The organism is Lysinibacillus sp. FSL M8-0216 (genome assembly GCF_038595555.1).
GTDB classification, from domain to species: Bacteria; Bacillota; Bacilli; order Bacillales_A; family Planococcaceae; genus Lysinibacillus; species Lysinibacillus fusiformis.
On the sequence record NZ_CP152007.1, the window covers coordinates 1671956 to 1902641 of the forward strand.

A 230686-nucleotide genomic window follows, 5' to 3' on the forward strand; every position below is an offset into this window, starting at 1 on the left:
TCATCGTATGTCCTGTACCACAATATTCATTACATACGATTAAAAACTCGCCTACTTTGTTTACTACTGTTACATATTCTGAAATATAACCAGGCTCAAGCATCATGTTGATATTCGTACCTGCAACTTCAAAACCGTGCATGACATCTTCGCTTGTTGCGATGAATTTTACCTTTGCACCAAGTGGTACCTCAATTTGTGGAGGATTATAATTGAATGCAGAGGCTATTATGACTACCTCATAATCCCAATCTTTGCCCTCTACCTTATGGACTCCTGGATTATCAAAAGGTGCTGTCTCTTTCACTTTCTCGTAATCTAGTGTTTTTTTACCATTGTTCGGATGGGAGCCTTGATGAAATGCTCCGATACCGAGAATGATTAGGAATGCGACTAAAGTAGCAACTCCGAACACAAGCCAATACTTCTCATACTTATGTATGTGCATATGTTTCTTTCCCTTCCTCGTAGATTAAAACCGTCCAATGAACAAATCAAAGCAGTACACCCAAAGTAAAATAATGATGATACCTACTCCAAAAACTGCATAGAGTGAACCTTTTAAATTCTCATCTGACTTCTTTTTATTTGCCATTTTTGCTCCTCCTACGCTTTTTATAGTTGGTGTTTCTTACAGTCATCATATATAAATTCAATGCAATTTGATGTGAAAAAAATCACACTTCTAGACAAATTGTGTGAAGAAAGTGTGAAGAATGTAGGGGAGAAAAAAACAAGCTATCTCAAAAGTCATCGAGATAGCTTGTTTCATTGTTATATTTAGCTTTTTTTTAATAAAAACAATAGATGTTAAGGAAGTATGATCAATGTATATAGGCGAATGGCAAATTTAAAACATATATGCTGTATGCTCTTGCATATAATGTCTTATTTGGCATAGACTTTAAACCTAGCTTTCTACTCCGCTTCTTCCTCAATTGTTAATAGAACTGTTAGGGCACCGACGCTTGGGACCGAAACTGGGAGAGCAAAGGCCTTCTCAAAGCCATATAATTTTGTATTGCCCACCATCACAGTTGGCGGAGTGATGTCAATTTCTAAGCTTTCTTGCCCAACAGCTGTACATAAATTTCCTGCAATCATGTTACCAAATTCCCCTGTAAAGGATTCTAGCATTTCTCCTTCAAGCGGCATACCGAACATCGTACTACCGATTCCACTGAACACTTCAGGAGAGGAGTCAATGATGACACGACCCTTTAAATCTCCGACTAAACCAATTAATACACCCATTTGCTGCTGTTGAAAGGGTTCAGAAATAATACTAGGCGACTTTACTTCTATATCCATAGGTAGAATTGATTTTAAAGCGTGAATAGTCCCGTTTAAAATAGTTTGAAAGTACTTCGAATTACTCATCATTACCGCATCCTTTTTCCGACTTTTCTACATCTTACCATGTAAAAAGGGTAAGATGAAAGTATGTCTTGACGAATTAACAGGAAATTTATAATATATTAGTGAGAATGATTTTCAAATTCAATGAATTGGTCTGAAAGACACGAGAAAAACACTACATTAAATGAAAAGGAGCGGTCAGCAATGACATTCGTATTGATTGGAACAGCTGTAGCCATCTATATTGGAGTAGGGAAATACGTCATGAAACAGGCGACTGCACATTTGAAATAAGAAATTATATAAGAAAAAACATGAAGCATGGTCCGAGCACTCGGGACCATGCTTTTTTGTATTTTTCGAAAGGTAAAAAGATATCTTAGCGGTTTACAAACAGTATTAATTGTTTTTCTGAAATAATTATAATAAATAGAATTTTTATTTTTTTCTGAAAACTATTGAAATAACCTGTTAACCTCTGATAAAATTTTAAAAAATGGAATCGCGTTTCATAATATGGAACGGAGGGGGAAAAATGGGATTGAATATTTTAGAAGTAAAGGATTTGAAAATAGGTATTCAGCAAAATAAAAAGGATATTTCCATTGTGAATGGGGTGTCATTTCAACTTGAAAAAGGTAAAACATTGGGGATTGTAGGGGAATCTGGTTGTGGAAAAAGTATGACATCCTTATCTCTTATGGGGTTATTGCCTTCTGGAGTTGAATGGCAAAATGGAGAGATTTACATAGATCAAAAACAAATTCCTAAAAAATTGAAGAAGGAATGGCGAAAGATTCGTGGGAAAAAAATTTCAATGATATTTCAGGAACCGATGAGCTCCCTTAATCCAGTGTATAAGGTAGGCTCCCAAATCATTGAAATGATTCATAGTCATGAAAAAATTTCAAAAAAAGAGGCACATGAGCGAGCGGTTGATATGCTTCGCCTTGTTGGTATTCCTCGTCCCGATAAAGTGGTGAATGAATATCCACACCAATTATCTGGTGGTATGAGACAACGGGTGATGATTGCCATGGCATTGGCTTGTGGACCAGAAATATTAATCGCAGACGAGCCTACTACTGCATTAGATGTAACTATTCAGGCACAAATTCTAGAGCTAATGAAAGACATACAAGAAAAACTGGACATGTCCATTATTTTAATTACCCATGACCTTGGCGTTGTGGCTGAAATCTGTGAGAAAGTGATTGTCATGTATGCGGGTGAAATAGTTGAAGAAGCAAATGTGTTGGACTTATTTGATCATCCGCTCCATCCCTATACGAAAGGGTTACTAAACTCATTGCCGGATATTGAGACAGAGCAAGAGTATCTTCCGTCTATTGAGGGTGTGGTGCCATCACCAGCCGATATGCCAGCAGGTTGTAGATTTTTCGATCGATGTGAATTTGCAACTGAAAAATGTAAACAGAAACCAGAGTTATTTACTACGTCCATTGGTAGCACGGTTAGATGCTGGTTATATGAAAAGGATGATGTGGGAGGAGGAATTGTAAATGAGCAGTCCATTGTTAGAGGTTAAACACTTGAAAAAATATTTTCCAGTGAAGGGATCACGTTCGGGAAATTTAAAAGCAGTAGATGATGTTTCATTTTTTGTCAACGAAGGTGAGGTTTTAGGAATAGTAGGGGAATCAGGTTGTGGAAAATCCACAATGGGCAAAACACTCATTCAGCTTCTAACACCTACAGAGGGCGAAATTTTGCTGAATGGAGAAAATATAGCCACACTTAGCGCCAAAGAGGTACGTCAAAAACGTCGTGATATGCAAATCATTTTCCAGGACCCTTTTTCTTCCCTTAATCCTCGTATGAAGGTTTTCAAAATAATTGAAGAACCTTTAGTGAATTTTGGAATCGGTACAAAGGAAGAACGGAAACAACGTGTTTTTGAGGTTGCCAAACAAGTTGGGCTTACAGAAAAGCAGCTAGAACGTTTTCCACATGAATTTTCAGGCGGTCAAAGACAGCGCATTGGAATTGCCAGGGCACTTGTATCAAATCCTAAATTGATTGTTGCAGATGAACCGGTATCGGCACTAGATGTATCCATTCAGTCTCAAGTGCTAAATATAATGAAAGATTTAAAAAGGGATATGAATCTTACCTATATTTTTATATCCCATGATTTAAGTGTCGTGCATCATTTTTGTGATCGTATAGGGGTGATGTACTTAGGGAAGATAGTGGAATTAGCTGACAAACATGAATTGTTTAATAATCCGAAGCATCCCTACACGAAAGCATTACTTTCTGCATTACCGAAGTCTCATCCTTCAACGGTTAAAGAACGAATTGTCCTTAGTGGAGATGTGCCAAATCCAGCGAATCCGCCATCAGGATGCACTTTCCATACGCGGTGTCCAAGCTGTATGGAGATTTGTAAAGTGACACCACCGAAATTGAAAAAAATTAGTGATCAACATGAAGTTTCTTGTTTACTTTATGAAGAACAAATGGAGCGATTAACATGAGCAAAACATTGGAAAAAGGGATCAATATTTTAACGTTATTTACGGAAGAAAAACCTTCTTGGCGGTTAGACGAACTAGCTATAGAAACCGATATTCCTAAACCGACCTTACATAGATTTCTAAAAACATTTACGGATTTAGGCGTATTAAAACGGCCATATGTTCAAAGTGGTGGACAGGTAGTTTTAAGTGATCATTATTTACTAGGGAATAAACTAATTGAATTGGGGGCAATAGCTGCTAATTCCATAGAGATTCGTTCGTTAGCCATTCCATATATGAAAATGTTACAACAGAAATTTGATTTGGCTGTTCAATTAGTAGTATTGGATGAAACGGACGGCCTTTATATAGAAAAAATAGAAAGTCTAAAGCCGGTTCTATTATATACAAGAGTCGGAAGAAGAGCACCTCTTTACGCAGGCGCTTGCTCACGTATTCTTTTATCTTTTCAATGTGAAGAGAAAATTAACGAGGTTCTTCATAAACCTCGAAAAAAATATGCGAGTGGAACCCCTCATACGGATAAAGAAATTCATGAACTAATTGAATTTGGTAAGACAAATGGCTATGCCTACAGCGTGTCAGAACTAGAAGAAGGAACTGTATCAATAGCGGTGCCAATTTTTAATAGTGATCGAAAAGTAGAGTACTCCATTAGTATTGCTGGTATAGAATCACTACTACCACAAGAAAAAATTAATATGTTTTTAGAGGGACTGTGGGAAACTGCTGCGTTAATTTCGGCTGAACTAGGTTATTCGATGCCATATCCTTATGGCGTATAAATAGCACAAACATAAAAGGGGATGAACAATAATGAAGAAACAAAAATGGCTAGCGCTATTACTAGTTTGCATGATGATTATTTTGTCAGCATGTAGTGGCGGTACATCAACAAAAGAGGATAGTAAAAATAGTAGCAAATCTTCTGGAGAAAACGCTGCGCTCACAAGGGGTAATGAATTAGTTGTCCGTGTGGCAGGAGATCCTCAAAACTGGGACCCGATTGATACGTTTTTACTGTCTTGGAGTACCGTAGCAACATCAGTATTTGAAGGATTAGTTAGTCGTTCTTTAGATTTAGAAATTCAACCTGGATTAGCGGAATCTTGGGAATATAAAGATGAAAAAACAATTGTCTTCCAATTACGCCAAGGCGTTACCTTCCATAATGGTGAACCATTTAATGCGGAGGCCGTTAAATTTACTTTTGATCGTCTGCTAGGTGATGAAGGTCAAAAAGGTCCTCAATATTCAAATTACACTTCCATTGATCATGTTGAAGTAACGGGTGAATATGAAGTAACGATGCACTTAAATTCTATAGATCCAGTATTACTTACAAAACTATCAGGTTATGGTGCCGTAATCGTACCACCTAAATATATTCAAGAACAGGGAGCAGAGAATTTTGATATGAAACCTGTTGGTACAGGTCCGTTTAAAATGACAGATTATCAACGAGATAAACAAGTGGTAATTGAACGTAATGAAGATTATTGGAATAAAGATGCTATTAAACTAGATAAAGTTACATTTAAAGTAATTCCAGAAACAGCAACAGCACTTGCAGAATTACAAACAGGCAATATTGATATTATGACACGTTTGGAAGTTTCTCAAGCTGCAACAGCAGAAGGAACTGACTTTATTGAATTAATGGAAGTGTCTACACCTACAGCTTATTCAATTCGTTTTGATACGGCGCAAAAGCCAGTTGATGATGTACGTGTTCGTCAAGCTATTAACTATGCTATCGATAAAGAAACGATTGTAAAAGAAATTTTAGGTGGCTATGGGAATCTGATAAGCTCATTCCAAAGTGATTTATCATTTGGCTATAATAACGATTTAGAGCCATATCCATATGATCCTGAAAAGGCAAAAGAATTGCTGGCTGAAGCGAAAGTTCCTGAAGGTACTACATTAGATTTCTTTATTCCAGGTACAGATGGAACATTTAAAGAGATTGCACAAGCAGTAGCGTTTTACTTAGAGGAAGTTGGAATTAAAGTATCGATTAATAGTGTGGAAAATACGACATTCCAATCAGAGTTAATTCCTCAAGGAAAAGCTGGCCATATGTATAAAAATGGTTGGGGTGGCTGGACGCTGGACTTTGATAATACCGCTTATTTAATGTATCACGAGGGAGAATTCTGGAACCCATCCTATAAAAATGACAAAGTAGAACAATTATTAGCAGCAGAGCGTGCCACTATTGATAATGACGAAAGACAAAAGGTCTTTAAAGAGCTTACAGAAGTATTATATGAAGATGCAACTGAAGTCAACTTATATTCTGAAGTTGAAATATACGCAGTGAATAAACGAATAAAAGGCTTCCAACCACCACATGATGGCCGCTTTAATTTTGCAGGTGTCACTGTCGAGTAAGTAAAAAATTAAGAGATAGTATGTTAGCATACTATCTCTTTCACTTCACATTAGGAGGATGGAATTATGCTTTCCTATATTCTACGACGTTTGTCGCATACCGTGCTGGTGATCATTGCGGTTTCATTAATTATATTTTTCTCCATTCGTTTAACAGGTGACCCCGTAAGTATAATGTTTGGGGCTGGTGAACCTTCACAGCAGGCAGTAGAAGAACTGACAGCCAAACTCGGTTTAGATAAGCCTGTTTGGGAGCAATACATCATATTTATGAAGGATTTAGTAACACTTGATTTTGGTACGTCCTATCGTTCCAATAGCCCTGTTTTAGAGATGTTACTCGAACGAGCGTGGCCGACAATTGCGCTTGCTTTAGGTGGAATGGCAGTGGCATTGTTAATAGCTGTTCCGCTAGGTATTTTATCAGCCATTTATAAAGGAAAATCCATTGATGTGTTTAGTCGTATTTTTTCTTTGTTAGGTATTTCCTTCCCTAATTTTTGGTTGGCGTTCATGCTAATTTTAATTTTTGCTGTTCAACTAAAATGGCTACCAGTATCCGGATTTGATGGATTTAGCTCATTAGTTTTGCCGTCCGTTGCCTTAGGGCTTATCTTATCTGGTATTTTAGTTCGATTAATTCGTACGTCTATGCTGGAAGTACTTAAAATGCAATACGTCACAACTGCACGGGCGAAAGGTATAAGAGAATGGCTAGTTATCATTAAACATGCTTTCCGCAATGCCTTATTGCCAACTGTAACATTTGTTGGTTTACAGTTTGGGGGGCTTTTAGGAGGTGCGGTTATTGTCGAGCAAGTCTTTTCTTGGCCAGGAATTGGAAGGTTGATTGTTGATTCTATTAATCAACGAGACTATCCTGTGGTCCAGGGAGGAATCATACTTTTAGCATTGATTATGATTTTAGTAAATCTAATCGTTGATTTATGCTACTCATTGATTAACCCGAAAATTAGAACTGGAAGAGGTGAGCAATAATGACTCAAATAATGGAAACAGAAGCAATCGAAATAAAAAAAGCCAATAAAATAGTAACAGTTCTGAAATTCATGAAGAACAATCCAACAGGCATCATAGGCTTATTATTGGTTGTCACTACGATACTATGTGCTATATTTGCGCCATATATTGCTCCCTATGATCCGGGGGCGGCTAGCTTAGGGCATCGGCTTGACCTACCCAAATGGCTAGATGATACTGGTAAATCCGAATACTTACTCGGAGGAGATCAGGTTGGGCGTGATTTGCTAAGTAGAATTATTTACGGAGCACGTATATCTCTATTAGTCGGCATTTGTGGCGTAATCATTTCATTAGTGCTTGGTACATTTCTAGGAATTGTTTCAGGTTACTTTGGGAAATGGATGGATGATTTAATTATGCGGCTAGCTGAAGTTCAAATGGGGCTACCGTTTATTTTACTAGCCATCGTCATCATGAGTGTTTTTGGAACAGGTATTGAAAAAATTATTATTATCCTAGGACTTACATATTGGGTTAGTTTTGCGAGATTAATTCGAGGAGAGATTTTGGCTTTAAAGGAACAAGAGTATATCCAAGCAGCAAAGGCAATTGGTGGGACACATTTCAAAATAATCATTAAGCATATACTTCCTAATGTTGCCTCCTCCATTTTAGTGTTAGCAACGATGTGTATTGCAGAGTTTATTTTATTGGAGGCCTCTTTAACATTTTTAGGGTTAGGTGTGGAGCCTACAGTACCTTCATGGGGAGGAATGTTAGCAGATAGTCGAAATTATATGACCTCAGCTTGGTGGATATCTGTTTTCCCAGGGGTGGCCATTATGTTAACTGTTTTAGGCTTTAATTTATTGGGAGATTGGTTGCGAGATCGCTTAGATCCAAATATGAAAGTTTAGGTGATATGATGAACTCTATAATTTTTTCTAGTTTATTTCAAAAGAATGAAACGAAAAAAAAGCCTTCTTTATTTATAGATTTACCTAAAGATTTAGCTCCATTAGGATTAATTGATTTTTGCTTACGTTTAGGCTTTGAAGCAAATGAAGTAGACTTTGATTTATTTCAGCCAGCCAATCAGTCCTATACAATGAAGTTTTTACAGCATACTAGCACATTTATTTCACAAGATGACTCAACATGGATCATTTATTATGAGAGTGAATTAGCACTTTCTACATGGTTAAGTGCAATAGCCAGTGAAGGAATGGTCGACACCCAAACGGACAGCCCTTTAACGGATTATGAAAATTTAAGTCATCTTTGGTCAGCCTATGGCACGGGTGAAAAGGATGAGGCACATCCCCAGCAACATGTAAGTGTGAAAATGAATATACAAGAAGAATTAAAGACAAATGCTCTATTAAAAGAGACTTGCTATCTAGCATTGCGTTTAGGCCTATATGCCACATCTATTTCATTACCAGCTATAACATCAGAAGAGCGACATGTAACTATTTCATTCAAGCACGAAAACGAAAGTTATATGGAATTGACCGCCAAAAATGCCATTCAAATCTGTGGTACGAAAGAAAGCCTACCGACCGTTATCCATTCCATTGCAACAGCAAAGCATGTGTCTGAGGGTGGACTGCTTGGAGTTTGGGAGTTAAACGAAAAACAAATGAATGAAGCGGCTATTTTAATGGACGAAAAATGGAGCGATGAATCTGAAGCTTCGTACATGATAAAAGCATTAGAAGAAGAACAAGATAAAGCGTTAGAGGCTGAAATTTATATGACGGCCACTAAAAAAAATCGTGATCAATTTAAGCTAGATTTATATGAAAAATTTTCAAATTTGACAACCATTAAAGTTCGCGCTGCCTTTAAAACAGGGTTATACTGGATATTAGAGGAAGTACTTCCATCTGTCGAGGGGCGCTTTGAACATGTAAAAATAGTATGTAAGGATGGGGTAAGTGTAAACGGCTTAGAGCAACATAATCGCTGGATTATGGAGCTATACCCTGTGGATGAAATGATTGAAATGCAATATGGCATACCTAAGGAGCATGTGCAATTTGAGCTTTCCAGCACGCAACAACATGTGTATAGAGTATTTGTAGATGATCAGTTAATAGCTGAGCTCACTCCACCTATTAGTGAAGTGGATTATGTTGATGGTCAGAAAAAAGCTTACCCAACTACCGCTGGGTATAGATTATTCAACAAGACAGAGCGAGTGCAGGAGAACATCATATTTTCTGATCGTGAACGTTTCTATAAATACTATATGAAGGAATTATTGCCACGAATGGTGAAAAAGTTAAAAATAGATACCCATAACGTTGATCAAGCTCAGCTATTTCCATTATTCGATCGAATTGAAATCGACTTTACTTCTTCTGGAATCGAAGAAGAAATAGGCGTCCAGCAAGAAGCGAACTCATCGTTTGAGGCGTTATACGAGGATTTATACTTTAATACTTTAGACTATTTTCATGAGCTTGGTCGCCAGTTAGTTAATCAGCCTTACAAAGCTCCAGGTGGTGTTATTCCTTATATTCATATAGAACAAGATTTGTATAAGCCTATTAAAAGTGCCATAAAGGTTTACCAGTGGAATGATAAACCGATGACGGAACCCGTTACAAAGCGAATCTTGTTTAATCAAGAAGGACAGTTTGACACTGTAGAAATGTCTATCGGTAATGAACTGAAGGTCACTAAGGCAAAAACCTTTTTAAAACACAACATGAAAAATATAATTCCATTAGTAGAGCGTTGTAAACAATACTCAGAGGTCAAATTGAATTATGGAGATATATCTTATAAAGGTACTGTCATTCCATTTTTAGAGGTGACGGAACCTATTACGAGTGAATATTATTCAGGGCTAAAAAAATCAGATGAAAAACATACGATTGTTTTTGAAGCTGGCCATCATCCAAATGAAGTATCTAGCACTCCTGCGATTTTGGCGCTAATGGAAGATATTATTTGTCAGCAACCAGAAATATTAAAAAAAATGAATGTCATTATTATCCCTTTAGCGAACCCTGATGGCTATGAAATCATGGAATGTTTGACAAAGGAGCATCCGAAGTGGAAGCATCATGCTGCAAGATTTAATGCGGTGGGATTAGAATTTGCCCATGTGAAATTCCGAAAAAGTGTGTTCGGTGAGGCAAATGTATTACCACTTATCTTAAAAAAATGGGCTCCAGATATTGTTATTGATGACCATGGAATACCAGCTCGTGAGTGGGTTCAACCGTTCGCAGGTTACGCCTGCCCACCTATTTTCCCAGTTTCTTATACGGTTCCAAGTGCCAAAATTTATGGGATTGGTCGTTATGCAGATGATGATACGAAGGAAATTCAGGCCAAAAATCTGGACCTAGTAGCGGAAAGAGTTAATAGGATGTTTGATGGATCTACGTTTGCTCAAGAAAATGCGTATTGGCGAGATCGATACTATAAATATGGAACAACGTGGGATCCAGATAAATACCCGATTGAGGAAATGGGGAATATTAACTTTTATCGTAGTATGGAAGTAACACCTACGTATTCATCAGTTAGTATTTTACGTTATCCACAGTGGGTCGCTTTAGATATCATTTCGGAAGTTGCAGATGAAATCGTTTATGGTGAGGAATTACTATCGTGTATGGCAGCCCATCAATTATTTAATCAGGCAATTTTAGAAGCTGCACTAGCTACTCCTGTAAATAAACAAAAACAATCTGGACGCTACATAAAAAAACGTCCGATAGAAATTAGGTGACTAACACATGACAAACATATTATTAACGGGATTTGAGCCATTTTTAGATTATAAGCTCAATCCAACTATGCAAATTGTAGAAAACTTAGATGGCGAAAAGATAGAAGACTATCATATTATAGGAAGAATTTTATCTGTAGATTTTCAACAATCTGCCGAGCAGCTAAAGCGATATATAGAGGAAATACAACCGCAAATCATTATTTCTTTAGGGCTCGCAGGGGGTCGTTATAAACTAACGCCTGAGCGAATTGCTATTAATGTGAAAGATGGGGAGCCCGATAATAACGGCTACACACCTGTGGATGAGAGCATTCAAGAGGAGGGGGCAGATGCCTATCTGACGAATTTACCAATTCGCCAGATGGTTAATCGTTTACAAGCAGAGGGCTATCCGGCTGAAATCTCTAATACAGCAGGTACTTACTTATGCAATAACATTATGTATGAGGGGCTTGTGTATGCGCAGCAACATGAAGGGGTACGTGCTGGCTTTATACATATACCTGCTTCCTTTGAATTGGCCATCCAACATGGCAAAATTCCAGGCTGGCATATTCGTGATTTAATCGCTGCTGTGAAGCTTTGCATTGAGGAGACAATACGTGCAGGTAATCATTGAATTTCCTTATTCAATGTGGATTAGCAAGAATACGATTCGCTTTTCCTTTAAGGAAGAAATATCCCACCCAAACTTTTCTGCAGTACAAGCATTTAATCGATTTCTGAAAAAACAACTACGACACAATCTTGTCGAGTGTGTTGCAAGCTATCATACAGTTACAGCATATGTGAAACAACGAATAGATGTAGACCTTTTAAGAAGGCAATGGCTGGACAGTCAAGCATCCACAGTCATTGATGACAGAACGAATAGACTATTAAAAATCCCAGTTTGCTATGATGAAGAATTTGCCTTAGATAGGCAACGAGTGATGGACTATACGGGTCTATCATTTGAGGACATGAAAATGTTACACATGTCCAAAAGCTATTACGTTTATTTAATTGGCTTTTTGCCAGGCTTTCCGTATCTTGGAGAACTTGATTCTAAATTATTTGTGCCTCGTTTAGAAAAGCCGAGAGCGTCGGTGTCTGCAAGTTCTGTTGGGGTTGGAGGTGGACAAACAGGGATCTATCCTGTCGATTCACCTGGTGGCTGGAATATTATTGGAAGGACGCCATTAGAGCTTTTTAATGTCAATGGTAAAGAGCCATTCCTATTTGAACTTGGTGATGAAGTTCAGTTTTATGAAATAACTAAGCAACAATATTGGGAAATGAAAAGCAAAGGAGTGTAGCGATTGAAGCCACTTCTGCTCATAACAAAACAAGGGGTTTATGGTAGCTTACAAGATAAAGGAAGGTTTGGCTATCGGGCATTTGGTATTCCGTTATCTGGACCAATGGATTATGTTTCATTTCAAGCGGCCCAGCTAATTTTACAAAATCATCATAACCAAACTTCTTTCGAAATGTTCGTGGGTGGTTTTGAATTTGAGGCAATGGCTGATGGGGTCTATGTTTTAACAGGCGGTCATGGGGTATGCATGATCAATGATGCAGCCATTGAAATGTGGAAAACATTCCATTTAACAAAGGGTGATAGGTTAACGATTAAGAGTGTGAGTCAAGGCTCTATCATTTACTTGACACCGCTGGGAGGGTTTACTTCAAAATTGCAGCTTGGCAGTACCTCATACCTCTCTCAGGGGAATCTAGGTATGGTCCATGCAAAAGGAAGTATTTTATATGGACAAATAGCCCCGCCATTAAAATATAATAGAGGTCTTTATGCTCCGTATCGTCCGACTTTTGACAATACGATTACTGTTAGAATTTTTAAGGGTCCTCATTTTCATTTATTTACAGGAGAGAGTCAGCAACAATTTTTGCAAAATCCTTTCCAGTTTAGCGGTGGTAATCGAATGGGCTATTATTTAAAAGGCCCTGTTTTACAGTTAAAAGAAATGAAGGAAATTCTATCTGAAGCGACACAGTTTGGCTCAATTCAAGTGCCTCAAAATGGGAATCCCATCATCTTAATGGCCGATGCTCAAACAGTAGGAGGCTATCCTATTATGGCCACTGTACATGAAGATGATTTACATAAAGTAGCCCAAATGCGTATGTTTAGCACAATACATTTTGCACTGGAGGAAATGTGATACGAATGGATATTAATTGTGATCTAGGAGAAAGCTATGAAGCGTTTTTGACCGGAAGAGATGAAGAGATACTAGATTATGTGACATCAATCAATATTGCGTGTGGCTACCATGCGGGTGATCATTCCATTATGCACCAAACAGTTCGGAATGCAATTCGCAAAAATGTTCATATTGGTGCACACCCTGGGTATCCTGATCGTGAAGGCTTCGGGCGAAGGGATATGGCGTTTAGCCCAGCAGAAATTTACGATATGATTGTCTATCAGGTAGGGGCACTGCAAGCGTATGTCCATATCGAAAAAGGGACAGTACATCATATCAAGCCCCACGGAGCACTATATAATCAAAGTGCAAATGATAAGGAGAAAGCTTCAGCCATTGTTCATGCGGTGTATGATCTTCATCCTCAGCTTATTTTATATTGTTTAGCGGGTAGCCAAATGGCAGAAATCGCAAGGGATAAGGGTCTTCAAGTATATGAGGAGGTTTTTTCTGATCGCCGTTATCACTCTAATGGCACATTAGTGAGCAGACAGGAACCGAATGCCTTAATACAAACTGAAGAAGAAATGCTGGAGCATGTCAAAGGTATTTTAACGGCAAATGAAGTATTGTCTATAGAGTCTCAAAAAATAAAAGTAGCGGCGCACACCTTATGTATTCATGGAGATGGTCCACATGCCTTGGACTTTGCTAAAAAGATTGCTGCTCTTAGGAGGCAACTACATCAACAATAAAGTAGATGGCTTCAGCATAATGGATTGAAACACAAAAAAGTTCGCATAAAGGGCGAACTTTTTTGATTGGAAGAGCATTTTTATTTTACATACATTTTTCTGTGATTCTTGGCGTCCTCAATAAGACCAATTAGCCGCATCACTATGTAAGTTACCCCTAATCCGATACAAGCACCTGCTAACACATCTAAAGGGTAGTGTACACCGATAAAAATTCTCGAAAATGCCATAAAGCAGGCCAGCAAGATGAGGACAGCTCCAATTTTTCTTCGTTTCCAAAACAAAGCAAATGCTAAGGCAAATGCACCTGCCGCATGATTACTTGGAAATGATGGGTCTAGATTTGATTTTTCAAGTAATAATATTACGCTATGATTGACGAATGGACGTGGTCGAAAATACACCATCTCTATTATTTTATCGATACCAAGTGTAAGAATAGCAATCGTTACGGCGTATAATACTATTTTTCTATTTTCATGCTGATTTTGAGAGTTTGAAAACCATAGCCATATCAATATTAATCCAAATAGGATAGGGCCATATTTTGAAAACAAGAGGACAAGTTGATCAAAAATAGGGTATTGTCCCGCAAACTGGTTAAGTAATTTAAAAAGCTGATAATCTATCGTCATATTTTCTTTAAGAGGAAACTCCTTCTAGTTTAGACACTTGCACATCATCCTCGGAGGATAAAAACTTTTCTAATTCATGTTTATTTTTTTCTAAATCAATATCTAGAACTGCACCTACATTTACATGTTTGTTTTCAAAAGAACTGGCAACAGGAATCCGTAAAGTATCTACCCCATTAGAGTGTCCATCCATTAAACCTTTTCCAATTGCAAGTATTGTTTTTTTGTCAACGTTCGTATCGATGTATGCCTCTGCAACACCTAATATTTTTGGTAAATTCATTAAGCTTTGAAAGCTAATCTGATCTTTAACCTTTGTCATAATTTCCTGCTGGCGTTCCACTCGTCCGAAATCACTTAAACGATCGTGACGGAATCGTACATAAGCTAATAACTGATCACCATGTAAAGTTTGTTCTCCAGGAAATAATGTCATGCCAATGCCATATGACATTTCATAAGGGATGTCCACATCAATCCCATTGGGTGCTAGAAGATCAACAATTTTAGGGAATCCTTCAAAATCAACGATAGCATAGTAATTTACATCAATATCAAAGTTTTGTTTAATGGTCTTCCTAACAAGTTCTGGACCTCCAAAAGCAAATGCAGCGTTTATTTTATTCTTTCCGTAATCTGGGATGTCAACATACGTATCTCTCATAATAGAAACGATTTTTACTTGATTCGTCGTTTGATTATAGTGTCCAATCATTAAGGCATCCGATCTACCTTCTTCGCCTCTAGTATCACTACCTATCAAGAGGACATTAATCTCACCAAATTGTAGGTCTGCGCCTTGGAAGGGCTCAAAAGTTTCTTCAGCCTCAGCTTCATTTTTACTGTCGTCTTCTGCCATGGCCAACCCACTATTGTACTGATAAAACCAATAAACAACCCCTATTATAATCATTGATGCGAATATGAAACATGAATTTTTTAGCCATTTACGGCTTGTTTTACTACTTTCCATAAATTAATAAATCCACCTATCCGTTATTTTTCAACAAAGATTTTCCGGTAAGTTGTACAGCTATTGCATCATCTAAATATCCAATAGGAAATACATAATCCGGAATTACATCTACAGGAATAATAAAATATAATAATGTACTTCCGATTATTGTTAATTCAAATAGTGTACCTTTATCTGTTGTAAATTTTTCATATAACTCTTTTAGCTTATTTATAAATGGTCCAACACTACCTACTTTTTGAATCTTTTCATTAAAACTCGTATGAATGGTATGTTTGCCTTCCTCCGTTTGAGAAAATAGTCCATAATCGTCTAATTTTTTTTCAACCTCCTGCACTGAAAACTGATTGTCGTATACATTTGATGCCTTAAGAAAGGTTTGTATGGCATCAACTGAGGTGTGAATATCTGATTGTGACTCTTCTTGTCTTTGTTCCATAGGATATCCCGCTGCTTCAAATAGCTGAATAAAAGGAACACCAAGACATTCAGCGAATTTTTCTACATGTTGTGGGGTAGCTTTTCGTTTATGATTAATAATCCGTGAAATCGTAGCCGTATCGATTCCTGTTAGTTCACTAAACTTTCGCATAGATAATGAACGTTCTTTCAATAGCTCTTTCAACAATAAACCTAAAGTCGTATTTTCTTTCATTTCCGTCATATTCGATTCTCCCTTCTTCATTAAAAATAACTGTTGAACAGAAGTGTATAATGATGTTGACAAATTGTCAACACTCGGCAATGAAATGCTGCCAAATGGAAGTAATAACGGTAGCATGCTTACATTTGATTAGTTGAAGGCTTATTAGCGTTTTGGAATGTTTTCAAATTGCGGTGAATGCCTGATAAATAAAGGTAGAATGCACTTAATTGTAAGAAGCGAACAAGCTTTATATTCTGACTTTTCTAAAAAAAACAAAAGTTTTTTCATCGGATTTTGTCGGATTCTATAAGTATCTCTTATTATTAGGCAAGCCCCAAAAAAATAATATGAGGAGGTACGAAGGATTGAAAAAGAAATTTAAAATTAGTTTAGCCAGTCAAATTTTAATCGGTTTGATTTTAGGGATTATTGTTGGTGGTATTTTTTATGGCAACCCCAAAATTGAAACCTACTTACAACCATTAGGGGATATTTTCCTGCATTTAATTAAGATGATTGTTGTGCCGATTATTATTTCGACGTTAATCGTAGGTGTTGCTGGTACTGGAGACATGAAACAGCTTGGACGATTAGGCGGGAAATCCATTATTTATTTTGAAATTATTACAACAGTAGCTATCGTAGTTGGATTACTTTCCGCGAATATTTTCCAGCCTGGCGCAGGTTTAAACATGAACGAGCTATCTCAAGGAGATATTTCAAAATACGTGTCAACTACAGAAGAAGTACAGCATGAAGGACCGTTTGATATTATTGTAGGCATCGTACCGACCAATATCATTCAGTCAATGGGTGAAGGCGATATGCTTGCGATCATATTCTTTGCTGTTATTTTTGGTTTAGGTGTTGCGGCCATTGGCGATCGAGGTAAACCAGTTTTAGACTTCTTCCAAGGGGTAGCAGATGCGATGTTCTGGGTAACTAACCTTGTGATGAAATTTGCGCCACTCGGGGTATTTGGTTTAATTGGTGTAACCGTTTCCAAATATGGATTCGCCTCTCTAATACCTTTAGCTAAGCTGGCTATCCTTGTTTACGCTACAATGCTATTCTTTATATTTGTGATTCTTGCACTTGTTGCAAAATTCGTAGGTGTCAATATATTATTTTTAATTAAAGTACTGAAAGATGAGCTCATTTTAGCATTCTCAACAGCAAGTTCAGAGGCTGTGTTGCCACGAATTATGTTGAAAATGGAGAAATTAGGGGCTCCAAAGGATATTGTATCCTTTGTTATCCCGACCGGTTACTCCTTTAACTTAGACGGCTCAACGCTGTACCAAGCGATCGCTGCATTATTTATTGCGCAAATGTACGGTATTCACCTAAGCATTGGTGAACAAATTACGTTAATGCTTGTATTGATGGTTACATCGAAAGGGATTGCAGGGGTTCCAGGGGTATCTTTCGTAGTACTTCTTGCCACTTTGGGTACTGTCGGCATTCCGTTAGAAGGTCTAGCATTTATCGCTGGTATTGACCGTATCCTGGATATGGGACGTACAGTTGTTAACGTAATTGGTAACTCATTAGCGTCATTAGTAATGGCGAAATGGGAAGGCCGTTTTGATACAGTGAAAATGAAAAATTACTTTAAGGATAATGAAAATTTAGCCTAAACTTTATCACAATATTTAGTGTAAGTTAACATAGAAAACACCTTTCGTCGATAAATGGTTTTAACCATAATCAATCAACGTAAAGGTGTTTTTTAAGTCTACTAGATTAGTATTGTCTAAAGACTTTATAAGATTAAACTTAATTCTCGCTTTCAATTGTTGGAATTATGTTATATGTGTAGCCTTCATCTGCTGCATTCCTTTCTTGTTGACCTACTTTGACTTAACAGTAGAACTGGGTATGTTACTTCGTGTTTAGCAGCTCATGTTTGAGAATTTAGTAAATGACTCACATAAACCCCCTTAATTCTCTAGATAAAGTTTTCACGCACTCCATATTAACTCCAGATAGGTCAAATATATTTGAACTACCAAGGAGGTAAGGAAATGAATTTTATCAAACGTGCATTTTTAAGTGTGAAGGCAAGGAAAGGGAAATCGATTATATTATTTACAGTATTTTTAGTAGTTTCCAATTTAGTATTAGCCGGCTTCGCCATACAAAATGTGTCACAGAAGGCGAATGACCATGCTAGACAAACATTAGGTGTAGACGTAAGTCTTCGAATGGATGAAGAAAAGCTTATGGAAAACGTGGCAAAGCAGCGACAAGAAAATCCAAACGGAAAAATACAACACCCTGAGCTTTTTGCAGATGATGCAGATCGGTTAGCTAAATCACCATATGTAATAGACTATAACTATCTTAAAAGTGACATGGTTGTAGCAGATGATTACACACCTATTAACGATGCTGAAGGTGATGATGGGGTAAGCGGTGCAGTTGGTAGTAGTGTCTCTGGAAATATGAAAATGCCTAATACGTTTCTTCAAGGTGTGAGAAGTTCTGAATTATTGCAAGAATTTACGGATGGAACACATGAAATAATGGAAGGTCGTTCAATTACACCTGAGGATAAGAATAGGAAAGTAGTGCTAGTTGAAAAGCGATTAGCAGAACAAAACGAGCTTCAAGTTGGCGATATGATAAAGGTCCAATCAATGGAAGGGACGACTGAAGTAGAGTTGGAAATAATAGGAGTATATAAAAATTCTGGTATAACTGACTTCGAGGAAAATTTACCAGCTATGATGCATCCATCTAACAAACTATACACAAATTATGACTCGACGAAAGAGAGCGGTGAAAAAAATTCAGTCATTAATGAAGCTATCTACTACTTAAATGATCCAGAAAATATAGCAGATTTCAAAACCGACGCAAAGAAAAGCAATATCGATTTTGATTTGTTCAAGTTAGATGCACATGATGCTTTATATCAGAAAATGGTTGGTCCTATTGAGAATATTGCTGCTACTTCAAAATGGATGGTCTATTTAGTATCTATTACAGGATCAATTATTTTAGCTCTTATTATTATGTTAACCATAAAAGAGCGACGTAAAGAATTAGGCATACTCTTAGCAATCGGTGAGAAAAAGAGAAAATTAATTGGCCAACTATTAGTAGAAGTATTATGTATAGCCTTACTAGCATTTGGTATTTCTACAATTACAGGTGAGACAGTGTCTCAAAAAATGGGAGATAGTTTATTACAGCAAGAGGTTATTGCCTCTCAAGAAAATCAACAAGAATCTAATAATTTAGGATTCTCATTTGGCATGATGAATAAGCAAGATAATGATGTGGAGCCTATCGATGATATTGATGTAAGTATAACTTCACAAGATGTGTTGAAGTTAGGTGGATTAGGACTGTTAATTGCCATATTATCGACGCTTCTTCCAGCACTATCCATTCTTCGCTTAAATCCAAAAGAAATACTATTAAAAGATGAGTAGGAGGAGTCCCATATGGACACAATATTACAATTTAAAAACCTATATTATTATTATGTAAGTAATAACAGGAAGAATACTTTACTAGAGAATGTGAATTTTACGTTTGAGCAAGGCTGTTTCTATAGCGTTTTAGGTCCTTCAGGCTCAGGAAAAACAACAGCACTTAGTTTGGCAAGTGGCTTAGATAACCCGAAGGAAGGACATGTGCTTTATAAGGGAAAAGATATAAGAAAAATTGGTTTGGATAAATATAGAAATAAATTTGTTTCGGTTATTTTTCAATCCTATAATCTGATAACGTACATGACGGCCCTTCAAAATGTAGTAACAGCAATGGAAATTACAGGGGTTAAAGTAAAAGATAAAAAGAAAAGAGCTCTCGAATTATTAGAAATGGTAGGCTTGACCGAAATAGAAGCAAAAAGAAAGGTTTTACAGCTTAGTGGTGGTCAACAACAACGTGTAGCTATTGCTCGAGCATTATCTAGTGATGTGGATTTATTAATTGCGGATGAGCCGACGGGTAATTTAGATGAGAAAACCTCGGCTGAAATCGTTGAACTATTTCAGGAATTAGCCCATCAAGAAAATAAATGTATTATTGTTGTGACGCATTCACAAGAAGTAGCCAAACAATCTGATAAGATTATTTACCTTAAGAAACGCAATTTAGTTTGTGAAAATCTGAATAAGTAACTTAGCTAATCCAAGAATGGGAGTGGTATAAATGTGGACAAAAATAGTAACCTCATTAGGCTTAGTCTCTATTGGTATAGCTATAGGAATGCTTACTAACTTAGTTGCCTTCAATGGTGACTTAGGTGACAATGAAAGCAATATGTATCAGGGTTATAATTCGTATTTAGATGAAAGGAATCCGGCTCAGGGGGATTCGGAATCTCCAAAACCGAGAGGTAAACTGACCCCAGAACAATGGGAGGAGTTCACATCAAAATCTGGTGGACAAATGCCTGAGCAGTGGGATCCATCCACACCTCATTCAGAAGAAAGTATACAAGGTTCAACATCTCCGTATTAATTTTCTTTCATAATTATCGTAAAAAACAACATAAAACCTCCAAAGATTTGTAAATTTAACCTATGAATCTTTGGGGATTTTTGTACCTGAAGGTTATGTTGTTCTTATGATATGGATGTATGACTTTGATCGTAGGATTCATATAAAATTTTTTAGGAAATAATGTAGGTATCTTCACATAAACTACAGATTGCGTGGTTATAATGGCTAACTAGGGGGGATATCTTAATGAACTATAATATTTTAGTAGTAGAAGACGATTTAGAAATTCAAGAATTAATTAAGCAGTTTTTGATGACACAAAATTATACGATTGAGGTGGCATCTGATGGAGTAGAGGGAATAAAAAGATTAAATACACAATCATTTGATTTAATTCTCCTTGATGTTATGATGCCGAATCTCAATGGATTTGAAGTGGCCAAAATGCTACGCAATCAATCTAATATACCCATTATATTTTTAACTGCGTTAGAAGAAGAACAAGATCAAATGAAAGGCTTTGATCTTGGCATTGATGATTATATTACTAAGCCGTTTTCATTTCATGTGCTGATCAGACGAGTACAAGCGGTTCTTAGAAGAAGCAATCATAAAAATTGGGGTAATCATTTAAATTTTAATGAACTGAATGTCGACTGTGACGGGTATAAAGCTTATGTAAATAAGGAGGAAATACCTTTAACTACAAAAGAATTCGAAATTTTACAACTACTACTCCATAATGAAAAAAAAGTGCTCACTAGAGAGATCATAGTAGAAAAAGTTTGGGGATACGATTATTCGGGAGAAACACGGATGATTGATACTCATATAAAAAACTTAAGAAAAAAATTAAATTTACCCTATATTAAAACTGTAAAGGGTATCGGATACAAAATCGATGAATAGGATTGTAAACTTCATGAAGATGAAAAAAATAACCTATAAGCTCTTTATGATTACTTCACTTATATTGCTATCGTTTGCGGTCTTAATTTATTTAACTTTATACTTCTTCCTTCCAACATTCTACGAGCAATATAAAACAAATCAGCTTCAATCCGGCATAGCAGAAATAATTCATAAATCTAAGAGTTTAACAGTAAGAGAAGCTAAAGAGCTTTTGGATGAGTACTCCAAAGAAAATAATGCAATCATTTACCTACAAGAAAAGAACGGAAATATTATCTATTCGCCTTCTTTTAATTTTCAAGGAAATACGCAATCATCCATTATTACCGGAAAAACATCACAAAATGAAGAAAATGTTAATGCCTTTAATCATTCCTTGCCCATACAATTTCTGAATGAACGTAATTTAATGGTTACTGTATTCGCGACATTTCAACCCATCGATGAGGCCTCTCAGGTTTTAGTACGTTTTCTTCCTTATATAAGTATCATTGTTGTTTGTATTGGCTTGGGCAGTGCCTATTTATATTCAAGGTTCATTACAAAACCACTTCTCTATATAAATGAACGTGCACAAAAGATGGCAAATCTCGATTTTTCAGAAAATATAGTAGTTCGTTCTAATGATGAGTTGGAGGAGCTATCTAATAGTTTAAATGAGATGTCGAATAATTTGCAAAAAACAATGGATGATTTACGAATAGCCAATGAACAATTAAAAGATGATATTGAAAGAGAAAGAAAAATCGAAACAAAACGGAGGGAATTTTTTGCTACAGTTGCACATGAGTTAAAAACTCCACTCACTGTAATGAAGGGATATATAGAAGGCATGATTTATAATATCGGACCTTATGAAAATCGTGACTTCTATTTAGAAAAAAACCATAAAATTATAGAGGGCATGGAACAACTTGTCCGTGAAATTTTGAGTATGTCCAAACTAGAACAAAATATATTTAAAATCCAAATGAAAGAAACAAATCTCTCAAATTTAATTGAGACGATAATGAAAGACCTCGTTTTTTTTGCATCTCAAAAGGAGATTACTGTTATAAATAAAATTCCCCCGAATCTTTACGTATTTTCAGATAATGATTTACTAGAAAAAGCATTTAAAAATATTATCCATAATGCAATTATGTATTCACCACAAGGAGAAACAGTCTATTTAGAATTGACGGAGGATTCCAAAGAAAATCAAATTCAAATCCAAGTCATTAATACCGGTGTACAAATTAAAGCAGAGGAACTACAACAATTATTTCAGCCTTTTTATAGACTCGAAAAATCAAGAAATAGGAACACGGGTGGGAGTGGATTAGGCTTATATATCGTCAAGCAAATATTTACATCACTCTCTATAAATTATTCTTTTAATAATGTTGAAAATGGCATTCGATTTTTAGTTACATTTCCTCAAATTAAATAAATGGTACGAAGATTGGCGTCTCAAAAGCATACACAGATGACTCAATAAAGTAATTAGATTTATTGAGTCTTATATTAGATAGGAGATCGACTGAAAATGAAGATAAGAACAAAGTTAATTATTATTTCATTGAGCCTATTATTAATTCCAGGTTTAATTATAGGCGTGAGCAGTTATAATTCTGCTAACAAGCACTTGGATGATTTGGGAGAGAGGATGCTAAAAAATAATGTAGAAATGGCACTTCAATTAATTGATTCAATGAATTATGCCGTTCAAATTGGTGAAATAACTTTAGAAGAAGCCCAAGAGAAAGTAAAACAAAATTTAATTGGGGATTTACGAACTGATGGTACCCGTGAAATAACGACAAATGTTGATTTAGGTGAGGACGGCTATTTTGCCATTTACGGAGCGGATGGAGATAGGATTGCTCATCCATTCTCAGAAGGAGAAAATGCGTGGGAAAGTGTCGATAGTCATGGGGTTTATATGGTACAAAATATGATAAACGCAGCACAAAATGGCGGGGATTTTACATATTACGCTAGAGCAATGCCCAACGACCCTGATGCAGAAGAGGATAAAATAGCCTACTCTGCTATTGATCCGAACTGGGGTTGGGTGGTAAGCGCTAGTAGCTTCATGGCTTCATTTAATCATGGCATTCATTTAATTCAATACACGATTATCACTACTCTTAGTATCAGTATTTTAATAGGTGTAATCGTTATATTTTTATTTTCCAGACATTTAGCCATTCCAGTTCAAATGATTACTGACAGAGTTGAAAAGATCGCCAATCAACATTTAACCTTTACGTATTTAAACGTTAAAAATAAGGATGAGTTAGGTATATTAGCAACAGGAATAAATACGATGACTACAAATTTAAGAGGAATGATTGAAACCGTTTCGAACTCAGCCGAACAAGTTGCGGCTACATCTGAACAACTTACTGCGAGTAGTGAACAGACAAGCACGGCTTCAGATGAAATTACGAAGGCTATTCAGCAAATTTCTACAGGACAAGAAAAGCAACTGGTTGGAATGAAAGAAGCAAATCATTCCGTTACAGAGATATCATCGAGTCTTACAGCAATTACGAAAAATATTAAAGAATTAAATGACCTATCCATTGAAACCTCTAAAGTCTCTCTTTCTGGTAATGAAGTGATTACACAGTCCGTTGAACAAATGAATCAAATAAATAAACAGAACTTAATGACAAATAAAGCCATGCTATTGCTCGAAAGTAAATCACAAGAGATTGGTGAAATTATTAATGTCATTACTAGCATTGCAGCACAAACCAATTTACTTGCTTTAAATGCAGCGATTGAAGCCGCGCGCGCAGGGGAGCAAGGGAAAGGTTTTGCTGTTGTAGCTGATGAAGTTAGAAAACTAGCAGAGGAATCAGGAAATGCAGCTAATAATATTTCTACTCTAATAGGTGAAATACAACTTCATACACAAAATACAGTACAAATTGTCAATGAAGGAAAAAGTGTAGTTGAAACGGGTATACGTTATGTTGCAAACGCTGGGAAAACATTTGATGAAATAGCAGCTGATGTAGACATGATTAACAATAAACTTTCATCTGTCTCTACGGAAATTCAAGAAATTAATGCTAATACAGAGATTTTAGTAAATGAAATACTGAAAACCAAAGATGTTACCGATCAGTCATCGAGTTACACACAACAGGTTGTTGCAGCAGCGGAAGAACAGTCTGCTACTATGATTGAGATGACATTTGCTTCTCGTTCTTTAGCAGAGATGTCTCAGGAGCTTCAAAATCTAGTATCAAACTTTAAAACCAACGAATGAATCATTATATTTGGTAAGGTTTATAAAAGTAGAGACATATTCTTATGGTAAAAAGAATATTGAGCTAACAAATTTATGAACACGTAAATTTGTTAGCTATTTTTAATAGAGTTCAAAATGGTATCCATTGATATTCCACATAAACTTCACACGACATTCATATGGACTACAGATTAGCTTTATAAAATAATATAATAGTAATTTTTTGATAAAAGATGGAGGTTGAAACGACCCTATTGGAGGAATTAGGATGGAGACCGGTATGACATTATTTGAATCAAATCGAAAATCTGTATTAGAAAGTATTGAACATAAAAAATCTTTCACAATAGTATACATTACGATTATCAGTTGGCATGACTTGGACCTTTCTAAATGTATAGATGTGGTTAGGAGAAAGCTAACTTTGTATCAACCAAAAGTGGAATGGTATAGAGTATTTGATAAGGAATTTCTATTAGTCTGTCATGCTCAGTCCCAAGCTCGTTTAATTAGTCAAGAACTATCAAATATTGAATATTTAAAGATACACTATCTATATGTCCAAGATAGAAAACTTCCTGCGTTAAATTACGTTAGACAAGTCTATTTGCAAAACATAACTAGCGATGAACTAAAAGAGTGTAATTCACAGAAAGGTTTAGTAACTGAAGAGTTTGAAATAGTCTTCCAACCGATATTACACCATAATAGGCAATTATCCTTTGAAGCACTAAGTAAATGGCGGTGGGAAGAGATGGGTTCTATCTCTCCGGGTATATGTATTCCAATTTTAAATATAGAAAGTTTAATAGAATTAACCAAGAATATTATCAAAAAAGCTGTTGATTTATTGAGTAGATATAATGAAGTCGTTTATGTTTCTATTAATTTATCAGCGCCATTAATCAAAGATATTACTTGGTTAATCGAACATCTAGATGAAATTGGTATTACTAACAATAACCGAATTGCTTTTGAAATAACTGAGGAAACTATAATGGGGATAGAAGCTAGTGAAAATCTAAAAATTATACGTGATCGAGGTCATATTATATTTATTGATGGTTTCGGCTCTGGTTCTGGAAACTCGAATTTTCAATATATGTCCTTACTGCCCCTTGATGGAGTGAAACTAGATAGGTTGTTTATTAGTGGGAAATCAAATAAAAAGGTAATGGAGCTGCTGACAAATATTATCAAGGCCATAGATTTAGAAGTAATAATAGAAGGTGTAGACAATGTTGAGCAGCTTAATACCTTATCTGAAGCCCAATACGATTCAATACAAGGCTATTACATATCAAAACCACTAACAATAAATGAATTGACGAAATTTATGAATGACAATTGCTAGACTAAGTATAGTACGACAACAAAAGAATACCCTGTCGACATGAAGGGGATATTTAGAAAAATAAAACGACAGCAAAAAAACGCAATCCCCTGATGGGGGGCGTTTTTTGCTGTATAAAACCTTTTCTATTAGTTGTGGTGAAGGTGAACAATAAGAAAGAAGGGAACTCCAGATAATCTCCAGGAAATCTCTAGAAATTCTCCACCCTATTACCATATGAACTACAGATACTGCCTCTATTATAAAACCTGTAAGACAAAATACATCTTAAAAGGAGAATAAAAACATGAAAAAGAAAAAGAGATTAGCTGTTACTACTTTAGGTGCCGTATTCGCACTATCCACGATGGGGTCTGCATTTGCAGCAGAGGCACCAACTCAAGTGAGTGAGAAAAGTGAATATGTGGTAGGTCAAGTAAGTAAACCAACGAACGTTGATGAAATTTCAAAAGAAAAGGTGCAAGCCATTTTTGATCAAGCAGAAGCGGGTACACTAACAAAAAAAGAATCTATGAAGCAACTTGATGCTGCGCTAGGCATTAAGGGAGATAAAAATAAAGTGAGTGGTCCTGCAAGTAAACCATCGAACGTTGATGAAATCTCAAAAGAAAAGGTTCAAGCCATTTTTGATCAAGTAGAAGCGGGAACACTAACGAAAGAAGAATCCATGAAGCAACTTGATGAAGTGCTAGGGCTGGATGGAGATAAAAAACCTACAGGTAAACCAACGAACGCTAATGAAATTTCAAAAGAAAAGATGCAAGCCATTTTTGATCAAGTAGAAGCGGGTACACTAACGAAAGAAGAATCCATGAAGCAACTTGATGAAGTGCTAGGGCTGGATGGAGATAAAAAACCTACAGGTAAACCAACGAACGCTAATGAAATTTCAAAAGAAAAGATGCAAGCCATTTTTGACCAAGTAGAAGCGGGTACACTAACGAAAGAAGAAGCGATGAAGCAACTTGATGAAGCGCTAGGGTTGAACGGAGATAAAAAACCTACAAGTAAACCATCGAATGCTAATGAAATTTCAAAAGAAAAGGTGCAAACCATTTTTGACCAAGTAGAAGCGGGTACACTAACGAAAGAAGAAGCGATGAAGCAACTTGATGAAGCGCTAGGGTTGAAGGATGATAAAAATAAAGTGAGTGGGCCAGCAAGTAAACCTGTAAAGTAACTTTCAAGAAACCTCAAAAGTAGAGAAACTCTCCATTATAAACCAAGTAACAGGCAACCTAATATATAAGAAATAAAAGTAAAAGTGACAATATAGTAATAAGAATACAGAAGCACCGATACATTCGTAGTTTTTTTACATGTATTGGTGCTTTTTAATGTGTAGGATATTTAATTTCGCATAATAAGACAATCATGCAACTAGTTCATTGCATCAGTGAACGTTATAAGAAAATCTACTGTTTGCAGCGTTCCGACAAATATGAATTGCTGTTTCCCCTATAATCATACTCATTCCCTAAAACCCTTTTGTGATAGTCACGTAAAAAAAGCTTCAACCCAAATCTAATAGATGATGGATTGGAGCTTTCGGTTTTTTTCAGCTGTCCTAACTAAGAAACAAACTTTTAACAGCTATCTGTTAGAAATACCCGTTCCTTACAAAAAATAATTGACTATAGAAATGCCATTCATTTACGCCCATTATGGTCTTTATTTTATGGTGAAGCCTAATGATTCAATTATGATGGGCGTTCCTCTAAATAATGTGCCATCGTAAGGAGTAATGGTTAAGGCCGTGTTTGATAGTGTATAAATACCGCCCTCTTGCATAACAGCATTAATATACAAATTGACATAGCCATTTGGTGAAAAAATCACGAATTCAGTAATGGGATCTGTCTGATCATTCCAAAAGAGAGTAGCGGGTAGGATTGTTCCGTTTGTTAAATCAAGATCGCTTGTTAAAATGTAAAAATATCTGTTAATCGTTGGAATGACTACTCCTTCTGGGACAACTTCGGTGGGAGGGACGATTGGACCATAAGAGGCTTTTATACGGGGCCAAATAAATCGATCCTCATTGCTACAATCACAGCTTTTATTACTTATTTGACCATGCTTAGGGTTGACCATGTGTTATCACACTCCATTCTTATAAATTTAACCTTTGCCCCGAATTCAGTTACTATAAAATATGAAGAAAATAAAATTCAATCTAGTTGAGCATCTATCATTCGATAAAGATTATTTCAGACAACCATGCTTTTTTCATAAATACTAGTTGGATAGAAGCGTTGGCATACATGCTTTTTACCGTAAATTAGTGTTATACTTTGCTAGTTGAATAAGGTAGAATACTAATTATGAATAATTAACGAAAAAGGGGTTACTGGTTTCATGAAAGATTTTGATCAACAATTGGAGGGGCTACTAAAGCAAGCCGCTTTGCAATACATAATATATCAGCATAATGGTGATACGGAGCGCATGAATAAAACATCACTTTTTGCTCGTAAAATTCAGCAAAAAGAGTATGTGATTGGGTTTGCAGGCCATTTCTCAGCCGGGAAGTCGAGTATGATTAATGCGCTGTCTGGCGAGAATTTATTAGCATCAAGTCCGATTCCAACAAGTGCAAATATTGTTAAAGTGCATAAATCAGAGGAAGACTTTGCGATTGTTTATATGCACAATGAAAAGCCTGTTAAATTTGAGGCAGGCTATGATTTTAAAACGGTCAAAGAGCTTAGTAAAAATGGGGATTTGGTATCTCAAATTGAAATTGGTCATAGTGCGTCAACACTACCGTTTGGCGTTACCGTGATGGATACACCTGGAGTAGACTCCACAGATGATGCACACCGTATGTCGACGGAATCTGCACTCCATATTGCCGATATCGTATTCTATACAATGGACTACAACCATGTGCAATCGGAGTTGAATTTTCAATTCACGAAGCAATTAATGAAATATAATCCAAATGTTTATTTGATTGTTAATATGATTGATAAGCATAAAGAAAATGAGTTGAGCTTTGAAGAGTTTAAAGCAACTGTTCATAATTCCTTTGCGGCGTGGGGCGTTGTGCCGAAAGGTGTATTTTTCACATCATTGAGAGAGCCTGACCACCCACATAACGATTTTGAAGCCGTCAAGAAAATTGTGATGGATAGTATGAACGATTGGCAGGATCAGCTTGTCCAAACAGCAACAAATACATTGCGTTTATTACAAAGCGAGCATGACAATTATTTAATAGAAGAAAAAGAGGATCGTCTAGCGTTAGATGAAGAGATTTTAAGTGCAGATGACTGGGCAAACCACCAAGATATTTTAGAGCAATACAACAAGTTAAATCGTCAGGTAGAGCTGTTCTCTGTCGAGGCGTGGAACGAAACATTTGAGGAGCAGCGAAAAGAATTGCTTGCCAATGCTGCCATTATGCCAGCTGACTTACGTGATCGCTTACGTCTTTATTTAGAAAGTATGCAGGAGGGCTTTAAGGTAGGAGGGCTCTTTACTGCGAAGAAAAAAACAGAGGAAGAGCGTAACCGTCGTAAAGAAGATGCTTATAGTGCCTATCAAAATGTTGTCCATGCGCAAATTACAGGGCATTTAAAGGGTCTTATGAAAAATGCATTGAAGGACGTCGGTGCCTTAAATGAAGAACGTGCGTCAGCTATTGATGCTTATCCATTTGATTTGCCTTTTGCATTAATTGAACAGCAAGTTCAAACAGGAGCATTGTTAACAGGTGACGCAGTATTAAACTTTGCCAACCGTGTGGCAGAGGCAACAAAGCGCTATTTTATTCAGGAAACAGATAGCTGGAAAAAAGCACAAGCGACAACATTAGAAGCGGTGGCAACTGAAACAGCGGCTCCTTCGAAGTTAAAGATGGCAGGCATGCAGGATAAAGTGGATGCTATTAAGGCTGTACTTGAAATCGAAGGCTACCAACAATATAGTGCGACCATTATGCATCAAGCGAGCAATGAAATCCGCAAGGTTGCGAATGAGCAGCTAACAAATTGGGAAAATTCCTTTAAACAGGATTTAGCAGAGATTCGTTTGTTTGATGAGTCCATGCTACAACCAAAAGAACAAGTCATTCAGCAGGAAGAAGCGCAGCAAACTGTTAGTGCGACGAGTCTGCCAATCGATGGTGTGATTAATCGTGCTCTGCATACCGCCAATGCTGTAAAAGAAGTACAAGGTTTTGCTGAAGTTGCTCAATATCTAGAAAATAAAGTAGAACGCCTACAGAAAAAAGACTTTACGATTGCTTTGTTTGGGGCTTTTAGTGCTGGAAAATCATCCTTCTCGAATGCATTGATGGGAGCGAAGGTATTACCTGTATCGCCAAACCCAACAACCGCAGCTATCAATAAAATTCGTCCAGTTACACCAGAGCATCCTCATGAAACGGCCGATGTCCAGCTGAAAACAGCTGAACAAATGTTAGAGGATATTCAAGGGTCGTATGCAGCGATTGGCTTATCTGTCCACTCATTGGAGGAAGCGTATAATCGTGCTGACGAAGGGCTTGCTGTCCAGTTGACAGATGAGCGTTTAAATGTGCACAAATCATTTATTCGTGCCTATAAAGAGGGGTATCCATCATTCAAGTCTGAGCTTGGAACTATTATTCGAGTGGATCGCGTTGAATTTGAAAAATTTGTTGCACAAGAAAATAAATCATGCTTTGTAGACAATATCGACTTCTATTATGATAGTCCATTAACACGCATGGGCGTTACATTGGTGGATACGCCAGGAGCAGACTCCATTAATGCTCGACATACAGGTGTAGCTTTTGAATATATTCGGAATGCGGATGCCATCCTATTTATTACGTATTATAATCATGCATTTGCCAAAGCTGACCGTGAGTTTTTAATTCAGCTTGGTCGTGTAAAAGATGCATTTGAACTGGATAAAATGTTCTTTATTGTAAATGCTATTGATTTAGCGACAACAGATGAGGAGCAGGAAGATGTAAAAGGCTATGTTCGTCAAGAATTACAGCGTTTTGGAATTCGATTCCCACGACTGTATGGTGTATCAAGTCTTCTAGCGTTAAATGAAAAGGTAGAAGGTTCAGACTTAGCATCTGGTATGCCACCGTTTGAAAATGACTTCCATACATTCTTAAATGATGAATTGAGTGCATTAGCAGTGCAGGCTCTTGCGGAGGAAGTTGATAAAACAGAACAACGTTTAGCGGACTTAATTGCGCAAACAGAGGAAAACCTAAAACGTAAGGATGAGCGTTTAGAGGAATTAACAGTACTTGAAAAGCATGTTCAATCGAAGTTTAGTGTGCTGAATACAAGTATGCTGGAAAGTGAGACAAAGCAAGAGCTTGATGAGCTTCTCTATTATGTTCTACAGCGTGTCTACTATCGTTACCCTGAATTCTTTAAGGAAGGGTATAATCCTTCAACATTTGCGGCAATGCCAGCACAGCAGGCATTGGAGCATGCATTGAAGGAAGTAATGCAAAGCTTACGTTTCGACTTTACACAGGAAATGCGTGTTACAAACTTCCGTTTATCACAGTTTATTAGCAAGAAAATGCAGCATCGCTTTAAAGATGAAGTACGTGAGCTAAAAGAGCTTAACCGTAGCTTCTCGTTCTTAGCATTTGAATCTTCTGAGCCAAATTTACTTGATTTTGAAGGTCCATTTGGTGAGATTTCGAAATATGCGAGCGTAAAATCTCACTTCCGCAATCAAAAAGCTTTCTTTGAGAAGAATGAAAAAGTGAAGCTGAGCGAGGCATTAGAAACATTGACAAAACCAGATGCACAGGATTATTTAGATGCACAGAAAGTTTCTCTCATGACATGGGCGATTACATTTATTGCAGAGGAAGCAGAAAAATTACGTTTATATATTTATCATCAAGCGCTTGAGCAAATAGAAACAGAAAGATTGGCGCTTCAAGAAGAAAGCCGTTTAGCTTCTTGGAAAGCGATTTACGCACAATTACAATACGCATGAGGTGATTCCTATGGGAAAAGTGTTCAAATCAGTGGATGAAATTCAGTTTGATGGTGTCCGTTTTATCGATGCTCGTTTTGATTTACAAGACAAAGAAGCTGGAAAAAAAGCATTTGAAGAAGGTCATGCAATAGGAGCAATCTATATTGATTTAGAGCAGCAGCTATCTGATATGGACAGTAAAGACGGTCGTCACCCAATGCCGAACAAAGAAAAACTGACGTCGATATTTCAAGAATTAGGCTTACGTTATGAAGATCAAATCGCTATCTATGATCAAGGAGCAGCACCATTCGCTCCACGTGCTTGGTGGATGCTGACGTATGCTGGTTTCCCAAATGTGGTCATTGTTAATGGGGGCGCATCTGCATTGGAAATGAAAATACCATTTACAAAAGATGTTGTTAAATACCCACCAACCTTTATTGATTTTGTCTGGAAGGATGAGCTTTATGCTCCACGCCAAGCGGTAAAGGCAATTGTGGACGGTGAAGTCAAAGCGACTTTACTAGATGCTCGTGCGGCTGAGCGTTACCGTGGGGAAGTTGAGCCATTAGATAAAGTAGCGGGCCACATACCAACCGCGAAAAACTTTGACTGGGAGCAATTAAAGAAGGGCGGTCAGTTGCAGGCCAATGATGCATTGCGTCAAAAAGTGGCTCCAGATGAACATGTAGTTGTCTACTGTGGCAGTGGTGTAACCGCATCCCCACTCTATGCCGTATTAGCGGATGAAGGCTATGAAAACATCCAATTATATGTAGGTAGCTTTAGTGATTGGATTACACAATACGATGTTGAAAAAGGTACAAATGAATAAGGATCACAGCAAAAACGCTCACTTAGGTGAGCGTTTTTTTTGGAGAGGTGGATCGGGTGCGGGGGAAAGTGATGGATAGAAGTGGGGAAGTGATGGATAGAAAGAAGAAAGTGACGGATAGGATGCCAAAAGTGGCGGATAGAAAGCTGAAACTAGCGGATAGAAAGCCAAAACCGACGGATAGAGCCAAAAAAGTCAAAATGACTCACCATTCATTTTATGCTACACTCTTTTAAAAGGGGGAAAGTGGATGTTTAAACGTGAGACGAGCATAGTTGTTCAACACCACGGTGATGTACAATGTGCACTTGGAAAGGTAGCAATTCAGGGCTTTGGTATGAGTGTGTATAGTTTTTTTGTAGATGGTTTATTAATTGATACAGGCTCTAATTCGCTGGCACAGGAGTTTCAATCTTTCTTTAAAGACTTGCCAATGGAGCAAATTGCCTTAACTCATGCGCATGAGGATCATGCGGGTAATGCCGCGTGGCTTCAGCAACAAAGGGATGTACCTATTTATCTTCATGGTAAGTCTCTTCAGACTTGTACGCAGGATGGGGATTATCCTTTGTATCGTCAAGCATTATGGGGGGAGCGGCCGGCTTTTCTAGCGCAGCCGATAGGGACTACATTGCAGACGAAAACAGCTATCTGGGATGTTATTGAAACACCTGGACATACGACAGATCACCTAGCTTTCTATAATCGCCAAACAGGTGCTATGTTCACGGGAGATTTATACATTCAAACGAAAACCAAGGTAGTACTCGATGAAGAAAATATTGTACATACCTTAGCTTCCTTAAAGAAATTATTAAACTATGACTTTAAAGAAATTTATTGTTGTCATGCAGGCTATTTAGCCAATGGACGAAATAGAATACTAGAAAAAATAGCGTATATTGAAGAAATGGAAGAGAAGGTTCGTCACTTGTTTCAACAAGGTTATTCAGTAGAGGAGATGACGTCCAGTATTTTCCCTCGAGAATATCCCATTGTTAAAGTGTCTGGCGATCAATGGTCCTCTAAACATATAATCAATGCTTTTATCCGTCACTTTACACAGGAGTCCTTGCAATAGGGCTCTTTTTTGTTGGGCTTAAAAGCTGTAACACCAATAATAAAAAACTTTGTGAAAAAATGTGGATAAATTGTGACAAACTCAATTGGCTCAATGGATACGCTTACATAAGTTTGTGAAAAAATTCTCATTTACACAAGAAAAATACTATGTGAAATATTGAACAGCTTGAAAGGCGATAGTTGTACATTTTCCACTACTCATTATAGGATGTTAATTATTTCAAAATAATTGATTGTGAAAAACTTAATTTGACAGAAAAATGTATAAGAAGTCTTGTAATAATGCATTTTCGAAAGAAAAAATAAATTGACAGAAAATTCATTGACTATATTTTCACAAAGTAATATGATTCTAAAATATAATGAAAAACAAAGGGAAAAGGATGGGATGGAATGGATGTCATGAAGAAAGCATTAGAAATGCATGCACACTATAGTGGTAAATTAGAGGTGATTTCAAAAGTACCGGTACAGGATTCTTATGATCTAAGTCTTGCTTATTCACCTGGAGTGGCCGCACCGTGTGTGGAAATTGAAAGAAATCCATCGTTGGTTTATGACTATACAATGAAGGGGAATATGGTGGCAGTTGTATCAGATGGTACAGCAGTTTTAGGATTGGGCGATATAGGGCCTAAAGCTGCATTACCAGTTATGGAAGGGAAAGCGATTTTGTTAAAGCGTTTTGCCAATGTTGATGCTTTTCCAATATGTTTAGATACAAAAAGTACGGATGAAATCGTCAGCATTGTGAAGGCGCTTGCCCCTACGTTTGGGGCGGTAAATTTAGAGGATATTTCAGCACCTAGATGTTTTGAAATTGAGGATCGGCTGCGTCAGGAATGTGATATCCCGGTATTCCATGATGATCAGCATGGGACAGCAATTGTAGTAGGTGCCGCTATGATTAATGCCAATCGTATTGTGCAAAAGGATATTGCCACAATGAAGGTTGTCATCAATGGCGCGGGTGCAGCAGGGATCGCTATTTTGCGAATTCTTGTGCAAATGGGCTATAAAAATATTTTTATGTGTGATACAAAAGGTATTATTTATGAGGGACGTAAAGAAGGGATGAATCCGATTAAAGAGGCGGTTGCTCATTTAACAAATCCAGAGAAAATACATGGTACGTTGAGTGACGCGCTCGTTGGGGCAGATGTCTTTATCGGTGTTTCGGTAGCTAATCTATTAACAGAGGCGCATATTGCATCTATGAATGAAAACCCGGTGGTCTTTGCATTAGCTAACCCAAATCCAGAAATTACGTATGAAAATGCGAAGGCGTGGGGAGTGCGAGTTATGGGTACAGGTCGTTCGGATTATCCAAATCAAATTAACAATGTCCTTGCCTTTCCTGGCATTTTCCGTGGTGCATTAGATGTACGTGCGACGGATATCAATGAAACTATGAAGCTTGCTGCAGTGGAAGCAATTGCTTCTCTTGTGAGTGACGAGGAGCTCGCGGAGGAATATATTGTTCCGAAATCTTTGGATGAGCGTGTCGTTGCAATTGTCTCTCGTGCAGTTAGCGGAGCAGCGGTCGAATCTGGCGTGTCGGAACTATTCCAACAAACTACTGCGCTATCAGTTTAACAAATAAAAGATATTGAAATACAGCAGATGTAGAAAAGCAAAGATATGCTTTTCTACATTTTTTATCGAATTTGCTCGAAAAATGTTGTTGTTTAGTTTTTTATGTAATAAAATTGGTGAGTACAAGGTAATAAATTGTGCAATTTATTGTAAAGTATAAATACATAATGTTGTAATATTTTTAAAGAAAAATGGGTCTTTAGTCTATAAAAGAGGAGATAAAATACATGAAAACATTCGTTCAATTCCGGTCCATTAAAGCCAAGCTGATTGCTTTCTCTTTATTGCTTTTAATGATTCCCCTTATTACCTTAGGCTATCTAAGCTATCAACAAAGTAAATCAAATTTAGAGTCGGTGGGAAAAGAAAATTTAAGAAACAGTGTGGAAATGACCATTGCCATGATTGAACAATTTAATCAAGAGGTAGAGGCAGGCAATTTATCTTTAGATGAAGCGCAAGAGAAAGTGAAGGTCGCTATTTTAGGTGAAATGGATAGTGATGGAAAGCGTCCTATTAATAAAAATATTAAACTAGGTGAGAGTGGTTATATTTTTGTTGTGGACCAAAAGGGGAACTCTATTGCGCATCCAAATATCGAGGGAAATAATGTCTGGGATGAGCAAGATGACAATGGGGTTAAGTATATGCAGGAAATCATTGCGAAGGGGAATGAAGGTGGTGGATTTGCCTCGTATTCGTGGCCATTACCAAATTCTGATCAACTAGAAGAAAAAGGGGTCTATGCAGAAACGGATCCGTATTGGGGATGGGTCATTGGTGCCAGTACGTATTTAGCAGACTTTAATAAGCCCGCGGAGAGTATTTTGAAATTAACGCTTGTTGTGATTGGCGTGGCTATTATGATCGGGCTATTTGTAATTTGGCAATACGCGAGTAGTATGGCTAAGCCAATAAACCGAGTGGTCCAAGCGATGGAGCGATTTGCGGAGGGTGATTTGACGCAAGAAAATATGTCGATTCGCTCAAAAGATGAAATTGGCAAACTGGCAAACGCTATGAATCAAATGCAAGCTAAATTGAAGGACATGATACACAATATTGCTCAAGCGTCTGATTTAATTAATACATCCAGTAAGGAGCTATCACAATCAGCTAATGAAGTGAATATGGGTGCTGAGCAAGTAGCAATTACGATGAATGAATTAGCATCTGGTGCAGAGGGACAAGCGCATCATTCTAACGAATTAACGTCCTTGATGGAACGTTTTACTGCTGATTTACGTGAAACAAATCAGCATGGGGAGCATATTCATCAATCTTCTGTTGAAGTATTAGGCTTAACCAATGAAGGAAGTCAGCTCATGACATCTTCGAATTCTCAAATGAGTAAGATTGATGGCATAGTACAAAATGCCGTAGAGAAAGTAAAAAATTTAGATGCCCAAGCACAGGAAATTTCAAAATTGGTGGTGGTCATTAAAGATATTGCCGATCAAACGAATTTATTAGCTTTAAATGCCGCGATTGAAGCTGCTAGAGCTGGGGAACATGGCAAAGGATTTGCGGTAGTTGCGGATGAAGTACGTAAGCTTGCAGAACAAGTAGCCTTTTCTGTCAATGATATTACATCGATTGTCACAAATATTCAGCAAGATTTTGATGTCGTTACGAGCTCATTAGAGGATGGCTATCAGGAAGTAAAAGAGGGTACCAATCAAATTAAAGCTACGAGTGAAACGTTTTCGACGATTAGTAATTCTATTAATGATGTAGTGGAAAGTGTTCAATTGATTTCCAGTAATTTATCAAAAGTAACTGAAGATGGTCAAAAAATGAATAGCGCTATTCAAGAAATCGCTGCGGTCGCAGAAGAATCTGCGGCAGGTGTGGAGCAAACGACGGCGACAACAGAACAGACAAGTAGCTCAATGGAGGTTATGGCGGGGAAATCAGCCCAATTATCAACATTAGCTTTAGAATTAAAGACATTGATTGCCCAATTTAAACTATAAAAAAATCTCCCCCTCTCTTAAATGAGAGGGGAGATTTTTTTACATCATGCCAACACCAATAATCCCAACGAGAATAATGAAGAAAAGAACGAAGAACAAGATGAATAAAATAATTCCAGGAATAAAGATAGTGAAAAAGGCCATCCAATTAGAGATTTGGTGTGCTTCTGCTACCACACCGACTGAAATGACGAAAGACCAAATAGTTACAACAATAGAAGCTAAAATAGCTGGCCAAAAAATCCATGGAAGTGAGCCCATAAAGTTTGGATCTAGTAAAGATTCTGGTGAAGTGAATAACCATATTAAATAAAATGGAATAAGCACTATAAATGGTACAGCTGTAAGGCTCAGCCCTTTAAATAAGTCTGAATACGTGCCAGTACCCTTAAATAGTTTACCAAATAGCCATGTGATTAGAGCAGATATAGCTGTCCCGATAATACCAGCGATTGGAGCAAAGATTACACACAGTAAAGCCAATAACCAAGGGGAAAGGTCAGTGAAAAACTCCGAATCCGTCAGCCCTGACATGATAGAACCGATATAACCGATGGACATAATCAAAATAGCAAAGCCGATTGATTTTTCGTTAATCATATAGCGAGCGGTTTGCTTTGGATGTAACCAAACGGATATAAACGGATTCACCTTTGGCCTTTCTTCTTTCTGTGTGTCATTAAAGTTTTCCATCAAACTACCTCCAAAATAATAGAATAATTGCATGTTACGCATAGTTAGTATACGAGTGATACAGTGAAAAGTTTCGTAGAAAGTAAAAATAAGTTATTTTCATAACAAAAGAGCCGCACAAAGGCGGCTCTTATTAGTGACTTAACATCATTTTTTCAAGCTCTAATGGTTCAATGTATTGCTCACCTTTGTAAGCACGCATATTACCACCAGAAATTTCATCGATTAATAAAATTTCGTTAGTTTGGGCATCACGGCCAAACTCCAATTTAATATCATAAAGCGTTAAGCCCTTTTTAGCAAGCTCAGTTCCAACAAATTTAGAAATTTCAATTGTACGTTGTTTTAAAATGGCATATTCTTCGTGTGTTAACAGGTTTAACATAGCTAATGCATCTTCAGAGATCGGAGGATCTTGGCGATCATCATCTTTAATGGTAACTTCCACAAAGGCATCAAGATCTTGGCCTTCCTTCACATAGGCACCGTAGCGTCGCAAGAAGGAACCAACAGCCTTAAAGCGGCATATTACTTCCAAACCGTTTCCGAAAACTGTTGCAGGCTTTACAGTCATTGTTGCATCATCAAAGTTGGCATCTACATAGTGAGTAGGAACACCTTGTTCATTTAATTTAGAATAGAAATAAGAAGTTAAGCGTAAACCCGCTAAGCCAGCACCATCAATTGTTAAGCCAACCGTATTAGCGCCTGGGTCGAACACGCCGTTTTCACCTGTTACATCGTCTTTAAATTTTAATAAATAATGACCATCTTCTAATTTGAACACATTCTTCGTTTTCCCTGTATACATTAATTCCACAAATAGACCTCCAATATTCATAGTACTCTAAAATTATAACACGAATATTCTAAATGTTTAATATTAAAAATGTTCGTTTTGTGTGTTTGTTTCTATCATTTATTGCTAATTTACAATAAAAACACAAGGTGATAACGAATAATCGTCATCACCTTGTGTTTTGAAATGCTTCGTAAGTTCGCTGGAGGATTTATGCTAGATAGCTAGGACAGTTATTAATAATTAATAAATGCCTTCAGCCAGCATTCCATCTGCCACTTTAATAAAGCCAGCGATGTTTGCTCCCATAACTAAGTTGCCAGGGAAGCCGTATTTTTCAGCAGCAGCTTTACTATCTGAATAAATATCTTTCATAATTTGATGAAGTTTCGCATCTACTTCTTCAAATGACCAAAATACGCGACTTGAATCTTGTGCCATTTCAAGAGCAGATACAGCAACTCCTCCAGCATTCGCTGCTTTTGCTGGTCCGAACAATACACCAGCATTTAAGAATTCATTAATTGCTTCAAGATCAGAAGGCATGTTGGCACCTTCGCCAATTGCTTTGACCCCATTTGAAATTAATGTACGAGCTGACTCACCATTAATTTCGTTTTGAGTAGCACATGGTAGAGCGATGTCACAAGGAATCGTCCAAATGCCAGTGCAGCCATTTGTAAAAGTAGCATTTGGTCGGTAACTTACGTAAGTTGAAATACGATCACCTTTAACTTCTTTAATTTCTTTAATGACATCTAAATCTAAGCCTTCTGGGTCATAAATATAGCCTGCGGAATCAGAGCAAGCAACTACTTTTGCGCCATATTGTTGTGCTTTCTCAATCGCATACGTTGAAACATTTCCAGAACCAGAAACAACCACTGTTTTTCCTTCAAATGAATCGTTCGCATCTTTTAACATCTCATTGACGAAATAAACTGTACCATAACCCGTTGCCTCTTTACGTGCTAAGGACCCACCATAGCCAGGGATTTTCCCAGTTAATACACCTGATTCACTAGCTTTAGTTAGACGTTTATATTGCCCCCATAAATAACCTACTTCACGAGCACCTACACCAATATCACCAGCAGGAACATCGACATCTGGACCAATATGACGGTATAATTCAGTCATGAAGGCTTGGCAGAAACGCATGATTTCTGAATCTGACTTACCTTTCGGATCAAAGTTAGACCCACCTTTACCACCACCGATTGGTTGCCCTGTTAAAGCATTTTTAAAGATTTGTTCAAAGCCTAGGAATTTAATGATGGATTCATTTACCGAAGGGTGGAAGCGTAGGCCGCCTTTATAAGGCCCCATGACATTGCTATATTGTACACGATACCCGCGATTTACTTGCACTTGGTTCGTATCGTCTTGCCAAGCGACACGGAAAGAAATGATGCGATCAGGCTCAACAATACGAGATAAAATATTGGCCTTAATATATTCAGGATGTTGGACGAATACAGGTACTAATGAAATGAAAATTTCTTCAGCTGCTTGTAGAAACTCCGCTTGATGACAGTTCTGTTGTTTAAGTTGCTCGAATACGCCATCTACGTATTCTTTAGCTAATTGTTCATTGCTAACAGTTGTGATTGTCATAGTAAAAACCCCCATTTAGTTGATAGGTGTATCGTATATTTATTTTTCAAACTATTCAATAAAATACTTTTTTAGTTTGTGAAAAATTGAGCAAGAGGGGTCGGGGAAATGATATTTTAAAATAATGTTAGGTGATAGTATTCATCTAATTATGAGAAAGGAATGATGCCTTATTGTGAAGGTTCTTATAGACGCTGATGCCTGTCCAGTAGTGGATTTGGCGCTATCTGTATCATCTGAGTTTGAGATAGAAACTATCTTATTTTGCGATACATCCCATCGTGTAGAACGTGATAATGTAATAACAATTATGGTGCCGAAAGGTCCTGATTCGGTTGATTTTACGCTAGTGAACGCGCTTTCAAAACACGATATTGTCATAACACAGGATTATGGGCTAGCGGCAATGGTTTTAGCAAGAGGAGGGTATCCAATTGATCAAAATGGACGAGAAATGTCTAATGAAAATATCGAACGCCTGCTCGATATGCGCCATGTCGGTCAAAAAATTCGTCGAGCAGGTGGACGCACCAAGGGCCCTAAAAAAAGGACACAAGAAAACAATATTTCGTTTGAAATGAAATTTCGACAAATTTGTGAACGAGCGATTTTTGCACAAAAAATGGAGGACTCTACAGGTGAAAAATGAACGTAAGCATGATCTTTTAGAGCAATTTCCACTGTTAAAATCGATGGCTGCTAAAAATACTGTACTTTGGGAAAATACAAATGGGGTGAAACAGCCGGAAACATCGCTTTTTACTATGCAAGAAGTAAAGGAGGCAGAGGAAACGTTACAACGCTTTTCTTCATATTTAAAAGTGGCATTCCCTGAGCTTGAGGAAAGTAATGGATTAATTGAATCAGACATTCTAGAAATTCCTGCTATGAAAAGTGCGCTTGAAAATAAATATGGCGTGTTGATAGAAGGTCAGTTGCTTTTAAAATCGGATCATGCTTTACCTATCTCAGGCTCCATCAAAGCACGGGGAGGCATTTATGAGGTCTTAAAGCATGCTGAAAGGCTGGCATTAGCAAGTGGGAAGCTTCAAGTAACAGATGATTATGAACGACTAGCATCAGCGGAGTTTCAGTCCTTCTTTCAGCAATATACCATTGCGGTTGGCTCTACTGGAAATTTAGGTTTAAGTATCGGCATTATAGGCAAGAAGCTCGGCTTTAATGTCGTTGTACATATGTCGAGTGATGCCAAGGAGTGGAAAAAAGCTTTACTTAGGGAGAAAGGTGCCACGGTAGTTGAATATGAGGCTGATTACAGTGTTGCCGTTGAACAGGGGCGTCAAGAAGCAGAATTAGATCCTATGTGTCATTTCATTGATGATGAAAATTCAAAGGATCTATTTGCAGGCTATGCAGTCGCAGCATTGCGTTTAAAATGGCAATTAGAAAACATGAACATACCAGTCAGTGTCACACATCCATTGTTTGTGTATTTACCGTGTGGGGTAGGGGGAGGACCAGGCGGTGTTGCCTACGGATTACGAGAAATATTTGGCGAACATGTGCATATTTTCTTCGCAGAACCTGTTGCCTCACCTTGTATGACGCTAGGCTTAATGACTGGACTTCATGATGCTATCAGTGTAGAGGATATAGAATTAGATAATAAAACCGAAGCAGATGGTCTTGCAGTGGGTCGCGCCTCCAAGTTTGTAGGAAAAGTAATGGAGACGTATATAAGTGGCTGCTATACAGTGACAGATGAAGAGTTGTTTACCTCTTTAGGTTTAGCTATCGATAGCGAAAAACTATTTTTAGAGCCATCTGCACATGCAGGAATGTTTGGCGCTATTCGCTTGTCCCAAAAAGGTCAACACTATTTAGCTCAGCGCGGACTAACAAAGCATATGGCGCAGGCAACCCATCTTGTGTGGGCAACAGGTGGCAGTATGGTCCCAGACAGCATGCGTGCTACGTATTTGGCTAAGAGCAGAGATTTAGTTTGAAAATGATGATACTTTTTGTTCGAACAGGGAAAGTCTTGCCCCAATCAAGTTATTCGAAAGCGCAAAAACAGGTGAAGAAAAATTCTTCACCTGTTTTCTTATTATTAACGTTGCAATGCTTTACGTTGAGCTGCTAAATATACTTCTTGAGCTGCAAGGACGCCTGCGCCTGGCTGGAAGTCATAAGCGAAGTCTTGGAGCCCCGCCTCCAATAAGGATACGGCTTGTAGTATATCACTTGGGAAGCAATAGCCCATATGGCCGAATCTGAAAATTTTACCTTGTAGATGACCAAGACCACCTGCAAAATCTAAGTGATATTGCTGCTTAAGGTGCGATAAAAATTCACCAAGCTCAATCCCCTTTGGTGCCTTAATAGCCGTAATGGTAGGGGAGGCGTATTGATTTTCAGTTAAGAGCTCGAGGTGTAAAGCTTTCATAGCACTACGTACCATGTTTTTCATCAGCTCGTGACGGGCAATGGTCTGTGAGAAGCCGCCTTCCTGTTCAATTAGCTGACAAACCTCATGCAGGCCATCAATAAGCGTGATAGCAGGAGTATTTGGCGTCATCCCCTTTTCTGCCCAACTACGATAACTTAATAGATTTAAATAATATGCTGGCGTTTGATTGTCTTCAATGACTTGCCAAGCTTTTTCGCTCACACTAACAAGAGAGAGTCCAGGCGGAAGCATCATCGCTTTTTGCGAGCCTGTCACGAGAATATCAATACCCCAAGCATCCATTTCAGCAGGCGCGCCACCGATGCAGCTTACGCCATCCACGATAACGAGAGCATCAGTTTCGTCATGAATCACTTGTGCTAATTCAGCGACTGGATTTAAAATGCCTGTAGATGTTTCATTATATGTGACGAAAACCGCTTTAATATTTTGTAATGGCTGTAAAAATGCTCGTAGCTCCTCAGGAGTGCAAGCTTGTCCCCATTCTTTTTCGAGCTTATGTACATGGAAGCCATATTGCTCACAAATGGAAACGAAATAGTCACCGAATGCCCCAACAGTAATGACCACAACTTCTTCACCGGCCGCAACCGTATTGACTGCCGCAGCTTCAAGTGCAGCTGTCCCGCCTGATGGCAAGAGTAAAATGTCCTGTGTCGTGCCAAAGACAGGCTTTACGGCTTCAATCGTCTCCCGGTATAATTCCACAAATTCTTGACTCCGATGACTAAAAATATCTCGATTCATTGCCAATTGAACTCTCTTTGGAATCGGTGTTGGTCCCGGATGTCTTAAAATATTTTCATACATATTATCAATCCCCTTTACTTGACAGAAATTCAAAATTTTCTAACTATAATAATAACATACTTCTTGTATAGGCTAGCTGCTTTTTTAATAAATAATGGAAGAGATTGTCATGATTCTATAAATTGAAAAGGAGACCAAGAATATGGAAACAATGAAGCACTATCCATTTATCTATTTTTTGTACGAACGCAATCAGGTGCTTGTATATAAAATTCAAACACTCGATTACATCACATTAGCAAATGTCGTGGAAAAGGGAGAATGGGAGGGGTATGAGCTTCTGCCATCAGAGCCATTTACAACATTTCGGCATGAACAAAGTGATCCTAAAGAGGGATGGTCTTTTTGGGTTGCGGCGGAACACCTTAGTCATTTGGTAGACACCATTAATGATTATATTCAGCTTCAAAGAAAGAGTATGATGACAACAACTGCCCAAGTTGTACATATTGTTTGCTCAGAATTGCAGCAGGCTCCTTACGAGTGGCACTTGCTCCGCCTAAATATGTCATTGGCTTTCCAGAGGATTTGTCTATCGGACCGCTGTGGAAGCTTGATGAAGAAAGAGGACAAGCATGCCGCCAAAAGTGGTTAATGGAAAATAGTAATGATGAGGTGGATAACTTTGTTGGTCATAATAAATTAAAAGAGGCAATTCGAGAGATACGGGATATTCCGAGTCACCTACCTATCTATATTTGGTGTGGGGACAATATAGAAGAACAATGTGGGCTTCGGTTTTTCCTCTATTTATTGCGTGATCAACACAATGAAATATTTCTTATACATACAAATGGACAGCAAGTGATCGAACGTCAGTGGAATCCAAATCTGTATGAAAAAAAGAGATTATCAGTAAAAGAACGTCTAAAATTTCTACAGCAATGGGAAGGTCTGGCAGAATCAACGGCAGTGCTTCGTCAATGGGAGCAACAGCATATTCAAGAGGTGTCTGAAAATTTTTATGACTCTCTCATCGTGAAGAGGCTAAAAGAAATACATCAGGAACAGGGACATGTGGATTTTATTCAAACTGGAACATTTCTTTTAGAGCTACTTGCTAGAATGGATGAATCGCCAAACATCTTTTATTTAGAATATAGAATTCGATATTTAATCTATAATGGCACCCTAGCATTAAAAGGTATTCCTAAATCTATGTGGGATTATTATGTGGAAATATGCCAAAAAACCTCTTTAGTCTGAAGACTTAAAGAGGTTTTAGGATAGTGAACTAGACAGCGAATGGTCTGTTCATTCGCATTAAACCGTAAATAGCAAAGAACAACCCGCCTGTAATAACCATTAGAATCGTGTAAAGTACAGCCTTACCAGTTTCACCACACCAGCGATAGAATAGGCGATATGTGAAATACAATGTAAAGCCCACCATACCTATAGATGCGAGTAAACCGATAACTGGTATAAACGAAACGATAAACAAGCCTGCATAAATAAGGGTATTTTTTAGAGCTGTTGCACGAATCGATTCTCGATTATCTCCACCGGCAGTCAGTAGGAAAAGGCTGTATACATTAATGATAGGAATCCAAGCAATATAGGCTACATCTCCAAAACCATTTGTTTTAGATGTCATAAAATAAATGAGTGCACTAATAATGTAGGCGATTAGCCCAAGAACTAGAGATGCTAAAATTACGATAATAAATAAGCCTCCCATGGCTGCATCCAAATCAGAGTTATAATAATTATAGTCCATCAGAAAAACCTCCCTTCTTAAGAAAATACCTCCTAATGATACCAATCCTATTATGTTTAATCTACAACCATTTATATGTAATTTTTAGTAGAAACGGCACAAATGTACTAGAAAGAAAATTTTTATTCATTCTTTTATGATGATTTTTTGAGTAATGAATGAAAGAAATGCAAAAAATATCCTTGGGAAAATGAATATGCTAGTTTAGGAGAATCATTTTTAAAGTTTTTCACCTTGTACTGCTCACAAACATTACTATCCTATGTTTGTAGTGGTATCTGACATGCCATTTTATTCAGAAAAAAGTCACCTTCCCATATAGAAAGGTGACAATTTTACATGTATTACATGAATTTGGCGATATGCTCTAGCTCAATACGTGAAGAATTATAGGCAGGGGCTGCTGCTTTACCAATCGCAATTAAAATAACGGGTACGATATGATCCGCTAATTCAAAATGTTTGGTGAAGGCTTCTTTATTGAAGCCGCCCATTGGTACTGTATCATAGCCCATGTCTTTTGCTAAAAGCATGATCTGCATGGAAATGAGTCCAGCATCAAATGTAACGATATTCTTTAAAACCTCCTGAGGAAGCTGAGAATATAAGTTCATTGAATTATTAATCATTAAATCCTTTGTTGCTTCATTAATATAACCAAGATCGAAATTTTTTGTAAAGATCGATTCAGCATTTTCGTACATTTTTGTATCGCCTAGGACAGCAATAACAGCTGAGGAAGTTTCCACTTGCTCTTGATTGTTAGCAATGGCACGTAACTCTTTTTTCATTGCCTCATCTTGAATGACTATAAAGCGCCATGGCTGTAAGTTACTTGAAGATGGTGCAGAAGTGGCTTCTACTAGTAGTTCCTCTAGTTGTTCTTGAGGAATTTTATAATTTTCGTCGTATTTACGAACAGATTTACGGTCATGCATAACTTTATATAAATTGCTTTTTGTCACTGTCATTTATTTTGACTCCTTCATTATAAGATGCGTTTTTACTATACGATAAATGATTTCAAATTCCAAGTAAATTGCTCGAATTAAAGAGTCTTGAATATAGGATTTTTGATGAGGTGGTGATCGCCTAAATGTCATGACGCATCAAGCTCAAAATTTGCAAGAAGCAACAACTGCATTTTTCATGCTTTTGATAGAATAAAATATGTATTGGAACGAAGGACGGGGAATCCTGTGGGAAAAGTGGTAGTTGAGGTCGTGGATAGATGGGATATTTTCTGATGGGAGGGATGTAGCTCGAAACTGTCCAGCCGTAGTGATAATCGCTAAAAAAGACTATAGATCCACTCAACTTTTTTGAGCTTGTCTACAGTCTGAAGGGCAACCCTCACTATCTTAATTTAAATGCCTCCCATTCTATATGGCTAGTAGGAGCGGACGATTTGAAGTGCTTCATCATTTTTTCGGGTCCACATAGATAAATACTTGTATGAGCTGGTATGGTCAGCTGGACAAAAGAAAGTCTGTCCACCTGAGATGTATCTATAAAAGTGACCGTAAATTGCTCATTGGATTGCGCATAGTCCAGTAAAAAATCTTTATAAACAATATTATCTACACCATGAAAGGAATAATATAAATCGATTTTCTTAGTTGGCTTTGTTTGCAAATAGGCGATAAATGGCGTAATGCCAATGCCCCCAGCAATCCAAAGTTGTTGATTGGCTCCTTTGGCAAAGTCAAAATGACCAAAAGGACCATCAATGGCAACAGGGGTATCCACTTGTATTTCATTGTAGACCTGCTTTGTAAAATCGCCGACAGCTTTGATTGTCACCCTAATTGTTACTCCATCCCCACCAGAAATAGAGAAGGGGTGTGGTGCTTTTTCAATGCCTTCCTGAAAGATTTTTAGAAAGAGAAATTGTCCAGGGCGGTAATGAAGTTTTTTCGTGAGGGTTAGCTCTAATTCGATAACATGGGCATTCAATTTTTGAATGTTGGAAATAGTTCCGTTATACGGGAAGAACATATCTTGATACATAGTCATCATATACAGGGCAGACATAAATCCAATGGTTGTCGTAAGAGCTGTGAAAATACCTAATGCTGAAGGCTGTAATAAATCATATTCGCTCGAAAAATAAGTATGGTAAATGCCCAATGTATAAGGAAGCAGCAATAAGCGGTGTAGCCAACGCCAATGCTCATATTTTAAAAATTTTGCTAGGAATGCGAGGGCGATCAGAATAATAAAGCCATATTGTGCGAACTCACCAAGCTCTTTCGCCCATTCACGAAAAGATGTTTGTGGCAGATCTTCATCGGGAACCATTTTTTGCAATTGTCCATGGATAATGATGAACGCAAGTGAAAACATGGCCAAAACTTTATGATAAAAATTTAGGCGCTCTAGCCCATGGAACCAGCGCTCTAATATTTTCATTCTTGTAGAGAAAAGAAACACAAGGAAGAGTCCTGTAATCGCTAAGCCTCCAATAATATGGGCAAGCTTGTTCAGTGGATGAATGGGTGTCAGCGGTGTAGCAAAATACCAAAGGCATGCGCTACTTCCCATCGCCAATATAATAAGTAGTTGTCCTCTATACGCTTTCATAAATAACCTCCATTCTTATTTTTAACCATATATTTTATGGCTATACAATTATTGGATGAAAATATTTTAGATCGTACGTTCGGAATGTATGTTCCCTTTTGGGCATATGTATGTTACATTAAGAAGGTTCGCAAAATGCGTAAGAAGGGTGGAAGTAATTTATGCAAGGGAATACCCATATTGTTGGGGGCATTACAGCAAGTTTAGCCTTTGCACAAATTTCTAATGATAATCCGCTTGTTTTGGTAGGGGCAGGCGTTATCGGTGCATTACTTCCAGATATTTGCCATGGTGGTAGCAAAATCGGAAGGAAGCTTCCCATCATTTCAAAAATGGTTAATTCGTTGTTTGGACATCGTTCCTTTACACATAGTTTACTGTTTTTATTTTTGATGGGGATGCTACTACATACATTTATACCGTATAAATCCATTACAATAGGTATTTTATTAGGGATGGCAAGTCATGTTTTACTGGATATGGGGACCAAAAAGGGTGTTAAACTATTTTTCCCAGTATCCATTTCGGTGCGTCTACCACTTACTACAAAAACAGGTAGTAAAGTTGAAAAAGTAGTGTTTACATTGTTAACAATGCTCTCAGTCTTTTTTAGCTATGAAATTATTGTGCAGCTTCTTGCTACTATTTAAGCAAAGAAACCCCTAAGAGTGTAAGATGCTCCCCATTAGGTAGGCAGACAAAAACATCTGTTTATCTATGGGGAGTATTTTTTTGTAAGCTGCTTTGTTTTTTTTTGTGAGTTGAAGCTTTGAAAGTATGCTAAAACAATGGGGGATTGTCCATAATTTTTATGGAGGTTTTTCATTAAAAAATACCTGAAACTAGCGATTGACCTTTGCGTAACGCAAACCTTTATAATAAGTGCTGCTCAAAAAGGAACCCCTGTACGAGAAAATTCTCATGCAGGGGTTTTATAGGTTGTGCATCTTATTGGGTTATGCTAGAAATGCAGGCCACTCATCAGTCAGCCTGTACCTCTTCGACCGTTTGTTCAACCTCTGTTCGTGTAATTTTTTCACGACCATCTTGCATGGCTTTCAATGTTTTATGCGCTAATGCAAGTGGTAATCGACAAAATAATAATACGGTGCGTTTATTAATATCTTTCATATAAAGATCAGCTTTTGCGAGATTTTCCTCTGCATAAGCAAATAAGTCCTCGCGTGTCCAGCCGTCAGGAACGAAACTTACGCCACGCTCATCCATATCCTCATGCTGATTGCGTAAAATATTGACAGCCTGGAGACCTCGACCATAGCCAATTGCTAAATCTCGATCTGTTTGAATGTCTGCACCCCACGCCCAAAGCTCAGACAGCATTGTCCCAACAAGCCCTGCTACGTAGTATGTATAATCATCTAAATCCTCGCGTGTATGCACCTGCCAATTAGCTTTAGACCACTTCGCCATACCAAAGGCCATTTCACTTGTAGAGGCTTGGACAATTTTTCGTGATTCCTCAGGGCAGAATGTTAGCCAATCTGCTAAGCGGAGGGTTACCTCAGGTAACTGTGCCGCATAAGGCGCTAACAATTCTTGATATGCCTCATCATTAAATGTGTCCTTTAAAAGGTCACTAGTTACTGATAATAAATCAAACTTTACATCATTGGAAAGCTGTTCATGATCTTCTATTTCATCAATGGCGCGCATTGCTAAATAGGCAGCTGCTACCGATACCTTTAAATCATTTTTTAAGAAAGTGATAGGTATATAAAAAGTGCGACTTGTGTCTTTTAAAACTTGCATCGCCTCTTTATAAAGTCTTTTTTGATCTTTCACTTGTATTCCTCCGTTCAAATGGTTCCACATCTATAGTATATCGTATCGTAAAAATGGGGAAAGATAAAACAGATTGTTCATGATTATGGAGATATTCTTTGAAAACGGTTACTAAAAATGATATAGTTTAATAGTAAACTATTTAGACATATACTTTTATTGTGGTCTAAAAGTGTCGGTTTATACTAGTACGACAGACAAATTTCAAGTGAGAGGAAGTATAAAGTAATGGGACGTTTAAATAATAAAATCGCAATGATTACAGGTGGAGCATCTGGAATGGGGGCAGCGATGGCAAAATTGTTTGCACAAGAAGGGGCTACAGTCATTGCAGCGGATATTAACGAGGAGAACCTAGCGAAAATTTCAGAGCTAGAAAATGTAGAGGGTATGAAATTAGATGTTTCTTCTGACGAAAACTGGGCAGAAGTGACAAAAGCGATTGTCGAAAAATATGGCCGTATTGATATTTTAATTAACAATGCTGGTATTTCTTCCGAAAAAGGTCCAGATGAAATTACACAAGCGGACTGGACAATCATGCATAATATCAATGCTTTTGGTCCATTCCTTGGCATAAAACATGCAGCTAAATATATGAAGGAAGCAGGAAAGGGCTCAATCGTTAATACATCATCTTACACGGCGATTATTGGTGCAGGCTTCAATGCATATACGGCATCTAAAGGTTCTTTACGTGCGATCGCTCGTGCAGCAGCTTCCGAGCTTGGTGCTTTCAATGTCCGTGTCAATACGGTATTCCCAGGTGTTATTGAAACACCGATGACAGCAAAATTATCGGAAGCAAAAGAAGCTATGGATATGTTAGTAAAAACTACGCCAATGGGACGTCTTGGTCAACCAGAAGAAGTAGCAAATGCAATCTTATTTTTAGCATCCGATGAAGCCTCTTATATTACAGGTGCTGAGTTAGTTATTGATGGTGGTTATTCAGCTCGTTAATTAATAGTAAAGAATAAGAAAGTGGAAATGCCTGTGTTCAAGCAGTGCATTTTCACTTTTTTTGTTTTTTTAGTAGAATGATGTTAAAGTATTATAATTCGTCAAGATCCCGCTGTTGATTAGAAAAATTTTGATAATTTTCGTGTTTTTTTCATGATTGTTTATGAAGTTATTGCACAATCATTTCAACAGCGTTAAAGTTTAGAAAGGGCGAAAATGTCATTACAAGATTTGGGGGACTGTACGAAGCATTATGGTTTCGTATAATAACTAGTTAGTCAGGATTTTGGCACACAAAAAACTCCTTGCAAAATCCTTGACACCAATGAAGGCATGAAACTTAAATAGTTGCCTGACTACTAGCGTAATGGTCATTAGGTAGATGAGATTACGTAATAAACACAAAGGAGAATAGTATGCCAAAGGCTATAGGTATTGATGCAGGTGGCACATTGACAAAGGTTGCTTATTTAGATGAAGACAATGAACTTATTCTAACAACCTTCCCGTCAAATGATTTGCTGTCTGTGAAAAATTGGATTATTGATCATCCAGATATTGAGGATATTGGTGTTACGGGGGGACGTACAGAACAATTACTTGATGTCATTAAAACGATGAAATCGATTCATTATATAGTAGAATTTGAAGCTACATTAAAAGGTGTTCGTTTTTTATTAAATAAAGAAGGCTACTTGTTTGAACGTAGTATGATTACTAATATCGGAACAGGAACTTCTATACATTATATGGAAGATAATACACATATACGCGTTGGTGGGACAGGCGTTGGTGGCGGTACATTAATAGGATTGTCAGCGCTTACAACAGGCATTACAGACTATAATGAAATTCGTGAAATGGCTGCTAACGGTAATCGAGAAAGTATCGATTTATTGGTCAAGGACATTTACCAAGGAATGGACACACCGATTGATGGTCATTTAACTGCTAGTAATTTTGGTAAAGTGGGCATTACACAATCATTGAAGCATCCTGCTGAGGATATTATTGCCACTGTACAGGGACTCGTTGGCGAAGTGATTACAACATTAAGTATTCAATATGCCGAGGAAAAAAATACACAGCATATCGTCTATATTGGATCGACTCTCAGCAATAATGAGCATCTTACCCGCGTAATTGCCAATTATACACGCACGAAAAAGCATACACCTGTCTTTATTAATGATCATGGCTTTTCTGGAGCTGTGGGAGCATTATTGAATATAACGGAATATACAATTGTTTAAAGACAGATAAGAATGAACATGACTAACGGGAGTTAGTGGTGTTCATTTTTTTTTTACAAAAATGCCCGAAAAAAAGACCTCATATAAACGGTAGTACATGAGCAAATTATAGGTAGGAGGTGATATCTGTGGGCAACCGAAATAATAAAAACAGCAAAAAAACAATGAATGCCAGAACGCATAATCCTTTTGGCACCTACAAAAGCAAAGACCTCGATAGAAGTAATAGTAATAATAACAACCCGAATGACAACTTGAATGAGGAGTTCGCGGCAGAATTTGATGCGAAGGCCAAAAATAAAAACAATAAAACGAATCATGATAAAAATCAACAATCCAATAAAAAAAGCTAATTATTATTTGGAGGTGTAAGCAATGGCGAAGAAAAGAAAAACAAGCTTTAAAAAGAAAAAGAAAGAGGATACACATAAAAAGAATGATCGGGAAGAATACTCAGCAGAGTTCAACCAAGTCATTCATAATAATCCTCAACAGCCAAAACAATAAACACTTCAGCTCCATAAGTAAAAGCTTTTGGAGCTCTTATTTTTTACTTGGTTCATCATTCTATACCGTCTAATGAGGAGGGTTTTCTGTGAAAAAAGTGTATGTAATGCTTGGACTTCTGTTTGCCGTGCCATTACATATCCCTGAGATGGTTTTGGCACAGCAAGAAACACCTGCCTATGCGAAGTGGGGAAAGATGGCGGTAGAAGAAGTGAAGGGGAAGTATCCTCATGCCAAGATTGTGGATTATTTACATGAGGGCAAGGAAGTACATGGGGCGTCAACCATTGAAAAATTTAAGCTTTGGCTGAAGCAACCTGACAAAGAATTTGGAGTTCATGTAAGAATTAGCTATCTTACCTCAACGCAAGAAGTAGAAAAAATTGAATTACAGGAAAGCCAGTCATAAAAAAGGGGATGCCTATGTTTAGGCATCCTCAATGCTTATCCCTCTAATTTTTGAATAAATTCACGCATAAGCCCTGGTAAATCTGGCCACGCATGTCCGCTTATTAAGTTTCCATCTGTGTGAAGATTGGCATCAATGTAAGTGGCTCCTGCTATTTGGACTTCAGGCTTGCAGGCAATATAGGCTGTTAGTTCGCGCCCTTTTAGTATATCGGGGATGGTTGCAAAAATTTGTGCTGCGTGACAAACAGCGGCAATCGGTTTATTGGTTTCAAAGAAATGGCTAACAAGTGTTGGTACATGCTCATTTAAACGAATATATTCTGGCGCCCTACCACCTGGAATTATTAATCCATCAAATTGTGATGGATCAACATCTGCAAAAGAAGCATGTGCCTCTAAGCCATAGGCAGGACGTTCAATATACGTATCGACGCCCTCTACAAAGTCATGTAAGACAGTTTGTAATTTCTTTGCGGATGGTGCAGCAATTGTGACATCAAAACCTGCCTCAAGACAACGATAATAAGGATAAAAAATCTCTAAAGCTTCTACTGCATCTCCTGCTAGTATTAAAACCTTTTTCCCCATGATTCCATCTCCTTTTCATTGTGAATCTCCTTGCTTAATTCGACATATGCAAAAAATTTCCTGCAAACATAGAACGACCTTTGCCAAATTAGTTACTTTACAAAGAAAAAAATGAAGCGTATAGTTTATTTAGCTAGGTAAATAATTTTAGGAGGTAGACCAGATGAATCCAATATTCCATGCTTTATTCCAAAAAAGCCGGTATTTAACGAACTGCTTAAATGAAGTTTTGAAGCAGCATCATTTATATAGCTCACAGTGGACCATTTTATATTGTTTACATAAAAACGGGCCTATGACCTTAACGCAAATATGGAAATATTTAAATGTAGAGGCACCAAGCATTACAAGAGCTATCACACGATTAGAAACTTTAGGCTGGGTGGAACGATTAGACGGGGAGGATAAGCGTGAAAAAATTGTAACCTTAACTGCACAGGCCAATGAGCGCTTACCAGCCATTACAGAAACGATTTTAGCGTTTGAGGAAGAAATGGTAGGATCACTGACGGCTGAGGAACAGCAGCAGTTTATGATATTACTGGAAAAAATGAAAGGTTGATTGACATGCAGCAAGAGGAAAATACACAAATATGGACAAAGCGGTTCATTAGTCTCTTTTTAACAAATATCTCAGTCTTTTTTGTTTTCTATGGGCTAGTTACGACTTTGCCGCTTTATGCCATCGGTGAACTACACCAAACGGATAAGGAAGCTGGCTTATTATTGTCAGGTTTTTTACTTTCAGCGATTATTGTGCGTCCATTTTCAGGTAAATTATTAGATGTGTTTGGAAAAAAAAAATTGCTAGTGCTATCCATAGCCGGCTATTTTATTTGTACTGTTTTATATTTATTCATACATCCATTTGGACTTTTACTTGGTCTTCGTTTTATTCAGGGGATTTTCTTTAGTATTATTACAACAGCCGCAGGATCATTAGCTGCAGATATTGTACCAGCTAAGCGAAAAGGGGCAGGCTTAGGGTATTTCACGATGTCTACCAATCTAGCTGTTGTCATTGGGCCATTTATCGGCCTCTTATTAATTCAATATAGCACTTTTAACGTGTTATTTATTATCATGAGTATTTGTATATTAGCTGGGGGCATTTTAGCATTAACGGTTAATACCGACGATTTACCGCAGCCAACACATAAAGGGAAATTAACGTTCACCTTCCACGATTTATTTGAGCGTAAGGCTTTGCCCGTTGCAGCCATCGCTAGTTTAGTAGCTTTTTCCTATGCAAGTGTTTTATCATTTTTATCGGTTTATGCACAGCAGAAAGATTTAATGGCGGTTGCCAGTCTTTTTTATGCCATGTTTGCAGCAGCTATGTTAATTACACGTCCATATACAGGTAAAATTTATGATACAAAGGGGCCTCAATTTGTCATACTTCCTGGTATTATCTCTTTTGCTATCGGACTTATCATGTTAGCCTTCGTTGAAGGACCTATCTTATTTTTGAGTGCAGCTATTTTTGTAGGCTTTGGCTACGGAGCAGTAACAACTAGCTTACAAGCTTTAGCCGTTCAATCAACAGCCATCCAACGAAGCGGTTACGCAACAGCAACCTATTTCACGATGTTTGATCTTGGAATTGCCCTAGGTTCTTATATATTAGGAATGGTAGCCGTACAGGCAGGGTATGCTTCTGTTTACTTATCAGGAGCCGGATTATTAGGAGTGGTCTTTATCATTTATCTCCTACGTCTTGCAAAGATAAAGCCGAAAAAAGTAGTGAATATATAGTAAAACAGTTGGGACACACCCAACTGTTTTTTGCTTTTATTATAAACGACCATAGCCAACGAAATGTTTTTTCCAATAGGCGTTATTTATATTAGCAATAGTAACGCCTCCATTACTAGCATTGATCATTGCCAATATAGATGCCGGCATGAGAAATTCCTGCTTTATATGTATTAGCAAAAAACACGATATCTCCGACTTGAGGTGAACTTACTTTTTTAGCGGACTGATAAAATCCAGCTGCCGTTTTACGTGGTGTTGACTTACCAGCTTGATTAAAGACATAGGTGATATAGCCTGAGCAGTCAAAGCCTGTGCTCGGTTTTACCCCACCAAATGTATATTTGACACCTAATTGTTGCTTGGCGACCTGAAGTAATTTGGACGACGCGTTCGGTGTGGTAGACAGTTGTTGATGGATCGTTAATTTTTGTCCAACATAAATATTGGAAGACGATAAATGATTTAAGTTCATCAATGTTTGATAGGATACACCGTGATGATTGGCAATCTTCCATAAGGAATCACCAGATTGAACGGTATAGGTCGCAGCTGATGCTGATTCTACTGTTGAAAAAAGTACGGATGCGCTTAATGCCAATGCCGCTAATTTCATGCCCCATCTATACTTTTTACTGCTCTTCATGCTTTCTTTCCTCCTATAATGTTAAAATTTAATACGAAATTGATTTTAACATCATATTATTACAGTTAGATGTCAATAAAATAACAATACAAAGACTTTTTACAATGGGATGAACATGGTTTTTTTCTGATGATTTAGGGCTAGATGGGGGGAGACAATGACCTGCTGAAGTTTGATCTAATCGGAGAACAAATGGTTTAAATAAGAAGGGAGAAAACCAAATAACCAGATACTCAAATGAGTACCTGGTTTGATTTTATTCTAATCCTAATTGAGTTTTGTTCATTAATTTACCACCTTGAAACATTAACGAGGCATTGGCACCTAAGGATTTACCATTATAAGTATACATAACGATATCCCCTGATTCAGAAAGAACCGCACCTTCGCCACCAAGGATATCGAATACTTGTTCTTTTGTCATTCCATTTTCTAGCTTGTTAAATTGGTCAAGAGTAATTTGGATATCAGACGTTTCAACACCGAATTGTGCTTTATTGATTAACTTACCACCTTGGAACATCATTGTAGAAGATGACATGACGCCATCTGTTTCAAATTCGTACATAACAGTGTGGTGAGGTTCACCAGCTGAGCCTGTTTCAGACATAATATTGCCCTCGGCACCAACAATTTTTACAACTTCTTCGTATGTCATGCCATCTTTAATTTGTTTGAATTTTTCTTCTGTCAATTTACCTTCTTCTTTTGCAGCTGGTGCGGATGCTTCTAGTTTAGAATCATTTGTTGATTCATCCTTTGTAGCGGTCTCTCCACATCCAGCTAAGCCAAGACTTAATAATAGTGCCGTGCTAAAAATGAGTTTTTTCTTCATAATGAATTCCCCTTTAATTAAAAGTATTATTAAATTGTATCAATAATGGAAGGTATTGTCATTATGTAAAAAACAACCTATTTTTATCTAGCATATCAGGGTTAATTAATATTTTTCTTTAGGCACAATGGAGGTTTCAATTCCATTATTCCATGTTCTGAATAGCATGATGGCAAGACATAAAGCAATGATTACTGCACCCAATCCTACCCAATTCAAATTTAGGACGGAGGTATGGCTGATGACAAGCCCGCCTAATCCAGAGCCTAGCGCAAAACCAAATTGAATAAAGGACGTATTGATGCTTAGGGCAATATCTGGATTTCGAGGTACCAAGGTGACCAAAAATAACTGCTGAGCAGGGGAAATACTCCATGTTGCTAGCATGAATATCATGAGAACTAAGATCAACACAAAGAGATGGAAGCCCGCTAGCGTGAATAAAAGTAAGGTTACTCCCTGTAAGAACAGTCCGAAATAAATGGTGAATTTCGAACCTTTTGTATCTGCTAATTGTCCGCCCATTCTTGATCCCATGAAGCTACAAATTCCTGCTAGAAATAGAATGCCACTAATTTCAGTTATGGAAAGGGTGGATGTGGCTTGCAAGAAGGGCGTAATATACGTGAATAGAGTAGCGTATCCACCGATATAAAATATAGTAATAGCCAGGGCAGTGAGAATTTTTGGGTCTTTTAAAATAGAGAGCTGCATTCTAAGGGTAACAGTTTCTTCTTCTTTGATTGCTGGAACCCTTTTATAAACAGTTAGCAATGGGAGAATCGTTAATAAACCGATCAAAATAAACAAAACTCTCCATCCAAACATTTCACTAAAAAAGGTACCGATCGGAACACCAAGCACGAGTGAGCTACTTAGACCCATCAAAATAATCCCGATTGCACGGCCTCTTTTTTCTTTTTCAACTAGTCGTGTAGCTACTGCCATGGCTACCACTGTAGCAATTCCTCCGCTAACCCCTTGCATAATTCGTATCCACAGTGCTGCTTCATAAGCAGGACTTATAAACATTAGTACGTTGCTGACAATAAACACACCTATAGTTATAATGAGTAACTTTTTACGGTCCATATTGATTGTGAGGGCGATTAGAATCGGAGCGATAATGGCCGCAGCGAGGGCAAATACAGTCACCAATAACCCAGCTTCAGAAACGGTTACTCCAAAGTCCACGGCAATCATTTCAATTACTCCTGTAATAATGTACTCAACAGTTCCGATTAGAAAAACAACAAATGCTAAAATATAGATAATCATATTATTTTTCAACTCAATTCCCTCCGCCTTTTTAATTTCTCTCTATAATGGGAATTTGTATTTCCATTAATTGTGCATTCTGTGACGTAGATAACGGTAAATATATTTCCCTACCAGGTTCGTTTTCTTTAATCTGATAGTTGTTTCTTTCAATCCATTTAGCTAAATCTACACAGGCTGTACTAGCAAAATGAGAATCCGAGCGAAAGGTCATGGTTGCCATCATCGGCTCAGAGGGAAGTGTTCGTAATTGAAATGTATCTGGATACGATGGAAGCTCCCGGCTTAAAAAATAACCGACTTCAAATTCGAACTCATCTTCTGGGTCCTCTATTTCTTTCCATAAAACGACCTGAGGACTTTGAGTCAATTGGCGAGTTTCCTTTAGTAATATGTGATTAAATGTCCGAAATAGATCCGGAATGTCTTCTTCTCTTCCGTGCGCCTTCAAAGAAAGGAACTGCTGGGTATCTTCAGCCTTGATCCTGATTTCTTGTACGGTTTCTACTTGCCCCTCACTTTCTAAAAGCTGCATACGTTCCTCAATCCGAGCAAGCTTGGCTTGTTCCATATCAATAATGCGTTGGATTTCACTTTTTTTTAGCTTAAACATCCCTTGAATATCCTTGAATGTAATATCCTCATGGAGCAAATGAATGATTTGTGGCAAAGTGAATCCTAATTCCTTATAAATAAAAATACGATTGATTTCAAGTAGCTGGTCTGCCGAATAGTAACGATAGCCAGTTTCATGATCCACCTTTCTTGGCTTTAATAGACCAATCTGATCATAGTAGCGCAATGTTTTTAAGGATACTTTGCTTAGCCTAGAAAACACACTAATTTTAAACAAAATATCACCTCCAATCTCTATCATAATGGAAGTATATAGTTTCCCGTGCAGGGGAAAGTCAAGAGCAAAATAATTTTTATTCAAGCAGGAACATTTTTAGGTTTTGATCTATAAATTCAGAATCTGGCTCATGCTGTCCAATCCCTGCACAATGTCCCCATTTCGATTCGATAGGGAGGAAGCGGGCATTTGGCATATGTAGTGCATCATAGTTATTATCCTCTGGAGGAAAGAAAAGATCTGTACTTCCTGGCATGACCAATGCACGAGCTGTAATCTTGCTTAATGCCAGCTCGAAATCACCATCATACATCGCATTGGTACTAATATTCCCCGTAATGCCAGTACGTAGCATGGAGATCAGATCATTGGCATCAAAGCTTAAAAACACTTGATCCCAGTAATCTACGAGATATTCCTCCAGCGTTTCATAGCCTTCTTGCCGATAGAGCTGTTCTAAATAATAAGCCTGTGAGAAGCCCCAAGCTGCATAGACACGTCCCATGGCAGCCAATCCTACTTTAGGTTGCTTGGTGTAAAAACCATTTTTCCAGCTAGAATCAGCTTGAAGGGCAGCAATCATTCCTTCAAATACAACCTTGGCATGTGGTCTGGTCATGGCAGTCCCTCCGAATGGAGCGATTCGTTCGACCATATCAGGGTAGCTTGCTCCCCACTGAAAGGTTTGTACAGCCCCTAGCGACCAGCCGACTACGAGTGCTATTTTGGTAATACCAAACTTTTGAGTAACCAATTGGTGCTGTAGTCGCACATTATCATAAATCGAAATGAGAGGGAAATTTGCTTGATCATATGGCGCTGGTGTATTACTTGGAGAAGAGGATAATCCATTGCCAAGCATATTCGGTATGATGATAAAATACTTCTCTGGGTCCAGTGCCTTACCAGTTCCGATTAACCATTCATTATCGGTATGCAAACCTGCAAACCATGTGGGATAAACAATAACATTATTCTTTTCTGCATTGAGTGTCCCATATGTTTTATAGGCGAGAACTGCATTTGGCAGTATGTCACCTGATTGTAGCTGAATGTCTCCCAGTTCATAAAGTTCATAATCTCTCATGTGAAAAACTCCCTTTCGTAATTAAAGATGGATTAAATGGCCTTTCTTGTCATTACTCTACGAGAATGCTATTGTTAAGTCAAAGAAACGTTTTTGAATAAAACGTTCATTTTTTTTGAATTACGGGGTGAAATTTACTATGGAATTGCGTCAATTAAAGACCTTTTATACACTTGCTTCGACCCTCAGTTTTAGCCGTACTGCCGAAGTGCAAAACTATGTTCCATCAACGGTTACGATGCAAATGAAGGCATTAGAAGAAGAACTCGGTGTTAAGCTGGTGGATAGATTAGGGAAAAAAGTAATTCTGACCGATGCCGGTAGACGTTTTCTAGATTATGTAGTCCGTATATTGGATGAAATTGAAGAAGCAGAGCATGCCGTTAAGCAATCGGGCGAAATGACGGGGACGTTGGTCATTAGCGCAGATGAAACGTTGTGCACGTACCGTCTGCCTGCTGTTTTGCGTCTGTTTCGCTTACGTTATCCAGGAATTCGGCTCATATTTCGGCCGTTGTCTCATTCGAATTTAAAACAGAGTTTGCGAGAAGGGGACGCGGACATTATTTTTATGCTCGATGAGGACAAAAAAGAGATGGGCTTTTGCGGAGAAAAAATGCAGGATGAGCCCTTTTATATTTTGGTAGCTCCCGATCATCCTTTAGCTTCACGTACTGAATTGGACATTGAAGATTTTAATGGGGAGACCTTTTTGCTGACGGAAAAGGGGTGTTCCTATCGCACATTTTTTGAACGGAGTCTTTCACAAAAGGGTATGGGCGGAATTACCGAATTGGAATTTAACAGTGCGGAGGCCATTAAACAATGTGCGAAAATCGGAATGGGCATCGCGATCTTACCTGAAATGGCTGTGACAGCAGAATTGAGTAGGGGGGAGCTGGTCTCGTTGCCATGGGATATGACAGCCACATCGTTTGCCACCCAAATGTTTTGGCATGAAGAAAAGTGGATTTCGCCTGCCATCCATGCTTTTTTAAATTTGGCACGAGACAGCTTTGTGAATAATAAATAAAAAGGGAGAGCAGTTACGTCTGCTCGCCTTTTAGTTTAGGTTCTTTTGTAAAAATGCCTTTGTCCGTTCATTTTGTGGGTTCGTAAAGAAGTTTTCTGGGTGGTCGGATTCGATAATTTGTCCATCATCCATAAAGACAACCTTATTGGCTACTTCTCGCGCAAAGCCCATTTCATGTGTAACGACAATCATCGTCATATGGTCTTCAGCTAAGCTTTTCATGACCTTTAATACTTCTCCTGTCAGCTCTGGATCTAAGGCAGACGTTGGCTCATCAAATAATAAAATTTGAGGGTTCATCATTAAAGCACGGGCAATTGCAACTCGTTGCTTTTGACCACCGGATAGATTAGCTGGATAGGCGTTTGCCTTCTCGGAAAGTCCAATTTTTTTCAATAAATCTAGACAACGGCTCGAAATGGCTTCAGCTGATTCTTGTTTTAATAAGAGAGGGGCCATTTCAAGGTTTTGCTGGACTGTTAAGTGGGGGAATAGGTTAAAATGTTGAAAGACCATCCCCATTTTAGCTGTCAGGTTTTTGATTTCCTGAGGCTTGGCATAAACGCCGTCCTGCACAAGATAATCACCATCTACTAAAATGCTACCACCATCAATTTCTTCTAAATGAATTAAGCTTCGAAGCATTGTACTTTTACCAGATCCAGAGGGACCAATCACCGCAATGACATCGTTCTTCTCCACTGAAAATGAAATTTGTTTAAGAACCTCCACTTGATTGAAAGATTTCTTTAAGTTTGTTACTGCCATCAATGCCATATAGATCACCTCTATTCAAATATAAAACGTTTTTCTAGCCATTTAAAGAATACGGTCAAGATCAGCGTCATGATTAAATAAATAGCACCAGCAATAAAGAAAGGTACAATCGTAAAGTCACGATTGACGGCTATTTGTGCAAAATGTAGCAATTCTGGAACAGCTACAGCATAGAGCAGGGCTGTGTCCTTAATTAGCGTAACCGATTCATTCGATAAAGCTGGTAATGCTACGCGAAACATTTGTGGCAAAATGACACGTGTTGTTGTTTGCCATTTTGATAAACCGAGTACTTGTGCTGCCTCATATTGTCCTTTATCGATGGCGAGTAAACCACCACGAAAAATTTCAGCAAAGTAGGCAGCGTAATTTAAAATAAAGCCAAGACATGCGGCTACAAAACGATCCAATACTAAATATTCACCGATTACTGGCAGCATAGGTAGACCAAAGCAAATTAATAATAATTGTAGTAATAGTGGCGTACCACGCATGATATAAATATACGTATGTGCAAGCCAAGAAAGTGGTTTAATACGACTTTTCACTGCGAGTGTTAGTAAAAAGCCAAATGGAATCGATATAAGAATGGCGATGAAAAACAGTATAACTGTCATTTTCGCGCCTTCTAGCATCGGCCATATCATAGTTTGCCAGTAATCTGCCATAGTGATGTCCCTCCAAAAAGAGTAAGAGTTTCGCAGAGGAAACTCTTACAATAAATATCCTGTCCTTATTTTAAAACTTTATCCTCACCGAACCATTTTGTTGAAATGTCAGCTGCTGTACCATCTTCATTCATTTTGTCAAATGCAGCTTGCAGTTTTTCCAATAATGCTTCGTTCCCTGGTTTTACACCAATACCGTATTGTTCGGGAGCAAGTGATTCCTCTAATAATTTAAATGTATCAGGCTCTTGTGTCATGTAATATTCTGCTACAACAGCATCAATTACGACGGCATCGACACGACCTGTTTTTAAGTCTGATAAAGCTAAAACGTTATCCGAGAATTCTGTAATGGTTTTCACTTCTTTATGGATAGGGTTACCATTTAATGCATCTGCAGCAGAAGAAAGAGATTGAATGCCTACTTCTTTGCCTGCTAAATCATTTAATTTAATAATCTTAGAATCTGCTTTTGTCATAACCACTTGAGAGTTTTCAAGATAAGGCTTTGTAAATAATACTTTTTCTTTGCGCTCATCTGTAATGGTATAACCGTTCCAAATTAAATCAATACGTCCACTGAGTAATTCAGCCTCTTTCGTTTTCCAGTCGATTGGTTGGAATTCAGCTTCTACGCCCATATGCTCAGCTGCCGCACGTGCTAAATCTATATCGAATCCCACGATTTCATTTTTATCATCACGGAAGCCCATTGGTGCAAATTTATCGTCAATACCAATAATGATGGTTTCTTGATCAGCTGAAGATTGGTCTTTCTCTGCTGATTTTTCTTTTGATGTGCCACATGCTGCTAAAACAATTACAGTTGTTAGCATCATAACTAAAGTGATTATACGTTTCATCCTTTATTTCCCCCTATATAAATCTATCGCTTTCGTTTGCTAAACTACTAATGTGTTAAAGGATATCACCGAGGCTAATGGATGTCAATATCGTTTTGGATTAATCAGAAAATTTTATGCATTTTATAGCTAATTTAGTATGATCTTTGTAAGAAAATTGATTTCATAAAAATAATGGAACAGGAGATAGTAAGTATCTGAATAGAAGGGGAAAGAAAAGGGACTGTTATAGTAAACAGTCCTGTGGCATGCATTGGTTAATGATTATTGTTTTGTATAGCTTTTCGTGCCAAGGCATCAGCAGCTTTGTTTTGAGAATCAGGCACCCATTTAATAAAAAATAAATCGAAGGTGTTGGCGAGCCATAATGCTTTTTCCAGAAAAGGTTTAAATTCCTCGTTTTTCACATATTCTTTTTCCATAGAAGCGACAACGATTTTAGAATCAGAGCGAACGGAAACAAGTGTAGAATTAAGCTTTTGTGCTTCCTCGAGTCCCCGGACTAAAGCAGTAAATTCAGCAATATGATTATTTGTTAGCCCGATATACTCACTAATTTGTATATGTTGACCCTCTCCTTTAATAAATATACCAATGCCACTTGGACCAGGGTTACCTGCACTAGCAGCATCTATATAAACCTCTAACATATCATCCCTACTTTACTATTTGACTTCCATATAATTGTACAACATGGATACGCTGTAAAACACCTATGTGCTAGTCGTGATGTGCTTGAAAAAAATTGCTGAAGTGGATAAACAAAATAGTTGCTTGTTCAAAATGAACGCTTCATAATAGTAGGAAGTGAATTTTGGACGTGAAAGGAGCGAGAGTTCACATGGATAAAGTGACGGTTATGAAGGATATAGACGAACTGCATGATACGTATTGCGCAGATTGCTTAGTCATTCAGCAATTACGTAAAGAACGTGGTAAACCAGGAGCTCATCGCTTCTGTATTGAAGCTTGTTCAATTGGAGAAAAGCTACAGTTTTTAGGTGAAGAGCTTTTGAAAGTTTACAGTAAATAAATAGGCACCGTTTAGAAAAAGCTACACTTATCAGCAAATGCTAATAAATGTAGCTTCTTTTTTAGGTTTTATTTTGTTTCGACATAGCTAGTTAAATCTTGGTAATACTTTGTAAGTGAAGAAGCGGAAATATCAAAAGTTGCGGCAATTTCTTTTACCGTCATAGAAAGAGATTCAAAGAGCTCTTTTTCCTGGCCATAACGAATTGCACCAGCAGCAATAGCCGCCTCTTTGCGCGCAGTAGGTTGTCCTTCTATTAAATAGTCCTCTAATAGCTCAAGTATTGGAGCTGTTTCACGATCATTTTGCTCTAAGAATTCTTTTACTTGTGTAAGGACTGTGCTTTCAAAATTAGTGAATTCTTCCCCTTTATAGCCGTTGGAGACAAGTAATTCCCAGAATGCAAGATGTTCTTCTTTTAAGAAAGCTCCAACCTTTTTCTCGGATGCTTCAAAGTTTTTCTTGAATTCTTCAAATACTTTTAAATGGTCCTCAGGGAAGAAAATCAATGTAGACACAGCTAAATAATGTGTCAATTTCTTCGTTCCATCCGGTAAAATAAAGGCAAAGACATGCATGCCTTCCGGAATTGGTTTATTATTTTCACGACGAATATAAAGCTCTTCATTTGTAAGTAAATGGCTAGCTTTAAAATATTTTTCCTCAACAACAGTTACCGTACCGATAAATAATGTAGGGTGAGACCAGTCTTCCAGTACTTTTACTGTAGAAGGTCTAACTGCTTTTTTCTTCGTTTTCTTTAAATAACTTTTCCAAATAGATGGCTCTTGATGGAAGAAAAAGTCGTCTAAAGCGATGGCTTCAATCAGCTCACGCTGTAGCACGCTCTCTAATTTAGGTTGCCATGTGCCTACATGCTCGATATAAGCACGAACATCTTTACGCTCAGGATACTCTAAGTAAAATGTTTGTAGCACACGCTCTAATTCTTCGATTTGTACTGTTTCCACTGTTACTTGTTGTTTACCTTCACAACATTTTTTATATTTTTTGCCGCTACCGCATGGGCATGGATCATTACGTTTTACCATAATTAGAACACTTCCTTTGACAATTGTTAATCGTATATTGCTAAATAATTTGCGTACTATTAATAATAACGGTACTTTTGTATGAAGAAAAATGATTGTCTATTTTGAAATATCTAAAAAGTGTGGAGGGACGCCCTAATTCAAGTATATGTATGCACGTTTTCACTTAGAACTAAAAAAAGAAAACGATCTGTACGTTGCAAGCACAGAACCGTTTTCTAGAAATTTTATGATTGTTGCACAGCCTCAATTTCCAGTGTGAGGCGCTCAAGCTCGTCTACCAAATGACCAATATAGGCAATCGTATCTCGAAGTGGTTGATCCGTTGTAATATCAACGCCTGCCATTTGTGCTAATTCCACAGGGGATTTTGTTCCACCAGCCTGCAGGACAGCTAACCATTCTTCAACAGCTGCATCACCTTCTTTTAAAATGCGCTGAGATACTTGTGTTGAAATAGTTAAGCCCGCACTATAAGTGTATGGGTAAAGGCCCATATAATAATGAGGCTGACGCATCCACGTCAGTTCAGCACCTTCCGTAATATCCACTGCATCACCCCAGAATTCTTCTAGCACCGAACGTTTTAACTGGTTTAAAATATTCGCATTGACAGACTCACCAGCGTCCACCAATTCATATACTTTTCGTTGGTACGCGGCTTCAAGTAAGTGTGTGACAAAGTTATGATAATACGTTTTAGAAACAATATTTGAAATCACCCAACGCTTAAAGCGCACATCTTCATTATGCGTTAATAAATAATTCGCTAGCAGCATTTCATTCATAGTAGATGGTGCTTCAATAAAGTATAGGGAAGGGCGACTGTTAAAATAGGATTGATGCGCATACGTATTCGCAAAATGTCCTGCATGACCAAGCTCATGAACGAGGGTAAAGACTTCATTCATACGTTCATTCCATGACATTAAAATATATGGGTGACTACCATAAGGACTTGAACAGAATGCCCCTGTAGATTTCCCTTTATTTGGTGCAAAGTCGATCCAACGTTCCTTGAAGGCTCTGTCCATTAGGTGATTGTAGTCTTCACCCATAACCGCTAATGATTTATCAACATATTCCTTCGCTTCGTCCATCGATAATTTTGGATCATAGGCAGAATCTAAAGCGATTTTCAAATCTGCAAATGTCATGTGCTCAATGCCATTCGCTTTTTGAATTAATTTTGCATATCGACGCATATGTGGGGCAAGCTCTTTTGAAATCAAATCGATTTGGCGATTATAAAGGGAGCGATCGACATCTTGATCGAATAGTAAATAATCAAAAATGGAATCAAAGCCTCGTAGATCCGCCATTGTTTTTTCTTGTTGAATATGTGTGTTATAAACTTGTGCTGTTGTATGTTGATAATCACTCAACTTGCTTGAAAAAGCTTTAAAGGCAGCACGGCGCACTTCTGTATTGGCCTCAAACTCCCAATTATTTTCATAAAGGACAAAGCTTAACGGATGCCTTTCACCATCTGCTTCAAATTCACCAAAATTCATATCTACTAATTTCGTCGTATTATATGTTTCGTATGGCGCATCAAAAGTAGAACTAAAGGCAGCAAGCGTTTTTTCAACTTCTGGATGTAGCTGATGAGGTTTCCGTTTTAATAATTCCTCTAAATAATGTTTGTAAAGAGGGCTTAATGTTGCTGCTTCTTGTAGTACCCCTTCATCCAAAGCAAGTAATTCACTCCGTACGAATGATAAGGCACTGCTTATTTTACCGATAGCTGTACCAAATTTTGCAGCACGCATTTGGGCTACATCATCTGTTCGATCTACCTGTAGGTTTAAGCTCGCATACGTACCAATTGGAACGATACTTTTTTGCAAATTTTCGAAAGCCGTTAATACATCGATAACTTTTTGCGCATCTGTAATGGAGCCTTGATACGTTTGTTCAAAGCTAAGAGCCTCCTCTACAAGCTGCGCTAAAATAGGTTCAAAATCTGCATCATTTTTCAGTAAATCAGTTAAATCCCACGTTTCTTCTACTGCAACATCTTTTCGTAATGGTAAAACTTCCATTTATAAACACCCCTTTACATATAAGTGATTTCATTATAACGAAACTATTTCGGAAAGTGAAATAATTTAATAGAATAGTTGAAATATTCTTAAAGAAAAGAGTCCTGTTTTTTAATCCAGTAAGTAGGAGTATGTTTGAAATATTGCTAGACGGGAACAATATGTGTATAGCCAACATCATTTGTAACGCATACTAAAGGCTAGAACAATTGACACATTGGAGGAGAAGTAATTATGACACAAAACTTAAACAAACAATTAAATAAGCTAGTATCAACATGGTCAGTACTTTATACAAAGCTGCACAATTATCATTGGTATGTCACAGGGCCCGCATTCTTTACACTGCATGCAAAATTTGAAGAATTGTATAATGAAACAACGTTGAATTTAGATGAAATTGCAGAACGCATTCTTTCGAAGGATGGCAAGCCTGTTGCGACTTTAAAAGAACATCTAGAGCTATCCTATGTAGAGGAAGCAACAGGAAATGAGTCGACGGAGGAAATGGTAGCAACGACGATTTCGGATTTCCAAAAGCTTATGAAAGCGTTGAATTCCACAATGGAGCTAGCAGCAGAGGAAGGGGATGACCGTACAGAGGATTTACTGAATGCGATGTACCAATCCCTTGAAAAGCATACTTGGATGTTAAAAGCCTTCCTCGACAAATAAACGGTTTACAAGCATTCCCAGACAATTTGGGGATGCTTTTTTTTTAGGTTTTTTATCTCTTTATGACAAAAAGAGGACTTGTATAAAAGCATAGTAACATTTATTACAGTTTGGTAACGAAGCGGCAAAAAGAGTTTGTTTCCCCATAGTCAGGGTAATTATTTAGTAAGCCATACAAATTAGGAGGAATTGAACATGAACATGAACATGATGAATGAACAAAATCCAAAAATTGAGGTGGCCCATACAAGGGACGAAATGCTTCATATTCTAGAAAATATGCGAACAGAAGGTTTCCATAAAGAGGATATCCATATTATTGCGAAAGACTCCCAGCAGTTGGAGGATGTGAAATGGGATGATGATGTCCACACACATGAGGCTGGTAACTGGGTGGACCAATTTAAATCTTGGTTTACAGGTGATTCTGCTGTAACAGAAGGATTAAAACGCTTTAATCTTTCCGATGGGCAAATCGCTTACTATGCTCATCTTGTAGAGCAGGGGAGTATCGTATTATTTGCAGAACGGGATGATGATTATGATACGCTACAATCACAACACCCGGAAACAGCTGCTGAGCAGGAAGAGCGTTTAAGACAAGAACGCCTGAATGAGGCTGAGCAACTTAGAAGATTTTTATAAAAGGAAAACAGTTTGATCATTGTGAATCACTCTGTTCATACTGTAGACAAACTCTCAATGAATTTTGAGTTTGTCTACAGTCTTTTTTCTTTGACAATTTGACAATAAAATAAAGTAAAGCTCGACCCCGCCCGCAGAAAGCGTACACCCTAGTAGCTAGTGTATTACTAAAAATGGGTGATTGTAGGGATGACAACAGCCATCGAGAGTGAACTTCTCGATGGCTGTTGCCCATAGTTTGAACAGAGTGATCATTGTGGATCACTCTGTTTTTTAATGAATTACTTTTTCTGGTGCATCTTTTTTAATAAAGCGCAATACATGGAAATGCTCTAATTGAGCAAATAAATTACCAATCAAAATAAAGCTACCACCAATAACGAGTTTCACTGTCAATCCTTCACCGATGAACATCATCGCAAACATTGCTGCAAATATAGGTTCTAGGGAAAAAATTAGACCTGTATGTGTAGCAGAAGTATACTGTTGTGCAACAGTTTGACCAACGAAGCAAAACGCACTACAAATGATTCCAAGACCTAAAATAGCAATCCAGGATGTCGTATTATTTGGTAACGTCGGTGTTTCCAATAATAATGTTAGGATTAGCGCATAAATGCCAGCGAAGCCTAATTGGTAAATGCCGTATGAAATAGATTCCACATTCCGTGTAAATGAACTGTTTAAAAGTAAATAAATAGAATAGCATAGAGCAGCGATTGCTACTAACAAATCTCCTTTATGGAAGGAGAATGAACCTTGCGCCGTTAATACTGTTATACCAATCATCGTACAAATAATTGCAAAGCTGACGGCTCTGGAAGGTAATTTTTTATCAATAAAGCTACTGAAAATCGGCACTAATACAACCGTTAGACTTAATATAAAGCCTGCATTTGAAACTGACGTGGACTGTAAGCCAAATAAGCTTAATGCGAACACAATGAATAATAAAAATCCTTGGATAGCTGCATATTTTAAAGTCTTACCATTTACCTTAATCATCCGTTTATAAAAAATAAGCCCTGCTACTAAAAATGCGATGATACAACGCAATGCCACCACATTATAAACAGCCAATGTTTCAAGCCCCATGACCATAAAGGTATAAGATAGTCCCCAAAACATTGTGACAATAACCATCAATACATTTGCTTTTCCTTGGATACTCATTATGTTCACCTACCATCTGTGTACTAAAACAGTTTTTATACTAAAAATTACTATATATCTTGTGTTGAGATTAGTAAAACGAATGTTTATAATGATTAGGATTAAAAAAATTCATGTATGTAGAGGTATTGCTGATGAGCTTAGTGAAATATGAGATTTTAACAAAGGTAGCAGAGGTAGCAAGCTTTACAAAAGCAGCAGATGCACTCGGACTAACTCAGTCTGCTGTCAGTCACGCCGTGTCAAGTTTAGAAAAAGATTTTGGATTTGCGCTCATACATCGAAGTAGAGTGGGTGTCACACTGACAAGTGAGGGGCAAACCATGCTAAGGGCGATGCGTCAGGTTTTAGACGCACAGGAATTATTGCAACAAGAGGCAGCACATATTCATGGAGTAACAAGAGGAAACGTGCGTATTGGCGTTATTTCAAGTATATCTTCCAATTGGATGCCAGAAATTATTAGGATTATGGATAATCAGTTTCCTGGAATACAGGTGGAATTACGCGAGGGTGATTATTATGAAATTGAACAATGGCTACTCAGTGGGGAAATAGAGGCTGGTTTTTTAAATGGTCAAAAATCTGAGCAATATCAGTATACGGAATTACAGCAGGACCCTTTATTATGTATCGTTTCAGATCAAAGTCCACTATTTAATAAGTCTGAGATCGATATTGTTGATTTGGAAGATATGCCTTTTATTATGACTTCCTATAAAGGGACCAATGATGTCAAAGTTTTGTTGGAACAATATCATGTGAAGCCCAATATTCGCTTTGAGCTTTCAGAGGAGGTCGGCATTGTTTCCATGATTTCTCATCAACTTGGGATTAGTATTTTACCCCAATTGGTCATTCAGACTTTGCCGCCTACCTTAAGAGCGATTCCTCTGAAGCAAGGTGCCTACCGTACGATTGGGATTGCGATGAAGCATAATGCATCACCTGTAACGAAGAAATTTGCGGAAATTTTAAGTGCATGGTTAATGGAACAAAAAAATGCACTATGATGGAATCTATTGAAGCCTATCCTTGCATTACGGTAAAATAGTAGGTGTATATATTTTAGAAAATAGGTGAGTGGATGGGGACATTACAAGGTAAAACCGTACTCATTACAAGTGGGGGAACACTTGAAAAATGGGATCGTGTACGAGGGCATACGAATTTATCAAAAGGGACAATGGGCTGTTATTTAGCGGAGACGGCACTCGCTGCTGGTGCTAATGTAGTATATATGCATGGTTATTTTGCACAGCTTCCAGTGAATCACGATCAAATGAAATTGATTAGATTTGAAGGTATTGAGGATTTAGGAGAAAAGGTTCGTCATGCTGTCCAACAAGAACATGTAGATATCGTTATTATGGCTGCGGCTGGCTCCGATTGGGTCATCGATAAAGTATATGATCAATCAGGCAATTTGATGGAGGAAGCGGGGAAAATGCCTTCCGATGAGCCACCTATTATTCATTTTAAAAAGGCGCCAAAAGTCTTAGGGCAAATTAAAGGCTGGCAACCGAATGTGACGCTAGTAGGGTTTAAGCTAGAAGCGACCGATGACGAGGAGTTTTTATTAGCACGTGCACGACTGCGAATGGAAACAGCTCATGCTCAATTGATGGTAGCCAATAGCTCTCAATCTTTATATGGCGGGGACGAGCCCCATTGGATTGTACCTGCTGATGGACTGCCTATGAAAGTAATGGGCAAGCAAAAAACAGCCGAAGCTTTAATGATATATTTACAACATCAATAAATATGAACTGTGTAGAGAAATATTTCTACACAGTTTTTTCTTGTCTAAAAGAGGAGTATCATTTAATATTTACTTAACGGTCGGTAAAAAAGGAGAATGATGATGGGGAATAAGGAACAAACTTTTCAAAAGATTATAGAAGTTGCTTATGTGATGTTTGCAGAAAAAGGGTTTGAAAAAACAAGCTTAGCCATGATTGCTGCAGAGGTCGGTATATCAAAACCAGCCATTTATTATTATTTTCAATCAAAGGATCAATTAATCACTTACTTATTTGATGAACTGTATAAAGTAATTCAACAAGATGTCGCTGTGGATTATAAAGAGCTTTCTCGCGTTAATTTCAAGGAGGAAGTACTCGAGCTGGGCTATAAGTCTATTGAGGCGCAGGGCAAGGATCCTTATTTTAATAAAATATTTAACCAATATGTACTATTAGCAGCTCGCGATGAAAGCTATAAGAAACAATTAGTAGAGCTAGAAACCAGCTTTTTAACAAGCTTTGTGGAAGTCCTACAATATGGCGTGGAGCTAGGGGTTCTAGAGGATACTCCCACTATAGAAGCAAAGGCACAGATGCTAGCCTTGGTCTATGATAATATCGGTAATTTCATGTTAACAGGTAACCAATTGGACTACAGAGCTATTTGGAAGGAGGCTGTGCATAGTGTTATCCAAGGAGGCGAAGATGGCAATAAGAGATGATAATCGGCGCATTGAAGGTCTTGATTTTGCAAGAGCTCTCGCCATGTTTGGTATGTTCATTGTCAATTTTGGAGTCATAACGGGTTCTACAACGAATGGTTCAACATGGTTGATGGCCTTACAAAATCTATTTGAGGGGCGTGCCTCGGCCGTATTTGTCATGCTAGCAGGAATAGGAACAGCTTTAATGACTCGTCAGGCTAGAGAGACTAAGGACCCAATACTTCTTCGTAAGAATCGACTTACTTTGTGGAAGAGGTCGTTTTTGTTATTCGTGATAGGAATAGTCCTATATGCAGTAGGCTGGACAGGAGATATCTTACATTATTATGGCGTGTATATGTTTGTTGCCGCATGTTTGATTGCCCAATCCAAGAAAATGATGATGTTCATAATCGGTGTCATCCTCATCCTTTCACAATGGCTCCAAATTCAATTTAATTACTTCGCTGGGTGGCATCCAACATATGTATTACTAGAGTATCTTGATTTTTGGACACCGGCAGGATTTATAAGAAATTTGATGTTTAATGGCTATCATCCACTATTTCCCTGGATTTGTTTCTTTCTAACTGGCATGGTAATCGGCACATTAGATTTAACTAATCGTTCATTACGAAAAATCTTATTGGTGATGGGCTTATTGCTAGTCATAATGACGGAGACTTTTTCAACGATATTTATTAAGATGACAACGATCCATTTATTAGATGTAGAGAGTGCATTGTATTTATTTGATACGGGACCGATTCCACCGAATACGATGTATGTTCTATCTAACTCAGCGTCGGCAATTGTCCTTATCGTGGGCTCCATCTATCTTGTTGAGACATGTAAAAATAAAGTAATTGAAGCTTTGATCTTTACGGGACAATTGTCTTTAACGCATTATGTCGGCCATGTTTTTATTGGGATTGGAATATTAATTGTTTGCCAAAAGTTGGAGAATCAGACGCTTACCTTTTCCATGCTATATGCCTGCTGTTACTTTGTAGGATGTGTGCTTGTTTCTGTCTGGTGGAGAGCTAAACATCGTCGAGGTCCCCTTGAATTCTTGATGAGGAAATGGAGTTCGTAATAAATTAATGGATTGCCATCTATTTCTCGTTGATTAGGCATAAAATACTTTAGATATAGATAGTTTTCTAATCTAAAATAATCATTACAAAGTATTCAGCTAGGTTTTCTAATATTTTATATTGACAATCTTATTACAGAATTATAGAATTATTTTCAAGAAACGCAGTACTCTTATCAAGATAGGTGGAGGGACTTGGCCCAATGAAGCCTCGGCAACCGAAACATAGGTGCCACTTCCAACCGATGTATCTGAGAGATAGGAGGGGCTATCAATCAGTTTGATGCATTGGCCTCTTTTGTACAACAAGGATGAAAAAGAAGGGGTGTATCGTATGGCTCAGTCGGCAAAGGTAGAAGATAAGAAATTAGAGGCTATTGCAAAGGCCATTCAAAATCTTGAATTTGGTGAAGTGCATATTACGATTCAGGATGGTGTAATTGTTCAAATTAATAGGCTTGAAAAGCAGAGATTTCCTCAGAAGAAATAAAGGATCATTTCAGTTGAACGATGTGAAAAGGCCACCAATAAGCATGGTTTCCGTTGCTTACAAGTGGCCCTTTTTTTATGGCAATTAGCTATAGAAGCTTTTTGGAATCTGACCGATATGACGGCGATGATAGAGAAGGGGCTCCTTTTGAGAGTTTGTAATATCTAGCACCTGGCCAATAAAAATAGTATGATCACCTGCATCTATTTGCTGAAAGGATTTACATTGTAAAATAGCTGCTGTATCATGTAAAATCGGTAGTCCTAAAGAAGAAGTAGACCATTTTGCTTGAGCAAAGCGATCTGGGACTTTACTTGCAAATAATGTACATAATTGCTCTTGATCACTTGCTAAAATATTGACAGCGAATTTTTCCGCACTCATAAAGTAAGGATGGAGCTGAGATTTTTTATCAAGTGACCATAAAATAAGTAGTGGATCAATAGAAACAGATGCAAAAGAATTGACGGTTAAGCCAATTGGATTCGTTTCATGACAAGCTGTAACAACTGTTACACCTGTAGGATAGTTACCTAATGCCAATTTAAAAGCAGCAACATGATCTGTCATTCAAATCACCTCTTTATAGTTAGTAATAAATTAGTTAACGGAGTTAGTAGGTAAATTGCACTTTTTTCATACCATATAGTAACTCCTTTTCTTAAGTAAATATTAAATCAATTACACATCCAGGTAAAGCTAATGGGGGAAAGAAAGGGGAATTGCCATGACTTTATATTTTGATCATCTGGTACATCAAGTAGAATCACCGGAAAATATAAAGGTTTTCTTCAATAAACGAAATGTCCATACAGTGAACGGTGGTCAACACACGATGTGGGGGACTTACAATACGCTAAGTTATTTTGGCTTAAGCTATATTGAACAAATCGCTATTTATGATCGTGATTTATTTGAGCAAGCGGCCCTGTACCCATATTCCCTACATTATACGTTTAAACGTGATCGTGAGCGCCAAGGATTTTCACGAATTGCCTTGCGCACCAAAAATATTGAAGACGATGGTCAACGATTGCGTGCATTGGGCTATGAAGTATATGGTCCCGATGCTTGTAGCCGCACAAGACCAGACGGCACGATAATCGAATGGAAGCTATTGCATTTTGGCAGACCTGGCCTTTCAGTGGATTTTCCTTTCTTAATTGAATGGGCAGATGGAGATGAGGAGCGTTTGGCTCAATTAAAGGCTAGTGGCGCGATTGATGAAAAACAAGCCATTACAATGGAATCCATTCAGTTTTTTGTCAAGGATGTGGAGGAGACGGTGCAGCTTTGGCAGAAAGTATTACAACTACCCGAGTTTGAGCAGCATGAGCAGTTTATGTCTCTACAGCTAGCGAATATGCGCTTGGATTTTTATGAGGAAGCCTCAGCATCTAGCATGACGCTCGGTCATTTAAAAGAAGGGCCAATCGGTGTAACATTAAAGGATCCACACCGAACAAAGGAAACATTAGTGTGTCCAGGTGCTTTTTATTGGATTAATAAATAAATTAAAAATCCACTTCAATCGTTGAAGTGGATTTTTATGTGCAAACATGCAAAAAGTGGATTGAGCCATTTTCAAATACTTCATCCACTTACTATATTCTAGCTTATAATTTTACAACATTTGATGCTTGCGGGCCGCGATTGCCTTCCACAACATCAAATGAAACCTTTTGACCTTCTTCAAGTGTACGGAAGCCTTCCTCCTGGATGCCCGTAAAATGTACAAATACATCTTCTCCATCATCACATTCAATAAAGCCATAACCCTTTTCATTATTGAACCACTTTACGATCCCATGTTGCATAAGCATTCGCCTCCAATGCGCTTGAAAGTAAGATAAAGTTAAAGAAGTCGTGCTATCAATGAGAAAATGTGAAAAAAATGCATTTTCTCTTAGAACATACATGAATTGAACAAAAATGTCAATTGATTGTCGGAATGCTAGCATATCTGACTTTCTTTTTTTTCACAATTAAGACTATAATGGAAATGAACAACATAGAAAGTAGGATGCCAAATGACAACGAAAAATCAACCATTAACAGATTTAGAAATCGCGAGTCAAGCAGTGATCAAACCTATTACGGAAATTGCCAATGCTGCAGGTATTCCAGAGGATGCACTTGAGCAGTATGGCCGCTACAAAGCGAAGATAGACCCATTAAAAATTACAGCTCAAGGTGAGGACGCAAAGGTTGTATTAGTGTCAGCTATTAGTCCAACCCCAGCAGGTGAAGGGAAGTCGACTGTGACTGTAGGACTAGCTGATGCCCTTCATCAATTAAATAAGAAAGTGATGGTAGCTTTACGTGAACCATCTCTTGGTCCAGTAATGGGCGTAAAAGGTGGCGCAACAGGCGGAGGCTATGCACAGGTAGTACCAATGGAGGATATTAACTTACACTTCACTGGTGACCTTCACGCGATAACAACAGCCAATAATGCTTTATCCGCATTTATTGATAATCATATCCACCAAGGGAATGTCTTAAACATTGATCCACGACGTATTATTTGGAAACGTGTGATGGACTTGAATGATCGTTCATTACGGAAAGTGATTGTCGGATTAGGAGGGCCTGTTCAAGGCATGCCACGTGAAGACGGCTTTGATATTACGGTTGCCTCCGAAATTATGGCAGTGTTCTGTTTAGCAACAAGCATTGAGGATTTACGGGAGCGCATCGCTAGCATTGTAATTGGCTACACATTTGAGCGCGAGCCTGTTTTTGTGCGTGATTTACAGGTAGAGGGTGCCTTAACATTATTATTGAAGGATGCCTTTAAGCCAAACTTAGTACAAACATTAGAAGGGACACCAGCTATTATACATGGTGGTCCATTTGCTAATATTGCCCATGGCTGTAATTCCATTATGGCGACACAAACTGCTCGTAAGCTAGCTGATATTGTGGTGACAGAAGCGGGCTTCGGCTCTGATTTAGGTGCTGAAAAGTTCATGAACATTAAAGCTCGTAAAGCAGGCTTTAAGCCAAGTGCCGTTGTGATCGTAGCAACGATTCGTGCACTAAAAATGCATGGTGGTGTTCCAAAAACATCACTTGTCGGTGAAAATGTGGAAGCCCTGCTCCAAGGGATTGAAAATTTAGCTAAACACGTCGACACGGTACGTACATTTGGTGTTGAACCGATTATTGCATTAAATCGTTTCATTACAGACACAGAGGCAGAGCTAGAGGCCGTTCTAAACTGGTGCCAAGAAAATCATGTACGTATTGCCCGAACAAATGTCTGGGAAGAGGGCGGTAAAGGTGGAGTAGCCTTAGCTGAACAAGTACTAGCTGTGTTGGAAGAAGAAAACAACTTCTCACCATTATACGATGTAACAGAGTCCATTGAAGAAAAAGTGCGTACCATTGTACAAAAGGTATATGGTGGAAAAGATGTTCAATTCACAGACCAAGCTAAAAAACAAATGGCTCAAATTGAAAAATTCGGCTGGGATTCTCTACCAATTTGTATGGCGAAAACGCAATACTCTTTATCCGATCAGCCTAGCTTACTTGGACGTCCAGAAGGCTTCACGGTCACAATTCGTGAGGTGATTCCAAAGCTTGGTGCTGGTTTCTTAGTTTGTCTGACAGGCGATATTATGACAATGCCAGGACTACCAAAAGCTCCTGCAGCTTTACGCATGAATGTCGATAATGACGGACATGCGGTAGGATTGTTTTAAATAAATGTTGAAAAGCTGCCCTTTAACAGAGGTGCAGCTTTTTTATTTATTAGCTGATTTAAAAGCCTAGTCATTTTAACATCTCCTTCCTCAAATGCCACTAAAAAGGATTCTGATATCTTCCTTCTATACTTGATAACCTGTCGAAACATTCATCATGGCCATTTTTTTTTAGAAAATTTACGATTCTAGTTGAAAAACTAGGATTTTTTTTCATGCGATTAAAAACTCGAGAAGCTTCCTTATATAAATGTGTTTGGTATTTTTTATCAATAGTTCTCTGTTATTGGAAGGAAAAAGCGGATTTTTACAAAGAGAAGCAATTGTCAAATGAATTTTTATTTAAAAAATACATTGAATTTTCTTTTTATTTTAAATATAATTTACTTAATTCTAATTCGGAACACTGTTCCGATTATAGGAACACGGAGGGATGGAGTCTTGAAAATCGCAACAGATATTGGCGGTACTTTTACCGACCTAGTTTATACAGATGAGAAAGGAAATCTTCATTTTGACAAAGGGCATACGACGCCAGGGCATTTTGAGGATGGGATATTAAACGTATTAGGACGACATGTAACAGAGGATTCTCTCATGGAATCGTTTATTCATGGTTCTACGGTAATTATTAATACATTAACAGAGAGAAAAGGTGGCAAAGTCGGATTAATTACAACAAAAGGCTTCCGTGATATTTTAGAAATTGCACGTGGTAACCGACCAGACTTATATAATTTTAAATATAAAAAGCCAGAGCCATTTGTAGAGCGTTATTTACGACAAGAAATCGATGAACGCATTGATTTTAAAGGAAATATTATGAAAGCGCTTAATAGGAACGAAGTTGGAGAGATTGTCCGTCAATTTAAGGAATCAGGTGTAGAGGCAATTGCCATTTCGCTTATTCATGGCTATAAAAATCCCATTCATGAGCAGCAATTAAAAGAAGAAATAGTAAAAATTTGGCCCGAGGTGTATATTACACTTTCAAGCGAAACGATTAAGGAATATCGTGAATATGAAAGAACAAATACAACGGTTTTAAATTCATATGTGAAGCCCATTGCTCACGCTTATTTAAAAAGCTTAAAAGAAAAATTGAGCACAGTTGGTATTACGGATCATTTAAAAATTATGCAATCAAATGGTGGGACAACAAGCTTTGATAAAGCTATGGAGTTACCAATCAATCTAGTCGAGTCTGGCCCTGTAGCAGGAATGTTTGGGGCAGCAAAATTAGGTGAGCTTCTAAATGAGTCCAATATTATTGCCTTTGATGTGGGTGGTACGACAGCGAAATGCTCACTTATTACAGATGGCAAAGTAAACGTTACGACAGATTACTATATTGAAAGAAATGAAAAATTTGCTGGCTATCCAATTAAAACTCCAGTTGTAGATATTGTTGAAATCGGCAATGGTGGGGGCTCTATGGCTCGTGTGGATCAGTTCGGTTCCTTAAAGGTTGGTCCGGATTCTGCTGGGGCAAACCCAGGACCAGTAGCCTATGGGCTAGGCAATACACAGCCAACGATTACGGATGCTAATGTTTATTTAGGAAGATTATCATTAGCAAACTTCGATAATCCAATTTCTATCGACAAAGTAGAGGAAGCACTTGTTGAAGCGATTGCGAAACCATTTAATGTTTCAGCGGAAGAAGCAGCGCAAGGTATATTAGATATTGCGAATTCCAATATGTTAAATGCGTTGAAGCTCATTTCCATTCGTAAAGGCTATGATCCAGAAGACTTTACAATGGTTGCCTTTGGCGGTGGTGGTCCACTACACGCTATTAATTTAGCAGAGGAATTAGGCATGAAAAAGGTCATTATACCTTATGGCTCTTCTGTCTTTTCAGCATTAGGAATGATGATGACAGAATATCGACAAGACTATATCCAAACAAGTTTAATGGGCTTTGATCACGCGCATCTTGCGGAAATTCAAGCGAATATTGATCAAGCTATTGAAAGTGCCTATGCTGACGCACCTTTATCGAAAGAGCATTATTATTTCGAAATTAATTATGATTTACGTTATAAAGGCCAAGAGCATGCAGTCAAATTGAACGCATCGAATATCACGATTGATGATGAAGGGCTTCTTCAATTGGCTGAAGCGTTCCATGTAAAACATAAACAAGAATTTTCATTCGATTTGCCAACTACTCCAATTGAATTAGTAAATCTACACATTACCATCTATGGAAAAGATGAGGCTGTTCAATTTAAAGAATTAGATTTCTCTCATATTGATGTGTCAACATGTATCAAAACAAAGCGCAACTTATATGTGAAAGAAAAGGGTTGGGTTGAAGTCAATGTTTATGACCAGCAAAAGCTTGCTCCTAGGTATGTCATTGCAGGTCCTGCTATCGTTGAAAACCCAACATCTACAGTCGTAATCAATGAGAAGCAATCCATAGAAATTGATAAATATGGCAATTTGATTGTAGAGATGGAGGGGAAATAAATCATGAAAAAAGACGTTTTTGCTGTAGAGATTATTCAGGATTCATTGCTAGCCATAGGGGATGAAATGTTTGTCGCTCTAGCACGCTCTTCTATGAGTCCCGTCATCTATGAAGTATTAGACTATGCCTGCGGTTTAACAGATGCACAGGGTAACTTAATTAGCCAAGGAAATGGTGTTACAAGCTTTATTGGTATGCTAAGTCCAATGGTGCAGCGAGTAATTGAAAAATTCGATCATGGACAAAAGTTACATGAGGGCGATGTCATTATTATTAATGACCCGTATGTAGGGGGAGGCTCGCATTTATCCGATGTTGGCTTAGTGCTTCCGATTTTTTATAATGGTGAAATCATTGCTTACTCTGCCAATAAAGCACACTGGACAGAAGTTGGGGGCATGGATCCTGGTTCATTTACAAGTAATTCTAATGAAATCTACCAGGAAGGTCTACAACTGCCAGGTGTTAAACTTTATCATAAAGGTGAATTGAACGAAGCCATTTATGAGATTATCTCGATGAATGTTCGTTTGCCAGAGCTATCTATCGGCGATATGTTTGCACAAGTAGCGGCCTTAAAAACAGGCGAAAGGCGAATTACAGAGCTTTGTCAGAAGTTTGGTGCTGAATCGGTGAGCTTGTCCATTCAAAAACTATTGGACAAGGGTGAGAAAATTGTAGAGCTAGAGCTTCAGCATTTGCCAAAAGGTGAGTTTTACGCGGAGGACTTTATTGAGGGAGATCCATTAAAGGGCGGACCATACCCGATTAAAGTGAAAGTAACGATTAGTAATGAAGAATTTATTTGTGATTTTAGAGGCTCCCACCCAGCGGTGAATGTGCCAGTAAACTGTTCCAAATTTGGTTTAATGGCAAGTGTGCGTGTCATGTTCCTAGCATTACTAGGTGATATTGATGTCATTAATGAGGGAGTCTTTAAACGCTTAACTATTTTAACGGATGAAAATTCCATTGTCTCTGCTAAGCGCCCACATCCAGTATCCATGAACTTTGAGGCACGTATTGGGGCAGCAGATTTAATTTGGAAAGCACTTGCGCCACATTTACCAGAAAGATTATCAGCAGGACACTTACAATCCGTTTGTACATTTATTCTGACAGGTAAAAATCCTGAAAATGATGAGTCATTCCTTATCGTTGAACCATCTGTTGGTGGTTGGGGAGCATCGAATGATGAAGATGGTCAAAGCGGGCAATATTGTATGGGAGATGGTGAAACTTATAATCTACCTGTGGAAATTGCCGAAACGAAATATGGCATTCAAATTGATGAATATAGCTTAAACTGTGACGGTGCAGGTACAGGCCAGTTTAGAGGTGGCTTAGGTGTACGTCGTGTATATACCATCAATAATGATGGTCAAAAGGTTTCAGTCAACTTAGGGAGACACCAATTCGCTCCATTCGGTTTAAGTGGAGGAGGCGAAGGGTCTCATAACTATTTAATCGTTCATAAAAAGGATGGTTCCACAATTGGACCAGTTGGCGTACTAGCCAATTATGAATTGCAAAAAGGCGATCGTATTGAGCTAGTTACAGCAACAGGTGGTGGCTATGGTAATCCACTTGAAAGAAGTAAAGAGGCTATAGAGCGTGATGTGTTAAATGAATATATTTCTGTAGAAGTAGCGAAAAAGCATTACGGTTATCAAAACGCTTAAAGGGAGAAATGAATGACTGTCAAGACATTAAAAAACTCATTAGATATACTAGAGTGTTTTGCGACGACAGAAAATGCATTAGGTGTTCGTGAAATTTCGCGCATGATGAAAATGCCGACAAGTGTCGTACAAAGAGCCATTCATACATTTACAGAAACGGGTTATTTAATTCAGGATGAAGGCACGAAAAAGTATAAATTAGGCTACAAAATGTTCCTTTTTTATGATGTGCTCTCACATACAATGGACCCACACTCGACTATTTATGAATTAATGCAAAATCTTGCAAGTGAAATAAACGAATCGGTGTTTCTCACTTATATGGACAATGAATATGGTGTCACAACAAAAATTGCCGAAAGTAATAAAAATGTAAAGTATGCGGTGTCTTTAGGAACAAAGACACCCCTTTACATCGGTGCTTCCTGTAAAGTCATGTTCGCCTTTTTAGAAGAGGATAGACAGCTTGAATTAATAGCATTTTTTCAAAGCAAGCAATCGAAAGAGGAGCATAATGAATTTCTTGAGACATTAAGGGAAGAGCTACAAAGTATACGCCAAAATAAATGGTGTGTAACCGTTGGTGAATACAATGAACACGCTTTTGGCATCAGTGTACCGTTATTCAACTATAAAAAAGAAATCATCGCATCTCTTACAATTTCTGGGTTAGTATACGATATAGATGATCAAAGGGAGAAATATATGCTTGACCAGTTAGTGAAAGTAGTTCATCAGATACAATCGCATATTTCAAAACTATAACAGCAATAGGGGAGCTGACAGTATGAATAATAAAGTATTACACCCACGGGCTTTGGAGCCTGTAACGCTACTAATGATTGTTTTAACATCAGTCATTGGGGCCATTATCGGGATACAGCTGATTACGACTTTAGGAATTTCTGCCAATACATCTATCGTAGGGGCAATATTTGCGATGATTCTAGGAAGAATTCCAATTGGCAAGCTCATTGCATTTAAATCGGTGCATAGACAAAATATAATCCAAACGGCCATTTCAGCCGCAACATTTAGTGCAGCGAGTAGCTTAATGTTGCCAATTGGTATTCCATACGTTTTGGGCTATGAAAATTTAGTATTACCGTTGTTTATCGGTGTTATTTTAGCGATGTTTGTGGATGCTTTATTATTATATAAATTTTTCGATACAAAAATTTTCCCAGCAGCAGGTACTTGGCCACCAGGGATTGCGACAGCTGAAGCAATTAAGGCTGGCGATAAAGGCGGTAAAAATGCCAAAGTATTAGTTGGTGGTGTATTAATCGGTATCGTGGGATCAGTTCTAAAAATTCCAATGTCAGCTTTTGGGGTAGCGTTTATCGGTAATATTTGGGCGCTTACGATGTTTGGGATTGGGCTTTTACTAAGAGGCTATTCGGTTCAATTATTTAATGTTGACTTAAATGCTTATTATATCCCGCATGGGGTTATGATTGGTGCTGGGATTGTGGCACTTTTCCAAGTAGCCTTTGCTTTACTAAATAAAAAATCGATTAAAAAGTCAGAAGAGTTAATCTATTCGAAAGATGCAAAAGAAATTCGCCAAGCCTTTGGTGTTGGGTTTATTGCTTATTTAGCCATTGCCTTATTAATAGCTGTTTTAGGCGGCATTATCACACATATGTCATTTGGGATGTTAATAGGATTTATTCTCTTTGCCACAATCGCAGCATTTGTCCATGAGTTGATCGTTGGTATTGCGGCCATGCATGCGGGTTGGTTCCCAGCGTTTGCAGTGGCATTTATTACATTGATTGTTGGTATTTTAATAGGCTTCCCTGCACCAGCTCTTGCTTTGTTAGCAGGTTATAGTGCAGCTACAGGGGTTGCATTTGCGGATATGGGCTATGATTTAAAAACTGGTTTTATTCTGCGTGGAAATGGTAGTGATCCGGCACTAGAAAAAGAAGGGCGTAAACAGCAAATGATCGCTGGTATGTTGGCGTTCTCGATTTCTGCTATTGTTGTTTTACTATCCTACAAATCCTATTTTGCACAAGATTTAGTAGCCCCTGTTAACCATGTTTATGCGGCAACTATTCAATCTGGTGTTACAGGGGATGTAGCGAAACAATTAATGATTTGGGCAATTCCAGGGGCATTGATCCAATTGATTGGTGGCTCGAAACGACAAATGGGTATTCTTTTTGCTACAGGTTTATTACTGATCAATCCGATTGCTGGATGGGCGGTATTAGCAGGTATCTTACTTCGTGTTATTTTCACATACGTGACGAAAGGTAAGAGAGAATCTGAAATGACTGTCTTTGCAGCAGGTGTTATTGCTGGGGATGCTTTATACAGCTTCTTCTCTTCTATTCTAAAAATAGGGAAATAGAAAGGAGTAATGCTCGATGGCAAAAGTATTAACGTATGAGGATGGAATTGCTGCTGTGTATGGAGGTGCAATCCTTGGCGGAGGCGGAGGTGGCCTCCTAGAGGAAGGACTCAAACTGTTGGAGAAAATTTTTGCAGCCGGGGATCCTCAATTAGTCGATCTGACAGAATTAGATGGCCAAGATTTAGTGGCGTGCGTCGCAATGGTAGGCGCACCTTCAGCAGCCGATCAATATATTTCGAACGAGCAGCTTTGCTGGAGCTATCGCAATATGAACACACATACCAATCACCGTTTAAAAGGCATCATTACCAATGAAAATGGTGCCATCACAACGATTAATGGCTGGTTGCAGTCAGTTTTATTAAAAGTGCCTGTCGTAGATGCTCCTTGTAATGGGCGGGCACATCCAACGGGTATTATGGGTTCCTTAAATCTTCATGAACAGGAAGACTATCAATCAGTACAATTTTACGCAGGTGGCAAAGATGACTTTGCGGTCCAAGGATTTGTGGAAGGTCCACTACAAAACACGGCTAAAACGGCACGACAAGCGTCTATTTTAGCAGGAGGGTTAGTAGGTGTGACGAGGAATCCTGTGACGATAGATTATTTACAGAAACATGGGGCACCGAATGCCATTACAATGGCTATTGAGCTTGGCTATCGTTTCCTCAATGGACAAACCTTTGACGATAAATTGACCCATATTTTGCAGCAATTGAATGGGGTGCATATCGTAACCGGTAAGGTTCGACATTATTCATTAACGAAGGAAAATGGCTTTGACGTAGGGAAATTATCCGTTGGCGATTACGATTTGACGTTCTGGAATGAATATATGACGTTATCGAAAGAAGGACAGCTACAATCGAAATTTCCAGATCTTATCATGACATTTGATACGGAAAAGATGCTGCCAGTTCCAAGTGCGAGCATAAAAGAAGGAATGCATGTGGCGGTCATCCATGTTGATCAATCTCATTTAAAATTAAGTTCAACGATGCAAAATCAAGAGCTATTAAAAGAAATTGATGAGGTCATCAAGGGCGTGTTGTAGGATCTACTGTTAACTAGCAAATAAACTAATAAAAGCTGCCATCATCTACATGACTGTAAGATGGGCAGCTTTTATTCGTCCTTCAGCGGGAAGGTATTACATTTTATCACGATCGTTCCTACTTCCTTTATAACTTCTAACAATTTTGGCTTACATGAATCTTCATTGTGTTTGTACGACTCATTCACGTGGTTTCATAAACTGGCAGTCATCATCGTGTACGATTTTCATTAAAGGGAGGAGCTACGTTCATACAACTTGAAGAAGGTAACAACCAATAACGAAAAACAATTACACATGGCTTCCATTTAATAATAACCTTTTGGTCGTAAAAACAACTAACTTGTTGTTCACAATTTTCGGCTGTACATCATGCTATGCGGGTTAAACAAAGAATTTCTAAGGGAAAGTGTTCACTTTTATTTGTTTGATGATTGGTTTTCTTTACTTATGTCATCTTGCAAACATACTATTCAATTGTAAGCCCGCTGAAGTTGATATTCATTCTGTCAAACACATAGCTGTTTGTACATAGCTGAAAAATATGAGGTACAGAACAAATTGTTTGTTCTGCAAGTTTATCTTATAATATTCTGAAAAATTAGTCAATTGAAAAGGTATTGATTTTTTATTTTTCGTGAGGGCTATAAATACAGTATAATCGTGTAGGAAGGGAATGAGTTTGAACTATGGATGATTTAATGAGTAAAGTACGAGAAATTTATGAACAGTTTGACGCTAGCCATGATTTCCAACATATTGAGCGTGTCTATCAAAATGCACTAGCGATCTTACATACAGAGCCAGCAGCAGATGCAGAAGTTGTTAAAATTGCAGTGCTGCTGCATGATGTGAGCGACAAAAAGTATACCGATAGTAAGGAACAGGAGGAACAGCTTATTGCAGACCTCCCTGTTAGCGAGGAAAAAAAGCAACATATTCGAGATTGTATTGCACAAGTATCGTTTAATGGTGGAAATGAGCTAGAGGCTACATCCATGGAAGCGAAAATCGTTCGCGATGCAGACCGTTTAGATGCAATTGGAGCCATTGGCATCGCTCGAACATTTGCATATGGTGGTGCGAAAGACCGCAAGCTTTACGATAAGGATGAAGAAGCACGCACAAATATGTCGGAATCAGAATATCGTCAAAAAAATACGTCATCTGTCACTCACTTTTACGAAAAGCTATTGCTCCTAAAGGATTTAATGGTAACGGAAAAGGGCAAGCAAATGGCACTTGAACGTCATCAATTTATGGAAAGCTTTTTACAGCAATTACAACATGAAATAGGTCAATAAAACAACACGAACCGCCTTTCAATTGAAGGCGGTTTGTGTTGTTTTATTTGCATATTTGTTTGACATAATCATTTTATTGTAATTTGAAGTTTTTTAAAATGAAATATGCAGTACTCCCATATTGTGCGATTTCATAGCTGGTAAATCGTAATAAATTTTTACAAATATATTTGTGCATTCGCCCTTGTTATACATTTGGATATCATCGATTAGAGGGACTCGCGGAAAAAGGATTGTATGGCTGTCGTTAGTGCTTCCCAAATAATAGTTAGATCTTCTGTGGTTGTACGCCAATTGCTGAAAGCCGCACGTATAGCTGGCACACCTTGGTAAACAGTTGGTGTCATGAACACTTTGCCTTGTTGATTTAATGTCGTCAAAAATTGTTTGCTCATTTCGGCTGTTAGTGCCTTATGATTTATGGCAAAGCACACAACATTTAAACGAACAGGGGCTAACAAAGTAAATTGGTCACTTTGCTCTATTTTTTGACCAAGCTGCTGAGCTAGCAGTATATTTTGTTCGATTAACTGTTGATAGCCTTTTTTACCATAAGCTTGTAGGGAGAACCAAGCAGGCAACGCCCGGAATCGTCGTGAATTTTCAGGGGTAAGATCACTAAAATTCGGATTCTCAAGCGAGCTACCAAGGTAGGCAGCATTATTTTGAAATACAGCTACTTGTAACGATTGATGTCGGGAAAATTGCATAGCCGCATCATAAGGGACATTCAGCCATTTATGTGCGTCAATCGTAATAGAATCAGCATGGTTAATGCCCTCGACTAAGTGATGATACTTTTGTGAACAAGCAGCAAAGCCTCCAAAAGCCGCATCTACATGAAGCCAGAAATTATAGCGCTTTTTGAGCTTGCCAATTGCTAGTAAATCGTCAAAATCAACCGTATTGACGGTTCCCGCATTTGCTACGACAACACAGGGTTCTTGTTGATTGTCCTCAAGGAATTGTTGTAATTTTGTGATATCGATCGCTTCACGCTGTTCCTGACATGGAATAAGATGAATAGACTTTCTCCCAATGCCAAGCATAGAAGTTGCTTTGACAATACTTGAATGTGGCGTACCACTGACAATCTTTATCGGTGGGATATCATATAACCCATCCATCGCAGTGCTTTTCCCATAGTATTGCGCCACCCACTCTCTTGCTTGTGCAAGTCCTACGAAATTAGCCATCGTAGCCCCGCTGACAAATGTTCCCTGAAAATCCTCACTCACTAGCAATAAATCTTTTAACATATCAATCGTCGCTAATTCCATTGAGCCTGCTACAGAATCTTGCGTATTGGATAGATTTTGATCGTAAATACTGACTAACCAATCTCCAACAATCGAAGCAGGCGTAGCCCCACCTGTAACAAACCCTAAATATCTTGAACCTGCACTGGCGCTTAAGCCTTCAGCATAATGCTGTGAAAAGTATTGAAGTATCGACTGAGCGCCATGTCCTACTTCAGGAAGTGTTGAAGCTGGTACGTTATAAGCTTGATTTGTTACGGCTCTTTCTTCAAGACTGGTAAAAAACTTGGCAGCATGGTGCACAACATCCGTTAAAATCGTTTCAATATTTTCCTGATCTTGCTTCATGTTCGTCATGGATCATCATTTCCCTTCATTTTAAATTTAGCTATTTCTGCCTCTACACTATATAGTGATATATATAACAGTCAAATTATGACTATAACAGTTGGAGGGTCAATGAAAATAAAGCTAAACCGTCAATCAGATCAAACCTTAATCCATCAGATTTCAAATATTATGACAGAAAAAATACGATCAGGTTTTCTACAGGAGGGGAGTCAATTACCTTCTATTCGGAGCTTTTCTAAAGAAAATCAAGTGAGCCCTGTAACGATTAGCAAGGCTTATGCATTGTTAGAAAGAAATGGGTATATTCAAGTGGTACATGGCAAGGGGGCATTCGTGCGTAAAAATGAACTGGGGAGCATCCATGTGAGCCAACGTAATTACAATTGGCAATTATCGATCCCCGACTACATTCAACGTTCACAATCCATGTTAAATAAAGGAACAGAGTATGCGCTGAAATTTTCAAGTGCAACCATCCATCCGGGGTTATTACCCTCAGTTTATTTGACGAATGAAATCGTGGCAATTTTACTCGCGGATCCTCAGATTGTTACGCGCTATGGGGCTGTACAAGGTGATGAAGATGTACGAAAGGCAATTCGGGACTATGTCCAAAAGTATGGTGACATTGAAACAACACCTCAAGAAATTATTGTGACAAATGGTGTTCAACAAGGAATTGATGTAGTGGCTAGAACATTTATTGGACCAGGAGACATTGTCATTACCGAAGCTCCTACCTATACAGCAGCAATCGATGTCTTTAGAAATCGTGGAGCCCATATTATTCCGATTCCAGTAGATGCAGAAGGTATGCAGACAACTATTCTAGCGACATTATGTTTAAGCAAACAACCAAAACTGATCTATACAAACCCAACATTTCAGAATCCTACAGGAACTGTTTTAAGCGAAACTAGACGAAGAGAGTTACTAGACCTTGCCCAACAATACGGCTTTCTTATTGTAGAGGATGATTCATGGAATGAAATTTATTTTGACGATAATCCACCGCCACCTACTCTTAAAGCGTTAGATGAAAGTGGTCATGTTATTTATTTAAAAGGATTTAGCAAATCGTTAGCACCTAGTTGTAGAATTGGAGCCATCATCTCGAATGGCACTGTCCATCAAAGGCTCCTATCAGCCAAATCCTTTGCCGATTCGGGCAATCCACTATTAACACAAAAGGCATTGATTCCTTTTTTACGATCAGAACGCATGCATGTCCATTTAGAAAAATTACGCATTGCGCTTGAAGTAAGAAGAGATCAGACGATTGCAATATTGAACAAATATGCACCACAAGGCGTTACGTGGATGGAACCAAAAGGAGGGTTAAATATTTGGGTGTCTCTGCCTAGTAATGGCAATACAGATGAACTGTTGTTTAAAGCGCAGCAAGCCCATATTACTTTTTTACCCAGCTCTGCTTGTTATCCGGGAGAGCCTCAATATCACCATATGAGAATTAGTTATTCCTATCCAGAACCACATGAACTAGAGCAAGGAGTCATGAAACTTTGTCAGATAATGCACACGTATTTACAGGAGAATAGGAACATTGATAGGACAAACCATTGATAGTTTGTTGTTCTTTGTTTACATGTCAATTGATGTTATGATGAATATTGGATATCAATAATCGTCTACATAAAAGTAGTGAGGGCATGAACAATACCTAACATGAAAGAGATGGAATAGTGGAATGAGTCATTTAATTGTACAAAATTTAACAAAAACTGTTGGCGATAAAACGCTTTTTGAAAATATTGAATTTACCATTTATGAGGGTGAGCGAGCAGGCCTAATCGGTATTAATGGTACGGGGAAATCAACCCTGTTATCGATCTTAGCAGAGGATATCGAAGCGGATACCCTCACAATGGATCGCCCCAATAAATACCGTGTCGCATATTTACCACAGGAACCGACATTCCAATCAGGAGAAACGGTTTTACAAGCAGTCTTTGCTGGTGACTCACCGGTTTTACAACTGAATCGTCAATATGAGGAAACAGTGGCTGAACTAGCAGTAAATCCTACATCTGAAAGTTTGCAAAAGACTTTATTTGGCTTGCAGCAGCGTATGGATGAAGAGCAGGCATGGGATGTCAACGCGCTTGCAAAAACAGCCTTAACAAAGCTTGGCATTGAAACATTTGATAAAGAAGTGCTAACGCTCTCAGGCGGTCAGCAAAAACGAGTAGCATTGGCTAAAGTATTAATTGAACCAGCAGACCTTTACCTATTAGATGAGCCGACCAACCATTTGGATGTGCAAGCAACAGAGTGGCTTCAAGAGATGGTGCTACGACTAAAGGGCGCAGTTATTTTTATTACCCATGATCGTTATTTCTTAGATGAATTATCGACACATATTTACGAACTAGCCGATCAAACCCTGTATCGTCATACAGGAAATTATGGTGATTTTTTAGAGGCCCGAGCCATCCGTGAGGAAATGAAGGCGGCTTCTGCTCAGAAGGATCGCAACCGTTATCGTTCAGAGTTGAAATGGATTCGTCGCGGTGCGAAGGCACGCTCCACTAAACAAAAAGCGCGTATCCAACGCTTTGAAAAGTTGGAGGATAATTTAGAGCGTAGATCTGAGGACGTTTCATTGGAAATAGGACTTGCTACAACACGTTTAGGGCGTAAAGTGCTAGAGGCTGAAAGTATTTCGAAAGCATTTGGCCAGCAAAAGATTTTAGATAACTTTTCATTTTTACTCCAGCAAGGGGACCGTATTGGCATAATCGGCGCGAATGGTGTAGGAAAATCTACTTTATTGAACATGCTAGCAGGAGAGCTTTCACCAGACCAAGGTGAAATTCTTGTTGGGTCAACAGTAAAGCTAGCTCATTTCAAGCAAACTTTACCGAAAATGAATGAAAATGAGCGTATGATTGAATATATACGTGAGGCTTCGAATGACATTACAGATGCAGAGGGTGTCCGCTATTCAGCGGCTCAGATGCTAGAGCGCTTTTTATTCCCATTACATGCTCACGGTACACCGATTGGTAAATTATCAGGCGGTGAGCGCAAGCGCCTTCATTTATTACGTTTATTAATGGAGCAGCCTAATGTTTTATTATTAGACGAGCCAACCAATGATTTAGATATTGAAACTTTGGGCGTGCTAGAGGATTTCATTGAGCATTTCCCAGGCGTAGTCATCACGATTTCCCATGACCGTTTTTTCCTAGATCGTATTGCGAAAAAGCTATGGATCTTGGATGGAAAAGGGCAGGTAGAGGAAACGCTGGATCTGTATAGTGAGTATTTGGAGAAGCGTGAGCATACGGCTACTGCGAAAGTTGAGGCACCGAAGGCTGAAAAGCCGAAGTCCGAAAAACCAAAATCTGATAAGAAAAAGCTATCGTTTAAAGAGCAAAAAGAATGGGAAACGATTGCAGATGATATTGAAAAAACAGAAACAGCTATTATGGAGACTGAAGAGGGAATCGCTAATACTGGTTCAGATTTTACAAAACTACAGGAATTAACAGCTCAGCTTGATGAGCTCAATGCACAGTATGAGCATCTGATTGAAAGATGGTCTTATTTAGATGAAATTGTTAATGGATAAGGAGCGATAGACATGAAGATTATTACAATTGAACCGACACCAAGTCCCAATTCTATGAAGATTGTTGTTGATACAGAGCTACCGTTCGGGAAAAGCTATAATTTTACAAAGGATAATAAAGATGAAGCAACTGGAGAAGCAGCAGCTATTTTAGCCATTGAGGGGATAAAGGGCGTTTATCATGTAGCTGATTTCTTTGCGGTGGAGCGTAATGCCAAATATGCATGGGAAGGTATTTTAGCAAGTATCCGTCAAGTATTAGGTGAAGACGTTGAAACGCAAGATGAAACAATAGTAGCTAATGAGTTTTACGGGGAAGTTTATGTCCATGTTCAGTTCTATAAGCAAGTACCACTACAAGTAAAAGTGTTTGATAACCAACGTGAACATCGTGTGAGCTGTGGTGATCGTTTTGTCGATGCTTTTAATCAAATTATTGAATCAGCAGTAGATGAAAACTATATTTTCCAGCGTAAATGGATTGATTATGGTGTGCGCTATGGCGAATTAGAAGAAATCGCAGAAGCGGTCAAACAGGAAATTGATGTCACATATTCTGTAGAACGATTAGCAGAAATTGTTGCTGCGCTTAATAATGACGATGAAAAAGCTATCGTTCAATCAAATAAGCTGAAAATAACGGTGGAGCAGTTCCAACAACCGGAATGGGAGAAACGCTTCCAGTTATTAGACCAAATGGCTGATCCGAAGCTGGATGATTTACCACTTTTAGATGTAGCTTTACAGGATGAGCAAATGTCGATTCGTCGTCTAGCAACTGTATATTTAGGGATGGTTGAAGATGTTACGGTAGTTCCGTATTTAGAAAGGGCCCTTCAGGATAAAAGTGCTGCCGTGCGACGTACAGCAGGCGACTGCATGAGTGACCTTGGCTTTGTAGAATTTGAAAGCGCCATGCAGCAAGCCCTACAAGATAAGAACAAATTGGTACGCTGGCGTGCAGCGATGTATTTATATGAGGCTGGTACAGAACAATCATTACCAGTATTAAAAGCGGCCGCAGATGATAAAGAATTCGAAGTGAAGCTACAAGTGAAAATGGCGATTGCCCGTATCGAGCAAGGTGAAGAGGCAAAAGGCTCCGTTTGGAAGCAAATGACCGAATCTCGCCAACAATAGTTATGTAAGAAATAAACCAGCAGCCGCTGGTTTTTTTATTTTGTGGGGAGAGTTTTATTCCAAGGAAATGAAGATACTCAATATCCTGATTATCATAGATGCATCTTCTTTGGATTATCAAAAATGGGTGTAAAGTAGAAAAAAAAGTTGTTTTTTAGCGATTTATTGCTAAACAAAAAGTTAAGGTCATTCTATGAATCATTAACATATTGTCTAGTTTCATAGAGAAGGGTCAATGTTAAAATAACATAAATTCAGAATATTCCCTAAAATAGGAGGTCCTTTGCATGACAATAACTAGTTTAAAAACAACCAAATCGTACGTGCGAGATCGGGAGGCGGTCATCGCGTTAACACAAAAGCTAGTACGAATTGAAAGCGTTTACCGTGAGAATGATCCAAAGGGTAATGAAGAAGAGGTGGCACACGTTGTTGCGGCGTATTTACGGGATATTGGCATAGAGACACATGTTGAGGAGGTTGTGCCAGGACGACCGAATGTTATTGGTATTATTGATTCGGGCAAGCCTGGGAAAACATTACTTTTTGAGGGGCATACAGATGTTGTGACGGAGGGTAATCGTGAAGCATGGGCATACGATCCATTTGGAGCAGAGATTGTTGAAGGACGTATGTATGGCAGGGGAACAAATGATACGAAGGGCAATCTCGCTTGTATGATTACTGCCTGTCAATCATTATTACTAGATCAGGAAGAATTTACAGGCAAGATTATTTTATGTATCCCTTGTGATGAAGAGGGGCTCATGCTAGGCATTAAGCATTTTATTAAAAACGGCTGGGCAGACGGAGTAGATGGGGCTATTATTTGCGAGCCACAGGAAAACAATGTATGTATTGCACAGCGTGGGGCCATTCGTTTACAGGTTGATATTTTCGGTAAGATGGCACATGGCGCGATCTCGTGGAGTGGCATTAATCCAAACTGGCGAATGGCACGATTGATTGTAGAGCTGGAGAAACTAGAAAAAGAGGAGCAGGCTCGGTTAGGCCGTGACCCGATGCTGAATTGGCCATCTATTACGCCAACGATATTACGTGCGCCTGTTAAAGGAGATGCACAAATCAATGTCATTCCTGATCACTGTATGACGACGCTTGATATTCGTACAGTTCCTGCCCAAGATCATGATGAATTACTAGGAAAAATCGACGCAATTATTAAACGCTTACAGGCAGATGATCCAGATTTTAATGTGGAACTAACGATCCTTGATAATCGACCTGCTACAGCAACGGCTAAGGAGGAAGCTGTTGTACAGGCCATATACGAGGCAGTGGCAGAGGTGACAGAAAAGGAACCTAAATATAACGGTGTTCCTGGTGCAACAGATGGTACGTTTCTTCACGTCCATGGTATTCCAATAGTGACGGTTGGTGCAGGAGATCGTGAAATTCCTCATCAAATCAATGAATATGTAGATATTGAAGAATTGGCGGAAACAACAGCTATTTATCGTTTAGCGGCATTAAAATTTTTGGCTGGTGATGCACAATGACAACAATAAAAATGGCGGTTATACCAGGGGATGGCATTGGAAAAGAAGTGATGCAGGAAGCATTAAAGGTTGTAAAATGTGTGCAAGAACGGGATTCATCCTTACAAATTACAACGATGGTTTTTCCGTGGAGCTCTGATTATTATTTAGCACACGGTCGCATGATGCCAGAGGATGCACTGGAGACACTACAAAAATATGATGCGATATTATTTGGAGCTATTGGTGATGCTCGCGTACCAGATGATGTCACGGTATGGGAACTCATTATGCCGATTCGGAAAAATTTCCAGCAGTATGTGAATTTCCGTCCTATTAAGTCATTGCCAGGGATTTCCTCACCTCTGGTTGGCGGGAACGATATTGATTTTGTCATTTTCCGTGAAAATGCTGAGGGGGAATATTCGGATAGTGGGGGTCGACTATATCAACAGCAGCCACAAGAAATGACGATTCAAAATACGATTATGACGCGTATTGGGATTGAAAAAATTGTTCGAGCAGCCTGTGAATATGCTCAGCAGCATGGGAAAACCAAGCTGACAAGTGCGACAAAATCTAATGCGATTATTCATTCCATGAAATTTTGGGATGAGCATACAAGAAAAACAGTGACACAAATTGCACCAGAACTACAGCTTGAAGCCATTTATATCGATGCATTAGTTGCTTATTTTGTCGAACGACCACAGGAATTTGAAGTCGTTGTGGCTTCCAATTTATTTGGCGATATTTTATCTGATTTAGGCTCTGCCATTGTTGGGGGGCTGGGCTTATCTCCTTCAGCCAACTTAAATCCAGAGAAGACATTTCCATCAATGTTTGAGCCTGTGCATGGTTCAGCGCCAGATATAGCAGGCAAGGGAATTGCCAATCCAATCGCTCAAATATGGTCGCTCGCCTTACTGCTAGGACATCAAGGCAGAAAGGATTTAGAACATTTGATTGTCCAAGCTATTAGTAAAGTGCTAGAAGAAGGCGTCGTGAAAACAGCTGATATTGGTGGACAAGCAACAACAGCACAAATGGGCGATGCGATTTGTCAGGAAATCATTCATATGACTTTAACAGCAGGGGGTGTATAGTATGACAACTGAGCCTAAGGTGATTGTTGTGACAGGTGCAGGTGGCGGAATGGGAAAAGCCATTATGGAAGAACAGCTTAAGCAAGGTAATCTGGTTATAGGGCTTGATGTATCTGTAAAGGCGCTGTCCAATTTAACACATGATTCCCTGCAATGCTTTGAAGTCAATGTATTGCAGGAGGAGCGAGTGAATGACATCTTCCAGCAAATTGTTGATAAGTACGGTAGAATTGATGGGCTTGTCAATGCACTTGGGATTGCACAGGCAGCAACGCCAATTGAACAAGTAACGATGGACGAGTGGAATCGCTTAATGGATGTCAATGTAAAAAGTTTATTTATTACAGCAAAAGCTGTTGTCCCCTTTATGAAAAAACAGCAAAAGGGGTCTATTGTTACGATTGCTTCCATATCAGCAGTTCGCCCTAGACCTGGCTTACAAGCCTATATTGCATCGAAGGGTGCAGCGGAAAGCTTTACGAGAGGGCTAGCGATTGAGCTGGCACCAAACCAAATTCGAGTTAATACGATTCATCCTGGGCCTGCCGATACACAAATGCTTGGGCAATTTGCCGCACATGGCGCCGATGTTGAGCAAACAAAGCAAAGTGTGTTTGTGCAATCTGTCCCATTAGGACGATTGGTGAAGCCTTCTGATATAGCAGGAGCCGTTAGTTATTTATTGTCTGATGCAGCTAGCATGGTCACTGGGACGACCTTACATGTAGATGGTGGTCGTGGATTATAGGAGGGATACGATGAGAATTATTCCTATGTTGATTAATGGGGAATGGATTTATGGTGATGCAGAAGCATTGCTAGATGTGGGCAATCCATCAACGGGAGAAATCATTGCGCAAATTAGTAATGCGAGTCAAGCGCATGTAGAAGAAGCGGTGCGATCAGCAAGGAGAGCCTTTGAAAGTGATGAATGGCGTCAATGGAAGGCTTTTGAACGAGGCCAGTTATTAATCGACTTCGCTCATTATATTCGTCAGCATGCCGAGGAATGGAGTCTACTAGAATGCCGGGACGTAGGTAAACCTTTAACGCAAGCAAGGGCAGATATTGAAGCGGCGGCTCGGTATTTTGAATTTTACGGTGGAGCGGCTGATAAGGTGATGGGGGATACGATTCCAATTGAGGATGGCCTATTGAATGCAGTAGTGCTCGAACCCGTTGGTATTACTGTACATATCGTGCCATGGAACTATCCGATTCAAATAACAGCACGAAGTGTCGCTGCGGCCATTGCTACAGGCAATGCAGTTATTGTGAAAAGTGCGGAAGATACGCCACTAACAACACATGCCATCACGGAGTGGCTTGCAGAAAAACTGCCAAAAGGGATCTTTCAACATATTACTGGCTTAGGAAGAGATGTGGGTCCGTATTTAACATCACATCCTGATATTAATCATATTACCTTTACGGGGTCGGTCCCTACAGGGGTTGCAGTGATGAAGGCAGCAGCGGAAAATGTTGTCCCTGTAACATTAGAGCTTGGCGGAAAATCACCCAATATTGTTTTTGCAGATGCCAATATAGAGCAAGCATTGGATGGGGTAGTGCGGGCTATTATTCAAAATTCAGGGCAAACATGTTCTGCTGGGGCTCGACTACTCATTGAAGAAAGTATAAAAGATACATTTCTCCCACAATTAGTACAAAAATTTCAAGCGATACAGGTGGGGCCAGGTGAGGCGGACATGGATATGGGGCCGTTACTCAATGAACGTCAGTATACAAAAATTACTACATTATTACAGCAAGCAAAGAAAGATGGCTATGTCATCACTGGTGGAGAGCCGTTAATGATGGAAGGGTATGAAAATGGCTTCTATGTGCAGCCAACTATACTAGATGGTGTACAGCCGAATGATCCTTTAGCGCAGGAGGAAATTTTTGGACCCGTGCTGACGGTTTTAACATTTACGAGCGTGGAGGAAGCCATTACTCTTGCCAATAGCACAGATTATGGCTTAGTAGCGGGTGTTTGGTCACAGAATATCGATACAGCTCATTATGTGGCGAGTCGTGTACAAGCAGGACAAGTATTTATTAATAATTATGGGGCAGCCGGTGGTATTCAAATGCCGTTCGGAGGCTATAAAAAAAGTGGGATTGGTCGAGAGAAGGGCTTTGTTGCTCTGCGGAACTATACGCAAATGAAAAATATTGCCATACGCTATGCACCACCTATTCAACGCTGACAGGGAGGGACGCCTATGGAACATGCAAAAGATAAACAAGTGCTCTTAGAGGTCAATCAATTATCGATCCGATTCCATTTGAAGAATGGCAAAGAGGCAAAAGTGGTAGACGATGTGAGCTTTACCATTCATAAGGGAGAAACGGTTGCATTAGTGGGAGAATCGGGCAGTGGCAAAAGTATTACCTCCTTAGCAATTATGCGTTTACTGCCAATCCCTCCTGGGGAAATTACAGCAGGAACTATCAACTTTAACGGCAAAAATCTATTAGCCTATAAAAATAAAGAGATGAGCCATATTCGTGGCAATGAAATTAGTATGATTTTTCAAGAGCCTATGACTTCATTAGACCCGGTATTTACGATCGGCAATCAAATGATCGAAGGCATTCGTAGACATCAAAAGGTTTCAAAAAAAGATGCTTGGCAAAAAGCATTACAATTATTAAAGGAGGTGGGGATTGCCAACGCGGAGAAGGTAATCGCCGAATATCCTCACCAATTATCAGGGGGAATGAGGCAACGTGTCATGATTGCCATTGCGATGTCAAATAATCCCCAGCTATTAATTGCGGATGAGCCGACTACAGCATTAGATGTAACCGTACAGGCGCAAATTTTAAAGCTGATGATGAAAATGAAGGAAGAACATCAATCAGCGATTTTATTCATTACCCATGATATGAGTGTTGTCGCAGAAACAGCGGACCGTGTCATGGTTATGTATGCCGGGCAAATAGTGGAGGAGGCCCCTGTAAGAGAGCTTTTTTTAAATCCTCAGCACCCTTATACAGCAGCGCTGCTAAAAACAATGCCGAGTCTTGAAACAGAGGTGAAAAGACTGCCATCTATTCCTGGTACTGTGCCACCCGCATATGCATTACCAAAGGGTTGTCGCTTTGCACCCCGATGCCCGCATGCTATGGCGCAATGCCATCAGGATAGTCCGACCATACACTATATTCAAGAGACACATAAAGTGCGCTGTCATTTATTCACAGAGAAGGGGGAGCTGGCACATGACGAAGAAAGAAGTTTTGCTGGAAATTAATCATTTAAAAGCTTACTTTCCTGTGAAGCGCAAGTCTATGAAAGAAGAGAAAAAGATGGTCAAAGCGGTTGATGATATTTCCATTGAAATTTATCGGGGAGAGACGCTAGGCATTGTAGGCGAATCTGGCTCAGGAAAATCTACATTTGGACGAACGATTTTGAAGCTCGTTGAACCAACAGCCGGAGAAGTATTATATAAAGGACAACCGATCCAGCATTTAAAAGGCAATAAGCTTCAATCGTATCGCAATCAAATGCAAATGATTTTTCAAGACCCCTTTGCCTCACTAAATCCTAGAATGCGCATTGGAGCGATTATTGAGGAACCGATGAAATTACAATTAACATTGACGAAGGAACAGCGAAAAGAACGCGTGAAGGAATTGCTACAAAAGGTTGGACTTCCTGAGGATGCCATGCAAAAATTTCCTCATGAATTTTCAGGAGGTCAGCGACAAAGGATTGGGATTGCAAGAGCTCTTGCCATTCATCCAGAATTCATTATTGCGGATGAGCCAGTATCGGCATTGGATGTGTCTGTGCAATCACAAGTCCTTAACTTAATGATGGATTTACAGGATGAATTTCAGTTAACTTATTTATTCATTTCCCACGATTTAAGCGTTGTGAAGCATATAAGTGACCGTGTGGCGGTGTTGTACTTAGGACGGGTTGTGGAAATAGGAACGAAAAAGGAGCTATACGCTCATCCATTGCATCCTTATACACAAGCATTGCTATCTGCTATTCCAGTCGTCAATTTTGATGAGTCAAAGCAAGAAGTACTTTTACAAGGTGAACTACCTAGCCCGATCAATCCACCTGTTGGCTGTGTTTTTCATACGCGTTGTTCACATGTCATGGAAAGATGTCGGCAGGAGAGGCCTAAGCTTCAAGAGGAAAATGCAAATCAGCGAGTCGCTTGCTTTTTATATGATAAATAATCTGAATATTTAATTTATTGGGAAGTGGAGGGGTTGATATGTTTGGCAATATTACCGATGTTCCTGGTATCAAGGTGGGGCATCGTGAAAATGAAGAGGGGATTACAGGCTGTACGGCTCTATTAATGGAAGGCGGGGCAGTGTGTGGGGTAGATGTTCGAGGGTCTGCACCAGGTACTCGTGAAACGGATGCATTAGATCCCATCAATGAAATTGATCGTGTGCATGGTATTTGTCTGTCAGGGGGCAGTGCCTTTGGATTAGATGCTGCCACAGGAGTCATGCAATTTTTAGAGGAGCAAGGGATTGGGGTTGATGCAGGTGTTGCCAGAATTCCGATTGTGCCAAGTGCCGTCCTCTTTGACTTATTTATTGGCGATCCTCAAGCTCGACCTACAGCACAAATGGGCTATGAAGCAGCCCAAGCGGCCCAAGTAGGTTCATTTCAAAATGGCAATATTGGCGCGGGCTATGGGGCAACGGTAGGTAAACTGGCAGGACCAGACTTTGCCATGAAGGGTGGACTTGGTAGTGCATCAATTGCGGGCAAGGATGGGCTCATTGCTGGGGCTATTGTGGCTGTTAACGCAGTAGGTGATGTCAAGAATCCTAATACACGGCAAATTTTAGCGGGAGCGAGAAATCCTCAAACAGGACAGTGGTTGGATTGCTGTGCCTATCTCGAACAGCATGCACAATCAGAGGCACTTGCTGGCACGAATACAACCATTGGCGTAGTAGCGTTGAATGCAAAATTAACGAAGGCAGAAGCAAAAAAGATTGCCCAGCTTACGCAAAACGCTCTTGCCCGAACGATTTATCCTGTCCATACGATGCTTGATGGCGATACTATTTTTGTGCTAGGTACTGGAGAGCGGACATTTGCGCTAGATTACTTGGGACATTTAGCGACTAAGGTGATGGAGGAAGCTATTCTTACTGGTATTCAAGCGGCAGATAAATTGGCAGGGGTGGAAAGCTATACAAGCATTCAAAAGATAAGCACTTAGGAGAAGGGGGAACGACAATGAATTTGAAAAACAGTGGGGTAATACTCTTAATGTTCATGATGGTATTCATCATAAGTGCATGTTCTAGTGATGGAGAGAAAGTTTCAACGAGCTCTAATAGTCCTAATGGACAAACTACAGCAGATGTGCCGCAGGAAATTGTTGTGCGTGTAAATGATGATCCCGATTTTTTAGATCCACATAAGGCAACGGCATCCATTTCGTATCAAATGATTATGAATTTATTTGAAGGGCTAATGGCGCCAGAAACAAATGGTTCTTTAAAAGAAGGACTTGCAGAGAGCTATGAAGTTTCAGAGGATGGTTTAACGTATACTTTCAAAATTCGCCAAGGAGTGAAATTCCATAATGGTGATGACTTAACGATGGACGATATTCAATATTCCTTTGACCGTTTAATGGGGAAAAACGGTGGGGAAAAAATGTCCAATAACTTCGATAACGTGGCATCAACTGAGGCACCAGATGCCAGCACATTTGTGATTAAATTAAAGGAGCCTAATTCTAACTTCCTGTATTCATTAACGGCAAGACAATCAGCTATTATTCCTAAAAGTAATGATGGGAAGCATAATGAGAATCCAATCGGAACAGGTCCTTTTGCCTTTGTGAAATACGCGCCAGGGACAAATTTAGAACTTAAGAAAAATGATAACTACTGGCAGGAAGGCTTACCTTATTTGAATAAAGTTACGTTTACCTTCCAATCAGATGATCAAGCAGCGATTATGAGCTTGATGGCAAATGAGGTTGATCTAACAAGTGTACCATGGCATCGTGTGAGTGAGGTTGAAGGGGGCTACAATTTAACGCATCAAAATAATAACTCTTCTTTAATCATCACATTTAATGAAACAAAGGCTCCATTCGATAACGTAAAAGTTAGACAAGCTATTAACTACGCGATTAGTAAATCCGATATTATTGATTCGGTATTTGCGGGCTATGCTGTCCCACTTGGTTCTAATATGAGTCCAGCGATGGGCGATTTCCAAAAGAAGGGCTTAGAAAGTATGTATAAACGCGATATAGAAAAAGCGAAGGCATTATTGGCAGAGGCCGGTTATCCGGATGGGTTCAAAACAAAAATTACGGTATCTTCCCACAATGATATGTATTCGAATATTGCGCAAATTGCAGTTGCTAATTTGCAAGAGATTGGCATTGATGTAGAGATTGAGGTTGTGGAGTGGGGGATTTGGCTAGACCGTGTTTATTTTGGCCGTGACTATGAAATGACAACGATTGATTTAACAGGTCGTGCATCAGCCTACGAGGTGCTAAATGATTATATTTCTACAAATGATAGTGAAAACTTCTTCCTATTTAAAAATGACGAGTATGACAAAATTATGACGGATGTGCTAAAGGAAACAGACCAAGCCAAACAAATTGAGTACTACCATCGAGCACAGGAGATTTTAGCTGAGCAGGCTACTGCGGTTTATATTGCTGATTACCAAATTGTTTGGGGTGCTGACAAACAAGTGACGGGGCTTAAGAGCTATCCATTCTGGTTCCATGATATGTCAGAGGTTCAATTTTCAAACTAGGAAGGGATGAGTGCTCATGATGTATATTTTACGTCGAATCATCCTGTTAATAACAACCATCCTGCTAGTATCCATCATCACATTTGGTGTTTTTCAAATATTACCTGGAGATCCGGTGCGAACGATGTTAGGGACAGAAGCGGATCCCACACAAATTGAAAATTTACGATCTGAACTCGGCTTAGATCGTCCTCTTTATGAACAATATGTGGATTGGATGAAGGGCTTATTGACAGGTCAGCTAGGCGATTCCATTCGTTTTTCAATGCCTGTAAAAGATTTATTATTTGATCGACTTCCTGTCACTATGTCGTTGGCGGGGATAACCTTGCTCATTGTTTTATTCATTTCCTTACCTTTAGGGATGTTTGCGGCAAGAAGACAAAATAAAATAAGTGATGTGTCATTATCGACTGTGACACAAATTGGGATGGCTGTACCATCCTTTTGGCTAGGGATGATGCTTATTCTTTACGTTGGCTTACAGTTTAGCTTCTTTAAAATTAGTGGTTATATTCCATGGACACAAAGTGTTGCAGGGGCGCTCAGTACGCTCCTTCTCCCAGCCCTAACCATTGCGATACCACAAATTGCTGTGAACTTCCGATATGTGCGTACAGCTATTTTAGAGCAGGTTCAGCTCGACTATGTACGCACAATTCGCAGTAAAGGAATGTCTGAACACAATGTCATGTATAAGCATGTATTGAAAAATTCCATGATTCCGATTTTAACCGTATTTGGCCTAATTATGGCGGAAGTTGTAGCGGGGACAATTATTGTGGAGCAAGTATTTTCTTTGCCGGGTATTGGACAGCTTCTCATAACGGCTATTAGTAACCGTGATTTTCCACTTGTACAGGGGATTGTCATGTATATTACGGTTGCTGTAGTTATGATAAATTTTATTGTCGATATTTTATATTCTGTATTAGATCCTAGAATCCGATTACGTTAAGAGGTGGATACAATGAAACAGCTACAACGTTATACTAAAAAACTGAATTTATCCATTGGTCTCCTCGTCATTGTCGGCTTTTTGGTCGTCATGTTGGTCAGCTTTTTTTATACACCTCATGATGTCAACGCCATGAACATACCTGAGAAATTGCGTGGGCCAGGTGGTGCTTATCTTTTTGGGACAGATGAATTCGGGCGTGATATTTTTAGCCGAATTATGAAGGGGACACAAACTGCTTTCGCTGTTGGATTATTAACTGTAGGAATTGGGACGTTTTTTGGGATTACCATAGGTGGAATTGCAGGCTATGTTGGCGGCTGGATTGATGAAATATTTATGCGAACAATGGACGCTTTAATGGCATTTCCGGGCATTATTTTAGCGTTAATGCTAGTAGCTGTATTTGGCCCAGGGATTGTCAATACGGCCGTAGCATTGGGCATTATCGCCATTCCTGCTATTGCCCGAATTGCGCGAAGCGGCTTTGTCCAACAACGTGACTCGGAGTATGTATTGGCAGCGAAATTAATTGGCGTCAAGCCTCATAGCATCATGTTTCGTCATATTTTACCTAATATATCATCGCAAATTATTGTCGCGGCGACGGTCACATTCGCAACTGCCATGCTAGCAGAGGCAGCACTAAGCTATTTAGGGCTTGGTGTTCAGCCACCAAACCCTAGCTGGGGCAGAATGTTAAAAGATTCACAGGCTTATTTAATCGGTGCCCCTTGGTATACGTATGCGCCTGGAGGAGCCATTACGATTCTTGTTCTTGGTTTATATATGCTTAGTAATGCCTTACGTGATTTTATGGACCCGCGTTCAAAATCGTAATAAATCAGGTGCTGTTTTTTGCAAAAGCTCATAGGCCTTGACTGCGATTTCAATGTTTAGTCGATGTGGCGCTTGTAAAAAATCAGCACCGAATATACTTTCTAGTCGTTCAATTCGTTTATAGAGCGTTTGACGGACGATAAACAATTGCTCAGCCGTATCATTTTTAGCTCCATTGCAAGCTAAGTAAACAGCTAATGTTTGGAATAAATCATGACCATTTTTTTGATCCAGCAATAATAGTTCTTGTAAATAATCTTTCACAAATTGTAAGAGGGCGGTCTGCTCCTGCTGTAGTAATAACCGGAAGACACCTAAATCCTTATAATAAATGGAGCTAGTCAATTGATGATGCTGCATTTGGATAACCGATTTAGCCTCCTTATAGCCAAGATGGACACTTTCTATCGTTTGATAAACATTGCTAATCCCGCAAGTAAGGGTGAGCTGTTCAAAAAATTGCGATGCTTTTCTAGCAACAATTTGTGCTATCGCTTGATCGAAGGAATCTCGATTATCCTTCATATAATCTGCAGCAATATAGAAAGCTAAAATAATAATTTCATGCTGTCGTACTGAAACGGTAGGGAAGAATCCTAGCTTCTTTAAGATGGAGCGGACATACATGGCATTTTGTAATTGAATTTCCTGCCACTCTTCCTCTGGTACCACTTTGGCTTCGTCATGTAGATTGAACACGACGACACGGTAAAATAAATTACGACTTTCAATCGGTAAATAGCTTTGATAGTATTGGATATCGACAGGCTGGCCTTGAATTAACGCAAGAATAAATTCATCCTCACGGCTTTGCTGACGTTCCTGTAGCATGCGATTTCGCATTAAAATATGGGCAATCGACATCGTAGCACGTTCCAAGTTTAATAAGGTATAATCACTCGGTTTTGGCAGTCCAGAATGCATACATAAATAGCCCCAAACTTGCCCAAGGCCATTTACGGGGATAATGACAAAATGATCCTTGTCAATTGATAAAAGATGCAAGGGCTCCTGTAGTTCTAACTGCTGACAATGTTCTTCCATCATACGTAAGTACTTTTTGGCTTCGACTGGATAATAAAAGCTTTTGGTATCTTCAGAGACAAATAAAAATGGTGCCTCGGTATCTTGATGAAGGACTTGTAAAATTTTTAAAATACCATTTGGCATTAACGATAATTCCATAAATGTTTTGGAAAGGGTATCGAGCTGTGTAAGTGCCTGTTGATGTTGGTTAATTATGTACGTATGTAAATCTTGTGTAATATCGATAAAGCGTACTATTTCTTCAAAGACAATGATTGGGAAATGATGCGCATTCGCCATGGCAATCAGCTCGACGGGTACATGATCAAAATAGTCTCCAATTTCAATACAAAGCCCTGCTGCTTCATTCCGAATAAGGTTTTGTAAGTAGGCAATTTGTGTTTCGCGCTCTAACTGTAATCCGACACCGGTAGTTAAAATGAGCTCACCACCATTAATTAATGTATCAAAATCTTTAATTTCTAAAATATGTGTCCACTGAACTTGGCGTTCAAGGCCATGGTGTCCTGCTATAAGCTTCGCCGATTCAAAATATTTGCGCTTCAGGACATCACGTACGAGTAGAGGATGTTTCGACATAAATTAGCACCTGCCCTTCGAATGTACAATGTCTATTTTTTATTATGTTTGAGAAGTCAGAAAATTTCAACACGAATGAGCGTAATAGTAGAAATTGACGAAAGACAAAAAAGACATCTAGGATACACGATTGGAGGTCATGATATGGAACGAAGTGATCTGTTCACCCATACCTTACAGCAAAAAGATCGTGAAAACGTTTGGCACCATATGTCCATTTATAACGACCATACACCCGTCATTATTGAACAGGGAGAAGGTGCCTGGATAACAGACAGTTTAGGCAACCGATTTTTAGATGGCATGTCGGGCTTATGGGCGGTCAATGTAGGCTATGGACGTGAGCGACTTGCTAAGGTCGCTTATGAGCAATTAAAAAAACTATGCTATGCTCCTTTAACACAAAGTCATGAACCTGCTATTAGATTAGCTGAAAAAATCAACAGCTTATTAGAGGATGACTATATGATGTTTTATTCGAATAGTGGTTCTGATGCAAATGAAGTATCGTTCAAGGTTATACGACAATACCATCAACAAAACGGGGAAGGGACCCGCTATAAAATGATTGCTCGTTATCGTGCCTACCATGGTAGCTCGCTTGGAGCTTTAGCTGCTACAGGCCAGGCATTACGTAAATATAAATATGAACCCTTAACACCAGGCTTCCTGCATGTTGCCCCACCCGATCCATATCGCCGTCCAAAAGGACAATCTATTGAAGCATATAATTTAGCAAGAGCACGTGACATCGAGGAAAAAATTATTTGGGAGCAAAAAGAAACAATTGCGGCAGTTATTATGGAGCCATTCATAACAGGTGGTGGTGTTTTAATTCCACAACCAACATATGTTCAAGAAGTAGAGCGCATTTGTAGAAAATATGGGGTATTACTCATTATCGATGAAGTTATTTGTGGTTTTGGGCGAACAGGCAAGCTATTTGGCCATCAGCATTTTGGTATTCGCCCAGATGTTATTACGATGGCAAAGGGACTCACTAGCGCCTATTTACCATTATCAATTACAGCAGTAAGAAAAGATATTTATGAAAAATTTAAAGCATCAGATGGCTATAGTCATTTTCGACATATTAATACGTTTGGTGGTAACCCAGCAGCCTGTGCAGTAGCATTAGAAAATATTAAGATCATTGAGGAAGAGGGACTTGTACAACGAGCAAAAGATTTGGGAATTCAACTACTCCATGACTTACAAGACTTATTAGAACTGCCCTATGTTGGTGATATTCGGGGACTTGGGTTGCTCGTTGGTATCGAGCTTGTTGAAGATAAAGTCTCACAAAAACCTGCTAAAGAAGAACGTGTGGCAAGCATCATAGCTGCTTGTAAAGCGAATGGCTTAATTATTGGGAAAAATGGCGATACAGTGGAGGGCTATAATAATATCATTACGTTAAGTCCACCACTTTGCTGTACCGATGAAGATCTTGATTTTATGGTAGCTGTTTTAAAAAGAGTATTTGCGACCCATGTCTAGTACAAGGCGATTCCAGATCGGGATAAATCAGGAATCGCCTTTAATAGTGTCGCTTCTGTCCTTTTTTTACAGCTTCCCAATCAATTTCAATATTTTGTAGGACGCGCGTGAGTAAATGGTGAATGCTATCGACTTCTTCGCTAGAAAAACCATCAAGTGCTCGTTCGTTGGAGTACTCGCCCTCCCGTTTTAAAAATGGATAGATGTCTAAGCTCTTATTAGTTGGGAAAAGTAATTTATTTTTCTTATTTCCTTGATCACTTCTTTTTTCAATAAAGCCTTTTGTTTCTAATTTTTGAATGGCCCGAGAAGCGGTTGTGCGATCCACCTTCAATAGCTCTGCGACTTTTTCTTGAATGATCCCAGGATTTTCGCAAATTCGGATTACATATAAATATTGACCCTTCGTTAAATCCAATTCCTTAAATTCTATATTACTAATCGAGTCTAATGCCCGTGCGATCGCACCAATTTCACGTAAGATTTCTTTCATTTTCTATCCTCCTGAGATTTTTATTGTATTTGCAATAAAAATAGTTCTATACTAATAGTATCATCTTCAGGCGAAAAATGCACCTGGAGAAGAGGATGATTGAAGTGAAACTAGGAGGAGTATTCATGAGCATAAAAAAAGTAACAACTGAAGCAGACTTACAATTAGCATTTGATTTTAGACGAAAAGTTTTTATTGAAGAGCAACAAGTACCTGAGGTAGAAGAGTATGATGAATTTGATTCACTGCAAGCACCATGTGATCATATTCTTGTGTACTATAAGGAGCAGCCAGTAGGAACGGGTAGACTCCGTGTAGTCGAGGGCTATGGTAAATTGGAGCGTATTTGTATAGTAGAAGAGTTCCGTAAATTTGGTCTTGGCAAAGAAATCATTATTGGGTTAGAGCAAATTGCCCGCGATAATGGTCTGACAAAAGCTAAATTAAATGCTCAATCGTATGCAGAAGGTTTTTATGAAAAATTAGGCTATAAGCGTGAAGGGGAAGAGTTTATGGATTGCGGCATTCCCCATATTTTAATGAAGAAATATTGGTAAATGTGCTAGGGATTGAAAAGTTGGTAAAATGTCCACGTACTCTTTATTGAAGAAAGCATGAAGTTAATTGTCATTAAATAATACCTCCTCCTCTTGACCTTGGGAGGAGGTATTTTATTGTTAACCTATGAAAGTTGGATATGTGTTCGATGATCCATCATGCTCCATACGTCATTGTGTTGCTTATCTACCACTAATTTCAGCTATTCGTTTATTTTTCTTTCACAACCGTACCCGCAAAGCTGTCATGGGGAAGGCATTGACCTTGCTGTTGCTCGAAAGCTTGGCGATTTTTTAAATAGTGAAATGAACTGATTGTGTCACGATAAGCCATGCGTTTAATAATTTGACGGTCTGATAATGTATGACCCTCTTCATGTTCGAGTACTAGACCCATAGCCTTGTAGCCAATGGTTTGTCCATTTTTACGAAGCTGTGCATACTCTAATGCCCATAACATGGCGGTCGGTGTAACGAGTGCATGAACCACCTCACTTTTCACTTTCTTTCGTAGAAAATACTCTACGCCTAATGTGACAGCTGTTGAAATAGCAGTATCCATTAAAAAAGCAAGGGCTCGTTTTTTTGTTATTGATTCCATGCAGGTCCTCCTTCCATTGATTTCTCATCAGTACATACGGAAAATAAGGATAAAAAGTTTCGAATGATGCTAGATTCATTCCAATAATTGTTCAGGATATGAGGGGATTGCCCCGTGCTTCATTGTTGTGATTCCTGCATAGCGGTTTGCAAACGAAAGCAGGGATATCGCATGCTGTTCACAATAGGCCACCAAATGATCCACAGATAGTTGATGTTGCAGGAATTGACTTAATATCGCCCCAATAAAAGCGTCCCCAGCACCAGTCGTATCAACTGCTTGTACGTTCTCAGCATTGACCTTACTATGATATTTCTTTGTATATATTGTTGCGCCTTCTGCTCCATGTGTAATGATAATCGTCTCTAGATGTCCCTGAAATAATGTGTGCACAGCCGACATTTCATCTTCAACGGCTGTGAGAAATAACAGTTCTTCATTGGAGAGCTTTACAATATGGGCTTTTGGTAAAAAAGCTAGAATCGTTTCTCGACATACCGTCTCATCCTGCCATAAAGGCAAGCGGACATTCGGATCAAAGGAAACGATGCTGCCTGCTTGATGTGCCTGCTCAATAAAAGCTAAATGGGCAGACTTCATCGGACTTTCCACAAGATTAACAGAACAAAAATGAATGATATCTTTGTCTGTTAATAGTTGTGAGGGGAGATACTCTTGTTTATACAATAGATCTGCAGCATGACGTCGGTAAAATTGAAAATCACGCTCCCCAGTTTCAGAGAGTGCTACAAAAGCAAGGCTTGTTTCTCCCTCAGTCGTTTGACGAATATATTGTGTATCCACACCTACTAGCTGCAAGGTCTTCTTCAGAAAATCACCAAACGCATCCTGCCCTACTTGTGTTAGGAGGGCAGCCTGTTGACCAAGCTTGGCACACACTGCTGCTACATTTGCAGGGGCTCCACCAGCATGCTTCGTAAAATGCTCAATAAGGGCTAGGTCACCATGCTGCTGGGTTGGCGTAAAATCTATTAATAATTCGCCAATTGTAAAGAGTTTGCCCATTAGGATACCTCCTGTGGTAGCCGTTTTTTCTTCGGTGTATAGATCGTATAGAAAATCCCGCCGAAGATGAATAGAATGCCCAAAGTTTGCATAAAGTTCGGCATAAAATCAAGCAGCAGCATATCGAGTAAAATCGCGACAACTGGGTCGACGAATACTAGTACGGAAACTAGAATGGTAGAAAGACTGCGGATACTATCAAAAAATAAATAATAAACAAATCCAGTATGAATAAATCCTGTGCCTAAAATATAGAACCAATTGGTTGTGGTTAAACCTTCAAAGAGTGAGAAATCGATGAAAGGCAGTAGCATCACAATGCCAACCGTTGTTTGTATATATGTTAAGGCGTAAGAGCTAAGGTTTGTAATGGTCTTGCTTGTTAGCATAGTAAGGGCATAAAACACCGCTGACAGTAAGGCCCAAACAAATCCTGATTGCATAAATTCAGAGAAAGATACAAAATTTTGAAGACCCATAATAAAAATACTACCGATAAAGCAAGTAATGGTTGCTACGAGTGCTCGAATGGTCATTTTTTCTTTTAAAAAGATAGCGCCTAAAATTAAAACAAAGATAGGGGCTAAATTATAGATAGAAATCGCAATTGAAATGGACATTTCCTCAAAGGCTTTAAATAAAAATACCCAATTTAGCACTAGGAAAACGCCACAAATAATCGTTTGAATAATTTCTTTCTTTTCCCATTTCTCCGTTTTATGTCCACCTGTGATGAGCCACAATACTCCTAGAAAGAGGGTTGCGCAAATACATCTAACAAAGACAAGCTCTGTTGCAGGAACTCCCGTATGAACGGTGAAAAAACCGATGGAGCCAAAAAGTGCCATCGATACGGTTAGTTTAATAATGGCTGAGATGTTCATACAAAACCTTCTTTCTATTTTTTATTTGTAAATGTGAAAATGAAAGCTAGTAGGGTAAATCCCTACCAGCATTTATCTTGCTATAGCATTATTCGCGAATTTGCCCACTACCATATATAAAATATTTTGTAGAGGTGAGGGCAGGTAATCCCATTGGGCCACGCGCGTGTAGCTTTTGCGTACTAATACCAATTTCTGCTCCATAGCCAAATTCAAAACCATCCGTGAAGCGGGTAGAAGCGTTATGATAAACTGCCGCTGCATCAACGCTGTTTAAAAACGTTTCCGCCACTAATGGATCTTCCGTAATAATCGCTTCAGAATGATTGGTCCCAAAATGATGAATATGCTCAATGGCCTCGTAAACATTTTCAACTAATTTAACACTTATTTTTAAATCAAGGAACTCAGTCGCATAGTCATCCTCAGTCGCTAGAAGGGCTCCTGAAAATGCCTCGCATACTCGCTCGTCACCAATAATAGTAACACCTGCTTTATGGAGCGATGATAGAAGCTGCGTGCCATATGTTTTAAACCATACTGGGTGAATTAATAAGCTTTCTGCAGCATTACAAACAGAGGGACGCTGTGTTTTTGCATTCAAACAAATTTTTTCTGCCTTTATGTAATCCGCCATTTCGTCCACATAAATATGACAGTTTCCTGCACCTGTTTCTAATACAGGGACAGAAGCTTCTCGGACGACTAAGTCTATAAGAGCCTTGCCGCCTCGAGGTATTAATACATCCAAGAACTCGTTTAAATGAAATAATTCTTTAGCTGTTTCTCGGCTCGTATCCTCGATTAGTTGGACAGCATCTGTCGGTAGAGACGTTTTTGCCAATGCACAACGAATACTTGCTACAAGGGCACTATTTGAAAACGTAGCAGATGAGCTCCCTCGTAAAATCACGGCATTGCCTGTTTTTAGGGACAGTGTCGCGGCATCCACCGTAACATTCGGTCTTGCTTCATAGATCATTCCTATGACCCCAAGTGGTACCATGCGCTTTTCGATGTGGAGACCATTATCTTTATCTATACGTTCGATGACTGTGCCAACTGGGTCTTTGAGAGAGACAAGTAAATGAATGGCATCGACCATCGCCATAATGCGTTCCTCATTGAGCATGATACGGTCCAATGTAGAAGCAGACATCCCTTGTTGTTCTCCATTGACAAGGTCTTTTGCATTTTCTGCAATGATGTCATGTTGGTCCATCAATAGCTGTTCGGCAATTTTAGTTAGAGCTTCATTTTTCTCACAAGTCGTTTTAATATTTAATATATAGCTAGCGGCTTTGGCACGTTGGCCTTTTTTTTGAATTTCACTTATCATGTTTAGACCTCCTTATTTAGTTTGAATTTTCAGCCATTTATCTCTATGAATAACCTCGATCGGGCATTTCGAAAATGCATTTGACCGTTTGCCCATAGCGGACATCAATTCTTGTGAGGAATACAGCACTTCACCACGTCCAAGTAGACCTTGTTCACTATACACTTCAACTACATCCCCATTGTTAAAATCACCTTCAACCTGATAAACACCAGCAGGTAACAAGCTTTTACCATTGACCATAAGTGCTTGTTCAGCACCACTATCTATAAAAATTTTACCAGAAACTTCCGTAAGTGCAATCCACTGTTTATGATTCTTTAACACGGCTAGGTCATCATGTCCAACATACGTGCCATCACCACGCCCTGCTAAAATATCAACAAGCTTTTGAGCGCCACTTCCTGTTCCAATAAAAACTTTAACTCCTGCCTGTAAAGCTGTGCGGGCAGCCAATAGCTTAGATGCCATGCCACCTGTACCCACCTTGGAACCTGTACCGTCTGCAAAGTTTAACAGGTCATCTGTAATGGATGTTAAGTAATCGATGCGTTCCGCCTGAGGGTTTTTGCTAGGGTTGGCGTTATATAAGCCATTAACATCTGTTAAAATGATGAGTTGATCTGCATGTACAAGTCCACTAACAAGCGCAGACAGCATATCATTGTCGCCAAAGGTTAACTCACTTATAGAAACGGTATCATTTTCATTAATAATAGGTAGCATCGAGCGTTCAAGCAATTCCTCGAAAGTAGCATAGGCATTTTTATAGCATTCCTTTTTAGAAAAATCGGTACGCGTCAGTAAAATTTGAGCAGGCATTATATCATAAATACTAAATAAGGCACTGTACGTTTGAATAAGCAAGCTTTGCCCAACTGCCGCCGCCGCCTGTTTGCCCTTTACCGTAACAGGACGAGCTGGGTAGCCAAGCTGTTTAAAGCCTGCTGCTACTGCACCTGATGATACAAGTAATACGTCATGTCCCTGGTTCTTCAACTCCGCGATTGCCTGAACATGATCCATTAAGCGAACTTTATCGATTTCGCCTTTTGCATTTGTTAAGGAGCTACTCCCAATCTTGATGACAATTCTCTTTTTTTCCACCAAACGACCTCCAATTGTCAAAATAAAAACCCTTTCATCCTAAAAAAATTAGGACGAAAAGGGTTGCTTTCCGTGGTACCACCTACATTGAATATCGTGCGACATTCCACTTTCCTCATAACGCTAGAGACTGCGCCTAGTTTAGCTAGGACGATAGACAAAGTAGGTTCATTAGTCTTACTTGCACAATGTCTTGCAGCCGATGGACATCGCTCTCTGCTCAAGCAGTTACTAATTACTGGTCTTTGTTCGTTTTTTCATCATAAATTTTTTCAACTATTGAGTAAAGGATGCACTACTTCCAAATGCCTGTCAAGATGATTGGGAAAATTACTTGAAAGTTTTGATAAATTAAGAAAAAAAGATAGAAAGGGCATGATATTTTTATTTAAACCACCAAATGGCGATGAAAAGGGGGAGCATTGCTAGCATAATCACAAAGAAGCTCCATAGTACTTGTTTTCCTGAGGACATGTTTTTTGGCTTTATGCTCATTTGTTCATAAAGCATGTTAATGGCACGCTGCTCTTTCGAATAAAGCATTGCTTGAAATTCTTCATAATCCTGAATATAGCTTGATGGGGGACGCGGACTAAAACGTAAATTTCTAATAGAGTCGGTAATATCTTTGTCATTCATCCAGTAGGTGATAACAGGAGCTAAGCCTGTATTTTGTGTAGCTTTTACTTGAATGTCATGGGACTTCATTTTATAGTAAACCTGACCGTGCTCATCTTCGTACTGTGAAACAATATCACTAACTGCCATCTAATAATCACCTCTTATTGAAGTTGTCTATTTTATGATGAGTTTCTTCTATTATAATGTAATAAAGGAGAAAAGTATTGCTTAAACGAGCATTAATTGTGAAACGGACATTCACGAAAAAATTTTAATAAAGTCATAAACTTACATCTAAAGTAAAGTAAGGCATGTAGTATAATGAAAATAGTTTGTTAAAAGTAGTGAAGGAAGGGCATTATTGGAGGTTCCAAGATGCATAGAGTCATTTACCTCCCAATCTTATTTTTTTATAATATAGAAAAGGGATAGTATTGAACAATCTTTAATCCCTTGTGTAGTGATCACAGTTGTCAATTCATCACTTGAACATATGGCGTTTCAAATGCTTATTTTGGGTATAGTATTTTTAGTACAAGCATGAATAATATTTTTTTGTTTAGTATTGTTGCAGGGAAAGATAGATTCGTCATTATTGGAAAGCCTGTTCTTGCTAAGCGATTAAATATGGTTCAAGGTATCCTCTTTACATTGATCGGGATACAGATTGCCATTAGCAAACATTAGGAGGAATTCACATGGCTATTTTACATATAACCTTTAGCTTAGCAACTCAGGGTTCCATGAAGCTTGCTATACGCCAACATCTTTTGCAACGTAATGAATCCGTTTTAAGTGTCCATGATGATTTCTCTATTGGACCTCTTCACAGCTTAGAAGAGCGCATAGTATGGTTAAACACTCATATTATAAAAGATAATGAAGATCAGCAATTATACGTAGATATGTATGAAAGCTGGAAGAAAAAAATTGCCGAGCTGCCCTGTGATGTGGATGTTTGGGTTTGGTATAGTCAAAATACACATGAACAGATTGGTTTGCGCTATGTCATGAGTGAGTTTATTCATAAATGTAGTATGGTTTATGGGATTGACGCCACAGATGGCCTGAAGCAAATTCAACCACATCTCGATATTCGCCATACAGGAGAGCTTTCCTCAGACATGCTCATGAAGCTTCGTCCCTATGCTAAACGATTTTCAGTTCAGGAATGTCAACAGCTTGCTAAGGAATGGGAAAACCTTAAAGAACATTCAAGTCCCCTCAGATTGTGGAAAGAGGGCATTGTACATGTAGAGGAAGATACTTTGGATGCGCACATTATTGCCGCTGTGAAGAATATGCATGCACAACAGAAAGAAGAATGGCTTTTACTTATGCCTATGATCAGTACTATTCACATTGCCTTGGATGATTATATGAGTGATGAATTCATTATGAAACGCATAATGATTATGATTGAGCAAGGCTTGTTTCAGATAGAAGGAGATTTATCAGATTTTCATTCCTGTAGAGTAAAGTATATAGACGTATAATAAAAAGCGGTAGGCTGCATGGGGCAACCTACCGCTTTAGTTTTCCTGAGCGGGAGGAGATATTTTTTTATCATAAAAATCAAAGACAAATTGTTGAAATTGGCGAGCAGATGGTGACAAATAACGATTGTCTATCCAGGCCATGCCAATAATACGTTCACAAACCATATCCTCCACATGGATTTTGACGATTTTTTTCGGATTCAAATCCTCATCATCAGGTAGCAATGAAACACCGAGACCTGCACCAACAAAACCTGCAATGGTAGAAACCTCATCACCTTCATAAGAAATTTTAGGCTTAATGCCCGCAGCATGTAACAAGCGATCAGCTGAGCGGCGGAGGGCGTACCCTTTTTTCATCAGCACGAAGTTCTCATGCTCCAATTCTTTCATTTTTATGCTTTTGCGATGAGCAAGAGGATGATCAATTGGAACCATAATAAATAACTCATCTCGCCATAGTTCCTTCCAGCTAACGGGAGGCTCTGTATCAATCGCAGCTAGTAAGCACAGGTCTAACTCTCCAGCAAGCAATTGTTTTAATTGAGAATGTGAGTAATTTTGGGTGAAATGAAAACGGATATGGGGGTGCTTCTGACGAAAAGCACGAATTAAGTCCGGCACAATACTAGTCCCAAGAGTGTGTAAAAAACCGAGTGACACATCCCCAAGCTCCGGATTATTAAGCTCTTGTAATTCTAAGACAGCTTTCTCATATTCTTTCCGCATTCGTTGCACACGATATAAAAAAAGTTCACCATAGCGATTGAGCATAATGGAACGTCCCTGCCTATCAAAAAGCGGTACACCTAGTTCTTCTTCCAGCTTTGATATTGATCGACTTAGAGCTGGCTGTGAGATTGCCAATGCTTCTGAAGCACGTGTCATATGTTCTAACTTTGCAACGGTTACAAAATATTCTAATTGTTGCCACTCCATTTTTTCATCTCTATTCTCGTAATTTTTAAGTTAACTGCATTATAACGGGAAACAGAGAGGAAGTATAGGTGGCAAAAACTTTTTAAAAAGACGTTGCCTTTAATTAGAAGAATGGAAAAGTTAAGTAGTAGAAAGTGTGATAGTACAGGTGTTAAGTTGACATCATTCATGCATGAGACACATTGATTTGATAAAAACTATAAATTGTACATTATGAATAAAGGGTGTTAAGATAGACACATAAAATACACAATTAATAATTTCCGTGAAGGGGATATCCTAAAATGAAGTTAACAAAGCCGCAACCTCTAACAATTGAGGGAGGCAAAAAAGCCGTACTATTATTGCATGGATTCACAGGTAGCACAAAAGATGTGAAAAAGCTAGGAGAATTTTTATCTCAACGAGGTTATACCGTTCATGCACCGATTTATAGTGGTCACGGAGTAGAACCAGAAGCATTATTAGAAACAAAACCAGAAGACTGGTGGAACGATGTTGTTGAAGGCTATAACTTCCTTCAAAGTAAAGGCTATGAAGAAATTGCAGTTGTTGGCATTTCACTAGGTGGTGTTTTCTCATTGAAAGTAGCAGAGACATTTCCAGTAAAAGCATGTGTAGCGATGTGTGCACCAATTACACGTGATAATTCAAAAGGCTTATTTACACGTTTGTACCACTATGCTCGTTTATATAAACATTTTGAAAATAAATCAAAAGATCAAATTATTTCAGAATTACATGAATTACGTATTTCACCAAAAGATTCATTAGATGGTGTAACACGTTTAACGACTGAAACACGTGATGATTTATCAACAATTAAAGCTCCGACATTAGTTCTACAAGGGTCATTAGACGATGAGCTTTATCAGGAAAGTGCACCGTTTATATTAAATACTGTAGAAACAGATGACAAAGAAATCATTTGGTATGAAAATTCAGGTCATATTATTACGTTAGATAAAGAACGTGACAAAGTATATGAAGATGTTTATAAATTTTTAGATCATATTGAATGGTCAGTTGCAAATTAAGGAAGGGCTGTCAGAGGACAGCTCTTTTTTTATGCAATAACATTCTATATTCATAATGTTATTCGAAAAAACTATTGTAATTATAATAAATGCTTGATAACATAATTGAATTGTAATGAAAAATCATTCGATTAAAATAATTTGCTATAGTTAAAAACTTCTAAGGAGCACATCAATTATGCAACAAAAAATACCTTTCTCAACCTATGCAGTCATCGGTACTATGTTATTTGGGCTGTATTTTGGAGCAGGGAATCTTATCTTTCCAATCCAATTAGGTCAATTAGCAGGGACCCATTTTTGGCTTGGATTAATCGGATTTTTAGTCACAGCTATCGGTCTACCATTCCTCGGAATTTTAGCGATTGGTTTATCAGGTAGTAATGGCTTATGCGATCTAGCGAGCCGTGTTCATCCCGTCTTCGGTATTGTCTTTTCATTGGCCCTTTACTTAACAATTGGCCCGTTTTTTGCCATTCCACGTACAGCGACCGTACCTTTTGTAGTGGGCTTTGAGCCATATATTCAAGCACAGCATGTTACATTATTGCTTGCCGTGTTTAGCTTCATTTTTTTCGCCATCGTTTTTTACTTCTCGTTAAATCCAGCAAAAATTATGGATTACATTGGTAAATATTTAACACCAGCCTTTTTAATTGTGTTATTCATTTTAATTATTACGAGTATCGTCAAGCCGATGGGGGATTTTCAACAACCGATGGGCGATTATATAGATGCTGCCTTTATGACAGGCTTTAAAGAGGGCTATAATACGATGGATGCTTTAGCTTCCCTTGCCTTCGGGATTGTGGTCATTAATGCAATTAAAAGTGCAGGTATTTCAGATCGGAAGGAAATAGCGAAGGCGACATGGACGTCAGGTATATTTGCAATGGCCCTTATGATGCTTATTTATGGCCTGATTACGTATATGGGTGCTTCTAGTATTTCAGCTGTAGGTACCTTTGATAATGGGGGTTTAATTTTTGCCTCAGTGGCAGACCATTATTTCGGTTCATTCGGTGCTATTTTATTAGCCGTTATCATTGTGCTCGCTTGTTTAAAGACAAGTATCGGCTTAATCACTTCATGTAGTGAATTTTTCCACGAAGTGTTTCCGAAGATTAGCTATAAATGGTTTGTATTTTTATTGTGTGTTGTATCCTTCATCATTGCCAACTTCGGATTAAACAATATTATACAGTTCGCCATCCCAGTTCTTATGTTCCTATATCCACTTGCGATTGTTTTAATATTACTGGCTCTTAGCTCATCGTTCTTTCACAATAAGCAAACGGTGTATGCCATCGCGATGATTTTCACATTTTTCATTAGCGTAATAGACGGCTATAAAGCCTTAGTAGTAAGTGTGCCTGAAGCGCAATTACATGTATTTGATGTTGTAGAGAAGGCTTATTCTTCCATCTTACCGTTTTATGATATAGGGTTAGGGTGGATATTGCCTGCGGTTATTGGAGCAATACTTGGAGCTCTAATTCCATCTAAAAAGTACTATAATTAAAAGTAAGCACGCACAGAAAATGAAATCTGTGCGTGCTGTTTTTTTACGATATTAGTAAGCAGTCCATCCACCATCGACAGCAATGACTTGTCCGTTCACAAAGCTCGCTTCGTCTGAGCCAAGGAAAATAGCTAACTGAGCAATTTCCTCAGGTTGACCAGCACGAGGATTAATCGATAAACCAAGTGATTGGCGTGCTGCACCTGTTTGACTCATATTTGTCATGGAAGAGGCGATATTCGTCATAACTGCCCCTGGCGCAATACCATTACAGCGAATATTTTTATCAGCATACATAAAGGCTGTATTTTTAGTTAATCCAACAACGGCATGTTTAGACGCAGTGTATGCAGCTCCTGCACGTGCACCGTATAAGCCACCAGCAGAAATATTATTGACAAAGACACCATGTCCTTGAGCAAGGAAAATGTCTGTGGCCATACGCATTGAGCGCATCACAGCTGTTGTATTCACCGCGAATACTTTATCCCAACGATCATCAGAGATTTCTCCAACTGGCTCCATACCATCCATGATACCTGCATTATTGACTAAAATATCTAATTGTCCATAGTTACTTTTTGTTTCATCAAATAAACGTTGTAAGTCTTCTGTTGATGCGACATTTGTTTGAATGGCAAACGCTGTACCCCCAGCCGCTTGAATGCCTTCCACAACCGCTTGGGCACCATCTAAATTTAAATCTGAAACGACAACCTTAGCACCTTCTTTTGCATAACCTTCTGCTATAGCTTTCCCCATCCCTGAAGCTGCACCTGTCACAATTGCTACTTTACCTTCTAATCTCATCTCAAAGACCTCCTCATACTATTTTTCGATAGATATTGAACATCTGTTCATTAAAATCATATAATAAATATGAAAGCGATTTCAATATGCAAAATATCCGGATGTGTTGAGTAATCAACACTTTTGGAAAAACTGTTTACTAAGGAGCTGAAAAAATTGTCTACAACAGATTTACGTATTATTAAAACAAAGCAAGCTTTACACGCCGCCTTATTGACACTGCTTAGTCAAAAGCCTTTGGAGCAAATATCCATTGCAGAAATATGTAGAGAGGCCAAGGTGAATAGAGGAACCTTCTATTTGCATTACGAGCAAAAGGAAGGACTCTTTGAAGAATACTTTCAAGAGATTATGGAGGATTTATACCAATCCTACGAAGAACCTTATCGTGCCGTGACAACATTGGATACACATCAACTAGATCCGAACACGATTCGTATTTTTCATCATATTGAACGCTTTAAAATGTTTTATCGGATTGTGTTTTCCAAAAATGTCCCATTGACATATTATTACATGCTGTTTGACGGAATTTACTCATTGCTAAAGAGAGACATTACCTTACATCACGAGCATCAAATGACAGAATCAATTTCGATTGATTATTATAGCGCCTACCAAGCAAACGCGATTATCGGACTCATTATCCAATGGTACCGTGGGGACTTTAGCGACAGCGTAAGCGTCTTAAATCAGCAACTCGCCACTATTTTGAAAAATGTCCGTAGTGGAGGATAGAGCGTAAAAAGAGGAGATGGGACGCTTGAAATGAAGCGAAATGAAGAAATCGGTGGATAGAACGGCCGAAGTGACGGATAGAACATTGAAAGTGACGGATAGAGCGGAGAAAGTGGCGGATAGAACGCCAAAGTGACGGATAGAGCAGAGAAAGTGGCGGATAGAACGCTCAAAGTGACGGATAGAGCGGAGAAAGTGGCGGATAGAACGCTCAAAGGGATGGAAAAAACGCTCAAAGTAGTGGATAGCTCACTCAAACTAACGGATAGCCCCACCCCGTCCATCCAGAAATGAACAGAGCAAGGGGCTATAGCATACAACTAACTAGAGGTAAGAGCAGGAGCGGGCTTGATTGCTACGGTTACTGTAGCGATTGCCAGAGTGACTAGGATGATGATGGCTAAGGAGCTACTGTTTTGTAGTAAATTAGCGGCACTTCCTCCGAAAATAATAGTGTAATAGCCATCGGCACCGTAAGTAGCGGGGAGCATGGCAGCTAATTGCTGGTAGCCTTCAGAAAGCATGGTTTTCGGAACGAGTACTCCAGAGGTTACTAATTGGAGAGATAGAGCACAAATATTGAAGACCATGCCGATATTTCCAAAGAGAATGACGAAAACTTGTGCTAGGCAAAGGAAAGCTAGAAACAGCACAGATTGGAAGAAATAGATGGATAGAAAGCTTTCATTACTGGAAATAGTAAATAGATGCATTAAGCCGATTGTAAGGAATGGTAAAGTGAGAGCGACTCCAACATTGAGCAGCTGGCGTGCAAGGAATAATTGCCATTTTGAAACACTACTTTGTACCATTTGTGCGGCTTGCTGATGTTGCATAATCATCACCATAGCCCCTACAAAGGAGGAGATGATGACCATTAGTGGGACAAAGTTTGCTGCAAATCCCTCTACATCATTCGTTTTAACGATGGTCGCATTGACGGCATGATCTTTAACTGTCATCACGGTTGTTTGGACAGATGCGTTTATTTGCTGTGAGGTATTTTGCTCAAATGGAAGCTGGGCAAATTGTTGGGAAAAAACCTCGATTGCCTGATTTTGTTGTAATGGGTAGAGCATTTGGTTCATTTCTTCTGTTAATTGCTTAGCTACACCATCCATCATGTTTTTCGCAACACTAGCATTGGCCTGATTAATCGAATAAATGATTTCAGCTTTTTCTCCTGTCCGAAGCTGCTTCGTAAAATTAGCTGGAATTTGCATAATCATATTAATCTGGCGTTCATTGAGTGCTTGCTCGGCATCCTTCCTAGAGGAATACTCTTTTAGCGTAAATGGAATGTTGTCCTTCATGTCCTTTACTATTTGCGACCCCATTTCTGTATCTTCCGTCAACAAGCCTATCGATAATTGATCAGCTCGCTCATTGACGCCGTCATAGGCTGTCATCCAAATTGTAAAGAAAATTAATTGAAAGGCAATTGCAGCAACAATGCCAATATATGTTTCTCGAATTCTCAATAAAGTTTGTAAACCTCTCATTTTTAATCCCCCTTAATAAAGTAAGTACTTACTTGCATTGAAAGGAAAAATTTTTTCTAGGAAACGAGTCCCCTAGAAAAAATAGCAACACTTGTCTGTAATAGTTCTTCGGTTGGTATGTCAGACACCATAGTACCAAGACGTGCACGTGACATAAAATGACCAAAGTTAAGAGCAATTAGTGATAACGCTGCAGCTTCAAAATCAACCTCTCTTATCTTCCCTCGTTGTTTCATTTCTTGGAAGTATTGGCATAATTCCTTTTTGATTAGAAGAGGAATATTTGCAATTTCCTCACTAATTTCAGGAAACTGAATGGACTCCTTAAAGCCAATCATCACCAAATCTTTAATCGACATTAAAAAATCAAAATGCTTTAATGAGAAGTTTAATAAATCTTTTTCTAAATCCCACGTAACGTTTTGATGGATCTCCTGTTGTAAAAGGGGATAATACGAAAATTGTTCGACTATGGCTTTCAAGAGGCCACGCTTATTGCCAAAATGGCGGAAAAGTGTAACTTCATTGACGCCGGCTAATTCAGCAATCGTTTTCGTTGTGGCGGCAGTATAGCCCTTTTCACTAATCAATTGTAGAGCAGCTTCGATGATTCGTTCCGCGGTTCCCTTTGTTGTCAATCATAAACTTCCTTTCATGCAAGTAATCACTTACATGCTAGCATAGTGCATAATTCTCTGCAACAAAATTATTTGTTTCAAGGAAATAATTAGCAATAAGAACATTGACAACTATATCGACGGCTGATATAGTTTAGATGTATCGGCTGACGATATATTGGTGGACGATATAAAGGGGGATTGTATGACACAGGAGCATCCGCCGTTAACTGAAGGCGTATATTATATTTTATTAGCATTGTATGAGCCTAGACATGGTTATGGCATCATGCAATTAGTAGAGGAAATGAGTAGTGGGCGAGTACGCTTAGGCGCAGGTACCATTTATGGGGCCATTAAAACTTTACTTGAACGAGGCTGGATTGAGGCGCTCAATGAGGATGGTCGCAAGAAAGAATATGTAATTACAGAAACTGGGGATAAGATAGTTGAATATGAAATTTTGAGATTAAGGGAACTTTTTGACAATGGTATCCGTATAACGAGAGGAGTTGAATAATATGCATAAATATCGTTTGATGATTAATCCATATGCAATTGAAAAGTGGGTCAATAACATGGCTTGCCAGGGCTGGCATCTGAAAAAGTTTACATGGATTCGTTTTACGTTTGAGCGTGGAGAAGCAGGCAGCTATATTTATCGCCATGATGAATTAGAGCGATTTGGCACTCACTACGAAGAGGACTATCTAGCATTTTTAAAAAGTTCAGGCATTGAACAAGTTGATCGCTCTGGTAATTTTGTGTTTTTTAGAAAGGCTTCCCAGGGAGGTCCGTTTGAGCTTTATACGGATAAAAAAACTAAAATAGGAAGTCTGTCAAAAAAGATGGCACTCTTTTTCCCTCTTATTCTACTTAATTTATATTTTGGTATTTCAGGCTTGATCGGCGATTTTTCTCACGAAATGACGAATTGGATAGGGTTTATTTTACATAGCTTAAATCTAATTATAGTCATCTTATTCTCTTTCCCATTATATAGGCTTAGACGAGTCCGCAATCGATTGAAAAAGGAGTTAAATATATTTTCAGATTAGTGGACGTCTATTATTTTCTGGGAAATCAGAAAATAACAATAAATCTAGTAGGGGTGAAAGGATGGAAAAAAGAATATACCGTTTTTTTATAGATTATGAAAAGGAAGAACGGTGGGTCAATGAAATGGCAGACCGGGGGTGGAATTTAAAAAAAGCAGTTGTAGGTTATTTTATTTTTGAAAAAGGAACACCACAACAATATATTTATCGGAATGAATTAGTGAATAGCAAATCGAAGGACTATTTTGAGTTTCTAGAGGAGATGAATATAGAATGTGTGCACAAATTCGGTGTTTGGGCGTATTATCGAAAACCAAAGGCAGAAGGGCCATTTGAATTATTCTCAGATACTACCTCTAAAATTAGCTATATAAAGTCGATGAATCGTATTTTTATAGTACTGTTGCTATTCAATATAGTGGCTGGGCTTTATAATTTTTCGATGGGAGCTTGGGGACCTTCTGTAACAATCGTCAACACTAGTGTAGGATGTTTAAATTTTATCGTATCCATAATGGTGTGTATCTCTATATTTAAAAATGAAAACCGTAAAAAAAGATTGAAAGAAAATTTACATATATTCGAAGGATAAGGAGGGTGACAACATGACTTTACAGTTACAGCATGTCACGAAGAAGTACAAGGATTTTACGGCTGTAGATGGATTGAATTTTACAATTGAAAAAGGTGAAATCTTTGGTTTGATTGGCCAAAATGGTGCGGGGAAAACAACTACATTCCGTATGATTTTAGATTTACAGGAGACAACGGCAGGTACAATTACATGGAATGGTCAGCCAGTTAATGCGATTAACAGAGACGTCCTAGGATATTTACCTGAGGAACGTGGTATTTTCCCGACGATGAAAGTAGAGGAGCAGTTGTACTTTTTTGGTGAGCTACGTGGGATGAAAAAAGCCGAGCTGAAAAAGGAAATTGATTTTTGGATTCAACGTTTTGAGCTGGAAGAAAAACGAAAAGATAAGGCTGAAACACTATCAAAGGGGAACCAGCAAAAAGTACAGCTTATCGCCAGCTTTATCCATAAACCTGAATTTTTAATTTTGGATGAACCGTTTAGTGGATTGGATCCGGTTAATAAGGACTTACTGAAGGATGCCATTCTACTTTTAAAGGAACAGGGTACAACAATTTTGTTCTCTAGTCACCAAATGGATAATGTGGAGGAACTTTGTGATCACTTATGCCTATTAAAAAGAGGTGTTTCATTATTTTCTGGTAGTCTACTAGATTTAAAGAAACAATATGGCAAAACAAAACTGGCAGTACGGACAGATTGGTCAACAACACAGCTATTGGCGTTAGAAGGCGTCAAGGATGTACGTGTTGAGAAGGAACAAACAGTTTTAACATTAGTGGATGAAAGCTTTGCCCAAAGTATTTTTGAGCAGCTTTCCAATGGGAAGTATATTGAAAAATTCAGCCTGGATTATTTATCATTAGATGAAATCTTTAAAGATAAGGTAGGTGGCAATGTTGTCGAAGTTTAATTTATTGATGAAACAATTATATAAATCAAAAATAAAATCAAAATCCTTTATTTTAATGACATGTTTATATGTACTTGTAATGTCTGTAGCTGTTTTCTGGTCCGAAATTAAAGAGCTATTTACAGGTGATGATGAAGCACAGCAAATTGCCATTATTAATGAGACATCTGCTGATTTAAGTGGTATCTTTGTTTCCAATGGGGATATGGCTTTTATCCAAGATGAAAAGGATAGACCGACACTTGAAAAAAAAGTGAAGGACGGCAAACTAGATGCCATTGTGACGATTAACGATCAAGGTGGTCAGCTACAAGCAGAAATTGCTACGTTTACACCCCTGAAATTAAACGATCAATCGTCATTGTCATCCTTATTACAATATGCTGGTCAGCACTATGCCGTACAGCAATTATCGCTTTCACCTGAACAGGCAGCACAAATTATGGCCGCTCAAACTACGATTTCCACTAAAAACTTAAATGAGGAATCAACGGGTGGAAAAAGTGAAGAAGAAAAGCAATCAGGTTTAGTTGTTTCCTATGCAGTTGGAATTTTAATTTATTTCTTTATTTCTACATTCCTATCTATGATTACGACTGAAATTGCCTCTGAAAAGGGCTCAAGAGCAATGGAAATGCTTTTAGTAAGTGTCAAACCAACTACTCATTTTAAAGCAAAAATTGCAGGTGTATTACTGCTTGCTTTAACGCAGATGGGCATTCTTGCAGCAGTATTCCTGATTTATGCTAAGCTCGTAAAAGGCGGTATCGTTTGGGATGCGGCTGCTAGCATTGTCAAAGAATTGTCTGTTGGCTATGTTATCTATGCCATTGTATTCCTATTGCTAACGGTTGTCCTGTATCTTATCATTGGCGCATTATTTGGCTCATTAGTATCGAAAGTAGAAGAAGCAGGTCAGGTATTAATGCCTGCCATGATTATTACGATTATCGGCTTCTATGTGATGCTAACAGGGATGGGTAATCCAGATACAATCATCATTAAAATATTCTCGTATATTCCATTAACATCAGGAATGATCATGCCTATGAGGATAGGTGCTACAGATATCGGAGGGTTAGTTCCATTACTATCTTTAGGTATTTTAATCGCAACGATTATAGTCGTGTACCTATTTAGCTTATCGTTCTATAAACGTAGTGTACTGACATATAGCTCAGGCGGGGTCATTCAAAAAATTAAAACAGTTTTAAAGGTTACCACTTAAATGATAAGCAGCTACACGATGATGTAGCTGCTTTTTGGTTGTTTCATGCCAACGTTAGAAAACAATGTAAAGGAATTTGCGTAATCAGTCGAATTTTGTTTAGAAAGAAGCTATAATTTAATAAAGAGCTTGAAATTGGTTTTGTCTTTCTATCGGAAATGAAACCTTTTTCCAAAGTAATCGTAAGTAAATTGTAGAGATAAATTGCAGGGGGTAAAACGTATGTCTGAATTCAACAATGATCTTTTAAAATCCAAGGACCCATTCGCTACTGAAAATCCTTTATTACAACCTAATCCGCTTATGCAACAAGAGCCTGAACAAAAGCCAGTACTTGTATCTGAGCAAGAGCTTTCACAAATTGCGCAAAACCAGCTTATGTTAAAGAAAGATCCAGAGGTTCATGCACTTGCTAAACGAATTGATGTTAAAGATCAAATTGCCATGCTAGAGCTTGGGAAAGAAACAGCAAGTGGCATTTCTACTTTTTCTGATAAAATGCTGGCTACTATGAAGTCCAGCAAACTAGAAGAATCGAGTGTCCTTTTAAATAATCTCAATAAAATTATGGATAAATTTGATCCTCAAGATTTCTCGGAGGAGAAAAAAGGTGGCTTTATTTCCAAGCTCTTTAATAAAGGAAAAGAGCAATTGGAAAAGTTTCTATCTAAATATGACAGCATGAATAAGGAAGTAGATGTCATTTACCGCGAAATTCAAAAATATGAAGGTGAAATGAAGCGAAATACAATTGACCTTGAAAATCTATACGATCAAAATTTAAATTACTTCCAATCTTTAAGTAAGTTTGTCGCTGCGATTGAAGTAAAGATAGAAGATGTTCGTTCAACATTACCGGCCCTTGAACAAAAGGCTCAGACGGGCGATCAATTAGCGGCAATGGAATATGAAACAATGCTACGTGCAGTGGAATTATTAGAGCAACGTCGCTATGATTTAGAAATGGCGCAGCAAGTATCATTCCAATCTGCACCTCAAATACGTTTAATGCAGCAAGGTAATAACCATTTAATTGCGAAGATTAACTCAGCCTTTGTGACGACAATCCCTATTTTCAAACAAGGTTTAATTCATGCCGTTACTTTAAAGCGCCAAAAGCTGATTTCCGATTCTATGATTGAGCTAGATCGCCGTACGAATGAAATGCTTGTGCGCAATGCTGAAAACATTAGTAAAAACAGCGTTAATATAGCACGAGCAGCAGGTAGCCCGAGCATAAAAATTGAAACAATTGAAACAACATGGCAAACGATTATGTCTGGTATTCAAGAAACGAAGCAAATTCAAGCTGAAACAGCGAGAAGTCGTGAAGAAGGTCGAAAACGTATTGAACGTTTGCAATTAGAATATGAAAAATTGAAAAAAATGTAATAATCGAAGCTTCTTGTAGAAATTTCTGCAAGAAGCTTTATTTATTTTGTTTGCGTTAAATGTTCTTTGACAAAAAGGAAAATACTGATTATGATAAAATTAAATGAGAATGATTATCAAATGAAAAAGGAAGCGAACAGATGTTATACAAAGCAATACGATTACATGAAATCATTCGTGGAGGAGTGAAATGATGACCAATAAAATAAAATCCTCTACATTGTCGTATGAGCCTTTTGAAGATGGAACGCTTGCTCTTAACGCAGCTGAAACTTTAATGCTTATTCCACAAAGCCGTTATTTAGAGTTATTGCATAAGGAAAAAGTGTACAGTGCGAGGCATACAGATTTAGATCATAAGCAAAATGGTATAGAACAAGAACGAAAGACATTAAAAAAACAAAATGCAGCACTTACAGAGGACTTGCAAAAATCTAAGCAGCAAAACATAGTCCTGCAAAAAAAAGTAACGGAATATAATTGCGTGGTAGAGGAAATGCAGGTGCTCCGACAACAAAATACGGAGCTATTAATTGAACTGAGTAAATATACGTCCTTGTCGAGAGAGTCATTAACGGGACCTCTTAAGTCGATGATTCGAAATATGCGAGAGCAAGGGGTTGGTATAAAGGAAATCCATATACGCATCAAACGCCAAATCAATCCAGATATTAGCTATAGTACAGTGCGTAAATATATCTCCGAGCTAGAATCAGAGCAGAAGGATGGACGGTGATCTAAGGAGTCTAGAAATTTGGCATTTACAGCTGCCACACAAAGCTCTATAATGAGTCTATTCTTTAACTAGTTTAATATTATGTGAGGTCGCAATTGATTTCACTATGAGTAGGGAGCGTTAGTGGCAATGTCAAATGAGAAAAAAGGGGTTTTGGCGGCATTTTTTGCCTATGCCTTTTGGGGTGCCTTTCCTCTCTATTGGAAACTGCTTGAACATGTACCAAGCATGGAGATTTTATTATCCCGAGTGATTTGGTCGTTTGTCTTTACTGTACTGGCTGTCATCGTATTTCGAATGCGTAAAGACCTTATCGCGGACTTAAAATATTTATGGTCACATCAAAAGCATTTCTGGCAGCTTGCGGGTGCCTCCTTCGTCATTTCAATGAACTGGTACTTGTATATTTGGGCAGTAACCCATAACCATTTAATTGAGACAAGCTTAGGCTATTATATTAATCCGCTCATATCTGTTATTTTTGGAGTAATTTTCTTTAAAGAATCGTTGAGTCGCGCACAATGGGTAGCGACAGGAATTGCCTTTATGGCTGTTATTATTTTAACGATCAATTATGGCTCTGTACCATGGGTAGCACTATTGATTGCGCTATCTTTTGCGATATACGGCGTATTGAAAAAGAAAATTACACTGGATGCGACGAGAGGATTAGCTATTGAAACATTATTAATCCTACCATTTGCTTTAGGCTATTATGTGTATCTATTTACAACCCATCAAGCTTCGTTTTTACATGTTGATGTAAAAACAGATATTTTGATGATTTTCAGTGGTTTAGTAACAGCTGTACCACTCATCCTATTTGCAAAAGGTGCACAAAATATTCCATTGTATTTATTGGGCTTTATTCAATATGTTTCACCAACTATTGTATTGATTTTAGGTATCGTACTGTATAAAGAGCCATTTAGTCAGATAGAGCTTTTAGCATTTAGCATCATTTGGGGAGCATTATTACTATTCTCAGGTTCCAAGATTATAGAAACAAGAAAAGCTCATCATAAATCAGTAGACTTGTAGAATATTCTACAAGTCTTTTTTTATTCAATGGACTACATGGAGAGCGTACCTTTACAATTTAGTCAACATATAGTAAGATGATGTCAATAATTAGATAACAATGATAAAAATTGAGAGGTGCTTTTTGTGAGTGCGGTAGGTTCTAACTAGGTAAAAATTAAATGAAATAAATGATATGGCGACAGGGGGATATATGTCATGAACAGACCCCTTATTTGCTCATGGATTTATTTCAAAACCTATGTAGATGCCTACAATACTTTATCAAGCGGTGCATATATGGATGAAACTTCTGAAAATGAGGTTTTATTTGTAGTGCTATGAACACTCGCCTTTTGAAGATAGAGCTGTGGGGATTCCTCACAGCTTTTTTTAGTTTATTTAACACTTCATTGCTATCTAATATTGGGTAGGTATCTTCATGAATGATAAATATCAGAATGAGGAGCATATACAAATGAATTTTACTACGCTAGAGAAGTTACAATACCAAGAATTAAAAGATATCGTTAAATCCTATTGTGTAAGTGGATTGGGCAAACAGTTATTAGATAAATTAATGCCAAGCTCAAACTTAGCAGTTGTAAAAACTCGCTTGAATGAAACAACTGAGGCACGGGTAATCGTAGATGCGGAGGGTCATGTCCCATTTCTAGGCGTATCCAATATTGAGCATATCATGACCAAACTGGCAAAAGGGATGATCTTGGACCCCAGTGAGCTCATCAGCATGTCAGACTTTTTACGAGGCTGTCGTAACATTAAAAAATTCATGTTGGATAAGGAATTTTTTGCGCCAGTTCTTTCATCTTACGCGAATTCGATGGCTGAATTTAAAAGTGTGGAAGAAGAAATTAATTTTGCTATAAAAGCTAATCGCGTTGATTCAGCTGCTAGTCGAGAATTGAAGCGGATTCGTCATCATATCGAAACGACAGAGGAAAAAATAAAAGACCGCTTAACAAAATTCTTGAACAACAGTGCCAATAAAACGTATATACAAGAGTTCTTTATTAGTCAAAAGGATGAACGCTATACGATTCCAATTAAGGCTTCCTATAAAAACCATGTACAAGGTACGATAGTGGAAATCTCCTCAAAGGGTGCAACTGTTTTTATGGAGCCAAGTGTGGTCGCTAAATTAAATGGAGAATTAGCTACTTTAAAGGCTGAAGAGGCGGTGGAGGAGTATCAGATTTTAGCATCTTTATCGGGGCTTTTAATGGATCATCTTCACGCCCTCCATATTAATATGGAGTTGATTAGCCAATATGATATGGTTTTTGCTAAAGCAAAATTTAGTAAACAAATTGGCGGTATGGAGCCACGCCTCAATGATTATGGCTTCATCCAAGTAATCAATGGTAGACATCCTTTATTATCAGGGAATGCTGTGCCACTTCAATTTACGATTGGAAAAGATTATAGGAGTCTAATTATTACTGGACCAAACGCAGGCGGGAAAACGGTCGTGTTGAAAACAATTGGCTTATTAACATTGGCGACAATGTCCGGCTTTCATATCGTGGCAGATGAGGGCACTGAATTGGCTATATTCGATCATATCTTTGTCGATATAGGTGACAATCAAAGTATGGAAAATGCGCTAAGTACGTTTTCATCACATATGAAAAATCTCTCCGACATTATGAGAGCATCCAATAACCATACACTATTATTATTTGATGAGATCGGCAGTGGTACTGAGCCGAATGAAGGTGCGGCACTGGCTATTGCGATTTTGGAAGAGTTCTATCAAATGGGCTGTATGACAGTAGCGACAACACATTACGGAGAAATTAAACGGTTTTCAGAGATGCATCCAGACTTTATGAATGCGGCTATGCGATTTAATAGTGAAACATTAGAGCCTTTGTATCAGTTGATGATTGGCACGTCTGGAGAGAGTAATGCTCTTTGGATTTCTAAAAAAATGAATGTCCGTGCAGAGGTTTTGCAACGAGCACAGGATTATATGAATAATAAGGATTATCAGCTGACTCGGGTGCAGGATAGTAAAATTCGTAAGCCGAAAGTAGAGAAAGCTGGCAGGGCAGCAATCGTTAAATTTGCCAAAGGGGACCGTGTGAAATTATTGGATCATGATGATGTCGGGCTTGTTTATCAAGAGATGAATCAGTTCTATAATGTCACTGTGTACTATAAGGGTCAAATGCTAGAGGTTCATGTGAAACGACTTGCATTAGAGCTACCGGCAACCGAATTATACCCTGAAGGCTATGATCTTGAGACCTTATTTGTCGACTATCAAGAACGTAAGCTTCAGCATGATATTGAGCGGGGGTCCAAAAAAGCATTACGCAAAATTCATAAGCAAATAAAAGAAGATCAGCAAAAGTAAAAACAAGGGATTGCACGAAGCGGTGCAATCCCTTTCATATTAAGAAGTAGAATCAATTTGTGCCTTAATCGTCATATAGACTTCTTCGATTTTGCGTTTATAAGGTAAATCAACTAAATCTAGTGAATCGTTGTATGCCATTTTTGCGATGTCATAGGCGGTTGTCAGTTCCCCAAAATGTGCATAGCAAAGGGCCTTATAGGAAAAGCATTCATTTAAACCTAAAATATCATATGGATGGCTGATAAAATTAGGTGCTTTTTGAAAATGCTCAAACGCAGTCCTTGCCTCCTCATAACGACCGAGTAAATATAAGGACTTTCCTTTTTCCGCATAATAATAGTTTGAATCCAAAATTTCTAAATCCTCATGCTTGAGCTCATTAAAGCTCTCAATTTCTATTAACGCCTGCTCATAATTAAACATGTAATTATTATAATAATGTGCCCGTAAAATATAGATGAAAGCATCTACTAGTGCACGTTCGGCAAATGCCCGATATTGCTCCAGCTTCATAAACATATGCTCAGCTTGTTCAAAGTCATGGTCAATCATCGCGCAATAAGCACCGATACGATACATATCATCGATTTGATAAAACAGTTGGTTTTTATGAGCATTCGTAATGGTTTCGTTTATTAATTTTTTCCCTTCTTCATGTTCTCCGATGGCAAGCTGTAAAATGCTTGTATAATAAGCCATTAATAAAGCATCACGAGAATCAAACTGATAATCCTCTTGTTCAATCATTTCTTGCGCCTGTAAAATACAGGCATAGGCCAAGTCATATTGACGTTTTTCCGCCAATACGTTCATTTGCAGGATGAAAGTTTTGAACCAATGGCTAAGTAAATTAATTTCCTTAAAGATAGTGCGGGCTTGCAGGAGGGATGTTTCCCATGAAGCTAATCCTACTTCATACTGCGTGACAGCATATATATACAATAAACGGCCTGCTTCGTAGCTGTCAGGAAGGCCCTCTACTGATGGTTTTATCAAATCAACAATTTCTTGATGACGAACTATATCTCCCCATTTTACCTCTGCAAATAAAATTTCGACCTGCTCTAAAAGTGAACGAATGGATGAAGGTGTTACTTCTTCGAGTAATTCACTAGCCTTGACACCTAACCGTTCAGCAATATAGTCAAGGCTTTCCATAGAGGGCTTGGCCTTTTCATTTTCTATTTGACTCAGCATTCCTTTTGTTAGACGATCACCGGCAAGCGCCTCTAATGTTAATTTTTTTTCTTTCCTTAATTTACGAATTCGTGCACCTAGAGAGTTCACTGCCTCGCCTCCTTTTGTTTAATTATATTAAACTTTTTCTTGCGTGAAAAGGGGGAGCTGTGGTATATTTTGTTTAATAAAATTAAACTTTTTAATTTAGTTAAAAAATGGAGGGGTTTTAAGATGAATGAAGCGGAAAAATTAAAAAAGGCGACCTATCATTTATGGACATTTACAGCGAGTAAAATGATTGCCATGCTAGGGGCAAATGTCATGGCGTTTGGTTTTAGCTTGTATATATTAGCCATGACAGGGTCTGCCATGAGCTTTGCGACCAATATGATTTGTTCTGTGTTACCTCGTGCTCTCGTAGCACCATTGGCTGGTTATGTAGCGGATAATTTTTCAAAAAAACGAACAATTTTATTAGCGCAGGCAGGGACCATTTTGACCGTAGGGGGATTACTGATTTATACAGAAACGGTAGGGATGTCTGTTTATGCTATTTACATAGCTACTGTTTTTAATACGATATGTTCCGCATTTTCAGGGGTTACGTTTTCATCTGCAATTGCTACACTTGTTAATCCAGAACGTTTACAGCGCGCGATGTCATTTAATCAATTATCGATGTCCGTGGCTGCCATTGGGGGACCCGTCATTGGTGGTATGATGTATGGATTTTTCAATATTGACGTATTTTTAATGGTAAATATCGGAGCGTATATCATAGCGTTTTGCTTAGAGGCAACAATGGATTTTAAACTCTATAGTACAAGAGGAGAAGATGTAAAGAAGGAAAAAGTATGGGAAGGGCTTAAAGGCGGCTTCTATTATATAAAACAGCGTAAGGTCATAAAAACAATCATGTGGGTGGCATTATGGATTAATCTATTCTTTTCCGCTATCGCTGTTGGCGGAACATTTATTATCATTGAATTGCTAAAAGTAGAATCAACGCATTTTGGTTTTATTCAGGCATCAGGTGCAGCGGGTATGCTTATCGCTTCCCTTTATTTTGCGACAAGACCAGAAGTCAAAGCGCCATTACGTTTCTCAAAAATAAGCTTATTGCTGTTGGCAGGTAGTCTTGCCTTAGCCGTCATTCCATTAGTCACGAATTTTTCCTATATCGCAATTGTTAGTTTTTATCTAATCATTTACTTTATTTTCGCCATTTTCGAAATGGGTATTAATATGCCAATAGGGGTCTATATGCAAAAAAACATCTCGGAAGAATTCCGTGGCCGCGTTTTCGGACTGATGGAAACAATGGCAATGTCCATGATGCCTATTGGTATGGTTGTGTATGGAGTATTATACGATGCTATACCAGCCATGATCATATTGCCTGTTACAAGCGTCATTATCATTATCATTTCACTTGTGATGCTACGTACTTCTATCTTAAAAGAAGCACATCCGGAGTATTATGAAAAAGAAGTCATCACAAAAAGTGTGCCTCATTCAACAACATAATTGCATGCTTATGACTGTAGACAAAAGCTATCGTGACGTCACGATAGCTTTTGCTGTTTTCTTTTTATAAGAGTACTGCAACCGCCAGAAGTAGCAGATCTCAACAGCTTTCCTGTTTTTATGAGCTTAGCGATCCTCGATGACGATATAGGTGGCTTGAACGGGGCCATGTACACCAACAATTAGGATCATTTCGATATCTGCCGAGTTACTAGGACCTGTAATAAAGTTAATACAAGAAGGAATTTTTTCTCCATTTTTGATTTTTTCACGAATCCACTGTGCTGCTTGTGTCATACGTGGAACCATTGTACTTTTCGGGATCAAAATAATTGATTGTTTAGGTAAGAAGCTAATACTTCTTCCTTGATCTTTACTGCTAAAAAGGATAGCCGTCCCTGACTCAGCTAGCGTCATTTCGCTAATGGTCAAACCGATATTTGCTTTTTCAGCCTGTTGAATATTTTCCTCTGGTTGCTGTGAATTCCATTCATAATATTGAATATTAGACTGTGGCCATTTTTCTGTCATTAATTTAGATAGTCCGTAATCTTGAAATCGTTCATCCTTAGAAGTAATGACGGATTGTCCGCCATAATGGTCCACCACAGATTGTAGATCTTGAGAAAGCTTCGCACAATTAGAAATCACGATATTCGTATGAATATTGGCGCATTGTTTCGTGAAAATCTCTAGTAATTCGTCTCTTGTGGCATCTTTTAATGTACGGTTTTGAGGTTGATGCTGCCAAGTGGGGCGGGGGAGCGTTGTAATAGGTGAACGCCCTAACTGCTGTGCAATGTTTGCTAAAAAATTCTCTCGATGCTGAATGGTACCAGTCATGATTCCTCATCTCCTTTTGTTCGATGCTTCATCCAATCTCGGAAACTGTTTTTATTCGGTGCAGGGAAATCCCGTGCTTCAGTCCATGCTTTTAAAGGACCTAGCCCTTTAGTAATCGTATGGTCTTTCGTAAATGGAGACATTGCAGGAGCGGCCATTTTTGTAGCCATTTTATACAAAGTAGGGGAAGAAGCCCCTAAGCCAAATGCCTTCATTAATAGCTTTTCGGAAACGGGTGCTTTGCCTTCATTTTCAACAATGACCTGACGATGTCTATGAATAAGGTGATGTAAAGGAATTTTTACAGGGCAAGCATCCGTACAGGCACCACATAGCGTTGAAGCATAGGGGAGCTCTTTAAAATCATCATAGCCTCCTAATAACGGAGAGAGCACCACACCAACAGGGCCCGAATAGATAGAGCCATACGTATGCCCACCGACATGACGATAAACAGGGCAAGCGTTGACACAGGCGGCACAGCGAATGCATTGTAAGATAGGCTGAAATTCGCCACCAAGTATGGCAGAGCGACCATTATCCACTATGACTAAATGGAATTCCTCAGGTCCATCTGAATCACCCTCTTCTTTAATTCCTGTAAGCGTAGTAATATAGCTTGTTAGCTTTTGACCTACAGCACTACGTGTTAATAAGCTAACAAGAACTTCCATTTCTTCAAAGGTAGGAACAATTCTTTCCATTCCCATAACAGTGACTTGAGTTTTTGGTAGAGCCGTAACTAAATCAGCATTACCTTCATTGGTGACTAGAGTAATCGATCCACTTTCAGCAATGGCAAAATTACAGCCTGTTATACCGATATCAGCAGTTAAATATTCATCGCGTAGTTTATCACGCACATAAAGAGCAAGCTCCTCCGGCTTTTCCGATTGAGCGTAACCTTGTTTTTCTTTAAACACATCTCGAATTTGCTCTTTGTTTTTATGCAGAGCAGGAGCCACAATATGGGATGGAGGCTCGTGATCTGCAACCTGCAAAATGTATTCACCTAAGTCCGTTTCTATCACTTCACAGCCTAGTTCCTCTAAAGCAGCATTAAGGTTAATTTCCTCGGTTACCATCGATTTTGACTTAACAATTTTAGCGGCATTTTTCTTTTTCACAATACCTTGAATATAGGCTGTCGCTTCTTGAGCAGTTTGAGCAAAGAAAACATGGCCACCTCTTTTGGCAAAATTTTCACTTAATTGGTGTAGATAATAATCTAGGTTTTCTAAAACATGTTTACGTATTTCCTCTCCATGTGAACGCCATTCTTCCCAATCTCCAAGTTCTAGAGTTTGCTGTAGACGACGAGTTTGAAAGCGGTCCTGAGCATTAGAAACAGCACTCCGCATAAATGGATTGTCAAGCTCTTTTGTGACACGGTCCGAAAAGCGATCATTACTAGTTTTCATGGCCATTAATGTTTCCCCCTCTTATCGACAATTTAAAACCTCTGCAATATGCATCACTTTAATCGGTTTACCTTGGCGATGAATACGACCACCAATATTGATTAAACAGCCAGCATCTGCTCCAATTAAATAGTCCGCCCCTGTCTCCTCTACATGGTGGACCTTTTCATGAACCATTTCGCTAGAAATATTGCCCATTTTGACAGAGAATGTGCCACCAAACCCGCAGCACCTATCTTTTCCGTGAAGCTCCACATACTGTAAACCATCGACGTTTTGTAATAACTTCAATGGAGCCTCAGTCACACCGAGGAGGCGAGTCATATGGCAGGAAGTATGGTAAGTAGCTTTGCCCTCTAAATGTGCTCCAACATCCTCTATCTTTAATACGTTGACAATAAATTCAGTAAACTCATATGTTTTGGCTGCCAATGCCTTTGCTTTTGATTCCCATAGAGGATCCCCCTTAAAAACCTCTGGATATTCCTTAAACATATAAGCACAAGAACCAGAGGGGGAGACGACGTATTCGGCATGCTCGAAGGCACCGATCATTCTTTTCATCGCATTTTTTGATTCTTTCACATAGCCACTGTTATAAGCGGGCTGTCCACAGCATATTTGTTCCTCAGGAAAATCAATTTCACAGCCAAGTCTTTCTAATACTTCCACTACGGCTTTCCCTACATCTCCCTGAAACAAATCCACTAGGCAAGTAGCAAAGAGAGTTACTTTCATATGCATCGCTCCTTTTTATAAACAACAGGTCATCAGATGACTTATAGCTATATGAATCATACTACAAATTTTTCTAAGAAAGAAGATGTTTTGATAGAATTTTCAGAAATAATAAAACAACCTAGTCGAGAGCTAGGCTGTTTTAAAGTGGATGAGAGTCGGTTGTTTCAAAATACTGCAATAGAACCTTTTCAACATTGCTTAAATGAAAGGTCATCGCCTGCTTAGCCAATTCTTCATTTTGCTGCTGAATAGCAAGGAAGATATTCATATGTTCCTCATATAGTTGCTCGCTTGTTGTTTTTTTAGAGTACAACCAAATGCGGCGTGTTTCTTTCATCGTATCAATCATCAGGCCAGAAATTTGATCTAGAATGGTAGCAAGTAGGGGATTTTGGGAGGCAGTCGCTATCGCCACATGAAATTGATAATCCACCTTTTCACCAAGTTCACCATCTCCATGGGCTTGCTTCATGTCCTCTAAAATTTGAACCATTGCTTGAATATCCTGTTCCGTACGGTTGATGGCTGCACTTGCGGCTGCTCCTACTTCAATGATCTTGCGCACCTCTAATAAACGGGCAATATCAAGTTTATTCGATAACATGGCTGTAGATAATGGAAAATCCAGTCTATTTGGAGGCACACTTTTGACAAAAGTCCCAGAGCCTTGTTTGATTTCAATCAATCCCATTGCCTTTAAAGCAGACAGCGCCTCTCGCACAGCAGATCGGCTAACTTGTAATTGTTCAGCAAGCTGTTCCACCGAGTCTAGTCGATCACCTGGCTTTAAAACACCCGCTCTTATTTTCTCATGCAAAATTTCGGACACTTCTTCATAGATTTTTTTAGGTTTAATTTTTCTTAATTCCAAGGAGCTACACCTCTTTTTTTCAATCAAATGCACGTTTGTTATGAATAGTATACATGAAGATTAGTGAATCACTCACTAATTAACCATATATGGTCTATAAAAAATGGGTGTAGAGCTGATTTAAATGAGATTTGCCAACCTATTTGATGTTGTAGAATAATGGCGAATTTTGTTGACAGAAAATCAACAGGGGCGCATAATGCAGAAGTAGCTTATTAGGTGTTCTACATGTATGGGAAGGACTTTTCAGAAATCTCATCATTTTGCCATGAAACGTTCACAATCAGGAAGGGCGCAATTTATCATGTTTTTTGGTACGATGGATGCAGTAACTGTAAGGAGCGATCGAAAATATGGGATCAGATATTAACGTATTTTTAGCTTTTGGTGCAGGGTTTTTAAGTTTTATTTCACCATGTACCCTCCCATTGTATCCAGCATTTTTATCGTACATAACTGGTATGACATTAGATGAGCTAAAATCAGAAAAAGGGATGCTACAAAAGCGTGCCATTTTCCACACACTATTCTTTTTACTAGGATTTTCAATTATTTTTATCATAATTGGACTAAGTGCCTCATATGCGGCAGAGTTTTTCCTGAACTATCAAACTTTACTACGTCAGGTTGGTGCCATTTTAATCGTAGTATTTGGTTTAATGATTGTAGGATTACTACAAATTGATTTCCTCATGAAGGATCGAAAGTTTCAATTTAAAAATCGACCATCTGGCTATTTGGGATCCGTTTTAATTGGTATTGCCTTTGCGGCAGGATGGACACCATGTACAGGACCAATTTTAGCTTCTATTATAATGTTGGCTAGTACAAACCCAGGAGCGGGCTTTAGCTATATGTTCGCCTATTATTTAGGGTTCGCGATTCCATTCTTTGTGTTATCATTCTTTATTTCACGTATGACATGGATTCGCACACACAGCCAAAAAATCGTGAAAATCGGTGGTTATATAATGATTGCCGTGGGTATTTTGTTATTCTTTGATGGATTAACGTATATTACTCGTATATTACAGCCAATTTTCGGTGGATTTACAGGCTTTTAATTTGATACACTAAAGAGGCATACCGTACTTTAACGTGAGGGAGATGAACATGTGCCTACAGTTTTAGTAGTGGATGATACGCTATTTATGCGTGTTGCAATCAGTAATATGTTTTCAGAATGGGGTTACGAGGTAGTAGGTAAGGCAGCAAATGGTAAAGAAGCTGTGGCTATGTATCGAGAGTTACAACCAGATTTAGTAACAATGGATGTAACGATGCCCGTTATGACTGGTATTGCGGCAGTAAAAAAAATTATCCCAGAGTTTCCAAATGCAAAAATAATTATGGTAACAGCATTAGGCCAACAAAAGTTAATTGTAGAAGCGATTGAAAGTGGGGCAAAAGATTTTATTACCAAGCCCTTTGAGCCAGAAAGATTAAGAGCCGTCGCTGACCAATTACTTGGACAAAATTGCTAATTTGACATTAGAGGAGGATCTTTTATGTTAAGCAATATCCCTTCTCACTATTATGTTATTGGGTCAACCATTATGGCCATTCTTATGGGTAGCTTTGTCATGGTCATACGTATGAGAGCTTCCAAAATGCCAACAAATGAGAAGAAAATTATTATTCCGCCAATCGCGATGTCTTCTGGTGCACTCATGTTTTTATTTGAACAATTCCGAGTGCCACCCATGCAAATATTAGAAGCAGCCGCTGTAGGAATGGTGTTCTCGACCATTTTAATTGCCACTTCCAAATTCGAAGTGAAGGGTCGAGATATTTATTTAAAACGTTCAAAAGCATTCGTTTTTATATTATTTGGTTTATTAATATTCCGAGTAGTGGCCAAAATGATTTTAAGCAACTCCATCGATGTCGGCGAATTAGCTGGCATGTTCTGGATCCTAGCCTTCGCCATGTTAGTACCTTGGCGAATCGCCATGCTAATCCAGTTTAAAAAAATCAAAAAAACGATTCCCCAACTACACTAGTACTCAAACTAGTGTAGTTTTTTTATGCTCTAGAGTTGGGAGGTGGGGTGGATTTGTGGTTGGTGCACGAGAAAGGAGGCTGTTTCGGCAGAAGTGGTGGATAAAACGAAGAAAAGTGATGGATAGAGCTCCAAAGGTGGCTGCATAGGCAAAAGTGGCGGATAAAACAAGAGAAGTGCTGGATAGAACCGCGAAAGTGACGGATAGAGAGAGAAAAATGACGATAGGGCACCAAATGAGGCTGCCTCAGTAAAAGTTGACTGATAAAACCAGCGAAGTGACGGATAAAACCGCGAAAGTGACGGATAGAGCGAGAAAAATGACGATAGGGCACCAAATGAGGCTGCCTCGGTAAAAGAGGTGGATAAAACCAGCAAAGTGACGGATACAATCGCAAAAGTGACGGATAGAGCACAAATAGTGCTACCTTGGCAAAAGCGGCGGATAAAACAAGAGAAGTGGTGGATAAAACCGCGAAAGTGACGGATAGAATCGCAAAAGTGACGGATAGAGCGCCGAAAGTGACGGATACAATCGTAAAAATACCGAATAAAACCGCAAATAAGGATGCCCCGCTAAAAAAGTAACATAGAAAACGAAGTAAACAACCCCGTTAAACCCCAAAAAAAACGCTGCACAAGCGTATGTGCAGCGTAGCTTTCTTTATTCAAATAAATGTTCGTAGGGGGCGATGTCAATTTGCATTTGCTCTAATTTTTTGCGTAAAAATTTGTGATCGCGTTTCGGTGTTGCTTGGATGTAGCCGCGAATTATGAGGTCATTATTAATAGCAGGTGCTTTTTCCTCTAAAGCGAGCTCGCCAATTTTTCCTGCAATTTTCTCCTTTGCTACTTGTCTAAAGAGCTCTGGGACAGGGCTTACAAGCTCATAGAGTAACTCTTTTTCAGCTTGTCCCCATAAATGGATTGTTTTATCTAAATAAAATTCCTGCCAATCTAAATCAGACTTTCCATCCTGCTTTGGGAGTGCTTTTAAAAACTTGCGGAACATGAAAAAGCCGCCAATCGCCATCAATGAAATGAGGACAACTACCCAAAATAAAATAAACCATAAAAACCAACCTTGTAACAAATCGTTCACCTCTTTGCCTTCTCTGATTCTATTATAAAAGCTTCCGAAAGAAAATTCATCCTATAATGTCCCTTTTTTAGCAATTCGTCTTTATATAGTGTTTGAAGGGAGGTGAGGATGGATGGCGAATGTGAATTTTTTACATGCTACCCTAAGACTTAAATATGTGGAAGGCTACAATGATCAAAACGAGCCAACATACATTACTAAATCGTATCGAAATCTCGCTAAGACACATAATGAGGACGATTTAGTAGCTGTCGCGCATGCGATGGCCAGTCTTTCATCACTAGCCGTGGTTAGTATTGAAAAGCAAGAAACCAGCGAATTATCTTAAGGGGGGATCAGAAGATGGCACAAGTTTTAGAGTTACAATTTGTGACAGCGGATGGTAAAACATCTACGCTGACGATTGATGCACCGAAGCCTGCTATTACCGCAACAGACATTCAAAAGGTCATGCAAACTATAGTGACTAAAAATGTATTTTCAGGACAAGCTGGCGCCTTAGCAGCTATTAAAGGCGCTCGTATTGTAGAACGAAAAGTAATAGAATTTGATGTAGCAACAGAATAATGCAAAAATGGTCTTTGCTAAGAAAAATGCAAAGGCCATTTTTACCTAAGTGAAAGGGGGCATAACGATGGAACAGTGGTTAAGCATGATTTCAGATATCGGTTTCCCGATAATAGTGTCCTTTTATTTATTACACCGTGTCGAGGTAAAGCTAGATGCGATACATGAGGCACTTGTTTCCTTAAAATGAAATTAATTTCACAAATATGTACGAAAGCTGTCACCTAGAAGTTCTTGTCAACGCTTACAGCCTAAGTTAGGATGAGGGTAGTGTAGGTTAGGGAGAGTGTTAACATGAAACATAAACTAATTGGGCTATTATTGCTTTTAGCCTGTGCGACTGTTCTAGGTGCCTGTGGGAATTCCAAATTTAAAGCAGATTATAGTTTGGAAATACCTGATTTTGAACATGTCAATCAACGTGGAGAGACGGTTTCACTTGAAAGTTTAAAAGGCAAGCCATGGATTGGTATGTATATTTTCACGAATTGTGTATCGATTTGCCCACCAATGTCCTTGAATATGGCACAAGTCCAAGAAAAGCTACAGAAAAAAGGAGTAGAGGATTATAATATCGTCGCCTTTTCCGTAGATCCAGATGTTGATACGCCAGAAGTATTAGCCAACTATATTAGTAAATATAATGTGCCAGATGATTCTAAATGGAATCTTCTTACAGGTTATTCACAAAAATATATTGAACAGTTTGCGGTTAAAAATACGAAAATTTTAGTGAAAAACGATCCTAATAGTGATCAAGTTATCCATGGTAATCAATTTTTCCTAGTCGATAAAGATGGAACAATCGTTAAAATGTATAATGGCTTCGCTGAAAATATTGAAGATGTACCAATTGATACAATAGCTTCTGATATTGAAACATATGTTGATGAAAATTTATAATTAGCAACCGTCTCGAATTTTTGAGACGGTTTTAATTATATGACGACTATTAGCTGGTAAACAGTAAGATTTTCCATTTATAATAATAAAAAAGAGGGGATGGGGATTCGCTTATGACGATTGCACAAACATATTTACAGGTCATCCAAAAAAGGTTTAACAATGTGAAAGAGCTAGGGGATGGGGCACTGGCCCAACTAGAAGGGGCTGAGTTGCACTGGGCATATAATGAAGAATCCAATAGTGTCGCGGTCATTGTTAAACATGTTAGTGGTAATATGATTTCGCGCTGGACTGATTTTTTAACGACAGATGGTGAGAAAACTACACGAAATCGGGATGATGAGTTTATTAATAGTCTGTCTACAAAAGAAGCCATTCTCGCAGTTTGGGAAGAGGGCTGGCAAGTATTTTTAGATGCTTTGGCGAGTATTAAAGAATCCGATTTGCAGGGGCATGTTACAATCAGAGGGGAAAAGCTAGCGGTAATTGATGCGATAGAAAGGCAAATGGCTCATTATTCACAGCATATTGGTCAAATGATTTATATCGCGAAGCAAGTAAAGGGATCTGAGTGGCAAACGTTAAGTATAGCGAGAGGACAGTCGCAAGCGTTTAACAAGGCCATGCTTGAAAATAGCCATGAAAAATAAGAGAAATCGTAGCAATTAGTAGTTGCTACGATCTTTTTTATGACAAATAAAGCTTGTACATCGCAGTCTCCGAATCAATGGCTTGAGCTAGTTCAAATGCTTCCTGCTGATTTTTATGATGAGAGATGATCTCATAGAAAAAGCGAATTAGAAACATAAGATTGGCGTTACCATCGATATAGTCATCTGGTGCTAAATAGGAGTGGCAGCCACTTTGCAAAAATGCTGTTGCGAGCTGTTCGCACCCTAATGTACAGCCTGCTGCAATAACCTTTACACCTTGGAGGCGGCTATAAATTTGTACATCCAATGGACCAAAGTATATACTCTTTGGTTCATTAACTTCATAAACATCCTCCCCTAGCTCAGGCAGACAAAACCGTCCTTCATCTCCGTGAAAGTTCAAAATTAGATAATCCATCTTGCCATGTAGATCAACGCCTGATAAAACATCAATCAAATCATTGGGTCTACCAATTAAATGAAGGGTTACCCTTGCACCAAAGGATTCAAGTGCAGCACGGATGGCCATTGATTCAAAATCACAATTAGGTCCTACTACTACATTAACGTATAATTCTGGCTTGCTCATTTGCCGTTCCACCTCCATCCTTTAGTATAGATGAAACCTATTGGATGGGTAAACCGTATATTACAATAATTACTATATATGTAAAGGTTAAAGGAGTTTTAGCTATGAAACGGGTTGGACATTTACTTACATTACTACTTGGCATGACGCTTAGCCTCATCACCTTCTTACTGTTTTTGGACAATGAGAGGCAAAGAGACGAACTAGTATCTCTTTCTTATAGTCAATTTCAAACTATCCAACAGGCATGGTATATGTCTGGAAGTGATGGCAAGGAGCAATATTTATATCCATTAAAGCATGTGTTCTACCTTAACCGTTATGAGGTACAAGATACAGAACACCTTCTACAAGCTTTACGAACTAAAAAAGTCCCTATCAGTCGACCCGCCCAACCTACCCCAACAAGTGATTTATATATACGTTTTGATAATGGAAAGGAAATGGCCGTCAAGGTAATGGTGGAGGATGAAGAATTATTTCTCATGGACCAAAAAACGATGCAGTATTATCAACTGCCAACAGCAGAAGTGGTAGATTATTTTCGTTGGTTGAATGAAGAAAGCCGAATGCCGTTGTTTTTATTTATTATTTATACCGTTTTATTTTTTAGTTTAGCTTATCTGCTTGCAAAGAAATTAATAGGAGGTACATCGAAAACAACTTCGACAAAATTAATTAAACAGAAAGGGAAGCGACTTTCAGCTGATTTTCTTTTTCCTATCATCCTGCCATTAATCATCACCATTTCGATGCAAATATATGGGGCTCAGCATAGCTTATTATTATTAAGTGTCATGATGCTTACTTCAGGTATTCGAGAATATGTTGAAAAAAGAGAGCTTTTCATGAAAATGGTCCTGCTTGTCCCGATCTTTTCGTTTTATCTCCATGGCTTTCAATGGATTATTTCCTATTTTAACTAGCAAAATAGTGGATATTATTGTCAATAGTTTTCAGGTGGAGTTTGCATTATTGTTAAATTTTAGCGATGTTTTGTGAGGAAAGGTACATATTCTATAGGATAATAGATTTAGATAGGATATACTCTATGGTGATTACAGTAGAATTGAGGGAATCATATGAGATTAACTGTGGAACGTAAACTACAAATGGCTTTTGGTATAGTGCTAGCCTTCTTATTAATGATTACAGCCATTGCGATGTATTTCTTAACAAATAATAATAAGACACTAGCTGAAATCGAAGACAATACGGAATTAATCCATCTATATCAAGATATCTCGTTCCAAACAGTGCGTGCAAATGCAGCTATTCGAGGATTTATATTATATGGTAAGGAAGAAATGTTGAACAATCATCATGAAATTCGCAATACCTTACATACATCCATTAATCGCCTCCAAGAAATAGGCGCTCGCAATCAAGATTTTGAGCAATTTTTACAACAGCTTGATGATTGGGAAAAGGCGATAGATGGACAGATTATTCCGCTTTATAAACGTGGCGAAATAGAACAGGCTCAGCAAGTAGCCTTGCCGATTTTAGGGGATGGCTCTTTGAAGCTTGTAGTCTTTGGTAAGACAATGGCTACTGCACAACAGGAAGACATGCTAGCACATATTGAGGCGACAAAGGAAAAAGGGGAAAGAAGTGGTATTGAAATAATGATATTGGCGGCAATTTCTCTCCTCATTAGCATCATTATTGCTACTGTATTTGGTAGAAGAGTTGCTAAAAACATTCAGCTAACAGTCAGAGAAATGGATACATTCTCAGAGGGGAATTTACATGCTCATCTACAATTCAAAACAAAGGACGAATTTGCACATCTAGCCGAGTCATTCAATAGCATGTCAGAAAAACTTCGTCAAATGATGAAGCAAGTAGGAGATTCCTCTGAGCAAGTAGCCGCTACCTCTGAGCAGCTAACGGCTAGTAGCTTGGAGGTTACACAGGCAACGGAAGTCGTCACTGAATCAATTCAAGACATTGCACAAGGAATTGATGAGCAGGATACGTTAACAGGCGATGTACGAAATTTATCGGCCCATATTTTGAAGAAAATGAATGATATTTCCACTAGCATTCAAAACGTTAATGATGCAACCGTCGAAACGAAAAATATGGCGAGTTTAGGTCGTTCTTCTGTCCATGTTGCCACGGTACAGATGGATGAAATTTCAGCCAACACGAGTGAATTAAATACGCGCGTCCAAGATTTAGATGATAATTCAGCAGCCATTGTAGCCGCTGTGAACGTCATTAAAAGTATTGCGACACAGACCAATTTGCTTGCTATCAATGCCTCCATCGAAGCAGCCCGGAGCGGTGAGCATGGGAAAGGGTTTGCCGTTGTCGCTGAGGAAGTACGCAAACTAGCAGATGAGTCGAATCTTGCAGCAGTGGAAATTGAAAAAGTAGTAGCACAGATTACTGACAGTACAAGAATAATTGAAGAAGATATGGTCAATAGCAATGATTCGGTGCATGTAGGTCGTGATAAGGTCAATGTGGCAAGAGATAATTTTATACAAATTGATGATGCCATTACGGATGTACAAGCACAAACGGAATTAGTTACCGCAGCCATTCGTACTATCCATCAAGATATTGAAAAGCTGGTCCAAGAGATCAATTACATAGGTGAAGTATCTATGAAATCAAGCCGTCATGTGCAAAGCGTTGCCGCTTCTTCGGAAGAGCAAAATGCGGCGATGGAGGAAGTAGCGGCAGCTTCCACCCATTTAGCGAAAATGGCGATAGATCTACAGGAATCCATACAAACATTTAAATATTAAGGTCATGATAAAGGAGGTGTCTAATGGTCAAATAGATCATTGGACAACCTCTTTATTTTTACTTTCCAATCATTTCAGCAAGTTCAAATTCCTTTAGAATCGGGATCAATAGTTGCCATTTTTCATATAGTCATGATTAGGAAGTGATGGGCTAATAGTTTGTTCTTCCTGACAATTACAGGGATTTATAGTTATCTGTAAAGACTGAATAATAGAAAAATCATAAATATGTTTGAAAAATAATATTTCATCCGATAAAAGCTATGGGAGAGATGTAAAACAGATACAGAGTGGGAATGGTTGTAGCAAATATCAGGCTGACAAGTGATATTTTTCACTTCAAGAAACAAAAGGAGAATAATATATGAAGAAAATATTTAGCAGTTTTAAGGGCAAGCTTTATACGCTATTTGCACTAGTATTACTAATCCCTGTTATATCTGTAGGTAGTTTATCTTATTTATCAGCTAAAGATTCGATAGAAGAAGAAATCTTATTTAGTGCCAATGAAAGTGTGGGCATTTTAAATAAGCTTATCGATCAAACTATTACTGATAAGATGAATGACATTCAAGTGTTTAGTAGTGAAATAGATGCACAACAAGTTAAGCAATCACAAGCTTCTATCGAATCGAAGTTTAAGCAATATGGACAGCTTAATCCAGACGTTTTAAGTATTTATGTTGGAACAAATGATGGTTCGTTTTCTCAGGTACCAAAATTGAATGATGCGGACTATAATCCATTAGATCGAGATTGGTATAAACAAGCGACTGCTTTAAAAGGTGAAACGTTAATTACTAACCCTTATAAAGATGCGGGAACTGGTGATATGGTTGTAACGGTTGCTAAACAGATCAAGGACCGGTCAGGGGTTGTTGCTATTGATATTAAGTTAACAAACCTTCAAAAAATTGCAGATTCCATTCGAATTGGGAAAAATGGGTATCCCTCTATTTTTGGGGAAGACAATCTGGTCATTTCACATCCTACATTAGAAGCGGGTGGCAAGCTAAAAGAAAGTTTCCTAGATAAAATGTACGAAAGTCCCTCTGGCACCTATGAATACGTCTTTAACGGCGATGATCGTATTTTGTTCTATACGACGAATGAGGTAACCAATTGGAAAATTACAGGTACGATCTTTTCTAAGGAAATTGATGAATCGGCTTCATCGATTTTAACTCATACCATCATAGTTCTGCTTGCAGCTGTCGTGATTAGTTCTATAATCTTCTACTTCGTGATGAAGGCTGTCATTAAACCAATTAAAGCATTAAAAGATAGTGCCGTTACGATCAGTAAAGGTGATCTGACAGAGACTGTTACAATAACTTCGAAGGATGAAATTGGACAATTAGGACAAGCCTTTAACGATATGCAGGAAAGTTTGCGGACGCTTATTCAAAAAATTGAACAAAATGCAGAGGAAGTGGCATCGTCTGCTGAAGAGCTAACAGCTAATGCGAATCAAACAAGTATAGCAACCGAAAAAGTCGCTATTTCTATTCAAGATGTTGCGTCAAGTGCAGATGGTCAGACTATGAGTGCCAATAAAAATGCAGAATCATTACATGAGCTTTCAACAGCCATTCTTCATATTGCTGAAATTTCTTCCGCTGTGACGGACCTTTCACAGCATGCGACATTACAAGCAGATGAGGGCGGACAAGCTGTCCAAAATACAAAGGATCAAATGCAGTCTATTCATTTATCTGTTGCTGATTCCAATGCTAAAATTCAAACCTTACATGAGCGTTCACAGCAAATTACATCCATTTTAGATGTTATTACAAGCATTGCGGATCAAACTAATTTACTGGCTTTAAATGCCGCTATTGAAGCAGCAAGAGCAGGGGAGCATGGAAAAGGCTTTGCGGTTGTCGCAGACGAAGTCCGTAAGCTAGCCGAGCAATCACAGGAATCGGCTAAACAAATATTTGATCTAATACGTGGGATTCAACAAGAAACAGAGCAATCTGTAAGTATTATGGCTAAGGTAACGGAGGATGTTCAAAGTGGTTTACATATTTCTGATGAAGCCATTACGAAATTCCAAGTAATTAGGACAAGTATGAATGAAATTACGCCAAAAATGGAAGAGGTTTCTTCTGCCTCCGAGCAAATGTCTGCTGGTGTGCAAGAGGTAGCAGCGGTGACGGAGGATTTAGCCTTCTCAGCCAAAGGCAATGCTGCCGCTTCTGAAGATGTTGCAGCCTCAACAGAGGAACAGTTAGCATCAATGGAAGAAATCAATGCCTCGGCACAAGCACTTGCACATATGGCAGATGAATTAAAACAACTAATTAGTCAGTTCAAATATTAAAAAAAACGCCCCTCCATTCATTACAATGGAGGGGCGTTCCTATTTTATCGATCTTCTTCCCAACAATCAGTATTTTTTAATGTCGGAATTGATTTGGCATAAAAGACAGGATTTTTACCTGCTTTGCGTTGGCCTGTAAAATCATCTAATACAAGGAAGGCAATTTTACCAAGAATCATGATGATAGCAATATTGATGAAAGCCATAAGCCCCATAAATAAATCTGCTAAATTCCATACAAGTTGAACTTGTGCTACAGAGCCGAACATAACCATGACTAGTACTAGTATGCGATACATAATCATCCAACCCTTATGGGCATTTATAAATTCGATATTAGATTCACCGTAGTAATAGTTACCGATGATCGAACTGAAAGCAAAGAAGATAATGGAAATGGCAATAAAATAAGGAGCCCAATCCCCAACATGTACAGCTAGGGAATTTTGCGTCAAAATAATACCATTACTTTCACCTTTATCATATAAACCAGCTAAAATAATGATAAAGGCTGTTGCTGTACAAATCATAATCGTATCGAAAAAGACACCTAAGCTTTGTACAAGCCCTTGCTTAGCAGGATGTGAGGTATTAGCAGTCGCCGCAGCATTTGGCACACTACCCATCCCAGCTTCATTTGAAAATAAACCACGACGTACCCCTTGCATAATAGCGACTCCAATTGCTCCACCAGCAGCTTCTTGTAGACCAAATGCATGTGTGAAAATTAATTTAAAAACATTTGGTATTTCTGATAAATTTGTCACCACAACAAAAAGGGCTACAAGTAAATAGAAGATGGCCATAACCGGTACAAGGACTTGCGTTACCTTGACAATTCTTTGTACACCACCAAAAATAATTAATGCTGTTAGTGCTACAAGTAAGCCTCCAATGAGCTTTGGACTTATATCAAATGCTTCCCCAACCGAAGTAGCAATTGTGTTAGACTGCACTGCATTAAATATAAATCCAAAACTTAGTGTTAATAGAATACTAAAAATGATACCTAGTTTTCTTTGACCTAACGCTTTTTCCATGTAATAGGCAGGTCCACCTCGGAACGTATCGCCATCCTTTACTTTATAGACCTGTGCTAAAGTACTTTCAATGAAGGCTGTTGCCATTCCTAATATAGCAATAATCCACATCCAAAATACTGCACCTGGTCCACCGACACCAATGGCTAAGGCAACACCTGTAATGTTCCCAGTGCCTACACGTGAAGCGGCACTAATCGTAAAGGCTTGGAATGGCGAAACCCCTGAGTCTCCCTCCCTTTTTTCGACAATCAGACGAAACATTTCAGGAAAAAGACGAATTTGTACAAATTTTGTACCAAATGAAAAATATAGTCCAGCAGCTAATAATAAGATAATCAGGATATATGTCCATAAAATATTATTTCCACTATCAACAATATTTGAAATCCATTCCATAAGTTATTCCTCCTTTCACAGTACGCTTTAGTCTACACTGTTTTTTTATGAAAAATCAACCTTTCTAATATAATAAATTATAATAAAGTTTTGAGTTTTCCTATAAGAGTGGTAAATTCCGAAAATTCTCTTATTTTTATTTTGCAAACGCGTATAATAATAGAATAAAGGAGGGAGATTGGAAGATGAAAACAATCGGATTGATTGGTGGGATGAGCTGGGAATCCTCAGCCGAATATTATAAGCTTCTAAATGAACAGATCAAACAAAAGCTTGGGGGCCTTCATTCTGCAACATGTATTTTGTATAGTGTTGATTTCCAGCAAATTGAGCATTTTCAAGCGAGGGGACAATGGGACAAAGCTGGCTTCGTGCTAGCTCAAGCCGCACAGTCACTTGAACAGGCAGGTGCAGATTTTATCGTTATTTGTACAAATACGATGCATAAGGTCGTAGCGGTTATTGAGGAGGCCATCACCATCCCTATTTTACATATTGCAGATGCCACAGCTAACCAAATAAAAGAGGCTGGACTACAAAAAATAGCGCTCCTTGGAACTATGTACACAATGGAACAGGAATTTTATAAGTCGAGGGTAGAGGGGTATGGAATAGAGGTTATTGTGCCAGATTACCACTCACGTATGGAAGTAAACCGGATCATTTATGAGGAATTATGTTTGGGGAGCATTGTACCAAATTCAAAGTCCTATTATATCCAAGTGATTAATGACCTTGTGCAGGCAGGAGCGCAAGGAGTAATTCTTGGCTGTACCGAAATTGGCTTACTTATACAACAGCAGGATATCGATGTTCCAGTATTTGATACAACGGCAATTCATGCACAGGCAGCTGTGTCAATGGCGATTCAGGAGGAAACGTAATATGCAGGGAAAGGTAAGACAATTCGGCATTGAAGTGGGTACATTACCGGTTGGGCAGAAAAATTGTATTACCGATGTTGCAGGGGTACGAGTAGGCCATGTCACATTGGATGAGTCATTAGATCATGAAGGTGGTTACGCCTGTACAGGAGTCACAGCTATTTTACCGCATGGGGAGAATTTATTTCAGCATAAAGTTACAGCGGCTAGCTATGTGTTAAATGGCTTCGGCAAAACAACTGGACTCGTACAGGTGAATGAGCTAGGTGTGATCGAATCACCGATAATGCTCACGAATACATTTGGGGTACCAGCAGTTACGCAGGGAACATTGCGATATATGCTCGACATGAATCAGGACATTGGGCATACGACTGGCACCATCAATCTAGTTGTGGGCGAATGCAATGATAGTTATTTAAATTCCATCCGAGCATGTTCAGTAACAGCTGAGCATGCGGTAGAAGCCATTCAAAATGCCTCTCCGAATACAGCACAGGAAGGAGCCATTGGTGCTGGAAAAGGGATGATGTGCTTTGGCTATAAAGGGGGAATTGGTTCCTCTTCTCGTATTGTCAAAGTCGATAAAAATGAAATTAGCTATACGGTGGGCTGCATGGTACTTAGTAATTTTGGTCATAGTTCGGAATTTTTAGCGGAACGTTATGTTGCTCCTGCAAACCAATGTGTCTCGACTCTAGCTCCTACAGATGGGTCGATTATGATAGTCCTTGCTACAGATGCTCCACTTAGCAGTCGTCAATTGAAGAGAGTCATTAAACGCTGTGGGATAGGTTTAGGTCGGACAGGTAGTCATTACTCACATGGCAGTGGAGACATTGTGATAGGCTTTACAACTGCACATAACATCCCGCATATGTCTGAACAGCTTGTAGAAACAAGAATACAGCTCCGTGAGGATCATCCCGTTATGAATCAGTTATTTGTAGCTGCGGCAGAGGCAACTGAGGAAGCCATTCTCAATTCACTAGCTCAGGCACAAACAACAATTGGTCGCAACGGACATCAAGTAGAAGCCTACTCATTTCAAAAGGCATAGCGAAAAGGTTATTGAGACATAGATAATGTTTCGATAACCTTTTTTTGCGTAAGTACATAAGATTCCACATTTTTTTAGCATGTGTGGGTCATGAGATGAATAAATTCTTAACTAGAGGATAAAGGAGATTTTTCGACGATTTTTTGCTGGATTATGAATCATTATAAGAAAATAGCCATTAATTTGTAATAATTGTATTTTTATCTAGTCAATAATAGAGAGATATGATACTATTCATTTTAAAAAACTGAATTATCTAATAATTAAACGGGGGTGTTCTAGTATTGTAAACCTCTTTCAACCGATTGGAACGGCTTCGAATGGAAACTCTCCTGAGAGCCCATCTGTTAGCGAAAGCCAAGAGCCTCTAATACAGATTACTGCTGCATATAAAAGAATTTTTATAGAACCTATCTACGATCAGCAAAAGATTCCTAATAGTTTACGAGCCATTTATGTACGTGCTGGTGTAGTTGAACGCTTGCAGCATGCTTTGACACTATTACCGAAGGAGTATAGCCTGCTCCTCTATGACGGCTATCGCCCATTCCAAGTTCAACAGTATTTATTTAACTATTTTTCACTGCAATTGGCGCGCATTATGCCTCACGCCACAGAACTAGAATTACGGCAGGCGACCAAAAAGTATGTCGCAATGCCAAGGGCAGATGCTGCTCATTTGGCACCCCATTTAACAGGTGGAGCTATTGATCTAACACTTGCTGATAGACAAGGGAAAGCTTTGGATCTCGGTTCAGCCTTTGATGAAATGAATGAAAAATCAGCTACACGCTATTTTGAACATAACCTAAACGAGAATCCAGAGGCTTGTCAACATCGACGTTTATTATACAACTGTATGACACAAGTAGGCTTTAGTAATTATGGAGAGGAATGGTGGCATTACGATTTCCATAATATGGCGTGGGCGAGACGAGTGCAAGCTAAAATAGCCTGTTATGGAGCCATTCAGGTAACGATACATGATCATGAAATAAAGGAGATTCGATATCAATGAAAGTTTATATTAGCGCCGATATAGAAGGCATTACGGGTACCACTACGTGGAGTGAGACAGAGTTAAATGCACCTGACTATCAATTTTTTCAAAAACAAATGACTCGAGAAGTAGAAGCGGCCATTGAAGGAGCTATAGCGGGTGGCGCAACAGAAATACTATTGAAGGATGCGCACGATTCAGCACGCAATCTCGATATTTCGAATTTACCTATCAACTGTAAGGTAATCCGTGGCTGGACCTACGATCCGATGTGTATGGTAGCAGGTCTCGATCAAAGCTTTGATCGTGCGATTTTTATTGGCTATCACAGTAAAGGGGGAAGCGAGCGTAATCCGCTATCCCATACGCTTTGCACGTATGCGGATGTCAAAATAAATGGTGAGTATGCGAGTGAATTTTTAATTAATACGTATGCAGCAGCATTACATGGTGTTCCTGTTTCATTTGTCAGTGGTGATGTTGGCTTGACCGAAGAAATTCATGCCGTTAATGAAAACATTGTGACCTTTGCGACCAAAGAAGGAATAGGGAATGCAACTATTAGTGTCAGCCCGAAGCTAACGATTATGGAAACCAAGCGACTGGTAGCTTCCTCGATGAAGGTGCCACGTCAACATATTCAGGTACCATTACCAAAACGCTTTATGGTAGAAATCATCTATCGAGATCATACACGTGCCTATCGTAATTCCTTTTATCCAAATGCCACATTTAAACCACATAATACAGTAGAATTCGTCACAGACGATTTTTATGAAGTATTACGTATTTTACAATTTTTAACTTGACTGTGTGGATGAGCTTTTGCTTAGAGTGTGTGTGCCAATAGGACACGCTGTTGTCATGTGGAATAAGTAATTTTGGATTCGTATATAGAGAGAGGGTCCATATAGAGGGACCTAGCTTATGTTTGAAAAATCCTATTGAAGGTCATGACATCGGTCCTTCCAATAGGATTTTCATTATAAAAAGATGACTAGGGGGATGCATGTGAGAAAATATTGGTGGCTTTTCGTATGTTTGGTCGTATTATTTTGTGTAGCCTGCAATGATGAAAAATCGGGTGAAAAAGGATCAGAATATCGTGTGGTATATTCAGGGGAAATTAAAACATTAAATTACTTAAAAACGTCTGAAACGAATGAGTTTGCGGTGGCGGCGAATATGGTAGATGGTCTTATTGAGTATGATAAATACGGGGTAGTCCAGCCGGGATTAGCGAAAGAATGGTCGGCAAATGAAGATGCAACCGTATGGACCTTCAAGTTACGTGATGATGCCAAATGGGTGACACATGAAGGGAAGGAATATGCGGATGTAGTTGCACAGGATTTTGTGGACGGCTTGCAGTATGTCCTTGATGCCAAAAATGAATCCTCGACAGCCTGGATTGCGACAGTTGTCAAAAATGGAGAGGCATTCTATAACGGTGAAATGACAGATTTCAAGCAGGTAGGCATAAAGGCGTTGGATGAACATACAGTAGAATATACTTTAGAAGCTTCGACACCTTATTTTCTTTCTATGTTAAACTACGTTTGTTTCTTCCCAGTGAATGGTAAGTTCATTGCAGAAAAAGGGGCTGACTTTGGAACAACACGTGAAAATTTCCTTTATAATGGCGCTTATATTTTAGATAAATTTGAGCCGCAAAATGAGCGTGTTCTTGTAAAAAACAATACGTATTGGGATCAAGACAAAGTACTGATTGATCGTATCCGCTATAAATATAATAAAGAAGCTGCAACGGTAGCACCCGAACTGTTTTTACGTGGAGAAATTGATTCCGCTAGTATTCCTACTTCCATTATTGATGAATGGTTTAAGGATGATAAGAAAAAATCTCAAGTTCGTCAAACACAAAATAACTTCTATACCTACTTCTACGCTCTCAACTTTAACCCACAATTTGACGCAGAATATGAACCAGATAACTGGAAGATCGCCGTCAACAACAAAGATTTCCGAAAATCAATATTCCATGCACTGGACCGTGTTTCCGCCATGTTAACGGTGGAGCCTTATAATCCAGCCGATTTGCTGAGCAACACGATTACCCCCAAAAACTTTGTAGATGTTGCAGGGGTAGATTACACACAATTAACGCCATTTGCAACTATTTCCAATGAGGATTCCTTTAATAAAGAACTAGCACTTGAATTCAAAGAAAAAGCAAAAGTGGCATTAGCGGGTAAAGCTACATTCCCTGTAAAAGTGTTATTGCCATATAATGCGGGTAGTCCAGACTGGGCAAATCGTTCCCAAGTAGTGGAGCAGCAAATTGAAAAATTACTGGGGACAGATTATGTCGACATTATTGTAGAGGCAGGTCCAGCGACAGGCTTTTTATCTGAGGTGCGTCGTCCTGGGAAATTTGCACTTTTAGAAGCTAACTGGGGGCCAGATTATGCAGATCCATCCACGTATACAGATCCATTTACAGTGGACGGTACTTATAATAAACCTGAATTAGCTGAGGGTTACACAGAAGCCAATGGAAAAACGACGTATCAAAACCTTGTGGATGAAGCAAAGGTAACGATTGATGTGGCAAAACGGTATGAGCTGTTTGCGAAGGCAGAGGCCTTTTTAATTGAAGAAGCCTTAGTGATTCCATATTCCGTTGGAGGTAGTGGCTATGTTGCATCCAAATTAAATCCTTTCGAGGCACAGTATTCACCATTTGGTGTAACTGCCGAGAAATTTAAAGGTCAGCAAGTATTGGAAAAGCCAATGAGTAATGATGAATTTAAGAAAGCGCTTGCTCAGTGGGAACAAGAGCGTGCTGACGCTTTAGCGAATGCTAAAAAGTAGTAGGGGATCGTAGATAAAAAAGGAGATACCGAAAGGAACAGTCGGCATCTCCTTTAGTCTTTTTGACATGGGAGGATGGCGCGATGTTGCAATATATAGGAAAACGACTCTTACAATCTGTGTTAACCCTTTTTATTATTATAACAATTGTTTTTTCATTATTACGATTAATGCCGGAGGAAGGATATTTAGGTGCGGCAGCCGATAAAATGTCACCTGCTCAGCAAGAAATTTATTTAACGAATTTAGGATTACGTGATCCATTGCTTATTCAGCTAGGAAACTTTTACACGAAATTATTACAAGGGGATCTCGGGAAATCGGTGACCTATCGTACAGATGTACCTGTTACAACGATTATTGCGGACAAAATTATGTATTCACTACTCTTTGGGTTAGGGGCCGTTGTCCTGTCACTCCTAATTGGTGTGCCGCTAGGTATTATGATGGCCTATCGTAAGGGGCGTTGGCTCGATCGACTTGGGACAGGCTATATAGTTTTTGTCGTTGCTGTACCTGCAGCCGTTTATTATTTAGTGATACAAATGTATATTACTGATCTCTTTCAATTACCGATGCTCTTTGATGAGTATAGACCGATTACATGGATTCTCCCACTAACTTCTATGGCGTTGGCTCCTACAGCCTCCTACGCGATGTGGATGAGGCGTTATATGGTGGACGAATTGAACAAGGACTATATTAAACTAGCGAGGGCTAAAGGAGTAAAGGAACGAACATTAATGTTCAAGCACGTTTTGCGAAATGCCTTTATCCCAATGGCGCAATATTTACCTGCAACCATTTTGTTCACCATTACAGGCTCCATTTATATCGAATCTTTGTATTCCATTCCAGGGATGGGGGGCTTACTCGTTGATGCGATTCAACGACAGGATAATACGATTGTTCAAGGCTTAGTGCTGGTGTTCTCCTCCCTTGGTATTATCGGACTTATTTTAGGGGATATTGCCATGGCACTTGTTGATCCTCGGATTAAACTCGGCAAAGGAGGGGGAGTACGTTAATGGGCATGTATTCGAATGAAATTCATAATATTTCTAATAAATCACGGGAAACATTGTTTGAATTTGCGGAAGTCGATGCGCGACAAGCAGAAGAAACAGGCCATTCTAATTACTCATATTGGCGTTCCACATGGCAATCCTTTTTGAAAAATAGACTAGCTGTTTTTTTATTAGTAGGCGTGCTTATTATTGTTGGCTTTACGATCCTTCAGCCGTATTTACCAGCACAAAAATCACCAACGGAAATTTACCTAGATGAGCAAACAGGGATGCAGGCACGTAATATTACCCCCAATGCTGAATTTTGGTTTGGTACAAACTCAATTGGGCAGGATTTATGGTCACGAATTTGGGCGGGGACAAGGACATCCTTATTTATTGGCTGTGTAGTCGCCTTAGTAGAAGCTGTGGTTGGGATTACAGTTGGTACACTATGGGGCTTTTCGCGAAAGCTAGAGGTACCTATTACACAGCTGTATAACGTTGTTGATAATATTCCAACAACCATTGTACTCATTTTAATGTCTTATATTTTGCGACCAAGTATATCAACGATTATTATCGCCATGTGTATAACGGGGTGGGTGGAAATGGCTAGGTTTATTCGCAATCAAATTGTTATTTTGCGGGACCGTGAATACAACCTAGCCTCTAAATGTTTAGGGACACCTGATTACCGTATTATTGTAAAAAATCTATTACCCTATTTAATTTCTGTCATTATGTTACGTATGAGTCTAGCTATTCCCTTTGCTATAGGGGCAGAAGTATTTTTAACGTATATTGGCTTAGGGCTACCAATTAGTGAACCGTCCTTAGGTAATTTAATCAATGAAGGGCGTGTGCTCATGATGTCGCCAGACTTACGATATCAGCTGATTTTCCCGAGTATTGTGTTAAGTGTCATTACTATTGCATTTTATATAATTGGTAATTCCTTTGCAGATGCAGCAGATCCAAAAAACCATGTATAAGGAGATGAAATCAGTGACATCTAAAAAATCACGCCTATTAGTTATCCAAAATCTAATTATTCAATTCACATTACGTGGTCGTGTTTTAACTGCAATTCGAGATATTTCTCTTGATTTATATAAAGGGGAAAGTCTAGCGATTGTTGGAGAATCTGGTTCGGGCAAATCTGTGCTAATGAAGTCTATTATGGGCTTGCTCGACAAAAATGGCAGCATTAAGCAGGGCAGAATCATTTACCAAGCACAGGATCTAGGACAATTTACGACAGAGCAAGAATGGCTCCATATACGAGGGAAGGAAATAGCCATGGTGACGCAGGACCCGATGACATCTTTAAATCCACTTAAAACGATTGGTAAGCAAATTGAGGAATGTGTGGTGTTGCATCAGGACTTAAAGGGGAAGGAGGCTTATGAAGAAACATTAAAACTACTTACAGATGTTGGAATACATGATGTGAAAAAACGCTATAAGCAATATCCTCATGAATTTTCAGGAGGTATGCGCCAACGTATTGTCATTGCGATTGCGATTGCCTGTAAGCCAAATATTTTAATATGTGATGAACCAACAACCGCTCTAGATGTAACGATACAGGCACAAATTTTACAGCTATTAAAAAATCTTCAACTTAAGTATGGCTTAACGATCGTCTATATTACGCATGATTTAGGTGTGGTCGCCAAGGTGGCTGACCGTATTGCGGTCATGTACGCGGGTGATGTAATTGAGGTTGGGAAAACTCATGAAATTTTCTTTAATAGTAAGCATCCATATACATGGGCCCTTATTTCCTCCCTGCCGCAGCTCGGCTCTAAGGGAGAAGCGTTGTATTCGATCAAAGGGTCGCCACCCAATCTTTTTCAGGAAATAAAGGGGGATGCCTTTGCGCCGCGCAATCAATATGCGCTGAAAATCGATTTTATCGAGCGCCCACCTTTTTTTCAGGTTAGTGACACGCATTATGCACGAACATGGTTATTAGATCCGCTTGCTCCAAAGGTAGAACCTCCTGCTGCCTTACAAGCTTTTTTTGCAGAGGGGAGGCAGTATGCTAGTGAGTGAAAAAGAAATAGTACTGGAAGTGAAAAATTTAACCGTTGATTTTGGTAAGGGGAAGCATAAATTTACGGCCATTGATGATGTCAGTTTTCATATTTTTAAAGGCGAAACATTTGGCTTAGTAGGTGAATCAGGATCAGGGAAAACAACGATTGGTCGTTCTATTATGCGCATCAACGAGGTCACCGAAGGACAAATTTTGTATCATGGCAAAACTATTCATGGGAAAATTCCAAAAGATTGGGATAGGGAAATTACACAGAAAATCCAAATGATTTTTCAGGACCCGATGGCGTCGCTCAATGAACGTGCCAAGGTTGATTATATAGTGGCGGAAGGATTATACCCTTCCAAAAAATATAAAGATGAAGCGGAACGGCAAGAAAAGGTACGCAAGGCATTAGTAAATGTTGGTCTACTTCCGGAATTTTCGAATCGATTTCCTCATGAGTTTTCAGGTGGTCAACGCCAGCGTATTGGCATTGCTCGTGCTTTAGTGATGGAGCCAGAATTTATTATTGCTGATGAGCCAATATCCGCCTTAGATGTATCCATTCGGGCACAGGTGTTGAATTTATTAGCTAATCTTCAACGAAAAAATCATTTAACCTTTTTATTAATTGCCCATGATCTATCCGTTGTCCGTTTTATCACGGATCGGACGGCCGTCATTTATCAAGGAAAAATTGTCGAGCTAGCTGAAACAGAACAGCTTTTCACCCGTCCGCTTCATCCGTATACGAGAGCTTTGTTATCAGCTGTACCGGAGCCAAATCCTTATAAGGAGCGAGAGAAAGTTGTTGAGATATATGATCCAGCACAACATCGTTATGCGGACAGTCCTCCGTCATTTGTGGAAATTGAGGATGGCCATTTTATTTTAGCTAATGAAGAAGAGCTAACGGTTTATCGTACTTCATTGAAACGGGAGGTAAATGAATGATTTGTCCAAAGGCATTGAAAAAAGGTGACACAATTGGTCTAATAAGTGCTTCAGGAGCTACTCCACCCGATAGATTACAGCCAGCTATAGCTAGTATTGAAAAGCTTGGGTTGAAGGTGGTTGTAGGAGAGACGTGTCACGCGCGACATGGTTATTTAGCAGGCACTGATGATCAGCGGGCAGCGGATGTTCATCGAATGTTTCAAGATCCAACGATTGACGGTATTTTTTGTGTTCGCGGTGGCTATGGGGCTACGAAAATTTTACCGCTTTTAGATTTTGAGGTAATTAAGGCGAATCCTAAAGTCTTTGTAGGCTATAGTGATGTGACTGCTCTACATATAGCCTTCAACCAGCTTAGTGGCTTTGTTACGTACCATACACCAATGCCATCGACTGAATTTATTAGGCAGGAGATGGACGATTACACATGGCAATCCTTCTGCCAGCAAATAATGGCGGTAGGGGTAGAGGAGTATGACTTAGAAAATCCTGTAGACCAACCAATGTCCAAGCTCGTAGCTGGTAGTGCTACAGGTACACTTATTGGGGGCAATTTAACATTAGTGACTGCATCACTTGGTACACCCTATGAAATTGATACAAAAGGAAAAATCCTATTTTTAGAAGATATTGATGAAAGTGAGCAACGAGTTGACCGGATGTTAACGCAATTAAAACTGGCGGGGAAATTAGATGACGTAGCAGGTATCTTATTGGGAGCATGGACAAATTGTGGACCTGAAAATCCACAAAAGCCCGAGCAAAGTTTATCGCTACAAACGATCTTCGAGGAAATTCTAGTGCCTTTTAACAAACCTATTATTTCAGGGATCACGTGTGGACATTGTTTACCAACGATGTCACTGCCTTTAGGAAGAACCATTACAATGGATGCAGATAATCACCGAATTCGTGTTGTTAGGTAGGTGTCTAATGGAGAATCAAATCCAAAATCTCATCCAAAAAACTCCCTATAAGGTACATCTCTTTGTTAAAGATCCAAAAACCGAGCAATTCCTATTTAGTCATCAACAAGAGGAGTCATTTTCTAGCGCTAGTATTATAAAAGTGCCGATTCTTCTAGCTGTTTTAGCGTATACCGGGAAACACAACATATCCCTTCATTCAGCCTTAACAATCACTCCTACTGATTGGGTAGATTTTAGTGTAATAAGTGAGCAACGTCTGACGCAAAGCACAGTTTACGAGCTACTAGTATGGATGATTATAACGAGTGACAATACAGCAACAAACGTCCTAATTGATGTAGTGGGAATGGATTTTTTAAATGATTATTTCCGTCAAATAGGCTTACAGGAAACGTTGCTACAGCGAAAAATGATGGATGTCGAGCGACTTGCAATGGGGATTGACAACTTTACGTCTGCACGGGACATGGCCCATCTTTTTACACGAATATATCAACAGGATTTACTAGCATCACCTTACAATGAGCTGGTCATCGACATTTTAAGTAGACAGCGCGTATATGAAGGCTTAAAGCGTTACCTCGTGGATGATGTAAAACTGGCCCATAAAACAGGTGGGCTTGACACAGTCGATCATGATGTAGGAATTGTCTACGGTAGCTCGTTTGATTATCTGATTGGTATTTTCATAACAAATGTAACGGATAATGATCTGGCTCGCCAATTGATTGGTCGTCTTTCAAAGGTTGTTTATGACCATATGATGGAGCAGAAGGAGGAACAGCAATGAAGTCTATCGTAACAGCCATGATTGCCAATTTGCATGCCAAGCCTGATGAAACTTCTGAATTAATAGATGAGGTACTTTATGGCATGACAGTAGATATTCTGACAGACTGTCATGAGGATTGGGTATATGTTCAAACTGCTTATCGTTATAAAGGATATTGTCAGAAGGCTGATTTGCTACTGGATGAAGAAACGGCTGCTAAATGGCACAGCGAAGCACAGCCTATCATTATTCAAAGCTTTGCAGATGTTTTACAGCAGCCTCGTATCCAAAGCACAAAGCTGATGACTCTTGTGAAAGGTTCTAGTATAGGCGTTGTTACGCAAGAGGACGTACCGGAAGAGTGGTCTGCTATACAATTAGTGTCGGGAAAAATAGGCTATGTTCGCACAAAATGGCTACAGGAAAAGCCATCTCAAACTCAAATAACCGAGCATTCCTTTCGAGAAAACGTAGTCCAAACAGCGCTAAGCTATTTAGCTACACCTTATCGCTGGGGTGGCAAATCACCATTAGGCATTGATTGCTCCGGTTTATGTTCAATGGCCTATATGTTAAATGGGGTTACTATTTTTCGGGATGCTAAAATGGTAGAGGGCTTTCCTATTGTGAAAATAGAAAAAGAGGATAGGCAAAAAGGTGATTTGCTCTATTTCCCAGGCCATATCGCTTTATATATGGGCGATAATCTATATGTCCATTCTTCACTTGGTGGTAATGAAGTGACCATTAATAGCTTAGATAAACAGCATGCACTCTATCGCCATGATTTAGCCACAACCCTAACAGAAGTAGGTTCTTTATTTCCGGAGAAGCCAAATCGATAGGCTTCTCTTTTTGACTTCAATAAAGCAGCTATACTAAACTCAAAGGACAAATGGGGAGTGGGTGGTGTTGATTTACTAAAGGAGCATTATTAAGAGCATGTATGCTAATCGTGGAGGCACTTTCTATGGTATGAGTGTAAATGGTGTGCGTTCAGGTCTAGAAAATGAAGCGATTGCAAGAGGATATTCAGCTTCATCAAGTAGTTTTAATAATTTTTTCTCATATAAGACTGAAATAGATAATAATAGACCGCTTGCAGTAAAATTTGATAAATACTTTACTCTTTTTGAACCTAATGCAGATTATGCATATGATTATCACTGGACACCTGGACTTGGATATATCTACGCTTCCACAGGTACAATGTTAAGAGTTCAAACGTTAGCTCCTAACAGTACTATACGTGATATAAACTATAACGTTAACTCTGCAATTATATCGATGGTGAGTTTTTCAATTAATAATTTAATTGTATTATTATAAATTTTCTTTATTGTTAAATTGGTAGGTAAAGACACTAAAATCGAATTTTTATAGTTTGAAAAATTGTAATTATTAATAAATATAGTCTTGATACTTGATAGGGCGGAAGGAGAGGGAAATGAAAAAAATAATTATCTTTAATTTATTATTTTGTATAGTAGTTATGTTTGTTAATTACAATTATTTTAATTCTAAATCTCGAAACGCTATCGTATACAACTATGTGGAAAACTATATTGAGACTAACTATGGCATTGCTAGAGAAAATTTAAAATCTGAAGAAATCGATTACTTGAGAGGAATGGGTTTGTTTGAAATAGAAGTTAAAGATATAGAAACTAAAAATTATTACTTTTTCGAAGTGGATATTAACGATGACTATTCATTATATTATATAAAAGATCTTACTGAGCTTCATCGTAAAAATCATCCTAAAAATCAAGCTAATTAAAGAAAGTTTATATCAACCGGTATCAGCAATATTTTGAGATAGATATAAAGGCATACCACAATATATTCCGACTTATAAAGCATTCTTGAGAGAGTGCTTTTTTATTATGTTTAAAATTAACTGAATCAATTTCATAAATCATCATTTTCAAAATTTCAAAAGGCTACTAAACCGATACCTGCGTTTTAAGAGAGGGAAAGGGATAGGTATTTGTTGAAGATTAGATCACAGAAAATGCTCAAACTTTTTTATAAAAATGAAACAATACTTCACAGAGGAAGAATCCGTTTTGATCAAACTTTTTTCAAAAGGGATTCTTCTTAATTTAACAGAAAATAAGGGTTTTCGAGGTATTTTTGCTCAAACTTTATTTCAAAGCAACAGTTGGGGCAAGTTTAACAACAATTATTACGTTTCGTTTTAAGAGAAGAATTAGCACTCGTCAATTACCGGCTTGAAGGATAAACAAGCAGAATTTCAAAAAATATGTCGAGAGGAATTTTGGGTCAATGTACGGAAAAAAACGCGCTTCAAGTAAAGAATCATACAGGGGCGTTAGGATACGCGTGTGTTTGAAATAGAAACCGTCATACACCAGCTAATCATTTCAGTCCATATTTATTGTCTTGCTTTATGAGGTCAAATCCTATAAAGCTTTTTTTTATGGTCATTATTTTGGATGGTTTGCCAAAATAAGTAAACGACAAACGTACAGATATTGATGATAAATAATGCGACCAGCTGCCATAACCCGATTAAAAAAGTGACCATGTATAAATCAAAGGCTGCTTCACCGAGAGGCATATGTGGGAAGGGCGTTAATTGACTATAATGCCACACGAAATAACAGGCTAATGCAGTACCTTGTCCTACATAAATAAAGATCCAATGGATATAAAATGATATTTTTAATCGCCAGCAACAAAGGAACAGGTTCAAGACAATAATGAATAGTGGGAACAGGAATATTTGAAACAAACTTTCAGCTATTTGAGTCATAAATAATAAATTATAGCTAAGCTGAATGATTGGCAATAGTACTAGATTGATGATGATCAGGCTGAGCAGTTGTGTACGAGTCACTATATTCCTATCCTTTCCTTGCCTCATTTTTACATAAGGACGTTTGAAAAAAAGAATGGTTTCGCACAAAAAATCTCCACGCACAATTTTTGAGCATGGAGATTTTCGACTAATAGTGATAAATATTTAATTGCATACCAGCCTCAAGTCGATCTGACCGCAACTGATTCCACTGTTTAATAGAAGTCACGTTGACATTATAGACCTCGGCGATATCTACTATAGAGTCACCATCCGTGACCGTTATCGTTTTCTTATTCTTTACGGGGCTGTCATATTGTTGTAGGTCGTATTGAGCGATAAGTGAATTTAATTTTTCGTTATATTTTGAATCAGTGGCATAGGAGCCTGTTAAAAACTTTGTCGCATCTGAATAGGATTTGGTGTTACTTTTGAAAACACCTGCATAAAATTCCTTGTTCCACGAAACACCATTGCGCATTAGCTTTACATAGTCCTGCATAGAAGCCTCATAGGAAGGGTATTTGCGGAAATCAGCCATAATGGTCGACAAATTACCTGATCCATCATCCTCTGACGTTTCGAGTTTTACGGAATTATTTTGATAGCTGCCTTTCATGCCAAACAGATTATAGTTGGGGGCAGAGCCAAGACCACTTTGTCCGCTCTCGCTTTCTAGAATAGCTTGTGCAATCATCACGGATGCATATAAGTCATTATTGGCACCAAGATTTCGTGCAGTTTCAGCGATTTCGCCGATAAATTCTTCCGCACTCGGGCGATCATCAATGACGACAGGCTCTTCTTTTTCTGTCGTATTAAACAACTGTGTCACCATAAAAAATGAAATACAAATAACAACGACAGCAATCATAAGTCCTTTTAAAAAATTAATTACGTATTTCATGGTAGGCTTGATGTTGGTAGTGACCACATCTCCCTCCCTTCTATTAAAAGATTAGCTATCTCTTATTATGACAAAGAGTGAAAGAGAAATAAAGAGCTGTATATATAAATAGCTTGTATCATTAATAGAACGTTGCGAACGTTAAATAGTTCCATGTCATTCCGCTAAAATGTCTATCTTAAAATTTTGAGACATAAATTGTTTAAATCTCTCAAAATATTGTTCGGAAGCCTCCCAGCGTCTAGTATTTAAAAAAGCTATCTCGTGGCGACCAAAATGGTTAGGTGGTTGGTAGTGTCGAGAAACATAGGATGGATTTTCTAATGAATAAAAATAATACGCTTCATCAGGCGTCTTAATTTCAATACGAGCATGAATAAAATCACCATCTTCATCCGTATAGGCCTGACGAAAACTATAATATTTAGAACCGTCCCAGAAACCATCGTCATCCTCGTCAAGCCCTTGAATTTCTGGATGTTGTAAAATTCGTTCTACATATTGTACCTCGATTTTAGGCACATAAAGGGTAGCGACATTTACACAAGTTAATAACATAATCCAGTGATCCTGAATATCCACTAAATGCTCCTGAGGTAAATCCGTAATGTCCCACCATTCATCTCCTTCATCGAATGATTTTCTCAATAGGGAGACGGTTTGATCTTCATTGAGCCAAATAAAATAATGATACTGGGAGGTTTTCATATAAATGCTATCATTCGTCTTGTCTCCGTCATCATCGATATGCGCTCGCTGAACAGTGAAATGCACACCATGTTCCTCAAGGTCAAAATAAGGCTTGTCTCCAGTCATCAAAATACACTTTGTTAGCTTTAGTATATTTTCCACATCGATGTGATGGTCCGTAAAATATACATGAGTTGCCTTCTTGATGTGGGGGATTTCCTGTAAATTAGTCAGTGCGGAGCGTCCTTCTTTAAGGATACTCACCAATGTGACGAATGAAAATTCAATCTCTTCTTCATCGTCATCCATATCATAAAAAACCTCGTCAATTAACACATCTTGTATACGGATAGGGAGTTCCTGAAAAACGCCATCTCCGTGCCAAATGTTGACGATACATTGCAGTGACTTCTGTCCATGAACGTTAAAGCGATACTCATCGTCTTGAACTAATACGTTTGCCTGAAGATGACCATTGACAATCGTTTCCCCATGATTATAGGAGCCACACAAAATATCCTCTACTGTCAGATGTCCGTGAACATAGATTTCCTGACCACCTACAGCTATATTTTTAGCTGTCAAATTGCCCATTACCATCAGTCCTATTGCACCATCCGTTTCTGCATTGTATAAATGATCTACCGTCAAATGACCATCAATAAAAATAATGATCACATTGTCTTGCTGTGGGAAAGGAATGTCCCAATCCAAATCAAGAAAAGGAAGCTTCAAATCTCCCTCATAGTACGCAACAAGGTCGTTCTCACTAAAATCCGTGTAATGGCTTGCCCACCAAGAGTTTTCGGGAAACTTATCAGCAAGTTTGTTAATAGGTATAAATTGAAAGACATTCTTCATAGTTCACTACCTCCCAATTGCCGTTTTTTTTATCTTCTCATACGGAGGAATTAACAGTCAATTTAGTAGATTGGTAGAGTTATGTGCAATTGGGAATAAAATGCTATGATAAATCTTAAAGAGGTTTTATGACCATTGTTACCAATTGCTGAGAAGTTGGAGGTGAGGTGAACCAACTAGCTTTCGAAAAGATGTTTGGAAGGGCTATTATTTGTGAAATATATAGACGAATATGAATTTACTATGTCATTAGCGAATTATAAGGAGCTGGCAGATGATAACATTTGATAATGTCTCAAAAATGTATAGTAACGACCATGTGGCTGTCAAAGCCCTCAATGTGGAGATTAAAAAAGGTGAATTCTTTGTTATTATCGGCCCGAGTGGATGTGGCAAAACTACTTTATTGAAGATGATTAACCGATTAATTCCATTGACGGAAGGCACTATTTGGATAAATGGAAAAAGAGTTAGTGATTATAATATTCACGAGTTACGCTGGAGTATTGGCTATGTGTTACAACAAATTGCTCTTTTTCCGCATATGACCATTGAAGAGAATATTGCGATTGTTCCAGAATTAAAAAAATGGAGTAAAACAAAAATTCAAAAGCGAGTAGAAGAGCTTTTGGAATTGGTAGGGCTTGAGCCTGAAAAGTATCGTCAGCGTAAGCCAAAGGAGTTATCTGGAGGGGAGCAGCAAAGAGTGGGCGTTCTTCGGGCATTGGCGGCTGATCCAGAAATTATTTTGATGGATGAACCTTTCAGTGCATTAGATCCCATTAGTCGTACGAAGTTACAGGATGATCTACTGGATATGCAGCGTAAGATTCAAAAAACCATCGTCTTTGTCTCGCATGATATGCAGGAGGCATTGAAGCTAGGTGATCGACTATGTGTCATGAAAGATGGAGAAATTGTTCAAGTTGGATCTCCTCAGGAAATTGTAGAAAATCCAGTGAATGATTTTGTCCAACAATTTATAGGGGTAAATCCAGTTCACAATAGGTTTGATATTCGGACGGTTATGCAACCAATCGTAAGTGTTGGTGAGCTAGGGGATACTATTGCTATCAATGAGCCGATCACAACGATTCTTGAAAAACTGACAGAGCATAGCGTTCTTGGCGTGGAAGAGGATGGAGAGATAATTGGTATGGTGACTCGAACAACTATACTGCAATATGTAGCAAAGGATTTCCAGGAAAGAGGTCGAGGCCATGACTAATTTTGTAGCAATGTTTCAGGAACGAAAGGGACAGCTTCTGTCAGCCTTACTCGAACACATACAAATCTCCTTCATAGCTCTATTTTTTGCTATCATTATTGCCATTCCTCTAGGTATCTATTTAACCAATAAAAAGAAAATAGCAGAAACGATAATTGGTATGAGTGCCGTGCTACAAACGATTCCATCTTTAGCGTTACTTGGGTTATTAATTCCATTATTCGGGATTGGGAAAGTTCCTGCCATCATTGCCTTAGTGGTCTATGCACTGTTACCGATTCTCCGAAATACTTATACAGGCATTAAGGAAGTGGACCCTTCATTGAAGGAGGCAGCTTTGGCAATGGGCATGAACACGCCTAAACGTTTATTGAAGGTTGAATTGCCTCTTGCTTTGCCTGTCATCATGGCTGGTATTCGAACAGCGATGGTGTTAATTGTTGGAACAGCCACATTAGCTGCTTTAATTGGAGCAGGTGGTTTAGGGGATATTATTTTACTAGGCATTGATCGTAATAATACCGCACTCATTATTTTAGGGGCTGTGCCCGCTGCGATATTAGCATTGATCTTCGATGTTTTACTGAAAAAGCTTGAATCGCTATCATTCAGAAAAACAGTAATAACTGTAAGTATCGTCAGTATTGCGGCTTTGATGATGATCTGCCTTCCGCTTCTCAATAACAAAGACCAAGATGAAATTGTTATCGCTGGAAAACTCGGAGCGGAGCCTGAAATTCTCATCAATATGTATAAGTTATTAATTGAGCAGGATACAGACTTAACGGTGCAATTAAAGCCAGGACTTGGAAAAACTTCATTTGTATTTAATGCGTTGAAGTCTGGCAGTATTGATGTATACCCAGAATTTACAGGCACAGCCATCTCGGAGTTTTTAAAGCAGGAAGCCATTAATAACAGTGAGGCAGATGTCTATCAGCAGGCGAAAGATGGGATGCTAAAGCAATTTGATATGGTTATGCTTAGCCCAATGAACTATAACAATACGTATGCGTTAGCAGTATCGGAGGATTTGGCTGAAACGTATCAGCTCCAAACTATTTCGGACCTTAAATCGATAGAACAAGCTGTTAAGGCAGGGTTTACATTAGAATTTAATGATCGTGAAGATGGCTATGTTGGTATTCAAAAGCGCTATGATATTGCGTTTCCCTCTATTGCAACTATGGAGCCTAAGCTACGCTATCAAGCGATTGAATCGGGAGATATCAACCTACTCGATGCTTATTCAACGGATAGTGAAATTCGTCAATATAAGCTCCACGTATTAGAGGATGATCAAGCGCTGTTCCCCCCTTATCAAGGAGCTCCGTTATTACGGCAAGAAACACTGATCAAGTATCCAGAGATTGAAACATCTTTAAATAAACTGGCTGATCAAATTTCAGATGATGAAATGCGAGAAATGAATTATCAAGTGAATGTAGAAGGAAAGCTAGCAGCAGAAGTAGCCAATGAGTATCTAGTAAATGCCGGCTTACTGAAATAAACGATAGGACCCTCGAGCATTAGTATGCAAGAGGGTTTTATTTCTATCATAAATAATTTAATGATAAACGTTAATTTATTATGGATAGAGATAATAGAAACTGTATAATGAAATAGAGGGAAGGGGATGCTGACAATGGAGAAAACGATTCAAAGTAAAGAATTTCAATTGTTGACAAAGGGGCTTCGTATGATTTTTACAATCATCATAGTTCTTATGATTTTGGGCATGGCGTTAATGGCAGTTATTTTGGTTGGCGTAATGATTGTGTCAGAAAATGATGTAAATGGTTGGTTAGCCAAGGCAAGTGTGACAGCTTCCATCCATTTTGAGGGGCTGGAAATGCTGCTGTCCGAGCAGACAGTTCAAGATATGCACTACTCCAAAATAGATGTCGTGAAATTAGTATTAACTGCTACAATATACATAACTATTTTATTTTTGATGGTTGTTCAAGTAAGGAATATTTTAAATAATTTATCAAAAGGGATCATATTTTCACTAGATAATAGTAAAAAAATAGAAAGAATTGCGTATTGTGTGATAGTCTTGAGCTTAACTGTGAATGCATTCCGTACATATATCGTCTATCTAATGATGCAACCATTTAAGCTTGAATCACTATTGGTAAAGACAGATTTTATTACAGGGATCAGCTATCATTTCACAGGCATTAATTGGACACTATTACTTTGTGGCTTGGTGATTTGGACCATTGCTCGTATTTTCCGTTACGGTGCTTTTCTCCAAGATGAATATGATGCAACAGCTTAGGAAGTGAAAATATGACTATAATTATTCGCTTAGACCGGATGCTAGCGGATCGTAAAATGCAGCTAAGTGAGCTTGCAGAGAAGGTTGATGTGTCGATCGTCAATCTTTCAAATTTAAAAACAGGCAAGGTAAGAGCCGTGCGTTTCTCTACCTTAAATGCCATCTGTAAGGCTTTGGGCTGCCAGCCAGGAGATATATTAGAGTATGTCGAGGATGAAGATTAATTTTCGTCATCTAAACATAGTAGCAAGAAAGGGTTTTCCTTAAATGAAGGTTTTCAGTTTTTTATTCATCGCCATTGTAGCAGAAGTTTTTGCTAGCTCCATGCTCAAGCGCACCGAAGGCTTCTCCCGTATTTGGCCATCTCTCGGTGTGGTGGTCGGCTATGGAACGGCCTTTTATTGTTTAGCCTTAACCTTAAAAACCATACCCATTGGCACCGCCTATGCAATATGGGCAGGGTTAGGCACAGCACTAACAGCCATTGTAGGGGTTGTGCTGTATAAGGAAATATTCAATCGTAAGAAGGTACTAGGGATTCTTTGTATTATTGTAGGTGTCGTGGTGCTCAATCTTGCGGGTGGTCATTAGGAGGCAAACGCCATGAAAGGCTATTTATTTTTAACACTTTCGATTATTAGTGAGGTTTTTGCGACAACTATGCTGAAGCTATCGGATGGATTTACTGTTCCAGAACCATCTGTAGCGGTGGCACTTGGCTATGGAATATCATTCTACAGCCTATCCCTATGCTTGAAAACCTTGCCATTAAGCCTAGCCTATGCCATCTGGTCAGGTGTCGGTACCGCCTTGACGGTGATTGTAGGCATTGTCATTTGGAACGATTTGTTTAACCTCTACTCTGCACTTGGGATCGCCCTCATAATAGGCGGCGTGATTTTGCTGAATCAAGGAGATCGAAATGGCAGAGAGGCCGATAGCAAAGTGGAAGAGCGTGATAGCCTGCAGGAATAGAGGGAAAGAGCAGGTAAAGTGACGGATAGAGCAGGCAAAGTGCCGGATAGAACTGGCCAAGTGCCGGATAGAACAGGCGAAGTGCCGGATAGAACTGGCAAAGTGAGGGAAAGAGCAGGTAAAGTGACGGATAGAGCAGGCAAAGTGCCGGATAGAACTGGCCAAGTGCCGGATAGAACATGCGAAGTGCCGGATAGAACTGGCAAAGTGAGGGATAGAGCAGGCAAAGTGCCGGATAGAACGGGCCAAGTGCCGGATAGAACTGGTCAAGTGCCGGATAGAACTGGCAAAGTGAGGGATAGAGCAGTCAAAGTGCCGGATAGAGCAGGCACTTTGCCAGAAAGCCTGCGAGAATAGCAGATTACCTGTTTAGGGGAGGAGGATGTTAATGAAGGCTATTATTTTTGATTTTGATGGGACGATTATTGATACAGAAACAGCATGGTATACGGTTTTTAAGGATGCTTATGCATCATATGGTGTGGAATTATCGTTAGAGACTTATGCAAAATGCCTTGGGACAAATCTTCAAGATTTTAATCCTTATACTTATCTCGTGACACATCATCACATGGGTTTGGATGTGGAGGCATTTCGTACATCTATTCAAGCAAAGCATGCGGAGCTGATGGAATTGGAAGTGATACGACCTGGTATTTTAAATCTTTTGCAGCAAGCAAAGGAAGCGGGTTTAAAAATGGGTATTGCTAGTAGCTCAAGTCGTCAATGGATTGATCGGTTTGTGGAGGCACTAGGGATACGCGAGTTTTTTGATTGTTATTGTACGGCTGATACGGTGACAAATGTTAAGCCTGATCCTGAGCTGTATTTGCAGGCGCTTGAACAGTTAGGAGTAAGTGCTAGTGAAGCGATCGCTATGGAGGATTCGCCGAATGGAGCACGTGCAGCTTTGGCAGCAGGGCTTCATACGGTAGTTATTCCCAATACCATCACCAAGCAATTACCCTTTGCTACAGGTCATCATACAATAGATACCTTGGAACAATATGATTTAGAAGGTCTACTGGCATGCTTTGTCAAATAATGAAATGCTTCGAACCTCTAACCATTCATTTCGAATGGTAGAGGTTTTTTTAGTTTCTTTGTGAAAAGGTCGTCATATTATTGATCGCTACATATTATAACGAGAGGGCAACTTACGGGGACCAAGATACTTATTCAGACTAGAAAGGGGGCTACAATTTGAATAGTGAGAAAAAAAGAAATCATTTTTTATGCGAAGCTTTATGCGATTTGAAGGATCTTCAGGATATTATGATGGATTTTCATTCTAAATATTTCGGTCAGCTGCTTGTCAAAATAGTTGGGAGTGATACGATTCCGTTTTTTTTAATTACCAATAGTGGCGCTCATTTAAGGTTAATGGATACGGTAAAGAATTTTGAAACGGAATTTTTCCGTATAGAGGATGTCGATAAGGATCGATATCGTGGCACGGTGTCATTGCTGCGCGCCTTTGACTATGAGGGGAACGATACAAATTTCCTTGCAGATGTTGTGAGGCTAGAAAAAACGAGTACAGAAAAATCCATTGAACTTAGTGGCATTTCAGCGATACAACTATTAAAGCCAGATATGCTAAAAGGGAAATTTATCATAGAGCCTAAATGGTAGCCTCATATTAAACTACTAGAGCTAGAGCATCTGTCTATATGAAAGGGATTAAGTGTGAATGTAATAGAGAGAGAATTTAATGAAAGGAAGTTTAGCTATGACGATTATTGGTATGCTGCATCATCGGCTTGATCCAACGACAGTTCTCAAGTCTTATGCGTATGCAGCAGTTGCAAAGGCAGAAGGGGCACAGTTTTTCTATTTTACACCTAAAAGTGTTGATTTTGCAAAACGTTCCATTCGAGCTAAGGTTTATGAGGATGGGCAGTGGCAGGAGAAAACAATGCCTTTTCCAGATGTTATTTATAATGCGGGGAGTCCCGAGAAGCTATCTGTGTCCAAGGAGATTATTGATCGCTTAAAAGAAGAAATTCCCTTTACGACGTATTCGATAGGGAATAAATGGAATGTAATGAAGCGATTAAAGGAAGCCAAGGAATTCGAACAGTATTTGATTCCTTCTGAAATTGTCAAGGATGCTGATGTATTTCATAAGTTCATTAATTATTATAAAAGGGTTGTCTTTAAGCCGATTGATGGACGTAAAGGAAAAGGAATTTATTTTATTACGAAGGCGGGACCGAAGAATTTTGAGGTTAAAAAGGATAGTACGAACACAATCTATTCAAAGCCTCAATTAGATGCTTTGTTAAAAGAGCAGCTAGCGTCTGGTACTTTTATTATGCAGCCTTATATTCAATCGATTACAAAGGCAGGCCAAGTATATGATTTCCGTCTGCATGTCCAAAAGAATGGGGAAGGTAAATGGGTGGTGACGACTGTTTATCCTCGGATTGCTCCAAATGGCTCTATCATCCCGAATATTAACAATGGCGGATTCACCAATTACTTAGATCCATTTTTAGAGCAAGAGTTCAAGGAAGAAGCCTACAACATTCGGCGAATGCTCGAGCATTTCTCTTTAGCACTGGCTCATCATCTAGATGACATACAAATGGAGAAATTTGGGGAAGTCATTGATGAAATTGGCATTGATGTCGGTTTAGATCAACAACAAAAAATTTGGATGTATGAGGTAAATTGGCGCCCAGGCTGTCCTCCTGCTTTTTATTTAGAATTAGATGTCGTGATTAATTCCATCCGCTATGCGATGTATCTTGCAAAAAATCCAAAACGTGTAAAAAAGAAAATGGTTCAACAGAAAAGCAATCCAGTGGAGGTCAAAAAGGAGATTGTTCAACAGAAAAGCAATCCAGTGGAGATCAAAAAGAACCTTCCTATTATTGCGATTACGGGAAGTGCGGGAAAAACAACAACCAAAGCATTTGTCGGTTCGATTTTATCAAAACAATGGAATGTGTTTGAATCAAAGGATTATTGGAATACGACAGAGCATACAAAAAAGCATAAGGAAGAAATTAATGATTCCCATCAGGCTGTCGTATTAGAGTATGGCATGGCCTATCCAGGTATTATTACGAATCACTGTAGCATCATTCAACCGAATATTAGTATTGTGACGAATATTGGTTTAGCCCATGTAGGTAACTTTGATGGGGATGTAAGAGGCGTTGCAAAGGCGAAATCTGAATTGATTCATGGGATGGATCAACAAGGGCTATTAATATTGAATAAAGATGATGATAATTCAAGATTTTTAGAGACACAGCAATTTAAAGGGAAAATGCTAACGGTAGGTATAAAAAGAGATGCTGATTACCGAGCATATGATCTTCAGTATAAGGATATTGGCATGTCCTTTAAAATGAAGCTGCATGGGCAAGAAATAGAATTGTATATTCCTATTCTGGGAGAGCATCATGTTTACAATGCCCTTAATGCTGTAGCAGTAGCAGATTATTTAGGGTTTAGTCCATTGGATATTCAGGCGGGGCTCAACTTTAAAAAGCCACCAAGACGCTTAACGATTTATAACTTGCGCGATGATATTACGGTTATAGATGATACGGTTCACTCCCATCCACAAGGAGTCCGAGCAGCTATTGATGTATTGACGAATATTGCTAAGAAACGTAAAGTGGCGATTATTGGACAAATGCGTGAGCTTGGCGTGTTGAGGGAAGAAGAATATCGGAAGGTTGGCGAGTATATTTACGAGGAAGGCATTGATGAATTCATTACCTATGGATTTAGGACAGATGAAATGAGCAATGCAGCGATTGAAATGGGTATGGACCCAGCTAGGGTACACCATTTTATTAATAAAGATGCCTTGCATGCACTGCTAGATAAACTCATCAAACCTCATGATACGATTCTCGTCAAGGGTGCTAGTAAAACGAATATGTTTGAAACGGTGAAATATTTGGACCAAACATTAAAAGAAGAATAATCAATGACTTCAAGGTAACTGAATGAATATAAAAACCCGAGTAACTGTCCACTGGCAAGCGGCAATTATTCGGGATTTTTTTTCATACTCTTAAAATAAATTTAATTTCTTTGGCGGCAGTTGTTGCATGAGTCCGAGCTTCTGATAGGGTTGAACCTTGTGCAATGACATAGGCATAACGGTGACCCATTGATAAAGGAGGGGTTAATAAAGTACCTTTCCTTGGCTTAACATAAACCTCAACTACTCCAGTTGAATTCGTCGCTCTTGTTCTGCCAATCACTTTTTCTAATATTCCTTTGCTTTCCACAATGACATATTTTGTGTAAACAAACTTTTTATGTCTAGGCTTAAGATTAGGCTCTTCACCAAGAAGGAGCTTTAGTGTTTCTTCCACTAAACTAAATCCGAGAGCCGCTTGAAGCATATTGTTCATAGCACCTCCAGAAATCCTTGGGTTAATCTCAATGAGCTTCCAGCCGTTTTTTGTCAGGCGGAGTTCCAAATGAAGAGCGCCATTTTCAATATCAAAAGCTTTGACGATGGATTGAAGAACTTCCTCAATGCCTGCCTGAATATCCAAAGGAGCTTTCACTAATACTCCATAGCCTGTTATGATAAACCGTTTTCCTTGGGTAATTTCCTGCTCAATAATGCCAATGACATGTGATTGACGTTGATATACGACCGCCTCCACTAAATATTGAGGGCCTTCCAAATATTCTTCAATCATAATCGTTTCATAGGGGTTTTTACTGCGCAATGCTTTGAGGTGGTTATTCAGCTGGTCGGCATCTGTTGCTAATAGTACATCTTTTGAACCTGTTGACTTTGGTGATTTCACGATTAATGGAAATGTTAAATTTTTCGCAATGGGTTCATTAGGCTTCATGAGTGAAAATTTTGGTGAGTATGGTTGGTTTTTTAAATAATTTCTAGTCTTTTCTTTATCCTCCATAATTTCAATGGCGGAGGACGATGTATAGTTATGACAAAATTCATCACATAGCATGGAAGCAACATGGACAAATGGATCAACAAAACTAACGATACTTTTTATCTCTAATCCGGTTTTTCCTAGTTTATCAATTTCCTCTTTCATTCTCTCGATATTCAAAGTATCAATGAGTATCATTCTATGAATATCGGGGTAAGATCGGCGCTGCTGAAGTTGTTTTTCATTATTGGTGAAAAGTATTGTGAAATAGCCTAATCTTTCAGCTGCTCTTGTTGCTTCACGACTAGACCCGGATTTGTTTGTACCGATAAATACAATCGCTTTCAGGTATATCACTCCTTCTATTGGTACTTAGATACTTAATCACCTTTATATATATGCAACGAAATAGTTTTCTTCTAGTTGTGTATCTTGTCTACATCCAAGCAACTTTTAAGAGGTTACATATACTAGAAAAGAAAGGAGGGAGAAAAGATATGAAGCCTCTTTCGGTGAAAAATTTAGCAATGATTACGGCGGGTTATTTAGTGCAAGGGTCTGAGGAAATGCTAATACAGCATGGTGCTTATCGATTAAAACAAGTGAAAAAGCCCAATACAGCCCTTTTTACAAGTAAACGTATTGTTAATTGGAAAAGTCTTGAGCCACTTTCTCCTCTTGTAATAGTGACCGACAGAGCATATCGGCCAAATGACATTCCAACCCAAATCATCATCATACAGGTTGCGAATGTAGATGAGGCATATTGGAGATTTGTTCATTTTTATCGCAATCAGTTTCATATCCCGATTGTTGCGATTACGGGTACTTCAGGCAAAACAACAACGAAAGAGATGATTAAACATATTCTTTCTGCTGATCGACAAGTGACAGCAACGACATTAAGTAGTAACTCAAGAACGGCATCATTGCAATATTTACTGAATATTGAAGATGACACTGAGGCAGCTGTATTTGAAACAGCTGTTGGCTCACCGGGGGATGTCACGAATGCAGGAAAATATTTTAAGCCGACTATTGGGATTATTACTAATATTGGTGCCCATCATTTGAATTATTGTAAGACGCTTGAAGGCTATATTCAGGCGAAGGGAGAAATGCTAGACATCATTCAGCCAAAAGGGACCCTCATCATAAACGGTGAGGATATGAATACTAAAAAACTAGATATCTCTAAGTTTAATGGGCGCGTATTGAAGGTAGGCATCCATGATTCTTGTCATTTTCGTGCAAGCCATATCCAATATTATCAAAAGGGTATGAACTTTAAGCTGCACCATAATAGAAAAATCTATGACATATTTGTACCAGGGTTTGGCCAACATCAAGTGTACAACGCCCTTGCTGCCATTGCAGCGGCTTATGAAATAGGGGTACCCATTCCGGTGGCAGCCAATCAACTCCAATCTTTCCGTCAATTGAAAAAGCAATTACAGCTCTTTGAGGGCATTAATCATTCCATGCTTTTAGATGATACATGGAGTATTACTACAACTTCCTTAGAGGCAGGCTTAAAAGTGTTGAATGATCTCGGAGAAGGCAAGAAAAAAATTGCTGTTATTGGCACGATTACCGATTTGGGTTCATGGGGCTATATTATTCATGAGCAGGCGGGTGAATTAATTCACCGTATTGGTGTGGATGTGCTCATTACTATTGGAGAGCACGCGCGAATCATGGCTGATCATGCTGTGAATTTAGGGTTTAACGCTCCTGTTTATACCTATAAAAATAGCACGCTTGTTTATCCATTGTTGCAGAAGATTGTAGATGAAAATACGATAGTCCTTATAAAGGGTGATATGTATAGTGAACAGGTTTCCAAATTAGCAGCTGAGCTTAAATTTAAACCGCCACCTCCCACAATTTAGCTCACTTCTTCATTTATAGGATATTAACTGTGTCATATAGAATGCCAATCTAATAACGTATAGTAATTGATCAGAAATGTAGCATTCTTGATCAAGAGAATTAATAGGTCTGTACAAGATTGATAAAGAAAGGAGGCGTAGTATACTTGCAATCCATTAGTGTGCAAAAAATTAGAAGCGTCCTACAGGGGAAAATTATCCATGGATCAGATCAATGGTCTGTGAAGCATGCAATCTACTATAATCGACATGATTTAATTCACAATCACACACTTATGTTTGTTAGTCGAAGTGATAAAATCAATTGGCAAGAGATTGATAGAAAGGGGCCCTCCCTTGTCATTTCCGATAAACCGGCTACTGAGTTGAAAAATGCGTTAGATAATACAACGGTTTTACACGTCAAAAGCGTTGCACAGGCATACTGGACATTTATTGAATATTATCGAGGCCTTTTTCAAATTCCGGTAGTGGCATTGACAGGAACCTGTGGTAAAACGACAACGAAAGAGATGCTAAAACATATCGCTAGTAAACATTGGCAAGTGCAAGCATCTGTTAGTAGTAAAAATGAGCCAAGGCAATCATTGCCCTATTTGACGGGTGTTGATGATAAAACACAGGCAGCCATTTTTGAACTAGGCTTAGGGAATACAGGTAATATAAAACATCAATGCATGATCTATCAACCAACTATCGGCATTATTACAAATATTGGTGTTCACCATTTAGATGGCTGTCTCAATCTTGAAGGTTATATTAAAGCAAAAGCAGAGATAGTCGAGGGAATTCGAGCAGATGGTACACTACTAATTAATGCAGATGATTCCAATATCGAAAAAATATCATTACAAAAATTTAAAGGGAAAATTATTAGATTTGGCTTACAGGATTCGGCTGATTACAAAGCTTCCGCTATAGAATTTGCTCATACAGGCATGAAATTCGTGCTAGAAGTAGCAGACACTAAGTATAATGTGTTTGTACCTGGTTACGGTGAGCATCAAGTATATAATGCGTTAGCCGCCATTGCTGCCTGTAGCGAAATGGGACTTTCCATACGTCAAGCCATTGCAGGGTTAAGAACCTTTAAACAGATGGCGAGACATTTAGAATTTACGAAAGGGATAGGTGACAGTACGATTATTGATGATACGTGGACCAATAATCCGACTTCTGTCGAAGCAGCCTTGAAAGTGTTAGATACAGTAGGAAAAGAGAAAAAAGTTATTCTTGTGCTAGGGGATATAAAGCGATTAGGAAATTTTGAAGAAAAATATCATCGGGAAATTGGCTCCAAAGTAGCTGAAAGACAGATAGATACATTAATTACGATCGGCAAAAGGGCAGAGGCAATTGCTGACCAAGCAAAAAAAGATGGAACTAAAGCAGAGGTTCATACGTTTAAAGATGTAACAGGTGTATTAGAAATATTGAAACCAAAGCTTGACGCGGACACGATTGTTCTCATAAAAGGACCGATGTCGAGTAGATCCATGATTGAATTTGCCAACAATCTTAAAAATCTATCCTAACTAAAAAGGGTGTCTCCAATATTGAGACACCCTACCATTTAAAGCTTTGTTATTTTATCACACGTCGAGCTGTAACATAATTCTTTTGCGCCCAAGTGGAACTTAAATTTTGTTTGACAACATTGTTTGTAGTCATACTAATATATTGATTATTTCCTAAATAGATACCTGTTTGTGTAATATTTGCTCCTCCATCATTCGTTGAGAAGAACAATAAATCACCTTTTTGAAGCTGAGACTTGAGTACTTTTGTACCAACTAAAGCCTGTTTGCTCGCTAGTTTATCCTTTAAATCAATGCCGTTCTTGTTAAATACATAGTACGTAAATCCCGCACTTGTGAAAGTTAGTGCACTCTCATTATACGTATAGCCAAATTTTGCTTTGCTAGTTAAACCTGAAGCTGTAGCAATAATCTTATCGGCAGACGTATTCGCTGAAGGTGCACTTACCGAGGGGGTGTCAGAGAAAACCCGCTTAGCTGTAATATAGTGTTCTTTATAGTAATCAACTAATAAAACTCTCGTCATTACACCATCGGAATTAGGGATGATAATACGGTGATCACCAGCATAAATCCCAACAATTGAAGGATTTTTTGAGCCTGCCACACTATTAAAGAATACTAAATCACCCTTTTTCAAGTTTGCACGTGCTACTGTTGATCCTTGGTTCATTAAATCAGTTAACGTTTTTGCGCCTAGTGTCACACCGCTTTTACGATAGACGAAATCGACAAATGCTGGAGCTGTAAAGCGTAGGCTCGATTCATTCGTTGAAGAACTAATCGTTGCTTTATTTTTATACGTTAGCGCATTCTCTACAATTTTATCGCCTTTTGTTGCTGGGTTGGCAGATAGTAGGGTAGGTAAAACGCGTCGTGCGGATACATAGTTTTCAGTATAATATGGTTTACTATTTAAATCTGAAATTACGATATTTTGCTTGGAATCAGCCATGTGGATCATTTTATTGTTACCAATATACATACCTACATGATCGGGATCCGTGCCTGTTTTTTTACTCTTAAAGAATAGTAAATCACCTTTTTGTAATTGGTTTCGCGCTACATATGTGCCTTGTTGTATCATATAGTTTTCATTATACGTCCCAAGATCTACACCATTTTTCTCGAAGATATACATTAAAAATGAAGCACAAGAAAATTTATAAGGATATGTAGGCTTGTAAACCGTATTGCTATATGTCGATTGACCCATTAAGCTTTTACCAGTTTGAATCAATTGATCGGCTTTAGCGGCAACTGCCTGAGCGTTGTTTTGTGCATTTGTTGTAGCTGCCTCTACTTGAATTGGCTGCATCGCTGTTTGGACTAATCCGAATGAGCTAAATCCAATTGTTAATGCAAGTGTTGTAGATAAAAATCGTTTATTCATGTTGTATATTACCTCCTGAAGCGTCTAGTAGGATTTCTCCTGTATCGTCTTGCCTGGAAATAATCGTAGCATGAAAATATAGGGCTTCTTGACGGTAAATGTTGCCAGGGAGAAGTGGGGAGTGCCTCAACGCCTGCTATAAATGGCTTTATCGAAGGAATTTACAGTTATATTACAAATGTTTCAGTAAACTGTAATATGTGCGGGTTTCATTTAAAAAAACTGCCCTCAAATAGGACAGTTTAGGCAATTGCCTGTATGATTTCTAGTCGATTACCAAATGGATCTCGGAATTCAAAACGCTCATAACTTGGGATAGGTACAGATTCTACTATTTCGATTTGATGTTTGGCTAGTTTCGTCTTCCAATAATCAATATCTTCAACTTGATACGCAATATGAGCCTTTGTCGACAATCGATCAAAGCCATCCTCTGTTCCTACATGTACCTCTTGGTGACCAAGCTGTAACCAAAACCCGCCTCTACCTTTAAGAGAATGGGGTTTTTCTATTTCTTTTAGACCTAAGACACCGCAATAAAAATCTTTCCCTTGCTCCTCTGAACCTTTTGGAATAGTAATTTGCACATGATGTAAAGCAATAATCATAGTTTTACCTCCCATTATATTTATAGCTAATTATAGATTAATCACTAAATATTTACAAATTAGGGTGGTGTGTCAACATCTACGTTTCAGGCTGATTGAGCATAACTGCATGAATACCTTCTATAAAAGTGTTTAGTAAGATGGAAAAGCTTTTATTTCTATCAAGAGGCATCCCGAATCCCCCTAATTGTTCAATAGAGGTGAATCCATGAAGAATACTGCGTAGTCCTCTGACCATATGAATCGCCATTTCATCTTGCAAATGATAGGTTTCTAATACACGAAGTACAAGCTGTACGATAGATTCTTGAGCCTGCTGCAAATCTAGATCATTAGCATCTGGAAAGCGAGTGCTAGCATCATATAAGCCAGGGTGCTCTCGAACAAATTGAATATAAGCTTTACTAATTGCACGGATGGCATCATCGCCTGAGCGTCCCGCTGCTGCTTGAAGCATAGATGCTTGCAGGCTCTTGACGCCTTGAATGGCTAACTTTTGCTTCAATTCAGGTAATCCATCAAGATGGTTATATAGGGAAGGCGGTCGCACTTCCAATTTCTCTGCTAATAGCCCAATTGACAGTTGGTCTAATCCGTGTTCATCAACTAATTCTATTGCCTTTTGTACAATAATAGATAAATCTAATTTCATACGACGAGACATTTCCTCATCTCCTATTGTCTTAGTAAACTTCTTTCTGCTTCTGCAATAGCTATTTCCAAAAGCTTCTGTGGCTGCATTAACATCTTTCCATGTCCGACAGCTAGTAGGCTTGGATTTAATTTACTTAATTTTTTTGCGCTTTCAAGTGCTGTGCTTTTATCCCATGTAGCAAGGGCAGGAAACGGAAATAATGGATTCATCATACCTGATACGACAAGCTTTCCTCTTGTTATAAGGGCGTCTCCAGCAATTAAACTTCTATTGCGTGTGTCGAAAAGAGTAATAGAACCAGGAGTGTGACCTGGGGTTGCAATCACTTCTAATGAACCAACCCGTGCACCTTCTTCCAGTAATAGGTCTGGTTTCGTTTTAATGTTTTTAGGAAGCCCTCCCTTAATCGGTACAGCCTTTTCATTAGGAAGCAAAGTTTTATTCCCCTCCAATAAGAGGGCATCCCTTGAAGAGATGTACACCTGACAATCAGGTATTTCTTCTTTTAATGTATCTAACGCTCCTAGATGATCATTATGTGCATGGGTAATAATGATCTTCGTTATTGGTTTTCCTATAGTTTTAGCTACATCTATAATACTTTTTGCACTATATGGTAATGCGGCATCAATCAGTGTTAGCTCATGTTGCTCTTCTACAAAATAACAATTAACAGGAAATATTCTCGGCATAAATGACAATTGATATACGGTGTTAATAGTCGAAACCTTCATTCTTATAATACCTCCTATAAGCTAATCTTATTTTTATTTTAACTAATTTAATTAGTTTTTGCAATATTCACTTTAAATAGGGTGTGCAATGCTAAAAATATGGTGGAAATAGCTGAATGGGTGAATAAACTATAGTTTTTTTGAATCTATTAAGATCGAACAAACCTTATGGTATAATAATAAAAACGGAATAATAGGATAGAGGTACAAACCGAATTGGGTTTGTTTAAAAGGGAAGATCGGTGAAAATCCGACGCTGTCCCGCAACTGTAAATGGGAGCACATTTCAAGAGACCACTGTTACGCCTTGTAATGGGAAGGTGAAAGGTGTGATGAACATAAGCCAGGAGACCTGCCTTTATCCAGTACAGCCAAAAAACCTACGCGGATAGGGGGTGTTGAGTGTGACTAGAGAAATTCTCCTGCATGCTCATAGTATGATGATTGCTAACAAGGTAGCTTCTATGAATAATAGAAAGCTTTTTTCCATATGGCAAACATCGTATTATGTCGTGTATTTGTCATAAAAGACATCTTTCTAATGAGGGAAAGATGTCTTTTTTATGTAAATTATTAAAGGAGTGGTCCACATGAATCCACAAGTTGTTGAGTACTATGAAAGTTTATTTAAATTTGAAATTATGCAAGAGCCAAAGCCTTTGAAGGAGCTTGTTGAACAATATGTTGGGCATGATACGGCACATGAGCAATCTATTTTAGCAGCGTATGCAAATGTGATGAAGGAATTAATTGGATAGTGAAAGTTTGAAGGGCTACTTCTTTATGGGGTAGCCTTTTTTATTGCGCATTTGTTGACAACATTTTGTAGGAGGCGTAAGATTCTATTGAACAATCGTTTTGAACATTTGTTCAAAAAAGAGGTGAGACCTGTCGATAAAAAAGATTTAATACTAAAAGAAAAAAATAAAGAGGTAAAAGATCAAATTTTACAGGCGGCAAAATTATTGTTTTCTTCAAGAGGATACGATGGAACGACGGTGAGACAAATTTGTGATGAAGCAAATGTATCACTCGCCCTTGTTTCCTATCATTTCGGTGGCAAAGAAAATGTTTTTAATGCACTATTCGAGCCACTCCGCCATACTTTTATGAATGCGCATTATGATGTCAATAATTCACTAGAAGCACTTCGTAGCTTTTGCAGAAACTTTGTCCTTTATCGCATACATGAGCATGAATTAATTGATATTTTACAGCAAGAAATTGTGATGAATAGTCCACGATTAGAGATGCTGAAGGACGTATTTCTACCTTCCTGGGAGCAGCTTCGGACAATTTTACAAGCTTGTTTAGAGCAACGATCAATTCATTTTGATTCCATTGATATTGCTCTTAACTTCATCATGGGGACATTAATGTACTCACTCAATAATCCATTTTTAAATCGATCCGCATTGCCATTAACACCTGAACAAATTGCAGATCTTGCAGTCGATTTCGTGTTAAATGGTCTACAAACAAACTATTAAAAAAGAAGGTAATCGCAATGAAAGCAGCAAAATTTTATGGCATGAAAGATATTCGCGTAGAGGAAGCCGAACTACCTGTACTAAAAAATGGAATGGTGAAAGTAAAAATCGCATTTGCAGGGATATGTGGCAGTGATTTACATGAGTATGTAGGAGGTGCTTATGCCTTCCGTACACAGCCAATATTAGGACATGAATTTTCGGGAGTAGTGGTGGAGGTCGCAGAGGGTGTCACTCACACCAAAGTGGGAGATCGTGTGGCAGTGGAACCACCTATCCCATGTGGAAAATGTGCGAACTGTAAACGTGGCTATTCAAACTTATGTAAAAGCGGCCAGTCATATGGCTATACGATTTCAGGTGGTTTTGCAGAATATGCTGTTGTTCGTGAGGAAAATATTTATCATCTCCCTGAAGGTATGAGCTTAGAGCTAGGCGCACTTGTTGAACCTACAGCCGTAGCCGTTCATGCTGTTCGTCAAAGTCAATTAAAGCTAGGAGATACAGCCGCTATTTTTGGTGCAGGTCCCATTGGCTTATTAATTTTGCAAGCTGTGAAAGCAGCAGGAGCAAGTGAAATCTTTGTAGTAGAGGTTTCTGATGAACGACGCCAAAAAGCATTGGAGCTAGGCGCAACCTATGTCGTTAATCCAATCGACACAGATGCTGTTGCCTTTATTCGTGAAAAAACAAATGGCGGTGTGGATGTTGCATATGACGCAGCAGGTGTACAAGCAACTTTCTCAAGCGGCGTAAGTGCTGTTCATCCGGGTGGTGAATTTAAAATCGTCAGTGTTTGGGAAAAACCAGTTGAATTCAATCCGAATGCGGTAGTTTCACCTGAAGTGAAAATTAGCGGTTCATTCGCTTACGTGAATATTTTCCCAGAGGTCATTCGATTACTAGCACGTGAGGTAATCGATGGGCAGGCAGTGATTACAAGCCAAATTGCTTTAGAGGATATCGTTGAAAAAGGATTTGAAGCACTAATGAAAGATCGTAGCCAATGTAAAATCCTTGTGAATATGAGTTTATAAATTTACCCTAATTCGTAGCCAAATTTGTATCATTACTTGTTTGGCTATGATTTTTTTATTGATAAATAGCATAATACCACTAGGAATACATTTGTTTGTCATAAAACTGCCTTTAGGACTTCATTCATATTTCACTTTTACTTTATATAATAAATTTGATATTTATCTTCATTCAGCAAATGTTTGTAATACAGAAGGTTCCTCCTTCATAGGGGGATGCATGCTAATTGAGTGTTCAAACGCCTACTGAATCAAGATAATGCCTCAAGCGGATATCACAGATTTTGAAGATGAACTTTCCGGCCAAGCTCCTCTTCAAAATCTGGTCGCAGCCTAACAACAGCGGCAATTACGGTGAGGTGTATTTGATCAAATAGATTGGAGATTAAAAATGAAAAATCTGCTTTATTCAAGGTTTTGGCGTTTGCATTTTTTCGCAGCTCTGTGTATTACGCCATTACTGCTATCTCTCACATTAAGTGGGATCGGTTATTTGTTTTTTACAGATGTAGAAAATCGTTTATATGATGATTATTTTTTTGGCGATAGCCATAAAGAAGAGGTCTTAACTATTGATGAAGCAGTGGAAAAAGCAGAGGCAGCATTTGCAGGATACTCCACGACAAAAGTGATTATGTTGGAAGAGCCTTATAATACACGTTTAACTTTATCAAATGGCAATGAACAGAAATATGTATTTTTAGATGATCAAAATCAAATGGTTGGTAGTCAGGATGCCAATTATACATTTTCTAATATTATGAGAAATACCCATAGCTCTCTATTTATTGGTGGTACATTTGTCAATTATTTAGTAGAACTTGCGGCATGCTGGACGATCTTTTTATTGCTATCCGGACTTTATATGACATTTAAAGGCGATTTATTGAAAAAGCGCAAGTCGGAAAATAAACGACAAAAAAGTAAGAGATACCATGCGCTTGTTGGGACCATCATTACTATTCCAATGGTGATGTTTATTTCTACAGGGCTTTTATGGTCGGCTTTTCAAGGTTCAATTCTGGCCAATATAGCGTCAGAAAGTCCAACTTTCGGCTACCCATTATTACAGCAAAAGCCACCAACATCAGATGTGTCTGAGATTCCGTGGGCAACTCGTCAATTAGAGGCTCCAACATCTGAGGGAGAACATGCACAGCATCACGGTGGTGGGTCTGTCCGTTATACAAACGACAACCAAATGACGATTGCTAATCTTGAAAAAGAAATCACGGCCATGAATATCGCCAAACCGTATTCGATTATTTATCCGTCAAACGAAGAAGGCGTTTATACAGTGGCAAAGGCTAGTAATTCAGGTGTAACAGGACTTGATGTCAAGCCTACAGACGAAGCAACGATGTATTTTGATCAATATAGCGGCAAGTTTATTGATCAGGTTAACTACAAGGATTATGGTATGCTGGCGAAGTTCTTTACATGGGGCATTCCTTTACATGAAGGACATTTGTTTGGCTGGCCAAATAAGCTGTTAAACTTACTCGTATGTTTAGCCTTTTTAGCAGTAATTGTATGGGGAATTCGCACTTGGATTTTACGTAGGAAAAAAGGTGAGCTGTCTGCTCCACCACAAATTTCACATAAAATCTCACTTCCTTTCGTCATCTTCCTTATTATTTTAGGGATTATCATGCCATTATTCGGTGCCTCATTGATCGCAGTGGTGTTGATTGAATATTTCATTTTAGGATGGCAAACTAAAAAGAAACTAAGAGCAGAAGAAACTAAATAACGATAATGGATACGGCACAACCAAAAGGTGTCGTATCTTTTTTTGTGTTGATTATTTCATATGGTGTAAGCCGAATACTATGTTGATGCTAAAAATTATTTATAGATTTTTCAGCGCGATTTTATAAAGTTTTAAGATTTGTATGGTACATTGCTATTAGTTTCAGCTAATTGGGGGAATTTAGATGTCGATTAAAACGAGGTTTTTGCTATCTTATGTAGGCGTTATTATTATTGCAATCACGCTTTTACTTGCAGCTGTTTTTCTTTTTGCCTTTGCGATCACAGGTGATGTTAAAGCAATTGAGCATTTTTATAAAAAGTCATATGTCCAAAAGCCTTTAACAACAGTAGAGGAAAATGCTTTTTTAGATTTGAAATTATTGGCTAAAAATAATCCCCAGCAGCTTTTAGATATTGAACAGCTACAAACGATCAATGCTCCTTCCATTGAGATTGTAGTGCGGAAAGACCATCAAATTGTTTATGCCACACAGCAAGAGCATCAACAATTATTACTGCAAAGTTTACCAGGTTTTGAGGCGACCAATATTAATTCACGTGACACAATCATGATCAATCAAGCGTTTTATACGTATGTGAAGTTTGATTTTTATTTCCCTGACAAAACGGAGGGGAGTATCTTTGTTTTAAGAGAGGTAAGTTCACATGCGGAAATAACGCGAGAATTATTACCTATTTTATTAGGTATTTTATTTGTATTATTTCTAATGATTATTGGTTTATTAAATTATTTAGTGTCTAGAAGTATCATTAACCCTATCACAGCCTTAAAAGAAGGGGCTCAACGAATTAAATCGGGTGATTTAGATTTTGAAATATCATCTCGTTCTAATGATGAAATAGGTCAGCTCAATCGATCGTTTGAGGAAATGAGAGTCAAGCTCAAGGAGTCTGTACAAATTCAGCTTCAATATGAAGAGAATCGGAAAGAACTTTTATCGAATATCTCCCATGATTTAAAAACACCGATGACCTCTATTATTGGCTATGTAGAAGGTATTAAAGATGGTGTAGCGAATACCGAAGAGAAAATGGATAAATATTTAACGACGATCTATACGAAAGCTAAGGATATGGACGTATTAATTGATGAATTATTCTTATTTTCCAAATTGGATTTGAAAAAGGTTCCGTTCCAAATGGACAGTGTGAATCTTCAACAATATATGCATGATTATGTGGAGGATGCTAGTTTTGACTTTATTGCCAGAGATATTCATTTACAATATATATCAGCAGGCTCACCGCTTTTTGCTATGGCAGACAGGGATAAGTTAAGACGTGTCTTATCTAATTTATTGAGCAATAGTGAAAAATATATGGATAAACCCTATAAGCAAATTATTATTTCCCTGCATGAACGAGTAGATGATGCCATCATTCAAGTTACGGATAATGGTGCGGGTATTGATCCTACAGCATTACCACATATATTTGACCGGTTTTATCGTGCGGAGCCTTCTCGAAATTCGCAAACAGGTGGTAGCGGTCTTGGGTTAGCGATTGCAAAACAAATCGTCCTTGAAATGGGCGGCGATATTTGGGCAAAGAGCGAATTGACAAAGGGAACGAGCATTTTCATTTCATTGAAAAAGGATGAGGAAATGAGGAAAGATCATGAAAAAAATACTATTAATTGAAGATGAAGTGAGCATAGCAGAGCTCCAACGTGATTATTTAGAAATTAATGATTTTATGGTAGATATACAACATAATGGCGATGAGGGGCTGAAGCAGGCACTTCATGGAGATTATGATTTAATTATTTTAGATATTATGCTTCCAGGAATGAATGGCTTTGAAATTTGTAAACAAATTCGAGCAGTGAACAATATTCCCATCTTATTTGTGTCGGCAAAAAAAGAGGATATAGATAAAATCCGAGGGCTTGGTTTAGGAGCAGATGATTATATTACCAAGCCCTTTAGTCCAAGTGAGCTTGTGGCAAGGGTCAAGGCGCATTTATCAAGATATGAGCGTTTAGCGTCTAACCAGCCAACGAATAATATGTTGTCTATCCATGGTATTACGATCGATACATCCGCTCGTAAGGTATTTGTGAATGGTGAAGAAGTGGCCTTTACAACTAAGGAATTCGATTTGCTTGTATTTTTTGTCAAACATCCAAATCAAGTATTAAGTAAAGAACAATTATATGAGCGAAACTGGGGCTATGAATCCGCTGCAGATGTTTCCACCGTTACTGTGCATATACGAAAGCTTCGTGAAAAAATTGAACGTGATCCTGCACAGCCCAAGTTTTTGGAAACCGTATGGGGTGCAGGTTACCGCCTAAATGTATAAGATCAACGCCTCGTCGTCTTGACGAGGTTTTTTTATTGAAATTTTAGACTTTTTTAAGAAATGGTTAATAGGCAATTTAGCAATGACTTGTAAACTAAGAATATAACAACGAAATTACCTAGTGAGGAAGGTGCATGGCAAATGAAAAAAATGCAAGCGGTCACGATCGCTTTATCATTTTTACTGCAGGGATGTGCCCCAAATGATACGGAGGCCATAAAGCTTAATAAAGATGGAAATGAGGAGGTGGCAACAGATTTGGCTAGTCAATTGTTTCAAGCGGTAGAAAATAGAAATATAGAATCGCTTAAAAGGGTTATCAATGAAAAAGTAGATATTAATGCGCAGGACTCAAATAATCGAACAGCATTAATGATTGCTACTTATAATCAGGATGTGGAAGTAGCGAAATTACTAATCGATGCAGGTGCCGATGTAAACATCCAGGATGATATGAAAAACACGCCTTTCTTATATGCTGGTGCGGAAGGCTATTTGGATATATTAAAGCTAACGATTCAAGCAGGTGCCGATCCTACAATTGTAAATCGCTATGGGGGAACGGCATTAATTCCTGCAGCTGAGCACGGCTATATTGATGTCATTGAGGAATTATTAACTACCACTAATATCGATGTGAATCATGTCAATCATTTGGGATGGACGGCATTAATGGAAGCGATTGTATTAAATAACGGCAATCTGACACAGCAAACGGCCATTCAACTGTTGGTTGATTATGGTGCTGACGTCAATATTCCAGATAAAAATAATGTGTCACCCTTACAGCACGCGAAACAGAAAGGGTTTAAGGAGATTGAAGAAATCCTTATTGCCGCAGGAGCCAAATAAAGCCGGTACAGGAGTCGTCGCTCTTCGTTCCAAGCACTTTTCTGCATAAAGCACTATATTTCTCATTTCTCCCTAAAGTCATTCATCTAATAGTCGTCCTGAATAAGAGCCGTCGAGAAGTTCACTCTCGATGGCTCTTTTCTATCGTCAACTCTAATCTTAAATATATTTCTCTATTTTTTAATTCTTTTTTAATATTTTATTTATTGGCAGTTTAGATATGGACTTTATGATAAATATTGTAAACCAAATTAAACCAAAAGGGGAGTTTGTAAGATGAAATTGAGAAAACGTATTGTCCCAGCAGCACTAGCTTTATCGGTATTATCAGCAGGTCTAGTTACATTTAGTGAGCCGTTAAATGCAGATGCAGCAGGTCAGAAAGTAGTAGCAGCTGCGAACAATGAGCAGGTGGCGAGAATTACTAAAGTTAAGCCAATCAACACAATGACATTACAAGTTACATTTACCCAACCTTTAGCAGCAGCCGATATTGATCCAAACAATTTAGAGGCAATTAAAAAAGATTTTAATTTTAATGGAAATTTAGAGATTGTCAATGTTCCACGATTAATGACCGATTCTACAAGTACATATATTGTACCTGTTACGTTCCAGGAAGATGATTTCGTCTACAGATTGAGCTATAAAGAACAACGTAATAGAGTCTTTGAAGGGACAGATGAAAAAGTACTTGTACGAAATGTGACGCAAGTAACTGATGATACTTTTACATTGGAGTCATTCCAAGAGGATGGTGTGGTGGATTATGCCAATATCATTGAGGCTTACCGTGGAGGACGTGGAGATCATGCATTTAGCATAGATCGTCAAAATCGTGATGCAAGTGGGAAGCGATTTGATGTTATTTCTTCTTTACGTGATCGCTATGTGACAGTGAAAACAAGTGAAGGGGAGGGGTTTGTTGCTAATTATGTGCCTTTCACACAAGCAGCTGATGGTAAACAAGCACCTCAATTTAGATTACCAGCAGGTCAAACTTTAAAACAAGGTGTCACATACCGAGTGTATTCTCAATGGGCAGAAATTGATGAAAAGAGCTTTGTTGCCAATAAAAAGGCACCATTTACATTGCAATCAGCTAATGCTATCGATAGTCAATCATTTGAATTACAATTAACAAATGATCCCCAATCGGATTTATTAGCTGGCCGAAGTGTCGAACTTCGTGGTAATGATGGCAGCACATTACAAGCTCAATATCGATATTCATCACGTAAAGGGGCAGTAGGGATCTTTGATATTGCGAATGGTGGCACATTAAAAGCTGGTGTAAGCTATACAGTAATGCCATTAAATAATTGGGCTACTGCGACAAATGTAGTTCTACAAGGTAAATAAACAGTCATACGTTCTCCTATAAAAAAATCTCGTCACAGTGGTGGCGAGATTTTTTGATTTATAGCCAGCCTTTATCACTCGCTATTTGAGCAGCTTGCTGTCTTGATTCTACTTGTAGTTTCTGTATAGTCGTTGATAAATAATTACGAATGGTACCTTTAGTTAAAAATAATTGTTTACTGATTTCGTGAGTGGTTAAGCCTTCCTTCACTAGTTGTAGCACGGCAATTTCTCGCTCATTTAAAGGATTTTGCTCCTTCATAAATAAAGTAGCGGCTAAATCTTTACTGACCACCTTTTCACCCTGCATAATCTTGCGAATCGTAGCGATTAAATAATCAATCGGTTCATCTTTCAGTAAGTAGCCGTGTACTTCACAATCCATTGCTTTTTGTAAATAGCCTGGGCGTGCAAACGTTGTGACAATCATCACTTTGCAGGGCAAATTGGCCACTTTAATTTTTTCTGCAAGTTCTAACCCTGAGAGATGGGGCATTTCAATATCTACAAGGCAAACATCGGGTAATTCCTGCTGAATGTAGTCCCATGCTTTTTGACCATCAGAAACTTCAGCGATTACTTCAATATCGGGTTCGAATGACAAAAGGGATGTTAAGGCACCACGTAACATTTGTTGGTCCTCTGCTAGTAAAACTCGTATCATGACGGGGGCTCCTTTCCATCTTGAATGGGTATGCTCAATATCACCTTTGTGCCTGTCTTTGTATTGTCTTCAAACAGGGCATCCCCTTGCAGAACACGCATTCTTTCTTTCATCGAGTTCATGCCATTGCCCAGTCCCTTTTGTTCCAAACCAATCCCATCATCTTGAATAGCAATGGTATATTGTCTAGTTCGACAGTGGATTTGCATATGGCAGTTCTGAGCATGACTATGCTTTAGCATATTAGTAGTAGCCTCACGTACACATAAAGCTAGCATTGTTTCCTCAACACTTGAAAGAACAATTTTTGGACAGTGATTGTGAATGGTGGTCTTAATATTGGCACTTTGTAATAGCTGCTGGCAGTGGTGCAGCTCCGTTTGTAGAGACACGAAATTCATATCCGAAACAAGCTCACGTACTTGCTTTAGGGCTGTACGCGTTGTAGCTAATATGTCGTTTAATTCTTGTTTGACACTGGAAGGATCCCGGTCGATAAGTTTAGTAGTCAATTCTGTTTTCACTTTAATCATCGTCAGGGTGTGACCAATGGTGTCATGAAGATCTCTAGCAATGCGCTGTCTTTCCTCCTGCTGAACAAGCTGGGTATTAACATCTGTCAATTCGTTTTGTAGATTTTTCGATTTTTCTACAAAATAAATGAGGATAGGGAATACCAATTGAATGATCATCATGGGTACTAGTACCTGTGAATCAACAAGTGCTAGGGAATTTGTGGTCGCCAAGAAAACGATTAAAAACATGACAGCCATCCCTAAAATTCCGCTAGCAATATGCCATTTTGATTTCGCTCTTCCTAATAAATCGGCAAAGGTAAATCCGAAAATAAGCATGAAGATGTCCTCGTAAATAGCAAGGATGGTAATAAGAAGGAAGCCTACAATTGAGGCAAGTAGTAGCTTCCAATCTCGATTCCATAAAGCCATATAGAAGGCACCTAGGTACAAGAATAAAATAGCTAATTTAGCTATGAAAGGGAGAGCGGATTGAGACCATAACACCATGGCTACTAATACAATTATAGATACAACATCGATAATTAAATAATGTTTAACTTGTTCTCTGGGATATATTTTTATGGCTTACACCATCCTCTGTTGCTTATTCTTTGTCAGAGCGTGAATCGTTTTTTTACGTACCCATTCCATCGGGCCAATATGGAACTGCTGCTGCCAAAATGTTGCTAGGACTAGCTGTAGGCAAGAAAGGGCAATCCAAATACTTATGATAAGAATGCTATTTACATGACCACCTAAGCCAAGTCCCCAGCCGTAAAAAATAATAGACGCCAGCACATTTTGCAGCACATAACAGCTTAATGACATTTTGCCGACATTGGCAAATCGTTGCCAAAGCCAATCTAGCCTCTTATATTCTACCAGTTTACCTAAAATTCCAATATAGCCAATCGATAGAATCGGAGCACATAAATAACGAACAGGTAAATCAAAAAGCCCCCCTGGAATAAAAATTAGCAAATTTAATGGGATGCCAATGAATACACCGATTGTAAACAGCTTTTGCCGAGCCTGATGACCTTTATTCGTTGGTGAAAAAACCTCATTGCGCATGAACTTGACGCCAAGAATAAATAAAAAAACATTCATAGGGATAATAAAAATAGCTTCTGTCCGATAAAATAAAAAGTTTGTTACGCGATGCTGTACTTGCTCCAGCCATGTACCATTTTCATAGATGGCTGCAACAGTTTCAATACCATTTAGGGAAACGCTACCAGCAAGCAAGGAAATGACAAAAATAAAGAGAATGAGGAGGACATGAAAGCTACCAAAAAGATAGAAAGCCCATGTCATCACTTTGTCGCCTAATCTAATTACAATAGCCACGATAAAAGCCGTAACGGCGTAGCTCATTAAAATATCATATTCCATGACAAGTGTGTAATGAAGCAGTCCCTCCAACCCTAAAAAGACAATCGTCCATAGATACATGCCTGGCCAAGCATTTCCTTTACGAAGTGCTTGCTGGTATTTTAGCTGTAAACCTACTCCAAACATAATCGTTAATAATCCTAGGAGCTTTCCATTGACGAAAAATAGCACTAACATTCGTAAAAAATCATTGAAAGACCACCAACCAGTATAATTACTCGTTGTGATATACGATAAATCACCGAGATAAGCAAAAATCCAAATATTTGTTCCGAGCGTTCCTAAGACAGCGAAGCCTCTTAGCATATCGATAAAGGGAAGCCTTTGTTGTGTTTGCATTGTTCTATCACTCTTTCTTTGTTTTTCTTAAATTCATGATAAGAAAAACAGGAGGGGAAAACCTATTCACACGAGTCAAAGAAACTATATGACAGGTGTCATAACAAAAAACCAGCAACGCTTTGTATGCTGGCTAAAAGATTATTTTGTACATATATAGATGCGATAATCTAAAATAGTATCGTATTTTTCGTTCATCCTCATATGCTGATCCATGACATCATACAAGGTGGATTCGATATCCTTAGAAATGTGGAATTCTGGCTTGGATAAGATATCCTTGTTTTTTTGTATGCGAATATCTTGAAACCCTGTCTCTTGGAATAAAGCAACCCAATCCTTTTTCGTGAGGAGCGCATCAAATCCGTAAAATTGTTGGATGTCGTCTGCCTGCTGTGTGGAAAGGAGCATAGGGACGGTAAATTCAATGGCAATTAAGCGTCCACCTTTTTTCAATAAACGGAAAATCTCTTGCAATGCACGTTGTTTATTTACAAAGGCAAGAACTGATTCAGCAAGGACAAAGTCAAATGCTTCATTGGGTAATGATGTTTCCTCAATCGAGCCTTGAATGATATTGACTGATACATGTGCTTTTTTCATGCGGTGACGCGCCTTTTCTATCATGATGGGATTGATATCGATACCCGTTACGTGGGCTGCATAATGGGAAGCCAAATAGGCAGCTGTTTGTCCTGTTCCACAGCCAACATCTAAAATATGTGAGGCTGGTAGAATACGCTCATTCTTCATGATTTCCTTTGATAGATTAATGCCCCCAGGATGGGCACCACCCACACCAAATTTCGCTAAAAATTGGAGATAATTAGAATTTTGAATGAAAACCACCTTCTTTTTTATATAGTATGAAAAGAAAACTAGTATGGTTCCCTTACATATGGTAAAAAGCTAGAAATCCCTATTTTTTATAGGACAAAAATAGATAATTTTTGATACTTCTTCATACGTCTAATTCCTTCATAAAAGACGCACATATACTAGGGAAGAGCTTTTAGATAGGAGGTGTATAAATGCCACATTTTCAGCCGAATTATAGAAGAGGAGTCTATCCTTCAAACAATATGGGAACTTTTGGTCCTCCATTTCGAGGTAGAGCGATGCAACCTAACTATCCACCCAATCAGCAATTTCAAGGTCCTAGAATAGGAGGGAGGTTGCCAGATCATCTAAATACAATTATGGGTCATGCTGGAACGATTACGAATGGCGTAAATATGTTAAGACAGATGGGGGCACTATTAAGTTTATTCAGATAAAAGAAAGAAACCCTCATAAGAATGCTTTCTTAAGAGGGTTTCTATTATGATTAATGGGATGGGACAAGTTCCTTTTCGATAATGGAGCGGTTTTTCTCTTTAAATAGTTCATTATGAGAGGACACCATTCCATGGCGATAAGCAGTTGGCTCTAAATAAGTTTTAATAGAGTTGACCGCATTGGCTGCATCTTGGAATGTCCCAAGTAGCAAATTAATTTTTCCTTCAAATGATAAAATATCTCCTGCCGCAAAAATACCAGGCTGTACGGTTTCACCTGTTGCTTTGCCTTCAAAATAATAATCATCCTTTTTAGGAATCGAAATCGCTTCATCAAACGTGAGGGACGCTTCACAATTATAGCCATGACTAATGATGACCTCATCAATTTGACGAGTGTAGCTTTCCTTTGTTTTTGAGTTTTCACATCTCACTAATTGAATAGCCGTTTTATCGTCATTTGCTAAAAGCTTTGTAATCGTCGTATTACATTCAATAAGGACGCCAGCATCAATAGCTTCTTTTACGGTTGCCTCATGCGCTGATAATGTTTCTTTACGGTAAACCACTGTCACACTTTTAGCGATAGGGCTCAGTTCGACAGCCCAATCAATGGCCGCATTGCCGCCACCAGAGATAAGGATATCCCTATTTACAAAACGTTTATAGGATTGAACGGTATAGTGTAAATTGGACATTTCATATTTCTCAGCACCTTCCAGCGTTAGTTTCTGAGGATTAATAATCCCTCCACCAACCGCTAGTAGAACTGTTTTTGAATAATGCCTTTCACCAGTTGCTGTATGTACAATAAATAGATTTTCTTGTTGTTCAATAAAATCTACTTTTGTGTTTGTTAGGATCGTAGGGTCAAATGTTTTAGCTTGCTGGATCAATTGTTTAACAAATTTCTCGCCTAAAATAGGGGGGTGACCTCCTATATCCCAAATAAGCTTTTCAGGATAAAGTAATACTTTTCCACCAAGTTGAGATTGGCTCTCTATTAATTTTGTTTTTAATCCTCGTAAACCACTATAAAAGGCGCTATACAAGCCAGCAGGGCCTCCGCCAATAATTGTCACATCATACACATGTTGCATTTTTATTGCCACATCCTTAATTAATAGTAAAAAAGTAATTGACAAAATCTTATCATAAAATTAGACTAATTTTAGTGATAATGATTATCATTTTTAACAGTGCCTATAATAGCATGGAATGAAGTAAAAAGAAAGAGAGGGTCCGAATTGCGTTTAGAAGTAGAATCGATTCGTGTTGGTTATGAGAATAAAACGATTGTGCATGACTTATCGCTGCAAATTCCAGATGGCAAAATCACAACGATCATTGGATCAAATGGTTGCGGAAAGTCTACCTTATTAAAGGCCATTACACGTATTTTAAAGCACGAGAGTGGACAGGTCATTCTGGATGGTCAAAATATTTCCAAGATGAACACGAAAGAATTGGCGAAAGAACTGGCTATTTTACCGCAAAGCCCAGAAAGTGCACATGGTTTAACAGTGGAAGAGCTTGTATCCTACGGTCGATTTCCCTATCAAAAGGGCTTTGGCAATTTATCACAGAAAGATAAAGAGGTCATTGACTGGGCTTTACAGGTGACAAAAACAAAAGACTTCCGCTTACAATCTGTAGATGCTTTATCAGGTGGACAGCGTCAACGAGTGTGGATTGCAATGTCTTTAGCTCAAGAAACCGACATTATATTTTTAGATGAGCCGACAACCTATTTAGACATGGCACATCAATTAGAGGTTCTAGAGTTACTTTATAAGCTCAATGAAGAACAAGGGCGCACGATTGTTATGGTCCTCCATGATTTAAATCAAGCTGCACGTTTTTCTGATTATATTGTGGCACTGTCACAAGGAGAGCTTGTGAAATTTGGAACAGCTGAAGAAGTCATGGTTCCAGAAGTATTAAAAAAAGTGTTTAATATTGATGCTGTAATTGGTCAAGATCCACGAACGAACAAACCAATGTGCATTACATATAACTTATTACAAACCGTTTAAAGGAGAATGAAAGACAATGAAGAAGTGGTTATTACCAATGTTTATGATGCTTGTACTCGTACTTGCGGCGTGCGGCAATAAAGAAGAGAAAACAGAAAAGGCTGATGAAGGCTCGAAAGAAGCAACTTCAGCTGAGACAATTACTTATCAATCAGAAGCAGGTCCTATTGAAGTACCGGCAAACCCTAAACGTGTAGTCGTATTATCTTCTTTTGTAGGGGATTTATTACAGCTTGATGTTGATGTTGTCGGTGTAGATGCATGGGCAGCAAAAAATCCAAACTTTGAAGATGCTATTAAAGATGCAGTAGTTGTAGAAAATACAGATGTTGAAAAAATTCTTGAGCTAGAGCCAGACTTAATCATTGGTTTAAATGGTATTGAAAATGCTGATAAATTATCAGAAATTGCACCAACTGTATTATTTACGTATGGGAAAGTAGATTATTTACAACAATTTATTGAAATCGGTAAAGTTGTCAATAAAGAAAAAGAAGCAACAGCATGGGTAGAAGATTTTAAAGCACGTGCAGCAGAATCAGGTAAAAAAATTAAAGAAAAAATCGGTGAAGATGCAACTGTAACAGTGGCGGAAAACTTTAATAAACAATTTTATATTTATGGCGATAACTGGGGTCGTGGAACAGAGATTTTATATCAAGAAATGGGCTTGAAAATGCCTGAAAAAGTTAAAGAAACAGCTTTAGAGCCTGGCTACTATGCAATTTCTCAAGAAGTTTTAGGGGATTATGCAGGGGATTATGTGATTTTCAGTATGTTCCAAGACCAAGATAACTCATTTACAGATGCAGCATGGTTTAAAGATTTAGAAGCAGTGAAAAATGGTCATTTATTTGAAGTGAATGCAAATGCCTTTTATTTCAATGACCCGATCACTTTAGAACATCAACTAAAGTTCTTTGAAGAAAAATTTTTACAATAATTAGTAGAGAGTAGCGAAGGCAAATGACAAAGTTTCGACAGTTACCATTTTGGCTTCAGGTATTGCTTGCATTGATCGTATTAATCGGCACGGCTAGTATCTCGCTGTGCTTAGGTGCAGCGAATACGAGCATTCAAGATGTTTATCAAGCAATTGTCGGACAAAGTGGTGGTAAGCATTACACGATTTTACGTGAAATTCGATTTCCTCGTATCATTGCTGCCATTTTTGTTGGCAGTGCACTCGCAGTTGCGGGAGCGATTATGCAGGGGGTTACACGCAATCCATTAGCTGATCCAGGGCTACTTGGTTTAACAGCAGGGGCAAATGCTGCCCTTGCTTTAACGATGGCGTTTATCCCGAAATTTTCCTATTATACGTTAATTTTAGCCTGCTTTATTGGGGCTGGAATTGGTATGATGATCGTTTATGGGATCGGTGCCTCTACTAAGAAAGGTTTCTCTCCATTGAGACTTGTTTTAGCTGGTGCAGCAGTTACTGCTTTATTACAAGCGGTTGCTGAAGGCACGGGCATTTTATTTCAAATTTCCAAGGATGTTTCGATGTGGACAAGTGGCGGATTCATTGGCACGACATGGCAGGCGTTATTGATCGTTCCGGTCATTGTCATTGGTCTCTTATTGTCATTTGCTTTTAGTCGTCAATTAACGATTTTAAGTTTAAATGAAGAAGTAGCGGTAGGTGTTGGGCAAAACACAACTTTGATTAAAGGTATTATGATGTTTGCTGTCGTTATTTTAGCAGGCTCTGCCGTAGCTCTTGTTGGGAATCTAGCATTTGTTGGCTTAATGGTTCCGCATATTGTTCGCGCATTTGTAGGGACAGACTATCGTTTTGTCTTACCGATGAGCGCAATTATTGGCGGCTGGTTTATGGTGACCGCTGATTTTGCAGGACGTATGATTAATGCACCATTTGAAACGCCGGTTGTAGCGATTGTTTCGATTCTTGGTCTACCATTCTTCCTACTATTAGTACGGAAGGGAGGACGCCAATTTGTTTAAAGAAGGTCGCAAAAAACAGCGAAAATGGTTTTTTACTTGGCTTATCGTCACGTTATTCATTTTTGTTTTAGGCATTTCTTTAGGACCTGCCTCTGTTTCGTTTGATCGCATTCTCCCAACCTTGCTAGGCGATGGTAGTTTTAAAGAATCCTTCGTATTATTCTCAGTTCGCTTACCAAGAATGTTGGTATTAGCAGCGGCTGGGATGGCATTAGCTTTAGCAGGTGCAGTCCTACAAGGGGTTACACGCAATGATTTAGCAGATCCGGGGATCATTGGTATTAATGCAGGAGCAGGTGTCGGGATTACAGTCTTTTATTTACTTGTAAATGGAGATTTTCCACACTTTGCTTATATATTGCCAGTTGTAGGATTTTGTAGTGCGCTTTTCACTGCCCTTTGCATTTACTTTTTCTCTTATCAACGCAATAAAGGAGTGCAACCCGTCCAACTGATTTTAATTGGGGTAGGGGTAGCCTCTGCTTTATCTGGCGTAATGATGGTATTAATTTCCTCAGCAGAGCGAAGTGATGTGCAATTTATTGCCCAATGGCTTGCAGGTAGTGTTTGGGGTACGGATTGGCCATTTTTCTGGGCTTTAGTGCCTTGGCTTGTCGTGGGGATTCCGTATATTTTCTATAAATCCAATGTCCTAAATGTCTTGGCGATGACGGAGCAAACAGCCGTAGGTCTTGGGATGAATATCGGGCGCGAACGGTTACGCTTATTAATCGTCGCTGTGGCACTAGCAGCAGCAGCTGTTTCTGTAACAGGTGGTATTGCCTTTATAGGGTTGATGGCACCTCATATTGCCAAACAGCTTGTCGGACCACGCTACCAATTCTTTTTACCATTGACATTATTCATTGGCGCAAGTCTATTAATGCTGTCCGATACTATTGGTCGTGTTGCCATTGCTACTGCAACTGTACCAGCGGGTATCATTGTTGCCTTTATCGGGGCACCTTACTTTTTATATTTATTACGGAAGAATGTATAGAAAAGTGATAGCACGAGTAAATGGATGCACGAAAGCAAAGGCTTTTGAACTACTGAAATGAATGAAAGATTTATTTTACTAAATGTATATGGGAAGTTTTTAGGAACCTCATTTGTTGAGGTTCTTTTTTTATATAATCAAGACAGGAGGTGAATAAATGATTCTATTAGCACGTCGAACATCGGAAACACAGAAGACACTAGAAGCCATTGTTCGAAGACTCTCAAACTCTCACCGGGAGTACTCGAATTATGATGAAAACTTAAGACGTTTAAAGGCTGGACACGCAGGCGAACAGCGTGTGGATGCAGAATGGCTTGAGATAGACCTACCTACCCCCTATTATTTTCTCCATGATTTTCAAACGATGAATAACTTCGGCTCTACTCATCAAATGGACACCATTTTTCTATGTCGACACTTTTTACTGATTGTAGAAATCAAAAATATAACAGGCGTTCTCTCATATGATACCGCCTTTGCACAATTGACACGGATGACCTCAGAAGGCAAGGTAGAGGGAATGACTGACCCATTTCTTCAACTTGAACGACATGTAGGATGGATGAAAAAACTGTTACATCAAGAAAAATTTCAATTGCCTGTTTTGCATGCAGTCGTGCTAGCAACAAAAAATGGAATTTTATCAGAAGGTTTTCATGGACAGCCAATATTTCATGTAACCGGATTACGTACACATTTACAAAAATGGTTCGACCGGCATCAACCAGTAGAGACTGAAAATCTCTTTCGATTTGCTATGCACCTCATGTCCCTGCATAGCACAATAAAAAGAGAGGTGAAGGTGCCTCTTGAGGAGATGGTAAAGGGGGTTCTATGTCCCCATTGTGCGAATGGTCAGCCAATGAACTACCATTATAAAAAATGGCATTGCCCTCGCTGTAAATGGGTCGACCAGGATGCATTGAAAAAAGCCCTCGAAGATTATCGATTATTAGTAGGTCCAAAGCTCACCAATAAAAGCTTCCGCGAATTCTTTGCCATCGATTCCCCAAACGTCGCCTACAAGCTACTATAGCAGCTCCCATTAAAAGCAGACAGAACAAAGAAACATAGACAGTATTGGATCATGGAATAGAAACGAACTACAATTCAGCCAGACTGAATTGTAGTTTTTTTGTGGGGAGATGGTGAGGCAAAGTGAGCGGAACATCAAGAGTGACGGATAGAGGGAGGAAAGTGACGGATAAAACGGAAAAAGTGACGGATAGAGAGTGAAAAGTGATGGATACGCATGAAGAAGGCGCGGGTGGAGAGGCGAAAATGAGGGAATCGCAAAGAGTGACGGATACGCATAAGGAAGGGGGTGGAGAGGCGAAAATAAGGGAATCGCAAAGAGTGACGGATAGAGGGAAAGAAGTGACGGATAGAAAAGGAAAAGTGACGGATACTCCTGCTCACTTTCTACTCCTTGTCCATCCTTTCTCTTCTCCATTACAGCCCACTAATAAAAGTGACATAAATACCATGCTATTTTATATACTAGAAATCCCAACTAGACAAATAAAGATTTTAGGTATATAGTTAGCTAGGCTAACTATTATAAAGAGGAAGTGATCTTGTGACAAGTGAGCAGGAGTTTTTTAATCAGTATCGTTTAATGTATAGACCATTTATCAATAAGCTGAATGTGCAACTTGAACCGTATCAGTTATATAGCTCACAGTGGGCAGTTCTTCGTTTTTTAAAGGATAAAGGTCCGCATTCCTTTGTGGATATCGCGAATTTTATGTCTATTGAGAAGCCGAGTGTGACGAAGCTTGTACATAAACTTGTGGAGCTTGGCTATGTGGAAACGATGGCGGGCAAGGATAAGCGGGAAAAGCTTGTCCATTTATCGGCGCATGGGGAGAAGCTTGTGCAGGAGATTAAAGCGCACTTGAAGCCATTTTTTGAGCATGCACTGGCAGGTGTACCTCAGCGAGATATTGAAGTAGCGACACAGGTTTTTGAAAGAATTTGTATGAATATTAATCAATAGGAGAGCGAGTAACGTGGAAGGAACAACAAGAAAGAAACTATGGACAAAGGATTTTTTAATTGTCTCACTCATTAATTTTACCATTACGTTAATCTTTTATTTATTAATGGTTACGATTGCTGCTTATGCAGTGGAGCATTTTAATGCGTCTACAAGTACAGCGGGTCTTGTATCGAGTATTTTTATTATCGGGACATTATTAGGGCGTCTTGGAACGGGCCGTATTATTGGGGATTGGGGCAGTAAGAAAACATTATTTTGTGGATTGCTTTTATTTATGCTGTCAACGATGTCCTATTTTATAGCAGGGAATTTACCTTTACTTATGCTGAATCGTTTAGTACAGGGGATTGCCCTTGGGGTGGCAAGTACAGCTACGGGGACGATTATTGCACAGATTTTACCTCCTGAGCGACGCGGTGAAGGAATTGGTTATTATAGCTTAAGTGCGATTTTGGCCACAGCTATTGGACCATTTGTCGGTATTTTATTAACGCAGCTGTTTGAGGATTACCGCATGATTTTTGCTGTAGATTCAGTTTTAGCTATTATTTGCTTTTTCATGTATTTTATCGTAACAGTGCCAGATGCACCGAAGAAGGCGAAGGATGCGGCAACGAAGGCTGGCTTTAAGGTGACAAACTTCATTGAATTGCGAGCTGTACCGATTGCTTTTGTTGCACTGGTCATCGGTTTTGCGTATTCAGGCGTCATGTCCTTTATGACGTTTTATGCGAAGGAGCTTGATTTAGTATCAGCAGGTAGTTATTTCTTCATTATCTATGCGATTGTCATTTTAGCTACACGTCCATTTACAGGAAAATTACTGGATACAAGAGGCGCTAATATTATCATTTATCCATGTTTGGTGATTTTTGCTATTGGTATGTATGCATTTAGTTCAGCGTCAACAACGATTGCTTTTTTAATTGCTGCTGCTTGTATCGGTATTGGCTATGGTAACTTCAACTCTGTTGCACAGGCTATTGCTATTAAAGTAACTCCGAATGAACGTTTAGGACTTGCGACATCTACTTACTTCATTTTTTATGATTTAGGATTAGGTGTAGGGCCTTATTTCTTAGGATTATTTGTTCCATCTGCGGGCTACAGAGCCATATTCTTTGCGATGGTCTTTGTCATTTTATTATCAATTGTGCTTTATTATTTCTTACATGGTAAACATGAAAAATGGAAACAATCAAAAATTTCGTAGATTAGAATCATTATATTGTGGAAAAAACGTCTTTTTTCTAGTTGTTCTTAGAAAACAACTTAAAAATGACGTTTTTTTCTTTTTCAAAAAAATTATCTTGCATTAGAGGATGATAATCATTATCATCACAATATAAAACAAAATCGGGAGTAGGTACGAAGTATGAAAAATAAATCATTATTGTCAGTATTAGTAGCAGGAGGCATTCTAATGGCTGGCTGTGGTAATACAGAAGATACAAAAAAAGAAGATAAGCCTGAAACAGAGCAAACAGACAAAGCTGCACAAGAGGTTGATTTATCTTCTGAACTATCAGACTATCAACAATTTGCTTTAGAGCAAATGGATCAATTTTTACTAGAAACAGAGAAATTTGTGAATCTTGTTAAGGCTGGCGATATTGAAGGAGCAAAAGCTGCCTATGCACCAGCGCGAATGTATTTTGAACGTTCTGAACCAATTGCGGAAAGCTTTGGCGACCTTGATCCACGTATTGATGGTCGTTTAGCTGATATACAGGAAGAAGGAAAAGGCGAAGAAGAATGGTCAGGCTATCATAAGCTTGAGTATGCGCTATGGGAAGAAAATACAACAAAAGGCTATGAGGCTGTGGCTGACCAGCTACTTGCAGATGCGAAGGAATTACATGCCCTTGTACAAACAGTTGAAGTGACTCCGGATTTAATGATTACAGGTGCAGTTGATTTATTAAATGAAGTGTCCACATCTAAAATTACGGGTGAGGAAGAAATTTACTCCCATACAGACCTGTATGATTTTAAAGCGAACATTGAAGGTGCTGAAAAAATCTTTGAAATTTTACGTTCAAAATTAGAAGCGAAAGATTCAAAATTAGTCACAGCACTTGATGAAAAATTCAAAGCGGTGGACGATTTATTAGCACAGCATGCAACTGCCGATGGTGGTTATATATCCTATGAGGAATTAACAGAGGACAACACAAAAGCGCTTGCGGCAGCGGTGAATCAGCTTGGAGAACCATTAAGTCAAATGGGAATCATTTTGGAGTGAACATAAATGACAGCATCAAATGAAGAAAAATGGATGAATAAAAAAATTTCTAGACGTGATATGTTGAAACTGACAGGCATTGGGGTGGCAGGTGTTGCCATTGGTGCCTCTGGTTTAGGTGGTGTAATGAAAGCAATGGGCTATGATGTTTTTGAGCCTGTGGCTGACAGTACTACGGCAAGCAATAAGGTCAATTTCTACGGCAACCATCAGTCAGGTATTGTAACACCTGTACAAACGAATATTTATTTTGCTTCTTTAAATGTGTTAGTGACATCGAAGAAGGAATTGCAAGAGTTATTCCAGCAATGGACACCTCTTGTTGTACGTTTAATGAATGGTGAATTAATGGCTGATATTTCGTCGAATACGAGAGTACCGACTGGTGATACCGGTGAGGCAGAGGGCTTAGATGCTGCCAATTTATCAATTACTATTGGTGTGGGTGCTTCCTTATTCGATAAGCTTGGTATGCAGCATTTAAAGCCAGCGGAGTTAAAGGATTTACCACATTTCCCAAAGGATCAGCTACTGAAAGAATATACAGGTGGTGATTTGTGTATTCAGGCTTGTGCAGATGATCCGCAGGTGGCATTCCATGCGGTCCGTAATTTAGTGCGTGCAGCATCTGGGAAAGTGGAGATTAAATGGTCACAGTCTGGCTTTAACTCGTTTCCAGCAGGTGGTGGGACCCCCAGAAATCTTTTTGCATTCAAGGACGGCACAGTGAATCCATCCATTACAGATGAAAAGGATTTAAAAAAGGTTGTTTGGGTGGATAAAGGCTGGCTAAAAGGCGGCTCTTATTTAGTTGCACGTAAAGTGCAAATGCATCTTGAAACATGGGATCGTACATCTTTAAAAGATCAAGAAGCTACATTTGGACGTTACCGTGATAGTGGGGCACCGATGGGTAAGACAAAGGAATTTGATGATTTTGATGTAGAGGCGAAGGATGATAAAGGGAATTATATTATGCCTGATACATCACATGTTCATTTAGCCCGTAAATCAGGAGCTCGTATTTTACGTAGATCCTATTCCTATGCATCAGGTGTGATGTCGAATACAGGCACTCATGATGCGGGGCTTATCTTTATTTCATTTCAAAAGGACCCAGCCCAATTTACAACGATACAAAATAGCTTAGGGCGTATGGATAAAATGAATGAGTATATTACCCATCGAGGCAGTGCAATGTTTGCTTGCTTCCCTGGTGTACAAAAGGGGAGTTATTTAGGTGAAGCACTTTTTAACGCGCTGTAGTATGGTGATTGCTTTAGTTCTGACTTTAGCTTTACCTGTGCAAGCTGCGCAATCGTATAGTCCTTTATATATTGCGATTAGTGATGCATTGATGAATACGAAGCAGGATAAAGAGGCAGAGGCGAAACAGGCGATTGAACAGTTTGCCACAGACTGGGCTAAGGTTTCTTCTGAACAAAAAGAGGCGAAAGCAAAGGTTGATGAGATCCTTGCGCAAGCAACAGAGGCCAAGTCAAAGGATGACCGTTTAGAGGCGTTGTCAGCATTGTCGAATGCACTACGTGCGCTAGAAAAACTGGAAAACCCAGTGGATGAGGCTGCACAGCGAGCAGAGTTTGGGCAAAAGATGAAGCCAATTTTGGCAGACTTTGAAAATGCTTTAGCTAGTGGTGATGTTCAGGCTATTGATGAAGCCTACAAGGATTTTAATCTTAAGTGGAATAAAAGTGAGCGACCTGTACGTGAGCAAAGTATTGCCATGTATGGGCAAATCGAAACACAGATGGCATTTCTACGAATCTCTATTTCTGCGGAAGAGCCGGATATCGCATTAATGAAAACTCAATTTGCAGATTTACAACAAACGATTGTAGATTTTGTAGCGGGTAAAGAAACGGCTGAAGCGGTAGAAGGGGACTATTCGTTAGCTACATTAATTGCTTATATTGATGAGGCGTTGGACTATGTAGATGATGGTGATTATAAGGCAGCCTCTAATAAGGTTCGAGAATTTATTACGATTTGGCCACGAGTTGAAATAGAAATCTCAACTCGTAATGGTAGCCTCTATACAAAAATTGAAAGTGATATGCCCATCATCGCGAGTGATTTATTAAAATCCTCTGTCGATCAAGAGGCTATTACGAAAAAATTAAATACCTTCCGTACGGAAATTGAGTTAATTCAAGGTGATTCAGATTATACAGTTTGGGATGCCGCGTTAATATTACTTCGAGAAGGGCTAGAGGCTTTACTCATTATATTAGCTCTTGTGTCATTTCTTAATAAATCAGGGCAGAAGAAAATGCGTAAATGGATTTATATCGGAGCGTTTGTGGGCGTTCTGTTATCAGCTGTTGCCGCAGTTCTTATGTCAACGATTTTAAATTCGGCTACAATTGATACGAATCGTGAATTAATGGAAGGCTATGTAGGCTTACTGGCTGCAGCAATGATGATTGGTGTAGGTATCTGGCTGCATAGTAAATCGAGTGTGGTCAGTTGGAATCGCTATATTTCGAAGCAAATGGGCAATGCCATTTCAAGTGGCTCTATTTTTGCGATGGCAGCGATTAGCTTCTTATCCGTTTTCCGAGAAGGGGCAGAAACGCTTGTCTTTTATGCGGGTATTGCACCGAAAATGGCGACTTCTCAATTTATCCTAGGGATTGTCGTGGCGCTCATTATCCTTGCCATGCTTGCCGTTGTGTTGTTTAAGGCAAGTGGCAAAATGCCTATTCATAAATTCTTTGCCGTAGCGACATGGCTTATTTATATATTAGCCTTTAAAATTATCGGTGTCAGTCTGCATACATTGCAGCTAACTAATAAGATTTCTACAACGATTGTTGATGGCTTACCTGTCATAAGCATGATTGGTTTCTATCCAACCGTAGAAACGATGATTGGCCAAGCGATATTACTAGCATTGATCGTGGCAACCATCATTTATAAAAAGAAGCAAGCCTAAGTGTCTTTAGCAAACGCTTATGGCCGGAAAGGGATGTCTCTTTGGAGAGGCATCCTTTTTTACTGCCAGTGAGCTGGACGTTTAATATAAGAAGGTAGTTTCGTAGTGCTGTCACCTTGTGCGGCATTGATTTGCATTTGTGTTAAAAATAAACTTGTCGATAGATCTGCGCCGCGTAAATTGGTATCACGCATATCAGCCCCAATGAAATCTACCCCTTGTAAATTGGCTCCTTGTAAATTGGCAGCAATTAAATAGCTACCTCTTAAATCAGTAGCTCGCAAATCTTTCCCCTTGAAATTTTTACCCATCCAATCAGCACCACGCTGATTTAATTTGGGAGAAGTTTTCCCCTTTACTAGCTGTTGCCGCATTTGTTCGCTTGTTTTTAAAAGAAGTGCGTTTACTGGCATACGAATAGCAATTATGTCCAGCGCCAATAGGCTATTAGCGTCAAGCTCCGTTGCCTGCTGTAGCTGCTCTAATTGAACGAGGAGCTGTTCATGGAGCGTATCGTCAACAGGATAGGAGAGAGCTTCAGCTACATACGCAATCATTTCATATAGCTGCTCCATAATTGGAAACACTTGAAACATCTTCTCAGCATGTTCTCGTGATTGGCGCCAATCTTGCCCTTTAAATGTCACTTGGGAAACTTGCTGACCGGCCCCTAAGCAATCAAAAACAGTACAGCCTTTATAGCCACTTTTTCTTAGCTTGCTATGAATTTGACAGCTATAGTCCTCCTTTAAATTGGAGCATGGCTTGCCTGCTGGTTTATCCATGGCAAAATCACTAGAAGCCACTATATTTAATGCTGTACAACATAACCCAAAACAGCTTTGGCAATCTGCCTGTAAGATTTCTCGGATTGTCGTGCCAAACGATGAGTCTCTATTTGTTAGATTTGACATCCTCTTTTTCCCTCTCTTACCTCATAAACTTAGCTATTATTTTAGCATGTACATGCTAGCTTATGAAATATGAAGACAACCATATTTTGAAAGACAGGTGCGATTATGGTATTCTTCTTCACAAGACGTTGTATAGAAAATTTAGAAAAGTAGTGGTGGTTGAACATGGGGGTAACGGTAAAAGATTTATTGCAATTGCCTTCCTTTCGCGGGGCAGAGGTTTTAACAGGTCGAGATAATCTGCATCGCACGGTCTCTTCTTTATCCGTTTTAGAAGTATCGAATGTTGATTTTTATTCGAAAATTATCAATCGTGTGCAAGAGGAATGGTATGCAGAAGAACTGGTGATTAGCTCCTTTTATTCCATTCGAGATAGTGTGGAACAGCAATGTGAAACAATTCAGCATTTACACGATTTAGGAGAGCTGGGCCTTATCTTATATTATGTTGGTATTGTGTTGCCACATATACCTGAGGAAGTGCTTGCCTTAGCCGAATCTCAAGGGTTTATTATCATCTGTATGCCAAAGAATGATTATTCTCTCCGTTATAATGAGGTTATTTATGAAGTTATGGAAGCGATTGTTAGTAATCAGGGTGTCAATGACCACTTCGTTAAGGAAACATTAGAGAAGGTATCCTTATTGCCTGAGCATTTAAGAAGTGTCGAAATTACATTGAAAATGCTATCAGATCGCTTGAAAGCCAATATTCTGTTAACAAATAGTCATTTGGATATTATCAATCAAGTCATGTGGCCAAGAAATTCATCATTAGATGTGGTCCACGCTGTGCATGAATGCTCACAATCACAAGTTTATCGTGAAACAGGTAAATTCGAGTTAAAACGAAGTGATATCTCATGTGTGATTGACTATAAAAGAGTGCATCAAAAAAATGGGGAGCCTCTCTTTTTATTCCTTATAAAGGAAAATACCGATTTACCTGCCAAGACAATTGAAAAGGTGAGTGAGGTTGTCCAAGTCGCAATTAATTTATGGGGAGACAAGCATGATGAGGTCAGCGAATATGCCTTAGTCAAAGCAATCATTAATGATGAAAGTGAAAAAATGAGAAGATTAGCCAATCTCCTCCATATTGATGTTTCTGCTATTCAAATGATGTGGTTAGTTTATATGCATGATTTAGCGGATGAAAAAAAGGTTCGAAATGAGTTAGAAGAGCAGCTGTCTAAATACTATCAAACAAGAGTCATTCAATGTATTGACCATTGTATGATTGTGCTACTCGGGAATTGCTTGTACAAGCACCATGAGTTGGAAATTACTGTCGAATATAATGAAACTACCAATTATGCTGGGCAAATTGCAGAAATCGTCTATGCTCCAAAAATGAAAAACACAAAGGCTGTTCGTCAAATGTATCAGTTGGTCAATCAGGTAGGTGATAAAGCCAACACGATATACCCCATGCGAAAATTGTTTACGGCAGCCGAGGTTCGTTCCATGAAACGAGCTATTGATATAAGTAAGCAGGGGGAAGAAATGATTGAGGAATATTTATCAGTCATTGACCCTATTTTACATGATCATGATACATTACAGACATTGATTACCTTTTTATTGGATGCGAATGCAAGTGTGGAGCGCTGTGCGGAACTACTTTATATTCATAAAAATACGGTGAAATATCGTATCAAAAAAATTAGTGAGCTGATTGGCACAGATGTGACCATTTACGCTGAATTTTATGATGTGTATATGGCTTGCATGCTTTTTCGATTAATTAATGATTAGAATAATCTGGAATTTTGTTATTTTGAACAAAATTTCAGATTATTTTTTTTATTTACGCAAAAGACTCCCTTTTATGCTTTCTTTATAATTAAAAACATTAATCCACACCCAAGAATAAGGAGGGAGTCGCTTGAGAAATGACAACAATGTTCAATCGTGGTATAGCTTAGGGATTATTTGGGCTGGTGCTATGATATGTATTCCTAGTTTATTGGTAGGAAATGCACTCATTACAAGTATGAGTTTATCGAAGGCATTGGCTGTAGCGTTTGTAGGCTACGCGATCGTCGTATTCATTATGATATTACAAGGAATGCAAAGTAGTGATTTAGGTAAGCCGACTGTCCATGTCGCTGGGCAAGTGTTCGGTAAAAAAGGCTCTCGTACTATTTTATCTATTATCCTAGCTATTGCTTGCTTAGGGTGGTTTGGTATTCAGGCTAATGTTTGCGGGGTTGCCTTAGCGAATTTGCTAGCAATCTATCACTTGAATATACCAGTTCCTCTAGCTTCGTTCATAAGCGGTATGGTCATGGTTGTATCTGCTATTTATGGCATCAAAGTATTACGTACATTAAGCTATATTGCTGTCCCATTATTAGTCATTATTTGCGTATATGGTTTAGTCCAAACGTTAACAGGGGATCAGCTGGAGTTCATACGTGCTTACCAACCACAAGGAAATATGAGTTTTATGGATGGTTTAGCAGTGACAATTGGTTCATTCGCATTAGGGGCAGTTATAGCGGGTGATTATTCGCAATTTTCCAAAAAACGTTCGGATGTTTTCAAGGCTGCTACGTTAGGTATTATTCCTGCTGGAGTGCTAATGATTGGCGTAGGCGCTATTTTAACAATTGCTTATCAAACAAGTGACATTACCGCAGTCTTTTTGCATATTGCTACACCATTTATCGGCGGGGTTGGCTTGATTTTAGCTACTTGGAAAACCAATTTGGTCAATGCGATTTCAGGCGGTATTGCCTTAATTAATGTATTTGACGTAGCAAAAAACAAAGAGAGAATCGCAATTTTTGTTGCTGGAACAATTGGTACGATTTTAGCAGTCATAGGGATTTTAAATTACTTCACACCGATTATGTCGATTCTATCCGCGATGATTCCACCTGTTGCAGGAGTCATGATTGCTTCCTATTGGGTCATCCATAAAGGTCGTAAAGATAGCTGGGTTGAGGTGGAAGGCATTAATCGCTTAGGGGTGTTTTCTTGGCTAATTGGGGCAGTGATTGCCTGTATGCCCGTCGTATTCTCTTTATTTCCTGAATTGCCGACATTACCTAATCAACCGATGATCGGCATTATTATTTCATTTGCTATTTATTATATTGGGTATCGTGTATCCGTACAAAAAACTGTCATATTGGAGGAACATTGATGAGATATTTAGATCAAGCGGCTATTGAACATATAGCTATAGGTGCAGCATTTTTAGGAACAGGTGGTGGCGGAGATCCGTATATCGGGAAATTAATGGCACTTTCTGCTATTGAAAGAAATGGCCCTGTTCGGTTGTATTCCGTGGATGAAATTGAGGATGAGGATTTTTTCATTCCCGCAGCTATGATGGGAGCACCATCGGTTTTAGTTGAAAAATTTCCTCGTGGCGACGAGTTCGTAAAAGTTTTCCAAAAGCTTGCGCAATATTTAGGGAAGGATAAAATTGCTGGTACATACCCGATGGAAGCGGGTGGGGTCAATTCGATGATTCCGATTGTGGTGGCTGCTCAGCTAGGTTTACCTTTAATTGATTGCGATGGTATGGGGCGCGCATTCCCAGAGTTGCAAATGGTGACGTTTAATCTAGATGGTATTTCGGCAACCCCTATGGCCATCACAGATGAAAAGGGTAATATCGGCATTTTTGAAACGATTGATAATAAATGGACAGAGCGTATCGCCCGCTCGGCAACTGTTGAGATGGGAGCGAGCTCTTTAGTGAGCTTGTATCCAACAACTGGAGCTCAAATTAAAAAAAGTGGTGTGCATCATATTGTGACACTTTCTGAAAAAATCGGTGAAATTATTGCTTCTAAAGATCAAGAGGTAAACGATAAGCTAGCAAGACTTTTAAAGCTTATTGCAGGGTACGAGCTATTTCAAGGGAAAATTGTTGATGTGATTCGTGAAACGAAGGGCGGCTTTAACTTAGGGAAAATGCTTCTTGAAGGAATTGATGGCTATAAAGAGGATCAAATGAAGGTGCATTTCCAAAATGAAAACTTACTGGCAGAGAAGAACGATCAAGTTGTGGCGATGACACCTGACCTGATTTGTTTAGTCGATTATGAAACACTATTGCCTGTGACGACAGAAAGTTTAAAATACGGTAAACGTGTGCGTGTCATTGGTTTACCATCACATGAAAAATGGCGCACAGCAAAAGGGATAGAAACAGCAGGACCAAAATACTTTGGCTATGATTATGATTTCGTGCCAATTGAAGAATTGGTGAAAAAGGGGGTAGCTGAACATGTATAAAATCGGAATTGACGTAGGCGGAACAAATACAGATGCCATACTTTTAGATCATAATAGTCAGCTTGTTTATAGTGTGAAGTCACCGACAAGTTTAGATATTAAAACAGGTATCGAACAATCGTTACAGCAATTATTACAGGGTGCAAACATTGATAAAACGAAAATTACACATGCCATGCTAGGGACTACTCAATGTACAAATGCCATCGTTGAACGTAAGAAGCTAGCAAGGGTTGGTGTGATTCGACTGGGTTATCCAGCTACAGCATCGGTGCTACCTTATACAGCTTGGCCATCCGATATGATTGAAAAATTATCAGAAAATTATGCGATCGCACATGGAGGCTATGAATACGATGGCCAGTTATTGAGTGTGCTTGATCAGGAAGAGATTACAAAGCTCTTAGAAGAATGGCGTGACCAAGTAGAATCAATTGCCATTGTAGGTGTCTTTTCATCTATTAAAAATGATCAAGAATTGCAGGTTCGTAATTGGATTCAAGCGATCTATGGTGAAGATTTCCCGGTTTCTTGCTCATCGTTAATTGGCTCTGTAGGCTTAATTGAGCGTGAAAATGCAACGATTCTAAACGCAGCTCTATGCAAGGTCATTGAGACGACAACACAGGGTTTTATTCAAGCCCTTCAAGCGGAAGGCATTTTTAATGTAGAAGTGTACCTCTGTCAAAATGACGGTACATTAATGTCCATCGACTATGCGAAGCAATTTCCAATCTTGACGATAGCTTGTGGGCCTACAAATAGTATTCGAGGTGCTTCGTATTTATCACAAATTCAAAATACAATGGTATTAGATGTAGGCGGTACGACTTCGGATATTGGTGTGTTACAAGATGGATTCCCCCGAGAATCTTCAGTAGCGGTGGAAGTAGGGGATATCCGCACTAACTTTAGAATGCCTGACATTATTTCAGTCGGACTAGGTGGTGGTAGTATTGTTCGAGTGAAGGATAATAAAATTACCGTTGGACCAGATAGTGTTGGCTATAAAATTAGTGAAGAGGCATTAGTATTTGGTGGGTCGACGATGACAACAACAGATATTGCCGTCCGTTTAGGTCTTGCAGAAGTAGGAGATCCAAATTTAGTGGCACATATTGATGAAGCATTTGCTAAAGCCGTTCAAGAAGAAATTTCCTCGTTACTAGAACAGGCCATTGATAAAATGAAAACATCGTCAGAGGATGTATCGCTTGTTTTAGTGGGCGGGGGTAGTATTATTGTGCCAGAAAAAATTCAAGGTGTTTCAACGATTGCCAAATCGGAATATGGTGGTGTAGCAAATGCCATTGGAGCATCCATTGCACAAATTAGTGGACAATACGAGCAAATTTATATTTATTCCAAAGAACCTCGAGAGGAATCTCTAAAGGATGCACAACATAAAGCAGTGAAACAAGCTGTATTAGCAGGTGCCCTTGCGGATACCATTGAATTGGTTGAAGTGGAAGAAACGCCATTAGCCTATCATCCAGAAAACGCAACAAGATTAAAAGTAAAAGTAGTAGGGAAAATGGTTTAGTGAAGAAGAGTCCTAAAGAGGGCTCTTCTTTTTTAATGCATTAAGAGGTCTGAGTTGGACTAATCTGGTCGTTTATGTTTTTCATTAATAATTTTCTTGTTAAGAATGCTTACTTTGTCAACCATTAGCAACCTCATATCTTCTACAATATATTGAGCTAACTCTTCGTCAGATATGTCATCTCCTTCAATATCAAGGCGGAATTTTTGTCCTTGAATGCCCCCTCCATTTGTGAACTCAATGTCAAAATCAAATAGCACCCTTTTTTCCATTCCACTATCACCTTTTCTTCGTCTTTGTGTGCTCTCAATGTATTGTGGTTTTACTAAATTGATGCGTGAAGTCCCTATGCTATACAGGTTAAAGGTTTCATTCTAATCAAATGAGGCTCTATCTTCCTTTTTCTTGTATTTGGCACTTGAAAATCAAGAAGTCATAGTGTAATATCTGACTAGTACACTATGACACGAGGTGCTGAGCATGAAAAGTTTTGTAGGACTTTTAAAAAAAGAATGGGTACTTTATCGCTCATGGTTTTTGATGGGAATATTTTCGGGCATTATGCTTTCCTGGATCGTTCCCTATGTATTGCATCAATTTGTTGATCTCTTTGCTCAAGAAAATCAGCTTGCATTTGCCTTTACACTTCTCGTCCTTTTTATAGGTGGATTTTATTCCGTCTTACAATTTTTAGCGAGTATGCGTTTGGATATTAAAGCTAAGGAAAGTTGGCTCCATTCCACTAGTTCCATCACAAAGCTTATTGGAGCAAAGATAGCCTGTTCACTAATAGGGTATGCGCTTTTTAATACGCTCTTTGTGAGTTTTGCCCTCTTTCATCTAAAAGAAGAGTTTATTGCAAATATTGGACAAATCATTTTTGTTTTAGTAATAATCGTTATTGGATTAACTATTTTCCAATTTATGCTATTTGTTTTACTGTTGTTCTTTTTAGCTTTTTACTTGCAATTGAAGCATGTAATTGGGCGTTTTTCCATTGTGTTGACGATGGTGGCTTTTGGCTTAACAACATCTGCTTGGGTACGAATAACGGAGAGTCCGTTTTATGAAACGGTTTTCCAACGTGGCGCCATTTCGTTAAGCAAATTAGAACCATTTCTACCCAAAGTAAGAGCGGCGACAACGATGGAATGGAGGCTAGGCTCTATTTATGTTGTGGAAGAAGTTGCTTCTATATTACTCATCGTGCTGCTCTTTTTAGCGGCATCCAAGTGGCTTGAAAAGGTGGTATTACGATGACGATGGATTTTTCACGTGATAAACCGATTTATAGTCAGCTTGTCGATCGGATATGCGGGGACATTTTGAAGGGGCACATATTGCTCGGGGATCGACTGCCCTCTGTTCGAGAATATGCAGTCGAAACGGGTGTCAATGTTAACACGGTGCAACGAGTCTATAAGGAGTTAGAGGCAATGAATATAACGGAAACCAAACGAGGACAGGGCACATTTATTACGACCAATGAGGAACGCATTGAAGTGTTACGGGATGATATGAAAAATAAGTTAGCCGAAAGTTTTTTAACATCCATCGAGGCATTGGGATTTTCTAAAGAAGAAATGCTCATTGTTTTAAAAAATAAAGCGTGAGGTGAAGGAATGTTACAGCTATCGAATGTCTCTTTTCAGTATAAGAATAAGCCCATTTTACAGGATATATCCTTTTCCTTTCCTATTGGACAGATAATTGGGCTAGTTGGGGAAAATGGTAGTGGTAAATCTACACTTCTCAAAGTTTTAGCGGGCTTACTACGATCTTCAACTGGTGAAGTAGTATTGAATGGTCAACCCATTTCCCGACGGAGTGCGGACCAAATTGCTTACTTACCAGATACAGATTTGTTTTTTGATTATTATACGGGTGAACAGCTTTTTCAGCACTACGCCTCTCAATTTGAAGACTTTTCCTATGACAAGGCTTGTATCGTAGCAGAATTTTTACAGGTGGATAAAAATACGAAGCTACGTCAATTATCAAAAGGGAATCGTGGTCGTATGAAAATGGCTGCTACACTGGGCCGAGAAGTTCCTTATTATTTAATGGATGAGCCATTTGCTGGGCTAGATCCTATTGTGCGAGAGCAGCTCATTAAAGGTTTAATTCAATTTACGGACATTGAAAATCAAACCATTTTGCTGTCTACACATGAATTATATGAGGTTGAACCTATTTTAGATCAAATAATTTTATTAAAAGCGGGCTCTATCACAGCTTATGAAGATGTAGAGACATTGCGTGATGTGACCAATAAAGATGCGGTTGAGTGGATGAAAGGTTTTTATCGTCCTTCTACTAATGACACAGACCGCAATAGCTTTTAACGATAAAGGCTTAGCCGTAACAAAAAAGAAAGGGTGAATAAATATGACAGAACCAATTGTTCAATTGCAAAATCTATCGAAGACCATTCGTGGAAAGCAATTAATACAACAATTAAACATTGATTTATATCCAGGACAAATTACAGGTTTTTTAGGACCCAATGGAGCAGGGAAAACAACGACAATTCGTATGATGACAGGTCTCATGCATCCAACAGAGGGCAAGGTAATCATTGATGGGCTTTCTCTACAGGAGCATTATGAGGAAGCGATTAGCAAGGTCGGTGTGATTGTCGAAAATCCAGAAATGTATAAATTTATGTCGGGCTATAAAAATTTATTGCATTTTGCACGGATGCATAAAAATGTTACAAAAGAACGAATCATGGAAGTCGTTAAACAGGTGGGTCTAGAAAATCGTATCCATGAGAAGGTTGCAACGTATTCTCTTGGTATGCGTCAACGACTAGGGCTTGCTCAGGCGCTATTACATCGACCAAAATTTCTAATATTAGATGAACCAACGAATGGTTTAGACCCTGCTGGTATTCGGGAATTCCGTATGTACCTTCGCAAAATTGCGGCAGAAGATAATGTTTCTGTTTTTGTATCCAGTCACTTATTATCTGAAATTGAATTAATGTGTGATCGAGTAGCCGTAATACAAAATGGGAAACTGATAGACATTCGTGAAATTCACAATGAAAGTACGTCGTTCTACTATGTGGAAGCACAGCCACAAGAGCAGGTTTCTGCCCATCTGGCACAACATGATTACAAGTTTGAGGCAGTGAATCAAGGCTATGTAATTGAATTGAAGAAAGAAGATGTTCCTGCATTGACGTTAGGGCTTGTGCAAGCAGGTATGCAGCTATTTGCCGTACAGCCACATCAGAAAACATTAGAGGATCAATTCTTAGAAATGACTGGAGGCGGACAAATTGCTGAAGCTAATTCAAAATGAATGGATGAAATTATGGCATAAAAAAGGGACGTGGGCAATGGTCGCTATGCTTGTCCTTGTCATTCTAGTTCCTGGTGGCATCATGAAATATTATGAGGGTAAATCGTCAGATGAGGGATCATGGCAGGAGATAGAGCAGCAGTCTATCCAAAATAATAAGGCAATGCTAGCTGAGGAGGATATATCCGAGGAAGACAAAGCATTTTTTGAAGAGCAAATTGCTATTTCGGAGTACCGTTTAGCCCATGATGCGCCGAGTCAAAAAGATAACAGCCTTGCAAGCTTTATGTCCTTTACAAGCAATATGCTAACACTTGTCACTTTATTTACGGTGATTACAGCCGCAAGTATTGTCTCCAGTGAATTTTCAACAGGTACCATAAAAATGCTGTTGACTCGCCCGATGTCCCGTGCGAAAGTGTTAACGTCTAAACTATTGACGACCTTCTTATTCGGTTTGTTTTTAGTGGCTGTAAACGTAGTCGTGAGTGCAATTGTAGGTTTGGTATTATTTGGTATAGGCTCAGGTGTGGAATTAGAAATTGTCAATGGTCAGGTGGCTGAAAAGGCAGTATGGAGTGATTTAGCTTATCATTATCTACTATCTGGAGGTGATTTTGTCATGTCTACATTATTTGCCTTTTTAGTTGGTTCAGTGTTCCGTTCTAGCTCATTAGCAATCGGCTTAACAATGTTCCTTTCATTTACAGGTGGCATGATTGTCATGTTCTTAAGTAGATACGATATCGTAAAATACATTTGGCTAACACATTCAGATTTAACTCAATATGAAAAAGATATTTTAATGGTTCCAGATATGACAATGCCATTCTCGCTAACTGTATTAGCTATTTACGCCGTAATCTTCCTAGTGATTAGTTATACATCCTTTATGAAACGAGATGTTACTGCATAATTTAAATAAGAACTGTGCCCTAATGCTTTATTGGGGTACGGTTTTTTTTTATATCATGAATTATTAAAAAAGTATTTATTTTTTTTCAAATTGCGCCTATAATAATAGCAACTTAATGAAAACGCTTTTTTTTCATAAAAGTGGTCTAGACAACTATACCAAAGGGGGATAAAGAATGTTTGCTTTCTTACAAAAAATCGGTAAGTCACTTATGTTTCCAATCGCGACATTACCGGCAGCAGCCTTGCTTTTGCGTTTAGGTTCTGGGGATATGCTTGGAGCAGTACCGAATGAAGCCATTCAGTATATTGCTAGTATTATGGCCGCTTCTGGAAATGCTATACTAGGCAATTTACCTATTATTTTTGCGATTGGTATTGCGATGGGGTTAGCACATGATAGCAGTGGGGGAGCCGCTCTTGCGGGTGCGATTGCACACCTCGTACTAGTAGCCGTTTTAGGGACGGTTAATGAAGAATTAAATATGGGTGTGTTTGGCGGTATTATTGCCGGTATTACGGCAGGCTTACTGTATAACAAATATTATAATGTGAAATTTCCAGAATGGTTATCATTCTTTGGTGGACGACGGTTTGTACCAATTATCACGTCCATCACTATGGCGATTTTAGCGAGTATTTTAGCGATCGTTTGGGGACCAATTCAGGGCGGTATTGATGCTGTCGGCAATTGGATGATCGGTGCAGGATCACTTGGTGTTGGGATGTATGGTTTCTTCAACCGTCTATTAATACCAGTTGGTCTTCACCATGTAATCAATACGGTTATTTGGTTCGACTTCGGTGAATTTACGAATGCGGCGGGAGAAATTGTGAAAGGGGATATTAATCGTTTCTTAGCAGGAGATCCAACAGCTGGACATTTCCAAGCTGGATTCTTCCCAATTATGATGTTCGGTTTACCAGCGGCTTGTCTTGCGATGTATTTTACAGCGAAAAAGGAAAAGCGTCCGATCGTTGGTGGGATGTTCGTATCTATCGCTTTAACTGCCTTTTTAACAGGTGTTACGGAGCCGATTGAGTTTTCATTCATGTTCTTATCACCAGTACTTTATGGTATCCATGCAGTCCTTACAGGTATTTCGCTTGCGGTTGCCTATGTGGTTGGGTTCCGTGATGGCTTTGGATTCTCAGCAGGGTTAATTGATTACTTGCTAAATTTAGGCTTGGCGGATAATCCATTACTGCTTCTACCATTAGGTTTAGGCTTTGGGGCCATATATTTTGTGGTCTTCTATTTCTTAATTAAAAAACTGGACTTAAAAACACCAGGACGTGAAGATGATGAGGAAGAAGATGGGGAATCACATTCAGCTATTTCCGATGATATCGATTTACGTGCCTACTACACAATTGAAGCATTAGGTGGTAAAGATAATATTCAGCAAGTAGATTACTGTACGACTCGCTTACGTATGTCCGTACAGGATGCTAGCGTCGTGGATGAAAAAACATTGAAACAAACAGGTGCGCGAGGTGTTATGCGTATTAGTAAAACCAATGTACAAGTAATTATTGGAACATCTGTTGAGTTTTTAGCGGAGGCTATGAAAGACCGTCTGCAAAAAGGCAACCCAGCACCAGCTAATGCCCAATTACCGACGGAACTGCCTGTAGCGACAGCACAAGTAAAAAGTGAAGCAACAACAACTTTCCATGATTTTGAAATGCCGATGACGGGAGATTTATTACCGTTATCAGAAGTACCGGATGAAGCATTCTCTGCTGGCCTGATGGGTCCTGGTTTTGGGATTCGTCCGACAGATGGAACTGTTTATGCACCGTTTGACGGTCAAGTGGTGATGATTTTCCCTACGAAGCATGCGATCGGTTTAAAATCAGATACAGGATTAGAATTATTAATTCATGTCGGATTGGATACTGTAACGCTTAATGGTGAAGGCTTTGACATGCTTGTGTCAGACGGTCAAACAATTAAACGTGGGGATGCATTATTAAAAGCAGACATCACAAAAATAAAGGAACAAGTGCCTTCCATTATTACCCCTGTCGTTTTCACTAGCCTAATGGGGCAAGAGATTACGCTAGGAAAATCAGGTTTCCAAAGAGCAGGCTCTACCAATATTATTTCAATGAAAAAGTAACAATTCATGGGGCTGTTTGCGGAGGAATACATGGGCAATCATATTGCAAATGGATACCTTTTCAACAGCCCTTGTTCAAGATGAGGAGATGTTTTTCTTGAGTTTAATAATTCGGAACATCACAGTGGTCAATGCGAGTGGTCGAGATGAACAGATGGATGTGTGGATGACGGACGGTAAAATTGCTCAGGTTGCCCATCATATTGAGGTGGAGGGCGTTGAACAATTAGATGGTTCAGGTAAGTTTTTATTGCCAGGATTTATTGATATGCATATTCACGGGTCTGCCAAAATGGATACAATGGATGCATCCGATGAAGGGTTACATATCATGGCCAAATCACTATTAAAAGAAGGTACAACCAGCTTTTTAGCAACTACGATGACACAAAGCTTTGACAATATCGAACGGGCCATCGCCAATGTAGCACAATTCCAGCCAAAGTCAGATGAAGCGGAAGTACTTGGCCTTCATATTGAAGGGCCTTTTGTATCGAAGCAACGGGCAGGAGCTCAGCCACTGGATTATATTGTCCTGCCAGATGTAGAAGTGATGACAAAATGGCAAGCATTAAGTGGTCAAAAAATTAAACAAATTACGCTAGCACCTGAAGAACCTAATGGAATGACAGCAGTCCAAAGCCTTTCTGAAAACGGAATTATTGTATCCATTGGTCATTCCGATGCTACATTTGAGCAAATGCAAGAAGCTGTACAATTAGGTGCATCTCAGGGGACACATTTATACAATCAAATGCGTCCATTCCATCATCGTGATCCTGGTGTGGTCGGTGGTGTTTTGCTAATAGATGCCATAAAGGCTGAACTGATTGTTGATTTTATTCATATGCATGAAGGAGCTGTGGAAATGGCTTATCGCTTGAAGGGGGCAGACGGAATTATTTTAATAACGGATGCGATGCGAGCGAAGGGTATGCCATACGGTGAATATGATTTAGGTGGTCAATTGGTGCATGTGACAGAATCAGGAGCCCATTTATCGAATGGTTCACTGGCGGGTAGTATTTTAACAATGGATCAAGCTGTACGAAATATGCGTCAGATTACCAATTGTACATTGGAGGAGCTTGTGAAAATGTCCAGCTATAATGCTGCCCAGCAATTAAAATTAACGAACAAAGGACAGCTTATAGAAGGATATGATGCGGATGCAGTGATTGTGGATGAACATTTACTGCTACATCAAACGATTAAAGCTGGCCAAATCAGTATGCATGCGAACAATTTGTAAGAAACGTTTGAAATGAAAAGGTGATAGATCATGAATACCTATTTTCAACAAGTCAATCGCTATTTAACAATGGTGGCACAACAAGAAAATGAACAAATTAACCATGTAGCTCAGTTAATCGTCAAACGACTCTTACAGGGAGGCATTATCCAGTTATTCGGTTCAGGCCATTCCATGTTATTAGCACAAGAATGTTATTTCAGGGCTGGTGGCTTAGTCCCTGTCAAACCGATTCACATTGAATCCTTAATGCTACATCAAGGAGCACGGCAATCTTCACAAAATGAAAAGAAGCAAGCATTTTTAGCCTCCTATAAGGATCAGCTACAGTTTGATGACAAAGATGTTTGTATCATTATTTCAACATCTGCCAACAATCCAGTGCCTATTGATATGGCGATCTACGCAAAAGAAGCAGGTGCGCATACAATCTCACTGCAATCATTGGCCTATCAACATCAGCCATCACGCCACCCTTCAGGCAAACGTTTAGAGAATATCGTAGATGACGTTCTAAATACGCATGTCCCATTAGGGGATGGGGTTTTAACAGTTGATGAGTTGCAATATGGACCTGTATCTACAGTGTTAGGTGCAGCGCTATTAAATGCTCTATTCGCCCAAATCATTGAAGTTCTACATGAACAAGGCGCCAGCTTACCAGTGTTTGCTAGCAGTAACTTAGGTAACACCAATAATGATGAGCTTATTGATCAATATGGTCAGCGCATTCATTTTTAAGGCTTTAGGAAAAGGAGGATATGTGGTGAACATAGAAAGATTTGATTCAAAAGAAGATTTATATGCACGAGCAGTAGCCATCATAGCAGAGGCTAAAAATAATGGGTCCACTACGTTCGGGCTAGCTACTGGTGGAACGATGGAACCGTTGTATGCTAAAATCTGTAAAACGGATATTGATTTTTCAAATTGCATCAGCTTTAATTTGGATGAATATGTAGGGCTTGAGGCCAATCATGAGCAAAGCTATGCCTATTATATGCATCAGCATTTATTTCAAGAAAAACCATTTCAGGCATCTTATTTACCAAATGGCTTAGCAGCTGATCCTATAGAGGAAGCTGCTCGCTATGAAGCCCTATTACAACAACATTCCTTAGACTTTCAATTGCTTGGTATCGGACAAAATGGCCATATTGGTTTCAATGAACCCGGTACACCATTTGAATCCTTGACACATCTTGTGACATTGGAGGAATCGACTCGTCAAGCCAATGCTCGCTTCTTTTCTTCGATTGATGAAGTGCCCACGCAAGCGTTCACTATGGGGATTCAATCTATTATGCGCGCAAAATGCATTTTGTTATTAGCAGTGGGAGAAACTAAGCGTGAGGTGTTAGAACGTGTGCTGGCCTCTGATTATACAGAGGAAATTCCAGCAAGTGTTTTATCCAAACATCCAAATGTCATCATCTTAACAGACTTACAAGTAGAGGAGAATAAATAATGAAAACACAACAATTTACAGTAATCGATCCTTTAGGAATTCATGCACGTCCAGCGAGCCAGCTTGTGGCAAAGGCTACGCCATTCACTTCCGCTATCGAAGTGCGTACGGAAGAAAAAGCAGCAAATTTAAAATCTATTCTTGGCGTAATGGGATTAGCATTAAAGCAAGGTTCTCAATTTACACTTTATGTAGAGGGGGAAGATGAAGAGCAAGCATTTGAGGCATTAGCAACATTAATGACAGAAATGGGGCTTGCACAATGACACATTTCACTGGTATTGCCGCTTCAGACGGCATTGCCATTGCTAAAGCGTATCGTTTTGTACAACCGGATTTAACATTTAGCCAAACAAAGGTTCAAGATGTTCAGGCGGAGCAGTCACGTATAGCTGCTGCCCTTGCCAAAACAGAGCAGGAGCTAGTGGCGATTAAACAGCAAACATTAAAAAAATTCAGTGCCGAGGAAGCAGCCATTTTTGACGCGCATTTATTAGTGGTAAATGACCCAGAATTAATTGGGCCTATTCATCAAAAAGTAGCTGACGAAGGGGTCAATGCAGAGTTTGCCTTACATGAAGTTTCATCAATGTTTGTGGCATTGTTTGAAAGTATGGATGATGAATACATGAGTGCACGTGCATCCGATATTAAAGATGTGACAAACCGCATTTTAGCACATTTACTCGGTGTACATATTCCAAACCCAAGTAATATTAGTGAACAGGTGATTATTGTAGCCAATGATTTGACTCCTTCAGAGACGGCTCAATTGGATCGTAATTTTGTTCTTGGCTTTATTACTGATATTGGAGGCCGTACCTCTCATTCAGCGATTATGGCCCGTTCGTTAGAGATTCCTGCAGTAGTCGGAACTGGAGCAGCAACGACGACTATTCAAGATGGAGATTTGTTAATCGTGGATGGTTTATCAGGTCAAGTGCTGATCAATCCGACGGCAGATGTGATTGCCAGCTATCAAGAAAAAGCACAAAGCTATCATACTCAACAAGCAGAATGGTCTACTTTAGTAAACGAACAAACGGTATCTCAAGACGGTGTCCATGTAGAGCTAGCCGCTAATATCGGCTCTCCAGGCGATTTGGAGGGCGTGTTGCGTCACGGGGCTGAAGGAATTGGCTTATATCGAACAGAGTTTTTATATATGGGCCGAGAAAACCTGCCATCTGAGGAAGAGCAATTTACAGCGTATAAGACGGTTCTTGAAGGAATGCAAGGTAAGCCTGTGGTTATTCGTACACTAGATATTGGTGGAGACAAACACTTACCGTATTTACCACTACAGGAAGAAATGAATCCATTCCTTGGTCATCGCGCCATTCGTCTATGCTTAGAGCAACAGGAATTATTCCGTACACAATTACGCGCTTTACTGCGAGCATCTGTTTATGGCAACCTAAAAATTATGTTCCCAATGATTGCGACTATTCAAGAGTTCCGTGAGGCTAAAGCGATTTTATTAGAGGAGCAAGAACAGCTAGTAGCAGCAGGGAAGGACGTTAGTGCTCACATTGAAATAGGCATGATGGTGGAAATTCCTGCTACAGCAGTGATGGCTGATGTTTTTGCCAAGGAAGTGGACTTTTTCTCCATTGGAACAAATGATTTAATTCAATATACAATGGCTGCAGATCGTATGAATGAAAAAGTATCTTATTTATATCAGCCGTATAATCCAGCTATTTTACGCTTGGTTCAAATGGTTATCCATGCCGCCCATCAAGAACAGAAATGGGTAGGGATGTGCGGAGAGATGGCAGGCGACGAGCTAGCAGTACCTTTATTGCTTGGCTTAGGCTTAGATGAATTTTCAATGAGCGCAACATCCATTTTGAAAACACGTTCTTTATTGAAGCGCTTGTCTGTAAAGGACATGCAAGCTTTAGCCGCTGAGGCATTACAATGTGCAACAGCTGAAGAAGTAATGGAAAAAGTAAAGCAAGCAGTAAAATAACTTTATGCTCAAAACCATCTAGAGGGTGGTTCAGGCTGTAGATGAACTCAAAAAATGTTGAGTTATCTACAGTCTTTTTTGTTGTTAATGAAATAGAACGAAGAACGAAAATAACAAAAGCCACCGATAGTCTATTTCTCGTTGGCCATTGCCTATCATTTTATTGTTTGTTGTTTAAATAGTCGATGATGGAAGGTAATTCTGACAAATCATCAATGATGGCATCTGCCTCAACATGATCCCATGGAGCATCCTTTTTCCAAATACCTTTCATGCCAACAGCTTGAGCACCCTTCACATCATTTTCAGGGTGATCTCCTAAAAAAATGCTGTCATGAGGAGAAACCTGTAGCTTGTCTAAAGCTCTCATAAATAGTTGGGGATCAGGCTTTTTAATATTCTCCCATTCAGAAACTAAAATCACATCAAAATATTTCTCAATGGCTAAAGCTTTAATATTGTCCATTTGAAAATGACCATAACCATTCGTAATGATTCCTAGAAGATTTTTATCCGTTTTCAATTGTTCTAATAGCTAATTAGATTTGGGAAGCCGACACAATAATTTTTGAATTCATTGATGTAATCTAGAAGAAGCTCCTCCCAAGTGAGAGCTACTATATTAAATTCCTGCACTAATTGCTGATAGACTTTATCCTTCCAAACATATCCTCGCTTATCTAGTTGAATGAAACGAGACACATAGCTTTCTTTTGGAATATGATTCAATGTCATACCTAGTCGCTCATATTGCGACTCTATAAAAAATTTTACAGATTCATCTCTATTTAACAAAGTTCCATCTAAATCAAATAATACCGCTTTTATTCCCATACAATAAAGCCTCACCTTCATAAATGGAGCTAGGAGAAAAACTAAAGTAGTTGAAGTGCTCTTCAACTACTTTTTAGTGAAATTATATATGCTTTGAAATAATTTGTTGGAATTTTTCTGGGAGCGTTGGTAAATCGTGCAGCGTAATTGTTGTTCGAACGTAGCTTTCATCCATCTCTAAAGCCTCTGCGAAGAAGCTCCCAATGCCTCTTACTTTGCGGTCAATTTGTAAAAGAATTTCTGCTGAATGATTGGACTGGGACAGGAAGACCATTTCAAGTTCATCTAAATGGCCTCTATAGGAACCTGTTGGTACAAATTCAAACTCCTGTACAAATGGATAATACCCACGGAAGCGAGCTGGGGCTTGCTCACATTCTGCTTCTCGTAAACGAAAACCTAATCGACCTATAGCATCAAGTATTTGCGCTGCAAGGCTTGTTGGCTCGACACGAATATAATCTTTGTCACTTGGGTCAACTGCGTTTTTAATATCGAGTCCAGTTTGAATCCATACTTGCGTTTTGCCTGCACTAATCGGTGTTTCAAATGGCAGTGTCAACGAAATGGGAATGACCTTCTCTTCACTAGCAGCTAGTGTAAAAGGCTCTGTCACTTTTACTTTTTGTAGAGTGGCCACCTCTGTATGTTTATGATCATTTGACTCTCGTACATATGTCGTATTAATGGACAAATAGATGGAATCCACTTGTTGTTCAACTTGGCCGCCACGCACGATGATTTCCCCTCGCATGACTTCCCCAGCTCGATAAGTATCCTTTTCCAACCTTGTATCAACTGTTGCTGAACCTATGCCAAAACTTGCTAGTGCTTTATGAAAAAAAGACATTCTACATTCCTCCTACGGACATTGTTAGCTATACATACGCACAGTTTGAAAAAAGGTTTCAAGACTCGTAAATTTTTCACCATACTAATTGAAAATCCAAAAGGGGATGCAGTACCCCAAACGGAACGAACCGCTTTCTATGTGTAGATTCGTATTAATGCCTCTACCAACAAAAAGACAAACTTTGATCACATCATCGTCTTCTAAAAGCAGGAGAATCGATTTCTGCATCATTTATTCATATTTAACCTTTATACTAGTTTTGGCTAGTTTGTAAAGCTGAAATGATGAACAGATTGAAGGTGTTTAAATTGTATAGTTTTTTGTCAGCTATTAGTCAGTTTCTAAGTGAGCCGATTAATCAATTTTTAAATGCCTATGAGCATTCAGCATGGGCTATGGCACTGCTATTAGGTCTCATAGGGGCACTAGCTCCATGCCAAATAACCGGCAATATGAGTGCTATTACATTTTATGGGAATAAAACGCTGCAAATGAAAAATAATTGGCAGGAGATACTGTTTTTTATTCTTGGCAAAATAGTTGTTTTTAGTGGACTTGGGCTTTTTGCGTGGTTATTTGGACAATCGTTTGAAACTAAAATGACATTGTATTTTCCCATTTTCCGTCAGGCCATTGGACCAATTATGCTGATGACAGGGCTCGTTTTATTAGGTTTATTGAAGCTGAAATTTTTAAATCGTCTGTCGACGCTTATTCCTCCTGTTATGAAAGGGGGCAAACTAGGCTCCTTTTTAATGGGCGCTAGCTTCTCTATTGCCTTTTGTCCGACCATGTTTGTCCTATTTTTTGTATGGCTAATGCCCATCGTAACTAACACAACCTATGGGTTTATCTTACCTAGTATTTTTGGGGTTGCCACTTCTATACCATTACTCATCATGCTGCTTTTCATTTATCTGTTCGATGCGAAGCGACTCATTTTACGAACAAGCATGAAGATGGGGAGAGTTATTCAAAAAGTGGCAGGCATATTATTACTATTATTAGGTATAGTGGACACTATTACATATTGGGGAATCACTTAACATGAAAGATGTAAGGAGCGCTCAAAATGAATTCAGATATTAATCTTTTATTAGCCTTTGGTGCAGGGTTTCTAAACTTTATTTCGCCATGCACCTTACCGCTCTATCCTGCTTTTATTTCTTATATTACAGGGATGTCAATGGATGAGCTTCAGGGTGACAATAAAAAATTAAGAACGATGGGTATGTTGCATACACTGTTCTTTTTAATTGGATTTTCGGTGATTTTTATTTTCTTAGGATATAGCTCATCTGTTGTCGGATGGTTTTTCTTCCAGTACCAAGATGTATTGCGACAGGTTGGAGCTATTTTAATTGTTCTCTTTGGTTTAATGATTATAGGGGCTCTATCTCCGAAGTTTTTAATGCAAGAAAAACGTCTTTCCTTTAAAAATCGTCCTACAGGCTATTTAGGCTCCTTTTTCATTGGGCTTGCCTTTGCAGCGGGATGGACCCCTTGCACAGGTCCGATTACTGGGGCAGTTTTTATGATGGCTTCTCAACATCCAGGGATGGGCATGTTTTATATGGTAGCCTATGTTTTAGGGTTTGCCATACCGTTTTTCCTGCTATCACAATTTGTCACGAAACTCGCATGGATACGAAAATATAGTCAAACGATCACAAAAGTGGGTGGCTATTTCATGATTGTGCTAGGAATTGTTTTATTTTTCGACGGTTTAACAGTAATCATCATTTGGCTAAGTCCATTGTTCGATGGTTTTTCAGGATTTTAACGCTCTTCATTATTTCTCCATACTTCTTTGTTACAGTACTTTTGTCGTAACAAAAGGAGGAAAATAGATGAAATCTAAAATGCGGTTTTCATTACTGACAGTATTGATTGTACTTATAGGCGGGTGTAGTGCTAGTAAAACAGAAGACCATGTTTCGACTAAATCAATGAACAACGCTCATGAAGGAATGGATATGACAAATGGTCATATGAGTCATACAAATCCTTTACAGCTTG

General features: G+C 38.7%; 226 protein-coding genes, 1 pseudogene and 2 riboswitches (2 of these 229 cut by a window edge). Of the genes and pseudogenes, 159 read left to right on the forward strand and 68 right to left on the reverse strand.

Annotation, left to right across the window (positions count from 1 at the left end; translation table 11 throughout):
* The 3 genes from MKX57_RS07845 to MKX57_RS07855 all read right to left on the reverse strand — a co-directional run.
* A protein-coding gene (locus MKX57_RS07845; protein WP_312144378.1) for a cytochrome B5 crosses the window boundary here: on the reverse strand, positions 1-448 show its 5' portion. Its footprint begins 44 nt before the window's first position; 448 of the gene's 492 nt are visible here — the first part of the coding sequence; its start codon is at positions 446-448; its stop codon lies off the left edge, out of view.
* 24 nt (positions 449-472) lie between these two features.
* Positions 473-595: a hypothetical protein gene (locus MKX57_RS07850; protein WP_009370491.1), complete on the reverse strand. Its 123-nt coding sequence runs from the start codon at positions 593-595 to the stop codon at positions 473-475.
* A 323-nt stretch (positions 596-918) separates the two neighbouring features.
* Positions 919-1380, reverse strand: a complete 462-nt coding sequence (locus tag MKX57_RS07855) for a chemotaxis protein CheX (protein WP_008176411.1) — start codon at positions 1378-1380, stop codon at positions 919-921.
* Positions 1381-1894: 514 nt separating this feature from the next.
* Here MKX57_RS07855 and MKX57_RS07860 point away from each other — a divergent pair.
* The 11 genes from MKX57_RS07860 to MKX57_RS07910 all read left to right on the forward strand — a co-directional run bounded on the left by MKX57_RS07860 (position 1895) and on the right by MKX57_RS07910 (position 13903).
* Positions 1895-2908 carry an ABC transporter ATP-binding protein gene (locus MKX57_RS07860; protein ID WP_171365159.1) on the forward strand — a complete coding sequence of 338 codons (1014 nt, stop codon included), beginning with the start codon at positions 1895-1897 and terminating at the stop codon, positions 2906-2908.
* The gene (locus MKX57_RS07865; RefSeq protein ID WP_043990133.1) at positions 2883-3860 is read left to right on the forward strand and encodes a dipeptide ABC transporter ATP-binding protein; all 978 of its coding nucleotides are present in this window, start codon (positions 2883-2885) and stop codon (positions 3858-3860) included. The genes MKX57_RS07860 and MKX57_RS07865 overlap by 26 nt, the downstream gene beginning before the upstream one ends.
* Positions 3857-4648 carry an IclR family transcriptional regulator gene (locus MKX57_RS07870; RefSeq protein ID WP_008176403.1) on the forward strand — a complete coding sequence of 264 codons (792 nt, stop codon included), beginning with the start codon at positions 3857-3859 and terminating at the stop codon, positions 4646-4648. The genes MKX57_RS07865 and MKX57_RS07870 overlap by 4 nt, the downstream gene beginning before the upstream one ends.
* A gap of 31 nt (positions 4649-4679) precedes the next feature.
* Entirely contained in the window at positions 4680-6260 is a 1581-nt protein-coding gene (locus MKX57_RS07875) for an ABC transporter substrate-binding protein (protein ID WP_008176402.1), read from the forward strand.
* A gap of 66 nt (positions 6261-6326) precedes the next feature.
* Positions 6327-7259: a nickel ABC transporter permease gene (gene nikB, locus MKX57_RS07880; RefSeq protein ID WP_043990131.1), complete on the forward strand. Its 933-nt coding sequence runs from the start codon at positions 6327-6329 to the stop codon at positions 7257-7259.
* Complete coding sequence (locus MKX57_RS07885) at positions 7259-8161, forward strand: ABC transporter permease (RefSeq protein WP_008176398.1); 903 nt, start codon at positions 7259-7261, stop codon at positions 8159-8161. The genes nikB and MKX57_RS07885 overlap by 1 nt, the downstream gene beginning before the upstream one ends.
* Before the next feature lie 5 nt (positions 8162-8166).
* On the forward strand, positions 8167-10995 hold the full coding sequence (locus MKX57_RS07890; RefSeq protein WP_174804707.1) for a M14 family metallopeptidase: 2829 nt from the start codon (positions 8167-8169) through the stop codon (positions 10993-10995).
* A 7-nt stretch (positions 10996-11002) separates the two neighbouring features.
* On the forward strand, positions 11003-11617 hold the full coding sequence (locus tag MKX57_RS07895) for a pyroglutamyl-peptidase I (protein ID WP_008176394.1): 615 nt from the start codon (positions 11003-11005) through the stop codon (positions 11615-11617).
* Positions 11601-12296 (forward strand): 5-oxoprolinase subunit PxpB, encoded by a 696-nt coding sequence (pxpB, locus tag MKX57_RS07900; RefSeq protein WP_342532458.1) that lies wholly within the window; start codon positions 11601-11603, stop codon positions 12294-12296. Before MKX57_RS07895 ends, pxpB begins: the two co-directional genes overlap by 17 nt.
* Before the next feature lie 3 nt (positions 12297-12299).
* Positions 12300-13163, forward strand: coding sequence for a biotin-dependent carboxyltransferase family protein (locus MKX57_RS07905; RefSeq protein ID WP_342532459.1), 864 nt, complete (start codon positions 12300-12302; stop codon positions 13161-13163).
* 5 nt (positions 13164-13168) lie between these two features.
* A complete protein-coding gene (locus MKX57_RS07910) occupies positions 13169-13903 on the forward strand; it encodes a 5-oxoprolinase subunit PxpA (RefSeq protein WP_008176388.1) in 735 nt (244 codons plus the stop codon).
* An 80-nt stretch (positions 13904-13983) separates the two neighbouring features.
* On the opposite strand, the gene MKX57_RS07915 is transcribed toward MKX57_RS07910, so the two are convergent.
* From MKX57_RS07915 to MKX57_RS07925, 3 genes are read right to left on the reverse strand one after another with little or no spacing between them, the layout of a single operon-like run.
* Positions 13984-14538, reverse strand: coding sequence for a phosphatase PAP2 family protein (locus MKX57_RS07915; RefSeq protein WP_008176387.1), 555 nt, complete (start codon positions 14536-14538; stop codon positions 13984-13986).
* Positions 14539-14545: 7 nt separating this feature from the next.
* Positions 14546-15511 carry an LCP family protein gene (locus tag MKX57_RS07920; RefSeq protein WP_107921799.1) on the reverse strand — a complete coding sequence of 322 codons (966 nt, stop codon included), beginning with the start codon at positions 15509-15511 and terminating at the stop codon, positions 14546-14548.
* 16 nt (positions 15512-15527) lie between these two features.
* Positions 15528-16178 carry a DUF1232 domain-containing protein gene (locus MKX57_RS07925; protein ID WP_342550883.1) on the reverse strand — a complete coding sequence of 217 codons (651 nt, stop codon included), beginning with the start codon at positions 16176-16178 and terminating at the stop codon, positions 15528-15530.
* Between the two features lie 347 nt (positions 16179-16525).
* On the opposite strand from MKX57_RS07925, the gene MKX57_RS07930 reads away from it, so the two are divergent.
* The 9 genes from MKX57_RS07930 to MKX57_RS07970 all read left to right on the forward strand — a co-directional run bounded on the left by MKX57_RS07930 (position 16526) and on the right by MKX57_RS07970 (position 27317).
* Positions 16526-17800 (forward strand): cation:dicarboxylase symporter family transporter, encoded by a 1275-nt coding sequence (locus MKX57_RS07930; protein ID WP_025115097.1) that lies wholly within the window; start codon positions 16526-16528, stop codon positions 17798-17800.
* A gap of 387 nt (positions 17801-18187) precedes the next feature.
* Positions 18188-19603 (forward strand): ABC transporter permease, encoded by a 1416-nt coding sequence (locus tag MKX57_RS07935; protein WP_107921800.1) that lies wholly within the window; start codon positions 18188-18190, stop codon positions 19601-19603.
* A 12-nt stretch (positions 19604-19615) separates the two neighbouring features.
* Complete coding sequence (locus MKX57_RS07940; protein WP_043990124.1) at positions 19616-20299, forward strand: ABC transporter ATP-binding protein; 684 nt, start codon at positions 19616-19618, stop codon at positions 20297-20299.
* Between the two features lie 31 nt (positions 20300-20330).
* Positions 20331-20642, forward strand: a complete 312-nt coding sequence (locus tag MKX57_RS07945; RefSeq protein ID WP_008176380.1) for a hypothetical protein — start codon at positions 20331-20333, stop codon at positions 20640-20642.
* A 228-nt stretch (positions 20643-20870) separates the two neighbouring features.
* On the forward strand, positions 20871-21533 hold the full coding sequence (locus MKX57_RS07950) for a response regulator transcription factor (protein WP_008176378.1): 663 nt from the start codon (positions 20871-20873) through the stop codon (positions 21531-21533).
* Complete coding sequence (locus MKX57_RS07955; RefSeq protein ID WP_342550884.1) at positions 21526-22968, forward strand: HAMP domain-containing sensor histidine kinase; 1443 nt, start codon at positions 21526-21528, stop codon at positions 22966-22968. The genes MKX57_RS07950 and MKX57_RS07955 overlap by 8 nt, the downstream gene beginning before the upstream one ends.
* Before the next feature lie 96 nt (positions 22969-23064).
* Positions 23065-24801 carry a methyl-accepting chemotaxis protein gene (locus tag MKX57_RS07960; protein WP_043990122.1) on the forward strand — a complete coding sequence of 579 codons (1737 nt, stop codon included), beginning with the start codon at positions 23065-23067 and terminating at the stop codon, positions 24799-24801.
* Between the two features lie 262 nt (positions 24802-25063).
* The gene (locus MKX57_RS07965) at positions 25064-26137 is read left to right on the forward strand and encodes an EAL domain-containing protein (protein WP_258955925.1); all 1074 of its coding nucleotides are present in this window, start codon (positions 25064-25066) and stop codon (positions 26135-26137) included.
* A 286-nt stretch (positions 26138-26423) separates the two neighbouring features.
* Positions 26424-27317, forward strand: a complete 894-nt coding sequence (locus tag MKX57_RS07970) for a hypothetical protein (protein WP_342550885.1) — start codon at positions 26424-26426, stop codon at positions 27315-27317.
* Positions 27318-27808: 491 nt separating this feature from the next.
* Here the strand turns inward: MKX57_RS07970 and MKX57_RS07975 are convergent, their stop codons facing one another.
* On the reverse strand, positions 27809-28231 hold the full coding sequence (locus MKX57_RS07975; protein ID WP_239354438.1) for a DUF4183 domain-containing protein: 423 nt from the start codon (positions 28229-28231) through the stop codon (positions 27809-27811).
* A 264-nt stretch (positions 28232-28495) separates the two neighbouring features.
* Here MKX57_RS07975 and MKX57_RS07980 point away from each other — a divergent pair, with 264 nt between their 5' ends.
* The 6 genes from MKX57_RS07980 to MKX57_RS08005 all read left to right on the forward strand — a co-directional run bounded on the left by MKX57_RS07980 (position 28496) and on the right by MKX57_RS08005 (position 37582).
* Complete coding sequence (locus MKX57_RS07980) at positions 28496-32107, forward strand: dynamin family protein (RefSeq protein ID WP_239354439.1); 3612 nt, start codon at positions 28496-28498, stop codon at positions 32105-32107.
* A gap of 10 nt (positions 32108-32117) precedes the next feature.
* Positions 32118-32927, forward strand: coding sequence for a sulfurtransferase (locus MKX57_RS07985; RefSeq protein WP_239354440.1), 810 nt, complete (start codon positions 32118-32120; stop codon positions 32925-32927).
* Between the two features lie 71 nt (positions 32928-32998).
* Complete coding sequence (locus MKX57_RS07990) at positions 32999-33163, forward strand: hypothetical protein (protein ID WP_239354441.1); 165 nt, start codon at positions 32999-33001, stop codon at positions 33161-33163.
* 14 nt (positions 33164-33177) lie between these two features.
* Positions 33178-34008 (forward strand): MBL fold metallo-hydrolase, encoded by an 831-nt coding sequence (locus MKX57_RS07995; protein ID WP_008176358.1) that lies wholly within the window; start codon positions 33178-33180, stop codon positions 34006-34008.
* Between the two features lie 395 nt (positions 34009-34403).
* On the forward strand, positions 34404-35606 hold the full coding sequence (locus MKX57_RS08000; RefSeq protein ID WP_025115085.1) for a malic enzyme-like NAD(P)-binding protein: 1203 nt from the start codon (positions 34404-34406) through the stop codon (positions 35604-35606).
* A 227-nt stretch (positions 35607-35833) separates the two neighbouring features.
* Positions 35834-37582, forward strand: coding sequence for a methyl-accepting chemotaxis protein (locus MKX57_RS08005; protein ID WP_089985075.1), 1749 nt, complete (start codon positions 35834-35836; stop codon positions 37580-37582).
* Between the two features lie 39 nt (positions 37583-37621).
* Here the strand turns inward: MKX57_RS08005 and MKX57_RS08010 are convergent, their stop codons facing one another.
* The 3 genes from MKX57_RS08010 to gdhA all read right to left on the reverse strand — a co-directional run bounded on the left by MKX57_RS08010 (position 37622) and on the right by gdhA (position 40691).
* Complete coding sequence (locus MKX57_RS08010; RefSeq protein ID WP_089985073.1) at positions 37622-38275, reverse strand: Yip1 family protein; 654 nt, start codon at positions 38273-38275, stop codon at positions 37622-37624.
* Positions 38276-38408: 133 nt separating this feature from the next.
* Positions 38409-39095, reverse strand: coding sequence for a phosphoribosylaminoimidazolesuccinocarboxamide synthase (locus MKX57_RS08015; RefSeq protein ID WP_089985071.1), 687 nt, complete (start codon positions 39093-39095; stop codon positions 38409-38411).
* Positions 39096-39317: 222 nt separating this feature from the next.
* Positions 39318-40691, reverse strand: a complete 1374-nt coding sequence (gene gdhA, locus MKX57_RS08020) for an NADP-specific glutamate dehydrogenase (RefSeq protein ID WP_036124917.1) — start codon at positions 40689-40691, stop codon at positions 39318-39320.
* Between the two features lie 175 nt (positions 40692-40866).
* On the opposite strand from gdhA, the gene MKX57_RS08025 reads away from it, so the two are divergent.
* Positions 40867-41340, forward strand: coding sequence for a YaiI/YqxD family protein (locus MKX57_RS08025; protein WP_008181474.1), 474 nt, complete (start codon positions 40867-40869; stop codon positions 41338-41340).
* Positions 41330-42658 carry a D-serine ammonia-lyase gene (locus tag MKX57_RS08030; protein WP_342550886.1) on the forward strand — a complete coding sequence of 443 codons (1329 nt, stop codon included), beginning with the start codon at positions 41330-41332 and terminating at the stop codon, positions 42656-42658. The genes MKX57_RS08025 and MKX57_RS08030 overlap by 11 nt, the downstream gene beginning before the upstream one ends.
* A gap of 104 nt (positions 42659-42762) precedes the next feature.
* On the opposite strand, the gene MKX57_RS08035 is transcribed toward MKX57_RS08030, so the two are convergent.
* Positions 42763-43932: an alanine--glyoxylate aminotransferase family protein gene (locus MKX57_RS08035; protein ID WP_043990802.1), complete on the reverse strand. Its 1170-nt coding sequence runs from the start codon at positions 43930-43932 to the stop codon at positions 42763-42765.
* Between the two features lie 142 nt (positions 43933-44074).
* Between MKX57_RS08035 and MKX57_RS08040 the strand changes: the two genes are divergently transcribed.
* Positions 44075-44527, forward strand: a complete 453-nt coding sequence (locus MKX57_RS08040) for a hypothetical protein (protein ID WP_237068760.1) — start codon at positions 44075-44077, stop codon at positions 44525-44527.
* Positions 44416-45138 (forward strand): DUF1835 domain-containing protein, encoded by a 723-nt coding sequence (locus tag MKX57_RS08045; RefSeq protein ID WP_342550887.1) that lies wholly within the window; start codon positions 44416-44418, stop codon positions 45136-45138. The genes MKX57_RS08040 and MKX57_RS08045 overlap by 112 nt, the downstream gene beginning before the upstream one ends.
* Before the next feature lie 28 nt (positions 45139-45166).
* Here the strand turns inward: MKX57_RS08045 and MKX57_RS08050 are convergent, their stop codons facing one another.
* The 3 genes from MKX57_RS08050 to MKX57_RS08060 form a co-directional block, all read right to left on the reverse strand.
* Positions 45167-45652, reverse strand: a complete 486-nt coding sequence (locus MKX57_RS08050; protein WP_008181464.1) for a hypothetical protein — start codon at positions 45650-45652, stop codon at positions 45167-45169.
* A gap of 344 nt (positions 45653-45996) precedes the next feature.
* Positions 45997-46623, reverse strand: a complete 627-nt coding sequence (locus MKX57_RS08055) for a nitroreductase family protein (protein WP_089985068.1) — start codon at positions 46621-46623, stop codon at positions 45997-45999.
* A 385-nt stretch (positions 46624-47008) separates the two neighbouring features.
* Positions 47009-48235 (reverse strand): ferric reductase-like transmembrane domain-containing protein, encoded by a 1227-nt coding sequence (locus MKX57_RS08060; RefSeq protein WP_239354446.1) that lies wholly within the window; start codon positions 48233-48235, stop codon positions 47009-47011.
* Between the two features lie 161 nt (positions 48236-48396).
* Here MKX57_RS08060 and MKX57_RS08065 point away from each other — a divergent pair, with 161 nt between their 5' ends.
* Positions 48397-48885 carry a metal-dependent hydrolase gene (locus tag MKX57_RS08065; RefSeq protein ID WP_008181459.1) on the forward strand — a complete coding sequence of 163 codons (489 nt, stop codon included), beginning with the start codon at positions 48397-48399 and terminating at the stop codon, positions 48883-48885.
* Between the two features lie 331 nt (positions 48886-49216).
* On the opposite strand, the gene MKX57_RS08070 is transcribed toward MKX57_RS08065, so the two are convergent.
* The gene (locus MKX57_RS08070; RefSeq protein WP_239354448.1) at positions 49217-50038 is read right to left on the reverse strand and encodes a squalene/phytoene synthase family protein; all 822 of its coding nucleotides are present in this window, start codon (positions 50036-50038) and stop codon (positions 49217-49219) included.
* Between the two features lie 228 nt (positions 50039-50266).
* Here MKX57_RS08070 and MKX57_RS08075 point away from each other — a divergent pair, with 228 nt between their 5' ends.
* From MKX57_RS08075 to MKX57_RS08095, 5 genes are all read left to right on the forward strand, one after another.
* On the forward strand, positions 50267-51001 hold the full coding sequence (locus tag MKX57_RS08075) for an SDR family oxidoreductase (protein WP_008181884.1): 735 nt from the start codon (positions 50267-50269) through the stop codon (positions 50999-51001).
* A gap of 416 nt (positions 51002-51417) precedes the next feature.
* Positions 51418-52254 (forward strand): type II pantothenate kinase, encoded by an 837-nt coding sequence (coaW, locus tag MKX57_RS08080; RefSeq protein WP_089985063.1) that lies wholly within the window; start codon positions 51418-51420, stop codon positions 52252-52254.
* Between the two features lie 128 nt (positions 52255-52382).
* Positions 52383-52607, forward strand: a complete 225-nt coding sequence (locus MKX57_RS08085; protein WP_025115069.1) for a hypothetical protein — start codon at positions 52383-52385, stop codon at positions 52605-52607.
* Positions 52608-52629: 22 nt separating this feature from the next.
* Positions 52630-52761, forward strand: coding sequence for a hypothetical protein (locus tag MKX57_RS08090; protein ID WP_004269370.1), 132 nt, complete (start codon positions 52630-52632; stop codon positions 52759-52761).
* 88 nt (positions 52762-52849) lie between these two features.
* Positions 52850-53170 (forward strand): DUF3889 domain-containing protein, encoded by a 321-nt coding sequence (locus tag MKX57_RS08095; protein WP_008181862.1) that lies wholly within the window; start codon positions 52850-52852, stop codon positions 53168-53170.
* A 35-nt stretch (positions 53171-53205) separates the two neighbouring features.
* Here the strand turns inward: MKX57_RS08095 and MKX57_RS08100 are convergent, their stop codons facing one another.
* Positions 53206-53760, reverse strand: a complete 555-nt coding sequence (locus MKX57_RS08100) for a DJ-1/PfpI family protein (RefSeq protein ID WP_089985061.1) — start codon at positions 53758-53760, stop codon at positions 53206-53208.
* A 163-nt stretch (positions 53761-53923) separates the two neighbouring features.
* Here MKX57_RS08100 and MKX57_RS08105 point away from each other — a divergent pair, with 163 nt between their 5' ends.
* Both MKX57_RS08105 and MKX57_RS08110 read left to right on the forward strand, forming a co-directional pair.
* A complete protein-coding gene (locus MKX57_RS08105) occupies positions 53924-54322 on the forward strand; it encodes a MarR family transcriptional regulator (RefSeq protein WP_008181866.1) in 399 nt (132 codons plus the stop codon).
* A gap of 5 nt (positions 54323-54327) precedes the next feature.
* On the forward strand, positions 54328-55518 hold the full coding sequence (locus MKX57_RS08110) for an MFS transporter (RefSeq protein ID WP_089985175.1): 1191 nt from the start codon (positions 54328-54330) through the stop codon (positions 55516-55518).
* 115 nt (positions 55519-55633) lie between these two features.
* Here the strand turns inward: MKX57_RS08110 and MKX57_RS08115 are convergent, their stop codons facing one another.
* The 5 genes from MKX57_RS08115 to MKX57_RS08135 form a co-directional block, all read right to left on the reverse strand.
* Entirely contained in the window at positions 55634-56164 is a 531-nt protein-coding gene (locus MKX57_RS08115; RefSeq protein WP_342550888.1) for a LysM peptidoglycan-binding domain-containing protein, read from the reverse strand.
* A gap of 256 nt (positions 56165-56420) precedes the next feature.
* The gene (locus MKX57_RS08120) at positions 56421-56999 is read right to left on the reverse strand and encodes a DUF3862 domain-containing protein (RefSeq protein WP_107921814.1); all 579 of its coding nucleotides are present in this window, start codon (positions 56997-56999) and stop codon (positions 56421-56423) included.
* Positions 57000-57104: 105 nt separating this feature from the next.
* The gene (locus tag MKX57_RS08125; RefSeq protein ID WP_043990831.1) at positions 57105-58289 is read right to left on the reverse strand and encodes an MFS transporter; all 1185 of its coding nucleotides are present in this window, start codon (positions 58287-58289) and stop codon (positions 57105-57107) included.
* A 19-nt stretch (positions 58290-58308) separates the two neighbouring features.
* Positions 58309-59130, reverse strand: a complete 822-nt coding sequence (locus MKX57_RS08130; RefSeq protein ID WP_342550889.1) for a MerR family transcriptional regulator — start codon at positions 59128-59130, stop codon at positions 58309-58311.
* A gap of 76 nt (positions 59131-59206) precedes the next feature.
* Positions 59207-60217 carry an alpha/beta fold hydrolase gene (locus MKX57_RS08135; RefSeq protein WP_342550890.1) on the reverse strand — a complete coding sequence of 337 codons (1011 nt, stop codon included), beginning with the start codon at positions 60215-60217 and terminating at the stop codon, positions 59207-59209.
* Between the two features lie 139 nt (positions 60218-60356).
* Here MKX57_RS08135 and MKX57_RS08140 point away from each other — a divergent pair, with 139 nt between their 5' ends.
* Positions 60357-61250: a LysR family transcriptional regulator gene (locus tag MKX57_RS08140; RefSeq protein ID WP_342532481.1), complete on the forward strand. Its 894-nt coding sequence runs from the start codon at positions 60357-60359 to the stop codon at positions 61248-61250.
* Between the two features lie 30 nt (positions 61251-61280).
* Here MKX57_RS08140 and MKX57_RS08145 read toward each other — a convergent pair whose 3' ends face one another.
* The 4 genes from MKX57_RS08145 to MKX57_RS08160 all read right to left on the reverse strand — a co-directional run bounded on the left by MKX57_RS08145 (position 61281) and on the right by MKX57_RS08160 (position 64208).
* Entirely contained in the window at positions 61281-62027 is a 747-nt protein-coding gene (locus tag MKX57_RS08145; protein WP_342532482.1) for an amino acid ABC transporter ATP-binding protein, read from the reverse strand.
* A gap of 11 nt (positions 62028-62038) precedes the next feature.
* A complete protein-coding gene (locus MKX57_RS08150; RefSeq protein ID WP_342550891.1) occupies positions 62039-62695 on the reverse strand; it encodes an amino acid ABC transporter permease in 657 nt (218 codons plus the stop codon).
* A 65-nt stretch (positions 62696-62760) separates the two neighbouring features.
* Positions 62761-63558 (reverse strand): amino acid ABC transporter substrate-binding protein, encoded by a 798-nt coding sequence (locus tag MKX57_RS08155; protein WP_090001779.1) that lies wholly within the window; start codon positions 63556-63558, stop codon positions 62761-62763.
* Positions 63559-63815: 257 nt separating this feature from the next.
* Entirely contained in the window at positions 63816-64208 is a 393-nt protein-coding gene (locus MKX57_RS08160) for a ribonuclease HI family protein (protein ID WP_089985051.1), read from the reverse strand.
* 191 nt (positions 64209-64399) lie between these two features.
* Between MKX57_RS08160 and MKX57_RS08165 the strand changes: the two genes are divergently transcribed.
* Positions 64400-64591, forward strand: a complete 192-nt coding sequence (locus MKX57_RS08165) for a zinc-finger domain-containing protein (protein WP_012293843.1) — start codon at positions 64400-64402, stop codon at positions 64589-64591.
* Between the two features lie 68 nt (positions 64592-64659).
* Here MKX57_RS08165 and MKX57_RS08170 read toward each other — a convergent pair whose 3' ends face one another.
* Together MKX57_RS08170 and pepF are read right to left on the reverse strand one after the other, a co-directional pair.
* Positions 64660-65643 carry an SEC-C domain-containing protein gene (locus MKX57_RS08170; RefSeq protein ID WP_089985049.1) on the reverse strand — a complete coding sequence of 328 codons (984 nt, stop codon included), beginning with the start codon at positions 65641-65643 and terminating at the stop codon, positions 64660-64662.
* 227 nt (positions 65644-65870) lie between these two features.
* The gene (pepF, locus tag MKX57_RS08175; protein ID WP_090001781.1) at positions 65871-67688 is read right to left on the reverse strand and encodes an oligoendopeptidase F; all 1818 of its coding nucleotides are present in this window, start codon (positions 67686-67688) and stop codon (positions 65871-65873) included.
* Positions 67689-67922: 234 nt separating this feature from the next.
* On the opposite strand from pepF, the gene MKX57_RS08180 reads away from it, so the two are divergent.
* Both MKX57_RS08180 and MKX57_RS08185 read left to right on the forward strand, forming a co-directional pair.
* Positions 67923-68363 (forward strand): DNA starvation/stationary phase protection protein, encoded by a 441-nt coding sequence (locus MKX57_RS08180; RefSeq protein WP_008181825.1) that lies wholly within the window; start codon positions 67923-67925, stop codon positions 68361-68363.
* Positions 68364-68558: 195 nt separating this feature from the next.
* Positions 68559-69008, forward strand: a complete 450-nt coding sequence (locus tag MKX57_RS08185; RefSeq protein ID WP_170844057.1) for a general stress protein — start codon at positions 68559-68561, stop codon at positions 69006-69008.
* Positions 69009-69281: 273 nt separating this feature from the next.
* Here MKX57_RS08185 and MKX57_RS08190 read toward each other — a convergent pair whose 3' ends face one another.
* Positions 69282-70181 carry a DMT family transporter gene (locus MKX57_RS08190; protein ID WP_089985046.1) on the reverse strand — a complete coding sequence of 300 codons (900 nt, stop codon included), beginning with the start codon at positions 70179-70181 and terminating at the stop codon, positions 69282-69284.
* 134 nt (positions 70182-70315) lie between these two features.
* On the opposite strand from MKX57_RS08190, the gene MKX57_RS08195 reads away from it, so the two are divergent.
* The 5 genes from MKX57_RS08195 to MKX57_RS08215 all read left to right on the forward strand — a co-directional run bounded on the left by MKX57_RS08195 (position 70316) and on the right by MKX57_RS08215 (position 74216).
* Positions 70316-71194, forward strand: a complete 879-nt coding sequence (locus tag MKX57_RS08195) for a LysR family transcriptional regulator (RefSeq protein ID WP_043990703.1) — start codon at positions 70316-70318, stop codon at positions 71192-71194.
* Between the two features lie 74 nt (positions 71195-71268).
* The gene (locus MKX57_RS08200; RefSeq protein WP_342550892.1) at positions 71269-71943 is read left to right on the forward strand and encodes a phosphopantothenoylcysteine decarboxylase; all 675 of its coding nucleotides are present in this window, start codon (positions 71269-71271) and stop codon (positions 71941-71943) included.
* Positions 71944-72039: 96 nt separating this feature from the next.
* Positions 72040-72648 (forward strand): TetR/AcrR family transcriptional regulator, encoded by a 609-nt coding sequence (locus tag MKX57_RS08205; protein ID WP_239354451.1) that lies wholly within the window; start codon positions 72040-72042, stop codon positions 72646-72648.
* The gene (locus MKX57_RS08210) at positions 72632-73726 is read left to right on the forward strand and encodes a heparan-alpha-glucosaminide N-acetyltransferase domain-containing protein (protein WP_089985040.1); all 1095 of its coding nucleotides are present in this window, start codon (positions 72632-72634) and stop codon (positions 73724-73726) included. Before MKX57_RS08205 ends, MKX57_RS08210 begins: the two co-directional genes overlap by 17 nt.
* Positions 73727-73896: 170 nt before the next feature.
* A riboswitch (SAM riboswitch) is annotated at positions 73897-73991 on the forward strand.
* 69 nt (positions 73992-74060) lie between these two features.
* The gene (locus tag MKX57_RS08215; protein ID WP_080709351.1) at positions 74061-74216 is read left to right on the forward strand and encodes a YezD family protein; all 156 of its coding nucleotides are present in this window, start codon (positions 74061-74063) and stop codon (positions 74214-74216) included.
* 84 nt (positions 74217-74300) lie between these two features.
* On the opposite strand, the gene MKX57_RS08220 is transcribed toward MKX57_RS08215, so the two are convergent.
* Entirely contained in the window at positions 74301-74786 is a 486-nt protein-coding gene (locus MKX57_RS08220; RefSeq protein WP_008180194.1) for a flavin reductase family protein, read from the reverse strand.
* 157 nt (positions 74787-74943) lie between these two features.
* Here MKX57_RS08220 and MKX57_RS08225 point away from each other — a divergent pair, with 157 nt between their 5' ends.
* Positions 74944-75729 carry a VOC family protein gene (locus tag MKX57_RS08225; protein ID WP_008180197.1) on the forward strand — a complete coding sequence of 262 codons (786 nt, stop codon included), beginning with the start codon at positions 74944-74946 and terminating at the stop codon, positions 75727-75729.
* A gap of 103 nt (positions 75730-75832) precedes the next feature.
* Here MKX57_RS08225 and MKX57_RS08230 read toward each other — a convergent pair whose 3' ends face one another.
* Positions 75833-76033 carry a cold-shock protein gene (locus MKX57_RS08230; protein ID WP_008180199.1) on the reverse strand — a complete coding sequence of 67 codons (201 nt, stop codon included), beginning with the start codon at positions 76031-76033 and terminating at the stop codon, positions 75833-75835.
* Positions 76034-76246: 213 nt separating this feature from the next.
* Between MKX57_RS08230 and MKX57_RS08235 the strand changes: the two genes are divergently transcribed.
* From MKX57_RS08235 to MKX57_RS08265, 7 genes are all read left to right on the forward strand, one after another.
* Positions 76247-77926 carry a formate--tetrahydrofolate ligase gene (locus MKX57_RS08235; RefSeq protein WP_008180201.1) on the forward strand — a complete coding sequence of 560 codons (1680 nt, stop codon included), beginning with the start codon at positions 76247-76249 and terminating at the stop codon, positions 77924-77926.
* A gap of 441 nt (positions 77927-78367) precedes the next feature.
* The gene (locus MKX57_RS08240) at positions 78368-80404 is read left to right on the forward strand and encodes a hydantoinase/oxoprolinase family protein (RefSeq protein WP_342550893.1); all 2037 of its coding nucleotides are present in this window, start codon (positions 78368-78370) and stop codon (positions 80402-80404) included.
* 3 nt (positions 80405-80407) lie between these two features.
* Positions 80408-82087 carry a hydantoinase B/oxoprolinase family protein gene (locus MKX57_RS08245; protein ID WP_107921822.1) on the forward strand — a complete coding sequence of 560 codons (1680 nt, stop codon included), beginning with the start codon at positions 80408-80410 and terminating at the stop codon, positions 82085-82087.
* 12 nt (positions 82088-82099) lie between these two features.
* Complete coding sequence (locus MKX57_RS08250) at positions 82100-82852, forward strand: IclR family transcriptional regulator (RefSeq protein ID WP_008180206.1); 753 nt, start codon at positions 82100-82102, stop codon at positions 82850-82852.
* Positions 82853-82874: 22 nt separating this feature from the next.
* Positions 82875-84449 carry an OPT/YSL family transporter gene (locus MKX57_RS08255; RefSeq protein WP_008180208.1) on the forward strand — a complete coding sequence of 525 codons (1575 nt, stop codon included), beginning with the start codon at positions 82875-82877 and terminating at the stop codon, positions 84447-84449.
* A 16-nt stretch (positions 84450-84465) separates the two neighbouring features.
* Positions 84466-85509, forward strand: a complete 1044-nt coding sequence (locus tag MKX57_RS08260; protein WP_342550894.1) for a DUF917 family protein — start codon at positions 84466-84468, stop codon at positions 85507-85509.
* A 689-nt stretch (positions 85510-86198) separates the two neighbouring features.
* Positions 86199-86813, forward strand: coding sequence for an HD domain-containing protein (locus MKX57_RS08265; RefSeq protein WP_342550895.1), 615 nt, complete (start codon positions 86199-86201; stop codon positions 86811-86813).
* A gap of 209 nt (positions 86814-87022) precedes the next feature.
* On the opposite strand, the gene MKX57_RS08270 is transcribed toward MKX57_RS08265, so the two are convergent.
* Complete coding sequence (locus tag MKX57_RS08270; protein WP_342550896.1) at positions 87023-88429, reverse strand: pyridoxal-dependent decarboxylase; 1407 nt, start codon at positions 88427-88429, stop codon at positions 87023-87025.
* Between the two features lie 102 nt (positions 88430-88531).
* On the opposite strand from MKX57_RS08270, the gene MKX57_RS08275 reads away from it, so the two are divergent.
* The 13 genes from MKX57_RS08275 to MKX57_RS08335 all read left to right on the forward strand — a co-directional run bounded on the left by MKX57_RS08275 (position 88532) and on the right by MKX57_RS08335 (position 104354).
* A complete protein-coding gene (locus MKX57_RS08275; protein ID WP_342550897.1) occupies positions 88532-90007 on the forward strand; it encodes a PLP-dependent aminotransferase family protein in 1476 nt (491 codons plus the stop codon).
* A gap of 124 nt (positions 90008-90131) precedes the next feature.
* Complete coding sequence (locus tag MKX57_RS08280) at positions 90132-92018, forward strand: ABC-F family ATP-binding cassette domain-containing protein (protein WP_089985026.1); 1887 nt, start codon at positions 90132-90134, stop codon at positions 92016-92018.
* 12 nt (positions 92019-92030) lie between these two features.
* The gene (locus tag MKX57_RS08285) at positions 92031-93158 is read left to right on the forward strand and encodes a virulence factor (protein WP_342550898.1); all 1128 of its coding nucleotides are present in this window, start codon (positions 92031-92033) and stop codon (positions 93156-93158) included.
* 287 nt (positions 93159-93445) lie between these two features.
* Positions 93446-94678: a M20 family metallopeptidase gene (locus tag MKX57_RS08290; RefSeq protein ID WP_342550899.1), complete on the forward strand. Its 1233-nt coding sequence runs from the start codon at positions 93446-93448 to the stop codon at positions 94676-94678.
* Complete coding sequence (locus tag MKX57_RS08295) at positions 94675-95763, forward strand: tartrate dehydrogenase (protein WP_090001795.1); 1089 nt, start codon at positions 94675-94677, stop codon at positions 95761-95763. Before MKX57_RS08290 ends, MKX57_RS08295 begins: the two co-directional genes overlap by 4 nt.
* Before the next feature lies 1 nt (position 95764).
* Entirely contained in the window at positions 95765-96511 is a 747-nt protein-coding gene (locus MKX57_RS08300; protein WP_342550900.1) for a glucose 1-dehydrogenase, read from the forward strand.
* A gap of 10 nt (positions 96512-96521) precedes the next feature.
* On the forward strand, positions 96522-97976 hold the full coding sequence (locus tag MKX57_RS08305; RefSeq protein ID WP_089985021.1) for an aldehyde dehydrogenase family protein: 1455 nt from the start codon (positions 96522-96524) through the stop codon (positions 97974-97976).
* 15 nt (positions 97977-97991) lie between these two features.
* Entirely contained in the window at positions 97992-99026 is a 1035-nt protein-coding gene (locus MKX57_RS08310) for an ABC transporter ATP-binding protein (RefSeq protein ID WP_089985019.1), read from the forward strand.
* Positions 98995-99972: a dipeptide ABC transporter ATP-binding protein gene (locus tag MKX57_RS08315; protein WP_089985017.1), complete on the forward strand. Its 978-nt coding sequence runs from the start codon at positions 98995-98997 to the stop codon at positions 99970-99972. The genes MKX57_RS08310 and MKX57_RS08315 overlap by 32 nt, the downstream gene beginning before the upstream one ends.
* Positions 99973-100010: 38 nt before the next feature.
* Complete coding sequence (locus MKX57_RS08320; RefSeq protein WP_342550901.1) at positions 100011-100982, forward strand: P1 family peptidase; 972 nt, start codon at positions 100011-100013, stop codon at positions 100980-100982.
* A gap of 17 nt (positions 100983-100999) precedes the next feature.
* Complete coding sequence (locus MKX57_RS08325; protein WP_096364098.1) at positions 101000-102556, forward strand: ABC transporter substrate-binding protein; 1557 nt, start codon at positions 101000-101002, stop codon at positions 102554-102556.
* A 16-nt stretch (positions 102557-102572) separates the two neighbouring features.
* Positions 102573-103514: an ABC transporter permease gene (locus MKX57_RS08330; protein ID WP_036125000.1), complete on the forward strand. Its 942-nt coding sequence runs from the start codon at positions 102573-102575 to the stop codon at positions 103512-103514.
* A gap of 12 nt (positions 103515-103526) precedes the next feature.
* On the forward strand, positions 103527-104354 hold the full coding sequence (locus MKX57_RS08335; RefSeq protein WP_342550902.1) for an ABC transporter permease: 828 nt from the start codon (positions 103527-103529) through the stop codon (positions 104352-104354).
* Here the strand turns inward: MKX57_RS08335 and MKX57_RS08340 are convergent.
* Positions 104343-105980, reverse strand: coding sequence for a PucR family transcriptional regulator ligand-binding domain-containing protein (locus MKX57_RS08340; protein ID WP_008180245.1), 1638 nt, complete (start codon positions 105978-105980; stop codon positions 104343-104345). The genes MKX57_RS08335 and MKX57_RS08340 overlap by 12 nt on opposite strands.
* Positions 105981-106124: 144 nt before the next feature.
* Here MKX57_RS08340 and MKX57_RS08345 point away from each other — a divergent pair, with 144 nt between their 5' ends.
* On the forward strand, positions 106125-107480 hold the full coding sequence (locus tag MKX57_RS08345) for an aspartate aminotransferase family protein (RefSeq protein ID WP_342550903.1): 1356 nt from the start codon (positions 106125-106127) through the stop codon (positions 107478-107480).
* A gap of 40 nt (positions 107481-107520) precedes the next feature.
* Here MKX57_RS08345 and MKX57_RS08350 read toward each other — a convergent pair whose 3' ends face one another.
* On the reverse strand, positions 107521-107973 hold the full coding sequence (locus MKX57_RS08350; protein ID WP_036125008.1) for a MarR family transcriptional regulator: 453 nt from the start codon (positions 107971-107973) through the stop codon (positions 107521-107523).
* A 125-nt stretch (positions 107974-108098) separates the two neighbouring features.
* Between MKX57_RS08350 and MKX57_RS08355 the strand changes: the two genes are divergently transcribed.
* Positions 108099-108530: a GNAT family N-acetyltransferase gene (locus tag MKX57_RS08355; RefSeq protein WP_043990712.1), complete on the forward strand. Its 432-nt coding sequence runs from the start codon at positions 108099-108101 to the stop codon at positions 108528-108530.
* A gap of 211 nt (positions 108531-108741) precedes the next feature.
* Here the strand turns inward: MKX57_RS08355 and MKX57_RS08360 are convergent, their stop codons facing one another.
* The 6 genes from MKX57_RS08360 to MKX57_RS08385 form a co-directional block, all read right to left on the reverse strand.
* A complete protein-coding gene (locus MKX57_RS08360) occupies positions 108742-109131 on the reverse strand; it encodes an RDD family protein (protein ID WP_008180252.1) in 390 nt (129 codons plus the stop codon).
* A 75-nt stretch (positions 109132-109206) separates the two neighbouring features.
* Positions 109207-110157 carry a carbohydrate kinase gene (locus MKX57_RS08365; protein ID WP_342550904.1) on the reverse strand — a complete coding sequence of 317 codons (951 nt, stop codon included), beginning with the start codon at positions 110155-110157 and terminating at the stop codon, positions 109207-109209.
* On the reverse strand, positions 110157-111041 hold the full coding sequence (locus MKX57_RS08370) for a DMT family transporter (RefSeq protein WP_025115015.1): 885 nt from the start codon (positions 111039-111041) through the stop codon (positions 110157-110159). The genes MKX57_RS08365 and MKX57_RS08370 overlap by 1 nt, the downstream gene beginning before the upstream one ends.
* Before the next feature lie 88 nt (positions 111042-111129).
* Positions 111130-112380 carry a glutamate-5-semialdehyde dehydrogenase gene (locus MKX57_RS08375; protein ID WP_090001805.1) on the reverse strand — a complete coding sequence of 417 codons (1251 nt, stop codon included), beginning with the start codon at positions 112378-112380 and terminating at the stop codon, positions 111130-111132.
* A 12-nt stretch (positions 112381-112392) separates the two neighbouring features.
* Entirely contained in the window at positions 112393-113487 is a 1095-nt protein-coding gene (gene proB, locus MKX57_RS08380; RefSeq protein ID WP_089985004.1) for a glutamate 5-kinase, read from the reverse strand.
* A gap of 384 nt (positions 113488-113871) precedes the next feature.
* Positions 113872-114255 carry a sodium:proton antiporter gene (locus MKX57_RS08385; RefSeq protein ID WP_089985002.1) on the reverse strand — a complete coding sequence of 128 codons (384 nt, stop codon included), beginning with the start codon at positions 114253-114255 and terminating at the stop codon, positions 113872-113874.
* Between the two features lie 551 nt (positions 114256-114806).
* On the opposite strand from MKX57_RS08385, the gene MKX57_RS08390 reads away from it, so the two are divergent.
* Entirely contained in the window at positions 114807-115604 is a 798-nt protein-coding gene (locus tag MKX57_RS08390) for a DUF1835 domain-containing protein (protein WP_107921829.1), read from the forward strand.
* A gap of 36 nt (positions 115605-115640) precedes the next feature.
* Here the strand turns inward: MKX57_RS08390 and MKX57_RS08395 are convergent, their stop codons facing one another.
* On the reverse strand, positions 115641-116546 hold the full coding sequence (locus tag MKX57_RS08395) for a LysR family transcriptional regulator (RefSeq protein ID WP_089985000.1): 906 nt from the start codon (positions 116544-116546) through the stop codon (positions 115641-115643).
* Positions 116547-116830: 284 nt separating this feature from the next.
* On the opposite strand from MKX57_RS08395, the gene MKX57_RS08400 reads away from it, so the two are divergent.
* Both MKX57_RS08400 and brnQ read left to right on the forward strand, forming a co-directional pair.
* Entirely contained in the window at positions 116831-117583 is a 753-nt protein-coding gene (locus tag MKX57_RS08400) for an alpha/beta fold hydrolase (protein ID WP_031419567.1), read from the forward strand.
* A gap of 178 nt (positions 117584-117761) precedes the next feature.
* A complete protein-coding gene (brnQ, locus tag MKX57_RS08405; RefSeq protein WP_342550905.1) occupies positions 117762-119105 on the forward strand; it encodes a branched-chain amino acid transport system II carrier protein in 1344 nt (447 codons plus the stop codon).
* A gap of 51 nt (positions 119106-119156) precedes the next feature.
* Here brnQ and MKX57_RS08410 read toward each other — a convergent pair whose 3' ends face one another.
* Entirely contained in the window at positions 119157-119915 is a 759-nt protein-coding gene (locus MKX57_RS08410) for an SDR family oxidoreductase (RefSeq protein WP_008175594.1), read from the reverse strand.
* Between the two features lie 156 nt (positions 119916-120071).
* Between MKX57_RS08410 and MKX57_RS08415 the strand changes: the two genes are divergently transcribed.
* Complete coding sequence (locus MKX57_RS08415; protein WP_043989981.1) at positions 120072-120653, forward strand: TetR/AcrR family transcriptional regulator; 582 nt, start codon at positions 120072-120074, stop codon at positions 120651-120653.
* 320 nt (positions 120654-120973) lie between these two features.
* On the opposite strand, the gene MKX57_RS08420 is transcribed toward MKX57_RS08415, so the two are convergent.
* On the reverse strand, positions 120974-122155 hold the full coding sequence (locus tag MKX57_RS08420) for an ABC transporter permease (protein ID WP_089984994.1): 1182 nt from the start codon (positions 122153-122155) through the stop codon (positions 120974-120976).
* Positions 122156-122211: 56 nt separating this feature from the next.
* A complete protein-coding gene (locus tag MKX57_RS08425; protein ID WP_089984992.1) occupies positions 122212-122793 on the reverse strand; it encodes a TetR/AcrR family transcriptional regulator in 582 nt (193 codons plus the stop codon).
* A 184-nt stretch (positions 122794-122977) separates the two neighbouring features.
* Here MKX57_RS08425 and MKX57_RS08430 point away from each other — a divergent pair, with 184 nt between their 5' ends.
* The 10 genes from MKX57_RS08430 (at position 122978) to MKX57_RS08475 (ending at position 132100) form a co-directional block, all read left to right on the forward strand.
* Positions 122978-123292 (forward strand): helix-turn-helix transcriptional regulator, encoded by a 315-nt coding sequence (locus MKX57_RS08430; protein WP_342550906.1) that lies wholly within the window; start codon positions 122978-122980, stop codon positions 123290-123292.
* Between the two features lies 1 nt (position 123293).
* Positions 123294-123830 (forward strand): DUF2812 domain-containing protein, encoded by a 537-nt coding sequence (locus tag MKX57_RS08435; RefSeq protein WP_089984990.1) that lies wholly within the window; start codon positions 123294-123296, stop codon positions 123828-123830.
* 61 nt (positions 123831-123891) lie between these two features.
* Entirely contained in the window at positions 123892-124422 is a 531-nt protein-coding gene (locus tag MKX57_RS08440; RefSeq protein ID WP_008175608.1) for a DUF2812 domain-containing protein, read from the forward strand.
* A gap of 13 nt (positions 124423-124435) precedes the next feature.
* On the forward strand, positions 124436-125341 hold the full coding sequence (locus MKX57_RS08445) for an ABC transporter ATP-binding protein (protein WP_008175611.1): 906 nt from the start codon (positions 124436-124438) through the stop codon (positions 125339-125341).
* Positions 125325-126569 carry an ABC transporter permease gene (locus MKX57_RS08450; protein ID WP_089984988.1) on the forward strand — a complete coding sequence of 415 codons (1245 nt, stop codon included), beginning with the start codon at positions 125325-125327 and terminating at the stop codon, positions 126567-126569. Before MKX57_RS08445 ends, MKX57_RS08450 begins: the two co-directional genes overlap by 17 nt.
* 222 nt (positions 126570-126791) lie before the next feature.
* Positions 126792-127961 (forward strand): toxic anion resistance protein, encoded by a 1170-nt coding sequence (locus MKX57_RS08455; RefSeq protein WP_036125048.1) that lies wholly within the window; start codon positions 126792-126794, stop codon positions 127959-127961.
* 190 nt (positions 127962-128151) lie between these two features.
* Positions 128152-128697 (forward strand): hypothetical protein, encoded by a 546-nt coding sequence (locus tag MKX57_RS08460; RefSeq protein ID WP_008175615.1) that lies wholly within the window; start codon positions 128152-128154, stop codon positions 128695-128697.
* 129 nt (positions 128698-128826) lie between these two features.
* Positions 128827-129738, forward strand: a complete 912-nt coding sequence (gene rarD / locus MKX57_RS08465; protein WP_036125050.1) for an EamA family transporter RarD — start codon at positions 128827-128829, stop codon at positions 129736-129738.
* 198 nt (positions 129739-129936) lie between these two features.
* Complete coding sequence (locus MKX57_RS08470) at positions 129937-130062, forward strand: hypothetical protein (protein WP_258954905.1); 126 nt, start codon at positions 129937-129939, stop codon at positions 130060-130062.
* Between the two features lie 133 nt (positions 130063-130195).
* On the forward strand, positions 130196-132100 hold the full coding sequence (locus MKX57_RS08475; RefSeq protein ID WP_107921831.1) for a mannonate oxidoreductase: 1905 nt from the start codon (positions 130196-130198) through the stop codon (positions 132098-132100).
* 39 nt (positions 132101-132139) lie between these two features.
* Here MKX57_RS08475 and MKX57_RS08480 read toward each other — a convergent pair whose 3' ends face one another.
* Positions 132140-133390, reverse strand: coding sequence for a helix-turn-helix transcriptional regulator (locus tag MKX57_RS08480; protein WP_089984984.1), 1251 nt, complete (start codon positions 133388-133390; stop codon positions 132140-132142).
* 123 nt (positions 133391-133513) lie between these two features.
* Here MKX57_RS08480 and MKX57_RS08485 point away from each other — a divergent pair, with 123 nt between their 5' ends.
* Positions 133514-134809 carry an MFS transporter gene (locus tag MKX57_RS08485; protein WP_008175620.1) on the forward strand — a complete coding sequence of 432 codons (1296 nt, stop codon included), beginning with the start codon at positions 133514-133516 and terminating at the stop codon, positions 134807-134809.
* A 126-nt stretch (positions 134810-134935) separates the two neighbouring features.
* On the opposite strand, the gene MKX57_RS08490 is transcribed toward MKX57_RS08485, so the two are convergent.
* From MKX57_RS08490 to MKX57_RS08505, 4 genes are all read right to left on the reverse strand, one after another.
* Positions 134936-135652, reverse strand: coding sequence for a lactate utilization protein C (locus tag MKX57_RS08490; RefSeq protein ID WP_089984982.1), 717 nt, complete (start codon positions 135650-135652; stop codon positions 134936-134938).
* Positions 135649-137079, reverse strand: coding sequence for a LutB/LldF family L-lactate oxidation iron-sulfur protein (locus MKX57_RS08495; protein ID WP_342550907.1), 1431 nt, complete (start codon positions 137077-137079; stop codon positions 135649-135651). Before MKX57_RS08495 ends, MKX57_RS08490 begins: the two co-directional genes overlap by 4 nt.
* A gap of 15 nt (positions 137080-137094) precedes the next feature.
* The gene (locus MKX57_RS08500; protein WP_096364120.1) at positions 137095-137811 is read right to left on the reverse strand and encodes a (Fe-S)-binding protein; all 717 of its coding nucleotides are present in this window, start codon (positions 137809-137811) and stop codon (positions 137095-137097) included.
* 142 nt (positions 137812-137953) lie between these two features.
* Positions 137954-138685, reverse strand: a complete 732-nt coding sequence (locus MKX57_RS08505; RefSeq protein ID WP_090001824.1) for a FadR/GntR family transcriptional regulator — start codon at positions 138683-138685, stop codon at positions 137954-137956.
* Between the two features lie 353 nt (positions 138686-139038).
* On the opposite strand from MKX57_RS08505, the gene MKX57_RS08510 reads away from it, so the two are divergent.
* The 3 genes from MKX57_RS08510 to MKX57_RS08520 are packed head-to-tail and all read left to right on the forward strand — an operon-like array spanning position 139039 to position 140688.
* On the forward strand, positions 139039-139749 hold the full coding sequence (locus MKX57_RS08510) for a cytochrome c biogenesis protein CcdA (protein WP_008175625.1): 711 nt from the start codon (positions 139039-139041) through the stop codon (positions 139747-139749).
* 51 nt (positions 139750-139800) lie between these two features.
* Positions 139801-140169 carry a response regulator gene (locus tag MKX57_RS08515; RefSeq protein WP_025114988.1) on the forward strand — a complete coding sequence of 123 codons (369 nt, stop codon included), beginning with the start codon at positions 139801-139803 and terminating at the stop codon, positions 140167-140169.
* A gap of 24 nt (positions 140170-140193) precedes the next feature.
* On the forward strand, positions 140194-140688 hold the full coding sequence (locus MKX57_RS08520) for a cytochrome c biogenesis protein CcdC (protein WP_008175627.1): 495 nt from the start codon (positions 140194-140196) through the stop codon (positions 140686-140688).
* 663 nt (positions 140689-141351) lie between these two features.
* Here MKX57_RS08520 and MKX57_RS08525 read toward each other — a convergent pair.
* On the reverse strand, positions 141352-141780 hold the full coding sequence (locus MKX57_RS08525; RefSeq protein WP_008175629.1) for a DUF2621 domain-containing protein: 429 nt from the start codon (positions 141778-141780) through the stop codon (positions 141352-141354).
* A 121-nt stretch (positions 141781-141901) separates the two neighbouring features.
* On the opposite strand from MKX57_RS08525, the gene MKX57_RS08530 reads away from it, so the two are divergent.
* From MKX57_RS08530 to MKX57_RS08550, 5 genes are all read left to right on the forward strand, one after another.
* Positions 141902-142117 (forward strand): DUF1659 domain-containing protein, encoded by a 216-nt coding sequence (locus MKX57_RS08530; RefSeq protein ID WP_008175630.1) that lies wholly within the window; start codon positions 141902-141904, stop codon positions 142115-142117.
* Positions 142118-142131: 14 nt separating this feature from the next.
* Entirely contained in the window at positions 142132-142356 is a 225-nt protein-coding gene (locus MKX57_RS08535) for a DUF2922 domain-containing protein (RefSeq protein ID WP_008175631.1), read from the forward strand.
* Between the two features lie 67 nt (positions 142357-142423).
* A complete protein-coding gene (locus MKX57_RS08540; RefSeq protein ID WP_083796479.1) occupies positions 142424-142546 on the forward strand; it encodes a YvrJ family protein in 123 nt (40 codons plus the stop codon).
* Between the two features lie 104 nt (positions 142547-142650).
* The gene (locus MKX57_RS08545) at positions 142651-143259 is read left to right on the forward strand and encodes an SCO family protein (protein ID WP_171365438.1); all 609 of its coding nucleotides are present in this window, start codon (positions 142651-142653) and stop codon (positions 143257-143259) included.
* Between the two features lie 113 nt (positions 143260-143372).
* On the forward strand, positions 143373-143912 hold the full coding sequence (locus MKX57_RS08550; protein WP_171365437.1) for a DUF1572 family protein: 540 nt from the start codon (positions 143373-143375) through the stop codon (positions 143910-143912).
* A 37-nt stretch (positions 143913-143949) separates the two neighbouring features.
* Here MKX57_RS08550 and MKX57_RS08555 read toward each other — a convergent pair whose 3' ends face one another.
* A complete protein-coding gene (locus MKX57_RS08555; RefSeq protein WP_342532547.1) occupies positions 143950-144504 on the reverse strand; it encodes a delta-aminolevulinic acid dehydratase in 555 nt (184 codons plus the stop codon).
* Between the two features lie 104 nt (positions 144505-144608).
* On the opposite strand from MKX57_RS08555, the gene MKX57_RS08560 reads away from it, so the two are divergent.
* From MKX57_RS08560 to MKX57_RS08570, 3 genes are all read left to right on the forward strand, one after another.
* Positions 144609-145430, forward strand: coding sequence for a hypothetical protein (locus tag MKX57_RS08560; protein WP_342532548.1), 822 nt, complete (start codon positions 144609-144611; stop codon positions 145428-145430).
* Positions 145431-145586: 156 nt separating this feature from the next.
* Positions 145587-147266, forward strand: coding sequence for a methyl-accepting chemotaxis protein (locus tag MKX57_RS08565; protein ID WP_089984964.1), 1680 nt, complete (start codon positions 145587-145589; stop codon positions 147264-147266).
* Between the two features lie 364 nt (positions 147267-147630).
* Positions 147631-149592 carry a methyl-accepting chemotaxis protein gene (locus MKX57_RS08570; RefSeq protein WP_008175644.1) on the forward strand — a complete coding sequence of 654 codons (1962 nt, stop codon included), beginning with the start codon at positions 147631-147633 and terminating at the stop codon, positions 149590-149592.
* 44 nt (positions 149593-149636) lie between these two features.
* Here MKX57_RS08570 and MKX57_RS08575 read toward each other — a convergent pair whose 3' ends face one another.
* Positions 149637-151031 carry an alanine/glycine:cation symporter family protein gene (locus MKX57_RS08575; RefSeq protein ID WP_008175645.1) on the reverse strand — a complete coding sequence of 465 codons (1395 nt, stop codon included), beginning with the start codon at positions 151029-151031 and terminating at the stop codon, positions 149637-149639.
* A gap of 185 nt (positions 151032-151216) precedes the next feature.
* Here MKX57_RS08575 and MKX57_RS08580 point away from each other — a divergent pair, with 185 nt between their 5' ends.
* The 14 genes from MKX57_RS08580 to MKX57_RS08645 all read left to right on the forward strand — a co-directional run bounded on the left by MKX57_RS08580 (position 151217) and on the right by MKX57_RS08645 (position 164302).
* The gene (locus MKX57_RS08580) at positions 151217-151915 is read left to right on the forward strand and encodes an aspartate/glutamate racemase family protein (RefSeq protein WP_008175646.1); all 699 of its coding nucleotides are present in this window, start codon (positions 151217-151219) and stop codon (positions 151913-151915) included.
* Between the two features lies 1 nt (position 151916).
* Positions 151917-152975, forward strand: coding sequence for a P1 family peptidase (locus tag MKX57_RS08585; RefSeq protein WP_089984962.1), 1059 nt, complete (start codon positions 151917-151919; stop codon positions 152973-152975).
* Between the two features lie 451 nt (positions 152976-153426).
* Positions 153427-153993 (forward strand): M15 family metallopeptidase, encoded by a 567-nt coding sequence (locus MKX57_RS08590; RefSeq protein WP_338061743.1) that lies wholly within the window; start codon positions 153427-153429, stop codon positions 153991-153993.
* Positions 153990-154784, forward strand: a complete 795-nt coding sequence (locus MKX57_RS08595; protein WP_089984958.1) for a M55 family metallopeptidase — start codon at positions 153990-153992, stop codon at positions 154782-154784. The genes MKX57_RS08590 and MKX57_RS08595 overlap by 4 nt, the downstream gene beginning before the upstream one ends.
* Positions 154785-154986: 202 nt before the next feature.
* The gene (locus MKX57_RS08600) at positions 154987-156810 is read left to right on the forward strand and encodes a peptide ABC transporter substrate-binding protein (protein ID WP_089984956.1); all 1824 of its coding nucleotides are present in this window, start codon (positions 154987-154989) and stop codon (positions 156808-156810) included.
* A gap of 83 nt (positions 156811-156893) precedes the next feature.
* A complete protein-coding gene (locus MKX57_RS08605; protein WP_036125095.1) occupies positions 156894-157838 on the forward strand; it encodes an ABC transporter permease in 945 nt (314 codons plus the stop codon).
* Complete coding sequence (locus MKX57_RS08610) at positions 157838-158812, forward strand: ABC transporter permease (RefSeq protein WP_008175658.1); 975 nt, start codon at positions 157838-157840, stop codon at positions 158810-158812. Before MKX57_RS08605 ends, MKX57_RS08610 begins: the two co-directional genes overlap by 1 nt.
* Positions 158805-159878: an ABC transporter ATP-binding protein gene (locus tag MKX57_RS08615; RefSeq protein WP_008175660.1), complete on the forward strand. Its 1074-nt coding sequence runs from the start codon at positions 158805-158807 to the stop codon at positions 159876-159878. The genes MKX57_RS08610 and MKX57_RS08615 overlap by 8 nt, the downstream gene beginning before the upstream one ends.
* Positions 159865-160818: an ATP-binding cassette domain-containing protein gene (locus MKX57_RS08620; protein WP_342532553.1), complete on the forward strand. Its 954-nt coding sequence runs from the start codon at positions 159865-159867 to the stop codon at positions 160816-160818. The genes MKX57_RS08615 and MKX57_RS08620 overlap by 14 nt, the downstream gene beginning before the upstream one ends.
* Positions 160815-161747 (forward strand): LD-carboxypeptidase, encoded by a 933-nt coding sequence (locus tag MKX57_RS08625; protein ID WP_008175664.1) that lies wholly within the window; start codon positions 160815-160817, stop codon positions 161745-161747. Before MKX57_RS08620 ends, MKX57_RS08625 begins: the two co-directional genes overlap by 4 nt.
* A gap of 7 nt (positions 161748-161754) precedes the next feature.
* Positions 161755-162540, forward strand: coding sequence for a serine hydrolase (locus tag MKX57_RS08630; protein WP_342550908.1), 786 nt, complete (start codon positions 161755-161757; stop codon positions 162538-162540).
* A complete protein-coding gene (locus MKX57_RS08635) occupies positions 162537-163367 on the forward strand; it encodes an SH3 domain-containing C40 family peptidase (RefSeq protein WP_089984952.1) in 831 nt (276 codons plus the stop codon). The genes MKX57_RS08630 and MKX57_RS08635 overlap by 4 nt, the downstream gene beginning before the upstream one ends.
* Before the next feature lie 97 nt (positions 163368-163464).
* Positions 163465-163851, forward strand: coding sequence for a hypothetical protein (locus tag MKX57_RS08640; RefSeq protein WP_089984950.1), 387 nt, complete (start codon positions 163465-163467; stop codon positions 163849-163851).
* 118 nt (positions 163852-163969) lie between these two features.
* Complete coding sequence (locus MKX57_RS08645; protein ID WP_171365434.1) at positions 163970-164302, forward strand: histidine kinase; 333 nt, start codon at positions 163970-163972, stop codon at positions 164300-164302.
* 639 nt (positions 164303-164941) lie between these two features.
* Here the strand turns inward: MKX57_RS08645 and MKX57_RS08650 are convergent.
* The 3 genes from MKX57_RS08650 to MKX57_RS08660 all read right to left on the reverse strand — a co-directional run bounded on the left by MKX57_RS08650 (position 164942) and on the right by MKX57_RS08660 (position 167804).
* Positions 164942-165385, reverse strand: a complete 444-nt coding sequence (locus MKX57_RS08650; RefSeq protein ID WP_237068764.1) for a hypothetical protein — start codon at positions 165383-165385, stop codon at positions 164942-164944.
* A 109-nt stretch (positions 165386-165494) separates the two neighbouring features.
* Positions 165495-166280, reverse strand: coding sequence for a glucosaminidase domain-containing protein (locus MKX57_RS08655; RefSeq protein WP_342550909.1), 786 nt, complete (start codon positions 166278-166280; stop codon positions 165495-165497).
* 129 nt (positions 166281-166409) lie between these two features.
* Positions 166410-167804, reverse strand: coding sequence for a hypothetical protein (locus MKX57_RS08660; RefSeq protein ID WP_090001845.1), 1395 nt, complete (start codon positions 167802-167804; stop codon positions 166410-166412).
* Positions 167805-168078: 274 nt separating this feature from the next.
* Here MKX57_RS08660 and MKX57_RS08665 point away from each other — a divergent pair, with 274 nt between their 5' ends.
* The 9 genes from MKX57_RS08665 (at position 168079) to MKX57_RS08705 (ending at position 176240) form a co-directional block, all read left to right on the forward strand.
* Positions 168079-169032, forward strand: a complete 954-nt coding sequence (locus MKX57_RS08665) for an ABC transporter ATP-binding protein (RefSeq protein ID WP_008175682.1) — start codon at positions 168079-168081, stop codon at positions 169030-169032.
* Entirely contained in the window at positions 169025-170542 is a 1518-nt protein-coding gene (locus MKX57_RS08670; RefSeq protein WP_008175684.1) for an ABC transporter permease/substrate-binding protein, read from the forward strand. The genes MKX57_RS08665 and MKX57_RS08670 overlap by 8 nt, the downstream gene beginning before the upstream one ends.
* 135 nt (positions 170543-170677) lie before the next feature.
* Positions 170678-171316: a DUF2975 domain-containing protein gene (locus tag MKX57_RS08675; protein ID WP_008175685.1), complete on the forward strand. Its 639-nt coding sequence runs from the start codon at positions 170678-170680 to the stop codon at positions 171314-171316.
* Positions 171317-171327: 11 nt separating this feature from the next.
* Positions 171328-171540 carry a helix-turn-helix transcriptional regulator gene (locus MKX57_RS08680; RefSeq protein WP_008175687.1) on the forward strand — a complete coding sequence of 71 codons (213 nt, stop codon included), beginning with the start codon at positions 171328-171330 and terminating at the stop codon, positions 171538-171540.
* A gap of 43 nt (positions 171541-171583) precedes the next feature.
* On the forward strand, positions 171584-171907 hold the full coding sequence (locus MKX57_RS08685; protein WP_008175689.1) for a multidrug efflux SMR transporter: 324 nt from the start codon (positions 171584-171586) through the stop codon (positions 171905-171907).
* Between the two features lie 12 nt (positions 171908-171919).
* Entirely contained in the window at positions 171920-172291 is a 372-nt protein-coding gene (locus MKX57_RS08690; protein ID WP_342532559.1) for a multidrug efflux SMR transporter, read from the forward strand.
* 382 nt (positions 172292-172673) lie between these two features.
* On the forward strand, positions 172674-173336 hold the full coding sequence (locus MKX57_RS08695; RefSeq protein WP_096364160.1) for an HAD family phosphatase: 663 nt from the start codon (positions 172674-172676) through the stop codon (positions 173334-173336).
* Between the two features lie 158 nt (positions 173337-173494).
* Complete coding sequence (locus MKX57_RS08700) at positions 173495-173926, forward strand: hypothetical protein (RefSeq protein ID WP_008175697.1); 432 nt, start codon at positions 173495-173497, stop codon at positions 173924-173926.
* Between the two features lie 79 nt (positions 173927-174005).
* Entirely contained in the window at positions 174006-176240 is a 2235-nt protein-coding gene (locus tag MKX57_RS08705; RefSeq protein WP_090001852.1) for a YheC/YheD family protein, read from the forward strand.
* A gap of 82 nt (positions 176241-176322) precedes the next feature.
* Here the strand turns inward: MKX57_RS08705 and MKX57_RS08710 are convergent, their stop codons facing one another.
* On the reverse strand, positions 176323-177534 hold the full coding sequence (locus MKX57_RS08710) for an ATP-grasp domain-containing protein (protein WP_008175700.1): 1212 nt from the start codon (positions 177532-177534) through the stop codon (positions 176323-176325).
* Positions 177535-177674: 140 nt separating this feature from the next.
* On the opposite strand from MKX57_RS08710, the gene MKX57_RS08715 reads away from it, so the two are divergent.
* Positions 177675-179069 (forward strand): Mur ligase family protein, encoded by a 1395-nt coding sequence (locus MKX57_RS08715; RefSeq protein ID WP_089984933.1) that lies wholly within the window; start codon positions 177675-177677, stop codon positions 179067-179069.
* A gap of 146 nt (positions 179070-179215) precedes the next feature.
* A complete protein-coding gene (murF, locus tag MKX57_RS08720; RefSeq protein ID WP_342550910.1) occupies positions 179216-180604 on the forward strand; it encodes a UDP-N-acetylmuramoyl-tripeptide--D-alanyl-D-alanine ligase in 1389 nt (462 codons plus the stop codon).
* Between the two features lie 49 nt (positions 180605-180653).
* On the opposite strand, the gene MKX57_RS08725 is transcribed toward murF, so the two are convergent.
* The 4 genes from MKX57_RS08725 to MKX57_RS08740 form a co-directional block, all read right to left on the reverse strand.
* A complete protein-coding gene (locus MKX57_RS08725) occupies positions 180654-182000 on the reverse strand; it encodes an NlpC/P60 family protein (RefSeq protein WP_089984929.1) in 1347 nt (448 codons plus the stop codon).
* Positions 182001-182242: 242 nt separating this feature from the next.
* Positions 182243-182608, reverse strand: coding sequence for a VOC family protein (locus MKX57_RS08730; protein WP_043989996.1), 366 nt, complete (start codon positions 182606-182608; stop codon positions 182243-182245).
* Positions 182609-182687: 79 nt separating this feature from the next.
* A complete protein-coding gene (locus MKX57_RS08735; RefSeq protein ID WP_008175711.1) occupies positions 182688-183272 on the reverse strand; it encodes a TetR/AcrR family transcriptional regulator in 585 nt (194 codons plus the stop codon).
* A gap of 11 nt (positions 183273-183283) precedes the next feature.
* Entirely contained in the window at positions 183284-183997 is a 714-nt protein-coding gene (locus MKX57_RS08740; RefSeq protein ID WP_164908689.1) for an MBL fold metallo-hydrolase, read from the reverse strand.
* A gap of 185 nt (positions 183998-184182) precedes the next feature.
* Positions 184183-184372, forward strand: a riboswitch (cobalamin riboswitch).
* A 215-nt stretch (positions 184373-184587) separates the two neighbouring features.
* Here MKX57_RS08740 and MKX57_RS08745 point away from each other — a divergent pair.
* From MKX57_RS08745 to MKX57_RS08780, 8 genes are all read left to right on the forward strand, one after another.
* Positions 184588-184755: a hypothetical protein gene (locus tag MKX57_RS08745; protein WP_008175715.1), complete on the forward strand. Its 168-nt coding sequence runs from the start codon at positions 184588-184590 to the stop codon at positions 184753-184755.
* Between the two features lie 87 nt (positions 184756-184842).
* Positions 184843-185487 carry a TetR/AcrR family transcriptional regulator gene (locus tag MKX57_RS08750; RefSeq protein ID WP_342532571.1) on the forward strand — a complete coding sequence of 215 codons (645 nt, stop codon included), beginning with the start codon at positions 184843-184845 and terminating at the stop codon, positions 185485-185487.
* A gap of 17 nt (positions 185488-185504) precedes the next feature.
* On the forward strand, positions 185505-186524 hold the full coding sequence (locus MKX57_RS08755) for a 2,3-butanediol dehydrogenase (RefSeq protein ID WP_089984927.1): 1020 nt from the start codon (positions 185505-185507) through the stop codon (positions 186522-186524).
* Positions 186525-186915: 391 nt separating this feature from the next.
* On the forward strand, positions 186916-188277 hold the full coding sequence (locus MKX57_RS08760; RefSeq protein ID WP_089984923.1) for a PepSY domain-containing protein: 1362 nt from the start codon (positions 186916-186918) through the stop codon (positions 188275-188277).
* Positions 188278-188461: 184 nt separating this feature from the next.
* Complete coding sequence (locus MKX57_RS08765; protein ID WP_089984921.1) at positions 188462-189940, forward strand: HAMP domain-containing sensor histidine kinase; 1479 nt, start codon at positions 188462-188464, stop codon at positions 189938-189940.
* A complete protein-coding gene (locus MKX57_RS08770) occupies positions 189918-190604 on the forward strand; it encodes a response regulator transcription factor (RefSeq protein WP_036125131.1) in 687 nt (228 codons plus the stop codon). The genes MKX57_RS08765 and MKX57_RS08770 overlap by 23 nt, the downstream gene beginning before the upstream one ends.
* Positions 190605-190745: 141 nt before the next feature.
* Entirely contained in the window at positions 190746-191456 is a 711-nt protein-coding gene (locus tag MKX57_RS08775) for an ankyrin repeat domain-containing protein (RefSeq protein ID WP_342550911.1), read from the forward strand.
* 276 nt (positions 191457-191732) lie between these two features.
* Positions 191733-192818 carry an Ig-like domain-containing protein gene (locus tag MKX57_RS08780; protein WP_342532574.1) on the forward strand — a complete coding sequence of 362 codons (1086 nt, stop codon included), beginning with the start codon at positions 191733-191735 and terminating at the stop codon, positions 192816-192818.
* Between the two features lie 58 nt (positions 192819-192876).
* On the opposite strand, the gene MKX57_RS08785 is transcribed toward MKX57_RS08780, so the two are convergent.
* The 4 genes from MKX57_RS08785 to MKX57_RS08800 form a co-directional block, all read right to left on the reverse strand.
* Positions 192877-193482: a response regulator transcription factor gene (locus MKX57_RS08785; RefSeq protein ID WP_008175733.1), complete on the reverse strand. Its 606-nt coding sequence runs from the start codon at positions 193480-193482 to the stop codon at positions 192877-192879.
* Entirely contained in the window at positions 193479-194429 is a 951-nt protein-coding gene (locus MKX57_RS08790; protein WP_237068767.1) for a sensor histidine kinase, read from the reverse strand. Before MKX57_RS08790 ends, MKX57_RS08785 begins: the two co-directional genes overlap by 4 nt.
* A gap of 156 nt (positions 194430-194585) precedes the next feature.
* On the reverse strand, positions 194586-195734 hold the full coding sequence (locus MKX57_RS08795; protein ID WP_090001865.1) for a DUF418 domain-containing protein: 1149 nt from the start codon (positions 195732-195734) through the stop codon (positions 194586-194588).
* 141 nt (positions 195735-195875) lie between these two features.
* Entirely contained in the window at positions 195876-196583 is a 708-nt protein-coding gene (locus MKX57_RS08800) for a class I SAM-dependent methyltransferase (protein ID WP_239354471.1), read from the reverse strand.
* A 182-nt stretch (positions 196584-196765) separates the two neighbouring features.
* Here MKX57_RS08800 and MKX57_RS08805 point away from each other — a divergent pair, with 182 nt between their 5' ends.
* Complete coding sequence (locus tag MKX57_RS08805) at positions 196766-197011, forward strand: hypothetical protein (protein WP_036225075.1); 246 nt, start codon at positions 196766-196768, stop codon at positions 197009-197011.
* Between the two features lie 50 nt (positions 197012-197061).
* Here the strand turns inward: MKX57_RS08805 and MKX57_RS08810 are convergent, their stop codons facing one another.
* On the reverse strand, positions 197062-198111 hold the full coding sequence (locus tag MKX57_RS08810; protein ID WP_090001867.1) for an NAD(P)/FAD-dependent oxidoreductase: 1050 nt from the start codon (positions 198109-198111) through the stop codon (positions 197062-197064).
* A gap of 147 nt (positions 198112-198258) precedes the next feature.
* Between MKX57_RS08810 and MKX57_RS08815 the strand changes: the two genes are divergently transcribed.
* The 11 genes from MKX57_RS08815 to MKX57_RS08865 all read left to right on the forward strand — a co-directional run bounded on the left by MKX57_RS08815 (position 198259) and on the right by MKX57_RS08865 (position 209221).
* Positions 198259-199047 carry an ABC transporter ATP-binding protein gene (locus MKX57_RS08815; protein ID WP_090001869.1) on the forward strand — a complete coding sequence of 263 codons (789 nt, stop codon included), beginning with the start codon at positions 198259-198261 and terminating at the stop codon, positions 199045-199047.
* Between the two features lie 16 nt (positions 199048-199063).
* Complete coding sequence (locus MKX57_RS08820; RefSeq protein ID WP_008175747.1) at positions 199064-199990, forward strand: iron-hydroxamate ABC transporter substrate-binding protein; 927 nt, start codon at positions 199064-199066, stop codon at positions 199988-199990.
* Positions 199991-200013: 23 nt separating this feature from the next.
* Positions 200014-201015 (forward strand): iron ABC transporter permease, encoded by a 1002-nt coding sequence (locus tag MKX57_RS08825; RefSeq protein WP_008175749.1) that lies wholly within the window; start codon positions 200014-200016, stop codon positions 201013-201015.
* Positions 201008-202015, forward strand: a complete 1008-nt coding sequence (locus MKX57_RS08830; protein WP_342550912.1) for an iron ABC transporter permease — start codon at positions 201008-201010, stop codon at positions 202013-202015. The genes MKX57_RS08825 and MKX57_RS08830 overlap by 8 nt, the downstream gene beginning before the upstream one ends.
* 157 nt (positions 202016-202172) lie before the next feature.
* Positions 202173-203054 (forward strand): nuclease-related domain-containing protein, encoded by an 882-nt coding sequence (locus MKX57_RS08835; protein WP_342532584.1) that lies wholly within the window; start codon positions 202173-202175, stop codon positions 203052-203054.
* Between the two features lie 206 nt (positions 203055-203260).
* On the forward strand, positions 203261-203560 hold the full coding sequence (locus tag MKX57_RS08840; protein ID WP_090001873.1) for a hypothetical protein: 300 nt from the start codon (positions 203261-203263) through the stop codon (positions 203558-203560).
* A 37-nt stretch (positions 203561-203597) separates the two neighbouring features.
* Entirely contained in the window at positions 203598-204017 is a 420-nt protein-coding gene (locus MKX57_RS08845; protein WP_089984908.1) for a MarR family transcriptional regulator, read from the forward strand.
* Positions 204018-204030: 13 nt separating this feature from the next.
* On the forward strand, positions 204031-205233 hold the full coding sequence (locus MKX57_RS08850; RefSeq protein WP_008175758.1) for an MFS transporter: 1203 nt from the start codon (positions 204031-204033) through the stop codon (positions 205231-205233).
* A 162-nt stretch (positions 205234-205395) separates the two neighbouring features.
* On the forward strand, positions 205396-206265 hold the full coding sequence (efeO, locus tag MKX57_RS08855; protein ID WP_090001875.1) for an iron uptake system protein EfeO: 870 nt from the start codon (positions 205396-205398) through the stop codon (positions 206263-206265).
* A 6-nt stretch (positions 206266-206271) separates the two neighbouring features.
* Complete coding sequence (gene efeB / locus MKX57_RS08860) at positions 206272-207531, forward strand: iron uptake transporter deferrochelatase/peroxidase subunit (protein WP_342550913.1); 1260 nt, start codon at positions 206272-206274, stop codon at positions 207529-207531.
* Positions 207506-209221, forward strand: a complete 1716-nt coding sequence (locus tag MKX57_RS08865) for an FTR1 family protein (RefSeq protein WP_342550914.1) — start codon at positions 207506-207508, stop codon at positions 209219-209221. The genes efeB and MKX57_RS08865 overlap by 26 nt, the downstream gene beginning before the upstream one ends.
* 59 nt (positions 209222-209280) lie before the next feature.
* Here MKX57_RS08865 and MKX57_RS08870 read toward each other — a convergent pair whose 3' ends face one another.
* Positions 209281-210135 (reverse strand): pentapeptide repeat-containing protein, encoded by an 855-nt coding sequence (locus MKX57_RS08870; RefSeq protein ID WP_089984902.1) that lies wholly within the window; start codon positions 210133-210135, stop codon positions 209281-209283.
* A gap of 165 nt (positions 210136-210300) precedes the next feature.
* Here MKX57_RS08870 and MKX57_RS08875 point away from each other — a divergent pair, with 165 nt between their 5' ends.
* The 4 genes from MKX57_RS08875 (at position 210301) to MKX57_RS08890 (ending at position 215935) form a co-directional block, all read left to right on the forward strand.
* The gene (locus MKX57_RS08875; RefSeq protein WP_089984901.1) at positions 210301-211893 is read left to right on the forward strand and encodes a PucR family transcriptional regulator; all 1593 of its coding nucleotides are present in this window, start codon (positions 210301-210303) and stop codon (positions 211891-211893) included.
* A gap of 130 nt (positions 211894-212023) precedes the next feature.
* A complete protein-coding gene (locus MKX57_RS08880) occupies positions 212024-213289 on the forward strand; it encodes a cytosine permease (RefSeq protein ID WP_342550915.1) in 1266 nt (421 codons plus the stop codon).
* Entirely contained in the window at positions 213289-214392 is a 1104-nt protein-coding gene (locus MKX57_RS08885) for a DUF917 domain-containing protein (protein ID WP_342550916.1), read from the forward strand. The genes MKX57_RS08880 and MKX57_RS08885 overlap by 1 nt, the downstream gene beginning before the upstream one ends.
* The gene (locus MKX57_RS08890) at positions 214385-215935 is read left to right on the forward strand and encodes a hydantoinase/oxoprolinase family protein (protein ID WP_342550917.1); all 1551 of its coding nucleotides are present in this window, start codon (positions 214385-214387) and stop codon (positions 215933-215935) included. The genes MKX57_RS08885 and MKX57_RS08890 overlap by 8 nt, the downstream gene beginning before the upstream one ends.
* A 59-nt stretch (positions 215936-215994) precedes the next feature.
* Here the strand turns inward: MKX57_RS08890 and MKX57_RS08895 are convergent, their stop codons facing one another.
* Positions 215995-216207 carry a cyclase gene (locus tag MKX57_RS08895; protein ID WP_090001882.1) on the reverse strand — a complete coding sequence of 71 codons (213 nt, stop codon included), beginning with the start codon at positions 216205-216207 and terminating at the stop codon, positions 215995-215997.
* Between the two features lie 208 nt (positions 216208-216415).
* Here MKX57_RS08895 and MKX57_RS08900 point away from each other — a divergent pair, with 208 nt between their 5' ends.
* From MKX57_RS08900 to ptsP, 11 genes are all read left to right on the forward strand, one after another.
* On the forward strand, positions 216416-217195 hold the full coding sequence (locus MKX57_RS08900) for a hypothetical protein (protein WP_008175785.1): 780 nt from the start codon (positions 216416-216418) through the stop codon (positions 217193-217195).
* Positions 217192-217548: a GntR family transcriptional regulator gene (locus tag MKX57_RS08905; RefSeq protein ID WP_008175786.1), complete on the forward strand. Its 357-nt coding sequence runs from the start codon at positions 217192-217194 to the stop codon at positions 217546-217548. Before MKX57_RS08900 ends, MKX57_RS08905 begins: the two co-directional genes overlap by 4 nt.
* A 9-nt stretch (positions 217549-217557) precedes the next feature.
* Positions 217558-218280: an ABC transporter ATP-binding protein gene (locus MKX57_RS08910; protein ID WP_008175787.1), complete on the forward strand. Its 723-nt coding sequence runs from the start codon at positions 217558-217560 to the stop codon at positions 218278-218280.
* Positions 218281-218323: 43 nt separating this feature from the next.
* The gene (locus MKX57_RS08915; protein WP_008175788.1) at positions 218324-219244 is read left to right on the forward strand and encodes an ABC transporter ATP-binding protein; all 921 of its coding nucleotides are present in this window, start codon (positions 218324-218326) and stop codon (positions 219242-219244) included.
* Positions 219222-220160 carry an ABC transporter permease gene (locus tag MKX57_RS08920; protein WP_107921858.1) on the forward strand — a complete coding sequence of 313 codons (939 nt, stop codon included), beginning with the start codon at positions 219222-219224 and terminating at the stop codon, positions 220158-220160. The genes MKX57_RS08915 and MKX57_RS08920 overlap by 23 nt, the downstream gene beginning before the upstream one ends.
* Before the next feature lie 175 nt (positions 220161-220335).
* On the forward strand, positions 220336-222285 hold the full coding sequence (gene nagE / locus MKX57_RS08925) for an N-acetylglucosamine-specific PTS transporter subunit IIBC (RefSeq protein WP_090001884.1): 1950 nt from the start codon (positions 220336-220338) through the stop codon (positions 222283-222285).
* Between the two features lie 97 nt (positions 222286-222382).
* On the forward strand, positions 222383-223537 hold the full coding sequence (nagA, locus tag MKX57_RS08930) for an N-acetylglucosamine-6-phosphate deacetylase (protein WP_089985166.1): 1155 nt from the start codon (positions 222383-222385) through the stop codon (positions 223535-223537).
* Positions 223538-223567: 30 nt separating this feature from the next.
* The gene (locus MKX57_RS08935; RefSeq protein WP_008175792.1) at positions 223568-224278 is read left to right on the forward strand and encodes an SIS domain-containing protein; all 711 of its coding nucleotides are present in this window, start codon (positions 223568-223570) and stop codon (positions 224276-224278) included.
* Positions 224279-224303: 25 nt separating this feature from the next.
* Complete coding sequence (locus tag MKX57_RS08940) at positions 224304-225005, forward strand: glucosamine-6-phosphate deaminase (protein ID WP_115648609.1); 702 nt, start codon at positions 224304-224306, stop codon at positions 225003-225005.
* Entirely contained in the window at positions 225005-225271 is a 267-nt protein-coding gene (locus MKX57_RS08945; RefSeq protein ID WP_008175794.1) for an HPr family phosphocarrier protein, read from the forward strand. Before MKX57_RS08940 ends, MKX57_RS08945 begins: the two co-directional genes overlap by 1 nt.
* A complete protein-coding gene (gene ptsP / locus MKX57_RS08950) occupies positions 225268-226980 on the forward strand; it encodes a phosphoenolpyruvate--protein phosphotransferase (protein WP_342550918.1) in 1713 nt (570 codons plus the stop codon). The genes MKX57_RS08945 and ptsP overlap by 4 nt, the downstream gene beginning before the upstream one ends.
* 160 nt (positions 226981-227140) lie before the next feature.
* Here the strand turns inward: ptsP and MKX57_RS08955 are convergent.
* Both MKX57_RS08955 and MKX57_RS08960 read right to left on the reverse strand, forming a co-directional pair.
* A pseudogene (locus MKX57_RS08955) lies at positions 227141-227814 on the reverse strand (HAD family hydrolase).
* An 82-nt stretch (positions 227815-227896) separates the two neighbouring features.
* Positions 227897-228664, reverse strand: a complete 768-nt coding sequence (locus MKX57_RS08960) for a sporulation protein (protein WP_090003140.1) — start codon at positions 228662-228664, stop codon at positions 227897-227899.
* A 311-nt stretch (positions 228665-228975) separates the two neighbouring features.
* On the opposite strand from MKX57_RS08960, the gene MKX57_RS08965 reads away from it, so the two are divergent.
* From MKX57_RS08965 to MKX57_RS08975, 3 genes are all read left to right on the forward strand, one after another.
* Positions 228976-229713: a sulfite exporter TauE/SafE family protein gene (locus tag MKX57_RS08965; protein WP_090003141.1), complete on the forward strand. Its 738-nt coding sequence runs from the start codon at positions 228976-228978 to the stop codon at positions 229711-229713.
* A gap of 26 nt (positions 229714-229739) precedes the next feature.
* Entirely contained in the window at positions 229740-230450 is a 711-nt protein-coding gene (locus tag MKX57_RS08970; RefSeq protein WP_115648612.1) for a cytochrome c biogenesis protein CcdA, read from the forward strand.
* Positions 230451-230517: 67 nt separating this feature from the next.
* On the forward strand, positions 230518-230686 hold the 5' end (the start) of the coding sequence (locus MKX57_RS08975) for a multicopper oxidase domain-containing protein (RefSeq protein ID WP_115648613.1). 1313 nt of this gene lie beyond the right edge of the window; 169 of the gene's 1482 nt are visible here — the first part of the coding sequence; the start codon lies at positions 230518-230520; its stop codon lies off the right edge, out of view.

Bases quoted from the DNA above. Each gene is read 5' to 3' on its own strand.
- MKX57_RS08165 (WP_012293843.1), top strand. From the start codon at position 64,400: ATGGATAAAGTGACGGTTATGAAGGATATAGACGAACTGCATGATACG.
- MKX57_RS08000 (WP_025115085.1), top strand. From the start codon at position 34,404: ATGGATGTCATGAAGAAAGCATTAGAAATGCATGCACACTATAGTGGT.
- MKX57_RS08210 (WP_089985040.1), top strand. From the start codon at position 72,632: ATGGCAATAAGAGATGATAATCGGCGCATTGAAGGTCTTGATTTTGCA.
- MKX57_RS08215 (WP_080709351.1), top strand. From the start codon at position 74,061: ATGGCTCAGTCGGCAAAGGTAGAAGATAAGAAATTAGAGGCTATTGCA.
- MKX57_RS08460 (WP_008175615.1), top strand. From the start codon at position 128,152: ATGATGACCAATAAAATAAAATCCTCTACATTGTCGTATGAGCCTTTT.
- MKX57_RS08475 (WP_107921831.1), top strand. From the start codon at position 130,196: ATGAATTTTACTACGCTAGAGAAGTTACAATACCAAGAATTAAAAGAT.
- MKX57_RS08675 (WP_008175685.1), top strand. From the start codon at position 170,678: ATGGAGAAAACGATTCAAAGTAAAGAATTTCAATTGTTGACAAAGGGG.
- MKX57_RS08575 (WP_008175645.1), bottom strand. From the start codon at position 151,031: ATGGAATGGATTTCAAATATTGTTGATAGTGGAAATAATATTTTATGG.
- MKX57_RS08170 (WP_089985049.1), bottom strand. From the start codon at position 65,643: ATGGTAAAACGTAATGATCCATGCCCATGCGGTAGCGGCAAAAAATAT.
- MKX57_RS08495 (WP_342550907.1), bottom strand. From the start codon at position 137,079: ATGGCCATGAAAACTAGTAATGATCGCTTTTCGGACCGTGTCACAAAA.
- MKX57_RS08900 (WP_008175785.1), top strand. From the start codon at position 216,416: ATGAAAAGTTTTGTAGGACTTTTAAAAAAAGAATGGGTACTTTATCGC.
- MKX57_RS08500 (WP_096364120.1), bottom strand. From the start codon at position 137,811: ATGAAAGTAACTCTCTTTGCTACTTGCCTAGTGGATTTGTTTCAGGGA.
- MKX57_RS08615 (WP_008175660.1), top strand. From the start codon at position 158,805: ATGTATAAGGAGATGAAATCAGTGACATCTAAAAAATCACGCCTATTA.
- MKX57_RS08740 (WP_164908689.1), bottom strand. From the start codon at position 183,997: ATGAAGGTTTCGACTATTAACACCGTATATCAATTGTCATTTATGCCG.
- MKX57_RS08330 (WP_036125000.1), top strand. From the start codon at position 102,573: ATGATGTATATTTTACGTCGAATCATCCTGTTAATAACAACCATCCTG.
- gdhA (WP_036124917.1), bottom strand. From the start codon at position 40,691: ATGACAATCACAACTGTTAGCAATGAACAATTAGCTAAAGAATACGTA.
- MKX57_RS07935 (WP_107921800.1), top strand. From the start codon at position 18,188: ATGAATTTTATCAAACGTGCATTTTTAAGTGTGAAGGCAAGGAAAGGG.
- MKX57_RS08430 (WP_342550906.1), top strand. From the start codon at position 122,978: ATGACACAGGAGCATCCGCCGTTAACTGAAGGCGTATATTATATTTTA.
- MKX57_RS08745 (WP_008175715.1), top strand. From the start codon at position 184,588: ATGAATCCACAAGTTGTTGAGTACTATGAAAGTTTATTTAAATTTGAA.
- MKX57_RS07990 (WP_239354441.1), top strand. From the start codon at position 32,999: ATGGATAGAAGTGGGGAAGTGATGGATAGAAAGAAGAAAGTGACGGAT.
- MKX57_RS08810 (WP_090001867.1), bottom strand. From the start codon at position 198,111: ATGCAACATGTGTATGATGTGACAATTATTGGCGGAGGCCCTGCTGGC.
- MKX57_RS08825 (WP_008175749.1), top strand. From the start codon at position 200,014: ATGACAAAGTTTCGACAGTTACCATTTTGGCTTCAGGTATTGCTTGCA.
- MKX57_RS08445 (WP_008175611.1), top strand. From the start codon at position 124,436: ATGACTTTACAGTTACAGCATGTCACGAAGAAGTACAAGGATTTTACG.
- MKX57_RS08190 (WP_089985046.1), bottom strand. From the start codon at position 70,181: ATGAGTATCCAAGGAAAAGCAAATGTATTGATGGTTATTGTCACAATG.
- MKX57_RS08555 (WP_342532547.1), bottom strand. From the start codon at position 144,504: ATGAGCAAGCCAGAATTATACGTTAATGTAGTAGTAGGACCTAATTGT.
- MKX57_RS08050 (WP_008181464.1), bottom strand. From the start codon at position 45,652: ATGGACTATAATTATTATAACTCTGATTTGGATGCAGCCATGGGAGGC.
- ptsP (WP_342550918.1), top strand. From the start codon at position 225,268: ATGACACATTTCACTGGTATTGCCGCTTCAGACGGCATTGCCATTGCT.
- MKX57_RS08135 (WP_342550890.1), bottom strand. From the start codon at position 60,217: ATGAGAGATTATGAACTTTATGAACTGGGAGACATTCAGCTACAATCA.
- MKX57_RS08470 (WP_258954905.1), top strand. From the start codon at position 129,937: ATGAACAGACCCCTTATTTGCTCATGGATTTATTTCAAAACCTATGTA.
- MKX57_RS08370 (WP_025115015.1), bottom strand. From the start codon at position 111,041: ATGAACATCTCAGCCATTATTAAACTAACCGTATCGATGGCACTTTTT.
- MKX57_RS07870 (WP_008176403.1), top strand. From the start codon at position 3,857: ATGAGCAAAACATTGGAAAAAGGGATCAATATTTTAACGTTATTTACG.
- MKX57_RS08610 (WP_008175658.1), top strand. From the start codon at position 157,838: ATGGGCATGTATTCGAATGAAATTCATAATATTTCTAATAAATCACGG.
- MKX57_RS08895 (WP_090001882.1), bottom strand. From the start codon at position 216,207: ATGGAAAAAAGGGTGCTATTTGATTTTGACATTGAGTTCACAAATGGA.
- efeB (WP_342550913.1), top strand. From the start codon at position 206,272: ATGACAGCATCAAATGAAGAAAAATGGATGAATAAAAAAATTTCTAGA.
- MKX57_RS08310 (WP_089985019.1), top strand. From the start codon at position 97,992: ATGGAACATGCAAAAGATAAACAAGTGCTCTTAGAGGTCAATCAATTA.
- MKX57_RS08355 (WP_043990712.1), top strand. From the start codon at position 108,099: ATGAGCATAAAAAAAGTAACAACTGAAGCAGACTTACAATTAGCATTT.
- MKX57_RS08870 (WP_089984902.1), bottom strand. From the start codon at position 210,135: ATGTCAAATCTAACAAATAGAGACTCATCGTTTGGCACGACAATCCGA.
- MKX57_RS08545 (WP_171365438.1), top strand. From the start codon at position 142,651: ATGAAACATAAACTAATTGGGCTATTATTGCTTTTAGCCTGTGCGACT.
- MKX57_RS08075 (WP_008181884.1), top strand. From the start codon at position 50,267: ATGGGACGTTTAAATAATAAAATCGCAATGATTACAGGTGGAGCATCT.
- MKX57_RS08735 (WP_008175711.1), bottom strand. From the start codon at position 183,272: ATGTCTCGTCGTATGAAATTAGATTTATCTATTATTGTACAAAAGGCA.
- MKX57_RS08195 (WP_043990703.1), top strand. From the start codon at position 70,316: ATGAGCTTAGTGAAATATGAGATTTTAACAAAGGTAGCAGAGGTAGCA.
- MKX57_RS08680 (WP_008175687.1), top strand. From the start codon at position 171,328: ATGACTATAATTATTCGCTTAGACCGGATGCTAGCGGATCGTAAAATG.
- MKX57_RS08155 (WP_090001779.1), bottom strand. From the start codon at position 63,558: ATGAAACGTATAATCACTTTAGTTATGATGCTAACAACTGTAATTGTT.
- MKX57_RS08260 (WP_342550894.1), top strand. From the start codon at position 84,466: ATGGCAAAAGTATTAACGTATGAGGATGGAATTGCTGCTGTGTATGGA.
- MKX57_RS08765 (WP_089984921.1), top strand. From the start codon at position 188,462: ATGTCGATTAAAACGAGGTTTTTGCTATCTTATGTAGGCGTTATTATT.
- MKX57_RS08285 (WP_342550898.1), top strand. From the start codon at position 92,031: ATGAAGATTATTACAATTGAACCGACACCAAGTCCCAATTCTATGAAG.
- MKX57_RS08585 (WP_089984962.1), top strand. From the start codon at position 151,917: ATGCAGGGAAAGGTAAGACAATTCGGCATTGAAGTGGGTACATTACCG.
- MKX57_RS08305 (WP_089985021.1), top strand. From the start codon at position 96,522: ATGAGAATTATTCCTATGTTGATTAATGGGGAATGGATTTATGGTGAT.
- MKX57_RS08420 (WP_089984994.1), bottom strand. From the start codon at position 122,155: ATGAGAGGTTTACAAACTTTATTGAGAATTCGAGAAACATATATTGGC.
- MKX57_RS08275 (WP_342550897.1), top strand. From the start codon at position 88,532: ATGAAAATAAAGCTAAACCGTCAATCAGATCAAACCTTAATCCATCAG.
- MKX57_RS08150 (WP_342550891.1), bottom strand. From the start codon at position 62,695: ATGGCAGATTACTGGCAAACTATGATATGGCCGATGCTAGAAGGCGCG.
- MKX57_RS08205 (WP_239354451.1), top strand. From the start codon at position 72,040: ATGATGATGGGGAATAAGGAACAAACTTTTCAAAAGATTATAGAAGTT.
- MKX57_RS08890 (WP_342550917.1), top strand. From the start codon at position 214,385: ATGTATAAAATCGGAATTGACGTAGGCGGAACAAATACAGATGCCATA.
- MKX57_RS08730 (WP_043989996.1), bottom strand. From the start codon at position 182,608: ATGATTATTGCTTTACATCATGTGCAAATTACTATTCCAAAAGGTTCA.
- MKX57_RS08335 (WP_342550902.1), top strand. From the start codon at position 103,527: ATGAAACAGCTACAACGTTATACTAAAAAACTGAATTTATCCATTGGT.
- MKX57_RS08115 (WP_342550888.1), bottom strand. From the start codon at position 56,164: ATGAAGAGCAGTAAAAAGTATAGATGGGGCATGAAATTAGCGGCATTG.
- brnQ (WP_342550905.1), top strand. From the start codon at position 117,762: ATGCAACAAAAAATACCTTTCTCAACCTATGCAGTCATCGGTACTATG.
- MKX57_RS08230 (WP_008180199.1), bottom strand. From the start codon at position 76,033: ATGCAACATGGGATCGTAAAGTGGTTCAATAATGAAAAGGGTTATGGC.
- MKX57_RS08365 (WP_342550904.1), bottom strand. From the start codon at position 110,157: ATGGGCAAACTCTTTACAATTGGCGAATTATTAATAGATTTTACGCCA.
- MKX57_RS08385 (WP_089985002.1), bottom strand. From the start codon at position 114,255: ATGGCAGTTAGTGATATTGTTTCACAGTACGAAGATGAGCACGGTCAG.
- MKX57_RS08390 (WP_107921829.1), top strand. From the start codon at position 114,807: ATGGCTATTTTACATATAACCTTTAGCTTAGCAACTCAGGGTTCCATG.
- MKX57_RS08065 (WP_008181459.1), top strand. From the start codon at position 48,397: ATGCAAGGGAATACCCATATTGTTGGGGGCATTACAGCAAGTTTAGCC.
- MKX57_RS08725 (WP_089984929.1), bottom strand. From the start codon at position 182,000: ATGAATAAACGATTTTTATCTACAACACTTGCATTAACAATTGGATTT.
- MKX57_RS08535 (WP_008175631.1), top strand. From the start codon at position 142,132: ATGGCACAAGTTTTAGAGTTACAATTTGTGACAGCGGATGGTAAAACA.
- MKX57_RS08715 (WP_089984933.1), top strand. From the start codon at position 177,675: ATGAAGCCTCTTTCGGTGAAAAATTTAGCAATGATTACGGCGGGTTAT.
- MKX57_RS08695 (WP_096364160.1), top strand. From the start codon at position 172,674: ATGTTAATGAAGGCTATTATTTTTGATTTTGATGGGACGATTATTGAT.
- MKX57_RS08565 (WP_089984964.1), top strand. From the start codon at position 145,587: ATGAGATTAACTGTGGAACGTAAACTACAAATGGCTTTTGGTATAGTG.
- MKX57_RS08325 (WP_096364098.1), top strand. From the start codon at position 101,000: ATGAATTTGAAAAACAGTGGGGTAATACTCTTAATGTTCATGATGGTA.
- MKX57_RS08775 (WP_342550911.1), top strand. From the start codon at position 190,746: ATGAAAAAAATGCAAGCGGTCACGATCGCTTTATCATTTTTACTGCAG.
- MKX57_RS07960 (WP_043990122.1), top strand. From the start codon at position 23,065: ATGAAGATAAGAACAAAGTTAATTATTATTTCATTGAGCCTATTATTA.
- MKX57_RS07910 (WP_008176388.1), top strand. From the start codon at position 13,169: ATGGATATTAATTGTGATCTAGGAGAAAGCTATGAAGCGTTTTTGACC.
- MKX57_RS08755 (WP_089984927.1), top strand. From the start codon at position 185,505: ATGAAAGCAGCAAAATTTTATGGCATGAAAGATATTCGCGTAGAGGAA.
- MKX57_RS08320 (WP_342550901.1), top strand. From the start codon at position 100,011: ATGTTTGGCAATATTACCGATGTTCCTGGTATCAAGGTGGGGCATCGT.
- MKX57_RS08875 (WP_089984901.1), top strand. From the start codon at position 210,301: ATGGGGGTAACGGTAAAAGATTTATTGCAATTGCCTTCCTTTCGCGGG.
- MKX57_RS08245 (WP_107921822.1), top strand. From the start codon at position 80,408: ATGAAAAAAGACGTTTTTGCTGTAGAGATTATTCAGGATTCATTGCTA.
- MKX57_RS08685 (WP_008175689.1), top strand. From the start codon at position 171,584: ATGAAGGTTTTCAGTTTTTTATTCATCGCCATTGTAGCAGAAGTTTTT.
- MKX57_RS07920 (WP_107921799.1), bottom strand. From the start codon at position 15,511: ATGGAAAGTAGTAAAACAAGCCGTAAATGGCTAAAAAATTCATGTTTC.
- MKX57_RS08905 (WP_008175786.1), top strand. From the start codon at position 217,192: ATGACGATGGATTTTTCACGTGATAAACCGATTTATAGTCAGCTTGTC.
- MKX57_RS08200 (WP_342550892.1), top strand. From the start codon at position 71,269: ATGGGGACATTACAAGGTAAAACCGTACTCATTACAAGTGGGGGAACA.
- MKX57_RS08550 (WP_171365437.1), top strand. From the start codon at position 143,373: ATGACGATTGCACAAACATATTTACAGGTCATCCAAAAAAGGTTTAAC.
- MKX57_RS08100 (WP_089985061.1), bottom strand. From the start codon at position 53,760: ATGGGGAAAAAGGTTTTAATACTAGCAGGAGATGCAGTAGAAGCTTTA.
- MKX57_RS07850 (WP_009370491.1), bottom strand. From the start codon at position 595: ATGGCAAATAAAAAGAAGTCAGATGAGAATTTAAAAGGTTCACTCTAT.
- MKX57_RS08665 (WP_008175682.1), top strand. From the start codon at position 168,079: ATGATAACATTTGATAATGTCTCAAAAATGTATAGTAACGACCATGTG.
- MKX57_RS08595 (WP_089984958.1), top strand. From the start codon at position 153,990: ATGAAAGTTTATATTAGCGCCGATATAGAAGGCATTACGGGTACCACT.
- MKX57_RS08180 (WP_008181825.1), top strand. From the start codon at position 67,923: ATGACACAAAACTTAAACAAACAATTAAATAAGCTAGTATCAACATGG.
- MKX57_RS08295 (WP_090001795.1), top strand. From the start codon at position 94,675: ATGACAACAATAAAAATGGCGGTTATACCAGGGGATGGCATTGGAAAA.
- MKX57_RS08345 (WP_342550903.1), top strand. From the start codon at position 106,125: ATGGAACGAAGTGATCTGTTCACCCATACCTTACAGCAAAAAGATCGT.
- MKX57_RS08290 (WP_342550899.1), top strand. From the start codon at position 93,446: ATGACAATAACTAGTTTAAAAACAACCAAATCGTACGTGCGAGATCGG.
- MKX57_RS08315 (WP_089985017.1), top strand. From the start codon at position 98,995: ATGACGAAGAAAGAAGTTTTGCTGGAAATTAATCATTTAAAAGCTTAC.
- MKX57_RS08235 (WP_008180201.1), top strand. From the start codon at position 76,247: ATGACAACGAAAAATCAACCATTAACAGATTTAGAAATCGCGAGTCAA.
- MKX57_RS08395 (WP_089985000.1), bottom strand. From the start codon at position 116,546: ATGGAGTGGCAACAATTAGAATATTTTGTAACCGTTGCAAAGTTAGAA.
- MKX57_RS07860 (WP_171365159.1), top strand. From the start codon at position 1,895: ATGGGATTGAATATTTTAGAAGTAAAGGATTTGAAAATAGGTATTCAG.
- MKX57_RS08820 (WP_008175747.1), top strand. From the start codon at position 199,064: ATGAAGAAGTGGTTATTACCAATGTTTATGATGCTTGTACTCGTACTT.
- MKX57_RS08620 (WP_342532553.1), top strand. From the start codon at position 159,865: ATGCTAGTGAGTGAAAAAGAAATAGTACTGGAAGTGAAAAATTTAACC.
- MKX57_RS08410 (WP_008175594.1), bottom strand. From the start codon at position 119,915: ATGAGATTAGAAGGTAAAGTAGCAATTGTGACAGGTGCAGCTTCAGGG.
- MKX57_RS08440 (WP_008175608.1), top strand. From the start codon at position 123,892: ATGGAAAAAAGAATATACCGTTTTTTTATAGATTATGAAAAGGAAGAA.
- MKX57_RS08255 (WP_008180208.1), top strand. From the start codon at position 82,875: ATGAATAATAAAGTATTACACCCACGGGCTTTGGAGCCTGTAACGCTA.
- MKX57_RS08785 (WP_008175733.1), bottom strand. From the start codon at position 193,482: ATGATACGAGTTTTACTAGCAGAGGACCAACAAATGTTACGTGGTGCC.
- MKX57_RS08770 (WP_036125131.1), top strand. From the start codon at position 189,918: ATGAAAAAAATACTATTAATTGAAGATGAAGTGAGCATAGCAGAGCTC.
- MKX57_RS08570 (WP_008175644.1), top strand. From the start codon at position 147,631: ATGAAGAAAATATTTAGCAGTTTTAAGGGCAAGCTTTATACGCTATTT.
- MKX57_RS08160 (WP_089985051.1), bottom strand. From the start codon at position 64,208: ATGTTAGAGGTTTATATAGATGCTGCTAGTGCAGGTAACCCTGGTCCA.
- MKX57_RS07890 (WP_174804707.1), top strand. From the start codon at position 8,167: ATGATGAACTCTATAATTTTTTCTAGTTTATTTCAAAAGAATGAAACG.
- rarD (WP_036125050.1), top strand. From the start codon at position 128,827: ATGTCAAATGAGAAAAAAGGGGTTTTGGCGGCATTTTTTGCCTATGCC.
- MKX57_RS08010 (WP_089985073.1), bottom strand. From the start codon at position 38,275: ATGGAAAACTTTAATGACACACAGAAAGAAGAAAGGCCAAAGGTGAAT.
- MKX57_RS08915 (WP_008175788.1), top strand. From the start codon at position 218,324: ATGACAGAACCAATTGTTCAATTGCAAAATCTATCGAAGACCATTCGT.
- MKX57_RS08110 (WP_089985175.1), top strand. From the start codon at position 54,328: ATGCAGCAAGAGGAAAATACACAAATATGGACAAAGCGGTTCATTAGT.
- MKX57_RS08340 (WP_008180245.1), bottom strand. From the start codon at position 105,980: ATGTCGAAACATCCTCTACTCGTACGTGATGTCCTGAAGCGCAAATAT.
- MKX57_RS07970 (WP_342550885.1), top strand. From the start codon at position 26,424: ATGAAAAAGAAAAAGAGATTAGCTGTTACTACTTTAGGTGCCGTATTC.
- MKX57_RS08055 (WP_089985068.1), bottom strand. From the start codon at position 46,623: ATGACAGTGACAAAAAGCAATTTATATAAAGTTATGCATGACCGTAAA.
- MKX57_RS08485 (WP_008175620.1), top strand. From the start codon at position 133,514: ATGAATGAAGCGGAAAAATTAAAAAAGGCGACCTATCATTTATGGACA.
- MKX57_RS08625 (WP_008175664.1), top strand. From the start codon at position 160,815: ATGATTTGTCCAAAGGCATTGAAAAAAGGTGACACAATTGGTCTAATA.
- MKX57_RS08280 (WP_089985026.1), top strand. From the start codon at position 90,132: ATGAGTCATTTAATTGTACAAAATTTAACAAAAACTGTTGGCGATAAA.
- MKX57_RS08945 (WP_008175794.1), top strand. From the start codon at position 225,005: ATGAAAACACAACAATTTACAGTAATCGATCCTTTAGGAATTCATGCA.
- MKX57_RS07940 (WP_043990124.1), top strand. From the start codon at position 19,616: ATGGACACAATATTACAATTTAAAAACCTATATTATTATTATGTAAGT.
- MKX57_RS08225 (WP_008180197.1), top strand. From the start codon at position 74,944: ATGACTTTATATTTTGATCATCTGGTACATCAAGTAGAATCACCGGAA.
- MKX57_RS08035 (WP_043990802.1), bottom strand. From the start codon at position 43,932: ATGTATGAAAATATTTTAAGACATCCGGGACCAACACCGATTCCAAAG.
- nikB (WP_043990131.1), top strand. From the start codon at position 6,327: ATGCTTTCCTATATTCTACGACGTTTGTCGCATACCGTGCTGGTGATC.
- MKX57_RS08760 (WP_089984923.1), top strand. From the start codon at position 186,916: ATGAAAAATCTGCTTTATTCAAGGTTTTGGCGTTTGCATTTTTTCGCA.
- MKX57_RS08270 (WP_342550896.1), bottom strand. From the start codon at position 88,429: ATGACGAACATGAAGCAAGATCAGGAAAATATTGAAACGATTTTAACG.
- nagE (WP_090001884.1), top strand. From the start codon at position 220,336: ATGTTTGCTTTCTTACAAAAAATCGGTAAGTCACTTATGTTTCCAATC.
- MKX57_RS08970 (WP_115648612.1), top strand. From the start codon at position 229,740: ATGAATTCAGATATTAATCTTTTATTAGCCTTTGGTGCAGGGTTTCTA.
- MKX57_RS08660 (WP_090001845.1), bottom strand. From the start codon at position 167,804: ATGAAGAATGTCTTTCAATTTATACCTATTAACAAACTTGCTGATAAG.
- MKX57_RS08375 (WP_090001805.1), bottom strand. From the start codon at position 112,380: ATGATAAGTGAAATTCAAAAAAAAGGCCAACGTGCCAAAGCCGCTAGC.
- MKX57_RS08490 (WP_089984982.1), bottom strand. From the start codon at position 135,652: ATGACTGGTACCATTCAGCATCGAGAGAATTTTTTAGCAAACATTGCA.
- MKX57_RS08265 (WP_342550895.1), top strand. From the start codon at position 86,199: ATGGATGATTTAATGAGTAAAGTACGAGAAATTTATGAACAGTTTGAC.
- MKX57_RS08790 (WP_237068767.1), bottom strand. From the start codon at position 194,429: ATGGCTTTATGGAATCGAGATTGGAAGCTACTACTTGCCTCAATTGTA.
- MKX57_RS07975 (WP_239354438.1), bottom strand. From the start codon at position 28,231: ATGGTCAACCCTAAGCATGGTCAAATAAGTAATAAAAGCTGTGATTGT.
- MKX57_RS08350 (WP_036125008.1), bottom strand. From the start codon at position 107,973: ATGAAAGAAATCTTACGTGAAATTGGTGCGATCGCACGGGCATTAGAC.
- MKX57_RS08705 (WP_090001852.1), top strand. From the start codon at position 174,006: ATGAAAGGAAGTTTAGCTATGACGATTATTGGTATGCTGCATCATCGG.
- MKX57_RS08300 (WP_342550900.1), top strand. From the start codon at position 95,765: ATGACAACTGAGCCTAAGGTGATTGTTGTGACAGGTGCAGGTGGCGGA.
- MKX57_RS08690 (WP_342532559.1), top strand. From the start codon at position 171,920: ATGAAAGGCTATTTATTTTTAACACTTTCGATTATTAGTGAGGTTTTT.
- MKX57_RS08805 (WP_036225075.1), top strand. From the start codon at position 196,766: ATGCCACATTTTCAGCCGAATTATAGAAGAGGAGTCTATCCTTCAAAC.
- MKX57_RS08540 (WP_083796479.1), top strand. From the start codon at position 142,424: ATGGAACAGTGGTTAAGCATGATTTCAGATATCGGTTTCCCGATAATA.
- MKX57_RS08450 (WP_089984988.1), top strand. From the start codon at position 125,325: ATGTTGTCGAAGTTTAATTTATTGATGAAACAATTATATAAATCAAAA.
- MKX57_RS08120 (WP_107921814.1), bottom strand. From the start codon at position 56,999: ATGAAGAAAAAACTCATTTTTAGCACGGCACTATTATTAAGTCTTGGC.
- MKX57_RS08605 (WP_036125095.1), top strand. From the start codon at position 156,894: ATGTTGCAATATATAGGAAAACGACTCTTACAATCTGTGTTAACCCTT.
- MKX57_RS07950 (WP_008176378.1), top strand. From the start codon at position 20,871: ATGAACTATAATATTTTAGTAGTAGAAGACGATTTAGAAATTCAAGAA.
- MKX57_RS08510 (WP_008175625.1), top strand. From the start codon at position 139,039: ATGGGATCAGATATTAACGTATTTTTAGCTTTTGGTGCAGGGTTTTTA.
- MKX57_RS08090 (WP_004269370.1), top strand. From the start codon at position 52,630: ATGGCGAAGAAAAGAAAAACAAGCTTTAAAAAGAAAAAGAAAGAGGAT.
- MKX57_RS08885 (WP_342550916.1), top strand. From the start codon at position 213,289: ATGAGATATTTAGATCAAGCGGCTATTGAACATATAGCTATAGGTGCA.
- MKX57_RS07885 (WP_008176398.1), top strand. From the start codon at position 7,259: ATGACTCAAATAATGGAAACAGAAGCAATCGAAATAAAAAAAGCCAAT.
- MKX57_RS07895 (WP_008176394.1), top strand. From the start codon at position 11,003: ATGACAAACATATTATTAACGGGATTTGAGCCATTTTTAGATTATAAG.
- MKX57_RS07875 (WP_008176402.1), top strand. From the start codon at position 4,680: ATGAAGAAACAAAAATGGCTAGCGCTATTACTAGTTTGCATGATGATT.
- MKX57_RS07855 (WP_008176411.1), bottom strand. From the start codon at position 1,380: ATGAGTAATTCGAAGTACTTTCAAACTATTTTAAACGGGACTATTCAC.
- MKX57_RS07980 (WP_239354439.1), top strand. From the start codon at position 28,496: ATGAAAGATTTTGATCAACAATTGGAGGGGCTACTAAAGCAAGCCGCT.
- MKX57_RS08185 (WP_170844057.1), top strand. From the start codon at position 68,559: ATGAACATGAACATGATGAATGAACAAAATCCAAAAATTGAGGTGGCC.
- MKX57_RS08780 (WP_342532574.1), top strand. From the start codon at position 191,733: ATGAAATTGAGAAAACGTATTGTCCCAGCAGCACTAGCTTTATCGGTA.
- MKX57_RS08140 (WP_342532481.1), top strand. From the start codon at position 60,357: ATGGAATTGCGTCAATTAAAGACCTTTTATACACTTGCTTCGACCCTC.
- MKX57_RS08530 (WP_008175630.1), top strand. From the start codon at position 141,902: ATGGCGAATGTGAATTTTTTACATGCTACCCTAAGACTTAAATATGTG.
- MKX57_RS08795 (WP_090001865.1), bottom strand. From the start codon at position 195,734: ATGCAAACACAACAAAGGCTTCCCTTTATCGATATGCTAAGAGGCTTC.
- MKX57_RS08910 (WP_008175787.1), top strand. From the start codon at position 217,558: ATGTTACAGCTATCGAATGTCTCTTTTCAGTATAAGAATAAGCCCATT.
- MKX57_RS08145 (WP_342532482.1), bottom strand. From the start codon at position 62,027: ATGGCATTGATGGCAGTAACAAACTTAAAGAAATCTTTCAATCAAGTG.
- MKX57_RS08040 (WP_237068760.1), top strand. From the start codon at position 44,075: ATGGAAACAATGAAGCACTATCCATTTATCTATTTTTTGTACGAACGC.
- MKX57_RS07945 (WP_008176380.1), top strand. From the start codon at position 20,331: ATGTGGACAAAAATAGTAACCTCATTAGGCTTAGTCTCTATTGGTATA.
- MKX57_RS08630 (WP_342550908.1), top strand. From the start codon at position 161,755: ATGGAGAATCAAATCCAAAATCTCATCCAAAAAACTCCCTATAAGGTA.
- MKX57_RS08635 (WP_089984952.1), top strand. From the start codon at position 162,537: ATGAAGTCTATCGTAACAGCCATGATTGCCAATTTGCATGCCAAGCCT.
- MKX57_RS08250 (WP_008180206.1), top strand. From the start codon at position 82,100: ATGACTGTCAAGACATTAAAAAACTCATTAGATATACTAGAGTGTTTT.
- MKX57_RS07925 (WP_342550883.1), bottom strand. From the start codon at position 16,178: ATGACGGAAATGAAAGAAAATACGACTTTAGGTTTATTGTTGAAAGAG.
- efeO (WP_090001875.1), top strand. From the start codon at position 205,396: ATGAAAAATAAATCATTATTGTCAGTATTAGTAGCAGGAGGCATTCTA.
- MKX57_RS07915 (WP_008176387.1), bottom strand. From the start codon at position 14,538: ATGACGATAGATTATCAGCTTTTTAAATTACTTAACCAGTTTGCGGGA.
- MKX57_RS08645 (WP_171365434.1), top strand. From the start codon at position 163,970: ATGAAAAAAATAATTATCTTTAATTTATTATTTTGTATAGTAGTTATG.
- MKX57_RS08435 (WP_089984990.1), top strand. From the start codon at position 123,294: ATGCATAAATATCGTTTGATGATTAATCCATATGCAATTGAAAAGTGG.
- MKX57_RS08960 (WP_090003140.1), bottom strand. From the start codon at position 228,664: ATGTCTTTTTTTCATAAAGCACTAGCAAGTTTTGGCATAGGTTCAGCA.
- MKX57_RS07955 (WP_342550884.1), top strand. From the start codon at position 21,526: ATGAATAGGATTGTAAACTTCATGAAGATGAAAAAAATAACCTATAAG.
- MKX57_RS08520 (WP_008175627.1), top strand. From the start codon at position 140,194: ATGTTAAGCAATATCCCTTCTCACTATTATGTTATTGGGTCAACCATT.
- MKX57_RS08360 (WP_008180252.1), bottom strand. From the start codon at position 109,131: ATGGAATCAATAACAAAAAAACGAGCCCTTGCTTTTTTAATGGATACT.
- MKX57_RS08935 (WP_008175792.1), top strand. From the start codon at position 223,568: ATGAATACCTATTTTCAACAAGTCAATCGCTATTTAACAATGGTGGCA.
- MKX57_RS08455 (WP_036125048.1), top strand. From the start codon at position 126,792: ATGTCTGAATTCAACAATGATCTTTTAAAATCCAAGGACCCATTCGCT.
- MKX57_RS08840 (WP_090001873.1), top strand. From the start codon at position 203,261: ATGGATACGCATGAAGAAGGCGCGGGTGGAGAGGCGAAAATGAGGGAA.
- MKX57_RS08005 (WP_089985075.1), top strand. From the start codon at position 35,834: ATGAAAACATTCGTTCAATTCCGGTCCATTAAAGCCAAGCTGATTGCT.
- MKX57_RS08640 (WP_089984950.1), top strand. From the start codon at position 163,465: ATGTATGCTAATCGTGGAGGCACTTTCTATGGTATGAGTGTAAATGGT.
- MKX57_RS08560 (WP_342532548.1), top strand. From the start codon at position 144,609: ATGAAACGGGTTGGACATTTACTTACATTACTACTTGGCATGACGCTT.
- MKX57_RS08220 (WP_008180194.1), bottom strand. From the start codon at position 74,786: ATGACAGATCATGTTGCTGCTTTTAAATTGGCATTAGGTAACTATCCT.
- MKX57_RS08580 (WP_008175646.1), top strand. From the start codon at position 151,217: ATGAAAACAATCGGATTGATTGGTGGGATGAGCTGGGAATCCTCAGCC.
- MKX57_RS08400 (WP_031419567.1), top strand. From the start codon at position 116,831: ATGAAGTTAACAAAGCCGCAACCTCTAACAATTGAGGGAGGCAAAAAA.
- MKX57_RS08670 (WP_008175684.1), top strand. From the start codon at position 169,025: ATGACTAATTTTGTAGCAATGTTTCAGGAACGAAAGGGACAGCTTCTG.
- coaW (WP_089985063.1), top strand. From the start codon at position 51,418: ATGCCAAAGGCTATAGGTATTGATGCAGGTGGCACATTGACAAAGGTT.
- MKX57_RS08105 (WP_008181866.1), top strand. From the start codon at position 53,924: ATGAATCCAATATTCCATGCTTTATTCCAAAAAAGCCGGTATTTAACG.
- MKX57_RS07965 (WP_258955925.1), top strand. From the start codon at position 25,064: ATGACATTATTTGAATCAAATCGAAAATCTGTATTAGAAAGTATTGAA.
- MKX57_RS07995 (WP_008176358.1), top strand. From the start codon at position 33,178: ATGTTTAAACGTGAGACGAGCATAGTTGTTCAACACCACGGTGATGTA.
- MKX57_RS08060 (WP_239354446.1), bottom strand. From the start codon at position 48,235: ATGAAAGCGTATAGAGGACAACTACTTATTATATTGGCGATGGGAAGT.
- MKX57_RS08835 (WP_342532584.1), top strand. From the start codon at position 202,173: ATGATTCTATTAGCACGTCGAACATCGGAAACACAGAAGACACTAGAA.
- MKX57_RS07985 (WP_239354440.1), top strand. From the start codon at position 32,118: ATGGGAAAAGTGTTCAAATCAGTGGATGAAATTCAGTTTGATGGTGTC.
- pepF (WP_090001781.1), bottom strand. From the start codon at position 67,688: ATGGAAGTTTTACCATTACGAAAAGATGTTGCAGTAGAAGAAACGTGG.
- MKX57_RS07865 (WP_043990133.1), top strand. From the start codon at position 2,883: ATGAGCAGTCCATTGTTAGAGGTTAAACACTTGAAAAAATATTTTCCA.